We start from the raw sequence: 205,398 nt of genomic DNA, 5'->3' as shown, positions 1-205,398 counted from the left end.
CCGCGATCGACACCTACATCGACTGGTTCAACGCCGAACGGGCCCACTCAACGCTCAAGGGCCTGAGCCCGGTGCAATACCGGACCCAGGCCCTCGCCGCTTAACCCTAAGCTCTCAATCGGCCAGTCCAACTACTGGGGACCAGTTCAAATCGGAGGGGGCCCTTTCGCATCTGCTACTCCTTGACGGATCCTGCGGTGAGTCCCGCCACGATCCAGCGGCTGGCGACGGCGAAGAGCACCATCGTCGGCAGGATCGTGAGCACCGCGGCCGCCGACATCGAGCCCCAGTCCACGTTGAACGTCGAGATGAAGCTGTTCAGCGCGGCTGGGATCGTGCGGTTCTCCTCGGACTGCATGAGCACCACCGACAGGAACAACTCGTTCCAGCAGTTCACGAAGTTGAAGATGAACGCGGCGATGATGCCGGGCGTCATGACCGGCACCAGGATCCGGAACAGCGCGCCGAGCCGTGAGCAGCCGTCGATCATCGCGGACTCCTCGAGCGCATCCGGCACGTTCTCGAAGAAGCCGCGCAGCATCACCGTGGAGAACGGGATGCACACGGCGATGTAGACCAGGATTAGCCCGGGCTTGCTGTCCACCAGTCCCAGATCGGTCATCATCGTGTAGAGCGGGCCGAGCGCGATGAACGCGGGGATCATCTGGGTCAGCAGGAACGCGATGAGCACCGCGCCCTTGCCGCGGAACTCGAACCGCGAGATCACGTACGAGCTGAGCAGCGCGATGAGCGTCGATGTCGCTCCCGCGATGAGCGCGACGACCGCCGAGTTCGCGAGGAATACTCCGAAGTTGGCGTCCGAGAACAACTTCGCGTAGTTCTGCACCGAGGGCTCGGAGGGCCAGTACTCGATCGGGAACCGGTTCACGGTCTGCGGCGATTTGAACGACGTCAGCACGATCCAGTAGAGCGGGAACAGCGTGATCAGCAGCCAGAGGGCGAGCCCCACCACCTTGACGACGCCGCCCGCGGTGATCCGGGAGCGGGAGGAGCGCACGGGGCGCGAGGAGCCCGCGCGGCCGGTCGTGAGGGTCATGGTCGCGGTCATCGGCTGGCCTTCCGCATCGCGAAGAGATAGAACGCGCAGAACACGAAGAGCACCGCGACGACGATGAGACCGAGCGCGCTCGCCGTGCCGTAGTTGCCCTGCTGCGTGAAGTTGATCATCCAGGTCGTGATGATGTGGGTCCGGTTCGCCGGTCCTCCGCCCGTCATCGCCCAGATGATGTCGGGGAAGTTGAAGATCCAGATCACGCGCAGCAGCACCGTGAGGAACAGTGTCGTGGAGATGTACGGGATCACGATGGAGAAGAGCTGACGGACCTTGCCCGCGCCGTCCAGGCTCGCCGCCTCGAGCACCTCGTCCGGCACGGACTGGAGGGCGGCGAGGATCATGATCGCGAAGAAGGTCACGCCGTACCAGATGTTGGCGACGATCACCGCGAACATCGCGAGCTTCGGATCCGCGAGCCAGGGCAGGGGCGCCGAGATGACGTGCGCCTTCATGAGCAGGTCGTTGATCACGCCGAACTCGGCGTTGAACATCCAGCGGAACAGCATCCCGATGAGGAATCCGGAGACGGCCCATGGGAAGAAGACGAGCGCCTGGTAGACGCCGCGGAAGCGGAACCGCTGGCGCAGCGCCAGCGCGATGAGGAAGCCGATCACGAACTGCGGGACGAGGGATCCGACCACCCACAGCACAGTGTTGCCCGCGACGGTCGGGAAGACCGGATCCGAGAGCACCTTGACGAAGTTGTCGAAGCCGACGAACGGCGTCGAGGTGAGATCCCAGAGGTTGTAGTCGAGGAACGCCATACGCGCGCCCTGCAGCATCGGCAGGTAGGTGAACCAGCACACGAAGACGGTCGCGGGGGCGAGGAACGCGAGGATCGTGAACGCGTGGCGGGCGCGGAACGTGGTGCGGCGGCGCCCGGCGCCGGAAGAGGCAGGACGCGATCGATCGGACCGGGCCGCCCGGCCGGACGAACCGGCCGGGCGCTCGGTGGCGGAGGTCGAGGTCACGACATCAGCCCTTCTTGTACTTGGACGTCCAGTACTGGTCCCACGAGGCGAGCAGCTCCTTGGTGCTCATGTTGCCGAGCAGCACGCTCTGCACGTCCTGGTCGGACTTCTGGATCCACTCCGTCCACCACGAGACCCCGCGGGGCTGCTGCACGTTGACGTAGGTGTCGGGGTGCTCGGTCATGGTGACGTAGCTCGTCCACGGGCCGGTCGAGTAGAACGGGTCCTTGGCTGCCGCGGCGATGATCGGGACGAGGCTGTTCTTCTGCGCGAATGTGGTGGCAGGCTTCGCCGAGGACAGGTACTCGACGAGCTTGACGGCCGCGTCCTTGTGCGCGCTCGACTGCGCGATGCCCCAGCCGGCGACGGCCAGCGGCTGCGCCGCCTTGCCGCTCGGGCCGGTCAGCAGCGGCGCGGTGTTCCACTGGTCCTGCTTCAGGCTCGACGCCGAGACCGTGGCGATGACCTCCGGATCCTGCAGCAGGAACGCCGTGGTGCCGTTGGTGAAACCGGCCACCATCTCCGGGTAGCCCCAGGACACGGCCGACGGCGGGGAGGCCTTCTTGAACAGTGCGAAGTAGTCGTCGACGGCCTTCTGCGCGTCGGGCGAGGAGAAGATGGTCTTCCCGTCCTTGAGCAGGAACGCGTTCGAGGTGTCGAGGTCGTCGATCGTGTACGCCTCGATGGCGGCGACGACGTTCGAGTTGGCGTTCTTGCCCCCGCGGAATGCGTAGCCGTACTGGTTCTTCTCCGGATCCTGGATCTTCGAGGCCTGCTCGAGCAGATCCTTCCAGGACTTCGGCGGCCCGTCGAAGCCCGCGGACTTCACGAGATCGGTGCGGTAGAACAGCGAGAGGCCGTAGAAGCCATAGGGGACGAACCAGGTCTTGCCGTCGGAGACGCCGGCCTTCTTGGCGTTGTCGGTGAGCGCGCTCCAGCCGTCCCAGCTCTTCAGATCCTTGGTCATGTCGTACAGCCAGTGGTTGTTGGCGAACGGCCCGACCGTGATGTCGCGGGTCTCCAGCACGTCGATGCCCTTGCCGGACTGCAGCATCTGCTGGATGGTCGTGTCGGCCTGCTCGGTCGGCGGTGAGACCAGCTTGACCGTGATGTTCGGATTGGCCTTCTGGAAGTCGTCGAGCAGGCCGCGGATGAGCTTGGTGCGGTCGGGATTGGTCAGGCTCTCCACCATCTGGAGGGTGACCTTGCCGTCGGCGGATCCGCTTCCGCTCGTCGCTCCGCCGGAGCAGGCGCTGAGCGCGAGGAGGGCGACGATGCCCACCCCGGCGATCGAGGCGAGTCGGGTGCGCTTCACCATGGGGCTTCCTTTCGTTGGGTGTTGCAGGGGACGGTGCAGGGGAGGGGACGGTCGGCCAGCGTCCGGGCGGAGCCGGTCAGCGTCGGGCGAGTTCGAGGATCCGCGGCACGCAGCGCTCGGCGAACGCCTCGAAGTCGGCGGGCTCGTTGTAGAGGTGGGCAGAGAGGCGGAAGTAGCCGGCGCCGGCGAAGCTCGTGAAGGCGGTCTCCACACCGACCTCGTCGAACAGGCGCATGCGCAGGTCGTCGGCCTCCTCGCGGGTCCGGCCGATGCCGAGAGGCAGCCGGATCAGACGCATCGAGGGCACGGGCATCGGAAGCTCCACCAGGGCCGGCTCGTCGGCGGCGTGCTCGAACGCGTCCGCGATGATCCGCGCACCCGCATCGGCGATCTCGGAGATGGTGCGGCGCGTGCGCTCCCAGCCGTGCTCGCGCTCGATGAAGGCGACCGCGGCGGGGGTCGCGAGGTAGGTCGTGGCGTCGATCGTGCCCTGCGTGTCGAAGCGCACGGGGTACGCGTCCGTCGCGGCCCAGGAGTCGATGAGCGGCCAGAGCTCGTCCCGGTCGGGCGCCCGGGTGACGAGCAAGGCCGATCCGCGGGGTGCGCAGGGCCACTTGTGCATGTTGCCGAACCACCAGTCGCCGCCGCCCGCGACCGCCGCGTCGGGGATCAGGCCGGGGGCGTGGGCGCCGTCGACGAGGACGCGCACGCCGCGCTCGTGTGCGAGGGCGGTGATCTCGGCCGTGGGGAAGCGACGGGCCGTGGAGGACGTGATCTGGTCGACCACGATGAGGCGCGTGCGCGGTCCGATCTCCTCGGCGAAGCGGGCGACGACGGTCTCCGCATCGTCCAGCAGGCCGAGCGCGACCGTGCGCAGGCGGGCGCCGAACCGGCGGGCCAGCCGTGCCGCGCCCATGGTGACCGCACCGTAGCCGTGGTCCGTGACGAGGATCTCATCGTCCCGATCCAGCTGCAGCGCGTTGTACACGACTGTGGCCGCAGCCGACGCGTTCGGCACGAAGGCGGTGTCGGCGGAGTCGGCGCCCACGAACGGGGCGACCTCGCTGCGCGCGGCCTCGACTTTCTCCGCGATCCGGGGGAACCAGCCGATCGGGCTGAGGTCTGCCTCGCGGCGCAGGGAGTCCTGCAGGTCGACGACCTCGGTCGGCACGGCGCCGAAGGATCCGTGGTTCAGGTGCACGATCGCCGGGTCGAGGGGCCACGCGTCGCGTGCGCGCTCGAAAGAGGCCAGGCGCACGGGGAAGGTGCGGACGGTCGTGTCGGCGTCGGGCATGGTGCGCGTGGATCCTTACGGGTGGGAGTGCAGGCTAACTTGTCGCACAACTTTGACATGAATTTGGAGACAATGCCACTGTTACGATCTCATTTCCTCATAGTCGTAGAACAACTATCCCTCGAACGTACGAAACGGCACACTCAAGGGAACGGATCGAAGGAGAAGCATGAGCGCTCGTGAGACCGCCTTGCACGGATTGCGGGCGCTCATCGCCGACGGGGAACTGAAGCCGGGGGACAAGCTGCCGAGCGAGGGTGAGCTCGGCGAGCAGCTCGGCGTCTCGCGTGGATCGGTGCGCGAGGCGATCCGCACGCTGTCGGCGCTCGGTGTGCTGGAGACCAGGCACGGGTCGGGCAGTTATGTGAGCAGCCTGCGCCCCGCCGACCTCATCCGCGGACTGTCCCTGACGGTGGACGTTCTGCCTCTGGACGCGATCCTGGAACTCGTCGAGATACGCCGTCCGCTGGAGGCGCACGCGGCGTCGATCGCGGCGGCTCGCGGCGACGACGGCATGCTGGCCGGGCTGACGGAACTCGTCGAGCGGATCGCCGACTGCCCTGATCACGACGAGGCCTCGCGGCTCGATCACGAGTTCCACATGCGCATCGCCGAGCTTGCGGGGAACGCCGCGCTCACGAGTCTGTTGGAGGTGCTGCGTTCGCGCACGCGCCAGTATCGGATCTTCGACGACGAGGACGCGGCGCAGTTGAAGATCCTCTCGGACGCCGGGCACCGTGCGATCGTCCGCGGGCTGATCGCGCGCGATCCGGCGGCGGCGTCGGCGGCGGCAGCAGGGCACGTCGCGCAGACCGAGTACTGGCTGCGCAAGCAGATGTCCGAGTGACGCGTCGCGGGGCCGCCCGCGTGTGACATCCCGAGGCGGATCCGGCCCGAGCTGTGTCCGGTCACGCCTACGCTGGAGCCATGGTCAACTACCGATACCTGGGCAACAGCGGTCTGAAGGTCTCCGAGATCACCTACGGCAACTGGGTCACCCATGCCTCGCAGGTCGAGGACGACGCCGCGGTCAAAACGGTGCACGCCGCGCTCGATGCCGGCATCACGACGTTCGACACTGCCGACACCTACGCGAACACGGCGGCGGAGCTCGTGCTGGGCAAGGCCCTCGAGGGCCAGCGCCGCGAGAGCCTGGAGATCTTCACCAAGGTCTACTTCCCGACCGGCCCCAAGGGCCCGAACGACACCGGCCTCAGTCGCAAGCACATCCTCGAGTCGATCAACGGATCGCTGAAGCGGCTCGGCACCGACTACGTCGACCTGTACCAGGCGCACCGCTTCGACTACGAGACGCCGCTGGAGGAGACGTTCCAGGCGTTCGCCGATGTCGTCCGCCAGGGCAAGGCGCTCTACATCGGCGTCTCGGAGTGGACCGCGGAGCAGCTCCGCGCGGGCCACGCGCTGGCGAAGCAGCTGGGCGTGCAGCTCATCTCGAACCAGCCGCAGTACTCGATGCTGCACCGGGCGATCGAGGGCAAGGTCGTGCCGGCGTCGGAGGAGCTCGGGATCTCGCAGATCGTCTGGTCGCCGATGGCGCAGGGCGTACTGAGCGGCAAGTACCTGCCCGGGCAGCCGGTGCCGGAGGGGTCGCGCGCGACGGATCCGCACTCGGGCGCGCACTTCATCCAGCGCCTCCTGCAGGACGACATCCTCACCGCTGTGCAGCGGCTCAAGCCGATCGCGGCGCAGGCGGGCCTCACGATGCCGCAGCTCGCGATCGCCTGGGTGCTGCAGAACAAGAACGTGGCGGCCGCCCTCGTCGGCGCGTCCCGCCCGGAGCAGCTCGCGGACACGGTCAAGGCGTCCGGCGTGGTGCTCGACGCCGACACCCTCGCCGCGATCGACGAGGCGCTCGCGGGCGTCGTGAACGACGATCCGGAGGACACCTACGAGGTGTCGCCGAAGGAGCGCCTGGTCTGACGGCCGGCCCGCAAGACGGCCCGAGCCCGTGCGGCCGGGCCGTCTTGCGCGGCTCCGTCGCCCGTCACCGGGGTCTCGCCCGACGCGTGCGTACGTAAATCAGGCTGGATTTGCAATCGGCGCCCATGTGCACGTCAACACGGGCCTCGCCCCCGAATCCATCCTGAATACGGTGCAGTCCAGCGCGCCAACTGCGTGCCGACGCTTGCCGAAGGGGCACTCAGCCGACGGTGATGTCGACCTGGAGGTCGTGCGCGATCCGCTCCAGCGCGGCGCGCAGGGCCTCCGGATCCGCATCCGCCGGCACACGTGCGACCACCGACGCCTCGAACAGGCGTCCGCCGGCCATCGCGGCATCACGGGTCTCGGTGGTCATGCTCTCGATGCTCAGGGCGTGCTCGTTCAGCACGCTGGAGATCTCGCGCACGATGCCCGGCCGGTCGTTGCCGAGCACCTGGATCGACAGCTCCTGCGCGGCCTCGGCCGATTCGGATCCGGATCCCGGATGCACCGCGATCGTGAGCAGTCCGTCGAGCCCGTGCAGCGACGCGCGCAGCTCCTCGACCCGCTCGACGGGCACCGATACCTGGACCACACCGGCGAACGTGCCTGCGAGCTCGGCGAGGCTGCTGTTCTCCCAGTTGCCGCCGTGCTCGTCGACGATGTGCGCGACGGTCGCGACGAGACCGGGACGATCGGATCCGACGAGGGTGAGGATGAGCGTGGTCATGCCGCCAGCGTAGGGGAGCCCAGTCCCGGACCGCGAGACCGAACCCCTGTCCCGAGACCGAGGACAAGAACGTCGGTCTCGGGACGCCGTTTCGGTCTCGCGGTCAGCCGCGGGATCCTCGGGGCCGGCTGGGGCCGAGGCCCGGCTCAGCCCTCGGTCCACTCCCCGGTGGCGAGGAACTGCTCCAGGCGCGCGCGGTGCGGGGCGAGATCCCAGCCCTTCGCGGCGACCCAGTCGTCGGAGTAGTAGGTGTCGAGGTAGCGGGCGCCGCCGTCGCAGATGAGGGTGACCACGCTGCCGCGCTCGCCGTCGCGCAGCATCCGGGCGATGAGCTGGAACGCGCCGACGAGGTTCGTGCCGGTGGATCCGCCCGCCCAGTGCAGGGTGCGCTGCTTGAGCAGCCGGATCGCGGCGATCGATGCGGCGTCGGGCACGGGGATCATCTCGTCGATGACGCCGGGTACGAACGAGGGCTCGACGCGCGGTCGTCCGATGCCCTCGATCCGGCTCGGGGTGCCGGTCGTGAACGACGGATCCCCGTTGCGCCAGCCGCCGTAGAAGGCCGAGCCCTCGGGGTCCACGACGGCGATGCGGGTGTCGTGGCGACGGTAGCGCACATAGCGGCCGAAGGTCGCGCTCGTGCCGCCGGTGCCCGCGCCGACCACGATCCAGCTCGGGATCGGGTGCCGCTCGCGGCTCAGCTGGCTGAACACGCTCTCGGCGATGTTGTTGTTGCCGCGCCAGTCGGTCGCGCGCTCGGCATAGGTGAACTGGTCGAGGTAATGCCCGCCGCACTCGGAGGCGAGGCGCTCGGCCTCGGCGTACATCGCCGCCCCGGAGTCCACGAAGTGGCAGCGCCCGCCGTAGAACTCGATGAGGTCGATCTTCTCCTGGCTGGTCGAGCGCGGCACGACCGTGACGAACGGCAGCCCCAGCATCCGCGCGAAGTACGCCTCGGACACGGCCGTGGATCCGCTCGACGCCTCGACCAGTGTCGTGCCCTCGTGGATGCGGCCATTGACCAGTCCGTACAGGATCAGCGACCGGGCGAGCCGATGCTTCAGGGAACCGGTCGGGTGCACCGACTCGTCCTTGAGGTAGAGGTCGATGCCCCATTCCGCGGGCAGCGGGAACACATGCAGGTGGGTGTCGGCGCTGCGGTTCCCGTCCGCCTCGAGCAGGGCGATGGCGGATCCGGTCCAGTCGGAGGTCATGGCTTCGAGGGTAGCCGGAGGACGTTCCGAGGTCAGGTCCAGCCGCCCTCGCCGGTGTCTCCGTTGTACGTGAACGTGCCGTTCTTACCGGTGATCTTCACGTCGGTGCCGAGCGGCTCCTGCGCGAGGAGCTTGCGCTCGGCTTCCTCCGCGTCGGTCTTGAACTTCTGCGCGGTCGGCTCGTCCACGCCCCAGAGGAACGCCGAATGCATGTCGGTGAGGATGTAGAGGAACGCCTGGAGCGCCACCCGATTGTGCTCATCGTCGGGGATCCGCTGCCACAGGGATCCGTCCTGTGAGGACTGCTTGTACTGGGCGAGCATCTCGGCGAGCATCGCCTCGACGTCGGCGGCGACGTGCGGGGATCCGGGGCCACCGGACGGCGCGGCCGAGGCGTGCGTGTCGGGGGTCGTGCCCGGCGGGGCCGAGGGCGCGGACGAGGACAGCGGCTGGCCCGAGGGCGGCGGCGCGGCCACGCTCCCGGCGCCGCGGGTGATCAGCAGGAGCGCGCCGATCGAGACCGCGATCAGGAGCAGGAGGACGACGGCGCCCGAGATCACGAGAGCGAGCGGGAAACGGCCGCGGGGCGCCGGGATCGGAGACTGCGCCGCCGGGTAGGCCGAGGTCTGCCCGGCCGAGTACGACGGAGGGGTCGCGTACGGCGGTTGCACAGGCGGGGTCTGCGGCGCGGGTGCCGCCGGGACGTATGCCGGGGCCGGTGCTGCTGCGGCGTACGGCGGGGCCGCGGCTGCCGGGGTGTTCCGCGGCATGACCGGCAGAGCGCCCGCCGGGGGAGCCGGAGGCCCGAGCGGCGGCGCCAGCTCCAGGATCGGTAACAGCGGCTCGCCGGAGGGCGTCGTCGGATCAGTCATCTCTCCCCCTGAGCGCACCGCCTGCGATCGGCGATGCTTCGGATCCACTTTATGCGTGCCGTGACGGCGGCGTAGGCGCTCGCCCCGAACGGCGCTCCGCCGGGGATCACTCCTCGGGGCCGCCGTTGTATCGCTCCAGGAGGGCGGCGAAGACGGCGACCTCCTCGGCGGTCCAGTCGCGCATCCGTGCGGCGGTGACGGCGCGGATCTCGGACGCGCGCTCGGCGAGCAGACTCTCGCCGGCGGAGGAGAGTCGCAGTGGCTGGCCGCGCCGCGACTCGCCGGCGTCGTCGCTCGTCTCCTCGATCAGTCCCGCCGCGCTGAGCGCGCCGATCTGCCGGGACACCGTGGAGCGGTTGAAGCCGAAGTGGTCGGCGATATCGACGGCCCGCGTGCCCGGATGGTCGGCGAGCAGGCGGAGCAGGGACTGATCCACGGAGGACAGCGGGGTGTCCCTGCGCACCCGCGCCGAGCCGCGGCGCGCGATGGTCGTTAACGCGGTGTGCACGCGCTCGATGGCCGAGATGCGGTCGGCGGACTGCGGGTTCCGGGTCATGGCTCCACTGTAGGAGTGATGGTTGCGCTGTGCAACATTCGAGCGTAAGATGCATAGTGCAACTTAAGCGAAAGAGGTCCGATGCCCGTCGAGCAGCAGCCCGTGCAGCCCATCCTTCGTGCGATGGGGGCGAACCGGCCCCGGCCGGCGTCGCGGATCCCGTCCGCTGCGACCTGGAAGTCGATCGGCGCGCACCTGATGATCCCGCTGTTCCTGGCGGTCGGCATGGCGTTCGCCTACCTGGGCGCATTCCACGCCCCGTCGCCGAGCCACGTCCCGGTCGCGATCGTCGGATCCGGCCCGCAGACCTCCGTGTTCGCGCAGACCATGAACGACAACGCGGACGGCAAGCTGGCGGTGCGCACGGTCGCCGACGTGGCACAGGCCGAACAGTTGATCCTGGATCAGAAGATCATGGCCGCGTACGCGGTGGACGGCACGCACGCCACTCTCTACGTGTCCAAGGCGGCATCCGATGCGGGTGCGTCTGTGGCGCAGGCGGTGTTCCTGCCGGTCGCCTACCAGCAGCACCTCCCGGTGGACATCGTCGACGTACGACCCGGCACGGCTCAGGATCCGGGCGGTCAGACCCTGTTCTTCCTGCTGGTCGCCCTCAGCGTGGGTGCCTACGCCAGCGCGGTCGCGATCGCCGCGGCGACGGCGAAGCTCGCCGCAGGGTGGCGGATCGGCGTCGGCGCGATCGTGTCGATGGCGATCTCCGCGATCGGCGTCGTCATCGCCGGCGGCGTCTACCACGCCCTGAACGGCAACGAATGGAACATCTGGCTGCTCGGCGGGCTCTACGTCTTCGGGATCGTCAGCATCGGCATCGGCCTGCACCCGTTCCTCGGCAAGTGGACCACGCCGACCCTGACGATGCTGTTCGTGATGCTGAACTTCACGAGCTCGGGCGGCGTCTATCCGGGCTCGCTCGCCCCGGCCTTCTTCTCCGCGCTGAACAGCTTCTGGAACGGCGCCGCCTGGCTGGACGCCGCGCGCAGCCTCACCTACTTCCCGGGCCAGAGCATCGGGTTCGACGCGCTCCGGCTCTCCCTGTGGGCCGTCGCGGGGCTGGTCATCATCGCCGCCGGCGTTCTCGCCGAGCGCTCGCGTCGTGCCCTTGCCGATGAGGCGCGGGACGAGCAGAGTGTGGAGTCGGATCTCGTCGTCGCGGGCTGACAGCTCGGGCGTCACCGGTGCGACATGTCGGTCAGGGAGCATCGGATCGACGTGCGGATCATCAAGAATCAGAAAGCAGGGATCATGTCTGCAGTTGCGATCGTCGGAGCGGGAGTCATCGGCCTGTCCTGGGCGCGCCTGTTCGCGGAAGCCGGGTGGGAGGTCCGCATCAGCGACCCGCGTCCCGACCTCGGCGAGATCATCGCGCGCGAGTTCCCGGGTCTCCCGGTGATCGGAACGGACGACCTCCGCGCGGCGGCGGACGGTGTCGACTTCGTGCAGGAGTGCGGTCCGGAGCGCCTCGAGCTGAAGAAGAAGCTGTTCGCCGAGCTCGCCGAGGTCACCGGGGAGGACGCCGTGCTGGCCTCCTCGTCCTCCTCGCTGCTGGCCTCGGCGTTCGCGGAGGGCAATCCGGCCGCGGATCGGATCCTGATCGGCCACCCGTTCAATCCGCCGCAGCTGATCCCGCTCGTCGAGGTCGTGCCGTCCGCGCAGACCCGAGAGCAGATCGTCGAGAGGGCCATCGCGGTCTACACCGAGCTCGGACGTCTTCCGATCCGGCTGCGCAAGGAGATCCCGGGCTTCGTCGGGAACCGCCTGCAGCGGGCCGTCAACAACGAGGCGACCTACCTGGTGCAGCAGGGCGTGCTCGATCCCGCCGAGCTCGACGCCCTCGTGAAGGCGTCCCTCGGAATCCGCTGGGCGACGGTCGGGCCGTTCGAGAGCATGCAGCTCGGCGGCGGCCCTGGCGGCATGCGGCACCTCCTGGAGAACGTCGGCGCGGAGATGACGTTCGAGGCGGGCGTGCCGGACCGGGCAGGGTACGGCCCGGTGATTCAGGGGGTGGATGCGGCGTTCGGATCCGGTGAGGCTGCCTACGAGGCCAACGTGCGCCGCAGGGACCGCCGCACGGTCGCGATCTCCCAGGCTCTCGCGGCCAGCGATGCGGATGCCGCCGCGAAGGGTGGAGACTGAACTCATGTTCCGCACGCTGATCGCGCTGGGCATCACCACGAACACGATCTACGCGGTCGACCTCGCAACCGGCGCCGTCGAGCCGGTGCACCGGGACGCGGGCCCGACTCCGGACGGGGTCGTCGTCTCGGACGGCGTCGTCTACTGGACGACGATGGGCGCCCCGACGCTCCGCGAGGGGATGGTCAGCGAAGCCGCGCTGGACTTCACGGCCCGTACCGGCGGAGTGCATCGCGCCGGCCTGGACGGCACCGGCCGCGGTGACATCACCCGTCCGGGAGACGTCACCACGGGCAAGCAGCTCGCCCTCGCCGACGGCTGGCTGTACTGGGGCGATCGCGAGGGCTGCCGCGTCTCGCGGATCCGGATCGACGGCACCGGCCTCGAGGACCTCGTCGTCAACGCCCCGGGCATCGACAACGAATGCGTCGGCGTCGCGGTGGACGTGGCGCGCGGCGAGCTCTACTGGACGCAGAAAGGCCCGGCGAAGGGCGGAACCGGGAGGATCCTGCGCGCCCCGTTGGCGCTCCGGGCCGGCGAGACCCCGCAGACCCGCACCGACGTCGAGACGCTCTGGGATCACCTGCCCGAGCCGATCGATCTCGAGATCGACGGCGAGACGCTGTACTGGACCGACCGCGGCGCCGCACCGCTCGGCAACACCCTGAACCGCGCGCCGCTGCCGGCGCCGGGGGAGCGCGGCCGGACGCCGCAGGTCCTCGCCGACGGCTTCCAGGAGGCCATCGGGCTGGCCGTCGACGGCGACGCGGGGGTCGTCTACGTCGCCGACCTCTCGGGACGGATCCACCGCGTTCCGCTCACCGGATCGGGCACGGCACGTCCGGCGCGCATCGAACTGGTCGCGGACCTCGGCACGCCGGTCTCCGGCATCGCCGGCATCGGATCACTCTAGGAACCACCACCGTGAAAGAAGAGGACACCATGAGCTTCACCCTCCCGTCCCGCATCGCAGACCGTCCCGTCGTCATCATCGGCGCGGGCACGCTCGGGCGCCGGATCGCCGCCGTGTTCCGCAGCGGCGGCGCCGCGGTGCGGATCGTCGACCTGTCCGAGGCGCAGCGCACCGCCGCGAGCGAATACGTCGAGAGCACGACCGCCGAACTCCGCGCCGGGCTGAACCCGGCGGAGATCGGCGACGTGCGACCGCTGGAGACCTTCGCGAACACGGAGGACGCCGTGCCCGGCGCGTGGCTCGTGATCGAGGCGGTGCCCGAGCGGCTCGACATCAAGGTCCCGCTCTTCGGCACGCTGGACAGGATCGCGGATCCCGACGCCCTCCTCGCGACGAACTCCTCGTCGTTCGAGTCGAGCCAGCTGCTCGGCGAGGTCACGCATCCGGAGCGCGTGCTGAACATGCACTTCGCGATGCCGCCGGCCGGCATGGCCGTGGAGCTCATGGGCGACGGGCAGACGGCGGACGGGATCCTCGAGCTTCTGGACCGGGAACTGCGGGTGTTCGGCCTGGTCCCGTTCATCGCGCACGGTCAGAGCGTCGGGTTCATCTTCAACCGCATCTGGGCCGCCATCAAGCGCGAGTCCCTCGCGGTGGTCGCCGAGGGCGTCAGCACCCCGGCCGACGTCGACGCGATCATGCGCGCCAATATGGGGCTGAAGGCGGGGCCGTTCCAGCTCATGGATCAGGTCGGCCTGGACGTCGTCCTCGACATCGAGAACCACTACATCGACGCCTACCCGTGGCTGCCCACGGAATCGCGCGACTTCGTGAAGTCGTATGTCGATGCGGGCAGGCTCGGACGCAAGAGCGGCGAGGGCTTCTACAGCTACGACCAGGCTCCCGCGCAGAGCTGAGGCGGGCGACGGGCTGTAAGAGACGGGCTGTGCGGGCGCGTCAGGATCCGGCGCGTCGCGCGCGATAGGCGGCGACGGCGTTGCGGTTCGCGCAGGCCGTCGAGCAGTAGCGCTTGGAGCGATTGCGGGAGAGATCCAGGGCGACGGCGTCGCAGGTGTCGTCCGCGCACACCGAGATGCGGGAACCCTCCTCCGCGCGGATCACGTCGATAAGGGCCATCGCGGTCTCGACCAGCACCCGCTCAGCGAGAGGATGGTCGTCGGCCACCGCGTGCAGGTGCCAGTCCAGGTCGCCATGACGGGCGAGTCGTGGTGTCAGGGAGACGCCGGCGAGGGCCTCGTTGACCGCCGCGGCCATGTCGTCGCGCGGGGCCAGCAGCATGGTGCGCAGCTGCGGGCGGAGCTCCCGCAGTCCCGCGAGCTCGGCTTCGTCGCGATCGATCCGTCCGGTGTACCCGAACCCTCCGAGGAAGGTCGCCTCATCGCTGAGGGAGACGAGGGTGTCGGGATCCTCGGCTGAGTTCACGAGCCACACGGCGGCCCGCAGGGTCTCCTCGGTGTCATCGGTGAAGATCATGTTGACATCTTACAGCCCGTCGCGGTAGCGTCACATGTCATGAGCACAATGGCGAATGACACGCGCACCGGCGGCGTGCGCACCGGACTCGTCTTCGCGCTCGGTGCTGCACTCTCGTTCGGGATGAGCGGCGCGTGGGCGCGCGGCCTCATGGATGCGGGCTGGAGCCCCGGCGCCGCCGTCACCGTGCGCATGTGGGTGGCCGCGCTCGTGCTGCTCGTGCCGACGCTGCTCGCGCTGCGGGGTCGCTGGGGCGTGGTGCGCAAGCACGCGGGCATGATCCTCGTCTACGGGGTGCTCGCGGTCACCGCGGCGCAGCTGTGCTTCTTCCAGGCCGTGGCCGTGATGGACGTCGGCCTTGCCCTGCTCGTCGAGTACACCGCGCCGATCGCGGTCGTGCTCTGGCTCTGGCTCCGTCGCGGCGAGCGCCCCGGTGCCCGTGGCATGGTCGGAGCGGTCGTCGCGTTCGTCGGACTCGTGCTCATGCTGGAGGTCTTCACCGGAGCCCGAGTCGATCCGATCGGGATCCTGTGGGCGCTCGGCGCGATGGTCGGAGCGGCCACCTACTTCCTGCTCTCCGGCCGCGGCGACACGGGCCTCCCTCCGATCGCGCTCGCCGGACTCGGGCTGCTGATCGGGGCGATCGGCCTGACCGTCGCCGGGGCGACCGGGATCCTGCCGATGACGTGGAACACCCACGACGTCACCTACCGATTCGGCACGCTGCCCTGGTTCGTCCCGGTGGTCGCCGTCGGGGTGATCGCCACTGCTCTCGCCTATGTGCTCGGCATCGTCTCGACCCGCAGGCTTGGATCCCGTTTCGCTTCGTTCGTGGCACTCTCCGAGGTGATCGCCGCGCTGCTGTTCGGCTGGCTGTTCCTGGGCCAGCTGCCCGACCTGGTGCAGGCGTTCGGTGGCGCGCTCGTGCTCGTCGGGGTGGTGCTCGTGAAGCTCGGGGAGCCCGTCGTCGAAGAGATGGATCCGGAAGCGGTGCCGGAGCCGGTCGGCGGCATCCGCTGACACCGCGTCAGGATCGACGGCGCCGCCTGCATGGCCTCAACTCGCCGAGGTCTTGCGCTCGGCGTCGGCGAGCGTTTGGGAGAGGAGTGCTCGCGCCGACCACAGCATCCGTGCGGAGGCCTCCTCTCGCGTGAGGCCGCCGATGTCGATGAGCCAGACGAGCGACTCGATGCCCACGGCGCTGCGGACGGACAGTGCGAGCCGATGGATCTCGTCATCGGTGAGCTGCGGTCGCAGTGGCGCAAGCGCCTGCTCGAACCAGTTGATGGCCCGTCCCTGCCGCAGTGGCAGTGTCTCACTGGGGATCGCCGGGTCCAGGGAAAGCCGCAGCATCGTCCGCTGCTGTTGCTCGGTGTCCAGGACGATTCTGATGAAGGCGCCGACGGCGGCGAGGAGGCGCGTCTCCGGGTCGTCGCCCGCGTCGTCCGGCACCAGGGTGCTGACGGTGATCTCGGGGTGAGCCGCGACCAGCAGCGCCTTCTGCGTCGGGAAGTAGCGGTACGCGGTCGTGCGTGAGATCGAGGCGGCCTGCGCGGCTGCCGCGACGGCCGGGGCGACATCGCCCTGCGCGATCAGATCACGGGCAGCAGCCACCAGCGCCTCGCGCGTCCGCTGCTTCTGCCCGGTCCGGCCTGTGACTTCATACGGCGTTGACATACTTGTCATGGTACCGTAGTCTCGTTATGGGACTTAAGTCCCATAACGGCAGGAGGCCGAAATGTCGACGCTGGAGACGACCGTACGGGCCCGCGAGTCGGGCGAGCGTCGCTGGTTCTGCGGGGGCGGTGTGCACACCTGGCTGGCCACCGAGAGGGAAACGGGCGGCGCATACCTGCTCTTCGAGGATGCGTTGGACGCGGGCAAGGTCACCCCGCTGCATCAGCATCCGGATGCGGACGAGACCTTCTACATGCTGGAGGGCGAGGTCCGGCTGCATATCGCCGGCGCCGAGCAGGCTCTCGCCGCGGGTGGCATCGCGATCATCCCGCGTGGTGTGCCCCATGCGTTCGCGGTGACGACGCCGACCGCGCGGATGCTCTGCCTCCAGACTCCGGGCGGCGGCGAGGCGTTCTACCGGTCCGCGAGTGAGCCCGCGGGTGCAGGCGCACCGCCGATGCCTGACTTCGGGCGCGTAGCGGCGGCGGCCGCGGCCACCGGATCGATCGAGATCCTCGGCCCGCCGCCCTTCTGAGTTCACGCACCGGTACCTGGGCGGACCCGCCGATCGCACGTGTCGGATCCGCCCCCATTTGTATACCTAGACCGGGCCATTTCATCGAACATGGCCAGCGTGTTGCTGTTGTGTATACACTGAGCCCATGACCATCGTCGCCGAGGGTATGCGCGCGGGCGAGTTCGCGTACCGCGCGCTGCTCGAGGAGATCCAGTCCGGATCCCTCGCCGCCGGCACCGTGCTCGCCGAGGTCGAGCAGGCCGAGCGGCTCGGCGTGAGCCGCACGCCGTTGCGGGAGGCGCTGCGCCGGCTGACTGCGGACGGACTGGTCGAACAGCTCTCGCCGCGCATCACCGTGGTCGCGGCGATCGACGCCGACGACATACGCGATCTGTTCGCGTTGCGGCGTGCTCTCGAGGAGACCACTGCGCGCACGGCGGCCGGTGCCGCCAACCGCACCGAGTTCGCGGAACTCGCACGGCTCTTCGCGCAGGCTGCCACGTCGCTGGGCGACGAGGAGGGCCGCGCCCGCTACTACGCGCTCATCGCCCGCTTCGATGAGGCGCTCGACGCTGCTGTCGGCAACGACTACCTCACCGCGGCCCTGCGCACCGTGCGCACCCACCTGGTGCGCGTGCGCCGGATGGCGCGGGACAAGCCCGCCCGCCTCGCCGCGAGTGCCGGCGAGCACCGCCTGATCGCGGAGGCGATCGGATCCGGAGACGGCGACCTGGCCGCGCACGCCACCCACGTCCACCTGCACAACGCGCTCGCGAGCATCCTCGACTCGCTCGCCGGCGCGGATCCCGACACCACGACCCCGTCCGGAAAGAAGGCCAGAGCATGACCGTCACCCACCACCTCCGCGTGCACCGCAGCGACGAGCAGCTCCCGCGCGAGGGGCAGCTCGCCTGGCGCCTCGCCGAGATCGCCGCCGACCCGGTCGAGGTCGACGCCGACGTCGTCGACATGATCATCAACCGCGTGATCGACAACGCCTCCGTCGCGGCCGCCTCGCTCACCCGCGCCCCCGTCAGTGCCGCCCGCCAGCAGGCGCTGGACCACCCGGTCTCGGTGAACGGATCCGGATCCACTGTGTTCGGCTGCGCGCTCGAGCGCCGCACGAGCCCGGAGTGGGCCGCCTGGGCGAACGGCGTCGCGGTGCGCGAGTTGGACTACCACGACACCTTCCTCGCCGCCGAGTACTCGCACCCTGGCGACAACATCCCGCCGATCCTCGCGGTCGCGCAGCACGTCGGCGCCGACGGTCGCGCGCTGGTGCGCGGCATCGCCACGGGGTACGAGATCCAGGTCGACCTGGTGAAGGCGATCAGCCTGCACGCGCACAAGATCGACCACGTCGCCCACCTCGGACCCTCGGCCGCCGCCGGTATCGGCACCCTGCTCGGCCTCGATGTCGAGACGATCTACCAGGCGGTCGGCCAGGCGCTGCACACCACCACCGCCACGCGGCAGAGCCGCAAGGGCGAGATCTCCACCTGGAAGGCGCACGCCCCGGCCTTCGCCGGCAAGATGGCGGTCGAGGCCGTCGACCGGGCGATGCGCGGCGAGACCTCGCCGAGCCCGATCTACGAGGGTGAGGACGGCGTGATCGCCTGGATGCTGGACGGCCCGGACGCGTCGTACGACGTGCCGCTGCCCGTGACCGGCGAGTCCAAGCGCGCGATCCTCGACACGTACACGAAGGAGCACTCCGCGGAGTACCAGGCGCAGGCCTGGATCGACCTCGCGCGCAAGCTGCACAACGAACGCCCGGAGCTGACGGATCCCGCGAACGTCGACGCGATCGTGATCCTCACCAGCCACCACACGCATTACGTGATCGGATCCGGCGCGAACGACCCGCAGAAGTACGACCCGCACGCGTCCCGCGAGACGCTGGATCACTCGATCCCGTACATCTTCGCGGTCGCCCTGCAGGACGGCAGTTGGCACCACGTCGACTCCTACGCGCCCGAGCGTGCGCAGCGCGAGGACACCGTGGCGCTCTGGCACAAGATCACCACGGCCGAGGACGAGGAGTGGACCCGCCGCTACCACTCGATCGACCCGGCCGAGAAGGCGTTCGGCGGGCGGGTGGATATCCGCCTGACGAACGGCGAGACCGTGACCGATGAGATCGCCGTCGCCGACGCGCACCCGCTCGGTGCCAGGCCGTTCGCCCGTGAGGACTACATCCGCAAGTTCCGGATCCTCGCCGAGCCCGTGCTGGAGCCTGCGGAGATCGACCGCTTCCTGGAGCTCGTGCAGCGTCTGCCCGAGCTCACCGCGGAGGAGGTCGCCCAGCTCTCGATCGTCGCCGCGCCCGGCGTGCTCGCGATGGCACCGGCGCCCAAGGGCCTGTTCTGATGCGGTGCCTGCCGGGGTCGTTGAGCGAGGACGATCGCAGCGAGACCGAGACGAAACGCGGTGCGCTCGCGAGGGAACGCGTTTCGTCTCGCTTCGCTCGCTCAACGACCCCGTGTGCACGAAGGAGCAACTGATGCTGTACTCCACCACCCCGGCCGCCGAGAAACGGCGGATCCTGCGGGAGCGGCTCGCGGCGGGGGAGCTGCTGCGCTTCCCCGGCGCGTTCAACCCGCTCTCCGCCCGGCTCATCGAGCGCAAGAGCTTCGACGGGGTCTACATCTCCGGCGCCGTGCTGTCCGCGGATCTGGGTCTGCCCGACATCGGCCTCACCACGCTCACCGAGGTGGCGGGGCGAGGGCAGCAGATCGCCCGGATGACCGAACTGCCGGCGATCATCGATGCCGACACCGGCTTCGGCGAGCCCATGAACGTGGCCCGCACGATCCAGACCCTCGAGGATGCCGGGCTCGCCGGCACCCACATCGAGGACCAGATCAACCCCAAGCGCTGCGGTCACCTGGACGGCAAGGCGGTGGTCGACGAGTCGACCGCGACCAAGCGCATCAGGGCCGCGGTCGACGCCCGCCGGGATCCGAACTTCCTCATCATGGCGCGCACCGACATCCGCGCCGTGGAGGGCATGGACGCCGCGGTCGACCGGGCCAAGGCGCTCGTCGACGCCGGGGCGGATGCGATCTTCCCCGAGGCGATGCGCACGCTCGCCGAGTTCGAACGGATGGCGTCCGAGCTGGACGTGCCGATCCTGGCGAACATGACCGAGTTCGGCAAGAGCGAGCTGTTCACGACGTCGCAGCTCAAGGATGCCGGCGTGAGCATCGTGATCTGGCCGGTCTCGATGCTCCGGATCGCGATGGGTGCGACCGGACGCGCGCTGGATACGCTGAACGAGGAGGGGCATCTGACCTCGAAGCTCGGCGAGATGCAGCACCGCGCAGATCTGTACGACCTCATCGACTACGAGTCGTACAACCACTTCGACACGAACGTCTTCAACTTCCGCATCGACAAGGAGCTCGGTCTCTGAGCCCCCGCTCGGACACCGTGCACACACGAAGGAGTGACATGAGCGACCCCGACATCAAGAAGGGCCTCGCCGGCGTCGTCGTCGACACGACGGCGATCTCGAAGGTCAACCCCGAGACCAACAGCCTGCTCTACCGCGGCTACCCCGTGCAGGAACTCGCAGCGACTCAGCCGTTCGAGGCCGTCGCCTACCTGCTCTGGAACGGTGAGCTGCCCACCGCGCAGCAGCTGGCCGACCTGCGCGCGACCGAGCGCGAGCACCGCGCGCTCGCCGCCAACGTCAGGGCCGCGATCGACCTCGTGCCGGTCGAGGCGCATCCGATGGACGAGATCCGAACGGCGGTCAGTCTGCTCGGCGCCTCGGACGCAGCCGGATCCGGATCCGTGCTCGATGCGAGCGGCACGCCTGAGCAGAACCTCGAGCGGAGCATCCGGCTCTTCGCCGCGCTGCCGGCGATCGTCGCCTACGGGCAGCGCCGCCGACGCGGCGAGGACATCGTCGCCCCGCGCGACGACCTGGACTACTCCGCGAACTTCCTCTGGATGACGTTCGGCACCGAGCCGGATCCGGTCGTCGTCGACGCGTTCAACCGCTCGATGATCCTGTACGCGGAGCACTCCTTCAACGCCTCCACGTTCACGGCACGTGTCATCACGTCGACCCTGAGCGACCTGTACTCGGCGGTGGTCGGCGCGATCGGCGCGCTGAAGGGACCGCTGCACGGCGGAGCGAACGAGGCGGTGCTGCACATCTTCGACGAGATCGGCGATGCGGCGAACGTCGACGCATGGCTCGACACGGCACTTGCGTCCAAGCGCAAGATCATGGGCTTCGGGCACCGCGTCTACAAGAACGGCGACTCGCGCGTGCCGACCATGAAGGCCGCGCTGGACACGCTCGTGGAGCACTACGACCGCCCCGACGTGGAGGAGCTGTACACGACGCTTGCGGACGAATTCGTCGCCCGCAAGGGGATCCACCCGAACCTCGACTACCCGTCAGGTCCGGCGTACAACCTCATCGGCTTCGACACGCTCACGTTCACGCCGCTGTTCGTGGCGTCGCGGGTCACCGGCTGGACCGCGCACGTCATGGAGCAGGCCGCGTCGAACGCGCTGATCCGTCCGCTGTCCGCCTACGACGGCGTGGCGGAGCGGCACATCGAGGTCTGACCGGACGGCCTGCCCGCCCCGCACGTTCACAGCGCGATCGTCATTCTGCAGGAGGATCCCCTCGGATCCGTCCTGCGGAATGGCGGTCGTCCTCTGTTCTCAGGGGGCGGATCAGGCTTCTGTTCTCAGGGGGCGGATCAGGCTTCTTTGGGACGGGGTCAGCGGGCCAGCCACCGGCGCAGCGAGCGCGTCACGAACGGCAGCACCCAGTAGGTCATGATCGGCGTCAGCACGATCGTGGTCGCGAGCACGCGCAGCCAGATCGGCAGGCCGTTCCACCCGGGCACCGGGCTCATCAGGTAGGTGAAGACCAGGTTCATCGGGAAGAAGCCGAGCCAGATCGACACCGCCTGCTTCCACCGCGGCGGCGCCGGGGCCACGGTCACCGTGGTCGCACCGGTCGAGGTCGGCACCGAGATCGTCCCGGTCGACGGCTCGTCGAACCAGCCCTCGATCCCGGTGCGGCGGCGTACGCGCTCGCTGCGCACGAACCGCTCGCCCATCGACAGCCACCAGGCGCGTTCGCTCGACGCCTCCCACGCGTCGAGGGCCGCCTCGTCGGCGAAGCGGTAGAGCATGTGCCAGTGGTGCGAATCCTCGCCGTCGCGCACCCACCCGGATCCGAGGAAGCCGGGGTGGCCGCTCGCGAGATTCACCCCCGTCTGCACCCAGGCCGTGGCCTCGGCGATGCGGGCGGGGTCGACCTCGCGGCGGATCGAGACGGTGATGGGCGCGGATGACGGCGTACCGGACATGGTGGGTCCTTCGGGGGAGTGCGTGCTTGTGGCGTCCCCGAGTGTACGCAGTGCGTGTTTCCCGGATGTTGCGACCCGTCTCGGCCGGGGCCCGCGCGGTGAGCGTGCCGCTCACGCGGGCACGGTGCGTTCGAGCACCTGCGTGGTGAGCGTGCGGCTCACGCGGGCACCGTGCGCGCGAGCGCCGCATGGGCGCGGCGCATCACGTCGTCCGCTGCGCCGCGCTGCTCGAGCAGCGTCAGCCCCGCGCCGACCACGGGGCGCGAGTCGACCACCGCCGGAACGGCCGAGGGCAACGTCGCCGCGAGGCCCTCCATGACGCCGTCCAGCAGCAGCGGCCGGCGCGCCGCGAGCACCCCGCCGCCGAGCACCACGGGGATGGGATCCTGCTCGAGCCCGAGCCGGTGGGCGGCGCTCGCCGCCATCGCGACGATCTCCTCCGCCTGGCGCTGCACCAGCGCGCGCGACACCGCGTCGCCTCCCTCCGCGGCCGTGAACACGTCCGGCACGAGCTCGGCCAGTCGCCCCTCCGGAATGCGGCCGAAGTGCACGTCCTCGATGAGAGCGGTGAGGTCGGGGCGCCCGAACTTCTCGGGAATCACCGCGGTCAGCACGGTCGCAGGTCCTCGGCCATCCATCGCCCTCGCTGCCAGGCGCAGCGCTTCGGCGCCGATGTCCGAGCCGCCGCCCCAATCGCCCGACACGGCTCCCCATGCGAGGAAGCGAGCGGTCGTCCCGTCGGCGCGCACGCCGATCGCATTGAGCCCGGTGCCGCAGACCACGGCGACCGCATCGGCCCCGAGCGTGCCCGTGCGCAGCAGTGCGAACATGTCGTTCTCCACGTGCGCCTCGACACCGTCATCGCCGACGAACCACGGCAGAGATCGGATCCGGGCGCGGAACGCCGCGAACTCCTCCTCATGATCGAGACCGGAGAGGAACACGCCGACCCTCAGCAGCGGCCCTCCTCCGGCCTCGGCGTGCACCCGTCGCACGGCCTCGTCGACGACCGAGGCCGATTCGCCCTCCCGTCCCGGGTGCACATCGGATGCGCCGAGTCGCACGTGGGCGAGGACCGCGCCGGTGGCGTCGAGCGCGACGGCATCGGTCTTGGTCCCGCCGCCGTCGATGGCGATCACGACGCCCTCGTGCGTGCTCGGGCGCCTCTGCCGGGCCTGCACGGCGGTGCCGCTCAACGCGCCCACGCGAGGTGTTCCCTGTTGTTGTCGATCAGCAGGTCGGCGAGCTTCTGCGCACGGTCCCACTGGCCGACGAGCGGATGCGCGAGCATGGCGCGCTCGACCAGCTGCCGACCGCGCTCGCCGGAGCCGGTGTGCCGTGCGGCGTCGAGGGCGAGACGCTCGTAGCCCGCGACGTGGCCGATCAGCCCCTGCACATCGCTGGGGAGCGGCGCGACGGGCACGGCGGAGGGGCCGTCCGCACCGATGGTGGCGGACACCTCGATGACATGGTCGTCAGGCAGGAACGGCAGGGTGCCGCCGTTTCGCAGGTTCGCGACCTGCACGTCGCCGCGATCGCCCAGCAATGACGCGATGAGATCCACAGCCGCGTCGGAGTAGAACGCGCCACCGCGCTCGGCGAGGAGCGCAGGCTTCTCGTCGACGGCCGGATCCGCGTAGAGCCGGAGCAGTTCGCGTTCGACCGCCATGACCTTCTCCGCGCGCGGACTCTCGTGCCGCTGCTCCTCGAGCACCCGGTCGTGAGCGTAGTAGTAGCGCAGATAGTACGACGGCACCATCGCGAGGTTCTGCAGCAGCGGCGCCGGCAGCTCCACCTCTTCCGCAAGCTCGGACAGCCGGCCCTGCAGCATCGTGGGCAGCAGGTCGGATCCGTCCAGCAGGATCCCCCGCTCCCAGGTCAGGTGGTTCAGGCCGACGTGCTCGAGGCGCACGCGGGCCGGATCGGCGTCGAGCATCCGGGCGAAGCGGCGTTGGAATCCGATCGCCACATTGCACAGGCCGATGGCTCGGTGGCCGGCCTCGAGCAGCGCGCGGGTCACGATCCCGACCGGGTTGGTGAAGTCGACGATCCACACGCCCGGCTTCGCATGCCGTCGCACCGCTTCCGCGACCTCGAGCACCACGGGCACGGTTCGCAGCGCTTTCGCGAGACCGCCGGGCCCGGTGGTCTCCTGCCCGATGCAGCACGCCTCATGCGGCCAGGTCTCATCGCCGAGCCGGGCGGCCTGGCCTCCGATGCGCAACTGGAGCAGCACCACGTCCGCGTCCGCGACACCCGCGACGAGGTCCGCGGTATCCCGGATCCGACCCGGGTGGCCGGCGCGCGCGAACATCCGCTGCGAGACCCCTGCGACCAGCTTCCGGCGGCGATCGTCCGGATCCACGAGCCACAGCTCGTCGATCGGCAGCACGTCGCGCAGTCGTGAGAAGCCGTCCGTGAGCTCGGGAGTGTAGGTGGATCCGCCTCCGATGACGGTGAGTTTCATGTCAGCCCTTCACTCCGGTCAAGTTGATGCCTTCGACGAAGACGCGCTGCGCGAAGAAGAACACGATCACGACCGGGATGGTGACGAGCATCGTGACCGCCATTGTCGTGCCCCAGTCCGTGCCATGGGTGCCGTGGAACGTCGACAGGCCGTAGGCGACCGTCCACGCGGACGGGTTCTCCGACGCGTACAGGAGAGGGCCGAAATAGTCGTTCCACGAATTGAAGAACAGGAAGATGGCGGCCGACGCGATGCCCGGCTTGGTCATCGGCACCATCACCCGCCAGAGCACGCCCCATTCACCGTTGCCGTCGATCCTCGCTGCGTCGGCGTAGGCGGTCGGGATCGTGAGGAAGAACTGGCGCAGCAGGAAGATCGAGAACGCGTCGCCGAGCAGATTGGGCAGGATCAGCGGCCACAGCGTGCCGGTCAGTCCGAGCTTGGAGAACATCACGTACACCGGCACGATCGTCACCTGCGGAGGCAGCAGCATCGCGACGATGATCGCAAGGAAGATGAGGTTCGCCCCGCGGAACCGGATCTTGGCGAGCACATATGCGGCGGGCACCGACGAGACGAGCATGAATCCCGTGGCGAGCACCGCGTAGAACGCGGAGTTCAGGAACCAGAGGCCCAGCGGCACCTGGGTGAATGCGCGGACGTAGTTGGAGAGATCCCACGGCTGCGGCCAGATCGAGGCCGTCAGCGTCTGCCGGCTCGACATGAACGAGGTCAGCAGCACGAACGCGATCGGGGCGAGGAACAGCACCGCCAGAACGGAGAGCATCGTGTGGTCCGCGATCCAGACGAGCGTCCGACGGACGCCCCGCACGGGAAGGGGCGGGCGCGCGGATCCTGTCGTGATGAGCGCCGTGGCGGTCATGAGAAGTCCTCCGGTGAGAAGGCCCGCGCCTTGCGCAGCAGTAGAGCCACGAACACGCTCGCGACCACGAACAGCACGACGGCCATGGCGGCGGCGTAACCGAGCTGGAAGTTCGCGAACCCGCGCACGTACAGCCATTGCGTGTAGGTGAGCAGCGAGTCGTCGGGATAGCCGACATCGGAGGCGATTCCGCCCGATGTGGGCCCGGACCGTCCGCTTGCCACTCCCGAGGCCACGGCCGCTTCGGTGAAGTACTGCAGCGCGGCGATCATGCCCGTCACCAGTGCGAACAGCAGTACCGGGGCGATCGACGGAAGGGTCACATACCGCACCTTCTGCGGACCGTTGGCGCCGTCCAGGGCGGCGGCCTCGTACTGATCGCGTGGCACGTTCAGGAGGGCGGCGAGCAGGATGATCATCACGTCGCCCATGACCCACACCCCCAGCAGCACGAGCGAGGGCTTCGCGAGCGCCGGGTCGTTGAACCAGAGCGGACCGGGGATGCCGAGGCTCTTCAGCACGAGGTTCACCGGACCGGTCCCGGGATTGAAGAGGAACACGAACGCGACGACGGACGCCACGGGCGGGACCAGCGCGGGCAGGTAGAAGATCGTGCGCCAGACTCCGCCCGCGCTCCGGGCGCGCAGCAGGAGCCCCGCCACGGCGAGCGAGCAGGCGATCCTGATCGGCACGAGGATCACGACGAACCACAGGGTGTTCAGGGCGGCCGTGACGATCCGCGGATCCTTCGTGAACAGGTAGATGTAGTTGCTGAAGCCGTTCCACTGCGGCGCCGAGACGAGGTCGTACCGCGTGAACGAGAAGTACAGGTTCGCCACGAGCGGGTAGACGAAGAAGACCGCGAGGCCGAGGAGCGTCGGGGCCAGCATCAGGGCGATGCTCCAGCGGCGACGGCGGACGGCGGATCCGTGCCGGCGGCGGGCGGCGACGCCCGGGGCATGCGGCGGGCTATCCGCACGCCCCGGGGCGACGGTCGCGGTCATCACGGGCCTTCGCTCAGCGCGAGCTGGTCGTCGATGTCCTTGTCGACCTTCTTCAGGCCCGCGTCGATGTCGCCCCCGCCGCCGGACTGGAACTTCGTCCAGTAGCCGGAGAGCGCCACCTGGTTCGCGCTGCCGATCACGGTCGCCGGGATCGAGGTCAGGTGCGGGTTCTTCGCGATGTCGAGGAACGTTCCGAACTGCTCGGGGAGATCGAGCTTCGGGGACGCGAGCGCGTCCTTCGTGGTCGGGACGTTCTTCAGGCCGTTCGCGAGCTTCACGACCGCATCGGTGTCGAAGGTCAGATATCGCAGCAGCGCCCAGGCGGCCTCCGGGTTCTTGGAGCCCTTGGAGACGCCCGCGATCGTGCCGGAGGAGTAGCCGCCCCCGTAGAGGTCCTCATGGCCGTCCAGCACAGGGAACGGCGCGACACCGTACTTCACGCCGGGTGCCTGATCGGCGAGGAACGCGATGCGCCACTCCCCGTCGAGATTCATCGCGAGCTGGCCGGTCTGAAAGGCCTGGCTGGCGGAGAACTCGTCGCCGAGCCCTGCGGTGAAGGCCTTGAGCTTGTCGTAGCCGATCTGGTCGATGAAGGCCTTCTGCCAGGTCATCAGCTCCTTCCAGCCGGGGGAGGAGGCGATGGCACTCTTGCCGTCCTTCATCCAGTCCGCTCCCGCCGCGGCCCCGTAGACCGTGGGTGCGTTCTCATAGGCGCCCATGATCGGGTTGAAGCCCAGCGTCTTGATGGACCCGTCGGGGTTGTAGGTGGTGAGCTTCACCGCCATCGTCTCGAGCTCGCTGAGCGTCTTCGGCGGCGCGGTGTAGCCGGCCTCCTGGAGCAGGTCGGTGTTGTAGTAGAGCCCCTGCACATCGGCGAGCATGGGCAGCGCGCACTGCTTGCCGCCGAACGACGTGTAGCTGCGGGCCACGTCGGACAGCTGAGACAGGTCGACGCCGTCGCGCTGGATGTACGGGGTGAGGTCGCGCAGGGCGCCCGACGAGCAGAACGCGCCGACGTTGTCGACGGCCCCGGAGATCGCGACGTCGAGGTCGTTGCCCGCGGCGATCGCCTTGATGATCTTGTCGTCCTCCTGACCGGTGCGCACGTCGACCTTCACATCCGGGTACTTCTTGTGGAAGTCGTCGATGACGGACTGCACCACGCCCGCCTCGCGGTCGCTGAAGAACTCCCAGAGCGTGACCGTGCCGGACAGATGGTCGGGCGCCTTGGCGGCGACCGCGGTGTCAGACCCGGTGGAGCATCCGGCGAGGACGACGACGGCGACCGAGAGCGCGGCGATGGCACCGATCCGGAGCCGAGTGTGGCGTTTCATGTGAACCTCTCTGTTCAGTGGGCCTGGCGGCTGGGCCGGAGTTCGGCCCGCCGCGGATCAGTCGGGAAGCAAGCGCGCGCGCAGCCGCGACACGAGCACGTGCCGGGCGCCGAGCAGAACCGCATCGGAGGGAGCACCCGTGGTGCGCACGTCGGGGTCCCAGCTGGAGGAGGCGCGCAGCGCCGCGGAGACCGCTTCGGCCAGTGCGGCTCCGCCTGCGATGCCGGTGGGCCCGCCGAGGATCACCAGTGATGGATCCAGCACGGCGATGACCGGGGTGAGGGCGAAGGCGATGCGCACCGCGAGGTCGGGCAGGATCCGCTCCGGCTCGGCGACGAGAGCAGCGAGCGCCTCTGCGTAATCGAGGCGACGGCCGAGAGCGGAGGCTGCCGAGCGCGCGACGGCGGCACCTCCGGCGAGTTCCTGCAGATCATCCGCGTCCGGGTCGATCGCCATCGCGGTGCGGGGTGCCGGCAGGTAGCCGATCTCGCCTGCGCCGCCCGTGGCGCCGTGCAGGATCGCGCCGTCCAGATCGATCGAGAGACCGAGGCCTTCGCCGAGCCAGAGCAGCGCGAAGCCCGGAGCATCGGCGCCGGCGCCGTCGGCGCGCTCGGCGATCGCGGCGAGATTGACGTCGTTCTCCAGGGTGACGGCGATGCCGAGGCCTGCCTCCAGCTCGCCGCGTGCGTTCTGCATGGGCCAGCCGTCGAGGGTGTCGGTGAAGTTCAGGCGATCGGCGGCGGGGTCGTTGGCTGCCTGCACGCCGATCACGATCTCCACGATCGCGCCGGGGTCGACGTCCGCCGCGCTGCAGGCTGCCTCGATCGCCTGGCGCACGTCGCCCTCGGCCGAACGCGGGTGCGCCGCGTCGATCGGTACGATCACGACCGGCCGCTCCGAGCCGCGAGCGTCGACCACGGTGGCGCGCAGCACGCTCTCGTCCACGTCGATCGCGACGCCGAGACTGCGATCGAGCCGCACATCGTAGGTGACCGCGTTCGGCCCGCGGCCGGCGGAGAGCTCCCCGGCCGCGTGGATGAACCCGCCCTCCTCCAGGCGCGACACGATCTGCGCTGCCGTCGGCTTGGAGAGCCCGGTCAGCTCGCCGATGCGGTTACGGGTCAGCGGGCCCTCGTCGAGCAGCAGTGACAGCGCGGCCTGATCGTTGCGGAGGGCGAGCCAGCCGGGGGTGCCGGGGGCGGGGGAGGACGTCATCGAAACTCCTGAAATCTATTAGCTAAGTTTCTTTATAGAATCAGGAGGCAGTCGCGTCAACCCCTCAGGATCGATCCGCATCGGATCCCGACCCGATCCGCATCCGATCCGGATCTCGAGCGCTATGGCTGTTCAGGTCGCACTTTCTGCTCCGAAGTCGGGGGTCTTGGAGCAGAAACTGCGACCTGAGCAGACGAGGGGCGAGCGATAGGGGCGGCATGCCCGTCGGGGACGGCTGGGCAGGGTCGTCGGCGGGATCGCGGAGTCAGCAGGATCCGCAGGCTCCGGGAGCGCGGCATGCGGGATCCGGAGCCGTGGAGCGCCCCCGCAGTAGGCGTCCGCGCGTCAGAGGCGCTCGGCGAGCCAGGCGGTCTGCCGCAGCCACTGGGCGAAGCCGCCGCCCTCGTGGCCGTTGAATTCGTAGACCTCGATCGTCGCGTCGTCGGTCGCCAGGTGGTTGTACGCGGCGAAGACGCTGGACGGCAGCACGATGTCGTCCATGAGCCCCACCGAGAACAGCGCGGGCTTCGTGATGCGGCGTGCGAAGTTGACGCCGTCGAAATACGACAGGGTCTGGAAGACCTGCTCGACGCGGTCGCGGTGCACCGCGAGATAGCGTTCGATCTCGCGGAACGGATGCTCGGGGGTCAGCAGTACCGAACGCCGGAAGTGGCTCAGGAACGGCACGTCGGGCATGACCGCTGCGACACCGGGGTGCAGGGCCGCCACGGCGACGCTGATGCCGCCGCCCTGGCTGCCGCCGGTCACCGCGATCCGCTCGGGGTCGGCGAACGCGAAGCCCTGCACGGCATCCACGAGCAGGGCGCCGTCGGTGAACACCCGGCGGTAGTAGTAGTCCTCGGGGCGGGCGATGCCGCGCGTCATGAAGCCGGGCGTCGCCCCGTCCGATCCGTGCGGATCCGGGGTGGCGCCGCCGGATCCCCAGCCGGCGCCCTGGCCGCGGGTGTCCATGAGCACGTGCACGTATCCCGAGGCGGCCCACTGCAGGCGCTCCCCGGGGATGCCCCGGCCACCGCCATAGCCGAGGTATTCGATGACGACGGGCAGGCGTCCCTCACGGCGAGGGCGGGTGACCCAGCCGCGGATCCGCTCTCCGCCGAAGCCGGAGAACGCGAGATCCTCGACGATGAGCTCGTTTATCGGGGTTGTCGCGGGTGACAGCTCGGCAGGGGTGGCGAGCTCTCGGGATCCGGCGAGCGTGTCCTGCCAGAACGCGTCGAAGTCGGCGGGTTCGGCGACCTCGGGACGGTAGGTGCGCAGGTCGGCGAGGGGGAGATCGGTCAGCGGCATGCCCGTCAGCCTAGGGGCGATCCGCGCCGTGGAGCCGGAGCGCCGGTGTCGCCGCGACGGCGGCAGCCTGTCGCGCGGCTCCCAGCGCCACGTACTCGCCCGGTTCGGGCACCACGACCGGCACACCGAGGATCTCCGGCGCGATCCGGCGCACCGCCTCGGACTGCGCGCCGCCGCCGATGAGCAGCGCCCGCTCGAGGGGGATGCCGAGCCCGCGGAGGGCGTCGAGCCCCGCGCCCAGGCCGCGCAGCATCCCCTCCACGGCGGCGCGGGCGAGGTTCGCGCGCGTGGTGGAGGCGAGCGTCATGCCGGTCAGCGACGCGGTGGCGTCGGGGAGGTTCGGGGTGCGCTCGCCCTCGAAGTAGGGCAGTAGGGTCAGCCCGTCGGCCCCGGCGGAGGCGTGCAGTGCGAGGTCGCTGAGCTCGTCATGCCCGACGCCGAGCAGCGCCGCGGTGACGTCGAGCACGCGCGCCGCGTTCAGCGTCGCCACGAGCGGGAGGAAGTTCCCACTCGCGTCGGCGAACCCCGCGACGGTGCCGGAGGGATCCGCGATCGGTGCGCGGCTGATGGCGCACACCGTGCCCGAGGTGCCGACCGACACCACGACGTCGCCGGGCTCCGCTCCGAGTCCGAGCGCGGCGGCGGCGTTGTCGCCGGCACCCGGGGCGACACGGCGACCGGCCGGATCCGCGACCGACTCGTCCGGGCCCAGCACCCGCGGCAGGGCCGCATCGTGGCCGAGCGCGGCGACCAGCAGTTCGCGGTCGTAGCCGCCGTCCACGGGATTCCAGTAGCCGGTGCCGCTCGCGTCGGAGCGGTCGGTGACGAGCTCGTCCAGCACCGGTCCGAGCGGCGACGCCCCGGCCGGCCCGTAACCGCGCAACCGCCAGGTCAGCCAGTCGTGTGGCAGGGCGACGGCTGCCACGCGCGCCGCGTTCTCGGGCTCCGCGTCGCGCAGCCAGCGCAGCTTGGTGATCGTGAACGATGCGACCGGGACGAGACCCGTGCGGGCGGCGAGCTCGGACGCGCCGAACTCCGCGATGAGGTCTTGCGCGGCGCCGGCCGAGCGGGTGTCGTTCCACAGCAGCGCGTCGCGGATCACGGATCCGGACGCATCGAGCGCGACCATGCCGTGCTGCTGGCCGCCGATGGACCAGGCCTCGACGTCGTCGATGCCTCCGGCGTCGGCGATCGCGGCGTTCAGCGCGCGCCACCACGCCTCGGGGTCGACGGCCGTACCGTCCGGATGCGCCGCACGGCCGGTGCGCACGACGGATCCGGACGCGGCGTCGAGGATGACGACCTTGCACGACTGCGTGGACGAGTCCACGCCCATCACCAGCGTCATGGGTCTTTCCTTTCGCGGGGTTCGATGTGTCGAGGCCCCTCCGTGGCGCCGAGGCCCCCTCTCAGCAGCGTGTCTGGGAGGGGGCCTCGGCACCCAGAGGGGGCGTCGACGGAAGTGGAGTCAGCGGGCGCCGAGGAGGTGCTCGGTCGCGAGCTGCTGCAGGCGCACGAAGCCGAAGCCCTTGCCGCCGAAGTACGCGTTCGTGTCGAAGTCCTCGTAGGCGGAGCGGTCGGACAGGAGCTCGTCGTAGCTCTCGCCGGCGTTCAGGGTCGGCGCGGAGAGCTCGTCGACGCGCGAAGCGGCCAGCGCCTCCTGCACCTCCGGGTCGGCGCGGAAGGCCGCCGCGCGCTCCTTGAGCAGGAGGTAGGTGCGCATGTTCGCGCTCGCCGAGTCCCAGACGCCGGTCTCGTCCTCGGTGCGCGACGGCTTGTAGTCGAAGTGGCGCGGGCCTTCGTAGGCGGGCACGCCGCTGGGGCCGCCGTTCTCGAGCAGGTCGACGAGGGCGAACGCGTTGTGCAGATCGCCGTGGCCGAAGACCAGATCCTGGTCGTACTTGATGCCGCGCTGGCCGTTGAGGTCGATGTGGAAGAGCTTGCCGTGGTAGAGCGCCTGGGCGATGCCGGCGGCGAAGTTGAGCCCGGCCATCTGCTCGTGGCCGACCTCGGGGTTCAGGCCGACGAGCTCGGGACGCTCGAGGGAGTCGATGAAGGCGAGCGCGTGGCCGAGGGTCGGAAGCAGGATGTCGCCGCGCGGCTCGTTCGGCTTCGGCTCGATCGCGAAGCGGATGTCGTAGCCCTTGTCTGTGACGTAGTCGCCGAGCAGGTTCACGGCCTCGCGGTAGCGCTCCAGCGCCGCACGGATGTCCTTCGCGGAGTCGTACTCGGCGCCCTCGCGCCCGCCCCACATGACGAAGGTCTTCGCCCCCAGCTCGGCGCCGAGATCGAGCTGACGCAGCACCTTGCGCAGCGCGAAGCGGCGCACGCCGCGGTCGTTCGAGGTGAAGCCGCCGTCCTTGAAGACCGGGGCGCTGAACAGGTTCGTGGTCACCATCGGCACCACGAGCCCGGTGTCGGCGAGCGCGCCCTTGAGGCGGTCGATCTGCATCTGGCGCTCGGCCTCCGTGGATCCGAACGCGAACAGGTCGTCGTCGTGGAAGGTCAGGCCGTAGGCGCCGAGCTCGGCGAGCTTCTCCACGGCGTGGACCACATCCAGGGCCGGCCGGGTCGGACCGCCGAACGGGTCGGCGCCGTTGTAGCCGACGGTCCAGAGGCCGAACGAGAACTTGTCCTCGCGGGTGGGAGTGAGTGCCATGATGATCCGCCTTCAGCGACGTCGATGAAATGTTGTAGCAGTAAACATATCAGTGGATCCGACTGATCGCAACGCGTCTGCGGGGTCCTTCCGTGAGCTGCACCGGTACCGCGAGACTGCATCTGCGTCGCGAGACTGCAGTCAAGAACTGCAGTCTCGTGATGCCAGTGCAGTCTGACGGTGCAGGCGGTGAGAGCGGCGAGGGCGGTGGGAGCAGCGAGTCGGCGAGGCGATGAGGCCGTCGCGCTGTGCACCGTCGTGCCGGGCGGCGGTTCAATGCGGCGGGCGGTCAGCGCGGAGCAGCGGTCGAGGCGCGCACGATCAGTTCCGCCGGCATCCGCACGTGCTCGTGCGGGGCGCCGTCGAGCATCGCCAGCAGCAGGCGCACGGCCTCGGCCCCCATCTCGGTGAGCGGCTGGCGCACGGTGGTCAGCTGGGGGACGTGCGCGGCGGCTTCCGGCACGTCGTCGAATCCCACGACCGACAGGTCCTCGGGAACCCGCAGGCCCCGTTCGACCGCGACCCGGATCATCTCGATCCCGGACAGGTCATTGGCTGCGAACACCGCGGTCGGCGGCGCGGCCAGATCGAGCAGGGCGTGCGCGCCGGCGGTCGAGCTCGCGGCGCGGTACCCGCCGTCGACCACGAGCGCGGCGTCGAAGGGGATACCGGCGCTCTCCAGGGCTCGGCGGTATCCGTCCTCGCGCTGGTGCGCCGACTCCAGATCGGTCCGGCCGCGCAGGTGCGCGATGCGACGATGCCCCAGTGAGATCAGGTGCGCGGTCGCGGCGAAGCCGCCCTCGGCGTTGTGCACGCTCACCGAGGCGGGCCCGTCGGGCCCCTCGTGCGGGTCGATCGCGACGAGCGGCACGGTGGCGTCGGTCGGCATCGTCGTGGGGGTGACCAGGATGGCGCCGTCGATGAGCGTTCCGCCCAGCCGGGACAGCGAGCGACGCTCCCACCCGAGGTGCTCGCCGGCGGACACGCTGCCGGCGTAGGCGAGCACGTCGAAGCGGGTGCCCTGCAGGGCCGCCGAGACGCCCTGCAGCAGTTGCACGGCGAACGGCTCGAACTCCGCGACGAGCACGCCGATGACATCCGTCCTGCGCCGGCGCATCGAGGTCGCGACCAGCGAGCTCTCGTATCCGAGCCGCGCCACGACCTCCTGCACGTGCTCGAGCGTCGTGGCGGAGACGCCGTCTCGCCCGTTGATCGCCTTCGAGACGGTCGCGACGGAGACGCCCGCGGCGTGAGCGACGTCGTGGATCGTAATGCGGCGGTTCATTCGTCCAATCTACCGAGCGAAAACGTTATCGATATCGTTTGACATGCGGGCGATCCGAGTGTCAGAGTAGGCCGACAGCACATTGGGTGTTGCTGGCAACAAATGCCGGCGCGGGTGCTGAAGACTCAACGATGAGGAGACACACAGCATGAAGATCCGCAAAGTGCTGACGGCAGCCGTGGCGCTCGCAGCCGTGGGAGCGATCGCCCTCACCGGCTGCTCGGGAGGGTCCGGCAGCGGCGACAGCGGCGGCAAGCAGACGCTGACCGTGTGGCAGAACTCGACCACCGGCGACGGCAAGCAGTTCTGGACCGACGCCGCCGCGGCGTTCCACAAGGCCAATCCCGATGTCACGGTGAAGGTCACCTCGATCCAGAACGAGGACATGGACGGCAAGCTGCAGACCGCCGTCAATTCGGGCGACATGCCGGACGTCTTCATGGCGCGCGGCGGCAGCAAGCTGGCCGACGTCGTGGCGGCGGGCAAGGTCAAGGATCTGACGGACAAGCTCGACCCCGACGTGAAGAAGGCGATCGGCGATGCAGCCCTCAGCGCCTTCACGGTCGACGGCAAGCTCTACGGCGTGCCGACGGCGGTGCTGCCCGGCGGGCTCTTCTACAGCAAGGACCTGTTCGCGCAGGCCGGCATCACCGAGACGCCGAAAACCATGGACGACCTCGAGGCCGCCATCGGCAAGCTCAAGGCCGCCGGCATCCCGCCCATCGCCCTGGGTGCGAAGGACGCCTGGCCGGCCGCGCACTGGTACTACTTCTTCGCGGTGCGCGCCTGCGGCAAGGACCTCATCACGAACCTCGCCACCAAGAAGGACTTCAAGGACGGGTGCTGGCTGACCGCGGCGAACAACCTGCAGAAGTTCGCGCAGGTCGAGCCGTTCAACGAGGGCTTCCTCACCACGTCGGCCCAGCAGGGTGCGAACTCCTCGGCGGGCCTGGTCGCCAACCACAAGGCGGCGATGGAGCTCATGGGCGCCTGGGAGCCGGGCGTGGTCGCGAGCCTCACGCCGGATCAGAAGCCGCTGGCCGACCTCGACTGGTTCCCGTTCCCCGAGGTCTCCGGAGGCAAGGGCGAGCCCGGCGCGATGATGGGCGGCCTGGACGGCTACTCCTGCTCCGAGAAGTCCCCGTCCTCGTGCGAGAAGTTCCTCAACTTCGTCGCGTCGAAGGCGCAGCAGGAGAAGTACGCCGTGGCGTTCCAGACCATCCCGGCCAACCAGGACGCGAAGGGCGCGGTCGACAACGCGTCGCTGAAGCCCCTCATGGAGGCCTACAGCAAGGCGCCGTACGTGGCGCTCTGGCTCGACACCGCCCTCGGGCAGAACGTCGGCAACGCGCTGAACACCGGCGTGGTCGAGATGCTCGCGGGGCAGGGCGACCCGAAGACGCTCCTCCAGAAGATCACCGACGCCGCGGCGAGGGGCTGAGCGAGAGCGATGACTGGCACCCAGGTGATGGCCGAGGCCGTGCCTGAGAGCGACCGCCGCACCGGGACCGGGACCTCCCCGGCCCCGGTGCGGCGAGCACGCGCCGACTGGCGCAAGCGCGGCGAGATCGCGCTGCTCTCCGGGCCCGCCCTGTTGATGTTCGTCGGATTCGTCATCCTCCCCGTGGGGATGGCATCCGTCTACGGGTTCTTCAAGTGGAACGGGTTCGGGTGGCCGACGCAGTTCGTCGGCCTCGACAACTACATCCACATGTGGCAGGACCACACGTTCCGCGATGCGGTCGTGCACAACTTCGCGATCGTCGTGCTCTCCCTCGTGCTGCAGGGGCCGATCGCGATCCTGTTCGCACTGCTGCTGAACCAGAAGTTCCGTGGACGTTCGCTGATCCGCGTGCTGATCTTCGTGCCGTACGTGATCTCCGAGGTCATCGTCGGCACCGGATGGAACCTGATGATGCAGGACGCCGGCGCGCTGAACTCGCTGCTCGGCAAGGTCGGGCTCGGGTTCCTCCAGCACTCCTGGCTCGCGGATCCGAAGCTCGCGCTGTGGACGCTGATGGTCATCATCACCTGGAAGTACATCGGCTTCGCGGTCATCCTCATGCTCGCCGGGATGCAGTCCATCCCGGAGGAGCTCTTCGAGGCCGCGGCGATCGACGGCGCAGGGTTCTGGAAGATCCAGTGGAACATCACGGTGCCGCTGCTGGGGCCGACGATCCGCATCTGGGCGTTCCTTTCGATCATCGGCGCCCTGCAGCTCTTCGACCTCGTCAACATCATCTGGGGGCAGTACATCTCCGCCACGGCGGGCACCTCGACGATGGCGACGTACATGTACCAGAACGGGCATCTCGCCGGCAGCTACGGCTTCGGCAACGCGGTCGCCGTGATGCTCTTCCTGATCACCCTCGTCGTCGCCCTGATCTACCAGCGGTTCGTGCTGCGGCGCGACACCGACGGCGCGCTGACGGGCGACAGTGGAAAGGCCCGCAGATGACCACCGAAAGCCTCCGCACCACCGCCATCGTGCAGCCACGCGATCGCAAGGGCGTCCGCCGCTCGCCGAAGGCCCCCTGGGGGAGCCCCGGCCTGTATCTGATCGCGATCGTGCTCGTCACGATCTGCATCACGCCCGTGCTCTACATCATCATCGGCGGGTTCCGCACGAACTCGCAGATCACGAAGGACCCGTCCGGTTTCCCGGCTCCCTGGCAGTTCGCCAACTACTCCGACGTGCTCGCCGGATCCGAGTTCTGGACCGCCCTGGTCAACTCGACCGTGGTGGCGATCGGCACGACCGCCGGCGCCGTGCTGCTCGGCGTGATGGCGGCGTACGTGCTCGCCCGCTACGAGTTCGCGGCCAAGCCGGCGATGTACGCGCTCTTCGCCGCAGGGCTGATGTTCCCCGTCACCGTCGCGATCACCCCGCTGTACCTGCTGATCCGCAACCTCGGCCTGGTGAACAGCCTGGCCGGGATCATCGTGCCGCAGATCGCGTTCGCGCTGCCCGGCACGATCATCATCCTGGTGCCGTTCCTGAAGGCGATCCCGAAGGAGCTCGAGGAGGCGGCGGCGATCGACGGCGCATCCCGCCTCGGCTTCTTCTGGCGGATGGTGATCCCGCTGAGCCTGCCGGGTGTGGTCACGGTCGGCATCCTCGCGTTCGTCGGATCCTGGAACGGCTACATGCTGCCGCTGTTCATCCTCAACGACCCGAGCCTGTTCACCCTGCCGCTGGGCGTGCAGAACTTCTCCTCGCAGTACTCGGTCGATACCGCCCGCGTGCTCGCCTACACCTCGCTGTCGATGCTGCCCGCGCTCATCTTCTTCAGCCTCTTCGAACGCCGCATCGTCGGCGGCCTGACCGGCGCGGTGAAGGGCTGAGCATGACTTCGGACACGACCACGGAGGGCCTTGTCGCGACGGAGGAGGTCCCGGCCTTCCCGATCGCCTCCGAGCGGGTCGGGGCGCTGCTCGCGCAGATGACCCTCGAGGAGAAGGCCGCACAGCTCGTCGGGTACTGGCTCGATCAGGGCGGTGAGGTGGTGGCGCCGCTGCAGAACGAGATGGCGGCCGCGGGGCGCCACGACACGCTGGCCGGCATCACCCGCGACGGCATCGGCCATTACACCCGCGTCTACGGCACCCGGCCCGTCGAGCCCACTGAGCGCGCGGCCTGGCTGTGGGCGGAGCAGCGCCGGCTGAAGCGCGAGACGCGCCTCGGCATCCCGGCGCTCGTGCACGAGGAGTGTCTGACCGGGCTTGCCGCGTGGAAGGCAGCGAGCTTCCCGACGCCGCTGGCCTGGGGCGCCTCGTTCGACCCCGAGCTCGTCGCCGAGATGGGCGCGCTCATCGGGGAGTCGATGCGCACCCTCGGCATCCACCAGGGGCTCGCCCCGGTGCTCGACGTGGTGCGCGACCCTCGCTGGGGGCGTGTCGACGAGTGCATCGGCGAGGATCCGTACCTCGTGGGCACCGTGGGAACCGCCTACGTCCAGGGCCTGCAGTCCGCCGGCGTGCACGCCACGCTCAAGCACTTCCTCGGGTACTCCGGCTCACGTGCCGGGCGCAATCACGCCCCGGTGTCCGCCGGGCCGCGTGAGGTCGCGGACGTCTTCCTGCCGCCGTTCGAGATGGCGATCCGGGATGGCCGTGTGCGCAGCGTCATGAACAGCTACGCCGAGATCGACGGCGTTCCTGTCGCATCGGATCCGGCGCTGCTGACGGGGCTCCTCCGGGAGCGGCTCGGGTTCGACGGCGTCGTCGTGGCGGACTATTTCGCGATCGCGTTCCTCGAGGTCATGCATGCCGTCGCGGCCGACCGCGGCGAGGCCGCCGAGCTCGCGCTGCGGGCCGGGATCGACGTCGAGCTGCCCTCCGGCGACGCGTATCTCGAACCCCTCGTCGACCGGGTGCGCAGCGGTGCGCTCGACGAGACGTACCTCGACCGCGCCGTCATCCGGGTGCTCGCCCAGAAGGAGCAGCTCGGGCTGTTCGAGCCCGATGTCTTCGACGACGCGCCCCCCGCAGGCGTCGACCTGGACACGCCGAGGCACCGCGACGTCGCCCGCCGGCTGGCCGCGGAATCGCTCGTGCTGCTGTCGAACGACGGCGTGCTGCCCCTCGCGGTGACGGCACGGCGCATCGCGCTCATCGGGCCGAATGCCGATCGTTCTGAGGCGCTGCAGGGGTGCTACTCCTTCGCGAACCACGTGCTGGCGCACCACCCGGGCTACGAGCTCGGCATCGAGATGCCCACGGTTCGCGAGGCGCTGACCGCCGCCGTCCCGAGGGCTCAGATCGTGCACGCGCGCGGATCCGAGGTCGAAGGCTCCGACCGCATCGGGCTCGCCGAGGCCGAGCGGGCCGCCGCGGACGCCGACGTCGCGATCGTCGTGGTCGGGGACCAGGCCGGCCTCTTCGGCCGCGGCACGGTCGGCGAGGGCAACGACGTGGAGTCGCTGGACCTTCCGGGCGTGCAGCGCGAGCTCGTCGAGCGCGTGGTCGCGACGGGAACGCCCGTCGTCATGGTCGTGCTCTCGGGCCGTCCCTACGCGATCGACTGGGCGCTCGACGACGGGGCCGCGCGTCCGGGGGCGGTGCTGCAGGCCTTCTTCCCCGGCGAGGAAGGCGGCACGGCGATCGCGGATGTGCTCACCGGCGCGTCCTCGCCGTCAGGGCGACTGCCCCTGAGCCTGCCTCGGTCCTCGGGGGCCCAGCCCTACAGCTACCTGCATCCGATCCTGGGCGGCCCCTCCGACGTCACCTCCACGGATCCGACCCCGCTGCGGCCGTTCGGATTCGGGCTGTCGTACACGAGCTTCGCCTACGAGGAGTTCACCGCCTCCGCCGAGGCCCGCACGGACGGCTCCTTCACCGCGACCGTGACGGTCGCGAACACGGGCGCCCGCCGCGGGGCCGAGGTCGTGCAGCTGTACGGGCGGGACATGGTGGCGAGCGTCACCCGTCCGGTCGCGCAGCTGCTGGGCTACGGGCGGGTCGAGCTCGATCCGGGCGAGCGCCGCACGCTGCGCTTCGAGGTTCCCGCGGCGCGCTTCGCGTTCTCCGACCGCACCCTGACCCGCGTCGTGGAACCGGGGGAGGTGCGGGTGTGGGCTGCCGCCCATGCAGAGGCGTCCGCTCCAGCGCCCGACGACGGCGAAGAAGTCGCCGGCGTCACCGGGGGCGCGATCTCGAACGAGCGCGCTCGTGCGCACCGCGTGCTCCCCGGCGCTGCCACGGCGTCGCTGCCGGTGCAGCTCACGGGCGACGTGCACGAGGTCGGCGCCGCAGACGCCCGTCTGGTGACGGTGTCGAGCGCGTGATCGAGGTCGCCAATCCGATCCTGCCCGGATGCCATCCGGACCCGTCGATCTGCCGGGTGGGCGAGTGGTATTACCTCGTGACATCCACGTTCGAGTACCTCCCCGGCCTGCCGGTGCTGCGTTCGCGCGACCTGGCGCGCTGGGAGACGATCGGGCACGTGATCGACCGCCCCGGCATGCTCGACTTCGAGGGCATCGGATCCTCCGGCGGACTGTACGCGCCGACGATCCGGCACGGGCTGGGGCTGTACTGGGTCGTGTGCACGCTCGTCGACCGGGAGGATCCGTCCCGGGGCGGGAACTTCCTCGTCACCGCGAGCGACCCGGCAGGGCCGTGGAGCGATCCCGTGCTGCTCGACGTCGCCGGCATCGACCCGTCGATCGCGTTCGACGACGGAGGGCGCGTGTGGCTGCACGGCACCCGCCTGGCCGCCGATCCGGAGTGGCACGACCAGACCGAGGTCTGGGTGCGGGAGTATGCGCCGGACCGAAGCGCACTCGTGGGCGAGGAGCACGTGATCTGGCGCGGTGCCGTGCACGGCGCGGTCTGGGCGGAGGGCCCGCATCTGTACCGCATCGACGGGAGCTGGTTCCTGCTCGCAGCCGAGGGCGGCACCGAGTTCCACCACGCGGTGAGCGTGGCGCGCGCCGACGCGGTCACCGGGCCGTACGTCGGCAACCGGGCCAACCCGGTCTTCACCCATCGGCATCTGGGGCGGACCAGCACGGTGATCGGCGCTGGGCATGCGGATCTCGTGCAGGCGGCGGACGGATCGTGGTTCGCCGTCATGCTCGCGATGCGCGCGGACGACGGGCACCACTACCCGCTCGGACGGGAGACCTTCCTGTGTCCGGTCGTGTGGGAGGACGGCTGGCCGGTCTTCGCGCCGGGCGAAGGGCGCCTTCCCGCCACAGTGCGGATCCCCTGGGCGCTGGAGGAGCCGACGCCGGGGGAGTGGCAGCCGGACGACCGCATCGCCGGCGTCGTCGTGCCATCGGACCCTCGGTGGACCGCGCTGCGCGCCCTGCCCTCCCAGGTCGCGGTCGCGGAAGGCGACGCCTGGAGGCTGCCGGTGCGCGCTGCGACGCTGCACGAGCCGTCGTCGCCGGCGTTCCTGGGCGTGCGGCAGCAGCACGCGGATGTCGACGTGCGCTGCGTGCTGGAGGTGCGCGGACTCGCCGAGGGAGAGAGCGCCGGCCTGGTGCTGCGGCAGTCGGAGCTCGATCACGTGGCACTCGCGGTGACCCGCACGGCGGAAGGATTACGGCTCTCATCCGAGGAGTGCCGCGCCGGCGACCGGCAGCAGCGCGGTCTCGGGGCGCTGTCCGCGGCGGACGAGGTCGAGCTCGCGCTGAGCGGGCGCGGATACGCGTACTCGCTCCGGCACGGAGAGACCGAGCTCGCCGTGGCGGACGGACGCGAGCTGGATGCGTCCGCCACGGGCGGCTTCCTGGGGCTCTGGGTCGGCATCCACGCGACGAGCGCGGGTGCCGAGCCGCGCGGCGAGGTGCGCATCACTCGATTCGAGTACGCGCCTGCGCTGGTGGACCACGGCGATCGGTAGCCTGGAGTCCCACCGCGTGCAGGAAGCGAGACGCCGCATGAACGAACGCGCCACGACCGTCGAGGGGGTGCGGCGCACCAACCTCGCCGAGGTGCTGCGCCTCGTGCACCATGCGGGTGCGCGCTCGCGGGCCGTCATCACGGCGGAGACGGGGCTGAACCGCTCCACCGTCTCGGATCTGGTCGGACGGCTGGTGGAGGCGGGTCTCGTCGAGGAGCACGAGCCCGATCCCACGCGCCGGGTGGGGCGCCCCTCCCCGGTCGTCGCACCGAGCCCCGGCGTCGTCGCCATCGGCGTCAACCCCGAGATCGACGCCGTCGAGATCGGTGCGGTCGCGCTGGGCGGCGCGGTGCGAGAGCGGGTGCGGATCCCCGCCGACCAGCCCGAGGTCGCGGACGTCGTCCGGATCGTGACCGACGTCGTGCGCGAATGGCGCGACGGAGCGCTGCGCGGGTGCCGCATCGAGGGCATCGGCGTCGCGGTGCCCGGCCTGGTGCGCGCCTCGGACGGGCTGGTGCGGTTCGCCCCGCACCTGGATTGGCGCGATGCCGACATCGCGGGGCCGCTTGCGGCAGCTCTCGGCATCGACGTGGTCGTGGGCAATGACGCCTCGCTCGGCGCGCGGGCCGAGCGGCTCTTCGGCGCGGCACGGGAGCACGAGGACGTCGTGTACCTGAACGGCGGTGCCAGCGGTATCGGCGGCGGGCTGATCCTGCACGGACGGCTCATCGGGGGCGTCGGCGGGTATGCCGGGGAGTGGGGGCAGACCGCTGCGAGCGTGGCGGATGCCGCGGACCGGCGCGCCGAAGGCGGAGTGCTGGAGGACGAGGTGAACCGGGCCCGTCTGGTCCAGGCCGCGGGCCTCGCCGCGCCCGACGACGTCGAGCTCCGTGCGGCGCTCGGCGCTGCCGACGAGGGGCCGGCGATCGCCGAGGCCGCACGGCAGCGCCGCATCCTCACGGCCACCCTGGGCAACGCCGTCAACGTGCTGAACCCGGCGATGATCGTGCTGGGCGGCTTCCTCGCGATCCTGCGGGATCTGGATCCGGACTCCTTCGATGCCGAGGTGCGCCGGCGTGCGCTCGCCGCGTCGGCCGAGGGGCTGGAGATCTCCGCGGCCGCACTCGGCGCGGACCGCCTGCTCATCGGGGCTGCCGACGCCGCCTTCGAACGACTGCTGGCGGACCCCCTGGGCTGAGCCCGCCATTGTGACGCCTTCGGGGGCGTTGAGCGCGGACGCCGAAGGTGGTGGTTCCCTCCCGGGGGTCGTTGAGCGAGGACGGAGCGCAGCGACGACCGAGACGAAACGCGGCGCTCTCGCGAGGGCACCGCGTTTCGTCTCGCTTCGCTCGCTCAACGACCCCGGAGTGTCGGCTCGCTCAACGACCGCCAGGCGTGCCTGCGGTCGCCCCCTCCCGGCGCGCCGGCTCAGCTCCGGGCGACCTCGAACTCCACCGCCGACCACGACAGCGCCGGCAGGGTGAGGTGCACCGCGCCGTCGTCGAGCGTCACGCCCTCGAGCGGGCGCAGGCCGACCGCGTCCGGCGTCTGCTCCAGGTTCGCGGTGAGCCGGTCGCCGTCCTCGGGCACGGTGAGCACCTCGGCCGAGCGGACCGCGGTCGCGCGCAGTCCGTGCAGGGCGAGGTCGACGGTCGCCTCCGAGTCCAGCGAGCGGTTCGCGACGAACAGGGCGAGCCGTCCCGACGCCTCATCCCACGTCGCGACGGCGTCCACTTCGTCCACGTCGCCGTACTGCGCGGTCGCGCCCTGCGACGAAGAGATCGCCAGGCGCATGATCCGCCCCTTCGCCATCCGCGCCATCCGTGCGAACGGCCAGAAGATGGTCTGCCGCCAGGCGGGCCCGCCCTCCTCGGAGCGGATCGGAGCGATGACGTTCACGAGCTGGGCCTGGTTGGCGATCTTCACACGGTCGCCGTGCCGTAGCAGGCTGTGCAGGAACGTGCCGACCACGACCGCGTCGGTGACGTTGTACGTGTCCTCGATGAGGCGGGGGTGCTCGCGCCAGCCGGCCGCGGCCACCTCGCCCTCCTCGACGTCATTGAACCGGTCGAAGTCCCAGACGTTCCACTCGTCGAAGGAGATGTCCACCTGCTTGCTGTGCTTGCCGGCGGCCTTGACCGCGTCGATCGTCGAGATCACGCCGTCGATGAACATGTCCATCTCCACGCCCTCGGCGAGGAACGACGCCGCATCGCCGTTCTTCTCGCGGTAGTACGCGTGCATCGAGATGTAGTCGACCTCGTCATACGCGTGCGTGAGCACGGTGTGCTCCCAGGTGCCGAAGGTGGGCATCCCCCGGTTGGAGGAGCCGACCGCCACGAGCTCGATGGTCGGATCCACGAGCTTCATCGCCTTGGCGGTCTCCTGCGCGAGCCGGCCGTACTCGTGCGCGGTCTTGTGGCCGATCTGCCAGGGGCCGTCCAGCTCGTTGCCGAGGCACCACAGCTTGATGCCGAACGGATCCTCTGCGCCGTTGCGGCGGCGCAGATCCGACCAGTACGTACCACCGGGGTGGTTGGCGTACTCGACCAGCGCGCGCGCCTCCTCGACGCCGCGGGTGCCGAGGTTGATGGCCTCCATGACCTCGACCTCGGCCTCGCGCGACCAGTCCATGAACTCGTGCAGGCCGAACGCGTTCGTCTCGATCGTGTGCCAGGCGCCGTCCATGCGCACCGGACGATCGGCGACCGGGCCCACGCCGTCCTCCCAGCGGTAGCCCGAGACGAAGTTGCCTCCCGGGTAGCGGACCACGGTCGGGCCGAGTTCGCGCACGAGCTCGAGCACGTCGGTGCGGAAGCCGCGCGCGTCCGCGGCCGGGTGGCCCGGCTCGTAGATGCCGGTGTAGACGCAGCGGCCCATGTGCTCGACGAACTGGCCGAACAGGCGGTGCGGGACGTCGGCGATCGTGAAGTCTCGGGAGACGGTGATGCGGGCGTGGGCCATGGGGATCCTTTCGGGTCGGGTCACTGACCGCCGAAGCCGCTGGTCGCGACCCCTTTGACGATCTGCTTCTGGAAGAGGAGGAACACGATGATGAGCGGCAGGGCGGCGAGCACGGCCTGAGCCATGACCTGCGCGTACTGCACGCCGTAAGCGCTGATGACGGTCTGCAGGCCGACCGGCAACGTCATCAGGCTGGTGTCGTTGATCACGAGGAACGGCCACAGGAAGTTGTTCCAGGCGCCGATGAACACGAAGATCGCGACGGAGGCGAGGATCGGCCTCGACAGCGGCAGCACGATCGACCAGAACACCCGGAACCTCGACGCGCCGTCGACGCGCGCCGCATCCTCGAGCTCGATCGGGATCGCGTCGAAGAAGCGCTTCAGGATGAAGACCATCGCCGGTGCCACGACCTGCGGCAGGATCAGGCCCCAGTGCGTGTCGACCAGGTTGAAGGCGAGCATCTCGTAGAACAGCGGGATGATCAGCACCTGCGGCGGCACGACGATCGCCGCGACGATGACGACGAACAGCCACTTGCGGCCGCGGAAGTCGAGCCGGGAGAACGCGTAGGCGGCGAGGGCCGAGATCGTGACGGTGAGCACGGTGACCGCGGTCGCGGTCCACAGGCTGTTCCACGCCCAGAGGTAGACGTTGCCCTGCGAGAGGATCGAGCCGAACGCCTGGGCGCTCGGACCGCTCGCGCCGATCCAGCCGGGGTCGCCGGAGGCGGCATCGGTCTCGGTCTTGAACGCGGTCGCGACCGCCCACAGGAACGGCAGCAGCCACCCGATCGCGAGGATCAGCAGCACCGCGAAGGCGAGCACGGTGAGAACGGTGAACCGGCGGCCGATCGGCCGGCGGGTGCGAGCGCGCGCAGCGCCCGGGGCGACGAGAGTGCGGGTCGCGGTGGTCATCGGGCGTCCTTCCGCCGACGGGTGATCAGCGCCTGCACGACGCCGAGGATGATGATGATCGCGAAGAACACGTACGAGATGGCGGCAGAGTAGCCGAACCGGTATCCGACGAAGCCGGTCTCGTAGATGTACTGCACGATCGATCGGGTGGTGTCGCTGGAGAGGCCGCCGAGCATCTGGTACGCCTGATCGAACAGCTTGAGCGATGCGAGGATCTGCAGCAGGCCGATGAGCGTGGTCGCCGGTCCCAGCTGGGGGAGCGTGATCGAGGTGAACTGCCGCCAGCCGCCGGCGCCGTCCAGCGACGCCGCCTCGTACTGCTGCTGCGGGATGTTCTGCAGGGCGGCCAGGTACAGAAGGAAGTTGAAGCCGACTGTCCACCACACCGTCGCGATCACGATCGCGAGCATGTTGATCTTCGGATCCTGCAGCCAGGCGATCGGCTCGAGACCGAAGGCCTTCAGGACGTTGTTCGCCGCACCGATCTGCGGGTTGAAGATCCAGATCCAGATCTGCGAGATGACCGTGGACGCCAGCAGGTACGGCATGAAGAACGACAGCCGCCACAGCCACTGGCCGGGCAGGCCCCGGTCGACGAGCACCGCCATGAGCAGGGCGATGACGACGAGCGGGATCGTGGACAGCAGGGTGAACCACGCCGTGTTGCCGAACGCTCCCCACATCACCGGGTCGCTGAGCGCCTCGACGTAGTTCGCGAGCCCGACGAAGCCGCCCCCGGATCCGGTGAGGGACTGGTCGGTGAAGCTCAGATAGAGCCCCTGCAGGATCGGCCAGGCGAGGAACAGCGCGAAAGCCACCAGGAACGGCGCGAGGAAGACCCAGCCGATCAGCTGCTCGCCGCGGTGGGATCCGCCCGCGTGGCGCCGGGTGGTTCGGGTCGCCGCGCGGCCGGTGACGATGGTCGTGGTGGTGGGGGCCGTCGTGGTCATCTCCGTGCTCCTTCCGGATCGGCGGGATTGGGTTGGGCGAGGAAGCGCTTCACGGCGGCCTCGAAACGGGTGATGGCATCGGCCGGGCTGCCTCCGCCGAGGAGGGCGGGCTGCGCGGCGGCGCCGAACTGGCCCTGGAAGTTGGATCCGGATCCGGTGAACCACGCGGGCGGGTCGTAGCGCACGTACTTCGCGGCCTCCGCGTAGTGCGCCTGCGGGAGCAGCTTCGCGTACTTCGCGGACTCGGTGACCGGCAGGTACGCGGGGACGTGCCCGGCCTCGGCCCAGCCGAAGGAGCCCTTCAGCATGTCCGCCACGAAGCGGTACACGAGATCGCGGCCCGCCGCATCGGGGTGCGACTGGTGCGGCAGAACGAAGGAGTGCGAGTCGGCGTAGACCGCGCGGGTGCCGAAGAGCGGCGGGATCATCGCGACGTCGAAGGGGATCTTCGCGGCCTGCATCGTGCGCAGCTCCCACACGCCGCTGAGGAACATTCCGCTCTTGCCCGTCGCGAACTCCGCGACCGCTGTGCCGTAGTCGGCCTGCTTCGCGGCCCTCTTGCCGTCGAGCAGCTTCTGCATGAACTCGAGCGACGCGACGGCGGCGTCCCTGTCGATCACGGCGGAGCCGCCCTGCGGCATGTCCATCTCGATGCCGTGCTGGGTGTACAGCGTGTAGAACAGCCGCCACATCTGGGAGCCGTCGCCGAGATAGCCGTAGGAGAGGCCGTGCCCGCCGGTGACGCCGGCGATCGCGTCGACCATCGCGAGGAACTCCTCGGGGCTGGTCGCCTCCTTCAGGCGCCCGTCCGCCTCGAGCACACCCGCCTTGCCGCAGACGTCGGTGTTGTACATGAGCACGAAGGGGTGCGCGTCGAGCGCGATGCTGAGGCGCCTGCCGTCGACGTCGCCCTTCTTCCAGATCGGATCCGAGAAGGTGGAGGCGTCCACGCCGAGGTCCGCGAGACGCCCGGTGTCCCAGGCGTCGAGCAGGCCGCCGGGCGCCCAGCCGAGCACGCGGGTGGCGTGCATGATCGCAACGTCGGGGGCCCGGCCGCCGGCCGCGGCCATGGCGAGCTTCGTGTAGTAAGGGGTGCCCCAGGCCAGCACGGTGGGGCGGATGCGGTAGGCCGACTGCGCCTTGTTCACGCCGTCGAGCAGGCCCGACATCGTGACGCCGTCGCCGCCCGACAGCAGGTGCCAGAACTGCAGTGTGCGCGTGCCCGACGCGGCAGCCGAGGACGGGGAACATCCGGCGAGCAGGGCGGCGCCCGCGGTGAGGCCCGCGGCGCCGAGGAATTGCCGCCGGTTCAGATCGAGAGCTGGTGTCATCGTCACTCCTTCGTGGACGATCGGGGGATGCCGACATCATTACATCGATGAAATGAAGTGCGCAAGAGGCTTCCGAGACCGGTCACGGAGTTGTCGCCCAGTCCCGCCCGGGAGCGCGGTCAGCGCCCTGCGGTCCAGCCGGCCGGAGCGGCGCCGGTGCTCTCGCGCACGATGAGCCGGTGCGGCACAGTGATCGTGCGCGGGGTTCCGGTCGGATCCGCGATCCGCTCGGCGAGCAGGTCGACCGCGGCCGCGGCGAAGGCGGCCCGGTCGATCTGCACCGTGGACAGGGCGGGATCGGTGAAGCGGGCGAGCTCCACGTCGTCGAAACCCGTGACGAGCACGTCCTCCGGGACGCGGATCCCGCGGCTGTGCAAGACATGCAGGGCGCCGGCGGCGAGCGAGTCGGTGAAAGCCAGGACGGCGTCGAACGGCACGCCGCGATCGAGCAGCTCGGTCATCGCGGACGCGCCCCCGCTCATCGTCCAGTCCGAATGGTTCGCCGTCAGGCGCGGGTCCGCGGGGAGCCCGGCCTCCGCGAGCGCCTGGCGCACCCCCTGCAGGCGGAGCCGGCTGGTGGCGGTCGCGATCGCGTGCTGGTCGTCGCCGCCGACGACGACGATCCGGCGCGCGCCACGGGCGATCACGTGCCGCGTCAGCTCGGCAGCCCCGGTGACGCTGTCGATCCCCACGTGGTCGACGAGCTGGTGCTCGACCTCGCCGATGAGCACCACCGGCAGCTGCCGGTCCTCGTCGGTGAGGGCACTGTCCTCGAGCCGGATGGGGTTCAGGATCAGCCCGTCGACGAGGTGCGCACGGGCGCGCGAGAGAAGTTCGCGTTCGCGGCGCGGTTCGGATCCGGTCTGCTCGACTTGCACAGCGAAGCCCTTCAGCCGGGCGGCCTGGACGATGTGGTCGAGCAGTTCGGCGGAGAACGACGTCGCGAGGTAGGGGAGGGCGAGCGCGATGACCCCGGAGCGGCCGTTGCGCAGGCTCCGGGCGCTCAGGTTGGGCACGAAGTCGAGCTTGCGCATCGCGTCTTCGACGCGCTCGCGCGTGTCCTCGCGCACGAAGACCGTGCCGGTGACCACGTTCGATACCGTCTTCGCCGAGACGCCGGCCAGTGATGCGACGTCCCGCATCGTCGCGCGCGTGCCCCCTGCCATGCGCTCAGCCTATGCCCGCGCATGCGGCTTCCGGATCCGCCACGGTTCTATCGATGTAAGCGGGTTCTATGATGTGGCGATGAGCATCGGGACGAACTGGGCCGGCAACCTGCACTACGGCGCGGCGGGGATCGCCCGCCCGCGCAACCGCGACGAACTGCACGATGCGCTCGCGACCGCGGGCTCGCTGCGCCCGCTCGGATCCCGGCACAGTTTCAACGCGATCGCCGACACCGCGGGCACGCTCATCGACCTCTCCGCGATGCCCGCCGAGGTGCAGCAGACGGCGCCCGATGCCGTGCGTGTGCCGGGCGGTATCCGCTATGGCGAACTCGGCGCCGAACTGCAACGCCGCGGGCTGGCGCTAGCGAACCTCGCTTCGTTGCCGCACATCTCCGTCGCCGGCGCCGTCTCCACCGGGACGCACGGGTCGGGCGATGCGACCGGATCCCTCGCCACGGCTGTGCGCTCGCTCACGTTCGCAGGCCCGGACGGTGAGCGCACTCTGCGCCGGGGGGACGCGGACTTCGATGGAGCGGTCGTGTCGCTCGGCGCGCTCGGCCTGATCGTCGAGCTCGAACTGGAGGTGGAGCCGGCGTACGACGTGGCGCAGACCGTGCACGAGGGGCCGGCGTGGGACGCCGTGCTGGCCGACTTCGACCGGGTCACCGCGCTGGGCACGAGCGTCAGCCTGTTCAGCCGCTGGACCGACCGCGACCGTGCCGACCAGCTCTGGGTGAAGAACCGGGTCGGCGGCGTCGCTCTCGACGAAGAACTGCTCGCTCAGCTCGGAACCACTCCGGCGGTTGTGGAGCGGCACCCGATCCTCGGCGCCCCGAGCGAGGCGTGCACTCCGCAGCTCGGTAGACCCGGACCCTGGCATGAACGACTGCCTCATTTCCGGCTGGCGTTCACACCCTCGGCGGGCGAGGAGCTGCAGAGCGAGTACCTGGTGCCGCGGCGCGATGCGGTGCGTGCGATCGAGGCGATCCGCGCCATGGCCGACCGGATCGCACCGCTGCTGCTCGTGAACGAGATCCGCACGGTCGCCGCCGACGACCTGTGGCTGAGCTCGTCGTACGGCGAGGCCGCGGTGGGGCTGCACTTCACCTGGCGCCGGGACCAGCCCGCGGTCGAGGCGCTGCTGCCGGTGATCGAGGCGGCGCTGCCCGACACCGCCCGTCCGCACTGGGGCAAGCTCGCCACGCTCGAACCGGCCGAGATCCGCCGCCGCTACGCCCGCTGGGCGGACTTCGCGGCGCTCGCGGCGCGGATGGATCCGGCAGGCCGGTTCCGCAACGCGTACCTGGAGCGGCTCGGGCTGTAGTGCCGGGACGAGTCTGGCTGTGGCGGGCGCCAGGCGTTCGGGCGCCGGCGCTCCGGCGTCGGCTCGGGCGTTCGCGTGCTCGGACCGTGCCCGCGGACCGGGTGCGTGCGCCGGGCGTTCGGGCGCCAGGGGAGGGGCCCAGGGTTCAGGTCGCACTTTCTGCTGCGTGGAGCCCCTCGATGGAGCAGAAACTGCGACCTGAACGCGAGGATCGCGACCTGAAGCGTTCGCTGGGAAGGGTTCCTCCTCACGTTGGATCCGTGACGCCGCGTGCCGGCCTCGTCGTCGGCGGTCGGCGCCGGGCCCGTACACTCGCAGGCGTGAGTGAGTCGAAGCCGCAGCGCGCCGCCGGAGTGCGAGAGGTCGCTGCGCTCGCGGGCGTCTCGCGACAGACCGTGTCGCGCGTGCTCAACGATCATCCGGACGTCGCACCCGACACGCACGCCCGCGTCGTAGCGGCGATGGAGGAGCTCGGCTACCGCATGAACAACGCCGCGCGGGCGCTCGGCACGCACCGCACGCGTACGATCGGCGTCCTCGCCTCGGATGCCCTGCAATACGGCCCCTCGCGGAGCATGGCGGCGATCGAGGCGTCAGCGCGCGAGGCCGGGTACTGGATCACCGCGGCGTTCGCCGATTCCGGCGACGAGGCCTCCGTCCGCGACGCGATCGAGCACCTGCGCGCGCAGTCGGTGGACGGGATGATCGTGTTCGCGCCGCATGCGCGCACGCTCGACGTGCTCGACGCGCTGCGCATCGGGACCCCCGTCGTGATCCTGCACGCCGCCGAGCGGGCCGACTTCTCGGTCGATCAGCGGGCGGGCGCGCGCCTCGCCGTGGCGACCCTCGCCGACGCCGGACACGAGCGGATCGCACACCTCGCCGGCCCGGCGGACTGGCTCGAGGCCGAGGCGCGGGCCGCCGGCTTCGCCGAGGAGCTCGCGGCGCGCGGTCTGCCCGCCGGCGCGGTCTTCGCGGGTGACTGGAGCCCGCGCTCGGGCCATGAGGCCGCGGCGGCCGTGATCGCCTCCCGCGCGACCGCGGTCTTCGCCGCGAACGACCAGATGGCGCTCGGCCTGATCGGCGGCCTGCGCGCGGCGGGAGTGGACGTTCCGGCGCAGCTCAGCATCGTCGGGTTCGACGACGTGCCCGAAGCGGCGTACGCCTGGCCGCCGCTCACGACCGTGCGACAGGACTTCGAGGAGCTCGCGCGGCGTGCGGTCGCGCAGGTGATCGCGCAAAGCGGATCCGGTGCTCCCGGTGCCGGCAGCGCGGGGGCGTCGGGTGCGTCGGCGGCCGTGGTATCCGGCTCGACGGATCCGATCGCCCCCGTCCTGGTCGCCCGCGATTCGGTGGTTCCGCCCTCGGCCTGAGCGCCCTTGAGCCGGTGGTTCCGCCGTCGGCCTGAGTGCCCTCGATCTGCGGACGGCCCCGTTCGCTCAGGTCGCGATTTTTGTCCGCCGGATATCCAGGTCGCAATTTCTGCGGCCTCGGGGATCCGGATAGAGCCGAAAGTGCGACCTGACCAGCAGGAGTGCGACCTGAAGCATCCGATAGTCAGCACGGCGGTCGCCGCGCCCAACAGAGCCTGTGGATAACCTTCGACGCCGGGCGACGATCCTGACACGGTGGGGGAGTGTCTCGCTCCCAACCGCTCCCTGATGCACTCGGCTCCTCGTTCGCTGTCGGCGAGGCCCGGGCCCTCGGAGTGCGGGCCGGACGGCTGCGCGGCTCCGACCTGCTCCGGCCTTACTCCGGCCTGCGCACTCGCCGCTCCGCCGACGTGCCGGACCATGACGAGGATCCTTTCGCCGCACAACGACGGATCCGCGTCGAGCAGGCGCTGGCGTACGCACCGCGGCTGCGGCCTGGTCAGTACTTCAGCCACGAGACGGCTGCGGCGCTGTGGGGCGGCCCGCTGCCGATCGTCCGTGAGGATCGCGTCGTCGGCGTGCACGTGAGCACCCTCGGCGAGGGGCCGCTCGTGCGGGCGGTGGGCGTCGAGCGCCATCGCGGGGATCCGAGATTCGTCCGGGTGCGCACCGATCTCGGCGTTCCTGTCGCCTCGCCTGCTTCGACCTGGACGCAGATGGGGCACCTGCCGTTGTTCGCGCTGGTGGCTCTCGGCGACTGCTTCTGCCGGATGTGGCGGCCCGGTGTGGGGCGTCCGCATGCGGGGAAGCCGCCTCTGGCGACCGTCGCTCAGCTCCGCGCCGACATCGGTGCGGGACGACGCCTCGGGGCTCCGATGCTGCGCGAGGCGATCGAGTGGATCCGAGAGGACTCCTGGTCGCCGCGGGAGTCCGAGCTTCGCTGCCTGATCGTCGCCGCAGGGCTGCCCGAGCCGCTGCTGAACGTCGATCTGTTCGACGGCTCGACGTTCTTGGGCTGCGTCGACATGGTCTACCCGGAGCGGAAGGTGGCGATCGAATACCTGGGGAGGGTGCACGCGAACAGCTGGGGCGCGGACGTGGAGCGGCTGGCACGACTTCGCGCGGCCGGGTGGACGGTGATCGAGGTCACGGCGGAGCTCATTGCGGATCCGCCTGAGCTGCTCGGCCGCATACGGCGCGCGCTCGGCTTCTGAACCCCCGCCCGACGACGGTTTCGCGTGTGCGCCCCCGGCCGCGGTGTCGGCGTGTGCGCCCGGGTTCGAACGGACGCCGGCTCCCGGCGTCCGCTTCGGCGTCTGCGCCGGCTCACGTTCCCCACTCAGGTCGCACTTCCATCGTTCAGGTCGCAGTTTCTGCGGCTTGGAGGGCCTCGATAGAGCCGAAAGTGCGACCTGAACTGCAGGAGTGCGACCTGGGGAGCAGGAGTGCGAACTGAGCAGCAGGAGTGCGAACTGAGCAGCAGGAGTGCGACCTGAGCAGCAGGAGTGCGACCTGAACGGCAGGAGTGCGACCGCCAGGGGATCGCGTCGTTCCGAGAGCGTGCAACGAGCCCGGTCCCCGCGGCCCTTGACGGACCGAGCGCAGGGATGTCAGACTTGCCGTGACCGGTCACAGTAGCCCAGGAACTCCGGGCGCCACCCGAGAGGATCCGAATGGCCATCTTCGCCCCCGACGTCGAGCAGGCGATCGACGTCGTCCGCGCCGATGTGGCCCGGCTGCACGCCGAGCTCGTGCGCTACGGCCTCGTGGTCTGGACCGGCGGCAACATCTCCGGCCGGGTCCGGCTCTCGGAAGACGGCAGCGGCGACCTGTTCGTGATCAAGCCCTCCGGCGTCGGCTACGACGACCTCGCTCCGGAGAACATGATCGTCTGCGACCTCGACGGCACGGCGATTCCGGGCAGCCCGGGCAGCGACCGCAGCCCGTCGAGCGACACCGCCGCGCACGCGTACGTCTACCGGAACATGCCCGAGATCGGCGGCGTCGTGCACACCCACTCCGACTACGCCGTGGCCTGGGCGGCGCGCGGTGAGGAGATCCCCTGCGTGATCACGGCGATGGCCGACGAGTTCGGCGGGCCGATCCCGGTGGGCCCGTTCGCGATCATCGGCGACGACTCGATCGGCCGCGGGATCGTTCAGACTCTGCGTGGGCACCGCAGCCGTGCGGTGCTCATGCAGAACCACGGACCGTTCACGATCGGCGTGGACGCGAAGGACGCGGTCAAGGCCGCCGTCATGGTCGAGGACGTGGCGCGCACGGTGCACCTCGCCCGCGAGGCGGGGCCGCTCATCCCGATCCCGCAGGAGGCGATCGACAGCCTCTACAACCGGTACCAGAACGTCTACGGGCAGAACACGGACGCCCGCCGATGAGCGCGCGCGACGACATCCTCGCCGGCCGCACGAGCCTCGGTATCGAACTGGGATCCACGCGCATCAAGGCGTGCCTGATCGGATCCGATCCGGCGGTCGTGCTCGCGAGCGGATCCTCATCCTGGGAGAACCGCCTCGAGGACGGGCTGTGGACCTACGGCCTCGACGAGGTCTGGGCGGGCCTCCAGGAGGCCTACGCGACGCTCGTCGCCGACGTGCACGACCGCTACGGCGTGCGGCCGACGACGGTCGGAGCCATCGGCATCTCCGCCATGATGCACGGCTACCTGGCCTTCGACGCCGAGGGCGAGCTGCTCGTGCCGTTCCGCACCTGGCGCAACACCAGCACCGCGGTCGCGGCGGCGGAGCTCACGGAGCTGCTGGGCGTGAACATCCCGCTGCGCTGGTCGATCGCGCACCTGCACCAGGCCATGCTCGACGGCGAGGAGCACGGGCCGCGGATCGCGAGCGTGAACACCCTCGCCGGGTACGTGCACGAGCGCCTGACCGGCCGCCGGGTGCTGGGCGTCGGCGACGCCTCGGGCATGTTCCCGATCGACTCCGAGACCGGCGAGTACGACGCCGCCATGGTCGCCGCGTACGACACCCTCGCCGCCGGCCGGCTCCCCGCACCCCTGACCGCACTGCTCCCCGCGGTGCTGCCCGCCGGCGCCGACGCCGGCGCGCTCACCGCCGAGGGCGCGCTGCTGTTGGATCCGTCCGGATCCCTCGCGGCCGGCGTCCCGCTCTGCCCGCCTGAGGGCGACGCCGGCACCGGCATGGTCGCCACGAACGCGGTCACCCCGCGCTCCGGCAACGTCAGCGCGGGAACGAGCATCTTCGCGATGGTCGTCCTCGAACGACCGCTCGAAGGTCTGCACCACGAGATCGACCTCGTCACGACCCCGGCCGGCGACGCCGTCGCCATGGTGCACTGCAACAACGGCGCGAGCGAGCTCGCCGCCTGGGCGGGGCTGTTCACTCGCTTCGCCATCGCGGCCGGCGCGCCCGTGAGCGACGACACCGCCTTCGAGGCGCTGTTCCGCGAGGCACTCGCGGGTGAGGCCGACGCGGGCGGACTGCTCGCCTACAACCACCTCGCGGGGGAGCCGATCGCCGGACTCACTGAGGGACGACCGCTTCTCGTGCGCACCCCCGACAGCGCCTTCACCCTGGCGAATTTCATGCGCGCCCAGCTCTACGGCGTGTTCGGCACGCTCGCGTTGGGCATGCAGACCCTCGCCGCGGAGGGCGTGCAGCTCGATCGGATGTATGCCCATGGCGGAATGTTCCGCACCGCGGGCGTGGCGCAGCGCTTCCTCGCCGGTGCCCTGGGCGCGCCCGTCGCGGTGGGCGAGGCGGCGTCCGAAGGCGGAGCGTGGGGGATCGCGGTCCTCGCGTCGTACCTCGCGCACGCGGGCGAACGGAGCCTGGGCGACTACCTCGACCGGCAGGTGTTCGCCTCGGCGGACATCGCCGTGGCGGATCCGGATCCTGACGACGTCGCCGGATTCGCCGCCTACCTCGACCGCTACCGCGCCGGCCTCGCCATCGAGACCGCCGCCGTGAACTCCCTTCCATCCGGTCGTTGAGCGAGCGGAGCGAGACGAAACGCAGCCTCCCGCGGAAACCGCGTTTCGTCTCGTCGCTTCGCTCCTCGCTCAACGACCGGCACACAGAAAGGCCAATGATGCCGAAACTCACCACCTCACTCGACGGCTACGAGGTCTGGTTCCTCACCGGCAGCCAGCATCTGTACGGCCCCGAGACTCTCGCGCAGGTCGCCGATCAGTCGCAGCAGATCGCGCGGATCCTCGACGAGGCCGGCGACGTGCCGGTGCGGATCGTGTGGAAGCCGGTGCTCACCGACGCGGCCGCCATCAAGCGCACCGCGCTCGAGGCCAATGCCGATGAGAAGGTCATCGGCCTGATCGCCTGGATGCACACCTTCAGCCCCGCGAAGATGTGGATCGCGGGTCTCGACGCGCTGCAGAAGCCGCTCGCGCACCTGCACACGCAGGCCAATGTCGAGCTGCCCTGGGCCGACATCGACTTCGACTTCATGAACCTGAATCAGGCCGCGCACGGCGACCGCGAGTTCGGATACATCCAGACCCGGCTCGGTGTGCCGCGCAAGACGATCGTCGGGCACGCGTCCGATCCGCGCGTGCAGCGCGAGCTGGGCACCTGGCAGCGCGCCGCGGCCGGTCTCGCCGCGAGCCGCGACCTCAAGCTCGCCCGCTTCGGCGACAACATGCGCTTCGTCGCGGTGACGGAGGGGGACAAGACCGAGGCCGAGCTGCGCTTCGGCGTGCAGGTGAACACCTGGGGCGTGAACGAGCTCGCCGAAGCCGTCGCCGCGGCGGCCGAGACCGACATCGACGCGCTCGTCGCCGAGTACGAGGAGCTGTACGAGGTCGTCCCCGAGCTGAGGCGGGGAGGGGAGCGGCACCAGTCGCTCCGCGACGGCGCGGCGATCGAGCTTGGTCTGCGCGCGTTCCTGGAGGAGGGCGGATTCAGCGCCTTCACCACCTCGTTCGAGGACCTCGGCGCATTGAAGCAGCTCCCGGGGCTCGCCGTGCAGCGGCTCATGGCCGAGGGGTACGGCTTCGGCGCGGAGGGCGACTGGAAGACCGCCGTGCTCGTCCGCATCGCGAACGTCATGGGCGCCGGCCTGCCCGGCGGGGCAAGCCTCATGGAGGACTACACCTACGATCTGACCCCCGGCGACGAGCTCATCCTCGGTGCGCACATGCTGGAGGTCTCGCCCTCGCTCACCACGCGGAAGCCCACGCTCGAGATCCATCCGCTCGGCATCGGCGGCAAGGACGACCCGGTGCGTCTGGTCTTCACCGCGGATCCCGGATCCGCGGTCGTCGTCGCGCTCAGCGACATGCGCGACCGGTTCCGCCTCACCGCCAACGTCGTCGAGAACGTCGCGCCGCGCGCCGCGCTGCCGAAGCTGCCCGTCGGCCGCGCCGTGTGGAAGCCGCAGCCCGACTTCACGACCTCGGCGGCTGCGTGGCTGACCGCTGGTGCCGCGCACCACACCGTGATGTCCACGGCCGTGGGCATCGAGGCGTTCCGCGACTTCGCCGAGATGGCGGAGGTCGAGCTTCTCGTGATCGACGAGAGCACCACTCTGGGCGAGTTCCAGAAACAGGTGCGCTGGAACCAGGCGTACTACCGCCTCGCCCAGGGGCTGTGACCGTGGCGGAGCCTCGCTCCGGCCGGCAGCTGCGCATCGCGGCGCACGGCTACGAGGCCGACATCGCGTCCGTCGGGGCGACCCTGCGCGCGCTGCGGTTCGAGGGGCGTGATCTCGTCGTGCCGTTCGACGCCGACGAGGTGCGGCCAGGGTACCGCGGCGCGACGCTGGCGCCATGGCCGAACCGCATCGTCGACGGACGGTACTCCTTCGGAGGGGTCGAGCACCGGCTGCCGCTCACCGAGCCGGAGCGCGGCCAGGCGCTGCACGGGCTGGTTGCGTGGAGCGAGTTCGCCGATCGGACCGTGGATCAGGATCGCGTCGTGCTGGCCACGACCATCGAACCCCAGACGGGCTATCCGTTCCGCGTCGAGGTCGAGGTGGAGTACCGCCTCGGCGCCGACGGGCTCACGCAGACCGTGACCGGGCGCAACCTCGGCGTCGACGCGGCGCCGTGGGGGACCGGTCCGCACCCGTATCTGGTGGCGGAGCCGGCCCCGATCGCGGATGCCGCGGGAGGAACGGGATCCGCTGTGCCGCCCGTCGACGGCTGGACCCTGCTGCTGCCCGCCGCGGCGGTGCTCACCGTCACACCGGATCGGCTCAGTCCGGTCGCCCTGGAATCGGTCGAGGCGTACCCGGACTGGGACTTCCGCACACCGCGCCGGATCGGGGCCACGTTCATCGATCACGCGTTCACGGCGCTGTCGCAGACGGGCGGATCCACGACGGTCGAGCTGCGCGCCGGTGAGCGCGGCGTCGCCCTCACCTGGGATGCGGCCTGCCCGTGGGTGCAGATCCACACCGCGGACACCCCGGACGATCACGCCACGCACCGGCGCGGACTCGCGGTCGAGCCGATGACCTGCGCGCCCGATGCGTTCAACTCCGGTGCCGGCCTCGTGGTGCTGGAACCCGGTGCGGCGCATGCCGCGAGCTGGCGGATCCACGCGCTGTAGCCGACGCGTCATCGCGACGTGCGCGGTGCCGGAGTTCACCGAGAGCGGGGCAGTTCTGCCCATCGATCTGGGTCGGGCCGCTCGCTAGTCTGAACCCATGGCCACAGAGGGGGAACCGCCGCAGGGCGGACATGAGCTCGATTTCGGAACCGGGTCGCAGGATCCGACTCCGCCACCGCCGGCGGCGGCAGACGGCGAGACGGTGGACACCGCATCCGTGCCTCCGGTCGCTCCGGAGCAGTCGCATCCCGCACCGGAGCAGGCCTTCCCGCCGCCTGGTCAGCCCGTGCCGGCACAGCCGGGAGCGGAGCAGGGCCCGCCGTACGGCGCGCAGCCGGATCAGCCGTACGTGGGGCAGCCGGATCAGTCGTACGGCGCACAGCCAGGCCAGCCGTACGGCGCGCAGACCGATCAGCCGTACGCGGGGCAGCCAGGTCAGCCCTATGGTGCACAACCCGGACAGCCGTATCCCGGGCAGCCCGCGCAGCCGTACGGGGCGCAGCCCGGGCAGGCATACCCCGGCCAGCCGTACGGTGCGCAGCCGGGCCAGCAGTATCCCAGCCAGCCGGGCCAGCAGTACCCGGGCCAGCCCTATCCAGGCCAGCCGGGCCAGCCGGGCCAGCCCTATGGTGGACAGCCCTATGGCGCGCAGCCCGGTCAGCCCTACCCGGGCCAGGCCGGCGGTGCGCAGCCGCCGAAGAAGTCGTCGAAGGGCTTGCTCTGGGGCCTGATCGGTGGCGGTGTCGCCGTGCTCATCATCGCGATCCTGGTCGTCGCCCTGCTCGTGGTGCCGGCTCTCACCCGCTCCTCGGTGACGGCGGCAGACACGGTGAAGGCGTACCTGACGGCCGTCTCCAAGAGTGACGCGAAGGCCGCGCTCGGCTATCTCGAGAGCGTCCCCGACAAGAAGCTGCTCACCGACTCGGTGCTGAAGGCCTCCGACAAGCTCGGTGGCCTCAGCCACATCTCGGTGCAGAAGGGCGGCGAGAGCAAGTACGCCGCCACCGTCCCGGCGACGTTCGAGGTGGGCGGGCGCACCGTGTCGACGACGTACGAGGTGTACAAGGACAAGGACACCTGGAAGATCGCGAACGGCGTGACGCCGATCTCGCTGGACAGCCTGCGCGGCCTGGATGCGACATTCAACGACGTTCCCACGGCCGAGATCAGCAACGCATATGTCTTCCCCGGCACCTACGAGATCGCGATGGACTCGAAGTACTTCTCGATCGATGGCGACTCGACCTTCGCCATCGCGTCGTCCGATGACGCCTCGGCGTTGTACGACGTGCACACGAAGCTCAATGATGCCGGCGTCACCGAGTTCCGTTCGCTCGTGCGCACGGCCGTCGAGGCGTGCGTGGCGATGAAGACCCTGGCGACGCCGTGCGGCATGGACATCACCGCGATCGACCTCTCCGGCGCGAGCCCGGTGGAGGGCACGGTCACCCGCACGCTCACCGTGGACGGCAGTGCGAAACTCGATGCCCTGCAACCGGAGAGCAGCGGATCCGCGCCGACGGTCGTCTCTGCATACGACTACATCGGCGTCGACATGAGCCTGCAGGGCAGCGACGGCCAGACGTACACCGTCACGTTCGGCGGGTCCCTGGACACCCCGACGGTGGACTTCGGGAAGGGCGATCCCCAGGTCGCCTGGGAGCAGTGAGCGACTGACGCCGCCCGCACACGAGGGAACCCCCGCCGACCCGATTCGGCGGGGGTTCTGCGGTTCGTGACCGCGTGGGCGCCCGAGCAGGAATTGCCGGGCGCATCCCGTGGCGCGGGGAGACGAGCACCCGATCCGGTCAGCGTCTGCGGCCCGCGCACGATCCGTTGTACGGGCCGAAGGTGACCGGCAGGTGAACTCGGCGCCAGGTGTCGATGAATTACATGGGAGACCTCCTAATTACATGGGTGACCATGTAATCTGGATCCAGCGTCGACGACGACGCAGAACCAGGAGCACACGATGGTCCGCGACATCACTCACTTCATCGGAGGATCCGAAGTCTCCGGCAACTCGGGACGCTGGGGGGAGGTCTTCGATCCCTCGACCGGTGCCGTGCAGGCGCGGGTTCCGCTCGCGAGCGCGGACGAGGTGCGTGCGGCGATCGCGAACGCCGAGGCCGCTCAGCCCGCGTGGGCGGAGACCAACCCGCAGAAGAGAGCGCGTGTGCTCATGCGCTTCCTCGAGCTGATCCGCGATGAGATGGACGACCTGGCCGCCCTGCTCTCCAGCGAGCACGGCAAGACGCTGGACGATGCCAAGGGCGACATCCAGCGCGGCGTCGAGGTGATCGAGTTCTGCGTCGGCGCTCCGCACCTGCTCAAGGGGGAGTACTCCACCGGCGTCGGCACCGGTATCGACGTGTACTCGCTGCGCCAGCCGCTCGGCGTGGTCGCCGGTATCACCCCGTTCAACTTCCCCGCGATGATCCCGCTCTGGCAGATGGGCCCGGCGATCGCCGCCGGCAACGCGTTCATCCTCAAGCCCAGCGAACGCGACCCCTCGGTGCCCGTCCGGATCGCCGAACTGTTCCTGAAGGCGGGCCTGCCGGCGGGGATCCTCAATGTCGTGCACGGCGACAAGGAGGCCGTCGACGTGCTGCTCACCGACGAGCGGGTGCGCGCGATCGGCTTCGTCGGATCCACTCCGATCGCGGAGTACATCTACACGACCGCGAACGCGCACGGCAAGCGCGCACAGTGTTTCGGCGGGGCGAAGAACCACCTCGTGGTCATGCCCGACGCCGACCTGGACCAGGCCGCCGACGCCCTCATCGGCGCCGGCTACGGCTCGGCGGGGGAGCGATGCATGGCGATCTCGGTCGCGGTGCCGGTCGGGGAGGAGACTGCGGACGCGCTCGCCGCAAAGCTCGCCGAGCGCGTGGCCGCGCTCAAGGTTGGCCCCTCGCTCGAGCCCGGCATGGACTACGGCCCGCTCGTGAACCGCGCGGCCGTCGAGCGCGTGACCGACTACATCCAGCAGGGCATCGATGCCGGTGCCGAGCTGCTCGCCGACGGTCGGGGCTTCGCCGTGGACGGTCACGAGGAGGGGTTCTACCTCGGCCCGACGCTGTTCGACCGCGTCACGACGGACATGTCGATCTACCGGGAGGAGATCTTCGGACCGGTGCTCGTGATCGCCCGCGCGGCGGACTACGAGGAAGCCCTGCGGATGGCGTCCGAGCACGAGTTCGGCAACGGCGTGGGCATCTTCACCCGCGACGGCGACGCGGCTCGCGACTTCGTGGCCCGGGTGAACGTCGGCATGGTCGGAGTGAACGTGCCGATCCCCGTGCCGATCGCCTACTTCACCTTCGGCGGCTGGAAGCGCAGCGGCTTCGGCGACCTCAACCAGCACGGTGCCGACGCCTTCCGCTTCTACACGAAGACCAAGACCGTGACGAGCCGCTGGCCCGCCGCCGGCGTCCGCGAAGGCGCCAGCTTCGTCATCCCCACGATGCACTGATCCTTTCTGGTCGTTGAGCGAGGACGCGAAGCGACCGAGACGAAACGCCGCCCACAAGGAGCAACCACATGACCACCGTCGCCACCCCGATCACGATGACCAGCGAAGAGCGCGCCGCCATCCTCGGCGCCGTGCGCGAGTTCGCCGAGACCGAGCTCGCCCCGTTCGCCGCCGAGCGCGACGAGAAGCACCTTTTCCCCCGCGAGACGCTGCGCGCGGCGGGCGAGCTGGGCCTCGGCGGCATCTACGTGCGCGAGGAGTCCGGGGGCACCGGGCTCGAGCGCGTCGACACCGTCGCGATCTTCGAGGAGCTCGCCAAGGGCGACCCGACGATCGCCGCCTACATCTCCATCCACAACATGGTCGTCTGGATGATCGACAGCTATGCGACCGACGCACAGCTCGCGCGTTGGATGCCCGAGCTCACCACGATGCAGGGACTGGGCAGCTACTGCCTCACCGAGCCGGGAGCAGGATCCGACGCCGCGGCGCTCGCGACGAGTGCGACCCGCGACGGCGATGAGTACGTGCTCACCGGTGTGAAGCAGTTCATCTCGGGCGCAGGAGAGGCCGCCGTCTACATCGTGATGGCCCGCACCGGAGCCCCGGGAGCGCGCGGCATCTCCGCCTTCCTGGTTCCGGGCGACGCGGAGGGTCTCAGCTTCGGGGCGCCGGAGAAGAAGATGGGCTGGCATGCGCAGCCCACCCGCCAGGTGATCCTGGACGGCGTGCGGGTCCCGGCGACGAACATGCTCGGATCCGAGGGGCAGGGCTTCGCGATCGCGATGAGCGCGCTGAACGGCGGCCGCCTCAACATTGCGGCCTGCTCGATCGGCGGTGCGCAGTGGGCGCTGGATCGCGCCGTGCAGTACGTGCACGAGCGTGAGGCATTCGGCGAGCCCCTCGCGGAGAAGCAGTCCATCCTGTTCGCCGTCGCCGACATGCGCACGGATCTGCAGGCCGCTCGGCTCATGGTGCGCGACGGTGCGCAGGCTGTGGACGAGAAGGCACCGGACGCCACGATGCGCTGTGCGATGGCCAAGCGTTTCGCGACGGACGCCGGCTTCGATGTGGCCAACAGGGCTCTTCAGCTGCACGGCGGGTACGGGTACCTTCAGGACTACGGGATCGAGAGGGTCGTCCGTGATCTGCGGGTGCATCAGATCCTGGAAGGGACGAACGAGATCATGAGACTCATCGTCGGACGCGAGATGCTGCGCCCCTCCGGATCCGCCTCTATGCGTCAGGGCCTCCAGCGCAGCGGCGAGAACACGCAGATGCAGGTGGCGTCATGACGCGGATCGCGTTCCTCGGCCTCGGCCATATGGGTCTGCCCATGGCGAAGAACCTGCTCGCCGCCGGGCACGAGGTGATCGGCTTCGACGTGGTGTCCGCCGCGGTCGACGCCGCCGCAGCCGCGGGCCTGCCGGTCGCGCAGTTCGGCGTGGACGCGGTCGCCGGCGCCGAGGTCGTCATCACGATGTTCCCGGCGGGCAAACACGTGATCGCCGCGTACGAGAACGAACTGCTGGGTGCCGCCGACCCCGGCACGCTGTTCATCGAGAGCTCGACGATCGCCGTCGACGAGGCGCGCGTCGCGCACGCCCTCGCGATCGAGGCCGGGCACCGCAACATCGACGCCCCCGTGTCGGGCGGCGTCGTGGGGGCCGAGAACGGCACGCTCGCCTTCATGGTGGGCGGATCCGACGAGGACTTCGCTGCCGCGCTCCCGCTGCTCGAGGCCATGGGCAAGCGCATCGTGCACTGCGGCGGGCCCGGACTCGGGCAGGCCGCGAAGGTGTGCAACAACATGATCCTCGGCATCTCGCAGATCGCCGTGGCCGAGGCGTTCGTGCTCGGCGAGCGGCTGGGCCTCGAGCACCAGGCGCTGTTCGACGTGGTGTCGCAGGCATCGGGTCAGTGCTGGTCGATCACGACGAACTGCCCGGTCCCCGGCCCGGTGCCGACAAGCCCGGCCAACCGCGACTATCAGCCCGGGTTCGCCGGCGCGCTCATGGCGAAGGATCTTGGGCTCGCGCTGCAGGCGATCGAGGGCACGGGCACGGACGCGCAGATGGGCCGGCTCGCGCAGCAGATCTACGCGACGTTCGCGGCCGGCCCGGGTGCCGCCCGCGACTTCTCCGGCATCATCACCGACATCCGCGACGCGTCCTGACCCGCCCCGTTCCCTGACCGCGAGACTCCATCTGGGCGACGAGACTGCACGATTCGGGCGCAGTCTCGTCGCTCAAATGGAGTCTCGCGGATCCTCTCCCCCCGCTCGGACGAGAGGGACACCCTCCGTTCACCGACATCGGAGATACTGGAAGCGCCACGAAGGTGCGGCGAAAGGATGACCATGGCCACGAGCGAGTATGAGACGATCCTCACGGAGCAGCGCGGACGGGTCGGCTGGATCACCCTGAACCGGCCGCAGGCGCTGAACGCGCTGAACTCGCAGGTCGCCGAGGAGGTCACCGCCGCCGCCACCGCCTTCGACGCGGACGAGGGCATCGGTGCGATCGTCGTGACCGGATCCGAGAAGGCCTTCGCCGCCGGCGCCGACATCAAGGAGATGGAGGGGATGTCCGCGGCGGAGATCACCGCGACCGACCACTTCGGCGTGTGGCGCGACTTCGCCGCCGTGCGCACCCCCGTCATCGCCGCCGTGTCCGGCTTCGCCCTGGGCGGAGGATGCGAACTCGCGATGATGTGCGACATCATCCTCGCCGCGGACAACGCCAAGTTCGGCCAGCCCGAGGTGAACCTCGGGGTGATCCCCGGCATGGGCGGCACGCAGCGGCTCATCCGCGCGGTCGGCTACTACAAGGCCGCCGAGCTCGTGCTGTCCGGGCGGATCATGGGTGCCGAGGAGGCCGAGCGCGCGGGCCTGGTGTCGCGCGTGGTTCCGACGGCTGAGCTGCTCGCCGAGGCGTCGACGCTCGCCGAGACGATCGCGTCGAAGTCGCTGCCGTCGATCCTCGCCGCGAAGGCGACGCTCGACGCCGCCATGGAGACCACGCTCGCGGTCGGACTCGACATCGAGCGCGAGGCCTTCGCCTCCCTGTTCGACACGGTCGACCAGAAGGAGGGCATGGCCGCCTTCCGTGAGAAGCGACCGCCCCAGTTCGTGAATCGGTGATCGACATGGCCGACATCCGCTCCCTCGGATCCTTCCCGGATCCGTCCGGCGCTGACGCATCCGGGCGTGAGCGGGACGACTCCAACGTGGTGCCCCTCTTCGCGGACGGCGCACTGCCCGACTCCGACGATCTGCGTCTTTCGGAGGGCGACCGACGAGAGCTGGTCGGCTGGACGATCGCCTGCGCCGAGCGGCTGCTGCCGCTGTTCCAGGCCGAGCGTCCCGACGACGCCCGCCCCCGGGAGGCGCTCGCCGCCGCGGAGGCGTTCCTGCGCGGCGAGCTCGACATCGACGCCGTGCGGGAGAAGGCGTTCGCCTGCCACGAGGCGGCGCGGCAGGCGCAGGATCCGAGTGCCGTCGCCGCCGCGCGGGTCTGCGGGCAGGCCGTGGCCGTCGCGCACCTCGCCGGGCACAGCCGTCAGGTGCCGCGGCACACGGCCCGGGCATTCCCCGGAGACCGCTCCCGCCGTGACGAGGAGCTCGCCTGGCAGCGCATGAACATCCCGCCCCGCTTCGACGCCTACGTGTACGACGGCGACTGAGCCCGCCGCTCGGCAGCGCCGGCGGCCGTCAGGATCCGCGACCGCGGGGTCAGTCCTCCGAGACGACGACCGTCACCTCGATGTTCCCGCGGGTCGCGTTCGAGTACGGGCAGACCTGGTGTGCGGCGTCGGCGAGAGCCTGCGCCTGGGACTGCTCGAGACCGGGGAGGACGACCTCGAGGCGCACCGCGAGCTGATAGCCGCCCTGGCCGTTCGGGCCGATCTGCACGCGACCGGCGACGGAGGAATCGGCGATCGACACCTTCTGCGCACGGGCCACGGAATGGAGCGCGGAGTGGAAGCATGCGCTGTATCCGGCGGCGAAGAGCTGCTCGGGGTTGGCGCCGTCGCCCGAGCCGCCCATCTCGCGGGGGATCGCGAGGTCCAGCTCGACGCGGCGGTCGGTCGTGACGACGCGGCCGTTGCGGCCGGCTCCTGTTGCGATGGCTTCGGCGGTGTAGAGGACGTCCATGGGTGATCTCCTTCGGATCGATGTGGGGGGTGGTCGAATGGGTCACGGCTGCGGCGCGCGGCCGGCGGCAACGGCGTGCATTGATGACGAGATCGTGTGCAGTCTGCGGATGAGGTCTTCGGCACTCGTGCGATCGGGAAGGGCGAAGCCCTCGGCGATCTGCCGCGGGATCTCGCGGAGCTCCTCGCGCAGTCGAAGGCCGTGAGCGGTCAAGCCGATCGAGACGACCCGCTCATCGGGGGAGCGTCGTTCGCGCTCGATCAGATCGTTGCTCTCCATGCGGCGCAGAAGAGGCGACAGCGTGCCGGAGTCGAGCTGCAGGCGATCGCCGAGCGACGAGACCGTCTGCTCGCCGTCCAGCCACAGGGTCACGAGCACCAGGTACTGCGGATAGGTGAGGCCCCACGGTTCGAGCAGGACGCGATAGGCCTGGGTCGTCGCGCGGGTCGCCGCGTAGAGCGCGAAGCACACCATCTCGTCGGTTGCAGCCATGCCGCAAGCATTGCACACAAGTTAGTTGTGCACAACTTAACTGGCCGCGCGTGCGGGATGGTCGCGCCGGCATCCGTGGACGACTCGTACGGTTCGCACCGTCGGCGAACGGGTTCGATCCCGCTTCGCCGGTTCGTTCGCTGGTCGCGAATTGCGGCTTTCAGCGCGGGAAGCCGCAATTCGCGACCACTGAACGGGCTGCGGGTGAGGGGTGCGGCTTCGGGGTTTGAGGAGCGGTCTTGGGGCGGGCGGACCCGCTGTCAGCTGCGCAGCTCGTCCAGGGCCTTGGCGATGCGGCGGTCGCGGGTCTCCTCCTGCTTGGCATCGACGACGGAGAGTGCGATCTCCTTGCGACGGGTGAAGCTGAGTGCGTCGTAGGCGGCGGTCAGCCCGGCGTCGGTGAGGGCGGACGCCAGGGCCTCGGGCACGTCGACTGTGCGCTCGGCGACATCCGGCGTGATCACCGCGTCGAACTCTTCGTCGAGTTCGATGCCTATCGCGGCACGGTTCGCCTTGCTGAAGCCGATGAGGTTCTGTCCGCCCATCCGCGAGAGCCGCAGCCGCGCAGAGTTCCCGCCGATGGTCACCACGACGGGGAACGCCTTCGCCGAGCTGAGTTCGGCGACCTGTGCGTCGGTGAGCACGATCGCTCCCGCCGATCCCTTGGACATGAGGGTGGTACGGATCCGCAGTTCGGTCATGCGCGTCAGCCTACGGCGCGAGCGCCAGGGCGGCGAGGGTGTCGCCCCGCTGCTGGATGAGCCGGACCAGGTACCGCCTCATGACGAGCGCGTCGACGATCCGCCCGATCGGGCCGAACGGCGAGCGGAACACGATCTCGTCGCGCATGAGGGTCGCGTGCTCGCCGGGGCGTTCGGGAGTCCCCGGAATCGGAGCGGGAGCCGGCTCGAAGGTGTGCCGGTGCCGGAACTCGGCGAACGGGCCGCGGATCTGCCGGTCCGAGAACGCGTGCGGCGCGTCCACGTCGAACACCAGCGAAGTCATCCGAAAGCGGATCCCGAAGTGCCGGGCGTCCCAGGTGACCGTGTCGCCCTCGGTCATCCGGCCGAAGCGCACGCCGTCGGCGATGCGCTCGTCGTGCGTCACCATCGAGTCGACATGCACACCGACGTCGAGGGAGAGGGCGAACACCCGCTCGATGGGTGCGGCGATCGTCCGCTCCAGGACGAACGATCCCATCAGAGCGGATCCGGCTGTGGACGCGGGTCCGCGAAGTCCCCGGCGGCCTTGCGCATCCGCGCCACGATCGCGACGAGATCCGCGCCGTCCTCGGGGGTGATCCCCGGATCTGCGAACACCTCGTCGTTGAGCGCCGTCGTGGCCCGTTCGACGAGCTCGCGTCCGGTCTCGGTGAGCTCCAGCAGGGCGGCGCGGCCGTCGTGCGGGTCGCGGTGCCGGGCGATGAGGCCGTCGCGGACCAGGCGGTCCGCCGTGCTGGAGACGCTCGTCGCGTGCACCTGCAGACGCGCGACCACGCTCGACAGCGGCAGGGTGCCCGTGCGGCTGAAGGCGAGCAGTCGCAGCACCTCGTAGCGCGCGAAGGACAGGGCGAACGGTCGCAGAGTGGCATCCACCCGGGCGAGCAGCAGCTGCTGGGCCCGCATGACCGATGTGACCAGCGACATGCCATCGGCGGCGTGGTCCCAGCCGTGCGCGAGCCACTGCCTCTTCGCCTCGGCGAGAGGGTCGACGGGCAGCGGATGCGGACGGGCCATTCCCCTACGTTACCGGGGCGGGAAACGGATCCTCGTCGGCTCGCTGGCACCCGAAAGGCGCCGTCGAGGGCGCAGAGGGCGGTGGCCGCGGGTTCGGTGCGCCGTGTGGCGCGAGCGTGGCCGGGCCGCCTTGCCTGGTGAGACTGAATGTCACCGAGTGTGAGATCGAATTCCACAACTCTCGCCCGCTAGACTCGTCGCAAGCGCAAACGGAGGTTCGATGAAGATCTACGTCCTGGTGAAAGAGGTTCCCGATACGTACGGGGATCGCAAGCTCGACCTGGAGACGGGTCTGGCGGACCGCGGCGCGGGGGAGGTCGTGCTCGATGAGATCACCGAGCGCGCTCTCGAGGTCGCACTGAGCTACGCCGACGCGAACCCCGGGACCGTGGTCGTGGCGCTGTCGATGGCTCCCGAGTCGGCGACCGCATCGATCCGGCGAGCACTCGCGATCGGCGCCGGATCCGCTGTGCACGTCGTCGACGCAGAGCTGCACGGCGCCGACCTGGGCTTGACCGCGGCGGTGCTCGCGGCGGCGATCCGGCGCGGCGAGCCCGACCTGGTCATCACCGGAAATCTCTCCACGGATGGATCCGGGGGAGTGATCCCGGCGATGCTCGCCGAGCATCTCGGCTTCGCGCAGGCGACCGCGCTCAGTGCTGTGGCGATCGCGACCGACGCCGTCACGGGCACGCGCGCGACGGACTTCGGATCCCAGCAGGTGAACGCGCCGCTGCCCGCCGTGATCTCGATCACCGAGGCCCTGCCGGACGCGCGCTTCCCGAACTTCAAGGGCATCATGGCGGCCAAGAAGAAGCCGCTCGAGGTGCTCTCCCTCGCCGACCTCGGTGTGAGCGCCGACCCGGCGGAGGCGCCGCAGACCATCCTCACAGCCGTGGCCGAGAAGCCGCCGCGCGCGGCAGGCGTGAAGATCACGGATGAGGGCGACGCGGCCGCACAGCTCGTCGAGTTCCTCGCGCAGAACAGGCTGGTGTGACCATGGCGTACCCCTCTGACTCGATTCTTGTGCTCGTGGATGTGACTCCGGCGGGTGCGGCAGCGCCCTCGACCGCGGGCCTGCTCGGCGCTGCGGCGCAACTGGGTTCCCCGGTCGCGCTCGTGGCCGCTCCCGCCGGCACCGCGCAGGCGGCGGTGGACGCCGCCACCGCCGCCGGCGCGCAGGTGGTGCTGACTGCGGACGTCGATGCCGGATCCGTCACCGTCCCCGTGGTCGATGCGCTGCAGGCCGCGTACCGCGAGGTCGGCCCCGACGCGGTGCTCGTGTCGAACTCGATCGCCGGCCGCGACGCTGCGGCGCGGCTCGCCGTGCGCGAGCGCCTGGCGCTGTCCGTCGACGCGATCGGGGTCTCCCGCGACGACGAGGGCGTGGTGGCGCACCACTCGGTCTACGGCGGGGCGTTCCTCACCGACTCCGCTCCCACGTTCGGCGCCCCCGTGATCACGGTGCGTCAGGGCGCGATCGACGCGCGTGCGGAGGCCGTGGCCGATGCTCGTGTCGAGGCGCTCGCGGTGGAGCCGTCGGGAGCCCCGGCGGCCACGGGTGAGCCGATCGAGGCCGTCGAGGCGGTGTCGTCCCGGCCTGAGCTGCGCGGCGCCAAGGTCGTCGTCTCGGGTGGACGCGGGCTCGGATCCAAGGAGAACTTCTCCCTCGTCGAGGATCTGGCCGATGAGCTCGGCGGCGCGATCGGCGCCTCCCGCGCCGCGGTCGACGCCGGGTACATCCCTTATGCGCACCAGGTGGGCCAGACCGGCGTCTCGGTCTCGCCACAGCTGTACATCGCGCTCGGCATCTCCGGGGCGATCCAGCACCGTGCCGGCATGCAGACCGCCAAGACGATCGTCGCGATCAACAAGGATCCGGAATCGCCGATCTTCGACGTGGCGGACTTCGGCATCGTGGGCGATCTGTTCACGGTCGTGCCGCAGGTGATCGAACAGCTGCGCGCACGGAAGAAGTAGCGATGGCGACGTTGCGCAGGGGACTGCCCCGCACCCGTGGCGGCGAGGCCTGGCCTCCCGCCGGGGTTGCCGTCGCGGGCGGGGAGCCCGAGTCCGGGGTCGTTGAGCGACCACGGGCGGAGTCGGAACCCACTTCTGGGGTCGTTGAGCGAGCACCGGCGCAGTCAGGACCCACTTCTGGGGTCGTTGAGCGAGCACCGGCGCAGCCGGAGCGAGACGAAACGCGGTCCCCGGCGGACGTCGTTTCGTCTCGGTCGCCTGCGGCGTCCTCGCTCAACGCCCCCGAGCCGCTTGCCGGATCCGCCCTGCGCCGTGGCCTGCCGCGGGTCGCGGGCGGCGAGTCTTGGCCTCCTGCAGGCTCGGCCGGAGTGCTGGCCGCCGCAAGCCCGGTCCCTGAGCTCGTCGAAGGGAACCGCCCTGTCGCGTCGGACGCTTCGCGCCCCACGTCCCCCTCGAGCCAACGCTCCGCGTTGTCCGGAGCCTCCGGGACGCGTGGGCCGGGCTCAGCGACCGTGGCTGCGCCTGTGGCCGCGAGCGTCCCCGTGGCCGCCGCGGGAGGGACTGCTGCCGCTGTGGCGGCGCAGAATGGATCCGCCCTGCGCCGCGGTCTGCCGCGCTTGGCCGGAGGGGATCCCTGGCCGCCGGCGGGAACTGTTGTGGTCGAGAGCGCGGCCGAGCCCGCTCCGTCCGAGGCGTCCGAGCCCGCCGCCGTCGCGCCTGCCGTCATGGATGAGGCCGCAGCGCCGGCCGCGCCCTCCACGGCCGTCGCCACGCGCCCGGACGTGTCCGCGCCGCTACCGTTCACCCGGACGGTCTGGAACGGCTCCGCCCCGCGCCGCCTCGCGGCAGAGCCGGCGTCGAGGCCCCGCCCGACCTGGCCGCAGGCGATCGGCGGGCTGTTCGCTGCAGCGGGACTCGCCGTGCTGGCGGGCGCCGCGATCGCGATCGTGCGGGCGTTGTGCAGCCTGCCGTTCTTGCAGGACTTCCTCACGACCTACCCGGGCGAGTACCACCTGCCCGCGGGCGCGCCCGTCGGCATCCCCGGCTGGATCGGCTGGCAGCACTTCTTCAACGTGTTCCTGATGACGCTGATCATCCGCTCCGGTCTGCGCGTGCGCAGCGAGAAGCGGCCGACCGCGTTCTGGACGCCACGCGGCAACCCGAAGGGCAAGATCAGCCTCACGCTGTGGTTCCACCAGGGTCTCGATCTGCTCTGGATCATCAACGGCGTGATCTTCGTGGTGCTGCTGTTCGTCACGGGGCAGTGGATGCGGATCGTGCCGACGAGCTGGGACGTGTTCCCGAACGCGCTCTCCGCCGCGCTCCAGTACGTCTCCTTCGACTGGCCGACCGAGAACGGCTGGGTGAACTACAACAGCCTGCAGCAGCTCGCCTACTTCACGATCGTGTTCCTCGCCGCACCCGTCGCGATCGCCACGGGGTTCCGGATGTCGGGGCTGTGGCCGAAGAAGGCGGAGGGCCTGTCGAAGGCGTATCCGATCGAGATCGCCCGCGCGGTGCACTTCCCGACGATGCTGTTCTTCACGGCGTTCATCGTGGTGCACGTGGCGCTCGTGCTGCTCACCGGCATGCTGCGGAACCTGAACCACATGTTCGCCGCGCAGGACGCGGTGACCTGGACCGGCTTCTGGGTGTTCGTGCTCTCGCTCGTCGTGATCGCCGGCGGGTGGGCCGCAGCCCGGCCGCTCGTGCTCGCCCCCATCGCGAAGGTGTTCGGCCAGGTCTCAGGCCGCTGACCGGCAGCACCCGATGGGGCGTCGGGTCCGTCTTCACCCCCCCCGCAGCATCGAGGCCCCCTCTGAGAAGCGAACCCCCGTGGGGGCGCGGATGCTCGGAGGGGGCCTCGACGCAGAGGCGCTGAGAGGAGTCAGCGCACGAAGCGGACTTCCTTGATGGTCTCGCCGAGGAACGGCTCCTGCTGCGACGCGCCGTCCAGGACGAAGCCGTTGCGCACGTAGAAGCGGTGCGCGCGGGGGTTGTCCTCGGCCACCCAGAGGTAGCTGTGCTCGCCGGCGGCCACGGCCGCCTCGAAGAGGCGCTGGCCGATGCCGGTGCCGTGCCAGGCGTCCAGCAGGTAGATGAAGTAGAGCTCGCGCTCGGCCGGCGGGTTCTCGTCACGGGCCGGGCCGGATCCGACGAAGCCCACGATCTCGCCGTCGACGAGCGCCGCGCTCATGCGGTACTCCTCGCCCTGGGAGGCCCAGTGCGTCCACAGTTCGGCGAGGCGCTTGGGCGAGACGGCCTCGAGCGTCGCGGTGCTGATCAGGTGGTCGTAGGTCTCGTGCCAGCACTTCGCGTGCACACGGCCGAGGGCTTCGGCATCGACATCGCGAACAGGCCGGACGGTGACGGTGGGAAGGGCTTCGGCGCTCATGTTCGTGACTCTACGCGCGCCGTGCGCTGAGGAGAAATCGGGCGTTACGGGCTCGTTTCGCCGCGTGACACGGTGTGCCGTGACTGTGCGGATCCGACAATCGATTCCTGGGATCCGTGCCGGATTCACTACGCTCCCGGTGTGAACGTGATCTGGCGCACCCTGCTCATCATCCTCTCCGCCCGCCGGCGCTCCCGTCGGGGACAGGCCCTGGCGGCGACGGCCGTCGGGCGGATCCGTCTCACCACGCTGCCGACGGATCTGGACATCCTGCGGCACATGAACAACGGCCGGTATCTGTCGCTGTTCGACCTCGGCCGGTGGGACCTGCTGATCCGCACGGGTCTGTTCGACGCCATGAAGGAGCGCGGCTGGTACGCCGTGGTCTCGAGCGAGACGATCACCTTCCGCAAGTCGCTCGAACTGTGGCAGCGCTTCGACGTGGAGTCCCGGTTCATCGGACACGACGACAAGGCCCTGTTCATGGAGCACCGCGCGGTCGTCGACGGCGAGGTCTACGCCAAGGTGATCGTGCGCGCACGCATGCTGCGCCGCACCGGCGGAACGGTCTCGCACGAGGAGTTCTTCGGAGCCCTGGGCCGCCCGGAAGACGTGCCGGGCGTCGAGGACTGGATCCACGACTGGGCCGCAGCGTCCGCATTGCCTCCGACGAAGGCCCCGGCGCCGAGCGTCTGGGCGGACTGAGCGCTGCGACTCGAACCAGCGCACGAGGCCGGATCCTCCTCGCGAGGGCGGCGCGCTCGCACGCTAATCTGAGCGCGTGGGGGCGATACTTCGGACGACCGGCCGGGTGCTGTGGATGCGGTGGCCTGCGCTGCTGGCCTGGTATCTCGCGGGAATCCTCGTGCACTACGCGGTGAACGAGGTCGCCGGCGTCGTGGGCGCGTACACCTCGGTCGGCGGACTGCTGATCCTCCCGATCGCCGTGCTCGCGCGCCTCATCAGCCTGGTCGGGATGCTGCTCGTCATGCGCGACGGCCTGCGCGCGCTGCAGAGCGTCGCGCCGGTGCCCGAGACGGCCGCGGAACGGCGGCGCAGTTTCCTCACGGCTCTGCTGGCGAGCATCCTGCCCTTCTTCGCGGTGTACGCCGCGCAGGGCCTGCTGCGCGAGGACATCCAGGCCTACGGACTGCGCGCACTCGCGAAGAACACCGAGGAGATCGGGGCCACCCTCGGCACCGACCGCACCTTCGACCCGGGCGACAACGTGCTCGAGCTGTCGTTCAACGTCTGGACGGTGCTCGTCATCGTCGTGGCCTTCGCCGCGCGCTGGGCCTGGGGCCGCTGGGCGAACAGGCTCCCTCGGGTGCTGGCCCTGCTCGCCGTGTACTGCGAGGTCGTCTGGGTGTTCTTCTCCGTGCTGCTGCTGAAGGACATCACCGACGCCGTAACCGCCTGGATCGACACGCGTGCGGCCATGGCGTGGCTCGGAGAGGCGCGCGCGACGCTCGCAGGCTGGCTGCCTCCCCTCGTCTGGCTCGGGGACGGCGTCGGCTGGCTGATCGGCCAGGCGGGGCCGGTGCTCCTCGCGCCGCTGGCATGGCTCACGGTCGCCGGAGTCGTCTACGGGCAGGCGATCGTGGCGGAGAAGCTGCAGATCCAGCACAGGCTCATCACGCAGATGCATGAGCGCGTCGCGCGGGTGCCCAACCCGGTGATGCGGCGGCTGCGCGACCTCGGCGCCGAACTCGGTTCGCGCTTCCTCCCGATCTGGCGCGCGATCCTGCTGATGTGGCGCGCCGGGCCCCTCATCATCGCGTCGTATGCGCTGCTCCACACGGTCATCGTGGTGGCGCAATCGTGGCTGCGCTACGGGGTGAGCCGCTGGATCGGGCCGCACGACCTCGATCTCTTCTGGAACGTGTACTGGCCGGTGATCTTTCTCATCCCGCCGCTGATCATGGAGCCGATCCGCCTCGCCGTGGTGGCCGGCGCCTACGACACCACGTTCGGGATGCTGCGGCGCGCGCAGCAGGCGCGCACCGATGCGGCCGCGCCTACGACGGAGGACGAGGTCGACGCCGCGGCGATCACCGCCGCCGCGGGGGTGCTGCCCACGGCCGCTCCGCGCGAACCCGCGTCGTCGCGGACCACGGCGCTGCCGCCCGGCGCGCCGGTGCCACCGGCCGTGCCACCGGCCTGACCGGGGCCGCCACCGGACTCAGGGATCGATGCTGAAGCGCACGTACTTCGACTTCGCGGAGAGCGGCTCCACATCGACCCAGAACGGGCCCTCCACATCGTCCGGGACGACGTAGGGGAGGACCAGCTCGTAGCGCTCGGCCTTCTCGCCCTCGAGCGTCGGCACGCAGTCCTCGGGCTCGTCGTCGTTCCACAGCAGCCCGAGCTCGGTGCGCGCCGTCAGCCAGACCCGCCCCGTGCTCTTCTGGACCAGCGTGGGCGACCAGCATCCCGGACCCTTGTCGCCCGTGGGATCCACCGGAACGCCGACGAGGATGAGCTTCGCGTTCGGGGGCATGTCGAGTCCGGAGGTGTCGGCGACCTCCTTGAAGCGCACCGGACCCCAGGTCGCGCCCTGCAACTCCACGGTGCCAGAATTCCCGGGCTCCACGGCCCAGACCGGCTGGCCCGAGCCGGGGAACGCGTGATCCCATTTCCACCAGCCGATGCCGAGCACCGTCGCCGGCAGCAGCACCACCAGCACGCCGAGGCTGAGGAGGTTGCTGCGCCACCAACCCCGCCGGACGGGGGTCGCGTCGTCCGTCATCGCGCCCACCCCTCCGGGTCGAGGGTGACCTCGTTCTGCATCGCGACCTGATCGAGATCGACCACGACCTCGATCACGCCGTCGGCGTCCGTGTCGTAGTCCACCGCGAACTCCAGGGTCGCGGTGCCCTCCAGGGACCCAGGGGGCACCTCGAAGGCGATGCTCCCGTGCCGCGGGACGCCGGTGATCAGCACCATGTTCCGGGCGCTCTCGCCGCGCTCCGTGGCGGAGTACGTGCGGTCGCCGAGGTGCAGGTTCGAGGTGGCCAGCAGGGTTCCGAACTGGTCCACGACGGCGGCGGCATCGAAATCGACGACGAGCCACGTGCCATCTGCATGCCAGCGATCGCCGTCGGATACCGAGCGCGCTGCGCGGACGCGGGTGACCGTCACCGCCAGATTCCGGGTGGTGGCGCGCTCACCGACCGTCGTGGTGCTGACGAAGCTGTCGTAGGGAGCGTCGTCGGGTTTCTGCACCTGGGTGAGCCCCCATGCCGCGACGACCAGGACGACCGATAGCGCCCAGACCCCTGCGATGTGCCAGCGATTCCGCGCCGGCGGGGTGGGGGGAGACGGTGGGACCACGGGTGAGGCGGGGAGCGGTGGAGCGGTCACGGCGTCGCCTCCTCCTCGGCCGGTACCTGGTCCACCGGGACCGTCGCGTATGCGCCCGTGCGGATGTCGGCCCAGTAGTCGCCGCGCGTGAAGAGCTGGCCGACGTAGTGCGTCGAGTCCGGCAGCACGACGCGGATCTCGTCGCCGCGGGCGACCTCGGCCTCATCCACCACCCAGGCGACCCGCACGCGGGTGCTGACACCTGGCTGGAGGTAGGAGACATTGCTGCCATCGACGACCCGGTTGGCATTGAAGCCCTGAAGGCTGACGTCCTTCACAGCGACCCCCTTGAGCGTGTCCTTCTCGGAGGCGCTGCGGGGCTTGTCGAACGTGTTCGTGACGTCGAGGACGACGACCAGCGTGCGCTGCCCCTCTGCCGGGTAGAGGTTCGTGCCACGCACCTCGCCGCCGATCGCCGCGCTGACGACCGACATGTCGAGGTCGGATCCGACATAGTGCTGACCGACCTGCAGCTCCGGCGGCGGCGCCTTCGGCACCTCCGCGAGCCCGCCGAAGGCCGCCGTGGAGGCGAGCAGGACGGCACCGGCGCCGCTGATCAGCCAGCCCGTCGGCAGGCGGTCCGCCATCTTCCGCGCCCACGCTGTGGCACGGGCCTCCGACGCCGCGCGCGTCGCGGCGTCCGCGACGGCCGGCGGCGCGGCCTCCGCCTCGTCCTCTTCCCCCACGAGCACAGCATATAGAGAGGCGCGGAGGGCGTGCCGCCCTGCCGTGGACGGTGAGGAGCGCCATGCTGGAGGGGAGCACTCCGCGCCCATCCCGACGGCGCGGGGAGGGAAGGACGAACCGATGCCGCAGTGGCTGAACGCCGCGGACACCGAGCGTGCGCGCCGGGCCGTCGCCCTCGCCCAGCGCTGGATCGACGAGGCCGCCGCCTCGCACGCGGATCCGGCTGCCGAGCGGCTGGCCGGGGTGCTGCGGGATCCGAACGGGCTGCCGTTCACACTCGGCTTCGTGGATGACGTGATGCGCCCGGAGAGCCTGGGCGCGGCAGCCGCCGGGCTGAACAGGGTGGCTCCGCTCGTGCCCGGGTTCCTGCCCTGGTACCTGCGTGCGGCCGTCCGCGCGGGCGGCCTGGTGGCGCAGGGGCTTCCCGCGCCCACCGTGCCGATCGCCCGCACCGTGCTGCGCGAGATGGTCGGCCACCTCATCGCCGACGCCCGCCCGGCGAAGCTCACCCCGACCATCGCCAAGCTGCGGGCGACCGGTGCGCGCCTGAACCTGAACCTGCTCGGCGAGGCGGTGCTCGGAGAGGACGAGGCGCAGCGGCGCCTGGACGGGATCCACGAGCTCATCCGCCGTGACGACGTCGACTACGTGTCGGTGAAGGTCTCGGCGGTCGTGAGCCGCATCTCGATGTGGGCGTTCGACGAGGTCGTCGAACAGGTCGCCGAGCGGCTGCTGCCGCTGTACCTGACCGCGGCGGGCCCTTCGACAGGCTCAGGGACCGGCCCTTGGTCGAGCCCGAAGAGCCGTCAGACATTCATCAACCTCGACATGGAGGAGTACCGCGACCTCGACCTCACGATCGCCGTGTTCACCCGGATCCTGGAGGATCCGCGGCTGAAGGATCTGGAGGCGGGCATCGTGCTGCAGGCCTACCTGCCCGATGCGCTGCCGGCGCTGCGCGAGCTGACCGCGTGGGCGAAGGACCGGGTCGACCATGGCGGGGCGCCGATCAAGGTGCGCCTCGTGAAGGGCGCGAACCTCGCGATGGAGCGGGTCGAGGCGGCGCTGCACGGCTGGACGCCCGCGCCCTACGACACCAAGATCGATACTGACGCGAACTACCTGCGCTGCCTGGACGCGGCGCTCACTCCGGAGTCGGTGCGGGCGGTGCGCATCGGCGTCGCAGGGCACAACCTCTTCGACATCGCATACGCCTGGCTGCTCGCCGGCGACCGCGGGGTGCGACCGGACCCGTCCTCTCCCACTGTGGACGTTGAGCGAGGACGCCCGCAGGGCGACCGAGACGAAACGGGGTCACCTGCGGACAACGTTTCGTCTCGCTTCGCTCGCTCAACGACCGATGGCACCGGATCCGGCTCCGCCCCGATCGAGTTCGAGATGCTGCTCGGCATGGCGCAGGGGCAGGTCGAGGCGGTGAGTCGCGAGGTCGGGCATGTGCTGCTGTACGTGCCGGTCGTGAAGCCGCGCGAGTTCGACGTCGCGATCAGCTACCTCGTGCGGCGCCTCGAGGAGACCGCCTCCCCGGAGAACTTCCTGTCCGCGGCGTTCCGCCTGCATGAGGATCCGGATGCCCTGGACCGCGAGGTCAACCGGTTCGCGCTGTCGCTCGAGCGCTCCGCCGACCCTGCGCTGCCCGCGCGCCCGCGCCGCCGCCAGAACCGGCTCGCCCCGGTCCACGAGTCCGCCGCGCTCACCACGGATCCGGATGCGGAATCCGCCGCACTCACCCAGGCGGTGCTCGGCATCGCCGAGGCCGTGGACCCCGGCGACACCTTCGTCGAGACGGCCGTGTTCGCGGCGCGCGAGGACGAGTCCGCCGTCGCGGCAGGCGCTCCCGGCTTCCGCAACGCCGTCGACACCGACCCGGCGTTGCCGGCGAACCGGGAGTGGGTGCGCGAGATCCTCGCCCGCATCCCCGTCTCCACCGCCGGCGACGGACTCGTGCGGAGTGCGCGTGTGACCGAGGAGGCGGAGCTGGAGCGGATCCTGTCCCGGGTGCGCGCCGCGGCCGGCGCCTGGGGCGCGCGACCCGCGGCCGAGCGCGGCGAAGTGCTGCTGCGGGCCGCCGCGGTGCTCGAGTCGCGCCGTGCCGAGCTCATCGAGGTCGCGGCAGCAGAGACGGGCAAGGTGGTCTCCGAGGGTGACATCGAGGTCAGCGAGGCCGTCGACTTCGCGCGCTACTACGCGGCCAAGGCCCGCGAGCTCGACGCGATCCCCGGAGCCGCGTTCGTGCCGTCCCGGGTCACCGTGGTCGCTCCGCCCTGGAACTTCCCGCTCTCGATCCCCGCGGGCGGCGTGCTCGCCGCGCTCGCTGCGGGATCCGGCGTCGTGTTCAAGCCGGCTCCGCAGGCGCGGCGCTCGGCGGCGGTGATCGCCGCGGCGCTCTGGGATGCGGGGATCCCGCGCGACCTGCTCGCCTTCGTCGACATCTCCGAGGGCGAACTCGGCCGGCAACTCATCGCGCACGCCGACGTCGACCGGGTGATCCTCACCGGATCCTTCGAGACCGCCGCGCTGTTCCGCAGCTGGCGGCACGACCTGGCGTTGCACGCGGAGACGAGCGGGAAGAACGCGATCGTGATCGCCCCGTCGGCGGATCTGGATCTCGCCGTCGCCGACCTCGTGAAGAGCGCGTTCGCGCATGCCGGGCAGAAGTGCTCCGCCGCATCGCTGGCGATCCTGGTCGGCCCCGTGGGGCGGTCGAAGCGGTTCGCCCGCCAGCTGGTCGACGCGACCCGGTCCCTGCACGTCGCCTGGCCCGAGGATCCGCGCGCCGAGGTCGGGCCGGTCATCGAGCCGCCCCAGGGCAAGCTGCAGTGGGCGCTCACCGAGCTCGGTCCGGACGAGAAGTGGCTGCTGAAGCCGCGCGAGATCCCCGGATCCGAGGGGCGGCTGTGGACGCCCGGCATCCGCCTCGGCGTGCAGCCGGGGTCGCGCTTCCATCGCGAGGAGTTCTTCGGTCCCGTGCTCGGCGTCATGCACGCCCCGACGCTCGCGCGGGCGGTCGAGCTGCAGAACGCCGTGGACTACGGCCTCACGGCGGGACTGCACACGCAGGATCCGGATGACCTCGCGCTCTGGCTCGACCGCGTGCAGGCCGGCAACCTGTACGTGAACCGCGGCATCACCGGCGCCATCGTGCAGCGCCAGCCCTTCGGCGGCTGGAAGCGCTCCTCGGTCGGCACCGGCGCGAAGGCGGGCGGGCCGAACCACCTGATCGGGCTGGGATCCTGGCGCGACACCGGCGGGGCCGGATCCACGACCCTGCACCTGCGCGGACTGGACTCGCGCATCACCGCGCTCATCGAGGCGGCCCAGCCGTCGCTGGACTACACCGCGTTCGAATGGCTGCGTCGTGCCGCGCTGGCGGACGCGCTGGCGTGGGACCGCGAGTTCGGGCGGGTGCGCGACGTCTCGCGCCTCGGCGTGGAGCGCAATCTGTTCCGTTACCGCTCGGTGCCAGTCGCCGTGCGCGCCACCGGAGAGGCGCCTCTGCGCGCGCTGTTGCGCGTCGCGATCGCGGCGATCCGCGGCGGGGGAGCGTTCACGCTCTCCTCGCCCATCGGCCTGCCCGCCGCGGTGCGCCGCGTGCTGGGCGAAGCCGGCGTCACCGTGTTCGTGGAGAGCGACGCGGAGTGGATCCAGCGGTTCACGGGACCTGCAGCGACGGCGGACGGACCCGTTCCGTTCGGATCCAGTCTGCTCGCGTCGCAGCACCTGCCGGAAGGCCGGGCGGAGAGCGGCGGACATCGCGACGGGAGCGAGAGGGGGGCCGTTGTCGAGGGCGCCCCGCAGCGGCCGAACCGCGTGCGGATCGTGGGAGCGGCGGATGACGTGGCTGCCCTGCACTCTGCGCTCGCCGCGGCGGTGCAGGGGGATCCGGATCTGGCGATCTTCGCCGGCGAGGTGACCACGGCCGGCCGTATCGAGCTGCTGCCCTTCCTGCACGAGCAGGCCATCGCGATCACCGCGCACCGCTACGGCAACCCCGACGACTGGAGCGCGGCGGTGATCTGAGCCGGAGCCGCGGCGTGACGGACACGTCCAGGCTCGGATGAGACAATGGTCGACGGCGTGCCCGTGTCGCACCTTCTCCGCACATCCGCGATGTACCGGATCGAAGGACCGCCGGGCCTCAGGACAGCGTCCGCCGCGACCGAAGATTCGCAAGGAGCCTCATGTCGACGCCTGAGACCGCCACCGTCACGCCGGCCCGTACCGCGCACCACCGCCGGTACCTGATGTGCAAGCCCGAGCACTTCACGGTGAACTACAGCATCAACCCGTGGATGGAGCCGGCGAACCCCACCGACACGGCCAAGGCCGTCGCGCAGTGGCAGAAGCTGTACGACCTGTACCTCGAGCTGGGCCATGAGGTCGAGCTCATCGAGCCGCTCGCCGGCTACCCCGACATGGTCTACACCGCCAACGGCGGCTTCGTCATCGGCGGCCGCGCCTACGTGCCCTCGTTCTACTACGAGCAGCGCCAGGGCGAGTCCCCGGCGTTCGCTGACTGGTTCCGCACCCACGGCTTCGACACCGTCATGCCGAAGGAGATCAACGAGGGTGAGGGCGACTTCCTGCTCGCGGGTGACGTGATCCTCGCCGGCACGGGCTTCCGCTCCGCCGGTGACAGCCACCGCGAGGTGAGCGAGGTCTTCGGTCGCGAGGTCGTGACCCTGACCCTCGTCGACCCGCGCTTCTACCACCTCGACACGGCGCTGACCGTGCTCGACCCCGTGATCGGCGAGGAGAACGGTGGGCCCGAGGCCGCCAACATCGCCTACCTGCCGCACGCCTTCGACGACGCCTCGCAGCGGATCCTCGCCGAGCGCTTCCCCGACGCGATCCTGGTCTCGGACGAGGACGGCGCCGTGTTCGGCCTCAACTCGGCGAGCGACGGCTACAACGTGATCATCTCGCCGCGTGCCACGGGCTTCGAGAAGCAGCTGCGCGAGCGCGGCTACAACCCGCTCACGGTCGACCTCAGCGAGCTGCTGCTCGGCGGCGGCGGCATCAAGTGCTGCACCCTGGAACTGCGGGGCGCGTGATGACGCCCGAGCAGGTCAGGGAGTACGCAGAGCACGGGACGATCGGCGGGCAGGATCCCGATGCCGGCGCCGAGCCGCACGTGGCGCGCAACTACGCGCCGCTCGACGTCACGATCGCCCGCGCCGAGGGCGCCTGGGTGACCGATGTCGAGGGCAAGCGCTACCTCGACCTGCTCGCGGCGTACTCCGCCGTGAACTTCGGGCACCGTCACCCCGCACTCGTCTCCGCCCTCGAGGAGCAGCTGGGCCGCGTCGCACTCACCAGCCGCGCCTTCCGCAACGACCGGCTCGAGCCGTTCGCCGCCGCGCTCGCGCGACTGTGCGGCAAGGACCTGGTGCTGCCGATGAACACCGGCGCCGAGGCCGTCGAGACCGGCATCAAGGTCGCGCGCGCCTGGGGCTACCGCGTCAAGGGCGTGCGCCCGGATGCGGCGCGCATCGTCGTCGCGCACGGCAACTTCCACGGCCGCACGACGACCATCGTCGGCTTCAGCGACGACGAGTCGGCGCGCGACGGGTTCGGTCCGTTCACGCCCGGCTTCGATGCGGTGCCGTACGCCGACGCGGAGGCGATCGCCGCCGCCATCACCGACGACACCGTCGCCGTGCTCATCGAGCCGATCCAGGGCGAGGGCGGCGTGGTCATCCCGCCCGAGGGCTACCTGAGCCGCGTGCGCGAGATCTGCACCGAGCGGAACGTGCTGTTCATCGCCGACGAGATCCAGTCCGGCCTCGGTCGTGTCGGCGAGACCTTCGCGTGCGACCGCGAGGGCGTCGTGCCCGACCTGTACCTGCTCGGCAAGGCCCTCGGCGGCGGGATCCTCCCCGTCTCCGCGGTCGTCGGCAACGAGGACGTGCTGGGCGTCATCCGCCCGGGCGAGCACGGATCCACCTTCGGCGGCAATCCGCTCGCCGCGGCCGTCGGACTGCGCGCGGTCGAGATGCTCGAGTCGGGGGAGTTCCAGGAGCGCGCCCGCGCGCTCGGGCAGCACCTGCGCGAAGGGCTCGAGACGCTCCTCGGCCACGGGGTCACGGAGGTGCGCGTCGCGGGTCTCTGGGCCGGCGTCGACATCGATCCGGCCCGCGGCACAGGCCGCGAGATCGCGGAGAAGCTGCTGGACCGGGGGGTGCTCGTGAAGGACACCCACGGTCAGACCATCCGCATCGCCCCGCCCATCGTGGTGCGCGCGACCGAGCTGGACTGGGCGCTCGAGCAGCTCCGGGTTGTGCTCGGGAGCTGAGGCGATAGTCCTCACCCGGGGTCGTTGAGCGACGACGCCGAAGGCGACGGAGACGAAACGCGGTGCCCTTGCGGGTGACCGCGTTTCGTCTCGCTCGGTCTTCGGCCGTGCTCGCTCAACGACCTCGGAAGGGGCGGCTTCGTCGGGGGCCCTGGGAAGGGTCGGCTTCGTCGAGGGGCGTGGGAAGGGGTGGCTCGGTCGAGGGCCTGCAGCGCGCCGCGCGGGTTCACCCGTCGCGGAGGGCGTTGCGATGCTCCTCCCATTCGGCGACGAGCTGCGACATGCGGCTCGACATGAAGCGGAAGAACTCCGCCATCTCCGCCGCCCGGGCGACGGCCGCAGCATCATCGTGGTTGGCGTCGCCGATGGCGTCGATGTGGGTCGCGAGACGCTCGTAGATCGGTCCGTTGTTGCTGAGCAGGCTGTACCAGGTGTCGGGGACGATCACGTAGTGATCCCGGCGCTGGTCGGGGCGGGAGATCCGGCGGATCACCTGCAGCGTCTGCAGGTAGCGCACCGCGTTCGACACGGCGGCCGCGCTCACGCCCAGGCGCTCGCCGAGCCCGGCCGCCGTGTAGCCCTCGGCCGGCGCCGCGATCAGCGCCATGAGCACGCGCCCGGGCATCCGCGGGAAGCCGACGGAGGCGATCATGGCGGCGGCCGACTCCGCCGCGTCGATCGCGCGGTGATCGTCGGCCGTGCGGCTGCCGCCCGCGCGAGCCGCGTGCGAACCGTCCTGCGCGGACATGGCGCCCGCATCCACGCCGTCCTGTGCCCCCGGTGCCGGATCCTTCTGCTCGGTCATCGCTCTCCCTCCCTCTCCATCATGGCCGTCCGCGGCGCCGACGTTTCCGCGAGAAACCAGATCCTGCGTGAGACATCATCTCTGCCGTGGTGTGTCATGTCGGATGTGGTTTCTCGTGGAAGCCGGCGCGAGACGGATCCGTCTCAGCCCGCCACCTGCAGTTCGCGACGGCGCATGAGCGCCAGCGCCGCCGCCGCGCCCGCAGCGACCACGAGCACCAGCCACCAGGTGCCGCGGAGATCCGTGGTGCCGTTCGAGACGATGGGGGCGACCGAGAACGGCGAGAACCGCGTGGTCCACTCCGGCAGCCCGAACAGCGGACCGAACAGGCCGAACAGCGTCGCCAGGAGCAGGAGCGCCCAGGCGGCGGCGATCGTGCCGCGGGGCACCAGCACGAACACGAGCCCGGTCAGCACGATGAACACGCAGGCGGCGAGGCCCTGACCGAGCCCGACCACGGTGACCACCTGCATCAGCGAGGACGCGTGCTCGTTGCCGGCGAGCCCGGCGTACCCCGCGAGGATCGCCGCCGCGACGATGATCGCGATCGCGAACATCGCCACCAGCAGGTAGTCGCACAGCCAGCGCACGCGCCCGACCGGCTGCGCGAGCACGTTCTCGGCCGTGCCGTGCGCCTCCTCCTGCCTGGCTCGCGCGACGATCTGCACGGCGGCGCATGCGGCGAGGATCCCCATCATGGTGAAGAACACCGAGACGACGGTCTCCTCGAGATCGCCCGCCTTGCCGATCTTGTCGAGGACCTGCTGCACCGCGGGATTCTGGCCCGAGATCTGCCCGGCCAGCCCCGACAGCTTGGTCGCGAGCACCCCGGTGAGCGCGCCGCCGATGGCCCAGCCGACGATGGCGCCGTTGGTCAGTCGCCACACGAGTGCATGCGGCGTCGACAGGGCGGGCCTGGCGTGCACCAGACCGGGCCGGGCCGGCACGAAGCCCTCCCCGATGTCGCGCACCGACTGCAGCGATACGGCGACGATCGCCAGGACCAGTCCGAACGCGAGTCCGAGCAGGACGGGCCAGCCGTCGTTCGTGTCGTACGGGCGCGCCTGCTCGGCCCAGCCGAACGGCGAGGCCCAGACGAGACCGGAACTCGTGATCCGGGTGAGGTCGTCGCTGGGGGTGCCTGCGACGTTGCCGATCCCGTTCACGAGGAACGTGCCGACCAGGATCCACACGGTGAGCGCGTTGGCTCCGCGCGACGTGCGCATGAGCTGGGCGGCCAGAAGTCCGATGCCGAGGAAGGCGATGCCCGTGGCCCCGGAGGTCGCGCCCATGAGCCAGGATCCGGCCGCGTCGAGTCGGGATCCCATCAGCGTCACCGCCACCAGCACGCCGAGCACGATGTTCGCGCTTGCGCCGTGGATGATCGTGGCGATGGTCGGCAGAGCGCGCCCCACGGGGGTGGCGGCGACGAGCTCGGTGCGGCCCGACTCCTCGTCACCGCGGGTGTGGCGGACGGCGAGGAAGGTGCTCATCAGCGCGGCGAGCATCGTCAGCCACGGCAGCACCTCGAACGAGAGGAACTGTCCCTCCGAGGCACCGGACGGCAGGCCGCGGAACATCATGATGACGGGATTCGCCATGACCGCGGCGAGCACTTCGACCCGGTCGGCGTGGGTGGCGTAGGACTGGGTCACTCCCGAATAGCCCGCGGCGGTCATCAGGACCGTGGCGAGGATCCAGAGGAGCACCTGCAGCCAGTCGCGGCGCAGGCGCTGCCGGAGCAGGGCGCCCATCATGACTCCTTCATGGCGGCGCGACGCGCGGCGCGAGTGTCGGTCCCGGAGCCTGTCGAGGGGACCTCTTCGGCGGCGCGCAGTGCGGCGAGGTCGTCGCCGTAGTGGCGCAGGAACAGCTCCTCCAGGGAGGGCGGCTCGATGCGCAGGCCCGCAACGCTGCGCTGGGCGAGCGCGGGCAGCACCGACGGGACCGCGTCGCTGTCGACGGTGAACCGGACCCGGCCGTCGTCGAAGGTGCCGTCGTGCGCGCCGGGGATGCCGGCGAGGGCCGTGTCATCCGCTGCCTCGAACGAGACCTCGGTGCGGGTGAGGTGGCGCAGCTCCGAGAGCGTGCCCGATTCCACGATCCGTCCGGCGCGGATGATGCTGACACGGTCGCAGAGCAGCTCGACCTCCGACAGGATGTGGCTGGACAGCAGCACGGTCGCCCCGCGGCTGCGGATCCGCTGCACCTCGTTGCGGAAGACGACCTCCATCAGCGGATCCAGCCCGCTGGTCGGCTCGTCGAGGATGTACAGGTCGGCGGGGACCGCGAAGGCGGCGATGAGGGCGACCTTCTGCCTGTTGCCCTTCGAGTAGGCGCGGCCCTTCTTGCGCGGGTCGAACTGGAACGCCGTCATCAGGCGCTCCCGCTCCGCGCGGTAGGCGGCGTCCTTGGTCGCAGCTCCCCGCAGGCGCGCGAGGAAGTCGATCGCTTCGCCGCCGGAGAGATTCGGCCACACGCTGACGTCGCCGGGCACGTAGGCGACGCGGCGGTGGATGCTCACCGCCGATGTCCAGGGGTCCTCGCCGAAGACCGTGGCGAATCCGCCGGTCTTTCGGGCGAGGCCCAGCAGGATCCGGATCGTGGTGGACTTGCCGGCCCCGTTCGGGCCGAGGAAGCCGTGCACCTGGCCCTCGTCGACGCTGAGGTCCAGTCCGTCGAGCGCGTGCACGCGGCCGTAGTGCTTGGTGAGGCCGTCGGTGCGGATGATCGTGTTCATGGCGGTGATGCTACGCCGATTTCACAAATTCGTGAAGCAAGTGAAGCGCATCGATTCCGTGAGGATCCCGGGCCGGCTTGCTGGTCGCTAGTCATTGCTCGCTACTCATTGCTCGCTGGTCGCGAATTGCGCCCTTGTCGTCCCGGAAGCCGCATTCTGCGACCAGCGACTGTGGGGAAGGTGTGCTTGTCGACGCGATTTCCGCGGCTCAGGCGTTCACCGTGACGCCGATCGTGTGCCAGCCGGTCGCGCCGTCCGGCGCCGGGGGAGCGGTCTGCGCGGTCTGCACGGTGCCGTCGGCGCCGATCGCCCGGCAGCGGAGAGTGCGCTGTCCGGCCGTCGCCGTCCACGGCAGCCGCCACTGCACCCAGGTGTCGGCGGAGATCGCCGGGGCGAGTTCGGCGCGCTGCCACGGGCCGTCGTCGACCTGCACCTCGACCGCGGAGACGCCGGCGTGCGGCTGCCACGCCACCCCCGCGATCACCGTGTCGCCGGCCGAGACAGGGCCGCGGGGCACGTCGATGCGCGATTCGAGCTTGATCGGGCCGCGCTCCGACCAGCCGCGCGCCGTCCAGTACGCGGTGGCACGGTCGAAGCGGGTGACCTCCAGATCCGTGACCCACTTCGTCGCCGAGACGTATCCGTACAGACCCGGCACCACCATGCGCACCGGGAAGCCGTGCTCGAACGGCAGCGGCTCGCCGTTCATGCCGATCGCGAGCAGCGCGTCGCGGTCGTCGGTGAGCGCCTCCAGCGGCGTACCCGCGGTGAAACCGTCTGCGGAGGTGGACAGCACCATGTCGGCGTCGGCGGACGGCTGCGCCTTCGCCAGCAGCTCGCGGATCGGGTAGCCGAGCCAGACGGCGTTGCCGATGAGGTCGCCGCCGACCTCGTTCGACACGCAGGACAGCGTTGCGGCGTTCTCCATGAGCGGGAGCGCCAGCAGTTCATCCCAGGTCAGCTCGACCTCGTGCGCGACCATGCCGTGGATGCGCAGCCGCCATTTCGCGGGATCCACTTGCGGCACGACGAGCGCGGTATCGATGCGGTAGAAGTCGGCGTTCGGGGTGATCAACGGGCTCAGGCCGTCGACCTTCAGCGCGGCGCCGGCCGGGATCGGAGCGGCGGGAGTGGTCGGCTTCGGCAGGTGCAGTGCGGCGCGCACGGTGCCGACGGCGACGGATCCGGCCCGGCCGGCGGTGGCGGCGACGGCCGCGAGGATCCCGACCGCGGCGGTGCCGACGGTCCACGCCAGAAAGCGGCGGCGCGAGGCACCGGTGGCGGATGCGGGGGCAGCGGCTGCGGCTGCGGCTGGGGCCGCGATCACGGCGGGCAGCCCGTCGGGCTTGGTCGGTTCTGCCTCGCCCCGGAGCAGCGAGACTGCTTCTGCGCTCCGAGACTGCGGTTCTCGTCTGCTGTCTCGCGACGCAGATGCAGTCTCGCGGTCGGGTAGACGCTTCACGAGCATGCGCAGCACGAGGGCGGCGGCGATCCCGGACAGCAGCGCCGGCAGCCATGACAGGGTGGCGGCGTCGGCACGCAGCGGGGCGAGCAGCGAGACTGCGGCCCCGAGAACCACGAATCCGGCGACGCCGATGCCGCGCCAGCGTCGCTCGCAGAGTCCGAGCGCGGCCGCCACGGCGAGCAGCACGATCGCGATCCCGGTGAGCAGCGCCGCCTTGTCGCCGGTGCCGAACAACGCGATCGCCGTGTCCTTCGCCCAGGCCGGGGCGGCGTCGATCAGGGTGCCGCCGACCACGGCGAACGGGCTGGACGAGGGCGCCAGCAGCGTCGCGATGAGCTCGCCGGCGCCGATCCCGAGCAGGGCCGCGGCGGTGCCGGCGGCTGCGGCCCCTGCCCTGTCGCGCGAAGCGGATCCGGTCATGCACTCAGCGTACGAATCCCCGGGATTCGAGGGGCGCCGAGATCACGGATCCGTAAGAACTTCGCAGTTCCACCCTGCTCACTGGACGCGAATTGCGTCTTTGCCGCGGGCGAGGCCGCACTTTGCGACCAGTGAGCGGAGGTGGGCCGGTCGCGATCGGGCGCGGGGCGGATCCGGTCAGCCTCGTGCGCGTGTGATGCGCCCGGTCGCGGCGAGCAGGGCCAGCGCGGCGGCGAACGCGACCAGCATGGTGGCGCCCATCAGAGTCGCGGACACCCCCGCCCGCGACAGCAGTGGCGGCACCAGCGCGCCCAGCAACGCGGCGAGTGTTCCGAGCACGGCGGAGGCGGATCCGGCCCCGCGGGTGATGCGGCCCAGCGCCAGGGCGGTCAGTGTCGGGTTGTTCACGCCGTGCAGGCCGACGAGCAGGAACAGCGGCGCGAGCAGCCACGGCAGCGGGCTGTGCAGCAGCCCGCTCAGCAGCACGGCCGCGGCTGCTGCGGTGCCGAGGGTGAGCGAGATCAGCACGACGCGGCGAGCGTCGAGGCGGCCGCGGCCCTCGGTCCCTGAGGTCCTCGAAGGGCGGCGCGCGAGGCGCCGGCTGATCCAGGCGCCCAGCATGATGCCTCCGGCATTCACGGCGAAGATCAGCGCGAAGCCCTGCGCATCGACGCCGAACTGGTTCTGCATCACGAACGATGACATCTGCAGATAGGTGAAGAACCCGGCAGAGGCCAGGCCCAGGGTGAGCGCGAACACCATGAACGGCCCGTTGCCGAGAGCCGCCCCGATGCCGCGCAGGTCGTTGCCGAGCCCGCCGGTGGTGCGTTCGGCGCGGGGGTGCGTCTCCGGCACGAACAGTGCCGCCGTCAGCAGCAGCAATGCGCCGATCGCGCCCAGCGCGACGAACAGGCCGCGCCAGTCGGTGAAGGTCAGCAGTGCGCCGCCCAGCAGAGGCGCGAGCACCGGGGCCGCGCCCGCGATCGCCGTGAGCGCGGCGAACGCCGCTGTCGCCTCCGCCCCCGCGTACACGTCGTGCACGACGGCACGGGCGATCGCCATCCCCGCTGCGCCGCACAGCCCCTGCAGCAGTCGCACCAGGATCAGCAGCTCGATCGACGGCGAGACCGCGCACACGAGCGAGGCGACCGCGAAGCCCGCCACGGCCCACAGCAGTGGACGGCGGCGCCCGTAGCGGTCGCTGATCGGACCCCACAGCAGCTGGCCCAGGGCGAGCCCGATGAGGCACGCGCTCATGGTCACCTGGGCGAGCGCCTCCGTCGTGTGCAGCTCGTGGCCGAGCGCGGGCAGCGCCGGAATGTACAGATCCATCGAGAGCGGCCCGAACGCCGAGAGCGCGCCGAGCGCGGGCAGCAGCGAACGACGGGCACGTGCGTTCTCGGCCGAGGATGCGTCGCTCACTCGTCGTCGCCCGAGCCGTGGCGGCCGACTCCGTCGGGGCGTTCCCCGGCGTTCGAGCCCGCCGCGCGCGGCTCGACCCGGATCGGCGTGGTCGCGCTCGTGATCGGCGGGGTCACGGCGCGCCGCATCGCCTCGACCACCCGCACCGGACGCGTCTCATCGAGGGTGAGCAGGAAGCGGGACTCCTCCCGGCGATGCAGCCGCCCGGAGTAGAGCATCCAGCCGGCGCCGATCGCGAACGACAGCAGTCCCGCGGCGCCGCCGACCATGATCGCCGCGCGCGGCCCGAACGCGTCGGCCACCCAGCCCGCGATCGGGGCGCCGATCGGGGTCGCGCCCATCACGACGGCCATGTACAGCGCGAGCACGCGGCCGCGCAGAGCCGGATCCGTAGTCGTCTGCACGTATCCGTTCGCCGTCGTGAGCATGGTCACCGTGGAGAATCCGACGAACACGAGCGTGACGGCGTAGGAGACGTAGTTCGGCATCTGCGCCGAGACGATCGATGCGACGCCGAACCCGCCGGCGGCGATCATGAGCACCCGCACCCTGGCACGATCGCGGCGTGCGGCCAGCAGGGCCCCGGTGAGGGATCCGATCGCGAGCACCGAGCTGAGCACGCCGTATCCGTCTGCCTGCTTGTGGAATTCCAGCGCCATGGTCGACGCGAAGATCGGGAAGTTCATGCCGAACGCGCCGATGAGGAAGACCATCGCGAAGACGACCAGGAGATCCGGCCGGCTGCCCACGTACCGCATGCCCACGATGAGCCCGCCGGCGCGGCGGTTCTTCGGGCGGGGCATGAGCTCGCGGGTGCGGATCAGGAGCAGCGCCACGATCATCGCGAGGAACGTGGCCGCGTTCGCGACGAACACCCAGCCGGATCCGAGGGCGACGATCGCGAGGCCGCCGACGGCAGGGCCGATCAGGCGCGCCATGTTGAAGGACGCGGAGTTCAGCGCGACGGCGTTCGAGGCGTTCTCCATCGAGACCATGTCGGACACGAACGCCTGCCTCGCGGGCGCGTCGAATGCGTTCGCGACGCCGAAGCACGCCGCGAACACGAGCATGAGCGGCAGGGTCATCACGTGCGTGAGCAGGAGCACGGCGACCGCGATGGCGAGCGCCATCAGGGTGCTCTGCGTGACGAGCAGGATCCGGCGCCGGTCGAAGCGGTCGGCGACCCGTCCGGTGAGCCCGACCAGCACGAGGGGCGGCCCGAACTGCAGCGCCATGGTCGCGCCCATCGCCGTGGCGTCGTTGTGCGTGAGCTCGGTCAGCACGACCCAGTCCTGCGCGGTCGACTGCATCCAGCCGCCGATGTTCGAGACGATCGCGCCGAAGAACCAAATCCGGTAGTTGAAGACCCCGAAGGAGCGGAACATCTGGCTCACAGCTCGGCCAGCTTCCGCATCAGGATGCTGGCCTCGTGGAGCACGGTGAGCTCGCGGCTCGTCAGGCCGAGTTCGGTGATCTCGGCGACCAGGAGCTCCGTGCGCCGCTCCAGCGTCTCGACCACGACCTTCTCACCGGCGGCGGTGATCTCCACGTGCACACGGCGCCGGTCCTGGTCATCGGGGATCCGGGTGACGTAGCCCTGCTCCTCGAGCCCGGTCACGACCGCGCTCATCGTGGGGGCGGTGACGCGCTCGCGATCGGCGAGCGCGGTGAGGGAGTGGCGGCCGTGCGCGCGGAGCGCGGCGAGCACGCCGAGCTGGGCGTCGCTCATCGCCGTGTTGCGGCTGTCCACGGCGCGCACGGAGCGCAGGCGGCGGGCGAGTCGGAACGTGGCGAGGCGCAGTTCGGTGGCGGTCTCGTGCAGGTTCTCGGTAGTCATTGCTTAGATAGCCTAACTAAGTATTCGGGGAGCGTGGCGATCGTGGTCAGGCAAGCGGCTGAACAAATGCCTGCGCGCCCGTTCCGCTCGCATCGGCGACCGGTGAGAATGGACGAATGCCCCTCGCGCTCGAAGTCGCCGTTCAGGACGCTGCCGGAGTACGCGTCGCCCGCGAGATCGGCGCCCGCCGCGTGGAGCTGACCCAGGCCCTGGCCCTCGGCGGGCTCACGCCGTCGCCGGCGACGCTCGAGCTCGCGGTGGAGGCGGCATCGCATGGCGGTCCCGAGGTGCACGTGCTGGTCCGCCCGCGCGCGGGCGGATTCCACTACGACGCGGAGGAGATCGCGACCGCGGAACGCGACGTGCGCTGGATGCTCGCCCATGGCGCGGCCGGTGTCGTGATCGGTGCGCAGACGGCCGCCGGCGAGCTCGACGCCGACGTCCTGACGCGGCTGCGCGACGCGGCCCGCGAGGCGCGCGCCGATGCCGCCGTCACCCTGCATCGGGCGATCGATGTCACCCCCGATCCGCGGGCCGGGCTCGATGTGGCGCTCGCCCTGGGCCTCACGCGCGTTCTGACCTCGGGTGGAGCGTCGGCCGCGTGCGACGGTGTGGACGTGCTGCGCGCCCTGGTCGCGGCAGCCGCGGGGCGGATCGAGGTGATGGCCGGCAGCGGCGTCACCGCGGCGAACGCGGCCGAGATCGCCGCGACCGGTGTCGACGCCCTGCACTTCTCCGCCAAGCGCGCGGTCGCCGCATCCGGATCCGTGCGGATGGGATCCGCGGCCGACGACGGCGGCGGCCATGAGGTCACGGACTTGGAGGAGGCCCGCGCGGTCTGCGCCGCGCTCGGGCTCTGACACGAGCCGGCGCGTCGACGCGGGTCGGCCCCGCGACGCGGCCTCCGCGGGCGGCGCCGACCGCGTCATCTGTCGACTCGATGCGGTGTACGGGCGTCGGATCCGTAGACTCGGGGCATGGCTGAGCCCCGCACCGCCGAGTTCACCGACGCACACGGCATCGCGATCGTCTACGACGTCCATCCCGCCCCCGGCGTCACCCCGCGTGGAGCGGTGCAGTTGCTGCACGGCGTGGGCGAGCATGCGGGTCGCTACGGCGCGCTGATCGCCGCGCTCACTGCTGCCGGCTTCACGGTCTACGCCGACGACCACCGCGGGCACGGGCGCACGGGCATGAAGCAGCACGGCGATGCGGCGAAGTTGGGTCGGCTCGGCCCTGGCGGCATCCGCGCGGTCGTCGCCGACGAATGGCAGCTGACCGAGCTCATCCGCGACGAGAACCGGGGGCTCCCGCTCGTGCTGCTGGGGCACTCCTGGGGGTCGTTCCTCGCGCAGATGGTGCTCAACGCACATCCCGACGCATACGACGCCGTGATCCTCACCGGATCCGCCCACCGCACCCCGACCGACCTCAACTCGCTGCCGCTGAACGCGCGATGGAAGGGGCCGGACGCGCACGGGCTGGAGTGGCTCACGCGTGACCCTGCGGTGTGGGAGGCGTTCCGCGCCGACCCGCTGACGACCGAGGTGCCGCTGCTGAAGCTGTTCGGGCCGATCGAGGCCGCCCGGCTCTACGGCCGCCCGGGCAAGCACTTCCCCCACGACGTGCCCGTGCTGCTCATGGTCGGCCGCGACGACCCGGTGGGCGGACCGCGCAGCGTGCACCGCCTCGCCGACGACTACCGCAACCGCTCGGGCCTCAGCGACGTGACCACGCTCGTGTACCCCGACGCACGCCACGAGATCTTCAACGAGCTGCAGCAGGCCGAGGTGCGCGCCGACCTGCTCGCCTGGCTCGACAAGCACGTCCCCTCCCGCGACTGAGCCGCGGTTCGCTTCGACCGGATTCGCCCGCGAAATGCAGGACGTCCCTCGCGATCTGCAGGACCGAGACGCGAGAATGCCCATCTCGCCTCTGATTTGGAGGCGGTTCGGCATTTTGGTCCTGCATTTGGTCGGGCGACTCCTGCATTTGGTCGGGCCGTCCCCCTCGGCCTCGCACGGCTCGCCAGAGGCGCTGGTCCTCTTCCGCCTATCGCGACGCTGTGCGATCACCCGCGCCGCGTAGGCTGGACCGGTGCACGGTGAGTACAAGGTTCCTGGCGGCAAGCTGGTCGTCGTCGACTTCGAGGTGACGGACGGCGCGATCGCCGACTTCCGGCTGGCGGGGGACTTCTTCCTCGAGCCGGACGACGCCCTCGACGACATCAACGCCGCGGTCACGGGGCTGCCCGTCGAGACCGACGCATCGGCCATCGCCGCCGCCGTGCGCGCCGCGCTGCCCGCGGGCGCGCAGCTGCTCGGACTCACACCGGAGGCCGTCGGAACCGCGGTGCGCCGCGCCCTCGTCACGGCGCCGGGCTGGCGCGATTTCGACTGGGAGATCCTGCACGACAAGGCCGTCTCGCCGCGGATGAACCTCGCCCTCGACGAGGTGCTCACCACGCGCGTCGGCGAGGGTCGGCGCCGCCCGACGCTGCGGATCTGGGAGTGGGACGAATCCGCGGTCGTGATCGGATCCTTCCAGTCCTATCGCAACGAGGTGGATCCGGCGGGTGCAGCGAAGCACGGCTTCGACGTCGTGCGCCGGATCTCCGGCGGCGGCGCCATGATGATGGCCGCCGGGCAGATCATCACGTACTCGCTGTACGTGCCGGCGACGCTCGTGCAGGGCATGACGTTCGCCGACTCCTATGCGTTCCTCGACGACTGGGTGCTGCAGGCGCTGCGCTCGCTCGGCATCGACGCCGTCTATCAGCCGCTCAACGACATCGCCGGCCCCAGTGGCAAGATCGGCGGGGCCGCACAGAAGCGCCTCGCGAACGGCGGAGTGCTGCACCACGCCACGCTCTCCTACGACATCGACGGTCAGATGATGACCGAGGTGCTGCGGATCGGGCGCGAGAAGCTCAGCGACAAGGGCACCGCCTCGGCCGCCAAGCGGGTGGATCCGCTGCGCAGCCAGACCGGCCTCAGCCGCGCCGAGATCATCGAGCGATTCAAGGACACGTTCCGCGCCGTCACCGGCGCCGAGGACGGCACGATCGCCGCCGACGAATACGAGGCGGCGGAGGACCTGGTGCGCACGAAGTTCGCCACCGAGGCGTGGCTGCATCGGGTTCCGTGAGCGGCGCTCCAGAGCCGGTCGCCGAGGTCGCCGAGGCAGCTCCGGTCGCTGAGCCTGTCGAAGCGTCCGGCCACGGCGTGGTCCCTTCGACAAGCTCAGGGACCGGATCGAACTCGGGCGCGCGAACCGGCGTCGTCGAGATCGTGCACGGGGAGGCGCTCGACGTCGCCCGCGCCCTGCCGGACGGATCCTTCACGCTCGTCTACCTGGATCCGCCGTTCAACACCGGCCGCACGCAGGAGCGGCATGCCGTCTCGAGTCGCCGTGCCGACCGACCGGCGGACGCAACTCAGGATGGATCCGGGGAATCGACCGATTCCGCGCCCGAAATCCGCGGATCCGCGAAATCCATCCTGAGAACGGGACAGCGCACCCCCGAGGAGCGCCCCCGCGAGGTCAACCACGGCTTCCACGGGCACCGCTACGAACGGGTGCGCGAGCTGCTGCATGCCTACGACGACCGCTTCGACGACTACGGCGACTTCCTCATGCCACGGCTCGAGGAGGCCTGGCGGCTGCTCGCCGACGACGGCACGCTCTACCTGCACCTCGATTACCGCGAGGCGCACTACGCGAAGGTCATGCTCGACGCCGTGTTCGGGCGGGACTGCTTCCTGAACGAGATCATCTGGGCCTACGACTACGGGGCCAAGCCGCGTACCCGCTGGCCCACGAAGCACGACACGATCCTCGTCTACGTGAAGACGCCGGGCGGGCACGTGTTCAACGTCGACGACATCGAGCGCGAACCGTACATGGCGCCGAGCCTGGTGAGCGCGGCGAAGCGCGAGCGCGGCAAGCTCCCGACGGACGTGTGGTGGCACACGATCGTGCCGACGTCGGGGCGGGAGAAGACCGGGTATCCGACCCAGAAGCCGGAAGGGATCCTGCGCCGCATGATCCAGGCGTCGAGTCGCCCGGGAGATCGGATCCTGGACCTGTTCGCCGGATCCGGCACCGCGGGCGCCGTCGCGTCCGCGCTCGGCCGCGACGCCCTGCTCGTGGACGTCAGCCCGGAGGCGGTGCGGGTGATGCGGCAGCGGATCCCGCATGCGACGCTTCGCGAGGGCTGACCGGGGCGCCCGGGAACTCGGGTAGCGTGTGGATCCATGCGCTCCCTGCCCGTGGATCCGAACAGCCGACCGGTCGCGATCGGTTCGCGGTTGCGTGCGGCGCGCAAAGCGCAGTACCTCACGATCGACGAAGTCGCTGAGGTCACCGGCCTGACCAAGGGCTTCCTCTCGCGCGTCGAGCGCGATCTGACCTCGCCGAGCGTGGCGTCGCTCATCACGCTGTGCGACGTGCTCTCGATCTCGGTCGGCTCGCTGTTCGAGGCCTCCGAGGTGCGGGTGGTCCCGGCCGGCACCGGCCCGCAGATCAACTTCGGCGGCACGGGGGTCGAGGAGCGGCTGCTCTCGCCCCGTGGGGAGTCGCGCGTGCAGGTCATGCGCTCGACGGTCTCCGCCGGCGGACACGGTGGCGGGCAGCTGTACACGATCGCTGCCGAGGTCGAGGTGCTGCACGTGCTGAGCGGGCGGGTCTCGGTGCGCTTCTCGGATCGGGACTGGCAACTCGGTCCCGGCGACACGGTCACCTTCCGCGGCAGCGAGCCGCACAGCTGGCGCACCGAGGGCGACGAGGGCGCGGAGCTGATCTGGGTCTTCGCGCCCGCGGCCTGGGCCTGACGGCGAGACCCCGCGGGAGCCGTCGGAGGCCGATCGCCGGCCCTGCGCCGGTGCTGAGGACGAGATCCGGTTCGAGGCCTTGACGTGCGTCCTGCGCGGCTGCTAGATTCGCGCACATCGAAAGTTGTCAAATAGGCAACTAAGGATTCATCCAGAACAACTCTTGGATGAGTATGGTGCGTCGAGGAGGTCGCCGTGGTGGTTCCGATTGGTCCTGTCGACAGTTCGCTGATCCCGAGGTACGCCGGGCGCGACGGGTTCGCCAGGCTCCCGCGTCTGGACCAGGTCGGACGCGCCGACATCGTGGTCGCCGGGGTTCCGTTCGACAGCGGGGTCTCCTACCGCTCCGGAGCACGGTTCGGGCCGAATCACATCCGTGAGGCCTCGCGGCTGCTGCGCCCGTACAACCCTGCGCTCGACGTCTCGCCGTTCGAGCTCGCCCAGGTCGCCGACGCCGGCGACATCGCGGCGAACCCGTTCAACATCGGCGAGGCGATCGAGACGATCGAGCAGGCCGCGCTCGACCTCACCGCCGACGACACCCGGCTGGTGATGTTCGGCGGCGATCACACGATCGCGCTGCCGCTGCTGCGCGCCGCCGCCAAACGGCACGGGCCGGTCGCGCTGCTGCACTTCGACGCGCACCTGGACACCTGGGACACCTACTTCGGCGCGGAGTACACGCACGGCACGCCGTTCCGCCGGGCGTTCGAAGAGGGCATCATCGACACCGAGGCGCTCAGCCACGTCGGCACGCGCGGACCGCTCTACGGCAAGAAGGACCTCGAGGACGACCGTCGCTTCGGGTTCGGCATCGTCACGAGCGCCGACGTCTACTACCAGGGCGTCGTCGAGACCGTCGCGAAGCTGCGGGACCGCATCGGCGACCGCCCGCTGTACATCTCGATCGACATCGACGTGCTGGACCCCGCGCACGCCCCCGGCACCGGCACCCCCGAGGCCGGCGGCATCACGAGCCGGGAGATCCTCGAGATCCTGCGCGGCTTCCGCGGGCTGAACATCATCGGCGCCGACGTCGTCGAGGTCGCGCCGGCCTATGACCACGCCGAGCTCACCGGCGTCGCGGCCTCGCACATCGCGTACGACCTGGTGTCGCTGCTCGCGGACAAGCACGCGGCCGATGCCGCGGAAAGGGCCTCCGCATGACGGAGCACATCCGCAACGGCGGTGACGTGGTTGTCGAGACGCTGACCGCGCTCGGCGTCTCGCACATCTTCGGCATCCCGGGGCAGCACGCCCTCGGCCTGTTCGACGCGATCCGCCGCAGCGACCTCGAGTTCGTCAGCTCACGCGTCGAGAACAACTCCGCCTTCGGTGCAGACGGCTATGCCCGCGCGACCGGCGAGGTCGCGGTCATGTTCGTCTCGACCGGGCCGGGAGCCCTCACCGCCCTCGGTGCGCTGCAGGAGCCGTACGCGACCGGCGTACCGGTGCTCGTGATCAGCGCGCAGATCCCCCGCCGAGGTCTCGGCGGGCAGAAGAACGGTCTGCTGCACCAGCTCGACGATCAGCAGCGCAGCGCTCAGAACGTCACCAAGAGCACCGCGCTGGTGCGCGACTCGGCGCACATTCCGAGCGCGATCCTGGAGGCCTGGGAGCTCGCCCAGACCGTGCCGGCGGGCCCGGTCTGGGTGGAAGTGCCGCAGGACGTGCTGCTGGACCCCGCGACGATCCCCGTGGTTCGCGACCTCTCCGCCGCGGTCCCGGACCGCCCGGCCCGAGCCGAGCTCGTCGACGAGGCTGCGCGCCTGCTCGCCGGAGCCGAGCGGCCGGCGATCCTCGCCGGTGGCGGGGTGCGCAGGTCGGCGACCGGATCCGCGGAGCTGCTGCGCGTGGCCGAGGCGCTCGGCGCGCCGGTCGTCTCGACGGCGGGCGGCAAGGGTGCGATCCGCTTCGACCACCCGCTCTCCGCCGCGAGCTGGATCGAGGATCGCTGCACGACCGACCTCCTGGAGGACGCGGACGTGCTGCTGGTGATCGGCAGCACGATCGGCGAGGTCACCAGCAACTACTTCACCTTCGCCCCCCGCGGGCGGCTGATCCAGATCGACGCCGAGCCGCGCGCTCTGGGGTCGAACTATCCGGTGCTGGGAATCCACGCCGACGCCGGTCTCGCGCTCAGCGCGATCGCGGACGCGCTGGAGGGATCCGGATCCGCCGACGGATCCGCGGATCCGGAAACCGTCGAGGCCGCGCGGCAGGATGCGAACCTCCGCGGCGCCCGGATCGCGGCCGAGCTGCGCGCGAGAGTCGAGGAGCGCCTCGCAGGCCAGGACCTCGCGACCGAACGGAACCTCCTGCGCGACCTGCGCGCGGCGGTGCCATCCGACGCGCAGACCTTCTGGGACATGACGATCGCGGCCTACTGGGCGTGGTCGGCGTGGGATTCGCAGGACGGTGGGTTCCACTCCGCGCAGGGCGCGGGCGGGCTCGGGTTCGCGTTCCCCGCGGCCATCGCCGCCGCGATCGGCACCGGCCGGCGCACGCTCGCCGTCTCGGGCGATGGCGGCGGGATGTACTCGATCGCCGAGCTCGCCACTGCCCGACAGCACGACGCCGACGTGACCTGGCTGATCGTCGACGACGGCGGCTACGGGATCCTCCGCGAGTACATGGAGGGCGCCTTCGGGCAGGCCACGGCGACCGAGCTGGCACGGCCCGATTTCGTCGCGCTGTCCGCCGCGTTCGGCGTTCCCGCCTACGAAGCCACCCTCGACACCCTCGGCGAGACCGTCGCCGCCACGTTCCGTCATTCCGGACCCGCTGTGGTCGTGCTGCCTGCGCTGCTGCGCATGTTCGAGCTCACCTGACGCACGCCGGTCCTCGCCCGAGACGCCGGATCATCATTCGTCCCTCCACGCACGACAAAGGAGCCCTCGTGGATATCGCCATCATCATCATCTACCTCGTCGCCATGCTGGCGTTCGGGTTCTGGGGCAAGACCAGGACCAAGAACTCCAAGGACTTCCTCGTCGCCGGGCGCCGCCTGGGCCCGGGGTTCTACACCGGGACCATGGCCGCGGTCGTGCTCGGCGGCGCGTCCACCGTCGGCGGCGTCGGCCTCGGCTACAAGTTCGGCATCTCCGGCATGTGGCTCGTCGTCGCCATCGCCGTCGGCCTGCTGCTGCTGAGCCTGCTGTTCGCCCCGGCCATCCAGCGGCTGAAGGTGTACACGGTCGCTCAGATGCTGCAGCTGCGGTACGGCATCAACGGCACCCAGGCGTCCGGCATCGTGATGGCGCTCTACACGCTGATGCTCGTGGTGACCTCGACCATCGCGTACTCGACGATCTTCCACGTGCTGTTCGGCACGGAGCGCTGGGCGTCGATCACGATCGGCGCGGCCATCGTGATCATCTACTCGTCGATCGGCGGGATGTGGTCGATCACGCTGACCGACATGGTGCAGTTCATCATCAAGACCGTCGGCGTGTTCTTCCTGCTGCTGCCGTTCTCCTGGGCGCAGGCCGGCGGCTACGACGGCATCGTGAAGCGCCTCGGCGAGACGGTCGGCGCCTCGCACTTCGACCTGTTCGCCATCGGCGGCGACACCATCATCACGTACTTCGTGATCTACACCTTCGGCATGCTGATCGGCCAGGACATCTGGCAGCGCGTCTTCACGGCCCGCTCTCCGCAGGTCGCCCGCTGGGGCGGCACAGCGGCCGGCATCTACTGCGTGCTGTACGGCATCGCCGGCGCGCTCATCGGCACCGCGGCCGCGGCGGTGCTGCCGAAGGACGCCGTGAAGGACGACGTCTACGCCGCCATGGCCGAGCACGCCCTGCCGGTCGGCCTGTCCGGCATCGTGCTCGCCGCGGCCGTGGCCGCGATGATGTCGACGGCCTCGGGTGCGCTCATCGCCTCGGCGACCGTGGCCCGCGCCGACGTGATGCCGCTGCTGCGGCGTCTGGTGGGCCGGGGAACCGATCACAGCCACGACATCGGTCAGCGCAATCCCGAGCACGACATCCGCTCGAACCAGATCTACATCGTCGTCCTCGGCGTGGTCGCTACCCTCATCGCGCTCGTCCTCAATGATGTGGTCGCCGCACTCACCGTGGCCTATGACGTGCTGGTGGGCGGCCTGCTGGTCTCCATCCTCGGCGGCCTGATCTGGAAGCGCGCGAACGGCGCCGGCGCGATCGCGTCGATGATCGTCGGCACCGCCGTGACCCTCGGCAGCATGGTGGTCTACGGCATCATCGCCGGTGATGCGCTCTCGGGTGTGCTCGCGAACGAACCCATCTACTGGGGCCTGCTGTCCAGCGTCGTCGTGTACGTCGTGGTGAGCCTTGCGACCAAGCCCACGCCCGCGGATGTGCTGCAGCGCTGGGAGGACCGCAAGGCGGGCAACTTCGACGAGGAGACCGGCGTCGTCGTGGTCGAGCCGCAGCACCACTGAGCCCGACCGCACCCGGCGCGATCGCGGTCCGCGCGTCTGCGCCGGGTGCGACGATCAGCACAGGATGCGACGATCAGCACGCGGATCCGGCGGAAACGCGTGCTGATCGTCGCACTGTGTGCAGATCGTCACCGGTGCGGGGCCCCGCGCGACGCTGCGGGAGACCACAGGCCTCAGTGCACGTCGATGAACACCGGGTTCGCGTAGAACCACGTGTCCGACCACGGGTCGCCCTCGCCGTCGCCGTGCCGCTGCGGGCCCGCGGGATCGACGGCGGCACCGTGGTATCCGGCGCCGGTCCGGTTGCCGTCGCTGCCGCGGAACCGCACGTAGAACGGCCGGTCGACCCGTTCGAACACGTGCGTCAGGGTGAAGGTGCCGCGACTGCCCGTGGTGTCGAACTGGCGCACCACGCGCGTCTCGGGCGCACGCATGGCGTCGGCGTCCGCCGCGGTGCCCGTGACCGGCCCGGCGATCACGTCGACGTGCGCGAGCTGCGGCAGGATGCCGGCCGCGTTCGTGTAGTCCGTGGTGGTCACGGTGATGGTGACGACGACATCCTGTCCGCGCTTCGCGGTCAGCCGGCCGCCCAGCGTGACCGTCGTCCCGGACGCATTGCCCCAGCCGCCGCCGTTGCCGTTGCCGCGACCGTTGCCCTTGCCGGGCATGGTGGCGCCGACCTGGACGTCGAGCCCCGCGATCAGGTGGCCGTGATCGACCCACATCCGGCCTCGGCGCATCGCCTCGAGCACGCCGGCGTAGGAGCGCGTCGTGACGCCCGTGTGCAGGCGCGAGAACTGTCCGGGCCAGAAGTCGCTGCCGCCCTGGGGCATCCCGGTGTCGACCGGATCGGGCCGCATCCCGCGTACGGCCCAGCGGTCGAACTCGCTCGGCAGGCTCGCATACGGTTCACCGGCCGGGTAGTCCCCGATGCGCCAGGTGTCTTTCACGGTGAGGTGGTTGTCGGAGTTCGACGTGATCCAGAAGGGCTTGCCCTCGGCGAGCATCGCGTCCCAGAGTCCGCCGACGGTGGCGGTGGCCCAGTCGAACCCGCCGTACGGACGGTAGGCGTCCGCGGGGTAGGCCGCCCAGCTGTCCGGCCGCGGCGCGTTCACGTACTCGCCGCGCTGATCACCGGGTCCGGCATTCTGGCTGATCGCCGATCCCTGCGCACCGGGCGCGCCCTCCATGCCGATGAAGATGTCCGGATCCGCGTCGCGCCATCCGCGGAGCTCGTGGGGGGAGTCGATGCCGAGGCGCATCGGATGGTTCGCGAGCACGACGGCGTCGCCGAGGGCGCCGGCGGACTTCTGCGCGCCGAGCCAGGCGACCGCTTCGGCCGCACGGCGCTCGAAGTCCGCCATCTGGGCGGCGTCCGCCGGCTTGTCCCAGTGATTGAGCTTGCCGTCCCAGGCCAGCTCGAAGGCGCGCAGCAGGCGGATGTCGTCGGTGCCGGGGGTGATCAGCACGGTGGCGTGCTCGGCGGCCGGGATGTACCACTCCAGGCCCTGGAAGATCAGCATGCCGCGGGCATCCCGCTCCTGCTGGATGAGGTCGCGCGCGGTGGGCAGTCCGCGGTCGGCGTGGGCGAAGTTGCTGTGCTCCGTGAAGGCGAGCCAGTCGACGCCGTAGTGCTGTGCGGCGTCGAGCTGCTGGGCCATCCGGTACTTCGCGTCGTGGCTGAACTGCGTGTGCACGTGGTGGTCGCCCACGAGCCATGCCAGCTGCGGGTCGCCGGCGGGGCGCGTCGCGGATGTGCTCGCCATCGCTGCGCCGGCTCCGCCGAAGGCCGACAGCCCGCCGGCGGCGAGGGCGATACCGGCGGTGCGGAGGATGTCGCGGCGGGAGAAGCCCAGCGCGCGCAGTTCGGCGTCGGCGTCGAGGGCATGGGTGCGCGGGGCGTCGTGGGTGTGCATCAGGCGCTTCCTTCGGAGTCGGGGACCCTGGGACCCTAGGCACTGCGGATGGACGGCGAGGAAACATCCGATGTCCTGCGCGTGGCGAATCGCGCCGGGTGCTCAGTCCCTCAGCCGCGGGCGCCGGTGCTGCGCGAACGCCTCCGCCAACGTTCCTCGCACGGCGCCGATCGCCTCCGAGCCTCGTGCCGACTCGCGCACAGCCGTGAACACCTCGCGCACGGGGGATCCGGGCAGCTCGGCCAGCGTGACGCGCGCCGCCGTGTCGCCCCAGATCAGATCCGGCAGCATGCCGACTGCGTGGCCGGCCTCGATCAGCCGCACGTGCGCGGTCAGGTCGGCCGCCTCGAAGCGCACATCGGGCTCGAAGCCCGCGGCGCGGCACTGCTGCACCGCCCACTGGCGCGCGGCGGATCCGGTGGGCTCCATGACCCAGGCGCGATCGCGCAGCCTGTCGAGCGACGCGGCGTGCTCGCCGGGAGGCAGGACGAGGCGGATCGGATCCTCGCCGATGAGCTCGTGCACGTTGCCGGGGTGCCGCTCGCGCGTGTGGCCCGGATACTGCTCGGCGATCACGAGGTCGAATCGGCGCGCGGTGAGCTCGAACAGGCCCTCCTCGGGCGGGGCCTCGGTCATCTCGACGCGCAGGTGCGGATGCGTGAGCGCGAGCGCCGTGAGCGCGGCGGGCACGATCGTCTCGGCGGCGGTGGGCATGGCGCTGATCCGCACGGCCTCGGCCGGGGCGTGCGCGAGTGCCTGCCGGGCCTGCTCGTCGAGTTCGAGGGCGCGCGCGGCGTGCGCGGCGAGCACCCTGCCCTCCGGGGTCAACCTGATACGGCGCCCATCGGGTTCGAGCAGCGCGGCTCCGGCCTCGCGTTCGAGCAGCGCGAGCTGCTGCGACACCGTGGAAGGGCTGTACGACAGGGAGCGCGCGACCTCGGCGACCGTGCCGCGCAGGGCGAACTCGTGCAGCAGTCGCAGCCGTCGCAGCTCGAACATGGACCCTCCTCGATCATTCGATATATACGAATGATATCCGTCATGAATGATCGCTTTTCCTGCAGGGAGATCGGATCCATGCTGGGAGCGTCCCCGCGCGTGCGCGCGTGATCCCGACCCCCGGCACCGAACCCACGAGGAACCATGACCGCCACCGAAAGCCCCGTCTCCGCCGCAGCCGGCATCGACGATCTCTCCGCTCTCGCCGACGACGCCGTCGCCCTCGTCAAGAAGTGGCTCGTGGAGAGCCGCGAGGTGCCCGTCGATGCCGCCGGTCAGCGTCTCGCCGGCGTGCTGCGCGACCCCAACGGCCTCGACTTCACGGTCGGCTTCGTCGACGGCGTCGTGCGCCCGGAGGACCTCAAGGTCGCCGCGGCCAAGCTCAAGGAGCTCGTGCCGCTGACCCCCGGCTTCCTGCCCGCGCCGATGAAGGCCGCGATCGGCCTCGGCGGCGCGACCGCCGGCATGGTCCCCGGCATCGTCGTGCCCGCGGCCCGCACGGTGCTGCGCCAGATGGTGCGCCACCTCATCGTGGACGCCCGCGACGAGAAACTCGGCAAGGCCATCGCGCACATCCGCGAGACCCAGGGCGTGAAGCTCAACATCAACCTGCTCGGCGAGGCGATCCTCGGCCGCGAGGAGGCCGCGCGCCGTCTCGAGGGCACCCGTCGTCTGCTTCAGCGCGACGATGTCGACTACGTCTCGATCAAGGTCTCGTCCACCGTCGCTCCGCACAGCCCGTGGGCGTTCGACGCGGCCGTGGCCGATGCCGCCGAGGCGCTGCTGCCGCTGTACCGGATCGCTCTGAAGGGCATGCCCGACGGATCCGCCAAGTTCATCAACCTGGACATGGAGGAGTTCAAGGATCTCGACCTCACGATCGCGGTCTTCACGGACATCCTCGACCGTGCGGAGTTCAAGACCCTCGAGGCCGGCATCGTGCTGCAGGCCTACCTGCCCGATGCGCTCGGCGCCATGATCCGCCTGCAGGAGTGGGCGGCGAAGCGCGTGGCCGATGGCGGTGCTCCGATCAAGGTGCGCGTCGTCAAGGGCGCCAACCTGCCGATGGAGACCGTCGACGCCGAGTCGCACGGATGGCCGCTCGCCACCTGGTCGACCAAGCAGCAGTCCGACGCCTCGTACAAGGCCGTGCTCGAATACGCGCTGCGCCCCGAGCACGTCGGCAACCTGCGGATCGGCGTCGCCGGCCACAACCTCTTCGACATCGCCCTGGCCTGGCTGCTCGCCGAGAAGCGCGGGGTGACCGAGGGCATCGAGTTCGAGATGCTGCTCGGCATGGCCTCCGCGCAGGCGCAGGTCGTCAAGCGCACCGTCGGCTCGCTGTTGCTGTACACGCCGGTCGTGCACCCCGACGAGTTCGACGTGGCGATCGCCTACCTGATCCGCCGCCTCGAGGAGGGGGCCTCGCAGGAGAACTTCATGTCGGCCGTCTTCGACCTCGACGCGGACCCGGCGCTCTTCGAGCGCGAGAAGGAGCGCTTCCTCGCCTCCGTGCGCTCGATGCCCACCGAGGTGCCCGGCACCAACCGCGTGCAGGACCGCACCGCGCCTGCCGTGCCGGGTCTCACCGACGGCTTCCTGAACGCCCCCGACACCGACCCGTCGCTCGCGGCCAACCGCGCCTGGGGCGACGCGATCCGCGCCCGCATGAAGGGCTCGCAGCTCGGCACCGCGACGGTCGAAGCGAACACCCTGTCCACCCCGGAGCAGGTTGACACCGCGATCGCGACCGCCGTCGCCGCGGGCGAGGCCTGGCGCGCACTCGGCGCCGAGGGGCGTGCCGCGATCCTGCACAAGGCCGGCGACGTGCTCGAGGCGCGTCGCGCCGACCTGCTCGAGGTCATGGGATCCGAGGCCGGCAAGGTCATCGAGCAGGGCGACCCCGAGGTCTCCGAGGCGATCGACTTCGCGCACTACTACGCGGAGAGCGCCAAGAAGCTCGCCCACGTCGACGGCGCCGAGATGCACGCCGTGGGCTTGACCGTCGTGACCCCGCCGTGGAACTTCCCCGTCGCGATCCCGGCCGGATCCACCCTCTCGGCTCTGGCGACCGGATCCCCGGTCATCATCAAGCCCGCCCGTCAGGCCCGCCGCTCCGGCGCGGTCATGGTCGAGGCGCTGTGGGAGGCCGGCGTGCCGCGCGAGGTGCTGCAGTACGTGCAGCTCGACGGCCGCGACCTGGGCACCAAGCTCGTGAGCGACCCGGCCGTGGGGCGCGTCATCCTCACCGGTGGTTACGAGACGGCCGAGCTGTTCCGCGGCTTCCGTCAGGATCTGCCGCTGCTCGCCGAGACCAGCGGCAAGAACGCCATCATCGTCACCCCGTCGGCCGACCTGGACCTCGCGGCGAAGGATGTCGCCTACGCCGCGTTCGGCCACGCCGGTCAGAAGTGCTCGGCGGCATCGCTCGTCGTGCTCGTCGGATCCGCCGCGCGCTCCGAGCGGTTCCGCCGACAGCTCGTCGATGCCGTGCGCGCTTACGACGTCGGCACGCCCGAGGACGGCTCCAACCGCATCGGCCCGCTCATCGGCCCGGCCGAGGGCAAGCTGCTCGGCGCCCTGACCACGCTGCACGCGGGCGAGAGCTGGCTGCTGAAGCCGGAGAAGCTCGACGAGGCCGGCCAGCTGTGGCGCCCGGGCATCCGCGACGGCGTGAAGCGCGGATCCGAGTTCCACCGTGTGGAGTACTTCGGTCCGGTGCTGGGCATCATGACCGCCGGCTCGCTCGCCGAGGCGATCGACATCGTCAACGACATCGACTACGGGCTCACCTCCGGCCTGCATTCCCTCGACGAGGACGAGATCCAGCAGTGGCTCGCCTCGATCCAGGCGGGCAACGTCTACGTCAACCGCGGCACCACGGGCGCGATCGTGCAGCGCCAGCCGTTCGGCGGCTGGAAGAAGGCCGCGGTCGGCGCCGGCTCCAAGGCCGGCGGACCGAACTACCTCGTCGGTCTGTCCGAGTGGACCGACGCGCCTGTCTCGACGACGCGCGAGCTCGACGCGCTCGCGACGGGCGCCGTGGGCGCGCTCGCCGCCGCGGGCGACGCGGACGCCGACATCGCATGGCTGCGCGGCGCGCTGGCCACCGACATCGACGCCTGGGCCGACGAGTTCGGCGTGGTGCGCGACGCCACCGGCCTCACCACGGAGCAGAACGCGCTGCGCTACCAGGCCGTGCCGGTCACGGTGCGCTTCGAGGGCGACCGGGTGGCCGAGCTGGTGCGCGTGGTCGCCGCCGGACGCCGAGCCCGCGCGCGCGTCACGGTCAGCACGCTCGCTCCTCTGCCGGGAGCGGTGGCTACCTGGCTCGGCACGCAGGACGTGACCGTCGCCACCGAGGACGCCGCCGCATGGGCCGCACACGCTCAGCGCCTCGCCGCGCGCGACGGCCGGGTGCGCCTCATCGGCACCGCCGCAGCGGCAACCGCGGAGGCCGTGAACGGGTCGCCCAGCCTCGCGCTGTACGCGAACCCGGTGGTCGCCGCCGGTCGCGTCGAGATCCTGACCTTCCTGCGCGAGCAGGCGGTCTCGGTCACCGCGCACCGCTTCGGCACCCCGCACCGCTACGACATCCCGCTGCTGGATCCGATCGCCTGATCGGATCCGGATCCCGCTCGTCGTTCACGGCGTCGGGATCCGCCCCGGGGCCCCGCGCCCCGCACAGACCCGAACCCGCCGCCCTGCTCCCTGGGCGGCGGGTTCGTCGTCACCGCCGGGGTCGTCTCGCTGCGCTCGCTCAACGACTCCCGGGAGCGCCCTCACGCCAGCGGCAGGGCCCCGTCGTAGGCGGTCGCGGACAGCGCCGGCTCTGCCGGTCCAACACCGAAGACGCGCGAGAGCCCCGGATCCGTGCGCCACTGCGGCCAGCCCGGATCGCCTTCCTCGACGAATCGGGCCGCCACGCCGTGCATCTCGGTGGCGAGGTGCTGCGGCGGGGTGGGACCGGCCAGGCGCTCCACGAATGGATCCTCGAGCACGTCGAACCAGAAGGGCACGTCGAGGCAGTGGCACGACCACCCCTTCGCCGGGGACACCCAGGCGAAGCGGTAGGCCCAGGTGGGGGCGTCGCCTCGGGCCTGCGCGGCCCGCACCACGAGCGAGCGGAACACCCGGTCCGTCACGAACCGGCCGAGCAGCGCCGGTGTGCCGCGCCGGCGCTGGGCGCGGTTCGCGGCGAGGTACGCCCGGCGCACGCTGCGATCGCGGCTCAGCAGCATCAGCGCGAGCGCTGCGGGGACGAACCGCAGGACGCCGGGAGCCCGGTCCATCGTCATGGTGAATTCGTCGTCGGTGGCCCCCAGTAGCAGCGGCTTGTCGGCGCCGATCCCGTCCCGCAGCGCCTGCACGGCGGGCCGCGGCACGACGTCACCATCGACCACCGGGCCCCAGGGCAGCCCGTCGGCGAGCGGGGCGAGCAGGGCCTTCAGCTTCGTGGCCCCGAGCAGCGCGGCCTTCGGCTGCGCACGCTGCAGGGTGCGCTCCGGCACGGTGCGGAAGCCTTCGGCATCGGGCGCGCAGCCGAGCAGCACGCCCAGCGCCCGCGTGCGCCGCGCCGCCAGGTCGGGGTCGATGTCCGCCAATGCGGGGGAGAAGGCCATCGCCGCATGGAACAGGTGCTGCGCGCGCTCCAGGCCGAGCAGGGTCAGCACTGCGCCCGCGCCGGCGGACTGCCCCGCGATCGTCACGCGCGACGGATCCCCGCCGAACGCCGCGATGTTGCGCTGCACCCACTCCAGCCCCGCGATCCAGTCCAGCACGCCGCGATTCGCCGGAGCGCCCGGCATCAGGCCGAAGCCGTCGAAGCCGAGCCGGTAGGACACGGACACAGTCACCACGTCGTCGCGATTGAACGCGGCGCCGTCGTACCAGGGGCTCGCGGGCGAGCCGTCGACGTAGCCGCCGCCGTGGATCCACACCATGACCGGGCGGGATCCGCCGACCGACGGGGTGAACACGTTCACGTTCAGCGTCGCGGCGCCGGGGATGCTCGGTTCGGGGATGAGCGTCTCGCCCTTGTCGCCGCGTTGCGCGGTCGGGCCGAAGGCGGTCGCGTCGCGCACCTCGGTCCACGGCGCGGGAGGCTGCGGGGCGGCGAACCGGCGCTCGCCGGTGGGTGCCGCGGCGAACGGGATTCCGAGGAATGCGGCCGAGGCGCCGGGGGTACCGGGCTCGCCCCGCCAGAACCCGCGCACGGGACCGGTGTCGGTCTGGGCGAGGGGTGCGTCGGCGGTCATCCGATCAGCGTATCCGGCCGCCCCGATGGGGTCGTTGAGCGAGGACGCGCTTGCGCGACCGAGACGAAACGCGGTGCTCTCACCGGCGGCGTTTCGTCTCGCGGAGACGCGCACTGAGCGAGCGCAGCGAGTCGAAGTGTCGCTCAACGACCCCACGGACCGCTCGCTCAGGGCCTCAGCAGGGCGAAGAACCGCTCGATGTCCGCGGCCATGTCGATCGTCGGATCCAGCAGCCATGCGTTCTGCAGCCCGTCCGCGAGCGCGTGCCCGGCACGGATGATCCATTCGGGATCCAGGTCGCTGCGCATCCGCCCCTCCATCTGCGCGACGGCGATGGCCTCCCGAGCTGCGGCATGCACCCGCGCCGTCCGCTCGAGGAAGAAGTCGTGCGCGGGGTGGGTCGGGTCGGCCGCCTCGGCCTGCAACTGGGTGTACAGCTGCACGAGCCCCGGCACGTCGGCGTTGTGACGCACCACCAGCAGGAAGCCGTCGAAGAACTCGATCTCATCGCTGACGCCGATGTCCTGCGCATCGCGGGCGCGCAGGATCTCGACGAACAGCTGCTCCTTGGTGCCGAAGTAGTGCAGCAGGCCGGCAGGGCTCAGCCCCACGGCGTCGGCGATCTCGCGCACCGAGGCGTTGCGATAGCCGAGCCTGCCGACGATCTCGAGCGCGGCCTCGAGGATCTCCTCGCGCTTGACGACGCCCTTCGCGTACGCGCCTCGTTTGGCCATGGAGCCAGGATATCCGCCGTGACGAAACACGAACGAACGTCGGTTTAGGGGATTGAAACCCTTGCAGCGTTCAGGTTTGAGTGTCACAATCGAGTCGGATCCAGAAACCAAACACGGTTCGGGATTTGGATCCGGACCCGATCCGCTCGACGAGGAGCCGCCCCATGACCATCACCCCTCCCGATCCCGCCGCCGAGATCGCCCCCACGGGGCTCATCCGGGCGACCGCGCCCGCTGCGGGGGAGCCGGCGGCGAGTCCGCCGGCGACCAAGCGGCTGCTGCCCAGCCTCCTCATCGCGTCGATGACGCTGTTCGCCACCTACGGCGGGCTCATCGCGATCCTGCTGCCGACGCAGATCCTGCTGCTCGACGAGAAGAACAAGGTCGCCAATCTCGCGATCGTCACGACGACCTCCTTCATCTTCACGCTGTTCGCGCAGCCGATCGCGGGCGCCCTCAGCGACCGCACCCGCTCGCGCTTCGGCCGGCGCGTGCCGTGGATGGTGCTCGGCGCCCTGGTCGGCGGCGTGCTGCTGCTGGGGATGGGCTCGCTCACCGATCTGATGTGGATCACCGTGTTCTGGGTGGTGATCCAGGTCGCGCTGAACTTCCTGCAGGCGCCGCTGACGACCATCACGGCCGACCGCTTCCCGCGTGCGAAGCGCGGCGGCGCGAGCGCCATGATCGGTCTCGGCACGCAGCTCGGCATGACGGTCGGCGTCATGCTCGCGGTCGGACTCGGCGCACAGCTGGGCCTCGGCTATTCGGTCTTCGGCATCGCCGTGATCGTGGTCACGATCCTGTTCGCGCTGTTCAACAAGGACTGGTCTTCGAAGGATGCGGAGGTCGAGCCGTTCCGCTGGCGCCCGTTCTTCAAGGGCTTCTGGATCAACCCGCGCAAGCACCCCGACTTCTTCTGGGCCTTCACCGGCCGCTTCCTGCTGATCCTGGGCTACTTCGTCGTCTCGGCGTATCAGCTGTACATCCTGACCGACTACATCAAGCTGCCGCTGCAGCAGGCGCAGGGCGCCGTGATGACCCTGACGCTCGTGGCCTTCGTGCCGACGCTGATCGCGATCGCGCTCTCCGGCTGGTGGAGCGACAAGGTGGGCCGTCGCAAGGTGTTCATCTACGTCGCGACCGTCGTCATGGCCGCGGGGCTCGCGTTCCCGCTGATCATGCCGAACATGACCGGCATGATCCTCATGAGCATCGTCAACGGCGTCGGCTTCGGCCTGTACATGTCGGTCGACGCCGCGCTCATGACCGAGGTGCTGCCGAACGAGGGCACCTCGGCCGGCAAGGACCTCGGCATCCTCAATGTCGCCACCAACATCCCGCAGGCGCTGAGTGCGCCGATCGCCGCGGTCATCATCGGATCCCTCGGGGGCTATCCGGTGCTGTTCGTCTTCGCGATCGTGTTCGCGGTCCTCGGGGCGATCGCCATCGCACCGATCAAGTCGGTCAAGTAGCAGTCCGCCGTCCCTGCGGCCGGATCGGATCCCGTGCGGCCGCAGGGAACGGCAGCAATCTCCTCCACGAAAGGAACTCCGATGGAGAACACCCAGACCTCGTCCGTCGCGGCAGGCGCCGCGCTCGCGCAGCCCGAAGTGCGGATCGCAGAAGGCGTCGTCCGCGGGCGCTGGCGCCCCACCACGGGTGGCAAGGGCAATCCGCAGTCGGCGGCGTTCCTCGGTATCCCCTTCGCCGAGGCGCCCGTCGGCGAGCTCCGCTTCGCAGCCCCGGTGCCCAAGGCGCCTTGGGAGGGCGTGTTCGATGCCGCGGAGTTCGGCGCGACCGCGCAGCGCGGCGACCCCGGAGTGACGCTCATCCCCGAGCCCAGCGTCGAGGGCGAGTCCACGCTCAACGTGAACGTGTACACCCCGCTGGTCCCGGCCGACGGTACCGGGGACGCGGCAGGCATGCCCGTGCTCGTCTACATCCACGGTGGCGGCTACTTCGCCGGGTCCCCGGCCAGCCCCTGGTACGACGGGCGCAACTTCAACCGCGACGGCGTCGTGACCGTGACGATCTCGTACCGGCTCGGCTTCGACGGATTCGGCTGGATCGAGGATGCCCCGTCGAACCGCGGCGTGCGCGACTGGTTGCTCGCCCTGGACTGGGTGCAGCGCAACATCGCGGCCTTCGGCGGGGATCCGGGGCGTGTCACCATCGCCGGGCAGTCCGCCGGCGGTGGCGCGGTGATGACCCTGCTCGGCATGGAGAAGGCGCAGCACCTGTTCCACGGCGTGTATGCGATCTCGGGCGCGCTCGCCGATGTGTCGGCCGCGCGCTCGGAGGAGTTCGGGCGCCGTCTGGCCGCCGAGCTCGGCGTCGCCCCGACCCGGGAGGGCCTCGGTGTGCTAAGCGAGGAGCGGATCCTCGAGGCGCAGAAGAAGCTCACCGCCTTCGACGGCGGTGACATGAGCGACATCGTCGAGAAAGGGCTCCCGCTCGGGCCGTCCGTCGACGGCGACCTCATCCTGCGTCCGACGCCCGAGTCGTTCCGCGCCGGTGTCGGATCCGACAAGCCCCTCGTGCTCGGCGCCACCGATGACGAGTTCACGATGGCGACGGCCGATGCCGGCAGGGCTATGGCACTCGTGCCGAAGGGGATCCTGCTCGGCAAGCTCGGGGTGCCGAAAGAAGCGCGCAGGCCCTACCTCGCCGCGAACGCCGATGTGCTCGCGAAGGGCAAGGCGCGCCTGGCCAGGCGTGTGCTGACGGATCGGATGTTCCGTGTCGCGATCCTGCGGGTCGTGGCAGATCGCGGTGCGGCCCCCACCTGGGTGTACCGGTTCTCCTGGCCGTCCGGCACCTTCGGCTTCGCCGAGCACTGCCTCGACGTGCCGTTCTTCTTCGATTGCCTGGACGGTCCCGCGATGGTGCCGCTGGCAGGGCCCAACCCGCCGCAGACGCTCGCGGACGAGGTGCACGAGGCCGCGGTCGCGTTCATCGTGGGCGGGGACCCGGGCTGGTCGCGCTACGACGCCGCGACCGGGATCGCGCGTGTGTACGACACCCCGTCGCGAGACGTGGCGGACGCCTACGCGTCGGTGCGGCCGCTGCTCACCACTGGTCGTTGAGCGAGCACGGTCGAAGGTCGCGCGAGACAAAACGCGGTCGCCTGCGAGGTCGCCGCGTTTCGTCTCTGCGTTTCGACTCGCCTTCGGCTCGCTCAACGAACGCGGCTGCGCCGCCCTCGCTCAACGAACGCGGCTGCGCCGCCCTCGCTCAACGACCCCGGGGTTGCTCGACCGAGTCCGGCGCGGGTGCCTGCATGAGGTCGAACAGCGTCTCGATGAGGGCCGTCATGTCGAGCTCCGGTTCGACGAGCAGCTGCATCTGGGCGCCGTCCGAGACGGCCTGCAGCAGCCGCGCGGCCAGCATCGGATCGATGCCGCTGCGGATCCGGCCCTCGGCCTGAGCGTCGGCGATCGTCCCGGCCCATCGATCGCGCAGGCCGGCGCCGCGTTCGGCGAAGAAGGCGCGGGAGGGGTGCTCGGGGTTCGCGGCGTCGGCCGCGAGGCGGGTGAACAGCTCGACGAGCCCCGGCACGCGGGCGTTGTGGCGGACGATGTCGAGATAGCCGTCGCGCATCTCGTCGAGGTCGGCGGCCCGCGCGGCCCCGAGATGGCCGGCCATGTCGACCTCATCGCGCGTGCGCAGGATCTCGACGAACAGCTCGTCCTTGCTGTCGAAGTAGTGCAGGAGGCCGGCCTGGCTGAGGCCGACCGCCTCGGCGAGCTCCTTCACGGAGGCCCCGTGATAGCCCTCGCGGGCGACCACCGCGAGGGCTGCGTGCAGGATCTCCTCGCGCTTCGCGATGCCCTTCGCGTACGAACCTCGTCGTGCCATGACCCGAGACTATCCCGGCCTCTGCTGCGATGGATTCAAAACCGAGTAATACTTGCTTTTTATCCCACAACCTGATCGACTGACCCTGCCCGTCACCCGAGACTGGCCCTGCCCGTCACCCGAGAGTCGTCCACGAAGGAGTCGACAATGACATCGCCCCGCGATCACCTGCCCCAGCTCAGCACCGAGGAGAAGGCGTCGCTGACCAGCGGCAAGGACTTCTGGACGCTCAAGCCCATCGAACGCATCGGCGTGCCGTCGATCATGGTCACCGACGGCCCGCACGGCCTCCGCAAGCAGGCCGCGGAGAGCGATCACCTCGGCCTCAGCCAGAGCGTCCCGGCGACCTGCTTCCCGCCGGCGTCCGGACTCGGATCCGCCTTCGATCCCGAGCTCGCCGAGCGGGTCGGAGTCGCGCTCGGCGTGGAGTCCGCGATCGAGGACGTCGCGGTCATCCTCGGCCCCGGCATCAACATCAAGCGGTCGCCGCTGTGCGGGCGCAACTTCGAGTACGTCTCCGAGGATCCGATCGTGTCCGGCGTGATCGGTGCGGGACTCGTGAAGGGGATCCAGTCGCAGGGGGTCGGCAGCTCGCTCAAGCACTTCGCGGCGAACAACCAGGAGTTCGAGCGGATGACCGCCTCAAGCGACGTGGATCCCCGACCGCTGCGGGAGATCTACCTGCGCGGCTTCGAGCGCGTCGTCACCGATGCCCAGCCGTGGACCGTGATGTGCTCGTACAACAAGATCAACGGCGTGTATGCGTCGCAGGACCCGTGGCTGCTCACGCAGGTGCTGCGCGACGAGTGGGGCTTCGAGGGTCTCGTCGTCTCCGACTGGGGCGCGGTGAACGACCGCGTCGCCGCACTCGTCGCGGGACTCGACCTGGAGATGCCCGGCAGCGACGGCGCCCCCGATCGTGCCGTGGCCGCCGCCGCAGGATCCGACCCGGCCGTCGCAGCTGCGCTGGACGCCTCGGCCGCTCGTGTGCTCGACCTCGTTGGTCGCGCCCAGGCGCGCCCGGACGTCGCCGGCCCGCTCGATGTCGAAGCCCACCACGCCCTCGCCCGCGAGGTCGCCGGACGGTCGATCGTGCTGCTGCGCAACGAGGCCGTCGACGGGGCTCCGCTGCTGCCGCTCGCCGAGGACGCCTCGATCGCACTCATCGGCGAGTTCGCCCGCACCCCGCGGTTCCAGGGCGGCGGCTCCTCGCACATCAACCCGACCCGCGTCGACTCCGCGCTCGACGCCCTCACCGCCGTGGCCGGCGAGCGGGTCGCGTTCGCGCCGGGCTTCGCCTTCGATGCCGCGGCGGACGGACAGGACGCCCTGCGCGACGAGGCCGTGTCGCTCGCCGCCTCCCGCGATGTCGCCGTGGTCTTCCTCGGTCTCACCGACGCCGAGGAGTCGGAGGGCTTCGACCGCGAGCACATCGACCTCGCCGCGCACCAGCTCGCCCTGCTCGACGCCGTCGTCGCCGCGAACCCGCGCACGGTCGTCGTGCTGTCGAACGGCTCCGTCGTGGCGCTGCCGTTCGCCGACCGCGTGCCGGCGATCGTCGAGGCGTGGCTGCTGGGCCAGGCCGGCGGATCCGCGACTGTCGACGTGCTGCTCGGCGCGGTGAACCCGTCGGGCCGGCTCGCCGAGACGATTCCGCACCGCATCGCGGACACCCCGGCGTTCGGCAACTTCCCCGGCTCGAACGGGCACGTGCGCTACGGCGAGGGCATCTTCGTGGGCTACCGCTGGTACGACGCGCGCGACATCGCGGTGACCTACCCGTTCGGCCACGGCCTGTCGTACACGTCCTTCGCCTACGGCGCCGTCTCCGCCGAGGTCACGGCGTCGGGCGACATCATGGTGACGGTCCCCGTCACGAACACCGGATCCCGCGACGGCCGCGAGGTCGTGCAGGTCTACGTCGCGCCCGTCGCCTCCGCTGTGGAGCGCGCGCCGCGGGAGCTCAAGGCGTTCGCGTCGGTCGAGATCGCCGCCGGGGCGACCACGGACGTGCAGCTGATCGTGCGCCGGGAGGACCTCGCGTACTGGGACGTCCGCGTCGACCGCTTCGTCGTCGAGGGCGGCGCCTACCTCATCGAGGCCGGCGCATCGAGCCGTGACCTGCGCGGATCCGCGACCGTCGACGTCGCCGGGGACGCGGTCGTGATCCCGCTCACGCCCGAATCCACGCTGGCCGCGGTGTTTGCGCACCCGGTCGCGGGTCCGATGGTCGCGGGCGCGTTCGCCGCGATCCAGGAGCAGTTCGGCGGCGAGGGCGACGGCATCATGTCGGGCGAGGCCATGGCGAAGATGATGGGTTCGTTCCCGCTCGGGCGCCTCCCCGCGTTCGGCTGGGGCCTCAACCGCGAGGGCGTCGACCAGCTGATCGCCGCCGCGAACGCCCCGCAGGCGTAGTCCGCCGCTCGGCCCACGGAACGCGGCCTCCCGTCGCGGAGGCCGCGTTCCTCATGTCGGCAGCCGTCGAGGCCGGATCCTTCCCGTTCAGGCGGACCCCATCCCGTTCACTGGTCGCGAAATGCCGTTATGGACCGCGGAGAACGGCAATACGCGACCAGTGAACGGTGATGCCGAGGGCCGGCCGGAGCCGGATCCCGGAGTCGGATCCCTGATGCCTGATCAGCCGGCGTGCCGGCGTGCCTCCCAGCCGGAGCGCACCATCTCGTCGACCGTGTGACGCATCCGCCAGTCCAGGTCGCGCGCGGCGAGCTCTCCCGTCGCGACGATGCGGTCGGGGTCGCCCGGGCGGCGCGGACCGATCTCGGGTGTGAAGGCGATGCCGGTCACGCGGGCCATCGCGTCCATGATCTGGCGCACCGAGAGGCCGTCGCCGGATCCGAGGTTGTAGGCGGCCTCGATCGGCTCACCGGCGATCATGCGCTGCGCGGCGGCGACATGGGCGGCGGCGATGTCGCCGACGTGCACGTAGTCGCGCACGTTCGTGCCGTCCTCGGTGGCGTAGTCGTCGCCGTTGATGCGCGGTGTCTCGCCCGCGAGCAGCTTCTCGAACACGATCGGGAACAGGTTGTGCGGGCTCACGTCGTAGACGGACGGATCCGCGGATCCGACGACGTTGAAGTAGCGCAGCGACGTGTGCACGAGAGGTGTCTCGGATCCGGCGGTCGCGACAGCCTGGTCGCGCAGCAGCCACTCGCCGATGAGCTTCGACTCGCCGTAGGGGCTGGCTGGGCGCTTCTCGGTCTCCTCGACGACGAGCGGGACGTCGGGCGTGCCGAACACCGCGGCGCTCGAGGAGAACACGATGTTCGCGACGCCGGCCGCGGCCATCGCCTCGAGGATCACGCGCGTGCCCTCGACGTTCTGCGCGTAGGTGTGCAGCGGGCGCTGCACCGAGACCCCGGCGTACTTGTACCCGGCCACGTGGATCACGCCCTGCACGGCGTGCTCGCGGAGGGTCCGCTCGATCAGGTCCCGGTCGAGGATGCTGCCCTGCACGAAGGCGACGCCCTCGGGCACGAACGATGCGACGCCGCTGGAGAGATCGTCCAGCACGACCGGCGTGAGCCCGGCCTCCGCGAGCGCGCGCACCACGTGCGATCCGATGTAGCCGGCGCCGCCGGTGACAAGCCAGGACATGGGTCTCCTTCCGTCGCGCGGTTGCGCGGGTCTCATTCTGGCAGGGGGCTTGCTGGAGGTTCGCCAGGGCGGAGCGGATGGCCGGATCCGCGAGTTCGCGACTCTCCGAGGCTCGAACCTGCACCCCGATCACGTACCGGCCCGTGCTGACCGCGAGACTCCATCTGGGTAACGAGACTGCTCATCTGGACTGCAGTCTCGTTGCGCAGATGAAGTCTCGCGGTCAAGAGGCAGGGGATCCGGCGGATCAGACGTCGCGGTGCGGGCCGGCCGAGGGGACGACCGTGAACAGGTGCGGCTCGGCGAAGCCGGCCTCGGCGAACGCCGTGCGCACGGCCTCCGAGACGGCCGGCACGCGGTCGTGGTCGACGAGGGCGATCGCGGCGCCGCCGAACCCGCCGCCGGTCATGCGCGCCCCGATCGCGCCGTGCGCCAAGGCGGTGTCGACGGCCGTGTCGAGCTCGGGGATCGAGATCTCGAAGTCGTCCCGCATCGACGCGTGCGAGGCGACGAGCAGGTCGCCGATCGCGCGCGGTCCGTGTGCGGCGAGGGCCGCGACCGTGTCGAGCACGCGCTGGTCCTCGGTCACGACATGGCGCACTCGGCGGAAGTCGACGTCGTCGAGCAGCTCCGCGGCGCGCGGCAGATCCGCCTCGGTCACGTCTCGCAGCGCTGCCACGCCGAGGGCGGCGGCCCCGCGTTCGCAGGACTCGCGGCGCTCGCGGTAGCCGCCCGTGGAGTGGGCGTGCTTCACGCCCGTGTCGATCACGAGCACCTCGAGCCCGGCCTCCGCGAAACCGAGCGGGATCGAGCGGGTCTCCAGCGTGCGGCAGTCCAGGAACACCGCGGCGTCGGCCTGCCCGAGCGTCGACGCCATCTGATCCATGATCCCGGTCGGGGCACCCACGGCCTCGTTCTCGGCGCGGCGGCCCGCCTGGGCGAGCGACACCGCATCGAGGCCGAGGCCCCAGAGCTCGTTCAGGGCGGCGCCCGTCGCGCCCTCGATCGCGGCGGACGACGACAGGCCGGCACCGACCGGCACCTCGGAGGCGATCGCGATGTCGATGCCGGCGAAGGTTCCCGCAGCCCAGGCGGGAACCAGGGCGCGCAGTGCCCATGCCACGCCGAGGGGGTAGGCCGCCCATTCCGGGACGGTCGGTCCCTGGGCTCGCCCCGCGGCGCCGTCGGACGGGAAGAGCGTCTCGAGATCGTCGAGCGCGACCTCGACCGGCTCCTCGGCGAACGTGGAGGCGACGCGGATCCGCCCGTCGACCCGCAGGCGCACGGCGGCGGCTGTGCGGTGCTGGATCGCGAAGGGCAGCACGAACCCGTCGTTGTAGTCGGTGTGCTCGCCGATGAGGTTCGCGCGCCCAGGGGCCGACCAGACGCCCATGGGCTCGGATCCGGTCAGGCTGCGGAACAGTTCCGTCGCGGCGCCGACCGCAGGGGGCGTGGAGGCGGAGGCCGCGGGGGTGGCGGCGGTGGGCGCGGCGCCGACCGCGGGCGACGCGGGAGCCGCGGCGGTGACGGCGGTGGGCTCGGTGGCGACCACGGGGTCGGTGGCGCGAGCGGGGGTCATCGGGTCTCCTCGACGGGCAGGGGGACGGATGCGATCGCGTCGCGCAGGCGCGCGGCGGCGTCCTCGGGCAGGATCTCGGCGGTCCATGCCGACATCGCCGACTCGGATCCGGCCAGGAACTTCAGCTTGTCCGCGGCGCGACGGGGACTGGTGAGCTCGAGCCGCATCCGGATCTCGTCGCGTCCGACGTGCACGGGCGCCTGGTGCCAGGCGGCGATGTACGCGGTGGGCGTCTCGTAGAGTGCGTCCACGCCGCGCAGCAGGTGTAGGTAGAGCGGGGCGAGCTCGTCGCGCTCGGCGTCGTCCAGCGCGGTGAAGTCGGGCACGTGCCGGTGCGGCATCAGCTGCACCTCGAGCGGCCAGCGCGCGGCGAACGGCACGAACGCGGTCCAGTGCTCGCCCTGCAGCACGACCCGCTCCGATCGCTGTTCGGCGTCCAGGATCCGGTCGAACAGATCGGAGCCGGTGCGGGCGATGCTCTCGCGCAGCCGCTGCGTGCGCGGGGTCACGTACGGGTAGGCGTAGATCTGCCCGTGCGGATGGGGGAGGGTGACGCCGATCGCCTCGCCGCGGTTCTCGAACGGGAACACCTGCTCGATGCCGGGCAGCGCGCTCAGGGCCGCGGTGCGGTCGGCCCAGGCCTCGATCACGGTGCGCGCACGGGCGACCGACTGCGTGCCGAAGGACCCCGCATGCTCGGGGCTGAAGCAGACGACCTCGCACCGGCCCACGCTGGTGCGGGTGCGCTCGATGCCGATCGCCTCGAGGTCGGCGAGGCCCTGGGGCGGGTCGACCGCGGCCGGGGCGGCGCCGGCGGCATCGGCGAGTGCCGGGCCGAACGACGGGGAGCGGTTCTCGAACACCGCCACGTCGTAGCGCGACGGCACCTCGGAGGGGTTCGTCGGAGACTGGGGTGCGAGCGGATCCGCATCTGCGCTCGGCATCATCACCCGGGTCTGGCGCTTGGTGGCGAACGTGATCCAGTCGCCGGTCAGCACGTCCTGGCGCATCGTCGCCGTCTCGGGGCGGGGATCCAGGGTGCGGGAATCGATCGAGCGATCCGCGGTGAGGGCGGATCCGGCGTCGTCGTAGTAGATGAGGTCGCGGCCGTCGGCGAGGCGCGTGGCGCGCTTGACCACGCCGGCGCCGAGCGCAGTGACCTCGACGGAGGTGCCGGGTCCGGAGGCCGCCGCAGTGCCGGAAGCTTCGGCCGTGCTACCCGAGGCCGCGGCGGCGCCAGTGGCTGTGCCGAACTCAGGCTCGATTTCCATGTTCACGTAAACACGATAGGGCACGCGGCGTGATAGCGTCAACACTCCTGAGATCGGCACGCGCAGGGGCCGGCAGGGGAGAGGCGGGCCGATGCCGAAGCACGACGACGAGCTCGAGGAGCTGCGGCGGATCGCCGGCGGAGAGTCGTCCGCGTCAGCTCGGCGCGGTCCGAAACCGACCGGGCGCGTCTCGATGGCGATGGTCGCCGCACGTGCCGGGGTGTCCGGGCAGACAGTCTCCCGCGTCGTGAACGACAGCCCCCGAGTGGATCCGGCCACGCGGGAACGGGTCGAAGAGGCCATGGCCGAGCTCGGCTACCGTCCGCATCGCGCCGCTCGGGCGTTGCGCACGGGGCGATCCGAGACTCTCGGCGTGGTCGCGCAGACCCTCGCCACGGTCGGCAACTCCGCGCTCCTGCAGGCCGTCGCCGAGGCCGCGGAGGCGCGGGGCTACGCGCTCGCCGTCGTCACCCTCGGGGCCGAGGGGCGCATCGGCGAAGCCTTCGATCGGCTTCACGACCAGGGCGTCGACGGGGCGATCGTGCTGAACGAGGCCTCCGCGCTGGCCCGTGACGCGGATCCGGCCGGGCTCGCCCTCGTCGTCGTGGACTCTCCCGCCGACCCGCGGTTCACCGTCATCGGCACCGACCATGCGGCGGGCGCTCGTGCGGCGACCGCACACCTGCTGGACCGCGGGGCCGTGACCGTGCACCACCTGGCGGGGCCCGAAGGCTCGTTCGCCGCGGCGGAGCGCGAGCGCGGCTGGCGGGAGGAGCTCACCGCGCGGGAGCTTCGGATCCCCGACCCGGTGCGCGGGGATTGGAGTGCGGGTTCGGGCCACGACCGTGGCGGAGTGCTCGCCGCCGATGCATCGGTGACCGCCGTCTTCGCTGCCAATGACCAGATGGCGCTCGGCCTGCTGCGCGCGCTCGCCGACGCCGGCCGGCGCGTGCCCGAGGACGTCGTCGTGCTCGGTTTCGACGACATCGCCGACGCGGCCGAGTTCCGCCCGCCGCTGACCACGATCCGGCAGGACTTCGCCGCGCTCGGCGAGCAGGCTGTGCGCCTCGTCGTCGACCGGGTCGAGGGGCGGGATGCGCCGGATCCGGCTCTGCTGACGCCCGCGTTGATCGTCCGCACCAGCGCTTAGCCCCGCACGAGCGCGTATCCCTGCACCAGCGCGTGGCCCCGCACGCCCTCCGGGTTCGGGATTCGTTGCCACCCTGCGAGCCCTCGGATCCGAGATTCGCTGCCGCCCTTCGGCTCCGCGTCCGCGTTTCGACTTCGTCGTCCGGATCCGTCCCTCGGGCTCCGCTTCTTCCGTTCAGGTCGCACTTTCTGCTCTTCCCGTGGCGTTTTGGAGCAGAAAGTGCGACCTGAGCGTCGACGATGACGCGATGAAGGTGGCGGGACGGCGGAGGTGGCGCTGCTGATGCCGATGCTGGGGCGCTGGGGTGCTGGGGTGCTGGGGTGCTGGGGTGCTGGGGTGCTGGGGTGCTGGGGTGCTGGGGTGCTGGGGTGCTGGGGTGCTGGGGTGCTGGTGCTGGTGCCGATGCTTGGGCGCTGGGGTCCTGGGGTGCCCGTCCCGGTCCCGGCCTGGTGGCGGGATCGCCGCTACGGGCGGGCGGGGCGCCCCCTCGAGCCACGGCGCCCGTCTTGCGGTAAGCGTGTTCCCGTGTCAAGATGATCCAACTGGAAAGCGCTTACCCGAATCGGTATCCACGAATGAACCGCCGGGCGAGCATGAGACGAAGGAAGCACCGTGGCTGAGAGCACCACCCGCGAGATCGGCATCATCATGAACGGCGTCTCCGGGCGCATGGGCTACCGCCAGCACCTGGTGCGCTCGATCCTCGCGATCCGCGAGCAGGGCGGCATCGAGCTGCCCGACGGCACCCGCGTCACCGTGAAGCCGATCCTCGTCGGCCGCAGCGCGCAGAAGCTCGCCGAACTCGCCGCCAAGCACGGCATCGAAGACTGGACGACCGACCTCGACGCCGCGCTCGCGGATCCGCAGTGGGAGATTTACGCCGACTTCCTCATCACCAAGGCGCGGGCGACCGCGATCCGCAAGGCCATCGCCGCGGGCAAGGCGATCTACACCGAGAAGCCCACCGCCGAGTCGGTTGAGGAGGCACTCGAGCTCGCCCGTCTGGCGCAGGCGGCCGGGGTCAAGACCGGCGTCGTGCATGACAAGCTCTACCTGCCCGGTCTGCAGAAGCTCAAGCGCCTCATCGATTCCGGCTTCTTCGGGCGGATCCTGTCCGTGCGCGGAGAGTTCGGCTACTGGGTGTTCGAAGGCGACTGGCAGCCCGCCCAGCGTCCGAGCTGGAACTACCGCACCGAGGACGGCGGCGGAATCATCAGCGACATGTTCCCGCACTGGAACTACGTCATGGAGAACCTGTTCGGCGAGGTCAAGAGCGTCTACGCTCAGGCCGCGGTGCACATCGCCGACCGCTGGGACGAGAACGGCGAGCACTACACCGCCACCGCCGAGGACGCGGCGTACGGGATCTTCGAGCTCGAGGGCGGCGTCATCGCCGAGATCAACTCCAGCTGGACCGTGCGCGTGAACCGGGATGAGCTGGTCGAGTTCCAGGTCGACGGCACGCACGGATCCGCCGTCGTCGGCCTGTTCGGCGCGAAGATCCAGCACCGCAACGCCACCCCGAAGCCGGTGTGGAACCCTGACCTGGCCGACGCGCACGACTACGACGCCGACTGGGCCGACGTGCCGGTGAACGACGTCTTCCTGAACGGCTTCCGTCAGCAGTGGGAGGAGTACCTGGAGTCCTACGTGCTCGGTACCGACTACGCCTTCGACCTGCTGGCCGGCGCCCGCGGCGTGCAGCTCGCCGAGGCGGGCCTGCAGTCCTCCGTCGAGGGGCGCAAGATCGCGCTGCCCGCGCTGAGCCCGGCCGGCTCGAACGAGGGCTGAGGCGCACGATGACGACGATCCGCCTCCTCGCGGCCGACGGTGCGACCTCCGAGGCCGAGCTCAACGACGCCGGCGCCTACGAGCGTCCGACCGCACCGCTGCAGAGTCGCGTGGCCTACGCCGCGGCGCACGTGGTGCCGAAGGTGCACGCCGACAACACCCCCGGCCGGCCGGCCGACATCGACTGGGAAGCGACGCTCGCGTTCCGCCGCAACGTGTACTCGTGGGGTCTGGGCGTCGCCGACGCCATGGACACCGCACAGCGCAACATGGGCCTCGATGCGGCGGCGACCCGTGAGCTCATCGCCCGCAGCGCCGCGGTCGCCTGGGAGGAGGGCGGATCCGTCGTCGTCGGCGTCAACACCGACCACGTCGAGGCGGAGCGCATCTCGCTGCCGCAGGTGATCGACGCCTACGTCGAGCAGCTGCACTTCACCGAGGAGCAGGGCGCCGGCCCCGTGCTGATGGCCTCCCGTCACCTCGCCCGCGTGGCGGAGTCGCGCACCGACTACCTGCGCGTGTACGCCGCGGTGCTGCAGCAGGCGACCACGCCGGTCGTGCTGCACTGGCTCGGCACCGCGTTCGACCCCCAGCTGGAGGGATACTTCGGATCCGGTGACTGGCGCGACGCGTCCGGGACGCTGCTGCGGATCATCGCGGAGAACCCGGGCAAGGTCGCGGGCGTCAAGATGAGCCTGCTGAACGCCGAATCCGAGATCGCGGTGCGCGAGCAGCTTCCCGAGGGCGTGCGCATGTTCACCGGCGACGACTTCAACTACGTCGGACTCATCGGCGGCGAGGATCCGGCCGACGGCGCGGCGGGCGGCGACGGTGTTGCCGGTGCGGGCTTCGGCCCGGCGAGTGTACATGAACTCGCCGAGAGCACACCTTCTTCGCGTGAACAGGGTGTGCACTCGGCGACAACACGTGCTGTCGGCGAGCACGAGGTTCGCTCCAGCGCCCGCCGTGCCCACTCCGACGCGCTGCTCGGGGCCTTCGCCGCGATCACCCCGGTCGCCTCGGCCGCGATCCAGGCGCTCGACGCCGGAGATCCGGCCCGCTACCTCGAGATCCTCGGTCCGACGGAGGAGCTCAGCCGGCAGGTATTCGCCGCGCCCACGTTCTACTACAAGACCGGCGTCGCATTCCTGTCCTGGCTGAACGGCCACCAGCCCGCGTTCCAGATGGTGGGCGGCCTGCACTCCGCGCGCAGCCTGCCGCACCTCAGCCGCATCGTCGAGCTCGCGAACGCCTCGCTCGCGCTCGAGGATCCGGAGCTCGCGCGCGAGCGGTGGCACGGCATGCTCGCCCTGAACGGAGTGACCGCATGACCGCCGTCGACCCTCGCCTGTCGATCAACCAGGCCACGATCAAGTACGCCGACCTCGCCACCGCGCTCCGCGTCACGGCCGAGGCGGGTGTGCAGGGCATCGGCCTGTGGCGCGAGCCTGTGAACGAAGTCGGGCTCGACGTGGCGGCGCGGATGCTCGCCGACTCCGGACTGCGCTTCACCACGCACTGCCGCGGCGGGTTCTTCACACTGCCGGCCGGGCCGGAGCGCGTCGCCGCGCTCGGCGACAACCGCCGCGCGATCGAGGAGACCGCGACACTCGCCGCCGCCGGGGCGGAGGGGTCCACAGCGATCCTGGTGCTGGTCGCCGGCGGGCTGCCCGAGGGATCCCGCGACCTGATCGGCGCCCGCGAACGAGTGCGCGACGCGATCGGCGAGCTCTCGACCGATGCCGCCGCCGCCGGAGTGACCCTCGCGATCGAGCCGCTGCACCCGATGTTCGGATCCGACCGCTGCGTCGTCTCCACGCTCGGGCAGGCGCTCGACATCGCGGCCGACTTCGACCCGACGGTGGTCGGTGCGACGGTCGACACGTTCCACATCTGGTGGGATCCGCAGGTTCTCGACCAGATCGCCCGTGCTGGCCGGGAGGGGCGCATCGCGACTTACCAGGTGTGCGACTGGAAGACGCCGCTGCCCGCCGATGTGCTGCTCAGCCGGCACTACCCGGGCGACGGCGTCATCGACTTCGCCTCGCTCACCCGGGCCGTCGTGGCGACGGGGTACGACCGCGACATCGAGGTGGAGATCTTCAACGCCGACATCTGGGCGGAGGATCCGGCCGAGGTCGTGCGCCGCACTGCCGAGTCGTTCGGCGCGGCGATCTCGCCCCACCTCGGCTGAGGGGCCTGGATGCGCCCATGGCTCGCGCGCCTTCGTCTCGTCGCTGGGTTCCTCGCCCAGGGACTTTCGTGCGTGGTCCCTGAGCGCGCGCAGAGAGACGAAGGGCGCTGAGGGTCGCTCAGAGGACCATGCCCGCGGCGCGGCGTTCGAAACTCAGTCGATTCGGACCCATGTGGGCGAGAACCCGACCATGAACGCCGAATTTGACTGAGTCCGGAACACCCAATCCCGCCGACGCCACATGAAAGGCTGATCCCATGACCATCCGACCCGGGCTGTGCTCCGTGACCTTCCGGCAGCTGGATCCGGCGGCGATCGCCGCGCTCGCAGCGAGCGCCGGGCTCAAGGCGATCGAATGGGGCGGCGATGTGCACGTGCCCCCGGGCGATGCCGTGCGCGCCGCCGAGGTCGCACGGATCACGGCCGATGCCGGGCTGGCCGTGGCCTCGTACGGCTCGTACTTCCGCGCGGAACACGGGGAGGACATCGCCCCGGTCCTGGATTCGGCCGAGGCGCTCGGCGCGGACCGGATCCGGGTATGGGCCGGCCGCATCGGTTCGGCGGACGCCACCGCGGCGGAGCGGGCAGCGACCGTCGACGCCCTTGCCGTCGCTGCCGAGCAAGCGGGGAGTCGGGGGATCTCGCTCGCGCTGGAGTTCCATGGGCGCACGCTCGCCGACGATGCCGAGCAGACGCTCCGCGTGCTGGAGGAGGTCGGCAGCCCGCATCTCGGGACGTACTGGCAGCCCACCGTGTCGGCGTCCGACGCGGTCGCGGTGGCCGAGTACGAGCGGATCGCCGACCACGTCTCGGCCGCGCACGTGTTCTCCTGGTGGCCCGCGACCCAGCGGCTGCCCCTCACCGCCCGCGACGGGCTGTGGCGGGCGTTCTTCGCCGCCGCGGCCGCAGCCCCTGTGCCGCCGCGCGACGCCCTTCTCGAGTTCGTGCCGGACGATGACCCGGCGGCGCTCGCGGCGGAAGTAGCGGCACTGCGCGCCTACCTCACCTGACGGAGAGGGTGCGTCCTCGACGAGGTGACGACGGCTCGCCAAATGTATGGCAAACGCTTGCCATCTGGGCGCGAGATCGACATGATCGGACGGAAGGCAGTTTTCCCACAAGATCCGCCGCGCGCTGCACGAAGACGTCCTGCGTCGCAGGACAGGTGCGTGTCGCGGTCGTCGTCCGGCATCGCAGGCAGAGATCCATCGAAGAAGATCGGAACCCCAGATGAAGACCACTCGAACACTGCTCGCGGTCGTCGCGGCCGCGGGCCTCGCGCTCAGCGGCGCGGGCGTCGCGAGCGCCGCCGAACGCCCCGCCTCCTCTCTCGACCTCGCTCACGCCGCCGCCGCGGCATCCCGAGGCGCCACCGTGACGACGACGTCCACCGTGAGCACGCTGGCGCAGCTGCAGACGGCGATCGCCGCCGCACAGCCCGGCGACACGATCACCCTGAAGAACGGCACCTACGCGGTCGGATCCGCTATCGCCGTCGCTGGCGGCGGGGCGTCGGGGAACCCGGTGACGATCACTGCGGAGTCGGTCGGCGGAGTGACCCTCACCGGCGCCTCGAGCTTCACCTTCTCGGGCGCGCACGACGTCGTGCTGCGGGGCTTCCGGTTCACCCAGTCCACGACGCTCGAGGTCCCCGCCGACAGCCGCGCGATCACGTTCAGTCGTGACGAGTTCGCCTTCGCGCAGAGCGCCGAGCACAACCTGATCGTGCGCGCGGACGACTCCGTCGTCGAGTACAGCTGGTTCCATGGCAAGAGCACGATCGGCGTCTATCTGGGCATCGAGGGGGCCGGGACGACGGAGATGGCGACCGGCGTCAAGGTGCACCACAACTACTTCTCCGACCAGAGCTTCGCCGGTAAGAACGGCGGCGAGTGCATCCGCCTCGGTGTCAGCCCGCGCGCGCTCAGCACGGCCGGCGCCATCGTCGAGAACAACCTCTTCGAGAGGGCCAACGGCGACCCGGAGACGATCTCGGTGAAGTCCAGCGGCAACACGATCCGGTACAACACCGTCCGCGACAGCTTCGGCGGCATCGTGCTGCGGCACGGCAACGGCAACACGGTGGTCGGCAACAGGATCATCGGCGGCGCCAACGGCATCCGCATCTACGGCAACGACCACGTCATCGTGAACAACTACGTGGCCGGGCTCAGCAAGGAAGGCATCGTGATCGGATCCGGTACCGAGCGCGACCATTACGAGGGGGAGCCGGCGGATGACAGGAAGGGCAACGACGCCCCCGACCGGATCCGGATCGCACTGAACACCCTGGTCGACAACGGAGGCGGGATCATCGGCGAGACGAACCGCACGGTTCCGCCGCTCAACGTGACGATCGTGGACAACATCGTGCGCGGGCAGACGGGCTACCTCGGCAACGTCCCGCTCATGCAGGACTTCTACTGGCGGGGCAACATCATCTGGGGCGCCGCGGCCAACGGCAACATCCCGAAGGTCGGCTTCACGCGGGTGGATCCGCAGCTCGCGCAGGATGCCGCCGGAACCTGGAAGATCGCCGCGTCCAGCCCGGCCGTGAACGCGGCGACGCAGGCCAACCACGCCGACTGGGTCACCGACGATCTCGACGGGCGTGCGCGCACCGGCGTGTACGACATCGGCGCCCAGGAGGTGACGAGCAGCCCGGCGACGCGGGCCCCGCTCACCACAGCGAACGTCGGCCCCAGCGCCCCGTAGGCGGGACGAGCGCCCCCGAGTCGAGAGGGCGCCGGACTTCGAGTCCGGCGCCCTCTCCGTGGCTGCGGGAGGGCCAGGCGCGCCGGATCCACCGTGGCAACCGAATGCCAAACCCGCCGCTCAGAAGCCGGCAGGGAGCACGCGAGGAGAGGCCGGATCGGAGCCCACCCCGATCCGGCCTCCTTCGTGCTCAGGCCCTCGGCCCTCAGGCCCTCGGCCGCTCAGGCGCTCAACGGGCCGACATCCCCCGTGTGCAGCGGCGCGCGCCGCGCGTGCGCGGCGGAGTACTCGTGCGCACCGATGTCGGCGGCCCCAGTGCGATGGCGGCCCAGGATGTCGTCGCTCACCCACGCCGTGTGGTCCTGGGTCGCGGCATCGATCGCGGGGCTGCCCGCGCCGATGCGAGGCAGGCCCTCGTCGTCCAGTGCCAGGAGCGGATCCACCCGAGTGAATCCGGTCGCGGGCGCGTCGCCGTCCGCCGCCGCACCCCAGAGGATGTTGCCCGACCACGTGAAGTTCTTCGACTTCGGGACGAGCGCGAGCGAACCGCGGTCCGAGACGACGAGGTTGTCCACGATCACGCAGTCGTCCGGCTCGATCGGCCGCGCGGTCTCGCCGATGATGCCGCCGCCCACGTCGATGAGCGAGTTCAGCGCGATCCGCACCCGGTCGGGTGCATCGTTCTTCGTGCGCGAGGTGGAGGGCTCGCCCTCGTAGTGGTCTCGCAGCGTGCCGCAGCCGATCACGATCGCCGAGCCGTTGATCCCCGTGATGAGATTGTTCACGATCACGTGGTCGTTGCCGTAGATCCGGATGCCGTTCTCGCCGTTCAGGATGTGGTTCGACTCGATCCGGGTGCGGTTGCCGTGCCGCAGCACGATGCCGCCGAGGGAATCCCGGATGGTGTTGTACCGCACCGTGTTGTCGCTCGACTTCACCGAGATCGCCTCGGGGTCGCCGTTGCACCGCTCGAACAGGTTGTACTCGACGATCGCGTGCGCGCTGCTCAGCGCCCGGGGGCTCACGCCCAGGCGGATCGGCTCGCCGCCGTTGTCGCCGGGGAAGGTGTGGTCCGAGAAGTAGTTGTGGTGGATGTGCACGTTCTGGGCCATGTCGGTGGGCTGGCCGCCCTCGATGCCGAGGTAGATGCCCAGCGTCGACTTGCCGTGGAAGTGGTTGTACTCGATCACGGTGTCGTCGGCGCGCACCATCACGTTGTGCAGACCCTCGATGTCGGCCAGGACGAACTCATTGCGGCTGAGCGTGATCGCCTGGCACGAGGCGGGGATCTCGAAGGTGGTGGACTGCGTGAACACGAACCCGCTGAGAGTCACGTGGTGGGCGCCGTCGAACACGAAGCTCTGCGCGCCCGTGAACGTGACGCCGCCGACGCTCTCGGCCATGATCGTGAGGTGCTTGTTCCAGCGACCGCTCACGCCCGCGAGCCGGATCGGGGATCCGTCCGGCACGGCGTACGTGCCGTTCGCGACGACGATCGTCGCGCCCTCCTGGGCCGTGTCGATCGCGGTCTGCAGGGCGGCCAGATCCGACACCGACGTGTACGGGCCGCGGCCGTCCAACCCGGGCACGATGCCCGCACGGGGTCCGACGGCCTGTGCTGCGCCCGGGATGCCCGTCAGCGCCAGAGCGGCACCGGCGGCGGACAGGATGAAAGTGCGTCTCTTCATGGATCCTCCTCGTTGAGAAATGGCCCGACGCCGGGTCTCGGCGCAGGGGCGACGGCGGTCCCCTGGATGGCTCGGGGACCGTGGGTGGGCTGGGCGGCGGTGCGGCGGGCGGATCCTCAGGCGATCGCGTCGTCGGTCAGGAACAGCTCCACGACGGGCACGGCCGTGTCGGGGCGCTGCATCGGGAGCTGAAGGGTGAGGGTGCCGGACGGCAGTCCGCCCATGAGGGTGTTCTGCGCGACCCGATCCGGATCCACGTGCAGCGGCACGAGCTCGGAGGCGTCGGTCATGAGCTGCGCGTAGCGCACCCGCCCCGCGAGGCCCGGCAGATGCAGGTGCTTGAACGGCCAGGCGAACAGGTGGGCGTAGAGCCGGTCACCGCGCAGCGTGTACCTCACATCGGCCGGCGGAGTGAACGGCGCGGGCCCGGCACCGCGGATGGCCCGCGCGTGATCGTCCATCCACGTGCCGATCCCGCCGAAGATCTCCTCGGCATCCCTGCCGAGCCTGCCGCGGCCGTCGGGGCCGATGTTCAGCAGCAGGTTGCCGTTCTTCGACACCCCGTCGACGAGGAGGCGGATGAGGGACTCGGCGGTCTTGAACTCATGGTTGTCGCGGTCGTAGCCCCAGCTGCCGTTGAGCGTCTGGCACGCCTCCCAGGGCACCTCTTCGCCGTCGCGGGTCATCGGCGCGAGCGGCTGGTACTGCTCCGGCGTGACGATGTCGCCGGGGATCCCGAGCCGGTCGTTCACGATGATCCCCGGCTGCAGCTCCCGGACCAGGGCGAGGAGGTTCTCCGCGTCCCAGTCCTCCGCGCCCTTGCCGCCCCAGTAGTCGGGGCGGTGCGTGTAGGAGAAGTCGAAGAACAGGTAGTCGATGCGCCCGTACTGCGTGAGCAGCTCGCGCACCTGGCCGTGCAGGTACGGCTGGTAGTCGCGCACGTCGCGGTCGACGGTGGCGGCTTTGAACTCCTCGTCGTCGCGCTGCGGATGCGTGCCGTCGACGGGGAAGGACTCGTGGTGCCAGTCGATGAGCGAGTAGTACAGACCCACGCGCAGGCCCTCGGCCCGGCACGCTGCGACGAACTCGGCCACCGCATCCCGGCCGAACGGCGTGTTCATCGTGGTGTAGTCGGTCAGGGCCGAGTCCCACAGGCAGAAGCCGTCATGGTGCTTGGCGGTGAGCACGACGTAGCCGGCCCCTGCCTCGCGCGCGATGCGAGCCCACGCGCGCGGGTCGAACCGGTCGGGGTCGAAGTGCGCGCGGTAGGACTCGTAATCGGCGTCGCTCAACCGTTCCCGGCTCTTGACCCACTCGTGCCGCGCGGCGAGGGAGTACAGCCCCCAGTGCACGAACATGCCGAGGCGGGCGTCGACGAACCAGGTCAGGTCTGCAGGGGCGGGCATGCGGTCTCCGGGGGCGGGGTCGACGGCGGGAGAGGTCTGGGCATCGCGGGGGTGGGCGGTGAGCGGCGTCTGCCCCGGTGCCGGCGGGCACGGCTCGGCATCGAGCAGGGCGCGGTCCAGCGCCGAGAGCTCCTCCGCGGTCATCCCGTGTGCGGCGAGCAGTGCTCGGACGGATCCGTGCGTGGCGTCGATCTCGGCGAGCACGTCCCGCATGACCGCGGCAGGCGACTCCGTGGCGAGCGCGGCGGCGTGCGGCGACTGCGGGTAGGCACGGCGCAGCCGCTCCGAGGTGGCGCGGCGGCGGGCCTCGGGGATGAGCGATGAGGTGAGGGCGTAGTCGGCCACGACCTCGTCGCGGTCTGCCCCGACCGCCGCCAGGGCGAGCGCGATCACGAGTCCGGTGCGGTCCTTGCCTGCGGTGCAGTGCACCAGGACGGCCTCGCCCTCGGCGATCGCGCGGATCGCGGCGACGAGCTCGGGCATCGACTCCGCCAGCAGGTGCCGGTAGATCCCGGCGAGGTCGTAACCGTCCAGGAAGAACGAGCGCGGCGACCCGTGGTACAGCGGGAGGCGGACGATCTCCACATCGGCCAGCACCGTCGGGGCTTCGGCGACCTCGTCGTCCGAGCGCAGATCGACGATCCGGCCGACCCGGGCGCGCAGTTGCTCCGCCCCGCGCCGGTCGACATCCGACAGCGCGCCGGAGCGGTACAGCCGCCCGGGGCGGACGCGGGCGGATCCGGCGGGGATCCCGCCCACGTCGCGCAGTCCCACCACGCCGTCGATCTGCAGCACCGTCACGATCAGCCCTTCAGCGCGCCAGAGGTGAGGCCCCGCGCGAAGGACCGCTGGAAGAGCAGGAACACGATCACCGACGGGGCGAGCGCCAGCAGCGAGGCCGCCATGATGACGCCAGGGGTGACCTCGGGATCGATGCGCAGCGTGCGCAGCGCGAGCGGCAGCGTGTACGTGGCGTTGCTGGTGGAGACGAGCAGCGGCAGCAGGTACTGATCCCAGATCATCGTGAACCCGAACACCCCGACCACGCCGAGGGCGGGCTTGCAGAGCGGCACGATGATCTGCGCGAACACGCGGAGCTCCCCGGCGCCGTCGATGCGGGCGGCTTCCTCCAGCTCGATCGGCACGTCCTTCATGAACTCGGTCATCACGAGGATCGAGAACGCCCAGGCGCCCAGCGGCACGATCATGCCGGCCAGCGTTCCCATCAGGTTGATGTGCACGAGCGGCAGATCCGACAGCAGGATCGACAGCGGCAGGGCGAGGATCTCCTCCGGCAGCATCATGGTCGCGAGGATCGCGACCATCACCAGCGCCGAGAAGCGGAACCGCTTGCGGGCCAGGGCATACCCGGCGAGCACCGAGACGATGACCTGCAGCAGCAGGCCGAACCCGACCACGAAGAACGAGTTCGCCAGGTACTTCAGCACGCCGTAGTCGATCGCGATCCCGAAGTTCGAAAGCGTCGGCCGCGTCGGGATGACGCTGAGCTCGGTCGGATCCGAGACCTCGCCGAACGCGCCGACGAGCAGCGCGATCAGCGGGCCTGCGAACAGGATCGCGACGACGGCGTACAGCACGACCTTGACGGCGATCGCGAGGGGAGTGCGGCTCTCGGTCAGTCCGAGGGCGGTGTCGGTGCCGGCGCTCATGCGTCCTTCCTCCTGCGGGTGATGAGCTGCACGAAGACCGTCAGCACCAGCGTCGCGAGGAACAGCAGCACCGCACCGGCGGAGCCGACGCCGAGCTTGCCCTGTTCCAGGCCGAGTTTGTAGAGCAGGGTCATGACGACCTCGGTCGCGCCGTTCGGGCCGCCGTTGGTCATCAGGAACACCTCGGTGAACACCCGGAAGCCGCGTACGGCGGCGAGGATGAACAGGATCGTGAACACGGGGCGCAGGCCTGGCAGGGTCACGTGCAGGATCCGCTGCCAGCGGTTCGCCCCGTCGACGGTCGCCGCCTCGTACAGACCCCGGTCGATGCCGGCGAGCCCGGCCAGGATGATCATCATGTCGTACGGCGCGCCGCGCCAGATCCCCATCACCATGATGGATCCCATCGCGGTGCTCGGATCGTTGATGTACTCGCTGGGGCCGAGCCCGACGAGGCCGATGATCGAGTTCAGGAAGCCGTCCGCCGCCGGGTAGTACATGATCCGCCAGAGCTCGGCGATGACGGCCATGGGCACGACCACGGGCAGGAACGCGGCGGAGCGCAGGAACGAGAGCTTGCGGGTCTGGCCCTCCAGCAGCAGGGCCAGCAGGAAGCCGACGCCGAGGCTTCCTGCGGTCTGCCCGAAGGCGAGGACGAGCGTGTTGATCGTCGCGTCGCGGAAGTCGGCCGACGAGAGGATCGTCTGGTAGTTCGCGAGCCCGACGAACTCGTTGCCGAGGTAGGGGCGGACGTTCTCCACCGACATCGAGACGGCCTGCACCATCGGGATGTAGCGGAACACCAGGAAGAGCAGCAGCGCGGGGGTGAGGAACGCCCACGGGATCCACCACTGCCCCTGCGTGCGCCGCCGGCGGCGCCGAGCCGGCGACGGGACCAGGAGGGCCTCCGTCGCCGTGCTCGGCGCGGATCCCGCGCGTGCGGTGTCCACGATGTCGATCGTCACTTCTTGAGGATCCCCTGCGTCAGCAGTTCGGCGGTGAGCTTGCCGTCGAGGTCGGAGAGCTCCGCCTTCAGGTCGAGCGAGCAGTCGGCGAGCAGCGCGTTCACGGTGTCGGCGGTCATCTGACGCACCGGCGTCCAGCTCGGGATGTTCGGCGCGTAGCGGCCGTCCTCCTGGTAGGCGGTCGCGAAGGTCTCCCAGCGCTTGTCGTCGCGCACGTCGGACACCTTCACGGTCTTGTTCACCGGCAGCTGCACGCTGAACGTCCCGTTCGTGCCCTCCATGCCGGCCTTCTGCGCGTCGGCGCCGATGTACCAGTCGGCGAACGCGTTCTGGCCCTTCTGGTTCTCGGATCCGGCCATGAGGTAGATCGCGCCGCCCTCGGCGAGCACCGCGGCGTCCTTCGGGCCCTCGGGTGCGGGGACGACCTCGTACTTGTCGGCGCCGAGGGACTTGTCGAACCGCGGCAGCATGTACGGCCCGGTCAGGTACATCCCGGCCACTCCGGTCTCGAAGGCCTCGTTGGTGGGCGGGGTGTCCATGCTGACGGCGCCGGGCTGCATGACCTTGGCGTCGCACTGCAGACCCCGGAACCACTCCATCGCCTCGACCGAGGCCGGATCGCTCATCGCGGGGAGGTAGCCGCCGCCCGACTTCTTGATGAAGTCGCCGCCCGCGGCCCACAGGAAGTTGGAGAAGTACCACGAGGCGTAGCCGCGCTTGGTCGACGCGGGCACGGCGAGGCCGTAGGTGTCGTTCTGACCGTTTCCGTCCGGATCCTGGGTGGTGAACGCCTTCGCGACGGCCTTCAGGTCGTCCCAGGTCTTCGGAGCCTGCAGGCCGAGCTTCTGCAGCCAGTCGCTGCGGACCAGCAGGGCGTTCGCCTGCGCGGAGTAGGGGATCGCGTAGGTTTTGCCGTCGGTCGCCTTGCCTGCGGTGGCGGCCTGAGGGGTGAGATCCTTGGCGTGGGGCACGTCCTTGGCGCTCACCTCGCGGACGATGCCCTGCGTGTGCATCGTGCCGAGCTGGCTGATGTCGTTCATGACGATGTCAGGCAGATCCTTCTGCCCCGCGCGCTGGGCGAGCTTGGTCTCGAAGTCGTCGAAGATCGCGGTGAGCTCGGCCTTGTAGCCGGTCTTCTTCTCGAACGCGGCGACCATCGCCTTCTGCGCGGTCTCGCTCGGGCTGCCCGGGGTGGTGCGGATCCAGATCTCGAGGGTCGACTTCTCGTTCTGCTTCACGCCGGCCGGAGCGCCCGAGCCTGTGCTCGAGCAGCCCGCGAGGGCGAGGGTGGCGACGCCGATCAGGGCGGCGGTGCGCAGGATTCTGCTGTGCATGGGGTTCTCCGTCGGTTTGGCAAACGCTTGCCACTTTGCAAGGCGTCGATCGCGAATCTAATGTAGGTCCGCAGACGCTGTCAATCATTGATCGGATGTTTCGCCCGTCGCGGCGAAGAGGGGAGTCGGAATGGGCGAGCGGATGCGCGCGCGGCTGGTCATGGAGGAGCGGCGTCGCCACGACGTCTACCCGGACGAGGTGCTGGCCATGATCGACGCTACCGTGACGCTGGAGCGACCGTTCCTCACCGCGGACGAGCTGGCGGATCAGCCGGATGCGCTTCGGGACACCGAACTGCTGCTGACCGGCTGGGGCGCGCCGGTCGTGGACGGCGCTCTGCTGGAGCGCGCTCCGCACCTGCGCGGCGTGCTGCATGCGGCCGGCTCGGTCAAGCACATGATCGCCCCCGAGGTCTGGGCGCGCGGGGTCGCGGTCGTCTCGGCCGCCGCCGCGAACGCCGACCCCGTGGCCGAGATCGCCGTCGCACAGATCGTGCTCGCCGCACGCGGCGTGCCGGCCGCGCGGCGCCGCTACGCCCGGGAACGGCAGCTCGCCGCGGCGGGTGCGGCGTCCGGCGCGCGCGGGCGCACCGTGGGGCTCGTGGCGCTCGGCGAGATCGGGCGCAGGGTCGCTGAGCGGCTGGAGGGCAGCGGGCTCCGGCTGCTCGCCGCGGATCCGTTCGCCGATGCGGCAGCGGCGGCCGAGGTCGGCGTCGAACTCGTCGGTCTCGAGGAGCTGTTCGCCACCGCCGACGTCGTGAGCCTGCATGCGCCGCTGCTGCCGGCGACGACGGGGATGATCGACGCCGCGCTGCTCCGCCGGCTGCCGGAGGGCGCGACGCTCATCAACACCGCGCGGGGCGGACTCGTGGACGAGGACGGACTCGTGGCGGTCTGGCAGGAGCGCCCCGACCTCACGGCTCTGCTGGACGTCACCGTGGAGGAGCCGCCCGCGGAGTCCTCGCCGCTGTGGACGCTCGAGAACGTCGAGCTGACGCCGCACGTGGCCGGATCCATGGGTGAGGACCGCGCGGCGATGGGGCGGCTCGTCGCTGCCGAGCTGCGGCGCTGGGCTGCCGGCGAGGCACTGCAGCACCGGATCGATCCGACATCGCTCGATCGCATCGCCTGAGGTCCGGAGGCCACGTTCCGGTGGTGGATCGGCAACCGATTGCCCGTCCCGGATGTTGAGGTCGGCGGACGGTCGTTCCGTCGTCCGCGTGCCCGCGGGAGCAGCGCCCTCGGGGCACTATGCTCGGGGCATGAGCCCGGAAAGCCTTTCCCCGACGGGTGCCGATGCGTCGGCGCGGAGCACGTTCGGTGCAGGGTCCGGGGCGCCGCACGCGGCGACGCTGCAGGACGTCGCCCGCGAGGCGGGTGTGTCGCTGGCGACCGCATCACGCGTGCTGAACGGCTCCGCACGCAAGGTCGCGGGGGCCTTCCGCGAACGGGTCGAGCGTGCGGCGGAGGAGCTCGGCTACACCCCGAACGTGTCGGCCCAGGCGACCGCTCGCGGCCGCTCGCCGGTCATCGCCCTGCTCGTCGCCGACATCGCCGACCCCTACTTCGGTCAGATCGCCGCCGGGGTCGCCCGGGGCGCCGACGAGCGCGGTCTCGTCGTGACGATCTCGATCACCGAGCGCGACCAGGAGCGGGAGAACCGGATCCTGAGGGCCTTGCGCGGACAGCGCCCGCAGGGACTGATCCTCGCCGCATCCCGCGCGGAGTCGGGCGACAGCGGATCCGGGAACTCGGAGCTGGAGGCCTTCGAGCGCTTCGGCGGTCGCGTCGTGACGTTCGGCGATGCCTCCGGCGCCGACCGGAACGGCAACGGCGGGCGCTCGATCGTGATCGACAACGCGGGCGGCGCCGAGGAGCTCGGGCGGCGCATGGCCGCGCTCGGCTACCGCACGGCGATCGGCATTGGCGCCGCCGAGGGCGTGCGCACCTCCGATGACCGGCTGAACGGCTTCGCCCGCGGGTTCGCATCGGACGGAGGGCGCGTGGAGCGCATCCACCGCGGCGACTTCCGGCGGGAGTCGGGAGCTGTGGCCATGACCGCGGCGCTGGCGGAGGGCGTCGCATCCGGCACTCTGGTGTTCGGCATGAGCGACGTGGTCGCGCTGGGCGCGATGTCCGCGATCCGGGCCGCCGGGCGCGAGGTCGGCACGGACATCGCCGTGTGCGGCTTCGACGACGTCTCCGCGAGCGGCGACGTCACCCCCGCGCTCACCACCGTGCGGGTGCCGCTGAACGAGGCGGGGTATCAGGCGTTCCGCGCGGTCGTCGACGACGACTGGGCGCAGTCCGACCTGCCCGTCGAGGTGGTCGTGCGCGCGAGCACCCCGGGACCGTCCGGCACGGTCTGAGCCGCCTCATCCACGTGGGGCAGGCGGGCGTTCGCTGCTCGCGTCGGCGCCCGACACCGGTCGCCGGCCGAGCCCCGGGACGACGGGGCGATCGGCTCGGAGAAGGATTTCGCTGCTCCGGGCCTGCGGGAGGATGCGTTTTCCTTCTTCGACGGAGTGCGTGTTGTTCTCACGGCGCCTCCACGGCGCTAGCCGACGCTGACCGCGGCGGGTTCGAGACGGACGGCGGCCACGGCCGCGGTGATCTCCTCGGTCGCGAGGGCGGGATCCAGGACCCGGAGGAGCGCGCGCACCGGATCCGCGGCCTGCCGTGCCTGGTCGATCGCGATCCGTCTCGCGTCGGGGGCGCCGGCGCCCGAGCACACGAGCCGGATCCAGGCCGCGAGGGCGCGGACGGATGCGGCACCTTCTCGTCCGGCCGCACGCTCCGCGCGCAGCACCGGCACGACGCGGATGGCGAGCTTGGTTGCGCTCTCCTCGGAGATCTGCGCGAGATGATGCGCGATCCGGCCGTTGGCGAAACGGTCCGCGAGAGCGCGGCGATACGCGTCGAGGTCGAGCCCGTCCGGTAGTTGCCGCTCCGCCTCGTCCCAGAACGCGTGCACCCAACTCCGGCAGTCGGGATCCGCCATCGCATCGGCGACGGTCGCGTGCCCGCGCACGGTGCCGATGCCGGCGAGGAGGCTGTGCGCGCCATTGAGCAGCAGGAGCTTCCGCCGCTCCCACGGCTCGATGTCGTCGACGAAGCGGGCACCCGCCGTCTCCCAGCGCGGGCGGCCGTTCGGGAAGCGGCCGCTCAGCACCCAGTCGGAGAACGGCTCGGCGACCACGGGCGACGTGTCGTGGAACCCGGTCAGCGCGGCGGCGGCAGTCCGGTCGGCGTCCGTCGTGCGCGGAGTGATCCGGTCCACGGACGTCGACACGAAGGAGACCTGTTCGCGGATCCCGTCCGCGAGCGCCGGGTCCACCGCCTCGGCGAGGCCGAGCAATCCCGTGCGTACGAGGGTCCCGTTGTCCGGGATGTTGTCGCAGGGCACGATCGCGATCGGGCCCGCGTCGGCTGAGAGCCGTGCCCTGAGCCCCGACAGCAGGCGTCCGAGCGTGGTCGCGGGTGGTCGACGGCTGCGCAGCGCGACGAGGTCGGCGGTGACGGCCGGGTCGTCGAGGTCGGGGGATCCGTCGCGTCGCAGCCGATACGCGGGCTCGGTGATCGTGAGCGTGACCAGGGCCGTCCCGGGGGCGGTGAGCAGGCGTTCGAGCCGGATCGTGTCATCGGCGGGGTGCGCCTCGACGACCGCCGGGACGATCTCGGCCCGATCGTGCTCGGGGCCGCGCTCTATCAGGGTGTACAGCCCGCCCTGCCGGGAGAGGTCGTCGGCGACGCGTGGACTGCGGCCGGTGAAGGCCGCGATCGTCCACTCCGCCGCATCCGCCGCGTGCGCGGTGTACCACGCCTGGTGCGCGCGATGGAAGGCGCCGAGGCCCAGGTGCACGATGCGCGGCGGTGCGGCCGGGCCGCCGACCGCGCCCCGGCGCAGCGCGGCACCCGTCACAGCTTGAACACCTTCCGGGGCAGCGTGTCGACCAGGTCGTGCGCGATCCGGTGCGCCGCCGGCTCGTCCAGTCGCCCCTCGGCCACGAGTCGCGCCAGGAAGGCCGCATCCAGGCGGCGGGCCATGTCGTGGCGAGCCGGGATGGAGAGGAAGGCGCGGGTGTCATCGACGAAGCCCGCGCCGCGGTAGAAGCCCGCCGTCTCGGTCACCGCGGCGCGGAAGCGCAGCACCGCATCCGGGGCGTCGAGGAACCACCAGGGCGCGCCGATGTACACGCTCGGATAGAAGCCCGCGAGCGGGGCGATCTCGCGCGAATAGGCGGTCTCATCGACCGCGAACAGCACGAGATGGAAGTCGGGGGCGTTCCCGTAGCGCTGCAGCAGCGGGCGCAGCGCCTCGGCGTAGCCGGTGCGCACGGGGATGTCGTGGCCGGAGTCAGGGCCGAACCTCTCGAGCGTCGCGGTGCTGTGGTTTCGGAGCACCCCGGGGTGCACCGTCATCACCAGCCCGTCCTCGACCGACATCCGCGCCGACTCCAGCAGCATGTGCCCCTGGAACGCCGTGGCCTCTGCCGCATCGAGTTCGCCGCGGACGGCGCGCGCGTACAGGGCGGACGCCTCGCCCGCCGTCAGGTCGACGGCCAGGGGTTGCAGCACCCCGTGGTCGGCCGAGACCGCGCCGTTCGCGATGAAGTGCGCACGCCGCGCCTCGAGTGCGCCGAGGTAGCCCGCATAGTCGTCGACGGCGGATCCGCTCCACGCGGCCAGGCGCTCGACGTTCGCGGCGAAGGCAGGATGGGCAGGGTCGAGGTAGGCGTCAGGGCGGAACGTCGGCGCGACCCGGCCGCGGAAGGCGGGGTCCGCGGCGAGAGCACGGTGCACGCCGAGGTCGTCGAGCGGATCGTCGGTCGTCGCGAGGAACTCGATGCCGAATCGGTCGAAGAGCGCACGAGGGCGGAAAGATGGGAGAGTCAGCACGGCGCCGATGCGGTCGAACAGCGCATCGGCGTTCGCCGCATCCGGCTGCTCGTCCAGACCGAACAGCTCGGCGAACTGATGGGTGAGCCAGTAGCCGGATGCCGTGCCCGCGAACAGATGCCAGTTCTCGCAGAACCGCCGCCAGGCGTCACGGGCGGAGGCTGTCGGTGCGGCCCCGGTCCGGTCGGGGACCGCGAGCTCGTTGAACGGGATGCCGGAGGCGTGCAGCAGACGCGTGACGTAATGGTCGTGGCGCAGCAGCAGTTCGGTGGGATCGGGGAACGCGGCGTCATCGTGCAGCAGGCGGGGATCGACGTGCCCGTGCGGGGAGAGGATGGGCAGCGCCGCGACCCGCTCGTACAGCTCCCGGGCGATGCCGCGCGTGCGCGGATCGACGGGGAGCAGGCGGTCGGGGTCGGCTTCGAGGTGCATGGGCGCTTTCTGGATCGCGGGGGCGGTCGTGGTCGCACGGCCGGCTCGCCCCGCTCGTGCCTGGATCATGGGCGCTCCGGCCCGCGAGGACGGTGCTGCCTGACCGGTATTCTGTCCAGCGTCGCTCCGGCTTGTCAACCGATTGCCAAACTCGATCGAATCGGATGCGCGGCGCGGCGGCCGTGCGCGGGGAACGCGGACGGCGGCGGCCGGGAGGGATCCGTCCCGCGATGAGCGCGTCGTCGTCGGCGCGCGGTACGGTGGTGCGAAGTCGTGAAGGAGTGTGACCGTGGCAGCGGACGCAACGGAGCCGCGGCCGACGCGGGCCAGAGCACGCGCGGCCGCCACGATCTATGACGTGGCGAAGCTGGCGGGTGTGAACCCGTCGACGGTGTCGCGTGCGCTCACGCAGCCGGGGCGCGTCAACGCCGGCACCGAGGCGCGGATCCGCGAGGCGGCCGCGCAGCTCAAGTACCGCACCAATCCGATGGCGCGCGCCCTGCCCACGGGGCGCACGAAGACGCTCGGCCTGCTCATCGCCGACATCACCAACCCGGTGATCTTCGGCATCGTCCGCGGTGCAGAGCAGGCGGCCGGCGAGTTCGGCTACACCCTCGTGTTCGCGGAGTCGCAGGAATCGGGGGAGCGCGAGGCGCGATCGGCCGAACGCATCCTGCCGGCGGTGGATGCGCTCGTGCTGGGCACCACTCGCCTCCCGGACGAGCGGATCCGAGAGCTTGCCGAGGTCAAGCCGGTCGTCGTGCTGAACCGCGAGATCCAGGGGGTCTCGACCGTGACGCCGAACCTCGAGCCGGGGATCGACCAGGCGCTGGCGCACCTGGAGATGCTCGGCCACACGTCTCTCGTCTTCCTCGCAGGGCCGGCCGAGTCGTGGATGAGCCGGCGGCGCTGGGATGCCCTGCGCACCGGCGCCGAGGCGCGTGGGATGACGATCGCGTCGATCGGTCCGGTCGAGCCGACGATCGACGGCGGCCGCGGCGCGCTCGCCCGGGTCATCGCCTCCCGCGCGACCGCGATCATCGCGTACAACGACATCATGGCCATCGGCCTGCTCCGGGCCGCCGGTGAGCACGGCGTCCTCGTCCCCGGCGTCTTCAGCATCCTGGGCTTCGATGACATCTTCGGATCCGACTTCACGTCTCCGGCGCTGACGACCGTGCGCTCACCGCTCGCGGCGGCGGGACGATACGCCGTCCGCAAGGCGCTGGAACTCGCGGGCGCGGTCGAGGCCGACGATGCGGCCGCCGTGGAGGCGGCGACGCTGGAGACCGAGCTCGTGATCCGCGGCTCGACCGGACCCGCCAGGGCGGTCTGAGGGGCGCGCTGCCCTCGCGCCGGGGATCACTCGGATGCGGAACGGCTTCCGCCTATCTCCTCTACAGTCGTCGCAATGCATGGCAAGCGTTTGCCAGATTGCCACTCGACGTGCTTCAATGAGCGCGGATCTCCCCGGAGACGCCCCGGCACCGCAGCCGCGCACACCGAAAGGACACCTCGATGAGGATCGACAAGGCCGAGGTGATCGTCACCAGCCCCGACCGCAACTTCGTCACGCTGAAGCTCACGACGTCCGATGGCGCGACGGGCCTGGGGGATGCGACCCTCAACGGCCGTGAACTGGCGGTGGTCGCCTACCTGCGTGAGCACGTGGTGCCGCTGCTGATCGGGGCGGACGCCTCGCGCATCGAGGACACCTGGCAGTTCCTGTACCGCTCGGCGTACTGGCGCCGCGGGCCCGTCACGATGGCCGCCATCGCCGCGGTGGACATGGCGCTCTGGGACATCAAGGCCAAGGCCGCGGGGATGCCCCTGTACCAGCTGCTCGGCGGAGCCAGCCGGGAGGGCCTGCTGGCCTACGGCCATGCCTCGGGCAAGGAACTGCCCGAGCTGTTCGACTCCGTGCGCGCGCACCTCGAACAGGGCTACCGGGCCATCCGGATCCAGACCGGCGTGCCGGGACTGAAGGCGATCTACGGAATCGCCTCGCAAGCGGCCGACGCCGGCGGCGGCGAGGCGCGCTACGACCACGAGCCCGCCCGGCGCGGGGCGGCGCCCGTGCAGGAGGACTGGGACACCCGGGCCTACCTGCGCCACCTGCCCGGCGTCTTCGATGCCGTGCGCAACGAGTTCGGCCCCGAGATCCCGCTGCTGCACGACGGTCATCACAGGATGACGCCGATCCAGGCCGCCCGGCTCGGAAAGTCGCTGGAGCCCTACGACCTGTTCTGGCTCGAGGACTGCACGCCCGCTGAGAACCAGGAGGCGCTGCGCCTGGTGCGTCAGCACACCACGACGCCGCTCGCGATCGGCGAGGTCTTCAACACCGTGTGGGATTTCAAGGACCTGATCCGCGATCAGCTCATCGACTACGTGCGCGGAGCCGTCACGCACATGGGCGGCATCACCCCGCTGCGCAAGACGATCGACTACGCCGCGATGCACCAGATCAAGTCGGGCTTCCACGGGCCGACGGACATCTCCCCGGTGGGCATGGCCGCGCAGATGCACCTGGGGCTGGCGATTCACAACTTCGGGATCCAGGAGTACATGCAGCACGGCGAACGGACAGACCGGGTGTTCCAGCAGTCCTTCAGATGGAACGGCGGCCTGCTGCACCCCGGCGACGCCCCCGGCCTGGGTGTCGAGCTGGACGTGGACGAGGCCGGCCGGTATCCGTACGAGCAGGCGTACTTGCCCTACAACCGGCTCTCGGACGGCACCGTCCATGACTGGTGAGGCGACGGCCCCGGTCGATGCGGGCACCGGATCCGCGCCGCTCATCGTCGTCATGGGGGTGTCGGCAGCGGGCAAGACCAGCGTCACCCGGGCGCTCGCCGCGCGCCTCGGTGTGGGCGGCTGGGACGCCGATGACCTGCACTCGCCGGCCAACGTGGCGAGGATGGCCGCGGGAACGCCGCTGACCGACGAGGACCGCTGGCCGTGGCTGGACGCCGTCGGCGCCGCCCTCGCCGCGGGGCGTGGCGAGGGCGGGCGAGTCATGGCGTGCTCGGCGCTGCGCCGCGTCTACCGCAACAGGCTGCGTGAGGTCGTGCCGGAGGCCCGGTTCGTGCACCTGCACGGCACGCCCGAGCTGCTGCGGGCACGCGCCGCGGGGAGGGCGGGGCACTACATGCCGCCGTCGCTGCTGCCCTCGCAGCTCGCCCTGCTCGAGCCGCTGGAACCGGACGAGGACGGAACCGCGCTCGATGTCACCGGCACCGTCGACGAGATCGTCACCGCCGCCGTCGCCTGGATCCGCTGAGCGCGCGGCAGCCTCCGCGACGACCACGCGGATCCGGTGAATCAGGGCGCTCGCTGGTCGCAGATTGCGGTATCGCGGCTCAGATGACGGCAATACGCGACCAGCGAACCGGGGAAAGGCCGCAGGCGATCAGCCGCCGAGCGCGGCGCTGACCACCGCCCGAGCCTCCTCCTGCACGCGGGCGAGGTGGTCGGGGCCCAGCAGCGACTCGGCGTAGAGCTTGTAGACGTCCTCCGTGCCGGACGGGCGGGCGGCGAACCAGGCGTGCTCGGTCTGCACCTTGAGCCCGCCGATCGCGGCACCGTTGCCGGGCGCGTGCGAGAGCTTGGCCACGATCGGCTCGCCGGCGAGCTCGGTGGCGGTGACGGAATCCGGCGACAGCTTGCCGAGCGTGGCCTTCTGCTCCGGGGTCGCCGGAGCGTCCACGCGCTGATAGGCGGAGGCGCCGAACGCCTCCTCGAGCTCGCGGTAGCGCTCGGACGGGGTCTTGCCGGTGACGGCGAGGATCTCCGCGGCCAGCAGGCAGAGCAGGATGCCGTCCTTGTCGGTCGACCACACGGATCCGTCCTTGCGCAGGAACGACGCCCCGGCGGACTCCTCGCCGCCGAAGGCGACCGAGCCGTCGAGCAGCCCGGGCACGAACCACTTGAACCCGACGGGCACCTCGAGCAGGCGCCGGCCGAGCGACTCGGCGACGCGGTCGATGATCATCGAGGACACCAGCGTCTTGCCGATCGCGGCGTCGCGGCCCCAGCCCGCGCGGTGCGAGAACAGGTAGTCGATCGCGACAGCGAGATAGTGGTTCGGGTTCATCAGGCCCGCGTCAGGGGTGACGATGCCGTGCCGGTCGGCGTCGGCGTCGTTGCCCGTGAGCACGTCGTAGTCGCCCTTCTTCGCGACCAGCGACGCCATCGCGGACGGGGAGGACGGATCCATTCGGATCTTCTCATCCCAGTCCAGCGTCATGAAGCGCCAGGTCGGGTCGACCTCGGGATTCACGACCGTGAGGTCGAGGCCGTGCATCTCGCCGATGAGGGCCCAGTACTCGACCGAGGCGCCGCCGAGCGGATCCGCGCCGATCCGGATGCCCGCGCGCTTGATCGCGTCGATGTCGATGATCGACGGCAGGTCGCGGACGTACGCCTCGCGGAAGTCGTAGGTGCCGAGGCCGTCGGCGTCGATGTCGGCGAAGCGCGTGCGCTTGACGCCCTCGAGGCCCTGCTCGATGAGTTCGTTCGCGCGGTTCGCGATCCACGCGGTCGCGTCAGTGTCCGCAGGTCCGCCGTGCGGAGGGTTGTACTTGAAGCCGCCGTCGCGCGGCGGGTTGTGCGACGGGGTCACGACGATGCCGTCGGCCCGGCCGGGCTCGTCGTCGGCGCGGTCGCGGTTGTAGGTGAGGATCGCGTGGCTGAGGGCCGGGGTCGGCACCCAGGCGTCGCGGGAGTCGACGAGCACGTCGATGCCGTTCGCGACGAGCACCTCGATCGCGCTGCGTTCGGCCGGGCGGCTGAGGGCGTGCGTGTCGCGGCCGAGGAACAGCGGGCCCGTGATGCCCTGCGCGGTGCGGTAGTCGACGATCGCCTGGGTCGTGGCGAGGATGTGCTGCTCGTTGAAGCTGCCGCTCAGCGACGAGCCGCGATGCCCGCTCGTGCCGAACACGACTCTCTCGGTGGAGATCTTCGGATCCGGGATCCGGTCGTAGTAGGCGGCGATCAGCTCGTCGACGTCGATCAGGTCGCTTTCCTCCGCGGGGAGGCCGGCACGGCTCGTCATGCAGACAGTCTGCCCCGCGGAGCCGCGGAACGCATCATCGTTTCGATATGGAACCTCAGGTCACGAAGGCGGGGGCGTCCGATGCCCCGGACTAGGCTGAACGCCGTGACCGAAGCCGCCCCCGCCCGCCGTACCTACAGCTACCTCGGCCCCGCGGGGACGTTCACCGAAGCCGCGCTGGAGCAGGTGCCCGAAGCGCGCGGACACGACTGGCGACCGGTGCACAACGTGGGCGAGGCGCTCGCCGACGTGCTCGAGGGACGCAGCGATGCCGCCATGATCGCGATCGAGAACTCGGTGGAGGGCGGGGTCACCACGACCCTGGATGCCCTGGCGACGCTGCCCGGCCTGCGGATCGTCGGCGAATACCTGGTGAAGGTCGACTTCGTGCTGGTTGCTGCTCCCGGGACGCGGATCGAGGACGTCACGGTCATCGCCGCGCATCCCGTCGCCTACGCCCAGTGCTACGGCTGGCTCGGCGAGCACATCCCCACGCACCAGCACGTGCCCGCCGCGAGCAACGTCGCCTCGGCACTGGGGATCCTGGACGGCTCTCTTCCGGCCGACGCCGCCATCGCGGCCCCCGGCATCGTGGCGCACCACGAGCTCGAGCTCCTCGCCGACAGCATCGGCGACAACGACAACGCCGTCACGCGCTTCGTGCTGGTCGCGCGCACGGTGGCGCCGGCCCCGCCGACCGGTGCGGACAAGACCTCGCTCATCGTCGAGCTGCCCGTGGACCACGCCGGTGCGCTGCTCGAACTGCTCGAGCAGTTCTCCACCCGCGGCATCAACCTGTCGCTGCTGCAGTCGCGGCCCATCGGCGACGAGCTGGGCAGGTACCGCTTCGTGCTCGACGCGGACGGTCACATCCAGGACGAGCGCATGGCCGATGCCCTGCTCGGCATCCGCCGGTTCAGCCCGCGCGTGGTCTACCTCGGCTCCTACCCCCGCGCCGACCGCCGCATCGTGCAGTACCCCGAGCGCTACGCGGACGACGTGTTCGTCGAGGCCCGGGACTGGATCCGCAGGCTGATCGCGGGGGAGCCCGAGGCGTAGGCCCGAGCCCGAGGCGCAGACCCGAGCCCGAGGCGCAGACCTGAGCCCGAGGCGCAGACCTGAGCCCGAGGCGTAGGGATCCGGCGAGATCCGTCCGTCGCGTGGATGAATCCGCGCGACCCTCTTTCCGCTCACTGGTCGCAGATTGCGGTCTAGAGCGGGATTTGACCGCACTTCGCGACCAGTGAGCGGGGGCAGGCCGTACTTCTTCTGTTCAGGTCGAACTTCTTCCGTTCACGTCGCACTGCCCCGGCTCAGGTCGCACTTTCTGCGGTAACGGACCGGGTTCTGGAGCAGTTTCTGCGACCTGAAGGGGAGTGGACGGCACGACGAAAGGATCCAGATCCGGATCGGGCGGCAGAGCCAGACGAGAGAGAAGACGGAGCGTCGCCTCAGCCCGCGAGCAGCTCCAGAGTCTGCGCCCGGCCGGGCGTGCGGTCGGGGTCCTCGGCGGCGAAGGATCCGGCGACGGGGGAGACCATGATCTCCTCGACGCCGTGCTTCGCGGCGAATGCCTCGAGCTCTGCCCGCACGGTCGCGCCGTCGCCGACGAACCAGTTCGCGAGCGCGGCGGCGTGGATCTGCTCCTCCTGCGGATCGGGATTCGCGGCGAGGGCCGCGCGTGCCTGCTCCACGGTCTCGAGCGCGGTGAGCGGGCGGTTCAGGCGCAGCCGCGCCATCATGCGCAGCTGCGGGATCGCCCGGTCCGATGCCTCCTCGGCGGTGGGCGCCGCCACGACGTTCGCGGTGAGGAAGGTGCGCGGTGCGGGGTGCGCCTCCGAGGGGCGGAAGCCCTCGCGGTAGAGCGAGAGGGCGCGGTCCAGCCCCTGACCGGAGAAGTGGTTGGCGAACACGTACGGCAGGCCGAGCGAGGCGGCCAGCTGGGCGGAGTAATCGCTCGACCCCAGCAACCACACCTCAGGGGCGCCGGTGGCCGCCGGCGTGGAGCGCACCGCGTACTCCCCGCCCGAGGTGAACTGCACGGTGGCGCCGTCGGGCTGCAGCATGAGGGCGATGTCCTGCACGTGCTCGGGGAAGCGCTCGACGTCGCCGGCGGTGCCCGAGGCGCGCAGCAGCTGGGTGATGACGGGGTCGCTGCCGGGGGCACGGCCGATACCGAGGTCGATGCGGCCGGGGGCGATCGCCTCGAGCGCGGCGAACTGCTCCGCGACGATGAGCGGCGCGTGGTTCGGCAGCATGACGCCGCCGGATCCGACCCGGATGCGCTGCGTGCGCGCGGCGGCGGCGGCGATCAGCACGGGCGGAGCGGTGGAGGCGACGGCCGGCATGTTGTGGTGCTCGGCGAACCAGTACCGCCCATAGCCGAGGTCGTCGGCGCGCGCGGCGAGGGCGAGCGACGCCGACACCGCCTGGGCGCTGGTCTGCCCGGTGCGCACCGGGACGAGGTCGAGGACGGAGAGCGCGAGAGAAGACATCGCTTCGGACAACGCGAGCGGATCCCCGTGCATTCCGGATCCGGTGGGGTCGTTGAGCGAGGACGCGCGAAGCGCGACAAAGACGAAACGCCGCACTATCGCGAAGCCGCGATGCAAGAGCACGGCGTTTCGTCCCACTCCGGCTTCGCCGGTGTTCGCTCAACGACCCCCCCGGGGCGTGCCGCCTGGCTTGACCGCGCACCCGCACCGGCGTAGGCCGGAGGCATGCACGGGTTCGCGGATCGCGCCGAGGCCGGCCGGCGGCTCGGCGCGCTGCTGGCGGTCGATGCTGCCCGGGATCCGGTCGTGCTCGGCCTGCCTCGCGGCGGGGTTCCGGTGGCGGCCGAGGTGGCTCGGACGCTCGGGGCTCCGCTCGACGTGCTCGTGGTGCGCAAGGTCGGGGTGCCGTGGCAGCCCGAGCTCGCGATGGGTGCGGTCGGCGAGGAAGGCGCCGCGGTCCGCAATGCCGACGTGGTGCGCGCAGCCGGAGTGGACGAGCAGACCCTGCGCGCAGCGGAGCGCCGGGAACGCGCCGAGGTGGAGCGCCGGGCGGCGCTGTTCCGCAGCGGGCGTGCGCCCGAGCCGCTCGCCGGGCGCACCGCGCTCATCGTCGATGACGGCATTGCCACGGGCGCGACCGTGCGCGCCGCATGCGCGATCGCACGAGCCAGGGGCGCCGCGAGGGTCGTGGTGGCAGTGCCGGTCGCTCCGCCGGAGGTGCTCGCGGACCTGCGGGCCGGGCCGGATCCGGATGCCGACGAGGTGGTCTGCCTCGAGGCGCCCGCCGGCTTCATGGCGGTCGGCATGCACTACGTCGACTTCCGGCAGACGCCCGACGAGGAGGTCATCCGCCTGCTCGCCGCCGCACGGTGAAGACCCGGTTCCGCCCCGACAGCCACGCGACAGAGGCGCGACAGCGGCGCACCGCTACCCTGGCGGCATGGACGCCGAGATCTTCTATGTGCTGGTCGGATCCGTCATCGTCGCGGCGGTCGCGCGCTGGCGCGGCTGGCCTGCTCCGCTGCTCGTCACGGTGGTGGCGCTCGCCGTGTCCTTCATCCCGGCGGTGCCCAACCTCCGCATCGATGGGCACGTGCTGCTCACGCTCGTGCTGCCGCCGCTGCTGTACTCGGCGTCGCTCGACGTGTCGTTCGTGAGCTTCCGCCGCAGCATGCCGCAGATCCGCCGGCTCGGCATCGGCCTGGTCGTCGTCACGACCGCCGCCGTCGGGCTCGTGGCGTGGCTGCTGATGCCGTCGCTGACCCTGCCGGGCGCCCTGCTGCTCGGTGCGATCGTGGCGCCGCCCGACGCGGTCTCGGCCGCGGCGATCGGCCGCAAGCTGGGTCTGCCGCGGCGGGTGATGACGGTGCTGTCAGGGGAGAGCCTCATCAACGACGCCACCTCGCTGACGCTGTACCGGGTGTTCGCCGCGATCGTCGCCGGCGCGACACTCACGGTCTGGGACGGCATCTGGCAGTTCGCCGTCGCGGTCGTCGTCGGCGTCGCGCTCGGCGTCGTCGCCGGTCTCGGCATGCATCAGTTGCGGATGCGCATCTCGGATCCGGTGGTCATCGGCACGTTCGGACTGCTCGCGCCGTTCGGCGTGTACGCGATCACGGAGCACCTGGGCGGATCCGGTGTCCTCGGCGTCGTCGCGATGGGCCTGGTGGTCGGCTTCAACGCGCCCCGCACGAGCTACGCGACGCGCATGCAGGAGGCGCCGATCTGGCTGTCGGCCGACTTCCTGCTGGAATCCTTCGTGTTCGCGTACATCGGGCTGCAGCTGCCGCCCGTGATCGGCGAGCTCGGCGCGACGCATGTCAGAGGCGTGCTCTGGCTCGCGGCGGCGGTGTTCGTGGTGGTGCTGCTGGTGCGGCCGCTGTTCGTGTATCCGGCGTCGGCGTGGGGCGCGTTCTGGTCGCGGCTGCGGCTGCGCCAGTTCGAGAAGAGCCTGGCGTCGGGACAGTTCCAGAAACGGGTCGACGCCGTCGCCGAGAAGCAGCGGCGGCGGGGCTGGACCGGTCGCAACCCGAGCGAGGACGAGCTGCGCGAGCGCTTCCGGGAGTCGCAGCTGAGCTGGCGCGACAACGCCGTGATCTCGTGGGCGGGGATGCGCGGCGTGGTCACCCTGGCGACCGCGCTCGCCGCGGCGGACCTCGCCGGGCTCGACACGGCGGCGGCGCACGCGATCGTGGTCGTCGCGTTCCTGGTGACGGTGGGCACGTTGCTGCTGCAGGGGCTGACCCTGCCGCTGCTGATCGGGGCGCTCGGCGTCGCCGACGTCACCGATGAAGAGGAGGAGGACCGCCGTCAGCTCGCGCAGGTGCGCTCCCGCACGAGGGAGGTGGGCAAGGTCTTCCTCGATGAGAAGCGCGCGGCGTGGGAGCAGAAGCACGGTGCGGCGTCGCTGGGCTGGTTCGACCGCTTCGCGCAGCGGTTCACCCGCGTGGAGCGGGACACCGAGAAGGGCCAGCGCGACGAGGATGCCATGCCGCGTCCGAGCCGCGACGAACTCATCGGTCTGTCGAAGGGCTGGCTGCAGGTGCGTCGCGACGTGCTCATCTCCGAGCGCGATGCCGGCACGCTGAACGAAGAGGTCATGCGCGAGCTCATCACGGCCATGGACGCGGAGGAGCTCGCGCTGGACACCCGGATGGCGACGGCTCCCGTCGAACGCTGACGCCGGATCCTGACGCGAACGAGGGAGGCCACGGGATCGACCGATCCAGGGGCCTCCCTTCTCGCAGCCGGTCAGGCCATGGCGGCGACCCGCTCGAACGGGGTTCCCGAGCGGGTCAGCGACAGGCGGACGTGCCAGCGCGAGCTGTAACTGCGGTCCGGCAGCTGATCCAGCAGGTCGCGGTCCGCGATGCCGAGGCCGTCGTGCACGGCCTCGCGCCGCAGGTCGTCCTTCGACGCCGGGTACTCCATGCCGGCGAGGAACCGGTCGAGTGTCGAGGGCAGCATCATCTTCTCCTCTCGGATCCGGCCTGGCTCAGGCGTCGATCTGCTCGCGGCGCTCGGGCGAGTCCACCGCGATCCGACGCGGCTTGGCGCGCTCGCTCACCGGGATGATGATCGAGAGCACTCCGCTGTCGTAGGACGCGCTGATGCGGTCGATGTCGACGCCGTCGCCGAGGGCGAACTGGCGCAGGAACGATCCGGACTCGCGCTCGCGGGCGAACCAGCGGACGCCGTCCTGCGAGCCCATGCTCCGCTCGGCGCGGATGGAGAGCTGGCCGCCGTCCACGTCGACGTCGATCGAGCCAGGGTCGATGCCGGGCAGGTCGGCGTGCAGCACGTATCGGTCGCCGTCGCGGTAGAGGTCCACGGGCATGCGCCGAGGCGCACGCGGGGAGTCGAACACGCTTGCGGCGAAGCGATCGAGCTGGCTGAGAGGATCGAAACTGAGGGTCATGTCTTACTCCTTTCCAATGGCCCGTTCGGGCGTGGTGTCGATGCAGGATCTGCATCTCGTGGTGTAGATTCTTTATAGATAAAAGTCAGGAAAGTTGCAAGTACGAGGAGTGCACGCATGGCAGGACGCGATTCGGCGACGCCGGTGTACGGCATCGCCGTGGCTGCGCAGCTGGCGGACATGAACGCGGCGAGTCTGCGCCTGCTGGAGCAGAAGGGCCTGCTGACCCCGGCGCGCAGCGAAGGTGGAACCCGCCGGTACAGCGACGACGACGTCGCGCGGCTGCAGCGGGTCGCGCTCCTGCGGGACGAGGGCATGAACATCGCGGGGATCGGGCGTGTGCTCGCGCTGGAGGACGAGAACGAGGGGCTTCGCGACGAGCTCGAGGCGGAGCGCGCGGAGAGCGCGGAGCTGCGTCGCCGCGAGGCTCATCGCCGTGGGAAGCCAGATCCAGCCTGAGGCCAGCCTCTCAGAGGACGGGTCGCGTGCTGAAGGTGGTCTCTCGCGAGCAGTAGCGCCGGCCGTACGCGACGAGGCCCCCGGATCCCGAAGGTTCCGAAGGCCTCGTATGCGATGAGGTCAGCGCGCGGATCCGACCGCGGCCTCGTCGGCGGCGGACTCGACCGACTCGGGCGCCTCGTCATCGACGTCCTCGGCGAACGGCAGGCCGCCCCGCGGAGCGTTGTAGAGGTCGAGGTCGAGGATGCCCTCGCGCTTGGCGACGATCGTCGGGACCAGGGCCTGGCCGGCCACGTTGACCGCAGTGCGGCCCATGTCGAGGATCGGGTCGATCGCGAGCAGCAGGCCGACGCCCTCGAGCGGCAGGCCCAGAGTCGACAGCGTGAGCGTCAGCATGACGATGGCGCCGGTGGTGCCCGCGGTCGCCGCGGATCCGACCACCGAGACGATGACGATCAGCAGGTACTGCGTGATGCTCAGGTCGATGTGGAAGAACTGGGCGACGAAGATCGCGGCGAGGGCCGGGTAGATCGCGGCGCAGCCGTCCATCTTGGTGGTGGCGCCGAGCGGCACGGCGAACGAGGCGTAGCCGCGGGGCACACCCAGGTTGCGCTCGGTCACGCGCTCGGTGAGGGGGAGCGTGCCGATCGAGCTGCGGCTCACGAACGCCAGCTGCACCGCCGGCCACACACCGGAGAAGTACTGCTTGATCGAGAGGCCGTGCGTCTTCACCAGGATCGGGTAGACGACGAACAGCACGAGCGCGAGGCCGATGTAGATGGCGCCGGTGAACCAGGCGAGTGAGGTGAGCTTGTCCCAGCCGTAGTTGATGACGGCGGATCCGATGAGGCCGAAGGTGCCGAGCGGGGCGATGCGGATGATCCACCACAGCACGCGCTGGATGACCTTGAGCAGCGACTCGGTGAAGGCGAGGAACGGCTCGGCCTTGCGGCCGGCCTTGAGCGCGGCGATTCCGACCGCCACCGCGACGACGATGACCTGCAGGATGTTGAAGCTCACGCCGGAGACGAACGTGCCCTCCGCCGGGCCGGTGGTGGTGTTCACCGCGAGGCCGAGGAAGTTCTGCGGGATCAGGCCGAGGAGGAAGTTCCACCAGGTGCCGACCGTGGGCGGGGCGCCCTTGGCCAGGTCGGTGCCGGCGTGCGCGCCGGGCTGGATGGTGATGCCGAGCACGATGCCGATCGAGACGGCGATGAACGCGGTGATCGCGAACCAGAGGATGGTCTGACCGGCCAGGCGCGCGGCGTTCTGCACGCGGCGCAGGTTGGAGATGCTCGCGACGATCGCGGTGAAGATGAGCGGGACCACGGCCGCGCGCAGCAGCGTGACGTACGAGCCGCCGATCTTGTCGAGCGTGTCGGACAGCACCGTGTGGGTGTCGTGCGTCGCGCCGAGCTGGCGGCCGATGAGGCCCGCCACGATGCCGAGCACGAGCGCGGCGATGATCTGGAAGCCGAACGAGGTCAGCAGCTTGCGGACGGGGCCGCGCGTGTCCGGTGCCTTCGGGCGCCGTGCCGCGGGGGTGGTTGTACTCATGGGGACTCCAAGTCGGTGCGCTGGGGTGCGCCGAAGCGATCGGCGCGATTCGCGCCGGGACGGTGGGCGCCGTGGCGCCGGATGTCTTCAACGCTATGAGTCCGCTGGTATTCCAAGCCCGGGTGTGACGAACGATGACGGAGCGGGCCCCGTGGGCCCCCGGGGGTCGCTCGATGGGGTCGTTGAGCGAGCGAAGCGAGACGAAACGCGGCACGCTCCTGACTCAGCTCTCCCACGGGGTCGTCGAGCGAGCGCAGCGAGGCGAAACGCCACCCCCTCCCGGGCTCACCGGGATCCGGTCCCTGAGCGTGTCGAAGGGCCGGATCCCCGGTGGCTCCTCCCGGCGATCACCCCGCGCTGACGATGCTCTCCGCAGCCATCCACGCGTAGCCGTCGGGGTCGGTGAAGGTCCCGTCCGCGACGACCGCGAGCCGGTGGGATCCGCTGCCGCTCGGGTCGATGCCGACCTGCTTCGCGAGGGAGCCGCGCTTGTAGAGGGCGAGCTTGACGGCGCCCGAGTCGAACTCGACGTAGGAGGGGAAGCTCTTCGCGACGGTCAGGCCCTGCTCCTGGTAGAAGCGCTTGCTGGCCTTGACGCTGTCGACGCCGAGCAGCAGCACGAGCCGCTCGACCTCGCCGGTGGCGGGCGCGGTGGCGGTCTTGTTCGCGCTCGCGATCTGCCACGCGGTGCCGTCAGGCGCGAGGAACGAGCCGCCGTAGCCCCACAGGCTCTTGGCGACCGGCTTGATGACTTTCGCCCCGGCGGCCAGCGCCCGCTCGACGGCTGCGTCGACATCGCCCGGCTGGACGAAGATGAGCGACGGAGCGAAGCCGCGGAACCCGGCGCTCGGCTCGGAGGTGGCGCGGACGCCGACGTGGTCCGGCAGTCCCAGGGCGTCGCGGTAGAAGGCCTCGGCCGCTTGCACGGCGTCGGAGCTGGTCTCGATGGTGATGCGCTGAATGTTCATGCTTCGAGTCTCGGATCCGGCGCCGCAGGGGCGCTTCTTGATTCCTGCTCGATGCGCGCGCTTCCACGCACACGCGATCGACTGCGTGATCAAGGGGTGCCGCGTCGGCTACGGGAACAACTGATCCAGCACCGGCCAGTCACCCGCATCCAACGCGTTCGTCGCGGCGGCTTGGGCGGCGGGCGAGACGTGTCCGGAGACGAGCTTGCGCCAGTAGGCCCGGGCGGTATCCAGATCCTGTGTGCGCACAGCGGCACCCATCTCGTACAGCGCGTCGGTGTAATCGCCGACGCTGACTCCCGGCACCTCATCGTAAGGGTGGTACGAATCGTGGCGCCGGCTCAGTTCACGCAGGGCACATTCCCCGACTGCAGCGGGGACGACGAATCCGTGTAGACCGGGTTCGGCGTCGCCGGGGCGGACGAGCCCGACGAACCGGAACCGGATCCGGACGTCGATCCCGCAGACGACGACGGTGTCGGTGACGCGGATGCCCCAGCGGTCGGCGGGTTCAGCAGGTCGTGCACCTGCGCGCGGATCGCGTCCACGTCGACGATGTTCACGCTCTGCCCGTCGACCGTGTCGAAGTGATCGATCGGCAGCGTGACGAAAGAGATGTTGCCGCCGGCCAGGCTCTGCGCCTGCTGCGCGAACGACAGCAGATCCAGCTGATCGTCGAGCGCGACATCCTTCTTCGCCACGTCGATGAGCTTCTGCAGCTTGCCGAAGTCGGTGAACGTCGACGCCTGCTTGAGCTTCACCGCCAACGACACCATGAACGCCTGCTGACGCCGGGTGCGATCCAGATCCGTCATGTCGAAGTCGCTCGAGGTCGTGTCACGGCGCTGTCGCACGAACGCCATCGACTGCGCGGCGTTCAGCTCCTGCACTCCGGCGGGGAAGTCGGCGCCCGAGAATGTGTCCGCGGTCGCGTGGTTCAGGCACACCGTGATCGGCTGCACGGCCTGCGCCACCTCGTAGAACGCGGCCATCGTCACCTCGACGAAGTGGTCGATGCGCACATCACCGAGAAACGCCGACACCGTCTTGATCGTGCTCTGACGCGCTGCCGTGCGCGACTGCTGATACGCGTCGGCCTCCGAGACGCCCTTGCTGGTGAGGGCCGTCATCGAGGCCTCCATGGCATCGCCGTACGCCTCCTTGATCTTGCCCTTGTCCACACCGCCGGGGGAGTCGGGGAAGTCCACGTAGTCGTCGCGGGGGATCGAGATCCCCACCGCCTTCCCGCCGTTTGCGGGGATGTGGATCAGCATCAGCACGTTCGTGTTGTACCCGCCCACCGATGCATCCTCCGCGTGGATCTGGTCGTAGATCGCCTGGGGGAACGGCTTGCCGTTCTCATCCACCCGGCTGTCCAGCCCCATGATCAGGATGTTCGTCTCGCCGGTGTTCTGCGCAGGTCCCGTCACGCCGGCGATCGACGAGCGATGGATCCCGTTGTTCGCGTCGGCGTAGGTGATGACGACAAAGGCAGCCGCGGCGATCAGCGCCAGCACGATCACGGCGATGATGCCCACGATCCACCGGCGTCGTCGATACGTGCGGCGCCGGGCGGCGTGCTGCGGGCTCATCGTCATCGTGCGGATCCGTTCCTGTCGGGGCAGTCGTCGCGCGGGTCTGCGGTCTGGCGGGACTTCGATCCTCCGTCGGCCACCTGTGCAGACTCCGGGAGCGCCTGTGTGGACTCTGGGAGAGGCGGGAGCCGGAACGGAGAAGACGGATGCGCCGGATCCGGTCTCCGTGCGACGATGAGCGCATGTTCATGGTGACGACGAACGACGTTCCCGGCTATCGCGTGACCCAGGTGCTCGGAGAGGTCATGGGCCTCACCGTGCGCTCCACGAACTTCGGCCAGGGCTTCACCGCCGGCTTCCGCGCCCTCGGCGGCGGCGAGATCCCCGAGTTCACGCAGCTCATGTACGAGAGCCGCTACGAGGTGATGAACCGGATGTGGGGCGAAGCCGTGCAGCGCGGCGCCAACGCCGTGATCGCGATGCGCTTCGACTCCGGCTCGCTCGGCAGCTTCAGCGAGATGTGCGCGTACGGCACCGCCGTGGTGATCGAGCCGGTCAACGGCGCCGTGCCCGCGCAGCCGGCCGCCCCGGCTCAGCCCGCCGCACCGCCTGCCCCCGCCGCGCCGCCGGCTCCGCCCGTGGCCTGACGCGATTCAGCGCAAAGGACCTTTGCAACTTTGAAGGATGGATCCGGTGAGATTCTCCTTCAGAGTTGGAAACGTCCTGCATTCCTGACGTGAAACTCCCGCCTCAGCCCCGAGGGGCGAGCACCAACAACTCACCCACCTCGCACTCCAGCGCGTCGCACACCGCGCGCAAGGTCGAGTAGCGGATCGCCCGAGCCCGGTCGTTCTTGAGCACCGACAGGTTCACGATACTCACGCCGACCGCCTCGCTCAGCTGAGTGAGGGTCATGCCGCGCGCGGCGAGCAGCTCGTCGAGGCGGCAGTGGATCCCGGTGTCCTCCTCGTCCTGCGCCGCAGGGGTCATACAAGGCCCTGCGCATCCTTCTGCAGGCGCGCGCCCAACTGGAACGCCGTCGCGATGAGTGCGAGAGCGAAGCCCCAGCCGACGGGGGCGAGATCGAGCTCGAGCAGGAACGGCCACAGCACCTTATCCACGTGCGGGTCGCCCTCGGCCAGGTTGCTGACCGCGATCGACCGGCCGAAGGCCCCTGCTGCCTGGCCGAGCACACCCGCCGCCATCACGAGGATCGCGGCGATCCCGATCGCGATCGACATCGACCGCCGGAACGGGCGCGAGCGGATCAGGGAGACCCCGAGCCACCACGCCACGGCGCAGACGCCCACCGTTGCGAGAGCGGGAAGCGCTCCCTCGAGCACGAGCAGCAAGCGCGCGAAGAAGGGGAGCCCCTCGATCGTGACGTGCACGCTCGCGTAGCTCGACTGCAGCACGGCCGGCGCCTGCCCCAGCGCCTTCACCGCCTCGCCGTCGCGCAGCGGGAACAGGACCGTCGGAGCGAGGCCGAACAGATCGACCGCGCGCAGCACGATCGCGATGACGGCGGCGATCGCGACGCTCACGGCGCCGGTCGCGATGAGTCCGAGCACGAAGCCCTCGGCCAGGCGCGGCCGCTCGTGGGCGGGTGTGGTGTCCTTCGCGTGCATGGCAGCTCCTTATCGAGAAACGTTGTTATCGATGTTCGTTAACATAACGACAGTCGATAAACGTGTCAACGCCGGATCCGTCCTCCTCGCCCGGGAGACGAAAGGTCATCTCGAGAGCCCGAGCCGCCCGTGGCCCGTGGGCCCTACGCTGTCGAGGGACCACGACCGACAGGAGCCCGCATGCCGCTCGATCCGCGACCGCGCCGCCCCCTCGCCGCGACTTCCCGCGACGGCGACCGCGTCACCGTGCTCGAACTGTTCTTCGACCTCGTCTTCGTGTTCGCCCTGCATCAGGGCGTCGGCGTGATCACGCACGGGAAGCACCCGCTGGAGAGCCTCGGCCAGGCGCTCGTGCTGCTCGCGCTGGTGTGGTGGTCGTGGTCCTCGTACGCATGGCTCGGCAATCAGGCCCGCGCCGACGTGGGCATCGTCCGGATCGCGATGATCGCCGCCATGATGCTGGTGTTCGTGGTGGGACTCGCCATCCCGGAGGCCTTCCACGACCTGCCCGGCGGCCTCGACGGGCCGCTGGTGTTCGTGATCGCCTACCTTCTCATCCGCGTGGTGCACGGCGTCGTCTACCTGACGATCGCGGGCCCCGACCGGGCCCTGCGCAAGCAGGTGGCGTTCACCCTGTCGACCGCGTTCGTGCCGGCGGCCGTGCTGCTCGTGATCGGCGCCCTGGCCGGCGACGGGGCGCGTCTTGGCTGGTGGGCGGCGGCCGTCGCCTACGACTTCCTCGTGGTGTACGTCACGGCGCGGGTGGGACGCAGCTGGCGCGTGAAGTCGGCGTCCCACTTCGCCGAACGGCACGGCCTCATCGTGCTCCTCGCGCTCGGCGAGTCGGTCGTCGCGATCGGCGCGGACGCCGCAGAGGAGCCCGTGGGCGTCGGGATCATCGCGGGCGCCGTGCTCGCCCTGGGTCTCGCGACCGCGCTGTGGTGGGCGTACTTCGTCCGCCTCGCCGACCTCGTCGAGGAGTCGGTCACGGAGCGGCCGGAGCAGGACCGCTACGTGATCGCCGTCGACGTCTACACCTACCTGCATCCTGTCCTGGTCGCCGCGATCCTGCTGGTCGCCGTCGGCGTCGAGCTCTCGATGCCCACGATCGAGGAGGGTCGCGCGATCGGGGGCTTCGCCGCCTGGATGCTCGTCCTCGGGCTCGCCGTCTTCCTGCTCACCACGGTGCTGCTGCGCGCCAGAGCTGCGCGGAGCTGGTCTCTGCCGCGGATCGCCGCGACCGTGATGCTGCTCGCACTGGGCCCTCTCGTGTCGGGGCTGTCCGCACTCGCAGCCCTCGGTCTCGTGCTCGCGATCGTCGTGGCGGCGTTGGCCACTGAGCGCCTCGCCGTCCGCGCCTGAGTCCCGCCGGATCCGCCGTTCGAGGTCGAAGGGTCCGGATCGCGGCGCCTCGACGACGGGATGCGGATCCGGATCCGCTCGCGTCACAGTCCGTCGCGGGCGTTAGCCGACGGCGAACAACGGCATACGGCCCTCGCCCGGTGGTTACTCTCGATGTATCCGGCACGAACTGTGCCATCGCCCTCACCGGGCAGCCCCCACTGGGCAACGAACAAGGAGTGACATGTTCGAGAGATTCACCGACCGAGCCCGTCGTGTGGTCGTCCTCGCCCAGGAAGAGGCGAAGATGCTCAACCACAACTACATCGGCACCGAGCACATCCTCCTCGGCCTCATCCACGAGGGCGAGGGAGCCGCCGCCAAAGCGCTGGAGTCGCTCGGCATCTCCCTCGAGTCCGTGCGCGAGCAGGTGCAGGACATCATCGGCCAGGGGCAGCAGCAGCCCACCGGCCACATCCCCTTCACGCCTCGCGCGAAGAAGGTGCTCGAGCTGAGCCTCCGTGAGGCGCTGCAGCTCGGCCACAACTACATCGGCACCGAGCACATCCTCCTCGGCCTCATCCGCGAGGGCGAGGGCGTCGCCGCTCAGGTGCTCGTCAAGCTCGGCGCCGACCTGAACAAGGTGCGCCAGCAGGTCATCCAGATGCTCTCCGGATCCCCGGGGCGCGAGCCCGCCGCTGTCTCCGGCGCCGCGCACGACAGCAGCCAGCAGCAGGCGCAGGGCGGATCGCAGGTGCTCGACCAGTTCGGTCGCAACCTCACCCAGGCCGCGCGCGATGGCAAGCTCGACCCCGTGATCGGGCGTGAGAAGGAGATCGAGCGGGTCATGCAGATCCTCTCCCGCCGCTCCAAGAACAACCCCGTGCTGATCGGCGAGCCCGGCGTCGGCAAGACCGCCGTCGTCGAGGGTCTCGCCCAGGCGATCGTGAAGGGCGATGTCCCCGAGACGCTGAAGGACAAGCAGCTCTACTCGCTCGACCTCGGATCCCTCATCGCCGGATCCCGCTACCGCGGAGACTTCGAGGAGCGCCTGAAGAAGGTCACCAAGGAGATCCGCACCCGCGGCGACATCATCGTCTTCATCGACGAGATCCACACCCTCGTGGGTGCGGGCGCCGCCGAGGGCGCGATCGACGCGGCGAGCATCCTCAAGCCGCTGCTCGCCCGCGGTGAGCTGCAGACGATCGGCGCCACGACGCTCGACGAGTACCGCAAGCACTTCGAGAAGGATGCGGCGCTCGAGCGCCGGTTCCAGCCGATCCAGGTGCAGGAGCCGAACCTGCCCCACACGATCAACATCCTCAAGGGTCTGCGCGACCGCTACGAGGCGCACCACAAGGTGCAGATCACCGACGGCGCACTCGTGGCTGCCGCGAACCTCGCCGACCGCTACGTCGCCGACCGGTTCCTGCCGGACAAGGCCATCGACCTGATCGACGAGGCCGGCGCGCGCCTGCGCCTGTCGATCCTGTCCTCTCCGCCGGAGCTGCGCGAGTTCGACGAGAAGATCGCCAAGGTCCGCGAGGAGAAGGAGCTGGCCTCCGAGGAGCAGGACTTCGAGAAGGCGGCCTCGCTGCGCGACCAGGAGAAGGAGCTGCTCGCCGAGCGGCTGCGCCTGGAGAAGCAGTGGAGGAGCGGCGACGTCGCGACCAACGCGGTCGTCGACGAAGGCCTGATCGCCGAGGTGCTGGCCCAGTCCACGGGCATCCCGGTGTTCAAGCTCACCGAGGAGGAGTCCAGCCGCCTCGTCTTCATGGAGAAGGCGCTGCACCAGCGCGTCATCGGCCAGGAGGAGGCGATCGCCGCCCTGTCCAAGACGATCCGCCGTCAGCGTGCGGGTCTGAAGGACCCGAAGCGCCCCTCGGGCTCGTTCATCTTCGCCGGCCCCACGGGCGTCGGAAAGACCGAGCTCGCCAAGGCGCTCGCCGAGTTCCTGTTCGACGACGAGGGTGCGCTGATCTCGCTCGACATGAGCGAGTTCGGCGAGAAGCACACCGTCTCGCGGCTGTTCGGTGCCCCTCCCGGGTTCGTCGGCTTCGAGGAGGGCGGCCAGCTCACCGAGAAGGTGCGCCGCAAGCCGTTCTCCGTGGTGCTGTTCGACGAGATCGAGAAGGCCCACCCGGACATCTTCAACTCGCTGCTGCAGATCCTCGAGGAGGGTCGCCTCACCGACGGCCAGGGCCGCGTCATCGACTTCAAGAACACCGTGATCATCATGACCACGAACCTCGGTTCGTCGGCGATCGCCGGTGGTCCGGTCGGCTTCCAGATCGAGGGCAACTCGCAGACGACCTACGAGCGGATGAAGGGCAAGGTGGACGAGGAGCTCAAGCGCAACTTCAAGCCCGAGTTCCTGAACCGTCTCGACGACGTCATCGTGTTCCCGCAGCTGAACAAGGACGAGCTGCGTCAGATCGTCGGCCTGTTCACGAAGCGCCTCAGCGACCGCCTGCTCGACCGCGACATGACGGTGGAGCTGACGGATGCGGCCAAGGACCAGCTCATCGAGATCGGGTTCGATCCGACGCTCGGCGCCCGCCCGCTTCGTCGTGCGATGCAGCGCGAGGTCGAGGACCAGCTGTCGGAGAAGATCCTGCACGGCGAGCTCAACCCCGGCGACCACGTGCACGTGGACGCGAAGGACGGGAAGTTCGTCTTCACGACGGGTCCGCGCGGCGAGAAGGTCTCGGTCGGTGTGAACACCGCCGGCACGATCCCTACCACGCCGGACATCGCGGCCGGCGCAGCCTGATCGGATCCGGTTCCCGCACGACGAAGGGGGACGAGCACTTCGGTGCTCGTCCCCCTTTCGCGTGTTCGAGGTGGGTGCTTCGCGCGCTCAGCGGCTCCGTGCGATAGAAGGACGGCGGCGGCTCCGGGCGGAACGGCGCGGGCGGTGCGGCGCGGCGGACGCGGGCGCACCGAAGGACTCCAGGGCGCTGCGCGCGGCGGAGAGGGACGGGTAGCTGCCGAGGCGGCGGCTGTGGCGGTCGTGCAGGACATGCGAGGCGCCGTCGACGGCCACGAATCCGGCGTACTCGCCGTCGGTGGTCGCCACGTACACGTCGTGGTCCGCCTGTTTCCAGGTGATGTTCATGGTGATGCTTCTTCGTGCTGTCCGGTGGCGCGCGGCCACCGGGAAAGTCGGATCCTGTCCGGACGCGCGAGAACGCATCGGTGCGATTCGCGACCCTGAGACTCAGGGACCGTTCGGACGGGTGGTCCCAGATTCATCTCGAGGATTGATCTCAGGACCGGATGGCGCGGCGCCGAAGAGACGTCGGCGGGCCAGGCGCGCAATCCATCAGCATAGCAGGCTCGGCGATGTCGTGCACGTCGAACCGTGCCGATGACCGCCGCAGCCGCGCCGCGCCTTTACCCTGGAGGGATGAGCGACTATCTCGTCCGGCCCGCGCGGGCCGGTGACGTCCAGGGCATCTACGCGCTGCTGGAGCCGCTCGTGGAGCGACGGATCCTGCTCGGCAAGGACATCGCGGTGCTGTACGGCGCGGTGCAGGAGTTCGTGGTCGCCGAGGCGGACGGGCGGCTCATCGGCTGCGGCGCGCTGCACGTGATGTGGGAGGACCTCGGTGAGGTGCGCACCCTGCTCGTCGAAGAGGGATGGAAGCACCACGGCGTGGGGCGGGCGATCGTGGAGCGCCTCGAGGAGCACGCGGTCGGGCTCGGCCTCAGCCGCCTGTTCTGCCTGACCTTCGAGGTGCCGTTCTTCCAGCGCCGGGGGTTCGAGCCGATCGGCGAGCAGGTCGTGGATCCCGACGTCTACACCCAGCTGCTGCGCAGCGGTGACGAGGGTGTGGCCGAGTTCCTCGACCTCGCGCATGTGAAGCCGAACACGCTCGGCAACACGCGCATGCTCAAACACCTTGTCTAACCTGGAGGCATGAGCCCTCGCCAGTCCGCCGCCGTCTATCGTCGCCGGCGGATCGTGGTCCTCGGCATCATCATCGTGCTGCTCGCGCTGCTGATCGGGCTCGTCTGGGCGCTCGTGGCCCGCACGGGTGCGGATCCGGCTCCGGTCCCCACGAGGTCGTCCACACCGTCGCCGACGGCGTCCACCCCGCCCGCGTCACCGGATCCGAGCGCGGACGCGAGCCCCGACCCGTCCGCGACGACGCCCGCCCCGACCAGCACCGCCGATGCCGGCCCGGTGCCGTGCACCGCCGCCGAGGTGCAGGTGACGGCCGTGACCGACCACGACACCTACTCCGCCGACGAGAATCCGAAGCTGTCGATCTCGCTGACCAACAGCAGCACCAAGGACTGCACGATGAACGTCGGCACCACGACGCAGGCGTTCACCATCACGAGCGGTAACGACACGTGGTGGCGTTCCACGGACTGCCAGCAGACTCCGAGTGACGCGATCCAGACCATCAAGGCCGGCGCGACCATCACCAGCTCCACCCCGGTCACGTGGGATCGCACGCGCTCCAGCGTCGACACCTGCGAGGCGACGGACCGGCAGCGCGCTCCGGGCGGCGGAGCCGCGTACCGCCTGACGGTGTCGATCGGCGGGTTCCAGAGCACGAACCCGATGCAGTTCCTGCTCAACTGAACCTGGACGGAAAGTGGGAATATGTCGCCCGCGTCCAACCTTTGGGATACCATAGAGATCAAGTCTTCGAGATCTGACGGTTGCCATCCCCAGTGGCTTCGACAATCTCAAGCGTCCCCAGCGCATCGTCGTCCGTCGTCGAGGACTTTGAGGGCCTCTTCATTCATCTGTCCCCAAGCGATGAGAGAAGAGGTCCTCCTCTTTGTGCCGGAACTTCTAAGCTGGAACGATGGCCGTGAAGAAAGCGAAGAAGAAGGCACCCGCCGCGGCGGACTTCCGCTCCGAGGCTCTCGCGCAGGCGCTCGAGAAGCAGGACATGGCCGCAGTGGCGCTCGCATTGCGCAACGGCAACACGGTCGTGCCTCTCATCCGGCCGGGCGCGAGGGACAACCCCCGGGACAGCGGCGAGGTGTGGACCTACCGGGATCCGTCCACGGGTGACGTCGCGCTGCTGCTGTTCAGCGATGCGAAGCACAAGCCTGCGAATCTCCCACCCGGCGTCGGCATCTACTCGCCGGTGTGGCTGCGCTCGTTCCTCACGACCCACCGCCACGTGATCACCACCGTGTTCCTCGACATCGCAGGCCCCCACCCCATGCAGGCGCCGCCCGAGGAACTGCTGCGCGCGCTGGAGGCGTGATCGCCCTCAGAACAGGGGGCGATCCGTCAGAACGCTCGTGACCGCCCCTCAGAACGGGTGACGGCCCGTCAGAATGCGGGGACCTCGTCGTCGAGGCGGCGCGGCGCCCGGTGCGCCTTGACGTCGCCGAGCGCCCCGCGCAGCGTCGCCGAGCGGTCGTCGATCACATGCGCATAACCGAGCCGGGCCGCCTCCGAGCGACGCTGGGACGCCTGGGTGACCGGGCGCACCTCGCCGGCCAGGCTCAGCTCGCCGACCGCCGCGAGCGTGCGCGGCACGGCGTTCTCCGTGAGGGATCCGGCCACCGCGATCGCGATCGCCAGGTCTGCTGCGGGCTCGATGAAGCGCACTCCGCCGACCGTGGAGACGTACACGTCCTTGTCGCTGGTCTTGATGCCGGCCCGGCGTTCGAGCACCGCGAGCACCATCGCCACGCGTGACGAATCGAGACCGTTCACGACGCGTCGGGGATTCGGGGCCTGCGTGGGGATGGTGAGAGCCTGCACCTCGACCGGCATCGCACGCCGGCCCTCCAGCGCGATCGCGACGCACGTGCCCGGCTCAGGGCGACCGCGGGAGAGGAACAGGCTCGACGGATCCGGCACCTCGGCGATCCCGGATCCGGTCATCTCGAAGCAGCCGACCTCGTCGGTCGGGCCGAACCGGTTCTTCAGCGCCCGGATGAACCGCAGTGAGGTCTGCCGATCGCCCTCGAAGTGGCAGACGACGTCGACGAGATGCTCGAGCACGCGGGGACCGGCGACCGACCCATCCTTGGTGACGTGCCCGACGATGACGATCGGGAGATCCCGCTCCTTCGCCACCCGGATGAGGGCCGACGCGACCTCGCGCACCTGCGCGGGCTGGCCCGCGGCGCCGTCGGAGAGGGCGGAGGCCACGGTCTGCACGGAGTCGACGATCACGAGCTCGGGCGAGACCTCGTCGATGTGGCCGAGGATCGTGCCGAGATCCGTCTCGGCCGCGAGATACAGCTCGTCGTGGAGGGCACCGGTGCGCTCGGCGCGCAGCCGGACCTGGGCCGTGGACTCCTCGCCGCTCGCGTAGAGCACCCGCCGGCCGGCGCGGGCGGCCGCGGCGGCCACCTCGAGCAGCAGCGTGGACTTGCCGACCCCGGGCTCGCCGCTCAGCAGGATCGCCGCCCCGGGCACGATGCCGCCGCCGAGCACGCGGTCGAACTCGGCGACCCCGCTCGAACGCCGAGGCGACTCCTGCGACGTGAGCGAGGTGATGGGGCGCGCTCGCCGAGCGGCCGCGGGGGTCGTGGCCTCGACCCGGCGCACGATGCCGGTCTGCGCGGCCTGCTCGGTCACGGTGCCCCACTGCTGGCACTCGCCGCACCGGCCGACCCACTTCGCGGTCGTCCAGCCGCACTCGGTGCAGACGTACGCGGGTGCGGTGGGTTTCCGGGAGGCCATGCAGCAAGGCTAGCCGGGGGTGCAGACAGTGCCCGCCGTCTCGAGCCGCCGCCCTCCCAGGGGCGGCACCGGTAGCCTCGAACCACACACCGACTCGATCGCCTTGAGGGAGCGCGCATGAGCCACGGCACCACCTTCCGCACGGTCGAGGAGCAGCAGGAACGGGTGCTCGCCGCCGTGCGTCCCCGCCTTGCCGAGACGGTCGCCGTCGACCGGGCGGGCGGGTCCACGCTCGCCGTCGACGCCACGGCGGTGAACCCGGTGCCCGTGTTCGACAACTCCGCGATGGACGGCTTCGCCGTGCGCTTCGCCGATGTCGCGGGCGCCTCGGAGGACATGCCCGTCACGCTGCAGGTCACGGCGGATCTGCCGGCCGGGAGCCCCGAGGATCCGCCTCTCGCCCCGGGCTGCGCCGTGCGCATCATGACCGGATCCGCGCTGCCCACCGAGGCCGACACGATCGTGCCCTTCGAGGACACCGCCGGCGGGCTCGCGGACTCGCTGCAGACCGCCGTCGTGCAGCGCGCTCCGCGCGCGGAAGGCGCGCACGTGCGGCGAGCCGGGAGCGATGCTGCGGCGGGAGCGATGGTGCTGCCCGCCGGTACGCTGCTCGGGCCTCGCCAGCTGTCGGCGCTCGCGTCGGTCGGTATCGCCGAGGTGCAGGTCGCGCCGCGTCCGCGCGTGGCCGTGGTGTCGACCGGATCCGAGCTGGTGCCGCCTGGGACGCCGCTGCAGCGCGGGCAGATCCCCGAGTCGAATGGAGTGCTGCTGGCCGGTCTCGCCGCCCAGGCCGGGGCGGAGATCGTGCTGCGCGAGGTCGTCGGCGACGAGGGCGACGGGCCCGCCGAGGCGGCCGCCCGGGCCGCAGCGCTCGGCGCAGATGTCGTCATCTTCTCCGGCGGGGTGAGCGCTGGGGCGTACGAGGCCGTGCGACTGAGCATGGGCGAGGCGATGGAGTTCGTCGCCGTGGCGATGCAGCCCGGCAAGCCGCAGGCGTTCGGAGTGACCGCCGAGGGCATGCTGCTGTTCGGGCTGCCGGGCAACCCTGTCAGCGCCGCGGTGTCGTTCGAGACCTTCGTGCGCCCGGCGCTGTTGCGGTTGCAGGGTCGGGATGAGGTCCTCCGTCCTGTGCGGCGCATCCCGGCGGGCGCTGCCTGGCGCACTCCGCCGGGGCGGCGCCAGTACCTGCCCGCCGTGATCGTCGACGGCACGGTCGTGCCGGCGGCGCGCGGCGGGTCCGGCTCGCACCTCACCGTCGGTCTTGGCGGCGCGACGGCTTATGCCGTGGTGCCGGCCGAGGTGTCGGAGGTGGAGATCGGCGACCTCGTCGACGTGCTGGAGCTGGGCTGAGCGCCATGTCGGCGCCCGGCTCCGACTCGACGCCCCTCGGTGCGGTCGTGCTCGTGGGCGGTCGCGCCCGGCGCATGGGCGGTGCGGCCAAGCACCTGCTCGAGCTCGGCGGTTCCACGCCGTGGGACCGCACGCTCGTCGCGCTGGCGGCGCACGGGATCTCTCCGATCATCGCGGTGGGGCCCGCGCCCGCCGACGGCCGGCTGGCGGATGCCGCGGCCGTGCCCGTCGTCACGTGGGTGCGAGAGGATCCGCCGTTCGGAGGCCCCGTCGCGGCGCTCGCTGCGGCACTGTCCCGCCCCGAGCTCGACGACGCAGCGGAGTTCCTGCTCCTCGCGGGAGACCTCGCGCACCCCGAGGCCGTCGTCGCCCGCCTGGCGGAGAAGAACCCCGTGGTCACGGACCCCGCCGAAACCGACGCCGACACCGAGGCTTCGCTGGTCGCGGATTGCGGTTCTAAGCCTCGCGAAGCCGCAATCTGCGACCAGCGAGCAGAAGGGCAACGCGCGCACGTCCCGCATCCGACCGACGCTGTCGTGTTCCGGGCCGGTGAGCACCCGCAGTGGCTCGCCGGGAGATACCGCGTGGCCGCCGTGCGTGCCGCGCTCGCCGCGTTCGGCGAGGTGGACGGCGCCTCATGCCGCGCTGTGCTCGGCGGTCTTCCGATCCGGTGGATCGCGGACGAGGATGGGACCACCGCCGACATCGACACCCCCGCCGACCTCGAACGCGCTCGCGCCGACGCCGCCGGATCCGCCGCACGATCAGAGGAGCCCTGATGACCCCGAACGACCGCACCCTCCCGCCGGAGGCGCTCGACGAGTGGGCGGCCGAGCTGCGCGAGCGGTTCAACCTCGCCGAAGAGGACCTGCCGATCGCCCTGATCCTCGACCTCGCCCGTGACGTCGCGAACGGCGTCGCCCGCCCGGCCGCCCCGTTCAGCGCGTTCGTCGCCGGCCTCGTGGCCGGCCGCGCGGGCGGAAGCCCCGGTGACGTGCGCGCGGTGGTGGCTGCGATCTCCGAGCTCGCCCTCGCCCACCGCACTGACTGACCTCGGGCGACCCCGGGCCGGATCCGGTGGGCTGAGCGCCGGAGCCGGATCCGGGATTCGTATGGTCCTGATCCGAACCTCCTATCGCGCGCGGCATTATTCACGGCCGAAGTCCCCATGTCCGGCCGGAGCCGATGCGAGTATGGAGCCATGGCCAGCGCCGGGCCCGTCTGCGGGCCGATCTCCAGCTATTCGCGCGTGCGGATCCTGCACCTGCTCTTTGAAGCAGGCACCTCGCAGGCGCGTCCGCATCGCACGATCGGCGAGCTGTGCGAGGCCACCGCGCTGCACCCCAACACCGTGCGTGAGCACCTGCAGCGCCTGATCGAGGGCGGCTACGTCGTGCCGACCACCGAGCACCGCACGACGCGCGGGCGCCCGCGCGTGCTCTACAGCGCGGTCACGGGCGCGCCCGAGGCCTCCAGCCCGGTCGCCAAGCAGAAGGCCGACGACGCCGCACGCCGCGGTGACCTGCTGCGCCGCGTGCTGCAGACCGGCCCCTCCATGCTCGGCGAGCAGGCGGTGTATCAGCTCGACGCGCTCGTCGAGCACCTCGAGGAGAGCGGCTTCGAACCCGTCATCGACGAGGACAGCCTCACCGTCGAACTCACCCCGTGCCCGCACGCCGCCGCCCGGCCGGAGCACCGCCCGGTGCTCTGCCAGGTGCACCTCGGCCTCATGCAGGGCGTGCTCGCCCAGGCCGGCGGGCCGCTGACGGCGCGCTGCGTGCGCTCGGTGACGCGGCCGGAGGAGTGCACGGTCGAACTGGATCGCACCGGGCTCGGCCACCCTGATGCCGGGAATGCCGGGAACAGGTCGAGAGGCACGGCAGAATTCGACCTCAGAGCAGGATCCGCGAACACAGGAGGCCCCGCGCATGGATTGGCTTGATCCGCTCGTCCTGTCCCGTTGGCAGTTCGGACTGACGACCGTCTACCACTACCTGTTCGTGCCGCTCACGATCGGCATGGCCACCGTCACCGCGATCTTCCAGACCGCGTGGGTGCGCACCGGCAAGATCGAATACCTGCACCTGACCCGGTTCTTCGCGAAGATCTTCCTCATCAACTTCGCCATGGGCGTGGTGACCGGGATCGTCCAGGAGTTCCAGTTCGGCATGAACTGGTCGGACTACTCCCGCTTCGTCGGTGACGTGTTCGGCGCCCCGCTCGCGTTCGAGGGACTGCTCGCGTTCTTCCTCGAGGCGACCTTCATCGGGCTGTGGATCTTCGGCTGGGACAAGCTGCCGAAGAAGGTGCACCTTGCCACCATCTGGGGCACAGCTCTCGGCACGATCCTCTCGGCGTACTTCATCATCGCCGCGAACGCGTTCATGCAGAACCCGGTCGGGTACACCTTCAACGAGGCCGCCAACCGCGCCGAGCTCACCGACTTCTGGGCGCTGCTGACCAACAAGGTCGCGCTCGCCGCGTTCCCGCACACGATCTTCGGCGCGTTCATGCTCGCCACCGGCGTCGTGATCTCGGTCTCCGCCTGGCACCTGTCCCGCGGGCAGCATGTCGACACCATGCGGAAGTCGCTCAAGTTCGGACTCTGGGGGATCCTCGTCGCCACGGCCGGAGTGCTCCTCTCCGGCGATCAGCTGGGACTCGCGATGGTGAGCACCCAGCCGATGAAGATGGCCGCGGCCGAGGCGATGTTCAATTCGAGCTGCGGAGCCGATGCCTCGTTCTCGCTGTTCTCGATCGGTACGCCCGATGGCACGGGCGAGATCTGGTCCCTGCGCGTGCCGTATCTGCTCGCGTTCCTGTCGACGCACGACCTGAACGGCTGCGTCGAGGGGATCAACGACCTGAACGCGCAGTACGCGCACGAGTTCGCCGCGACGGGGCTCACCGAGTTCAACCCGGTGCTGTGGATCACGTACTGGGCGTTCCGCTGGATGATCGGCCTCGGCATGCTGCACGCGTTCGTCGCGCTGGTGGGCCTGTGGATCACCCGCAAGAACGCCAAGCGCGAGCCCGCGCAGTGGATGTGGAAGATCGCGATCTACTCGTTCCCGCTGTCGCTGGGTGCGAACATCGTCGGCTGGGTCTTCACCGAGATGGGCCGGCAGCCCTGGATCGTGTTCAGCCTGATGACGACCAAGAACGGCGTCTCGCCCGGGGTGAGCGGCGTCGAAGTGCTCATCTCGCTCATCTCCTTCACCGCGATCTACGCCGCGCTCGCGGTCGTGGAGGTCGGACTCATCGTCCGCGCCGCCAAGAAGGGGCCCGACACCACCGAGAAGCACGACGAGGACGCTCCCGTCCCGTCGGTCGTGTACTGAAGAAGGAGACGGACATGGATCTCGCCACGCTCTGGTTCTGGATCGTCGCCCTGTTCTTCGTGGGCTACTTCGTGCTCGACGGCTTCGACTTCGGCGTCGGGATGTCACTGCCCTTCCTCGGCAAGGACGACGTCTCGCGCCGCCAGGTCATCAACACGATCGGCCCGGTCTGGGATCTCAACGAGACCTGGGTGATCGTCGCCGGCGCCTGCCTGTTCGCGTCGTTCCCCGAGTGGTACGCGTCCCTGTTCAGCGGCTTCTACCTGCCGCTGCTGCTGATCCTGCTGGCGCTCATCCTGCGCGGGGTGTCGTTCGAGTACCGGCACCAGCGCGACGATGTGCGCTGGAAGCGTCGCTTCGACACCATGATCGTGATCGGATCCGCTGTCCCCGCGCTGCTGTGGGGCGTCGCGTTCGGCAACATCGTGCAGGGCGTGGCGCTGGATGAGAAGCACGTCTTCCGCGGATCGGTGTTCGACCTGCTGAACCCGTACGGGCTGCTCGTGGGCGTCACCACGCTGCTGCTGTTCTTCCTGCACGGACTGTACTTCGTGGCGCTCAAGACCGACGGCGTCGTGCACGAGCGGGCCCGCCGCGTGGCGCGCCTGGCCGCGCTGCCGACAATCCTCGCTGCGGCCGGGACCGTGGTGTGGACGATCGTCATCGCGGCGGGTCGCCCGTCCCTGCTCTGGGCCGTGATCGCGCTCGGCGCCGTGGCCGCGGTGTTCCTCATCGTGTCGGTGGTCTTCTCGCTGCGCGGCCGTGACGGCTGGGCGTTCGCCGCCGGGGTCATCACGATCCTCACCGCCGTGCTCATGCTGTTCTCCGCGCTGTTCCCGAACGTGCTGCCCTCCACGATCGACCCCGCGAACTCGCTCACGATCCAGAACGCGTCCAGCACGCCGTACACGCTGCAGATCATGAGCTGGACCGCGCTCGTGGCAATGCCGCTCGTCCTCGCCTACCAGGCGTGGACCTACTGGGTGTTCCGCAAGCGGGTGCGCCGGTCGACGATCGAGGCCGCCCCCGCGCACGCATGAGCCCCCTGTCGTCCCGGCGCCGACCCGCGACGTCGCCATTTGCAGGACACGGTGACGGGTGCGCGATCAGAAGTGCGGATCCGTCCTGCATCCGCGCTCGGGTGCTGCATCCGTCGCGCGTGTTCGCGGAGCGGATCCGATGAAGCCGATCGATCCGCGGCTGCTGCGGTGGGCGCCCGCCGCGCGGACCTACCTCGCGGTCTCGGCGGGCATCGCGCTCCTGCAGACCGCGGTCACGATCGCGTTCGCGGGGCTGCTCGCCGCGGGGATCACGGACGTGGCCGGCGGGCGCTCGCCTCTCGGCCACGTGCCGTGGCTCGCGCTCGTGGTGCTCGCGCGCGCGGTGCTGCTGTGGGTGTCGGAGGCGTGGGGCGCCCGCGCCGCCGCGCAGGCCGGGCGCGAACTGCGGGCGGCGCTGCTCGATGCGATCTCCCGGCGAGGGCCGGCCTGGCTCGGCACGCGCAACCGCGCCGCGCTCGCGGTGACAGCGGGGCACGGTCTCGACGCGCTGGATCCCTACTTCTCCCGGTACATCCCGCAGCTCGTGCTCACCGCGATCGCGACGCCGATCATCGTCGCCGTGATGTGGTGGCAGGACTGGCCGAGCGGTCTCGCGGCGCTCGTCACGCTGCCGCTCATCCCGCTGTTCCTCATCCTCATCGGCATCGCCACCCGCGGCGTGCAGCGCAGGCAGCTGCAGGTGCTGCACACACTCGCGGCGCGCTTCGCCGACACCGTGCAGGGCCTCGCCACGCTGCGCCTGTTCGGCCGGGAACGCCGCGCGGCGGCCCGGATGCGCGAGACCGCCGACCAGTACCGCCGCGAGACCATGCGCGTGCTGCGGTATTCGTTCCTGTCCGGCTTCGCGCTCGAGCTGCTGTCGTCGCTCGCGGTGGCGATCATCGCGGTCTCGGTGGGGTTGCGGCTGCTGGGCGGCGAACTGAGCGTCGGCGTCGGACTGTTCGTGCTGCTGCTGGCACCCGAGGCGTTCCTGCCAGTGCGCCAGGTCGGGGTGCAGTTCCATGCCGCCGCCGAGGGCGTCGCCGCGACCGAGGACGTCTTCGAGGTGCTGGAGGCGGATCCGGCGGCCCCGTCCGGCGTTCAAAGCGCGCACTTTGCTGCAGACCGGCCCGGAATCCAGCCATCTGCGCGCTGTGAAACGGAAGCGGCGATCCGGCTGGTCGTCGATGGGGTCGCGGTGCGGCACGGAGCGCACGTACTCGCTCCGGTCTCCTTCACCGCGGAACCGGGCACCGTGACGCTCCTCGAAGGACGCAGCGGATCCGGTAAGACGAGCCTGCTCGCGGCGCTGCGCGGCGCTGCGGCGTACGACGGGACCGTCGTGGTCGAGGGCGCGGCAGTGCACGACGGCGCGGGTGTGCTGGTGCGCGACGGGGGGTTCACGCTCGACGGCGCAGCGGATCCGGATCCGATCAAATGGCTCGCCTGGGCCGGCCAGCGCCCCGGGCTCATCCGCGGCACGATCGCCGCGAACGTCGCGCTCGGCGACTCCGTCCCCGACCTCGCGCGCGTGCGGTCGGCGCTCGCCGACGCCGCGGCGTCGGACCTGGATCCGGTGCAGGAGCTCGGCGTGCAGGGCGTCGGGCTCTCCGGTGGCCAGGCGCAACGCGTCGCCGTGGCCCGTGCGCTGTACCGGCTCGGATCCGGTGCGCGCGTGCTCGCCCTCGACGAGCCGTCGAGCGCCCTCGACGCCGTGACCGAGCAGCGGCTGTGGGCTGCGCTGCGTCGTGCCGCCGACGACGGGGCGACGGTGCTGCTGGTCTCGCACCGGGAGTCGGCCCGCGCCATCGCCGACCAGGTGGTGCGGATCGGCGACGACCCCGCGGCCGCACACGCCGGCTCGATCGATTCGGCTGATGCACCCGTCGCCGACTCCACCAATGCTCAGGTCGCACTTTCTGCTCTTCCGCACCCCCGGGAACAGCAGAAAGTGCGACCTGAGCAGGGTGGCGTGGCCACGTCTGTCGACGGCGCGGCCGCATCCGGCATGGGCGCGCCCGAGCCGCCAGCGCCCGAGTCGGCAGCGCTCGAGGCGACCGCGCACGCCGCGGCCGCGTCGACAACGTCCGCGGCGGATCCGGATCCGATCCCGGATCTCCCGGCCTCCGTCGGGGGGATCCTCCGCCTCGCCATGCCCCGGACGCGACGGTTCCTGCCCGCGATCCTCGCCGGGATCGTGTCGGCCGCGGCCGCGGTCGGCCTGCTGCTCGTGAGCGGGTGGCTCATCGTCACCGCGTCGCTCGTCGACAACCTCGTGCCGCTCTCGGTCGCGATCGTCGGGGTGCGGTTCTTCGCCGTGACCCGCGCCGTCACCCGGTATCTGGAGCGCCTTACCGGGCACGACGCCGCGCTCGGCCGCCTCGCGGACCTGCGGGCGGCCGTCGTGCGCCGACTCACCCCGCTGGCCCCCGCGGGACTCGGATCCACCGACCGTGGCTCTGTGCTCGCCGCGCTCGTCGACGACGTGGAGAACCTGCAGAACCTGCCCCTGCGCGTCGTGCAGCCGCTGCTGACCGGAGGCGTCGTCGCCCTCGTCTCGATCGGCGTCCTCGCCGCCATCGCCCCCGCGGCGGCCCTCGCGCTCGCGGTCTGCCTGGTCATCGCCGTCGCGGGAGCGGTCGTGCTCGGCGGCATCGCCGGAGGCCGGGCCGAACGCGCGCTCAGCCGCGACAGGGCGGAGCTCGCCGCAGCCCTGGTCGACGAGCTCACCGCCCTCGACGTGCTCCAGGCCTACGGGGCTGAAGCCATCGCGCGCGATCGGATCCGCGCCGCCGACGACGCGCTGCGGCGCGCGACCACCCGGGCCGCGGTCGCGCAGGCGCTGTCCTCGGCGGTCGTGTCACTGGCGGCGGGCGCCGCCTCGATCTGGGCGCTCGCGGTTGCGGCGCCGGGGCAGCCCGGAGGCGCGGTCGACGCGCCCTGGTTCGCGGTCGCCGTGCTGCTGCCCATGGCGGTGTTCGACGTGTTCTCGGCCGTGCCGCAGGCCGCCTCGGCGTGGCGCGGTGTGCGTGCCGGTGCGGAGCGGATCCATGCGCTGCTGCCCGCGACGCTGCCCGCCGAGGTGCGCGGCGACGAGGGCGAGGGGCGCCTCGACAATGGTGCGCTGCGCCTGCGCGGCGTGACCACGTCGTGGCCGGGTGCCGGGGCGTCGACCCTGCGCGACCTCGATCTCGATGTCGCGCCGGGGGAGCGCATCCTCGTCACCGGATCCAGCGGCGCCGGCAAATCCACGCTCGCCGCCGTGCTGGTCGGCTTCCTGCGCTTCGGCGGCTCGTATCGCATCGGTGGAGCGGACGCGGGCCGGGTAGCGGGCCCGGAGCTGCGCCGCCACGTCGGACTGTGCGAGCAGGATCCGATGCTCTTCGACGAGGACATCCGGCAGAACCTGCTGTTCGCCCGTGAGGCCGCGACCGATGCCGAGCTGATCGCCGTGCTCGACCGGGTCGGCCTCGGCGCCTGGGTGCGGGAACGCGGCGGGCTCGACGCGCGGGTGGGGGAGCGCGGCGCCCTCGTGTCCGGCGGGCAGGCGCAGCGCATCGCGCTGGCGCGGGCGATCCTGCGCGGATTCGGAGTGCTCGTGCTCGACGAGCCCACAGCCGGGGTGGATCCCGACGCATCCGATGCGCTGCTGCGCGACCTGCTGGGCGCCGCCGGATCCCAGACCGTCGTGCTCATCTCGCACGTGGAGCCGCCGGCCGGCACGATCGACCGTGCGGTCCGGCTCGACGCGGGACGGATCCTGCCCGTCGGCTCCTGAGCCTTCGGGGTCCGGCCGCCCCGCGCCGAGCGCGGAGAGCGCGGGAAGTGCGGGATCAGGCGGCGATCCCCGGGACCTCCTCGAGGCGGCGGTACACGGGGATCCCCCGACCCTCCGCGATCGCGACGTCCTGATCTGCTCCACGGGATTCGCCGGGCAGGCGCAGCACCGCATCGCAGTGCTGCAGCAGTCGCTCCGCGGTCGGATACATCACCTCGGCGGCGAGCGGGTCGCCCGGGCCGGTCGCGCCGGCACTGGACAGCACGGGGAGGGCGACCCACTCGCCGATCATCGGGATGTGCCCGGCGCGGAAGATCGGCCAGGCCGCCTCCTCGAGCCGGGCGAGGTTCTGCGCCATAAGGGCGGGGTCGCCGCCGGTGCCCGACGCGTAGGGACCGGCGATGAGAATCATGAGTGGCTTCGTCATATCGGGTACAATACAGCAGAAACGTGCATAAACATGAAGGAGTCGGAATGCTGGCTGCCGCGCGCAAGGAAATGCTGCTCGAGCGACTGCACCGTGACGGCAGGATCGTCGCGAAGGACGTCGCCGCCGAGCTGGGGTTGTCGGAGGACAGCATCCGCCGCGACCTGCGCGAGCTCGACGCGGCGGGCCTCGCCGTGCGGGTCTACGGCGGGGCGCTCCCGGCCTCGCCCGCTGTGGTCGACTACGGGCGGCGCGCCGTCGTGGCCCCCGACAGCAAGGCCCGGGTCGCGGCGACGGCCGCCGCCCTCATCGGCCCGGGAATGACGGTGATCCTCGACGGTGGCACCACGACGCTCGCGATGGTCGCCGAGATCCCGACCGCGCTGCCGTGCACGATCATCACGCACAGTCCCACGATCGCCGCTGCGCTGCTCGACCATGCCGCGGACGTGTTCCTCATCGGCGGGCAGCTGTTCAAGCACTCCGCCGTGGCCTGCGGGGCGGCGGCCGTCGAAGCCGCGCAGCGGATCAGCGCCGATCTCTTCTTCCTCGGCGTCACCGGCGTGCATCCGACGGCGGGCCTCACCACGGGGGATGCGGACGAAGCGGCGATGAAGCGCGCCCTCGCCTCACGGGCCGCGGAGACGTACGTGCTGGCGAGTGAGGACAAGATCGGGACGGCGTCGCGGTACGGGGTGCTGTCGCTCGACGAGATCGCCGGCGTGGTGGCGGACGCGGATCCGGCGGATCCGACCCTCCGAGATCTCGCCGCCGCAGGGGTCCGGCTCATCGCAGCGGGCTGACGCGGTTACGGGTCCCTGAGGCGGGATCCGGGCAGGAGCAACTCGAGCGTCGCGGGAGGCTCCGGGCTGTGCGCAACGAAACCGTGCAGAACCGTCGATGGTGATCGTCCTACGCTTTCAGGCATGACGAACCCCCGCGGAGCGCTGCTGGTCGGCAGCGTGAACTACGACGACGCCGAGACCACGATGCGCACCGCCGCCGGGATCCTCGGGCCGCAGCTTCGGCGCATTCCGGACGGCGAGGTCGGAATCCGGTTCCACTGGATCATGTTCCAGCCCGACGTGCTGGGCCAGGCGGAGGGGATCGAACGCGTGGGCGCCGAGCGGGTCCCGTTCGGCGCGGGGCTCGACGCACGGCCGCTGCGGATCGGCGACGGTGTCGACGCGGCCGCGATGGTGCTGCCTCCGCTCGGCTATGCGGCTGCGGCGCTCGCCTCGTACGAGGTCTTCTGCCGACTGCGCGAGGAGGGCGCGATCGCCCAGGGCGTGCGCTTCCAGGTGTCGCTGCCCACGCCGCTCGCCGTGATCTCGTCCTTCTTCTCCGGCGAGGACCGGGTCGCGATCGAGCCGGTCTACACCACGGCGATCCGTCGCGAGCTCGCCGAGATCCTCGCCGCGATCCCGCATGAGGATCTCGCGATCCAGTGGGACGTGGCCAGCGAGATGGGCATCATCGAGCGTGCCGCCGGTTACGGCAAGGTCATGGAGGCGTGGTGGCCCGGCGACCCGTTCGACGGGCTCGTCCAGCGGCTGGCAGCCCTCGTCGACGCCGTGCCTGCCGACGTCGAGGCCGGCGTGCACCTCTGCTACGGCGACGCCGCCGAGAAGCACTTCTTCGAGCCCGCCGACGCGGCGAACCTGGTCCGCTACGCGAACGCCGTCGCGGCGACAGTCGACCGCCCGCTCACCTGGCTGCATCTGCCTGTGCCGATCGAGCGCGACGACGACGCGTACTTCGCCCCGCTCGACGCGCTGGCCGTGGGGGAGAGTACCGAGCTGTACCTCGGCCTCGTGCATCGCGAGGACGGGCCCGAGGGTGCTCGGCGCCGCATCGCTGCGGCTGCTGCGCACGCCCCCTCGTTCGGCGTTGCGACCGAGTGCGGCATCGGCCGCGCCCCGGCCGGATCCACCGAGGGGATCCTGCGCACCCACGCCGAGGTCGCCGAGGGCTGGTGACCCGATGCGGCGCGCACCAGCGCGATCGTGTCGACGACGCGCCGGGTCGGATCCCCTCGATTCGCGCTCGATCCCGCCGTCGCGTATGCTTTTCCGCGGTGACGTGTCCGAGCGGCCGAAGGTGCAACTCTCGAAAAGTTGTGTAGGGTAACCCCCTACCGTGGGTTCAAATCCCACCGTCACCGCCATTGAAACCCCCGAGAAATCGGGGGTTTCTTCGCTCGTAGGTGCCATGTGAGTGTGCCAGCTGCGGATGCAAGCGAGAGCGAAATGCCCGGAGGTCAGCAGTGTCAGCTCTGCCGTGTTCTCCTTGTTTCGGGGTGCGATAGGGCTACTTTGGCGGAATGCGGCTGCTTCGGATTGCATTCCTTACATCGCTCGGTCTGGTGGCGCTCGGCATTCTCGGCGTCGCGGCCGGAATAGTGACTCTGGGAATCATGTATCCCGCCGGCAACCCGGCGCTGACGACTCCTCCACCCCTCTTGTCGGTCGCGGCCGGTGCCTTCGCCGCCGGTGCTGTGGCCGCCCTCAGCTTGAGTGCCGTGCTTCGCTCTCGACAGTTGGCTGCACACCCACGCCCGAGTTCAACCGGCGACGCCGCAGCTTCGCATGAAGCGCGCCCCGCAGATGTCTCTTCGCTCGTGGCAGAGTTCCGCCCGATGGCGATCGGCGTCTCGCGAGGTGCCCTCCCGACGAGCTCCAGCATCCCCGGTGTGCAGCGGCTCGGGATCTATCCCGACGGCCTGGAGATGCGCACTCTGTTCGGTCGCACCTGGGTCGATCGTCATCGCATCGTGGGAGTGCATCGCCTGCCAGGCGGGTTCCGGGTCATCTGGGACGATGCCGGCACCAGATGCAGCGCAACCCTCAGCACGTGGTTTGGAATGAAGCCGATCATCTCGGCATTGGAAAAGGCAGGCTACCGCGTCGACATCGATTGACTCACCTGGCTGCATCGCATCCTCGCGAAAGGTCGTCAGCGCCGTCCGAGCAGCTGATCGAACGCAAGCGGTGATGTCGTGGCTCTAGCTCACAGGCGGGACGATGTCGGCACAGCACGACAGGAGGCCGTCCCCGTTCTCTAGCTCGGAGGCGACGATGGCGGACGGCGCAACGCCGCCGCCACGAGGCTCGACTTCGGGGTGTTGCACATCGCGTGCATCGTCGTGAGGGTTCAGCGTCTCCGAAGCCGCCGTTGGCGTGGGCGAGCGCGCGGTCTGCCTCGGGCTCGTGAGCCCAGCCCGCGGGATGTCCACGTAAGAGTCGTCGAACGGCCGCCAGGCCACAGGGATCACCGAGCCGTCAGACTCCATGAGGGTGCCGCCTTCCGCTGCTGGTGCTGGCTCCAACTTGCCCGAGTACAACGCGACGATCTCATGACCGAGTTCACCATTGAGATGAAAGATGTTCTCGACCGTGCGTAGATAGGTGAGGTCGAGGATGCGGGCGCCGAGTTCCTCATCCACCTCGCGCACGATCGCCTCGCGGTGCGTTTCTCCCAGTTCGACGCTGCCACCGATCAAGCGGTGATAGCCCAGCGGGTTCTCACGTGATGGAGCATTGACGCTGACGAGATGATGATCGCCGTGAACGCTTGGGGCGATGAGCATGGCCTTCACCCTGATGTAGGAACGATCAACAGGCATGGGTCAATCATCCGGGATTTCGCATCACGTCATCGAAGTCGCATCGCCGCCCTAACGAGCTCGGCGTTGTCGGCTGCCAGAGTCCCGTTCGGAAGCACCGGCGTGTCCTCCAGGCCTGTGCGGACCCAGTGGCCGAGCGGAAGCGTCCGATGGATCACCGCCCACGACGCCACGCCGTCACCGTGATGGACGTGCTGCAGATCGATGCCTGCTGCCACGAGGACGGCTTCGATCGCCGCGGGGTGCGCGACCGCGGCATCGGGATCAGCGTCGAGAGGCTCGACCATCACGCGCGTGAAATCGCGTGCGATCCCGTGCCGCACGAACTCCTGAGGGAGCGGCTTCCCATGGCCGGCATCCGCGACTAGCCTTTGGCGAGGTCCCGCAGGCGGGCAGGAGGTGGCGCTCTGATGACGACGTTCGTGCTGATCCACGGCGCCGGCGACGTCGGGTGGCATTTCCATCTGGTCGCGGCGGAACTCCGCGCCAGAGGCCACGATGTCGTAGCGCCCGACCTGCCTGCCGATGACGAGTCCCTGAGGCTCTCCGACTATGCCGACGCCGTGGTCGAAGCCGTGGGGGACCGCCGCGACCTGGTGGTCGTCGGCCACTCCTTCGGCGCCTTCACGGCACCGCTGGTCGCCGAGCGCGTGCCTGTCGACGTGCTGGTGCTGCTCGCCGGCATGGTGCCGGCACCGGGGGAGCCGCCGGAGCGGTGGTGGGAAGACCTCGGGTACGAATCCGCCGTTGCGGAGCAGGCGGAACGGGACGGCGGGCTGACCGGGAGCGCCGATCCCTTCATGGCCTTCTATCACGACGTTCCCCGGGAGCTGGCGGCCGAGGCCCTCAGTCGCGAACGGGCGCACCCGTCGAGCACGACGTTGGCCGAGCTGTGGCCGATGGCGGCCTGGCCTGAGGTGCCCACCCGGTTCGTGCTGTGCCGGCAGGATCGCGTGCTGCCCGCCGACTTCCTCCGCGGGGTGGTCCGCGAGCGCCTTGGCATCGAGCCGGACGAGATCGACGGCAGCCACTGCGTGGCGTTGAGCCGTCCCGCCGCACTCGCCGACGCGCTGGAGCGGTGCGCGACGAACCCCGCAGCGCCGTCCTGACGCAAGAAGATCCACGACTCCAGCGGTCCCGGTGAACGTGCCATGTCGTCCATGTCTCGGTGCGGTCACGATCGCGCCGGATCCGCCGACCTGGTCCGAACCTATGCATCAGCTCGGAATAGGGTGGAAGGCAATCATGGCTGTCGCGCCCGTTCCGGACCGGCAGCCACATCTATGGAGAGACCGGAGAGCTCAACATGAACAAGGCAACCCTGACCCGCATCGGCGGCCTCGCCGCGGCGATCGCCCTCACCGCCACCATGACCGCCTGCTCGGGCGGCCAGAGCGTGGCCGACGCGTGCAAGATCGCCAACACCGAGATGACCAAGGCCACCTCGAGCGTCTCGAGCGACGTCAGCTCGGCCATGCAGAAGGCCACCACCGGTGAGAAGGTCGACTTCGCCGAGATCTTCGCCCCCGTGCAGAAGGGGCTCGAAGAGGCCGGCAAGAAGGTCACCAACGAGACCGTGAAGGCGCCGCTCACGGCCTTCGCGACCGAGTTCAAGAGCTTTGTCAAGGTCTTCGACGGCTTCGAGATGCCCGACATGAAGAACATCGACGCCACCGACCCGGCCGCGATGGACAAGCTCAAGGAGGCGCAGACCAAGGTCGAGGAGATCTCCACCAAGGCTCAGGACGCCAGCGCCAAGCTCACCGAGCAGGGCAAGAAGCTGCAGGAGATCTGCAACAAGGGCTGAACTGCTCTCGGCGCACGCCGAACGCCTCAACAAGGGCGCCGCTCGGACACTCCGGCGGCGCCCTTTGCCGTCGTTCGAGAATCCCTCCGCCGAGCGGATGATCGTGGCAGCCGAGGAGCCCGTCGTTCCGGAGGGAGTGCGGCGCACCGTTCGCGATTTCGGCGCATGCGCTTCTTTTTCAGGCGATTCTCTTCCCTTGCATAGGATTTTCACGGTATTCCTGAATCTTGTGTGCGCCAGATCGGCGCATGACGGACGCATTGCCCGGGAACCGTCGTGGCGATGCCTGGAGGGAGATTCGATGTCAGAGAAGAGCGCTCGCGTACGACGACGTGCAGTGGCGACGACTTCGGCGTTCGTGCTCGCCGCCGCTGGGGTGGCGACGTTCGGGGCCGTCCCCGCGAGTGCGGCGCCGCCCAGCGCAGCGCCGACGAGCACCCAGGTGGTGGGCGCAAGCTCCGCCTCGGCAGCGAGAGGCACTGTGGGCAAGAGCGGCGCCAGCGATCACTACATCAACTACGTGGCTCCTCGGGCCGAGGCGTTCACCGACGCGTCTGACGACCAGGCGGTCGCCGACCTGGGGGGCGGCGCGAGCGCGCGGAAGGCGATCAGCGACGCCGCGTTCGAACGGGCCAAGGAGAACGACCAGAAGCACGCTCAGGGCAACCCGGTCGCGGCCGAGCAGCTGGCCAAGACCGAGGCCGAGGCGGTGCAGACCGGCGAGAGCCCGAAGAACCTCAAGCATGCCGACAGCACGCAGCAGGCGAAGCTCCTGACGATCCTCGTCGAGTTCGACGGCACGGAGGACTTCTCGGGCCTGCAGGTGCCGACCGGTTTCGGGGCGACGGACTGCAAGGCGGGCGACGTGCAGGGACCGACGCTGCACAACAACATCCCGGATCCCGCGGGCGCGGCCCACAAGGACAACAACACCATGTGGGTCCCTGACTTCTCGAGCGACTTCTACAACAGGATGCTCTTCTCCGATGAGGGCATCACCGAGCGGGTCCGCACCGATCTGACGGGCCCGGACGGCCAGCACGGCTTCGACATCTCCGGTCACACGATGAAGAAGATGTACGAGGAGATGTCGCGCGGCGCCTACTCGCTCTCCGGCGAGGCGACGGCCTGGGTCAAGGTCCCGCACTCCGAGGGGTACTACGGCGCCACAGTCTGCCACCTCAACCCCGCGACGGGCACCTACGAGGCCGGACCCATGCAGGACATGCAGGGCCACCCCGACAACCCGCTCGGCCCCGGCCAGCTGCCGATCGACGCGGTGGCGGCGCTCGCGCAGCAGAACCCGGACTTCCCCTGGGCCGACTACGACATCGAGGATCAGGGCGACCGCGACGGCGACGGCAACGTCCACGAGCCCGACGGCATCATCGACCACGTCGTGCTCGTGCACGCGGGCGAGGACAAGTCCGGTGGCGGCGGCAAGGAAGGTACCTACGCGGTCTGGGCGCACTCGTCCGACGTCGCGGGCGGAGCCACGATCCCCGGCACCGACTTCACCATTCAGAACTACATCGTCCAGCCGGAGAACTCCGGCGTCGGCGTGTTCGCCCACGAGTACGGTCACGACCTGGGTCTTCCGGATCTGTACGACACCTCGAACGCGGGCAACTCCGACATCGACTTCTGGGACCTGATGAGCTCCGGCTCGCACTCCGGTCCGATCTTCCAGTCGATGCCGACCCACATGGGCATCTGGGACAAGTGGGTGCTCGGATGGCTCGACCCGCTGGAGATCAACCCGGGCGACGGCACCAAAACCGTCAAGGTCGGCCAGGCTTCCCGTCCCGCCAAGGGCACGGAGGACGGCGTCAAGATCAACCTGCCCGACAAGCGGATCACGCTCGCCGAGCCGCACAGCGGATCCGAGATGTGGTATTCGAACGCCGATCAGGACTGGGCGGACGCGCAGCTGAAGCGCTCGATCGACAACGTGCCCGCCGGCGCGACCTTCTCGATGTGGAACGACTACGTCATCGAGGAGGACTGGGACTTCGGCTTCGTCGAGGTCTCGACCGACGGCGGATCCACCTGGACCGAGCAGAAGGTCTACGACGAGTCCGGTGCGCTCGTCTCTACGGATGACGGCTACAGCGACCCGAACGGGCGGATGAAGGACTTCGGCAACAAGAAGTACGGACTCACCGGTTCCACGGACGGCTGGCGTCACGATCACATCGACCTGTCGGCGTACGCCGGTCAGAGCATCCAGGTGCGTCTGCGCCAGGCGACCGATGCGGCCTACGAGGATCGCGGCTGGTTCTCCGACGACTTCGCCCTGACGGCCGGCGGCGCCGACGTCTGGACCGATGACGTGGAGTCCGGCGACAACGGCTGGACCGCGACCGCAGGCACGTTCACCGACACCACGGGCGCGGGCTGGGTGCGCGACACCGGTACGCAGGTCAAGGCGCAGTACTACCTGGTCGAGTGGCGCAACTTCGACGGCTTCGACGAGGGCCTGAAGTACGGCTACACGACGGTGTACAGCGACGAAGGATGGAAGGTCGAGAAGGTTCCGTACAACGCGCCCGGCGCGCTGGTCTGGTACCGCGACACCGCCTACGGCGACTCGAACCAGGTCACCTCGAACCTGACCAACCTGCCGAGCTACGGTGCGAAGGGCGGCCTGCTCCTCGTGGACAGCCACTTCGACCCGCTGCGTCGTACGGGGGCTGCGGCCGAGATGGATCCGTCCGTGACGAAGAACATCTCCAGCCGTGCGCAGTCGTCCAACGCCGCGTTCGGTCTCACGCCCACCCTGCCGTTCAAGGACTGCCTGGTGGACGTGGACTTCAACGAGGCCTGCACCGACTTCGCGGCCCAGACGCCGGTGAAGTCCTTCACCGACGACCAGGGTTGGGTGGCCGGACTGGAGGTCCGCGACGGTCAGCTGTTCAACCGTCTGCGCGACGCCTCGGTGGTCGTGCCCTCGGTCGACGGCGCGCCGTACAGCACGCGCGTCGTCAATCCGGACGGCACCCCGGCGACCGATCTGTACGGTCATGACCTCGGGTTCACCACGCTCGGCACCGGCAACCCCGCGGACGCGGGCGTCGGCTACGGCACCGTGGTCACCGTGAAGAAGTCGTTGCAGAACAACACGGCTGCGCTCCTCACGGTCCGCGCCCCTCTCTCCGAGGATCCGGCGAAGCCGGACGCACCGGCGATCACGTCGCCGGCGAACGGTGCGAAGCTCGACGAGGCGCCCGCCGCCGTCAGCGGCACAGGGCTGCCCGGGGCGGATGTGGTCGTCACGCTCGATGGCGTGGAGATCACGGCCAAGGCGCTAGCCCCCGCTGCCGCCAAGGCGGCCGCCGCGGACGAGGGGGCGGAGGCGACGGTCGTGGGCGACGACGGCTCCTGGTCCGTCGCGTTGCCGAGCACGGTCGCCACGGGATCGCACACGATCTCCGCCGTGCAAACATACGGCGGTGTCAGCAGTGATGCCGCGGAGAGCACCTTCGTCGTGGCGGACGTCGTGACGCCGACGCCGACGCCGACTACGCCGGGCGGCGACCCCGGCACCGGTGGCAATGGCAGCGGCAGTGGCAACGGCAACGGCAAGGGAAACCTGGCCACCACCGGTCTCAACGGCGATGCGCTGCTGACGACCGGCATCATCGGCGGAGTGCTGGTGCTTCTCGCCGGCGCCTTCCTGGTGATGTCCCGCCGACGCCGGCATCTTGAGGGCGACACGACGGCCGATCCGATGAGCTGATCGGACCGTCAGGAACGTTCCGGAGGCCGGTCCCGATGTCCACATCGGGACCGGCCTTCCGTCGCTCGCCGTGGCCGGCACTGCGGCGTTCGGCGCGAGTGATCACGTCGGTGCTCTCGGCCTATGACGATCTCGTGAGGCCGCCTCGGCGCGCACCGTGAGGATTCCGTGAGGAGCGCCCGGTGGCGCGGGAATCCGGCCCTAGGCTTCGTCTGTGAACAGCCAGGCCGTGATCGACCAGAAGGCGCCCGTCGCCGGCAGGAGCCCGCTCCGCCTCGCCCTCGTCATCGGCGCCCTCGGCGTCGTCTTCGGCGACATCGGCACCAGCCCGATCTACGCCCTGCAGACGGTGTTCAACCCGGAGGATCCGCACCCGATCCCGCTCACGACGGAGAACCTGTACGGGGTCGTCTCGCTCATCGTATGGTCGGTGATCCTGATCGTCACGATCACCTACGTGCTGCTCGCGATGCGGATGGACAACGACGGCGAGGGCGGCATCATGGCGCTGCTGACTCTGCTGCGGCGCTGGGCGCCGAAGGGGCGCACGCGCACGGTGGCGATCCTGTCGGGTCTTGCCGTGCTGGGCGCCGCGCTGTTCCTCGGCGACAGCATGATCACCCCCGCCATCTCGGTGCTCTCGGCCGTCGAGGGTCTGAAGACCATCAATCCGGGCCTGGAGGAGTGGATCGTCCCGATCACCGCCACCATCCTGCTGGTGCTGTTCCTCATCCAGAAGCTCGGCAGCTCCGTGGTCGGCCGGTTGTTCGGACCGATCATGGCGGTCTGGTTCGTGGTCATCGGGGTGCTGGGGGTCGGCGGAATCATGCGCGATCCGCAGATCCTGCTCGCGCTGCTGCCGACCTATGCGATCCAGTTCATGGTGGGACACTTCGACATCGCGTTCTTCGCACTCGCCGCCGTGGTGCTGTCGGTCACCGGCGCCGAGGCGCTCTACGCCGACATGGGCCATTTCGGCCGCAAGCCGATCTCGTTCGCGTGGCTGTTCCTGGTCTTCCCGGCGCTGGCCCTCACCTACCTCGGCCAGGGCGCACTGCTGCTGGAGGACAAGGCGAACATGTCGGCGCCGTTCTTCCTGCTCGCGCCCGAATGGGGCCGGATCGCGCTCGTGGTGCTGTCCACCGTGGCGACGGTGATCGCCTCGCAGGCGGTGATCTCCGGCGCGTTCTCCGTCGCCGCGCAGGCCTCGGGGCTCGGGTACCTCCCGCGGCTGCGCGTGACGCACACCTCGTCCGAGACCCACGGGCAGATCTATGTGCCGTGGATCAACTGGCTGCTGATGGTGTCGGTGATCACCCTGGTGTTCGTGTTCCGCACGTCGGCCTCGCTCGCGTTCGCCTATGGGATGGCGGTCATCGGCACGATCACGATCACGACGCTGCTGTTCTTCTACCTGGCGCGCCGGCGGTGGAAGACCCCGCCCTGGATCCTCGTGATCGGCGCCGTCGTGCTGCTCTCGGTCGACCTGCTGTTCTTCGCCGCCAACGCCACCAAGTTCACGCACGGCGCCTGGCTGCCGCTCGCGATCGGCCTCGCCGCGTTCACCGTCATGACGACCTGGCAGCGCGGGCGCGCCCTCATCACCGCGCGCCGTACGGAGGCGGAGGGGTCGCTCGCCGACTTCGTGAGCAACCTGCGCACGCACCCGAAGCTCATCGACCGGGTGCCGGGGACCGCGATCTTCCTCAACCCGGGTGGTTCGACGACGCCGCTCGCCCTGCGCGCCAACGTGGAGCACAACCACGTGCGCCACGCGCGCGTGATCATCCTGTCCGTCGACATCCAGAACGTGCCGCGCGTGCCGCAGACCAAACGCTGCACGGTCGACGACCTCGGGGATCCGACCGACGGCATCCTGTACATCTCGGCACGGTTCGGCTATGCCGAGAACCCGGATCTGCCCCGCGCACTGCGCAGCATCCCGCCGCACAAGACGCAGGGCTGGCTGGATCTGGACAACGCCACGTACTTCCTGTCGAAGATCGAGCTGCGCGAGGGACGGCGCGGCGGCATGGCGCGGTGGCGCAAGCGGCTCTTCCTCGCGGCCTCGCACATCACGACCGATGCGAGCGACCACTTCGGCCTGCCGCGCGACCGGGTGATCGTGATGGGGTCGCAGATCGAGCTGTAGGTCTGCAGGTCCTGGCGCCGAGGCTGTTCGGTGGTCGCATATTGCGGCCATCCGCACCGCGAAGCCGCAATACGCGACCAGTGAACCGAATGGCGCGGTGAGACGGCCGACCGCCCGCCGGCGCCCCGTGCCGAAGACGGCAGCACGGGAGGCGCGCATCCGACCGTCATCGCCTCGCGCATAATGAGTCTGACCGATCTGAAGGAGGTGCGCGTGGCTGTGGAGAGCGAGCCGCCTCGCGCCCTGAACATCCGCGACGTCGCCCGCGAGGCCGGCGTCTCGTACCAGACCGTGTCGCGAGTGCTGAACGGCAGTGACCGGATCCGCGAGAAGACGCGCGAGCATGTGCAATCGGTGATCGACCGGCTCGGCTACCGGCCGAATCCGGTCGCGAGGGCGCTGTCGACCAATCGCTCCCGCACGATCGGCGTGCTCACGGCGCACAGTGCGCTGTACGGACCTGCGACGGCGATCACCGCGATCGAGTTCGCCGCGCGCGACGCCGGCTACCGGCTCTCCATCGCGAATCTGCGCTCCAGCGAGCCGGGGGTCGTGCGCGCCAGCATCGACGATCTGCTCAGTCACGCCGTCGAGGCGATCATCGTCATCGCTCCGCAGCAGGAGGTGCTGAGCGAGGTCGGTGGGATGAGCGTGGACGTGCCGATCATGGCCCTTGGCCCGAGCGGCGAGCGCCACTCGATGGCGATGGACCAGATCGCGGGCGCGAGGGCCGCTGTCGCGCATCTCGCGGACCTCGGGCACGAGTACATCGTCCACCTCGCCGGCCCGCAGAACTGGACCGAGGCCGAGGCGCGCATGGCCGGCTATCTGCGCGAGCTCGACGCGCGCGATCTGCGCGTGCGCGCCCCGCTGCTGGGGGACTGGACCGCGCAGTTCGGCTACGAGGCGGGCCTGAGCCTGCTGCGCATGCCCGACTTCACCGCGGTCTTCGCCGGGAACGACTCGATGGCCCTCGGCTTCCTGCACGCCTGCCGTGAACGCGGTGTCAGGGTGCCGGAGGACATCAGCCTCGTCGGATTCGACGACATCCCCGAGGCGGCGCATTTCTTCCCGCCGCTCACCACGGTGCGGCAGGACTTCGTCGAACTCGGTCGCAGGACCATCCGGATGCTGCTGGCTCAGCTGGGTGGCGATGACCTGGTGCAGGAACCCCTGGTCCCGGGCCTGATCGTGCGCGCCTCCACGGCGGCTCCCCGGCCCTTCTGAGGGCGATCGGGTCGTGCCGCATTCCCCTGGGATCGGCGGGCGCATCACGCCGACTTCGGCCAAAGGCTTGACAAATGTGACCGGTTCGCCAGAAGATCACTCGTGCGGGTGTGATCGGTCACAGCCGCGGCGACGATGAGGTCGGATTCCGAACCTCCTCGCCGTCCCGAGCGCATGAGGTCGGCGGCCACCGGCCCTGTGCGAACAGCACCACGAACCGACGTCCGCAGTGATGCGGTCGTCACCCCGACCCACGCCCTCGTTCGCGAGGTGCAGGTCTCGACCGGGCGGTCCGATCGTTCCATCGGCGCGCTCTCTGCTGTCCTGAGCGCGCCATGGCGGCCGCTCGACGAAAGGAATCACATGAAGTTCAAGAGACTGGTCATCGGCGTCGCAGCCGCCGCGACCATCGCCCTCAGCCTGACCGCGTGCGCGGGAACCCGTGGAGGCGGCGGATCCTCCACCGCGGAGCCCGGCGCCAACAAGGGCGCGCTCGTGGGCGTCGCGATGCCGACGAAGACGTCGACCCGATGGATCCACGACGGCGACGCCGTCAAGGAGGGGCTGGAGAAGCTCGGCTACAAGGTCGACCTCGAGTACGCGGACGACGACATCCCCACCCAGGTGCAGCAGATCTCCAACATGCTCACCAAGGGCGCGAAGGTCCTGATCATCGCCTCCGTCGACGGCACGGCGCTGTCCAGCCAGCTCGACCAGGCCGCGTCCAAGGGCGTCAAGGTCATCGCCTACGACCGGCTGATCAACGGCAACAAGAACGTCGACTACTACACGACCTTCGACAACTACAAGGTCGGCGTGCAGCAGGCCACCAGCCTCCTCGAGGGCCTCGGCGTGCTGGACAAGAGCGGCAAGGACACCGGTGCCGCGGGACCGTTCAACATCGAGCTGTTCGCCGGAAGCCCGGACGACAACAACGCCACGTTCTTCTTCAACGGCGCGATGGACACCCTCAAGCCGTACCTCGACAAGGGCGTCGTCAAGGTCGGCAGCGGCCAGACGGGCTTCACTCAGGTCGCGACGCAGGGCTGGCAGGCCGACGTCGCCAAGAAGCGCATGCAGGACCTCATCGCCTCGACCTACTCGAACGGCCAGACCGTGAACGGCGTGCTCTCGCCCTACGACGGCCTCTCCATCGGCATCATCTCCGCCCTCACCGGTGCCGGCTACGCGACCGACAAGCTCCCGATCATCACCGGTCAGGACGCGGAGATCCCGTCCGTGAAGTCGATCATCGCGGGGCAGCAGTACTCGACCATCTACAAGGACACCCGCAAGCTCGCGGGCGAGGCCGTGAAGATGGCCGATGACGTGCTGAACGGCAAGACCCCCGAGGTCAACGACACGAAGTCCTACAACAACAAGACCAAGGTCGTACCGACGTTCCTGTTCGAGCCCATCGTGGTCACGAAGGACAACTACAAGGAAGCCGTCATCGACACGGGTTACTACACCGAGGACCAGCTCAAGTAGGCATCGGCTCCACAGGGGTGGGGGCGGGCCCACCCCCCTCTGACGAAAGGAGAGCGAGATGAGCGACAACATCCTCGAGATGCGCGGGATCACGAAGACGTTCCCGGGCGTGAAGGCTCTGCAGGACGTGTCGATCACCGTGCAGCGCGGCCACGTCCATGCGATCTGCGGTGAGAACGGGGCCGGCAAGTCCACCCTCATGAAGGTGCTCTCAGGCGTCTATCCGCACGGATCCTACGACGGCGAGATCCTCCTGGACGGCGAACCCGTCGCCTTCAAGAGCATCAACGAATCCGAGCACGCGGGCGTCGTGATCATCCATCAGGAGCTGGCGCTGAGCCCGTACCTGTCGATCGCTGAGAACATCTTCCTCGGCAACGAGCGGCAGTCCGGCGGCTGGATCGATTGGAACACCACCAACCAGGAGGCCGCGAAGCTGCTGGCGAGCGTAGGCCTCAAGGAGAACCCGGCGACGAAGATCGCCGACATCGGCGTGGGCAAGCAGCAGCTCGTCGAGATCGCGAAGGCGCTCTCCAAGAGCGTGCGGCTGCTGATCCTGGACGAGCCGACCGCCGCGCTCAACGACGACGACTCGGCGCACATGCTCGAGCTCATCACGCACCTGCGCGACGAGGGCATCACCTCGATCATCATCAGTCACAAGCTCAACGAGATCCGCGCGATCGCCGACGAGGTCACCGTCATCCGCGACGGGCGCAACATCGAGACCCTCGAGATGCGCACCGACGACGTGAGCGAGGACCGGATCATCCGCGGCATGGTCGGCCGGGATCTCGCGAGCCGTTTCCCCGACCGCACCCCCAAGATCGGCGACGAGCTGCTGCGGATCGAGGACTGGACGGTGCACCACCCGCTGGATCACGAGCGCAAGGTCGTCGACGGAGCGAACCTCTTCGTCCGCGAGGGCGAGATCGTCGGCATCGCCGGGATCATGGGGGCCGGACGCACCGAGCTCGCGATGAGCGTGTTCGGCCGCAGTTACGGTGTGAACATCTCCGGCCGCGTCTACAAGCGCGGAACCGAGATCTCCACCAAGACGGTGTCGGACGCGATCGACCACGGACTCGCCTACGCGACCGAGGATCGGAAGCGGTTCGGGCTGAACCTCATCGACGACGTCGAGCGGAACGTCACGATCGCCGCCCTCGACCGGATCGCGAAGGTCGGCTGGGTCAACGAGAGCCGTGAGCGGATCGTCGCGGAGTCGTACCGCAAGAGCATGAACATCAAGACCAGTTCTGTCGAGGCGGTCGTCGGCAAGCTCTCGGGCGGGAACCAGCAGAAAGTCGTGCTCTCGAAATGGATGAACACGTCTCCCGACGTGCTGATCCTCGACGAGCCCACCCGCGGCATCGACGTGGGCGCGAAGTACGAGATCTACGGCATCATCAACAAGCTCGCGAGCGAGGGCAAGGGCGTCATCGTCATCTCCAGCGAGCTGCCCGAACTGATCGGTCTCTGCGACCGCATCTACACCCTCGCCGAGGGGCGCATCACCGCGGACGTGCCGCGGGCCGAGGCCACGGCGGAGAACCTCATGCGATTCATGACCCAGGAGAAGGAGGTGGGCTCCGCATGAGCGGCTCATCCATCACCCCCCAGACCAGTACGTTGCGCAGCGCGCTCGACTTCCTCACCGGCCAGCTGCGGCAGATCGGCCTGTTCATCGCGCTGATCGTGATCGTGCTGTTCTTCCAGATCACAACGGGCGGCATCACACTCGCGCCGATCAACGTGTCGAACCTGATCATCCAGAACAGCTACATCCTGATCCTCGCGATCGGCATGGTGATGGTGATCATCGCCGGGCACATCGACCTGTCGGTGGGATCCGTCGTCGCCTTCATCGGCGCCGCCGCGGGGGTGCTGATCACCAAGATGGGCGTGCCGTGGCCGGTCGCCGTCGTGCTGTGCCTGGTGCTGGGCGCGCTGATCGGCGCCTGGCAGGGCTTCTGGATCGCGTACTTCAAGATCCCGGCGTTCATCGTGACACTGGCCGGCATGCTCACCTTCCGCGGGCTCACCGAGATCACCCTGCAGAACACCGCGATCTCGCCGTTCCCGGACGGCTTCCGCGCGATCGGCGCGGGTTTCCTGCCCGACCTCGGCGGCGGCCAGACGATCGTCGAGCCGCTCACGATCATCCTCGCGGTGCTCGTCGTGCTCGGGATGATCGGCTTCGGGATCCGCGGTCGGATGACCCGGCGCAAGTTCGCGGTCGAGGACGAGCCGCTGTGGTGGTTCATCGCCAAGCTCGCCTTCACCAGCCTGCTCATCGCGCTCGTCGCCTACCTGCTCGCGAGCTACAACGGCACCCCGATCGCGCTGGTGATCCTCGGCGTGCTGACCGTGGTCTACTCCGCGATCATGGCCCGCAGCGTCTGGGGCCGGCACATCTACGCGATCGGCGGCAACCCGCTCGCGGCGAGCCTGTCGGGCGTGAAGACCCCGCGCGTGACGTTCACTCTGTTCATCAACATGGGCGTGCTGTCCGCGCTGGCGGGCCTCGTGTTCACGTCGCAGCTGAACCTCGCGAGCCCCCGCAACGGCGACGGGTTCGAGCTCGATGCCATCGCGGCCGTGTTCATCGGCGGCGCGGCCGTCACCGGCGGCATCGGCAAGATCACCGGTGCGATTATCGGCGGTCTGATCATCGGCATCCTGAACAACGGCATGTCGATCCTCGGCGTCGGCACGGAGTACCAGGCGCTCATCAAGGGCCTTGTGCTGCTCGCCGCCGTCGCGTTCGACGTCTTCAACAAGCGCCGCTCCGGGCGCTGACACGGATCCGTCTCGGGCTCCGGCCGCTTCGTGCGGTCGGAGCCCTTGACGGTCCGCGTACCCGCTACGTTCGTCGTATGACGCTCGGCCAGGCACTGCTCTCGTTCGCGCTCGTCGTAGGGCTGCTCACGATCATCCCCGGTCTGGACACGGCGCTCGTGATCCGGGGCACGGTGACCCGCGGCCGCCCCTATGGGTTCGCCGCCTTGCTCGGGATCCAGGTCGGCACTCTGATCTGGGGTGCCGCTGCGGCCACCGGGGCGGCGGCGCTGCTGGCGACGAGCGAGGTCGGATATCGGGTGCTGTCGTACGCCGGCGCGGCGTACCTCGTCTATCTCGGCGCGACGATGATCGCCAAGACGTTCCGCCGGGGCGCGGATCCGTCGGCGGGGGCCGCGGCCCCTTCGCGCCGGGGCGCGCGGAGCGGCTTCCTGCTCGGGCTCGTCACGAACATCACGAACCCGAAGGTCGGGGTGTTCTACATGGCGACCATCCCGCAGTTCGTTCCGGCGGGGCAGTCCCCGTTCCTGGTGGGTCTGCTGCTCGCACTCGCGCACTGCGTCCTCGGCACCGTCTGGCTGGGCGCGATCATCCTGGGAGCGAACCAGCTCGCGCCGCGCCTGCGCTCCACCCGGGTGATCCGCTGGATGGACCGGATCACCGGCGGAGTCCTGATGCTGTTCGGCGCGCGCCTCGCTCTCGACGTGCGCTGACCGTCGGCCGCGAAGGCCCCGCGGCTCACGCAACCGGAAACGCCGCCGCGAGTCGCGCAGCCACGGCGTCGACGTCCACTCCGACGTCCGCCGACTCCGCGATCCGCTTCACGAGGCCGACGGCCCAGGTGACCAGCACCTCGGAGACCGAGAACGGGCTGCCGAAGAAGCCCCAGTCCGCCTCGAGGAAGCACAGTGCTGCGGCCACCGGGGCGGCGTCGCCGAGCACCGCCGTGACCAGCGCCGCCTGCTTCCGTACGCCGTCGACGAGCGGGGTGCCGTCGCGTCCGCCGATCCGCAGCGTCTGGACGCGCGGCCCGAACACGCCTCCTGTGGCTTCCCGCGAGGGGCGGCGTCCCTTGTACCGCTTGGCGTCGATCACCCAGACGCCACCGGGGGAGACGACGATGTGGTCGATGTTCGCCCTCGTGCGCGGGATCCTGCGATCGTGCAGGGCCCGCGCCGACGCGGGCAGATCCTCGAGCCGCCGGGCGAGCAGCTCCTCGCCCACCGCGCCGCGGACCCACGCCTGCGTGCTCTGCGGGTCGTCGGAGAGCGCAAGAATCAGCCCCCCGAGCTTCGGGTGCGCTGTGCGGATCCGCTCCTCGCGCCGTCTGTGGCGTCCCTCGTATTCGCGGCGTGCGGATGCCCCCGCCGTGCCGGGCTCGGGGGACTCGGGGGCGGACGGCTCATCCAGGGTGCACTCGAGACATCGCACTGTTCGCCGGTCGCGCTCGTACACGGCGTCCGTGCCCGCGGGCAGAGCGCGATTGCACAGCCGGCACGTTCCGGCGTAGCGGAGACGCATGCGCGTGTCCTGCGGTCCCAGCTCCCCAGCCATGGCGCCGACGGTACCAGCGCGCGGGGTGAGCGGGAAGGGCTCGGCCCGGGGCGAACGGGGAGGTGCGCATCTCGAATCGATTCCGGCCGAACCGCAACGGATCCCGGTGCGCTGCGCGCGAATGCATCCGGAATCCCCATTTGTGACCCGATTATTCTCAGCGTGTCCATAGCTTCAGGGAACATCTGCGAAATCAAGCTCTGGTCCTCTAGTTGCAAGGATGCCCGGGGTGCTAACGTCCCTCTGTCATCCCCCATACCCGACGATGAGACAGGGGAACAGAGTGACCCAGAATCCACTCGAGACGGACACGTCTCTGCAACGTGCGATCGACTATGAGGAGCACGCGCTGCAGGCCGGCGGCGTGTCCAAAGCCGGCTCGACGCTGATGGCCGTCGCAGGCAGTGCGCCCGCGTACTCCATCGCGGCCAGCACCGCGCTTCTGATCGGCGCCGCCGGCGTCGGCGCCCCCGCCGCACTGCTGTGGTGCGGCATCCCGATGCTCGGCATCGCGTTCGCGTTCGGCTACCTCGCGCGGGTCGACACGCATGCGGGCGCATCGTTCTCCTGGGTGGCGCGAGGGCTGCACCCGATCCTCGGATTCCTCGCCGGGTGGGCGGTCGTGATCTCGGCGACCATCTTCATGGTGGCGGGAGCCCTGCCCGCCGGCCAGATGACGGTCGCCCTGTTCGCCGGAGACAAGGTCGCCAACGAGAACACACTGCTCGTGACACTGGTCGGAGCGCTCTGGTTCCTGGTGATGGCGGCCGCGGTGATCTTCGGCGTGCACACCACCGAGCGCGCCCAATGGATCATGTCGATCATCGAGGTCGGGATTCTCGTGGTGTTCGCGGCCATCGCGATCCCGCGGGCGATCACCACCTACCACCATGGCGAGACCTTCTCCTGGGACTGGTTCGGCTTCGGCCACCTGACCGGCGCGGGCGTCTTCGTCGCGGCGGCACTGATCGCCGCCTTCTACTACTGGGGCTGGGACGTCACGGCCAACCTCGGTGAGGAGACGAAGAACGCGCACAAGACCACCGGTCTCGCCGGGATCCTCGGCATCGTCATCGTGTTCATCCTGTTCGAGATCTACACGACGACGACCCTGGTGATGCTGCCCGGCAAGACCATCGAGGCGAACAGCGGCAACGTCCTGAGCGTTCTCGGCGAGGCCATCCTGCCCGGCGTCGGCGGCAAGATCCTCATCATCGCGGTGGCCCTGTCCACGATCGCGACGCTGGAGACCACGCTCGTGCAGGTGAGCCGCACGCTGTTCGCGATGGGACGCGACCGCACCATCCCGTTCGCGTTCGGCAGGATCAACCGCAAGTGGAAGACGCCCGTCTTCGCGACGCTGGTCGTCGTGGGCGTCTCGCTGCTGCTTTTCGTCATCGCGAACCTCATCGGAGGCAGCATCGGGGACATTCTCGGCTGGGCGATCTCGTCGATCGGGATCCAGATCGCTTTCTATTACTCGCTCGCCGGGCTTGCCTTGGTGATCGGGTTCCGCAAGGTGATCTTCCGCTCGTTGAAGAACTTCCTCCTGATCGGCCTCTGGCCGTTCGTGGGAGCGGTGTTCATGATGTATATCTTTGTTGCCTCGATCGCCAGCCCTGACACCGAGTGGCAGGTCAAGGTGCTGGGCCTCGGTCTGCTCGTGCTCGGCATCATCCCGCTCGCGATGTTCTACCGCAAAGCGAAGGACGCGTACTTCTCCCGGCGCCCGCTCGACGTGCCGGAGGACTTCGACGCATAGCGGTCCCTCACAGGGCGGGGCAGGCGATTCTCGTCTACCCCGCCCTGCGTCGCGCGGCCCCTCCGCATCCTGCCGCCACAGCCGCGTATCGCCCCCTTCCATCGGATCCAGGCTCGCCGCTGCGGCCTTCCGGAATGTCGGCGGCACGGGGGAGGATGGGGGCATGCCCACGACCTCCTGCCTCGCCGCGTCCGCGTCCGCGTGCGACGCGGCCGGCGGGACGCGCGGCCGTGTGAAGCATTGCGTCCGCCCGGTGCGGAAGGCGGGGCGCTCATGATCCTCGCCGGGCTCACGCTGCTCGCGATCGGCCTCGCCGACGTGCTGCGCCGATTCCTGCACCGCCGCGCACTGTGGATCGGAATCGCCGTCGCCGGCGTGCTCGTGCTGGTGCTGGCGACGCTCGGCGGGGCGTACCTCCACGCCGTGGTCGGGCTCGCGCTCGCCGTACTGTGGGTGTGGCTGCTGCCGTTGGACGGACGGCCTCGCTTCTCTTTCTGGCCGGCGGTGCTGCTGGCCGTCCTCGTGGTCGCCCTGGTCGCCTTCATGCCGGCCCGCGCGGTGACCGGACTCTTCGCCGGGCGCTGGCTGGCGACGCCCTTCGGGCCGATCGGGTTCGACCTGCTCGTGCTGGCGCTCGGGGTCTTCGCGGTGCTGCTCGAGACGGGCAACGTGATCGTCCGCGCGGCGCTGCTCGGAGAGCAGGCGGAGATCCCTGCGGATGTGTCGGCGGATCGCGATGCGCCGCCGGCGGGTGCGGTGGCGGGGCTCGTCCCGGTAGCGCCCTCCGTGCTCGATCCCGGCACCCCGACCGCGTCCGAGCCCACTCCGCCGGCGCCGTCCGCCGATCCGGGCTTCCGCGGCGGACGTCTGATCGGCCCGCTCGAGCGCGCGATCGTGCTGCTGCTCACACTGTTCGCGGCATACCCGCTGCTGGCGGCGATGCTGGCGGCGAAGGGGATCGTGCGCTTCCCGGAGATCTCCCGCGACGGCGTGAACGGCGGGCGGGCGGAATACTTCCTCGTCGGCAGCCTGGTCAGCTGGGTGGTCGCGCTGGGCGGTGCGCTGCTGCTGTGGTGGGCGGCGCGCGCCGGATCCTGAGCCGTTCAGCGGAACGCACGTCCTCGCCGGGTTGCCGAGGGGACTGGAAGCGGAGGATCCTTGTGGTGACGGGGCCGTCACTGGGACTCCGCACCGGCAGTCGCACGAAGTCTCATGCAGGAGGATCCAGGAACGAGAAGCCCCGGTTCACGCTGGACAGCACGCTCGGCGAGGTCCTCGACGACGCGCAGGCGCGCGCCGTGCTGGACGAGGTCGTGCCCGGTGTCTCGACGCACTCGCTGGTGTTCCTCGCCCGCGGGATCACCTTGGCCGACGGCGCCGCACGGCTCGGCTCGGTCGAGCCGGAGCGCCTCGCAGAGCTCGATGCGAGGCTGCGCGCCCTGGGATGAGAACGCCGGGCCGCGGCTGAAACCGCCCGCTCCCTAGACTGACCGGGATGTCCGATCACCACGTCCCACGCTCGACGCACCACACGGTTCATGCCGTGGCGCCGGCGGATCCCGAGCCGGTCGAGCCCGATCCGGGCCCGCTCTGGGCGCGGATCCTCCGCATGCCGTTGCTCTGGGCGCTGGTGTGCGGAGCCCTGGCCGTGCCGGGCTACCTCGCCGGCGATCCCGGCTTCCTGCCGTTCCTGTTCACCCTGATCGGCGGCTGGCTCTGCGGTCTCTCCTTCGTGAACGCGACTCTGCGGGTGCCGGCCGGCCGCGGACTGATCGTGCACATCACCGGCGCGGTGGGCGCGGGGCTGCTGCTGTGGCTCATGATCGAGGCCGTCCCCGCGCTGCTGGCGCCCAAGCCCAACCCCGCGCGTGCCTTCCTCGCCGTGCTGCAGCTGGCCGCAGTGCCGGCCGCCTGCTGGGTGTGGCTTGGCCTGATCAGCCGGATCACGGCGATGATCGGCGCCCGGGATGCGGCGAAGGCGCGCCCCGCTCCGCAGTGGGAGCCCTCCGAACGCGGATCGCTCGTGCGGTTCCGCGCGGTGCCTCTCTCCGCGCGAGCGCTCGTGCTGTGGTGCTCCCTCGCCGGCGCCCTGGCGATCGCCGCGCTCGTCGTCGTGCTGATCGTGACCGGCGGTCGGGTGCTGTACGTCGGGCCGAAGCTGTTCCTCTTGCTGTACATCGCGATCCCGGGCCTGCCCGCCTACCTGGTGACGTCGTGGCTCCTGCGCCGCCGCGCGGTGTCCTGCGCCGTGCGCTTCGATGCGGATCGTCTGCGGATCGAGGTCGACGGCGTCGAGGAGCGGATCCGCTACTGCCACCTCGATCGGCTGGTCTGGCGCGCGGACGGCGACTTCGCCCGGATCGAGGCATGCGGATCCGGCGTCGACCTGACGCTCGTCGCCGGGATCGCCCGTAAGACCGGTGGTACCGCGACCGTCCTGCCGGCGTTGTCGCGCCGCGCGGTCCGGCTCATGGAGGAGGCGGGCCTCACATCGCGGACGCTGCGCGGCGGCCGCGCGCTGGCCTTCGAGCGCACGGCGGGTGCCCCGACCCGGGTGCGCTGAGGCGTCCTGGTCGCCGTCGACATCGCACGCCGTGCACACCGGTCGCCGTCGATGCCGATGACCGTCGACGTTCCCCGACCGGCCGGCCGCGCCCGCCGGTCATTCCGTCCGGGCACGCGCCCGCGCCGACCGCAGACGACGGAACGCGACGCCCCCTGAGGACGCCGCGTTCCGCTTCGACTGTGGAGTCCTCGCTCAGGCCTTGCGACCGCGGGCGAGTGCCCATGCGCCGACGCCGACGCCGACCAGCACGACCGCGCCGATGCCGAGTCCGATCCACAGGCCCGCATCGGTCGCCGCGGCGGCCGCGGGAGCCTCGGTCGTCGCCGATGCGGCGGGACCGCAGACCGGCTTCGCGGACCCCGCCGCCGCGGGAGTCCCGGTCGCAGAGGGCCCGGTCGCAGAGGGCGCCGTGCCGTCGGGGGCGTACGCGAATGTGTAGCTTCCCGAGATCGGGTGGCCGTCGGAGGACACCACGCGCCAGAGCACCTCGTAGGTGCCGGCAGCGCCGAGGGCGACGGGTGACGAGACCACCGGACCGTTGAGATCGGGGCACGCCGTCTCGTAGTACTTCTTGTCGGGCCCGATCACCTGGATGATCGTCGCACCGTCCGTGCCGAGCGGATCCGCGCTGAAGGTCAGCGAGAGGGACGACAGGCTCTTGACGGTCGACCCCTGGGCCGGATCCGTGTTCTCGAGCGTGTCGTGCGCGCTCGCCGCCGTGGCTCCGGCGGTCGCGAGAGCCAGCCCCACGCCGATCGAGGCCGCGAGCACGGTGAGCCGGTGGCGCAGACTCATGCGGCGTCCTTCTTGCGCCGGCCCAGGGCGAAGCCGCCGAGCAGCGCGCCGCCGGCGGCGATCACGAGCGCGGCGATGCTGAGACCCAGCGCGAGACCGCCCTGACTGTCGCCGGGTGTCTCCGCCGATGCCACCGGTGCGTTCGTCGCGGCCGCGGTCCCGCCGTGGTGATCGGCCGGGGGAGCGTCGTTCACCCACACCACGGGGGCGGGCTCGAGGGTGTCGTCCTTCTTCACCTGCTCGGGTGTGGCCGACCACTCGACGACCTTGCCGTCGGAGTAGGTCTGCGTAGCAGGGATCACGATGTGGCCGGTGTCCGGCACGGGGCCGAGCGACAGCGTGAACGTCTGGAATTGCCCGGGCGCGATCCCACCGGCATCGGCCGTGAACGTGACCTCCGTGGTGGCCTCGCTGATGGTGTTGCCCTCGACCTTCACCGGCTTGGACAGCGCGGTCTTTGCCGCGTCGCCGGTCCACCCCGCGGTGGGCTGGTAGCTGACGCTCGTGAACGGGGTGTCGGCGGGCAGGTGGATCTGGATCTTGACGGTGCTGGCTGTCGCGGACTCGTTCGGAACCCGGAACGTGACATACGTCCAGGATCCGGCCTCGGCCTGGTTCGGGGTCGCAGTCACATGGGCTGAGGCCGCCAGCGGGGCGGCGAGGGCGAGCACGGCGCCGGCGGCGAGGCCGACGAGGACGCGGGAAGCAGTGGTGTTTCGCATGGATTCGTTCTTTCTGAGGTCGTGAGTGCACCACGGGCGCGCGGGAGGGCGGCCCGTCGGAGGTGCGGATGAAGGGAGGTCAGGCCGCGAGCGGCGGACCCCTCCTCGACACGACGGTCAGGACGAAGCGAGAGCGCAGCGTCGGGGTGACCCTGCGCGGTGCGGTCGGAATACGATGCGCCGGTACCGGCGCCGCGGTGAGCAACCGCGCGATGAGGTTCCAGCCGGTGAGGTCGAGCAGGGCGCGCAGCGCCTGCTCTCCGCGGCCGAGCGCCAGCACGGTGAGCAGTGCGGCGATCGCGTGAGCGACCCACATCGCGGGCTGCAGATGCAGGGTGTGGCCGGCGTCGACGGCGGTCGAGCCGAGGACGTTCGCGAGCTCCGCGCCGTGCACGTGCGCGCCGATGCCGGCGGCGACCGACCCGGATCCGGATCCGACGCCGATGAGCAGCAGGCCGTGGAACGCGATCTGGCTCAGCCCGACCGCGATCGACAGGCGGATCCAGCTCAGTCGGCGGCCGGCGAGGGCGATGCACACCGGCGCGGCGAACAGCAGCGCCAGCACCATCCCGATCAGGGGAGCGGGCGCGCCGTCGGCGGTGGAGTGGGAGACGGAGGCGACGAACGTCGCGACCAGGGCGGCGATGAGGCCCCGGATCGTGCGACCCGCGCGCGTTCCCAACACCCCTCCAGCGTATCCGGAGCTCCAGGTCAATGAGGAAAGCCCTACAGATCGGAGCGGGAAGCCCTGCGGAACCCCGCGGGAAAGCCCTGCGGATCCGCGCTGATACCCTGATCCGGTGTCGAACCCATCCCTGACGACCGCGGCACCGGCCATCGACCCCACGTTCGAGAACGTGTGGGATGAGCTGGTCTGGCGCGGCCTCGTCCACGTGTCCACGGATCCCGAGGCGCTGCGCGCCCTTCTCGCCGGGCCCGCGATCACGTATTACTGCGGCTTCGACCCGACCGCGCCGAGCCTGCACCTCGGCAACCTCGTGCAGCTGCTCACGTTGCGCCGCATCCAGCTCGCCGGGCACAAGCCGCTCGGACTCGTGGGCGGATCCACGGGCCTCATCGGCGACCCCCGCCCGACGGCGGAGCGCACGCTGAACACGCGCGAGACGGTCGAGGAGTGGGTCGGGCGCCTGCGTGCGCAGGTCGAGCGCTACCTCAGCTTCGACGGCGACAACGCGGCGCGGATCGTGAACAACCTCGACTGGACGGCGCCGATGAGCGCCATCGACTTCCTGCGCGAGATCGGCAAGCACTACCGCGTCGGCACCATGCTGAAGAAGGACGCGGTCGCCGCGCGCCTGAACTCCGACGCCGGCATCAGCTACACCGAGTTCAGCTACCAGATCCTGCAGGGCCTCGACTTCCTCGAGCTCTACCGCCAGTACGGCTGCGTGCTGCAGACCGGCGGGAGCGACCAGTGGGGCAACCTCACCAGCGGCACGGATCTCATCCACCGCGTCGAGGGAGTCTCGGCGCACGCGATCGGCACGCCGCTAATCACGAACAGCGACGGCACCAAGTTCGGCAAGAGCGAGGGCAACGCGATCTGGCTGGACGCCGAGATGTGCAGCCCCTACCGGATGTACCAGTTCTGGCTCAGCACAGCGGATGCCGACGTGATCGACCGTCTCAAGGTCTTCACGTTCCTCACCCGGGCCGAGATCGAGGAGTACGCGGCTCTGGTCGAGGCCGAGCCGTTCCGGCGGGCCGCCCAGAAGCGCCTCGCGCTCGAGGTCGTCGCCACGGTGCACGGCGTCGACGCGACCGCCGCGGTCATCGCCGCATCCGAGGCGCTGTTCGGGCAGGGCGACCTCTCCGCGCTCGACGCCGCGACTCTGCGCACGGCCCTCGAAGAGCTGCCGAACGCGCGGGTGGCCGCCGGCTCTTCGGTCGTGGACGCGCTCGTCGCGACCGGGCTGGTCTCCAGCGCCTCCGAGGCGCGCCGGGCCATCGCGCAGGGCGGCGTCTCCGTCGACGGCGAGCGGGTCGAGTCCGACGAGGCGACCGTGCCGCTCGGACTGCCCGGCGGCGTCTCGGTGCTGCGCCGCGGCAAGAAGACGCTCGCGGGCCTGCTGCCCGCCTGAGCACCGGCACCCGGTTCGCCGCGGCTCTTCGCCCGTGTGGCATGACACACGCGGACATGGAGTTCGCGGCGACCGCACGAACGTGATCCACTCGGATCCGCGGGCGCACCCTTCCCGCACGCACGTCAACTCTGAAACGGAGTCCTCATGTCTCACCGTCGCATCGCCCGGATCGCCGTCGGCCTCGCTGCGTCCGCTCTCGTCCTGACGCTCGCCGCCTGCTCGGGCGGCGCGTCCGGGAAGCCCACGGCGACCGCCGGCGCGGACAGCGCGTCGTACGGACTCGTCAAGCCCGGCACGCTGACGGTCGCGACCGAGGGCACCTACAGCCCGTTCACCTACCACGCGGATGGCGGATCCGGTGACCTCGTCGGCTACGACGTCGAGGTCGCGCAGGCGGTCGGCAAGGAGCTCGGCCTCAAGGTCGAGTTCCAGGAGACGCAGTGGGACGGGATCTTCGCGGGCCTCGAAGCCGGCCGCTTCGACGTCATCGGCAACCAGGTCTCGATCAACCCGGAGCGTCAGGCGAAGTATCTGTTCTCCACGCCCTACACCGTCTCGCCGAGCGTGGTGGTGGTGAAGAAGGGCGACACGTCGGTCAAGACCTTCGCCGATCTCAAGGGCAAGACCACGGCGCAGTCGCTGACGAGCAACTTCTACAAGCTCGCTGAGGACGCGGGCGCGAACGTCGAGTCGGTCGAAGGCTGGGCTCAGGCCGTCGCGCTCCTCGAGCAGGGCCGGGTGCAGGCCACGGTCAACGACAAGCTCACCTACCTCGACTACGTCAAGCAGCACCCTGACGCGAAGCTCGCCGTGGCGGCCGAGACGGATCCGACCCAGAGCGCATTCGCGTTCACCAAGAAGAAGGACGCGCTCGTGAAGGCCGTCGATGGAGCCCTCGCGAAGCTCGCATCCGACGGCACGCTCGCGAAGCTCGGCAAGAAGTACTTCGGCGAAGACGTCTCGAAGTAGCACCGGCCATGCCCGACGGGCTGCACCTCTTCCTGACCTCCTTCTGGCCGATCGTCTGGGGCGGGATCAGCGGAACGATTCCGCTGGCCCTCGCCTCGTTCGCGATCGGCCTGGTGCTCGCGCTGCTCATCGCACTGATGCGCCTGTCCGAGTCGCGGGTCCTCTCGGGGATCGCCCGAGGCTATGTGTCGGTGATCCGGGGCACGCCGCTGCTCGTGCAGCTCTTCGTGATCTTCTACGGTCTGGGAGCGGTCGGGATCGTGATCGATCCGTGGCCGTCGGCGATCGCGGCCTTCTCGCTCAACGTCGGCGGATACGCGGCCGAGATCATCCGTGCGGCGATCCTCTCGGTGCCGGTCGGGCAGTGGGAGGCGGGCTACACGATCGGGATGTCGAGAGGGCGCACCCTGCGCCGGATCATCCTCCCGCAGGCCGCACGGGTCTCCGTGCCTCCGCTCTCCAACACATTCATCTCGCTCGTGAAGGACACCTCGCTGGCCTCGCTGATCCTGGTCACCGAGCTGTTCCGCGTCGCCCAGCGCATCTCGGCAGCCAGCCAGGAGGTCATGCTGCTGTATCTGGAGGCGGCGCTCGTGTACTGGCTGTTCTGCCTCGTGCTGTCCGGCGCGCAGGGCATGGTCGAGAAGAGGCTGGACCGCTATGTCGCACACTGATCCACGCACGCCTCTCCTGCGCGCGACCGGCCTGACCAAGGCGTTCGGCGCCCACGAGGTGCTCACCGGCATCGACCTCGAGGTGCAACGCGGCGAGGTGGTGGCGCTCATCGGGCCCAGCGGCTCGGGCAAGACCACGGTGCTGCGCTCGCTCAACGGCCTGGAGACCCCGGACGCAGGAGTGGTGGCGTTCGACGGCGGTCCGGTCGTCGATTTCGCCGCCCCGGGTGACCGACGTGCTGCGGAGCGGTCGCGGCTCGCGCTGCGTGACCGCTCCGCGATGGTGTTCCAGCACCACAATCTCTTCCCGCACATGACGGTGCTGCAGAACGTCATGGAGGGCCCGGTGCAGGTGCAGGGCGTGCCGAAGCCGCAGGCCACGGAGGATGCGCTCGCCCTGCTCGACCGCGTGGGCCTGGCGGACAAACGCGATGCCTACCCGTTCCAGCTCTCCGGGGGGCAGCAGCAGCGCGTCGGGATCGTGCGTGCACTGGCGCTGAAGCCCGACCTGCTGCTCTTCGACGAGCCGACGAGCGCGCTGGACCCCGAGCTCGTCGGCGAGGTGCTGAGCGTGATCTCGGAGCTCGTCGCCGAAGGCTGGACGATGGTCATCGTGACGCACGAGCTCGGCTTCGCGCGGCAGGTCGCCGATCAGGTGCTGTTCATGGATGGCGGCGTCGTCGTCGAGCGGGGCGCTCCGTCCCAGGTGTTCACCGCACCGGTGCACGAGCGCACGCGCCGCTTCCTGGATCGTATCCTCCGCCCTTACGAGTGACGCCCCGCCCCGCCGGGTACCGTCGGGGCATGCCGTTCACACCCAGCCACGCGATCGTCGCCCTGCCGTTCGTCCGCACGCCGCTGGTACCCGCGGCGATCGCGATCGGCGCGATGGCGCCCGACCTGCCCCTGTTCACCCGTGGCCTGATCGTCGACTACTCGGTGACGCACGACTTGCGCTGGCTGCCGGTCACCGTGCTCCTCGCGCTGGTGCTGCTCCTCGTGTGGCGGCTGGTGCTGCGGCCGGCCTGCCGTCTCCTCGCGCCGCGGTTCCTCGGCGCACGCCTTCCGCAGGAGTGGGACGGGGGAGCGCGCGCTGCTCTCGGGGAGACCTTCGGATCCGTCGCGCGAGTGCTCCTTCTCGTGCTCGCTCTCGCATTGGGCGTGGCTTCGCACATCCTGTGGGACGCGTTCACGCATGAGGGTAGGGCCGGTACTGCACTGCTTCCCGTCCTCGGCGAGCACTGGGGGCCGCTGCTCGGGTACAAGTGGCTGCAGTACGTCTCCGGGGTGGGCGGTGTCATCGTTCTGCTGGTCGCCGGCGCGCTCTGGCTGCGCGGCCGCGTGCCGGCCCCCGTCGATCCGGTGCCGCTCGCAGTCCGGCTGACCTGGTGGCTGTCGCTTCCGGTCATGCTGGTCGCTGCGGTCGCCCTGGGGCTCGCCGTCTACGGCCCGCTCACCGAGGAGTTCACCGTGCAGCACCTGGCGTATCGCACGCTTCCGCTCGCGTGCGGGCTCTGGGGAGTGCTCACCCTCGCCCTGGTTCTGGCGATCAGGCTCGTGCGCGCGAGGGACACGGCGCCTGTCGTCGGCGTGGAATCGCGGTGAACAGGTGCGGAACGATGGACGACACGCCCGAGAAGGCGCCCCGATTTGCCGGAACCCGGGGATCCGCGTAACTTATTACTTGTTCGCCCCAAGCGGTAGAGCGAAGGGCCGGAAGGCCTGACTCCCCAAGCGACGAACACCACCCACCTTCTTCTCCGGAAGTCGGTTCCTCTTCGCAGGTTCTCCCTGCGGCGGGGCTCAAGCGCGTGCGTTTGAGAGGGTGACCGTCCGCCAGGATCGTCGATTTGACAAGCTGGCCGGGAGGGATAAGCTAGAGAAGTTGCCTCGGAAACGAGATAACGGATCCGGTTCTGAACCTCACGGCGTGTCGATTTGACAGCCTGAGTGACACGGATAAGATAGAGAAGTTGCCCTGAAGGGAAGGCCGAGAGGCCGGAACGCAGGAGCATCCGATCCTTGAGAACTCAACAGCGTGCACTTGTCAAATGCCAATTTATTCCTCGTCCAGTCCTTTTTGGGCTGGTTGAGAAATTCCTTTGGATCAAAGACCAACCCTTTGGGGTTGGCATTCGGATGAAGTCAGCAATGAT

Annotated in this window: 178 protein-coding genes, 1 tRNA gene and 1 pseudogene; 104 read left to right on the top strand and 76 right to left on the bottom strand. The window is 70.3% G+C overall.

Annotated elements, in window-relative coordinates; translation table 11 throughout:
* The coding region (locus AB4078_RS09635; protein ID WP_441975954.1) for an IS3 family transposase at positions 1-104 on the top strand (104 nt) is incomplete at its 5' end.
* A 71-nt stretch (positions 105-175) separates the two neighbouring features.
* Here AB4078_RS09635 and AB4078_RS09630 read toward each other — a convergent pair.
* The 4 genes from AB4078_RS09630 to AB4078_RS09615 all read right to left on the bottom strand — a co-directional run bounded on the left by AB4078_RS09630 (position 176) and on the right by AB4078_RS09615 (position 4,658).
* Entirely contained in the window at positions 176-1,069 is an 894-nt protein-coding gene (locus AB4078_RS09630; RefSeq protein WP_440734263.1) for a carbohydrate ABC transporter permease, read from the bottom strand.
* Positions 1,066-2,046 carry a carbohydrate ABC transporter permease gene (locus tag AB4078_RS09625; protein WP_441976934.1) on the bottom strand — a complete coding sequence of 327 codons (981 nt, stop codon included), beginning with the start codon at positions 2,044-2,046 and terminating at the stop codon, positions 1,066-1,068. Before AB4078_RS09625 ends, AB4078_RS09630 begins: the two co-directional genes overlap by 4 nt.
* Positions 2,047-2,050: 4 nt before the next feature.
* Positions 2,051-3,364 (bottom strand): ABC transporter substrate-binding protein, encoded by a 1,314-nt coding sequence (locus tag AB4078_RS09620; protein WP_441976933.1) that lies wholly within the window; start codon positions 3,362-3,364, stop codon positions 2,051-2,053.
* A gap of 76 nt (positions 3,365-3,440) precedes the next feature.
* Entirely contained in the window at positions 3,441-4,658 is a 1,218-nt protein-coding gene (locus AB4078_RS09615) for an aminotransferase class V-fold PLP-dependent enzyme (RefSeq protein ID WP_441976932.1), read from the bottom strand.
* 169 nt (positions 4,659-4,827) lie between these two features.
* On the opposite strand from AB4078_RS09615, the gene AB4078_RS09610 reads away from it, so the two are divergent.
* Together AB4078_RS09610 and AB4078_RS09605 are read left to right on the top strand one after the other, a co-directional pair.
* Complete coding sequence (locus tag AB4078_RS09610) at positions 4,828-5,505, top strand: FadR/GntR family transcriptional regulator (RefSeq protein ID WP_440734259.1); 678 nt, start codon at positions 4,828-4,830, stop codon at positions 5,503-5,505.
* A gap of 80 nt (positions 5,506-5,585) precedes the next feature.
* On the top strand, positions 5,586-6,599 hold the full coding sequence (locus tag AB4078_RS09605; protein WP_441976931.1) for an aldo/keto reductase family protein: 1,014 nt from the start codon (positions 5,586-5,588) through the stop codon (positions 6,597-6,599).
* Positions 6,600-6,819: 220 nt separating this feature from the next.
* Here AB4078_RS09605 and AB4078_RS09600 read toward each other — a convergent pair whose 3' ends face one another.
* From AB4078_RS09600 to AB4078_RS09585, 4 genes are all read right to left on the bottom strand, one after another.
* A complete protein-coding gene (locus AB4078_RS09600) occupies positions 6,820-7,329 on the bottom strand; it encodes a glycine cleavage system protein R (RefSeq protein ID WP_441976930.1) in 510 nt (169 codons plus the stop codon).
* 146 nt (positions 7,330-7,475) lie between these two features.
* Complete coding sequence (locus AB4078_RS09595) at positions 7,476-8,543, bottom strand: PLP-dependent cysteine synthase family protein (RefSeq protein WP_441976929.1); 1,068 nt, start codon at positions 8,541-8,543, stop codon at positions 7,476-7,478.
* A gap of 32 nt (positions 8,544-8,575) precedes the next feature.
* Positions 8,576-9,415: a hypothetical protein gene (locus AB4078_RS09590; protein ID WP_441976928.1), complete on the bottom strand. Its 840-nt coding sequence runs from the start codon at positions 9,413-9,415 to the stop codon at positions 8,576-8,578.
* Positions 9,416-9,521: 106 nt separating this feature from the next.
* Positions 9,522-9,971: a MarR family winged helix-turn-helix transcriptional regulator gene (locus AB4078_RS09585; RefSeq protein ID WP_441976927.1), complete on the bottom strand. Its 450-nt coding sequence runs from the start codon at positions 9,969-9,971 to the stop codon at positions 9,522-9,524.
* An 81-nt stretch (positions 9,972-10,052) separates the two neighbouring features.
* On the opposite strand from AB4078_RS09585, the gene AB4078_RS09580 reads away from it, so the two are divergent.
* The 4 genes from AB4078_RS09580 to AB4078_RS09565 all read left to right on the top strand — a co-directional run bounded on the left by AB4078_RS09580 (position 10,053) and on the right by AB4078_RS09565 (position 13,955).
* Entirely contained in the window at positions 10,053-11,150 is a 1,098-nt protein-coding gene (locus AB4078_RS09580) for a hypothetical protein (protein WP_441976926.1), read from the top strand.
* 84 nt (positions 11,151-11,234) lie between these two features.
* On the top strand, positions 11,235-12,125 hold the full coding sequence (locus AB4078_RS09575) for a 3-hydroxyacyl-CoA dehydrogenase NAD-binding domain-containing protein (RefSeq protein ID WP_441976925.1): 891 nt from the start codon (positions 11,235-11,237) through the stop codon (positions 12,123-12,125).
* 4 nt (positions 12,126-12,129) lie between these two features.
* On the top strand, positions 12,130-13,038 hold the full coding sequence (locus AB4078_RS09570; RefSeq protein ID WP_441976924.1) for a hypothetical protein: 909 nt from the start codon (positions 12,130-12,132) through the stop codon (positions 13,036-13,038).
* Between the two features lie 29 nt (positions 13,039-13,067).
* Complete coding sequence (locus tag AB4078_RS09565) at positions 13,068-13,955, top strand: 3-hydroxyacyl-CoA dehydrogenase family protein (RefSeq protein WP_441976923.1); 888 nt, start codon at positions 13,068-13,070, stop codon at positions 13,953-13,955.
* Between the two features lie 40 nt (positions 13,956-13,995).
* Here AB4078_RS09565 and AB4078_RS09560 read toward each other — a convergent pair whose 3' ends face one another.
* On the bottom strand, positions 13,996-14,532 hold the full coding sequence (locus tag AB4078_RS09560) for a CGNR zinc finger domain-containing protein (protein ID WP_441976922.1): 537 nt from the start codon (positions 14,530-14,532) through the stop codon (positions 13,996-13,998).
* A 39-nt stretch (positions 14,533-14,571) separates the two neighbouring features.
* On the opposite strand from AB4078_RS09560, the gene AB4078_RS09555 reads away from it, so the two are divergent.
* On the top strand, positions 14,572-15,552 hold the full coding sequence (locus AB4078_RS09555; RefSeq protein WP_441976921.1) for an EamA family transporter: 981 nt from the start codon (positions 14,572-14,574) through the stop codon (positions 15,550-15,552).
* Between the two features lie 36 nt (positions 15,553-15,588).
* Here the strand turns inward: AB4078_RS09555 and AB4078_RS09550 are convergent, their stop codons facing one another.
* Positions 15,589-16,209: a TetR/AcrR family transcriptional regulator gene (locus tag AB4078_RS09550; RefSeq protein WP_441976920.1), complete on the bottom strand. Its 621-nt coding sequence runs from the start codon at positions 16,207-16,209 to the stop codon at positions 15,589-15,591.
* 61 nt (positions 16,210-16,270) lie between these two features.
* Here AB4078_RS09550 and AB4078_RS09545 point away from each other — a divergent pair, with 61 nt between their 5' ends.
* The 5 genes from AB4078_RS09545 to AB4078_RS09525 all read left to right on the top strand — a co-directional run bounded on the left by AB4078_RS09545 (position 16,271) and on the right by AB4078_RS09525 (position 21,313).
* Entirely contained in the window at positions 16,271-16,744 is a 474-nt protein-coding gene (locus AB4078_RS09545) for a cupin domain-containing protein (RefSeq protein WP_441976919.1), read from the top strand.
* 148 nt (positions 16,745-16,892) lie between these two features.
* Positions 16,893-17,573 (top strand): GntR family transcriptional regulator, encoded by a 681-nt coding sequence (locus AB4078_RS09540; RefSeq protein ID WP_441976944.1) that lies wholly within the window; start codon positions 16,893-16,895, stop codon positions 17,571-17,573.
* Positions 17,570-19,096, top strand: coding sequence for an MmgE/PrpD family protein (locus AB4078_RS09535; RefSeq protein ID WP_441976918.1), 1,527 nt, complete (start codon positions 17,570-17,572; stop codon positions 19,094-19,096). The genes AB4078_RS09540 and AB4078_RS09535 overlap by 4 nt, the downstream gene beginning before the upstream one ends.
* Before the next feature lie 133 nt (positions 19,097-19,229).
* Positions 19,230-20,141: a methylisocitrate lyase gene (prpB, locus tag AB4078_RS09530; RefSeq protein ID WP_441976917.1), complete on the top strand. Its 912-nt coding sequence runs from the start codon at positions 19,230-19,232 to the stop codon at positions 20,139-20,141.
* A gap of 38 nt (positions 20,142-20,179) precedes the next feature.
* Positions 20,180-21,313: a bifunctional 2-methylcitrate synthase/citrate synthase gene (locus AB4078_RS09525; protein ID WP_441976916.1), complete on the top strand. Its 1,134-nt coding sequence runs from the start codon at positions 20,180-20,182 to the stop codon at positions 21,311-21,313.
* 158 nt (positions 21,314-21,471) lie between these two features.
* Here AB4078_RS09525 and AB4078_RS09520 read toward each other — a convergent pair whose 3' ends face one another.
* The 11 genes from AB4078_RS09520 to AB4078_RS09470 all read right to left on the bottom strand — a co-directional run bounded on the left by AB4078_RS09520 (position 21,472) and on the right by AB4078_RS09470 (position 34,226).
* A complete protein-coding gene (locus AB4078_RS09520) occupies positions 21,472-22,068 on the bottom strand; it encodes an antibiotic biosynthesis monooxygenase (RefSeq protein WP_441976915.1) in 597 nt (198 codons plus the stop codon).
* Between the two features lie 158 nt (positions 22,069-22,226).
* Positions 22,227-23,273, bottom strand: a complete 1,047-nt coding sequence (locus AB4078_RS09515; RefSeq protein WP_441976914.1) for an N-acetylglucosamine kinase — start codon at positions 23,271-23,273, stop codon at positions 22,227-22,229.
* Positions 23,261-24,535, bottom strand: coding sequence for a 6-phospho-beta-glucosidase (locus tag AB4078_RS09510; protein WP_441976913.1), 1,275 nt, complete (start codon positions 24,533-24,535; stop codon positions 23,261-23,263). Before AB4078_RS09510 ends, AB4078_RS09515 begins: the two co-directional genes overlap by 13 nt.
* A gap of 1 nt (position 24,536) precedes the next feature.
* Positions 24,537-25,418: a carbohydrate ABC transporter permease gene (locus tag AB4078_RS09505; protein ID WP_441976912.1), complete on the bottom strand. Its 882-nt coding sequence runs from the start codon at positions 25,416-25,418 to the stop codon at positions 24,537-24,539.
* On the bottom strand, positions 25,415-26,422 hold the full coding sequence (locus AB4078_RS09500) for a carbohydrate ABC transporter permease (RefSeq protein WP_441976911.1): 1,008 nt from the start codon (positions 26,420-26,422) through the stop codon (positions 25,415-25,417). Before AB4078_RS09500 ends, AB4078_RS09505 begins: the two co-directional genes overlap by 4 nt.
* Positions 26,422-27,756, bottom strand: a complete 1,335-nt coding sequence (locus tag AB4078_RS09495; RefSeq protein WP_441976910.1) for an extracellular solute-binding protein — start codon at positions 27,754-27,756, stop codon at positions 26,422-26,424. Before AB4078_RS09495 ends, AB4078_RS09500 begins: the two co-directional genes overlap by 1 nt.
* Before the next feature lie 57 nt (positions 27,757-27,813).
* Complete coding sequence (locus AB4078_RS09490; protein WP_441976909.1) at positions 27,814-28,971, bottom strand: ROK family transcriptional regulator; 1,158 nt, start codon at positions 28,969-28,971, stop codon at positions 27,814-27,816.
* Positions 28,972-29,316: 345 nt separating this feature from the next.
* Positions 29,317-30,282, bottom strand: coding sequence for an acetylxylan esterase (locus AB4078_RS09485; protein ID WP_441976908.1), 966 nt, complete (start codon positions 30,280-30,282; stop codon positions 29,317-29,319).
* Between the two features lie 10 nt (positions 30,283-30,292).
* On the bottom strand, positions 30,293-31,630 hold the full coding sequence (xylB, locus tag AB4078_RS09480) for a xylulokinase (protein ID WP_441976907.1): 1,338 nt from the start codon (positions 31,628-31,630) through the stop codon (positions 30,293-30,295).
* Between the two features lie 120 nt (positions 31,631-31,750).
* Entirely contained in the window at positions 31,751-32,941 is a 1,191-nt protein-coding gene (gene xylA, locus AB4078_RS09475) for a xylose isomerase (protein ID WP_441976906.1), read from the bottom strand.
* A gap of 289 nt (positions 32,942-33,230) precedes the next feature.
* Positions 33,231-34,226, bottom strand: a complete 996-nt coding sequence (locus tag AB4078_RS09470; protein ID WP_441976905.1) for a LacI family DNA-binding transcriptional regulator — start codon at positions 34,224-34,226, stop codon at positions 33,231-33,233.
* Positions 34,227-34,374: 148 nt separating this feature from the next.
* On the opposite strand from AB4078_RS09470, the gene AB4078_RS09465 reads away from it, so the two are divergent.
* The 6 genes from AB4078_RS09465 to AB4078_RS09440 are packed head-to-tail and all read left to right on the top strand — an operon-like array spanning position 34,375 to position 42,775.
* Entirely contained in the window at positions 34,375-35,667 is a 1,293-nt protein-coding gene (locus tag AB4078_RS09465) for an extracellular solute-binding protein (RefSeq protein WP_441976904.1), read from the top strand.
* Between the two features lie 27 nt (positions 35,668-35,694).
* A complete protein-coding gene (locus AB4078_RS09460) occupies positions 35,695-36,684 on the top strand; it encodes a carbohydrate ABC transporter permease (RefSeq protein WP_440734432.1) in 990 nt (329 codons plus the stop codon).
* Entirely contained in the window at positions 36,681-37,571 is an 891-nt protein-coding gene (locus AB4078_RS09455) for a carbohydrate ABC transporter permease (RefSeq protein WP_440734242.1), read from the top strand. The genes AB4078_RS09460 and AB4078_RS09455 overlap by 4 nt, the downstream gene beginning before the upstream one ends.
* Positions 37,572-37,573: 2 nt before the next feature.
* A complete protein-coding gene (locus AB4078_RS09450) occupies positions 37,574-40,012 on the top strand; it encodes a glycoside hydrolase family 3 N-terminal domain-containing protein (RefSeq protein ID WP_441976903.1) in 2,439 nt (812 codons plus the stop codon).
* The gene (locus AB4078_RS09445) at positions 40,009-41,577 is read left to right on the top strand and encodes a family 43 glycosylhydrolase (RefSeq protein ID WP_441976902.1); all 1,569 of its coding nucleotides are present in this window, start codon (positions 40,009-40,011) and stop codon (positions 41,575-41,577) included. Before AB4078_RS09450 ends, AB4078_RS09445 begins: the two co-directional genes overlap by 4 nt.
* Positions 41,578-41,614: 37 nt before the next feature.
* On the top strand, positions 41,615-42,775 hold the full coding sequence (locus tag AB4078_RS09440; RefSeq protein ID WP_441976901.1) for an ROK family transcriptional regulator: 1,161 nt from the start codon (positions 41,615-41,617) through the stop codon (positions 42,773-42,775).
* A gap of 230 nt (positions 42,776-43,005) precedes the next feature.
* On the opposite strand, the gene arfA is transcribed toward AB4078_RS09440, so the two are convergent.
* From arfA to AB4078_RS09415, 5 genes are all read right to left on the bottom strand, one after another.
* Complete coding sequence (gene arfA / locus AB4078_RS09435; protein ID WP_441976900.1) at positions 43,006-44,541, bottom strand: arabinosylfuranosidase ArfA; 1,536 nt, start codon at positions 44,539-44,541, stop codon at positions 43,006-43,008.
* A 20-nt stretch (positions 44,542-44,561) separates the two neighbouring features.
* Complete coding sequence (locus AB4078_RS09430) at positions 44,562-45,458, bottom strand: carbohydrate ABC transporter permease (RefSeq protein ID WP_441976899.1); 897 nt, start codon at positions 45,456-45,458, stop codon at positions 44,562-44,564.
* Positions 45,455-46,408, bottom strand: coding sequence for a carbohydrate ABC transporter permease (locus AB4078_RS09425; RefSeq protein WP_440734236.1), 954 nt, complete (start codon positions 46,406-46,408; stop codon positions 45,455-45,457). Before AB4078_RS09425 ends, AB4078_RS09430 begins: the two co-directional genes overlap by 4 nt.
* Complete coding sequence (locus AB4078_RS09420) at positions 46,405-47,739, bottom strand: extracellular solute-binding protein (RefSeq protein WP_441976898.1); 1,335 nt, start codon at positions 47,737-47,739, stop codon at positions 46,405-46,407. Before AB4078_RS09420 ends, AB4078_RS09425 begins: the two co-directional genes overlap by 4 nt.
* 119 nt (positions 47,740-47,858) lie before the next feature.
* Positions 47,859-48,905 carry a LacI family DNA-binding transcriptional regulator gene (locus AB4078_RS09415; RefSeq protein WP_441976897.1) on the bottom strand — a complete coding sequence of 349 codons (1,047 nt, stop codon included), beginning with the start codon at positions 48,903-48,905 and terminating at the stop codon, positions 47,859-47,861.
* 79 nt (positions 48,906-48,984) lie between these two features.
* On the opposite strand from AB4078_RS09415, the gene AB4078_RS09410 reads away from it, so the two are divergent.
* The 13 genes from AB4078_RS09410 to AB4078_RS09350 all read left to right on the top strand — a co-directional run bounded on the left by AB4078_RS09410 (position 48,985) and on the right by AB4078_RS09350 (position 65,327).
* A complete protein-coding gene (locus AB4078_RS09410; RefSeq protein WP_441976896.1) occupies positions 48,985-50,232 on the top strand; it encodes a D-arabinono-1,4-lactone oxidase in 1,248 nt (415 codons plus the stop codon).
* 320 nt (positions 50,233-50,552) lie between these two features.
* Entirely contained in the window at positions 50,553-51,605 is a 1,053-nt protein-coding gene (locus tag AB4078_RS09405) for a LacI family DNA-binding transcriptional regulator (RefSeq protein WP_441976895.1), read from the top strand.
* Between the two features lie 263 nt (positions 51,606-51,868).
* A complete protein-coding gene (locus AB4078_RS09400) occupies positions 51,869-52,819 on the top strand; it encodes an endonuclease domain-containing protein (RefSeq protein ID WP_441976894.1) in 951 nt (316 codons plus the stop codon).
* 459 nt (positions 52,820-53,278) lie between these two features.
* Positions 53,279-54,001, top strand: coding sequence for an L-ribulose-5-phosphate 4-epimerase (locus AB4078_RS09395; RefSeq protein ID WP_441976893.1), 723 nt, complete (start codon positions 53,279-53,281; stop codon positions 53,999-54,001).
* Complete coding sequence (locus AB4078_RS09390) at positions 53,998-55,593, top strand: xylulokinase (RefSeq protein WP_441976892.1); 1,596 nt, start codon at positions 53,998-54,000, stop codon at positions 55,591-55,593. The genes AB4078_RS09395 and AB4078_RS09390 overlap by 4 nt, the downstream gene beginning before the upstream one ends.
* A 98-nt stretch (positions 55,594-55,691) precedes the next feature.
* Entirely contained in the window at positions 55,692-57,209 is a 1,518-nt protein-coding gene (gene araA / locus AB4078_RS09385) for an L-arabinose isomerase (RefSeq protein WP_441976891.1), read from the top strand.
* Between the two features lie 2 nt (positions 57,210-57,211).
* Positions 57,212-58,168: an aldose 1-epimerase family protein gene (locus AB4078_RS09380; RefSeq protein ID WP_441976890.1), complete on the top strand. Its 957-nt coding sequence runs from the start codon at positions 57,212-57,214 to the stop codon at positions 58,166-58,168.
* Positions 58,169-58,265: 97 nt separating this feature from the next.
* On the top strand, positions 58,266-59,837 hold the full coding sequence (locus AB4078_RS09375) for a hypothetical protein (protein ID WP_441976889.1): 1,572 nt from the start codon (positions 58,266-58,268) through the stop codon (positions 59,835-59,837).
* Positions 59,838-60,140: 303 nt separating this feature from the next.
* Positions 60,141-61,643, top strand: a complete 1,503-nt coding sequence (locus tag AB4078_RS09370; RefSeq protein WP_441976888.1) for a CoA-acylating methylmalonate-semialdehyde dehydrogenase — start codon at positions 60,141-60,143, stop codon at positions 61,641-61,643.
* Positions 61,644-61,711: 68 nt separating this feature from the next.
* On the top strand, positions 61,712-62,938 hold the full coding sequence (locus AB4078_RS09365; protein ID WP_441976887.1) for an acyl-CoA dehydrogenase family protein: 1,227 nt from the start codon (positions 61,712-61,714) through the stop codon (positions 62,936-62,938).
* A complete protein-coding gene (gene mmsB / locus AB4078_RS09360) occupies positions 62,935-63,819 on the top strand; it encodes a 3-hydroxyisobutyrate dehydrogenase (protein WP_440734224.1) in 885 nt (294 codons plus the stop codon). The genes AB4078_RS09365 and mmsB (AB4078_RS09360) overlap by 4 nt, the downstream gene beginning before the upstream one ends.
* A 183-nt stretch (positions 63,820-64,002) precedes the next feature.
* On the top strand, positions 64,003-64,785 hold the full coding sequence (locus tag AB4078_RS09355; protein ID WP_441976886.1) for an enoyl-CoA hydratase-related protein: 783 nt from the start codon (positions 64,003-64,005) through the stop codon (positions 64,783-64,785).
* Positions 64,786-64,790: 5 nt separating this feature from the next.
* Complete coding sequence (locus AB4078_RS09350) at positions 64,791-65,327, top strand: putative immunity protein (RefSeq protein ID WP_441976885.1); 537 nt, start codon at positions 64,791-64,793, stop codon at positions 65,325-65,327.
* 49 nt (positions 65,328-65,376) lie between these two features.
* Here AB4078_RS09350 and AB4078_RS09345 read toward each other — a convergent pair whose 3' ends face one another.
* The 5 genes from AB4078_RS09345 to AB4078_RS09325 all read right to left on the bottom strand — a co-directional run bounded on the left by AB4078_RS09345 (position 65,377) and on the right by AB4078_RS09325 (position 68,027).
* Positions 65,377-65,799, bottom strand: coding sequence for an organic hydroperoxide resistance protein (locus tag AB4078_RS09345; protein ID WP_441976884.1), 423 nt, complete (start codon positions 65,797-65,799; stop codon positions 65,377-65,379).
* A gap of 42 nt (positions 65,800-65,841) precedes the next feature.
* Positions 65,842-66,291: a MarR family winged helix-turn-helix transcriptional regulator gene (locus AB4078_RS09340; RefSeq protein ID WP_441976883.1), complete on the bottom strand. Its 450-nt coding sequence runs from the start codon at positions 66,289-66,291 to the stop codon at positions 65,842-65,844.
* Between the two features lie 260 nt (positions 66,292-66,551).
* Positions 66,552-66,992: a YdeI/OmpD-associated family protein gene (locus tag AB4078_RS09335; RefSeq protein WP_441976882.1), complete on the bottom strand. Its 441-nt coding sequence runs from the start codon at positions 66,990-66,992 to the stop codon at positions 66,552-66,554.
* A 10-nt stretch (positions 66,993-67,002) separates the two neighbouring features.
* Positions 67,003-67,491, bottom strand: coding sequence for an SRPBCC family protein (locus tag AB4078_RS09330; protein ID WP_441976881.1), 489 nt, complete (start codon positions 67,489-67,491; stop codon positions 67,003-67,005).
* Positions 67,491-68,027: a MarR family winged helix-turn-helix transcriptional regulator gene (locus AB4078_RS09325; RefSeq protein WP_440734217.1), complete on the bottom strand. Its 537-nt coding sequence runs from the start codon at positions 68,025-68,027 to the stop codon at positions 67,491-67,493. Before AB4078_RS09325 ends, AB4078_RS09330 begins: the two co-directional genes overlap by 1 nt.
* 220 nt (positions 68,028-68,247) lie before the next feature.
* On the opposite strand from AB4078_RS09325, the gene AB4078_RS09320 reads away from it, so the two are divergent.
* The 3 genes from AB4078_RS09320 to AB4078_RS09310 all read left to right on the top strand — a co-directional run bounded on the left by AB4078_RS09320 (position 68,248) and on the right by AB4078_RS09310 (position 71,764).
* Positions 68,248-69,024: an electron transfer flavoprotein subunit beta/FixA family protein gene (locus tag AB4078_RS09320; RefSeq protein WP_441976880.1), complete on the top strand. Its 777-nt coding sequence runs from the start codon at positions 68,248-68,250 to the stop codon at positions 69,022-69,024.
* Positions 69,025-69,026: 2 nt separating this feature from the next.
* Entirely contained in the window at positions 69,027-70,007 is a 981-nt protein-coding gene (locus AB4078_RS09315; RefSeq protein WP_441976879.1) for an electron transfer flavoprotein subunit alpha/FixB family protein, read from the top strand.
* Positions 70,008-70,531: 524 nt separating this feature from the next.
* Positions 70,532-71,764, top strand: a complete 1,233-nt coding sequence (locus AB4078_RS09310) for a cytochrome b/b6 domain-containing protein (protein ID WP_441976878.1) — start codon at positions 70,532-70,534, stop codon at positions 71,762-71,764.
* 131 nt (positions 71,765-71,895) lie between these two features.
* On the opposite strand, the gene AB4078_RS09305 is transcribed toward AB4078_RS09310, so the two are convergent.
* Positions 71,896-72,402 (bottom strand): N-acetyltransferase family protein, encoded by a 507-nt coding sequence (locus tag AB4078_RS09305; protein ID WP_440734213.1) that lies wholly within the window; start codon positions 72,400-72,402, stop codon positions 71,896-71,898.
* Positions 72,403-72,543: 141 nt separating this feature from the next.
* Here AB4078_RS09305 and AB4078_RS09300 point away from each other — a divergent pair, with 141 nt between their 5' ends.
* Positions 72,544-73,107, top strand: coding sequence for an acyl-CoA thioesterase (locus tag AB4078_RS09300; protein WP_441976877.1), 564 nt, complete (start codon positions 72,544-72,546; stop codon positions 73,105-73,107).
* Positions 73,108-73,183: 76 nt separating this feature from the next.
* Positions 73,184-74,566: a hypothetical protein gene (locus AB4078_RS09295; protein ID WP_441976876.1), complete on the top strand. Its 1,383-nt coding sequence runs from the start codon at positions 73,184-73,186 to the stop codon at positions 74,564-74,566.
* 18 nt (positions 74,567-74,584) lie between these two features.
* Here AB4078_RS09295 and AB4078_RS09290 read toward each other — a convergent pair whose 3' ends face one another.
* The 3 genes from AB4078_RS09290 to AB4078_RS09280 are packed head-to-tail and all read right to left on the bottom strand — an operon-like array spanning position 74,585 to position 76,451.
* Complete coding sequence (locus AB4078_RS09290) at positions 74,585-75,151, bottom strand: hypothetical protein (RefSeq protein ID WP_441976875.1); 567 nt, start codon at positions 75,149-75,151, stop codon at positions 74,585-74,587.
* Positions 75,148-75,765, bottom strand: a complete 618-nt coding sequence (locus tag AB4078_RS09285; protein ID WP_441976874.1) for a hypothetical protein — start codon at positions 75,763-75,765, stop codon at positions 75,148-75,150. Before AB4078_RS09285 ends, AB4078_RS09290 begins: the two co-directional genes overlap by 4 nt.
* On the bottom strand, positions 75,762-76,451 hold the full coding sequence (locus tag AB4078_RS09280) for a hypothetical protein (protein WP_441976873.1): 690 nt from the start codon (positions 76,449-76,451) through the stop codon (positions 75,762-75,764). The genes AB4078_RS09285 and AB4078_RS09280 overlap by 4 nt, the downstream gene beginning before the upstream one ends.
* Positions 76,452-76,572: 121 nt before the next feature.
* Between AB4078_RS09280 and AB4078_RS09275 the strand changes: the two genes are divergently transcribed.
* The 3 genes from AB4078_RS09275 to rocD all read left to right on the top strand — a co-directional run bounded on the left by AB4078_RS09275 (position 76,573) and on the right by rocD (position 82,765).
* Positions 76,573-80,490 (top strand): proline dehydrogenase family protein, encoded by a 3,918-nt coding sequence (locus AB4078_RS09275; protein WP_441976872.1) that lies wholly within the window; start codon positions 76,573-76,575, stop codon positions 80,488-80,490.
* A 161-nt stretch (positions 80,491-80,651) separates the two neighbouring features.
* Entirely contained in the window at positions 80,652-81,524 is an 873-nt protein-coding gene (gene ddaH / locus AB4078_RS09270; protein ID WP_440734206.1) for a dimethylargininase, read from the top strand.
* Positions 81,524-82,765, top strand: a complete 1,242-nt coding sequence (gene rocD, locus AB4078_RS09265) for an ornithine--oxo-acid transaminase (RefSeq protein WP_441976871.1) — start codon at positions 81,524-81,526, stop codon at positions 82,763-82,765. The genes ddaH and rocD overlap by 1 nt, the downstream gene beginning before the upstream one ends.
* Positions 82,766-82,991: 226 nt before the next feature.
* Here the strand turns inward: rocD and AB4078_RS09260 are convergent, their stop codons facing one another.
* The 7 genes from AB4078_RS09260 to AB4078_RS09230 form a co-directional block, all read right to left on the bottom strand.
* Positions 82,992-83,570, bottom strand: a complete 579-nt coding sequence (locus AB4078_RS09260; RefSeq protein WP_441976870.1) for a GbsR/MarR family transcriptional regulator — start codon at positions 83,568-83,570, stop codon at positions 82,992-82,994.
* A 143-nt stretch (positions 83,571-83,713) separates the two neighbouring features.
* Entirely contained in the window at positions 83,714-85,324 is a 1,611-nt protein-coding gene (locus tag AB4078_RS09255) for an ABC transporter permease (RefSeq protein ID WP_441976869.1), read from the bottom strand.
* The gene (locus tag AB4078_RS09250; RefSeq protein WP_441976868.1) at positions 85,324-86,310 is read right to left on the bottom strand and encodes an ABC transporter ATP-binding protein; all 987 of its coding nucleotides are present in this window, start codon (positions 86,308-86,310) and stop codon (positions 85,324-85,326) included. The genes AB4078_RS09255 and AB4078_RS09250 overlap by 1 nt, the downstream gene beginning before the upstream one ends.
* Positions 86,311-86,518: 208 nt before the next feature.
* The gene (locus AB4078_RS09245; RefSeq protein WP_441976867.1) at positions 86,519-88,195 is read right to left on the bottom strand and encodes a molybdopterin-dependent oxidoreductase; all 1,677 of its coding nucleotides are present in this window, start codon (positions 88,193-88,195) and stop codon (positions 86,519-86,521) included.
* A 177-nt stretch (positions 88,196-88,372) separates the two neighbouring features.
* Positions 88,373-89,617, bottom strand: coding sequence for a multidrug effflux MFS transporter (locus tag AB4078_RS09240; RefSeq protein WP_441976866.1), 1,245 nt, complete (start codon positions 89,615-89,617; stop codon positions 88,373-88,375).
* Positions 89,614-91,002 carry an MFS transporter gene (locus AB4078_RS09235; RefSeq protein WP_441976943.1) on the bottom strand — a complete coding sequence of 463 codons (1,389 nt, stop codon included), beginning with the start codon at positions 91,000-91,002 and terminating at the stop codon, positions 89,614-89,616. The genes AB4078_RS09240 and AB4078_RS09235 overlap by 4 nt, the downstream gene beginning before the upstream one ends.
* 5 nt (positions 91,003-91,007) lie before the next feature.
* The gene (locus tag AB4078_RS09230) at positions 91,008-91,454 is read right to left on the bottom strand and encodes a MarR family winged helix-turn-helix transcriptional regulator (protein WP_440734199.1); all 447 of its coding nucleotides are present in this window, start codon (positions 91,452-91,454) and stop codon (positions 91,008-91,010) included.
* 116 nt (positions 91,455-91,570) lie between these two features.
* On the opposite strand from AB4078_RS09230, the gene AB4078_RS09225 reads away from it, so the two are divergent.
* From AB4078_RS09225 to AB4078_RS09190, 8 genes are all read left to right on the top strand, one after another.
* Entirely contained in the window at positions 91,571-92,314 is a 744-nt protein-coding gene (locus tag AB4078_RS09225; RefSeq protein WP_441976865.1) for a copper homeostasis protein CutC, read from the top strand.
* Between the two features lie 117 nt (positions 92,315-92,431).
* The gene (locus AB4078_RS09220) at positions 92,432-93,298 is read left to right on the top strand and encodes an alpha/beta fold hydrolase (RefSeq protein WP_441976864.1); all 867 of its coding nucleotides are present in this window, start codon (positions 92,432-92,434) and stop codon (positions 93,296-93,298) included.
* A 253-nt stretch (positions 93,299-93,551) separates the two neighbouring features.
* A complete protein-coding gene (locus AB4078_RS09215) occupies positions 93,552-94,601 on the top strand; it encodes a lipoate--protein ligase family protein (RefSeq protein ID WP_441976863.1) in 1,050 nt (349 codons plus the stop codon).
* A gap of 77 nt (positions 94,602-94,678) precedes the next feature.
* Positions 94,679-95,674, top strand: coding sequence for a DNA-methyltransferase (locus AB4078_RS09210; protein WP_441976942.1), 996 nt, complete (start codon positions 94,679-94,681; stop codon positions 95,672-95,674).
* A 36-nt stretch (positions 95,675-95,710) separates the two neighbouring features.
* Entirely contained in the window at positions 95,711-96,286 is a 576-nt protein-coding gene (locus AB4078_RS09205) for a helix-turn-helix domain-containing protein (protein WP_441976862.1), read from the top strand.
* Between the two features lie 195 nt (positions 96,287-96,481).
* Positions 96,482-97,453 (top strand): agmatinase, encoded by a 972-nt coding sequence (speB, locus tag AB4078_RS09200; RefSeq protein WP_441976861.1) that lies wholly within the window; start codon positions 96,482-96,484, stop codon positions 97,451-97,453.
* A complete protein-coding gene (locus AB4078_RS09195) occupies positions 97,450-99,117 on the top strand; it encodes a thiamine pyrophosphate-binding protein (RefSeq protein WP_441976860.1) in 1,668 nt (555 codons plus the stop codon). The genes speB and AB4078_RS09195 overlap by 4 nt, the downstream gene beginning before the upstream one ends.
* Positions 99,118-99,221: 104 nt before the next feature.
* Positions 99,222-100,712, top strand: coding sequence for a sodium:solute symporter (locus AB4078_RS09190; RefSeq protein ID WP_441976941.1), 1,491 nt, complete (start codon positions 99,222-99,224; stop codon positions 100,710-100,712).
* Positions 100,713-100,885: 173 nt separating this feature from the next.
* Here AB4078_RS09190 and AB4078_RS09185 read toward each other — a convergent pair whose 3' ends face one another.
* Together AB4078_RS09185 and AB4078_RS09180 are read right to left on the bottom strand one after the other, a co-directional pair.
* Entirely contained in the window at positions 100,886-102,628 is a 1,743-nt protein-coding gene (locus AB4078_RS09185) for a PHP domain-containing protein (protein WP_441976859.1), read from the bottom strand.
* 102 nt (positions 102,629-102,730) lie between these two features.
* Positions 102,731-103,627, bottom strand: coding sequence for a LysR family transcriptional regulator (locus AB4078_RS09180; RefSeq protein WP_440734191.1), 897 nt, complete (start codon positions 103,625-103,627; stop codon positions 102,731-102,733).
* 144 nt (positions 103,628-103,771) lie between these two features.
* Here AB4078_RS09180 and AB4078_RS09175 point away from each other — a divergent pair, with 144 nt between their 5' ends.
* The gene (locus AB4078_RS09175; RefSeq protein ID WP_441976858.1) at positions 103,772-107,248 is read left to right on the top strand and encodes a bifunctional proline dehydrogenase/L-glutamate gamma-semialdehyde dehydrogenase; all 3,477 of its coding nucleotides are present in this window, start codon (positions 103,772-103,774) and stop codon (positions 107,246-107,248) included.
* A 161-nt stretch (positions 107,249-107,409) separates the two neighbouring features.
* Here AB4078_RS09175 and AB4078_RS09170 read toward each other — a convergent pair whose 3' ends face one another.
* Positions 107,410-108,885, bottom strand: a complete 1,476-nt coding sequence (locus tag AB4078_RS09170) for a carboxylesterase/lipase family protein (protein ID WP_441976857.1) — start codon at positions 108,883-108,885, stop codon at positions 107,410-107,412.
* A 167-nt stretch (positions 108,886-109,052) separates the two neighbouring features.
* On the bottom strand, positions 109,053-109,619 hold the full coding sequence (locus tag AB4078_RS09165; RefSeq protein WP_441976856.1) for a TetR/AcrR family transcriptional regulator: 567 nt from the start codon (positions 109,617-109,619) through the stop codon (positions 109,053-109,055).
* 164 nt (positions 109,620-109,783) lie between these two features.
* Between AB4078_RS09165 and AB4078_RS09160 the strand changes: the two genes are divergently transcribed.
* Both AB4078_RS09160 and AB4078_RS09155 read left to right on the top strand, forming a co-directional pair.
* Positions 109,784-111,091 (top strand): MFS transporter, encoded by a 1,308-nt coding sequence (locus tag AB4078_RS09160; RefSeq protein WP_441976855.1) that lies wholly within the window; start codon positions 109,784-109,786, stop codon positions 111,089-111,091.
* Positions 111,092-111,172: 81 nt separating this feature from the next.
* Positions 111,173-112,705, top strand: a complete 1,533-nt coding sequence (locus AB4078_RS09155; protein ID WP_441976854.1) for a carboxylesterase/lipase family protein — start codon at positions 111,173-111,175, stop codon at positions 112,703-112,705.
* A 148-nt stretch (positions 112,706-112,853) separates the two neighbouring features.
* On the opposite strand, the gene AB4078_RS09150 is transcribed toward AB4078_RS09155, so the two are convergent.
* A complete protein-coding gene (locus AB4078_RS09150; protein WP_441976853.1) occupies positions 112,854-113,477 on the bottom strand; it encodes a TetR/AcrR family transcriptional regulator in 624 nt (207 codons plus the stop codon).
* A 147-nt stretch (positions 113,478-113,624) separates the two neighbouring features.
* Between AB4078_RS09150 and AB4078_RS09145 the strand changes: the two genes are divergently transcribed.
* Positions 113,625-115,892, top strand: coding sequence for a glycoside hydrolase family 3 C-terminal domain-containing protein (locus AB4078_RS09145; protein ID WP_441976852.1), 2,268 nt, complete (start codon positions 113,625-113,627; stop codon positions 115,890-115,892).
* A 222-nt stretch (positions 115,893-116,114) separates the two neighbouring features.
* Here the strand turns inward: AB4078_RS09145 and galE are convergent, their stop codons facing one another.
* From galE to galT, 3 genes are all read right to left on the bottom strand, one after another.
* Positions 116,115-117,092, bottom strand: a complete 978-nt coding sequence (gene galE, locus AB4078_RS09140) for a UDP-glucose 4-epimerase GalE (RefSeq protein WP_441976851.1) — start codon at positions 117,090-117,092, stop codon at positions 116,115-116,117.
* Between the two features lie 247 nt (positions 117,093-117,339).
* Positions 117,340-118,485: a galactokinase gene (galK, locus tag AB4078_RS09135; protein WP_441976940.1), complete on the bottom strand. Its 1,146-nt coding sequence runs from the start codon at positions 118,483-118,485 to the stop codon at positions 117,340-117,342.
* Positions 118,486-118,667: 182 nt separating this feature from the next.
* Positions 118,668-119,948, bottom strand: coding sequence for a galactose-1-phosphate uridylyltransferase (gene galT, locus AB4078_RS09130; protein WP_441976850.1), 1,281 nt, complete (start codon positions 119,946-119,948; stop codon positions 118,668-118,670).
* 187 nt (positions 119,949-120,135) lie between these two features.
* Between galT and AB4078_RS09125 the strand changes: the two genes are divergently transcribed.
* From AB4078_RS09125 to AB4078_RS09100, 6 genes are all read left to right on the top strand, one after another.
* On the top strand, positions 120,136-121,092 hold the full coding sequence (locus AB4078_RS09125; RefSeq protein ID WP_441976939.1) for a LacI family DNA-binding transcriptional regulator: 957 nt from the start codon (positions 120,136-120,138) through the stop codon (positions 121,090-121,092).
* A 648-nt stretch (positions 121,093-121,740) separates the two neighbouring features.
* The gene (locus AB4078_RS09120) at positions 121,741-122,883 is read left to right on the top strand and encodes a Gfo/Idh/MocA family protein (RefSeq protein WP_441976938.1); all 1,143 of its coding nucleotides are present in this window, start codon (positions 121,741-121,743) and stop codon (positions 122,881-122,883) included.
* Positions 122,884-122,891: 8 nt separating this feature from the next.
* Positions 122,892-124,214, top strand: a complete 1,323-nt coding sequence (locus tag AB4078_RS09115; RefSeq protein WP_441976849.1) for a dihydrodipicolinate synthase family protein — start codon at positions 122,892-122,894, stop codon at positions 124,212-124,214.
* Positions 124,211-125,077: a sugar phosphate isomerase/epimerase family protein gene (locus AB4078_RS09110; protein ID WP_441976848.1), complete on the top strand. Its 867-nt coding sequence runs from the start codon at positions 124,211-124,213 to the stop codon at positions 125,075-125,077. The genes AB4078_RS09115 and AB4078_RS09110 overlap by 4 nt, the downstream gene beginning before the upstream one ends.
* 257 nt (positions 125,078-125,334) lie before the next feature.
* Complete coding sequence (locus tag AB4078_RS09105; protein WP_441976847.1) at positions 125,335-126,087, top strand: sugar phosphate isomerase/epimerase family protein; 753 nt, start codon at positions 125,335-125,337, stop codon at positions 126,085-126,087.
* 220 nt (positions 126,088-126,307) lie between these two features.
* The gene (locus tag AB4078_RS09100; RefSeq protein WP_441976846.1) at positions 126,308-127,792 is read left to right on the top strand and encodes a polysaccharide lyase 6 family protein; all 1,485 of its coding nucleotides are present in this window, start codon (positions 126,308-126,310) and stop codon (positions 127,790-127,792) included.
* A 221-nt stretch (positions 127,793-128,013) separates the two neighbouring features.
* On the opposite strand, the gene AB4078_RS09095 is transcribed toward AB4078_RS09100, so the two are convergent.
* From AB4078_RS09095 to AB4078_RS09075, 5 genes are all read right to left on the bottom strand, one after another.
* Positions 128,014-129,480: a chondroitinase-B domain-containing protein gene (locus AB4078_RS09095; protein WP_441976845.1), complete on the bottom strand. Its 1,467-nt coding sequence runs from the start codon at positions 129,478-129,480 to the stop codon at positions 128,014-128,016.
* Positions 129,481-129,596: 116 nt separating this feature from the next.
* Entirely contained in the window at positions 129,597-131,687 is a 2,091-nt protein-coding gene (locus AB4078_RS09090; protein WP_441976844.1) for an alpha-L-fucosidase, read from the bottom strand.
* 2 nt (positions 131,688-131,689) lie between these two features.
* Positions 131,690-132,556: a carbohydrate ABC transporter permease gene (locus AB4078_RS09085; RefSeq protein WP_440734174.1), complete on the bottom strand. Its 867-nt coding sequence runs from the start codon at positions 132,554-132,556 to the stop codon at positions 131,690-131,692.
* The gene (locus tag AB4078_RS09080; RefSeq protein ID WP_440734173.1) at positions 132,553-133,521 is read right to left on the bottom strand and encodes a carbohydrate ABC transporter permease; all 969 of its coding nucleotides are present in this window, start codon (positions 133,519-133,521) and stop codon (positions 132,553-132,555) included. The genes AB4078_RS09085 and AB4078_RS09080 overlap by 4 nt, the downstream gene beginning before the upstream one ends.
* Positions 133,518-134,855: a sugar ABC transporter substrate-binding protein gene (locus AB4078_RS09075; RefSeq protein WP_441976843.1), complete on the bottom strand. Its 1,338-nt coding sequence runs from the start codon at positions 134,853-134,855 to the stop codon at positions 133,518-133,520. Before AB4078_RS09075 ends, AB4078_RS09080 begins: the two co-directional genes overlap by 4 nt.
* A gap of 130 nt (positions 134,856-134,985) precedes the next feature.
* Here AB4078_RS09075 and AB4078_RS09070 point away from each other — a divergent pair, with 130 nt between their 5' ends.
* Positions 134,986-135,987 (top strand): hydroxyacid dehydrogenase, encoded by a 1,002-nt coding sequence (locus AB4078_RS09070; RefSeq protein ID WP_441976842.1) that lies wholly within the window; start codon positions 134,986-134,988, stop codon positions 135,985-135,987.
* Positions 135,988-136,117: 130 nt separating this feature from the next.
* Positions 136,118-137,224, top strand: a complete 1,107-nt coding sequence (locus AB4078_RS09065; protein ID WP_441976841.1) for a LacI family DNA-binding transcriptional regulator — start codon at positions 136,118-136,120, stop codon at positions 137,222-137,224.
* Positions 137,225-137,412: 188 nt separating this feature from the next.
* Here AB4078_RS09065 and AB4078_RS09060 read toward each other — a convergent pair whose 3' ends face one another.
* Entirely contained in the window at positions 137,413-138,777 is a 1,365-nt protein-coding gene (locus AB4078_RS09060) for a mannitol dehydrogenase family protein (protein WP_441976840.1), read from the bottom strand.
* Positions 138,774-140,186: a glucuronate isomerase gene (uxaC, locus tag AB4078_RS09055; RefSeq protein WP_441976937.1), complete on the bottom strand. Its 1,413-nt coding sequence runs from the start codon at positions 140,184-140,186 to the stop codon at positions 138,774-138,776. The genes AB4078_RS09060 and uxaC overlap by 4 nt, the downstream gene beginning before the upstream one ends.
* 289 nt (positions 140,187-140,475) lie before the next feature.
* Between uxaC and AB4078_RS09050 the strand changes: the two genes are divergently transcribed.
* From AB4078_RS09050 to AB4078_RS09040, 3 genes are all read left to right on the top strand, one after another.
* Positions 140,476-141,522 (top strand): LacI family DNA-binding transcriptional regulator, encoded by a 1,047-nt coding sequence (locus AB4078_RS09050; protein WP_441976839.1) that lies wholly within the window; start codon positions 140,476-140,478, stop codon positions 141,520-141,522.
* A 182-nt stretch (positions 141,523-141,704) separates the two neighbouring features.
* Positions 141,705-142,943 (top strand): D-mannonate dehydratase ManD, encoded by a 1,239-nt coding sequence (gene manD / locus AB4078_RS09045; protein WP_441976838.1) that lies wholly within the window; start codon positions 141,705-141,707, stop codon positions 142,941-142,943.
* On the top strand, positions 142,933-143,469 hold the full coding sequence (locus tag AB4078_RS09040) for a gluconokinase (protein WP_441976837.1): 537 nt from the start codon (positions 142,933-142,935) through the stop codon (positions 143,467-143,469). Before manD ends, AB4078_RS09040 begins: the two co-directional genes overlap by 11 nt.
* 129 nt (positions 143,470-143,598) lie before the next feature.
* On the opposite strand, the gene pgm is transcribed toward AB4078_RS09040, so the two are convergent.
* Positions 143,599-145,242: a phosphoglucomutase (alpha-D-glucose-1,6-bisphosphate-dependent) gene (gene pgm / locus AB4078_RS09035; protein ID WP_441976836.1), complete on the bottom strand. Its 1,644-nt coding sequence runs from the start codon at positions 145,240-145,242 to the stop codon at positions 143,599-143,601.
* 81 nt (positions 145,243-145,323) lie between these two features.
* Between pgm and pheA the strand changes: the two genes are divergently transcribed.
* Positions 145,324-146,301: a prephenate dehydratase gene (pheA, locus tag AB4078_RS09030; RefSeq protein ID WP_441976835.1), complete on the top strand. Its 978-nt coding sequence runs from the start codon at positions 145,324-145,326 to the stop codon at positions 146,299-146,301.
* Between the two features lie 392 nt (positions 146,302-146,693).
* On the opposite strand, the gene AB4078_RS09025 is transcribed toward pheA, so the two are convergent.
* Positions 146,694-147,737 (bottom strand): LLM class flavin-dependent oxidoreductase, encoded by a 1,044-nt coding sequence (locus AB4078_RS09025; protein ID WP_441976834.1) that lies wholly within the window; start codon positions 147,735-147,737, stop codon positions 146,694-146,696.
* Between the two features lie 225 nt (positions 147,738-147,962).
* Between AB4078_RS09025 and AB4078_RS09020 the strand changes: the two genes are divergently transcribed.
* Together AB4078_RS09020 and AB4078_RS09015 are read left to right on the top strand one after the other, a co-directional pair.
* Entirely contained in the window at positions 147,963-148,610 is a 648-nt protein-coding gene (locus AB4078_RS09020; protein ID WP_441976833.1) for a phosphoribosyltransferase, read from the top strand.
* 67 nt (positions 148,611-148,677) lie between these two features.
* Positions 148,678-150,417 (top strand): cation:proton antiporter, encoded by a 1,740-nt coding sequence (locus AB4078_RS09015; RefSeq protein ID WP_441976832.1) that lies wholly within the window; start codon positions 148,678-148,680, stop codon positions 150,415-150,417.
* A gap of 71 nt (positions 150,418-150,488) precedes the next feature.
* Here AB4078_RS09015 and AB4078_RS09010 read toward each other — a convergent pair whose 3' ends face one another.
* Complete coding sequence (locus AB4078_RS09010) at positions 150,489-150,704, bottom strand: DUF2795 domain-containing protein (protein WP_440734161.1); 216 nt, start codon at positions 150,702-150,704, stop codon at positions 150,489-150,491.
* Positions 150,705-150,732: 28 nt separating this feature from the next.
* On the bottom strand, positions 150,733-151,155 hold the full coding sequence (locus tag AB4078_RS09005; protein WP_440734160.1) for an Hsp20/alpha crystallin family protein: 423 nt from the start codon (positions 151,153-151,155) through the stop codon (positions 150,733-150,735).
* 117 nt (positions 151,156-151,272) lie between these two features.
* Here AB4078_RS09005 and AB4078_RS09000 point away from each other — a divergent pair, with 117 nt between their 5' ends.
* Entirely contained in the window at positions 151,273-151,614 is a 342-nt protein-coding gene (locus AB4078_RS09000) for a MerR family transcriptional regulator (protein ID WP_441976831.1), read from the top strand.
* 120 nt (positions 151,615-151,734) lie between these two features.
* Here AB4078_RS09000 and AB4078_RS08995 read toward each other — a convergent pair whose 3' ends face one another.
* The 4 genes from AB4078_RS08995 to AB4078_RS08980 all read right to left on the bottom strand — a co-directional run bounded on the left by AB4078_RS08995 (position 151,735) and on the right by AB4078_RS08980 (position 155,737).
* Positions 151,735-153,171, bottom strand: coding sequence for a dicarboxylate/amino acid:cation symporter (locus AB4078_RS08995; protein ID WP_441976830.1), 1,437 nt, complete (start codon positions 153,169-153,171; stop codon positions 151,735-151,737).
* A gap of 347 nt (positions 153,172-153,518) precedes the next feature.
* Entirely contained in the window at positions 153,519-154,139 is a 621-nt protein-coding gene (locus tag AB4078_RS08990; protein ID WP_441976829.1) for a VOC family protein, read from the bottom strand.
* A 108-nt stretch (positions 154,140-154,247) separates the two neighbouring features.
* A complete protein-coding gene (locus AB4078_RS08985; protein WP_441976828.1) occupies positions 154,248-154,445 on the bottom strand; it encodes a hypothetical protein in 198 nt (65 codons plus the stop codon).
* Between the two features lie 35 nt (positions 154,446-154,480).
* Positions 154,481-155,737: an LCP family protein gene (locus tag AB4078_RS08980; RefSeq protein ID WP_441976827.1), complete on the bottom strand. Its 1,257-nt coding sequence runs from the start codon at positions 155,735-155,737 to the stop codon at positions 154,481-154,483.
* A gap of 179 nt (positions 155,738-155,916) precedes the next feature.
* Between AB4078_RS08980 and AB4078_RS08975 the strand changes: the two genes are divergently transcribed.
* Positions 155,917-156,321: a YbjQ family protein gene (locus AB4078_RS08975; protein ID WP_441976826.1), complete on the top strand. Its 405-nt coding sequence runs from the start codon at positions 155,917-155,919 to the stop codon at positions 156,319-156,321.
* 103 nt (positions 156,322-156,424) lie between these two features.
* Here the strand turns inward: AB4078_RS08975 and AB4078_RS08970 are convergent, their stop codons facing one another.
* Together AB4078_RS08970 and AB4078_RS08965 are read right to left on the bottom strand one after the other, a co-directional pair.
* Entirely contained in the window at positions 156,425-156,664 is a 240-nt protein-coding gene (locus AB4078_RS08970) for a helix-turn-helix domain-containing protein (RefSeq protein WP_441976825.1), read from the bottom strand.
* Positions 156,661-157,302, bottom strand: coding sequence for a hypothetical protein (locus AB4078_RS08965; RefSeq protein ID WP_441976824.1), 642 nt, complete (start codon positions 157,300-157,302; stop codon positions 156,661-156,663). Before AB4078_RS08965 ends, AB4078_RS08970 begins: the two co-directional genes overlap by 4 nt.
* A gap of 180 nt (positions 157,303-157,482) precedes the next feature.
* Between AB4078_RS08965 and AB4078_RS08960 the strand changes: the two genes are divergently transcribed.
* On the top strand, positions 157,483-158,664 hold the full coding sequence (locus AB4078_RS08960) for a low temperature requirement protein A (RefSeq protein ID WP_441976823.1): 1,182 nt from the start codon (positions 157,483-157,485) through the stop codon (positions 158,662-158,664).
* A 223-nt stretch (positions 158,665-158,887) separates the two neighbouring features.
* Positions 158,888-161,416, top strand: coding sequence for an ATP-dependent Clp protease ATP-binding subunit (locus AB4078_RS08955; protein WP_441976822.1), 2,529 nt, complete (start codon positions 158,888-158,890; stop codon positions 161,414-161,416).
* Between the two features lie 87 nt (positions 161,417-161,503).
* Here the strand turns inward: AB4078_RS08955 and AB4078_RS08950 are convergent, their stop codons facing one another.
* Complete coding sequence (locus AB4078_RS08950) at positions 161,504-161,761, bottom strand: hypothetical protein (protein WP_440734141.1); 258 nt, start codon at positions 161,759-161,761, stop codon at positions 161,504-161,506.
* 291 nt (positions 161,762-162,052) lie between these two features.
* Here AB4078_RS08950 and AB4078_RS08945 point away from each other — a divergent pair, with 291 nt between their 5' ends.
* From AB4078_RS08945 to AB4078_RS08935, 3 genes are all read left to right on the top strand, one after another.
* Entirely contained in the window at positions 162,053-162,556 is a 504-nt protein-coding gene (locus AB4078_RS08945) for an amino-acid N-acetyltransferase (RefSeq protein ID WP_441976821.1), read from the top strand.
* Positions 162,557-162,565: 9 nt separating this feature from the next.
* Positions 162,566-163,240 carry a hypothetical protein gene (locus tag AB4078_RS08940; protein WP_441976820.1) on the top strand — a complete coding sequence of 225 codons (675 nt, stop codon included), beginning with the start codon at positions 162,566-162,568 and terminating at the stop codon, positions 163,238-163,240.
* Positions 163,241-163,469: 229 nt separating this feature from the next.
* Positions 163,470-163,880, top strand: coding sequence for a dehydrogenase (locus AB4078_RS08935; RefSeq protein ID WP_441976819.1), 411 nt, complete (start codon positions 163,470-163,472; stop codon positions 163,878-163,880).
* Positions 163,881-163,948: 68 nt separating this feature from the next.
* Here the strand turns inward: AB4078_RS08935 and radA are convergent, their stop codons facing one another.
* Positions 163,949-165,316, bottom strand: coding sequence for a DNA repair protein RadA (gene radA, locus AB4078_RS08930; protein ID WP_440734137.1), 1,368 nt, complete (start codon positions 165,314-165,316; stop codon positions 163,949-163,951).
* A 117-nt stretch (positions 165,317-165,433) separates the two neighbouring features.
* Here radA and AB4078_RS08925 point away from each other — a divergent pair, with 117 nt between their 5' ends.
* The 8 genes and pseudogenes from AB4078_RS08925 to cydC all read left to right on the top strand — a co-directional run bounded on the left by AB4078_RS08925 (position 165,434) and on the right by cydC (position 174,825).
* A complete protein-coding gene (locus AB4078_RS08925; protein WP_441976818.1) occupies positions 165,434-166,666 on the top strand; it encodes a molybdopterin molybdotransferase MoeA in 1,233 nt (410 codons plus the stop codon).
* 5 nt (positions 166,667-166,671) lie between these two features.
* A complete protein-coding gene (mobA, locus tag AB4078_RS08920) occupies positions 166,672-167,445 on the top strand; it encodes a molybdenum cofactor guanylyltransferase (protein ID WP_441976817.1) in 774 nt (257 codons plus the stop codon).
* Entirely contained in the window at positions 167,445-167,717 is a 273-nt protein-coding gene (locus AB4078_RS08915; protein WP_440734134.1) for a DUF6457 domain-containing protein, read from the top strand. The genes mobA and AB4078_RS08915 overlap by 1 nt, the downstream gene beginning before the upstream one ends.
* 150 nt (positions 167,718-167,867) lie before the next feature.
* Positions 167,868-168,608, top strand: a complete 741-nt coding sequence (locus tag AB4078_RS08910) for a helix-turn-helix transcriptional regulator (RefSeq protein WP_441976816.1) — start codon at positions 167,868-167,870, stop codon at positions 168,606-168,608.
* On the top strand, positions 168,595-170,007 hold the full coding sequence (locus AB4078_RS08905) for a cytochrome ubiquinol oxidase subunit I (protein ID WP_441976815.1): 1,413 nt from the start codon (positions 168,595-168,597) through the stop codon (positions 170,005-170,007). Before AB4078_RS08910 ends, AB4078_RS08905 begins: the two co-directional genes overlap by 14 nt.
* Positions 170,008-170,021: 14 nt before the next feature.
* The gene (cydB, locus tag AB4078_RS08900; RefSeq protein WP_441976814.1) at positions 170,022-171,047 is read left to right on the top strand and encodes a cytochrome d ubiquinol oxidase subunit II; all 1,026 of its coding nucleotides are present in this window, start codon (positions 170,022-170,024) and stop codon (positions 171,045-171,047) included.
* Between the two features lie 139 nt (positions 171,048-171,186).
* Positions 171,187-172,863, top strand: a pseudogene (gene cydD / locus AB4078_RS08895) (thiol reductant ABC exporter subunit CydD); the annotation flags it as partial.
* A 291-nt stretch (positions 172,864-173,154) separates the two neighbouring features.
* Entirely contained in the window at positions 173,155-174,825 is a 1,671-nt protein-coding gene (gene cydC / locus AB4078_RS08890) for a thiol reductant ABC exporter subunit CydC (RefSeq protein WP_441976936.1), read from the top strand.
* A 55-nt stretch (positions 174,826-174,880) separates the two neighbouring features.
* Here cydC and AB4078_RS08885 read toward each other — a convergent pair whose 3' ends face one another.
* Positions 174,881-175,252 (bottom strand): DUF4406 domain-containing protein, encoded by a 372-nt coding sequence (locus AB4078_RS08885; protein ID WP_441976813.1) that lies wholly within the window; start codon positions 175,250-175,252, stop codon positions 174,881-174,883.
* A gap of 47 nt (positions 175,253-175,299) precedes the next feature.
* On the opposite strand from AB4078_RS08885, the gene AB4078_RS08880 reads away from it, so the two are divergent.
* From AB4078_RS08880 to AB4078_RS08865, 4 genes are all read left to right on the top strand, one after another.
* Positions 175,300-176,055 carry a DeoR/GlpR family DNA-binding transcription regulator gene (locus AB4078_RS08880; RefSeq protein WP_441976812.1) on the top strand — a complete coding sequence of 252 codons (756 nt, stop codon included), beginning with the start codon at positions 175,300-175,302 and terminating at the stop codon, positions 176,053-176,055.
* A gap of 123 nt (positions 176,056-176,178) precedes the next feature.
* Complete coding sequence (locus AB4078_RS08875) at positions 176,179-177,231, top strand: hypothetical protein (RefSeq protein WP_441976811.1); 1,053 nt, start codon at positions 176,179-176,181, stop codon at positions 177,229-177,231.
* A 97-nt stretch (positions 177,232-177,328) separates the two neighbouring features.
* A tRNA-Ser gene (locus AB4078_RS08870) sits at positions 177,329-177,419 on the top strand.
* A 156-nt stretch (positions 177,420-177,575) separates the two neighbouring features.
* Positions 177,576-178,172 (top strand): hypothetical protein, encoded by a 597-nt coding sequence (locus AB4078_RS08865; RefSeq protein WP_441976810.1) that lies wholly within the window; start codon positions 177,576-177,578, stop codon positions 178,170-178,172.
* An 84-nt stretch (positions 178,173-178,256) separates the two neighbouring features.
* On the opposite strand, the gene AB4078_RS08860 is transcribed toward AB4078_RS08865, so the two are convergent.
* Entirely contained in the window at positions 178,257-178,877 is a 621-nt protein-coding gene (locus tag AB4078_RS08860) for an NUDIX domain-containing protein (protein ID WP_441976809.1), read from the bottom strand.
* Positions 178,878-178,906: 29 nt separating this feature from the next.
* Entirely contained in the window at positions 178,907-179,050 is a 144-nt protein-coding gene (locus AB4078_RS08855; RefSeq protein ID WP_441976935.1) for a 3-keto-5-aminohexanoate cleavage protein, read from the bottom strand.
* A 9-nt stretch (positions 179,051-179,059) separates the two neighbouring features.
* On the opposite strand from AB4078_RS08855, the gene AB4078_RS08850 reads away from it, so the two are divergent.
* From AB4078_RS08850 to AB4078_RS08805, 10 genes are all read left to right on the top strand, one after another.
* Positions 179,060-179,245 (top strand): hypothetical protein, encoded by a 186-nt coding sequence (locus tag AB4078_RS08850; protein WP_441976945.1) that lies wholly within the window; start codon positions 179,060-179,062, stop codon positions 179,243-179,245.
* 42 nt (positions 179,246-179,287) lie between these two features.
* Complete coding sequence (locus AB4078_RS08845) at positions 179,288-179,986, top strand: alpha/beta fold hydrolase (protein WP_441976808.1); 699 nt, start codon at positions 179,288-179,290, stop codon at positions 179,984-179,986.
* Positions 179,987-180,183: 197 nt separating this feature from the next.
* Positions 180,184-180,684, top strand: a complete 501-nt coding sequence (locus AB4078_RS08840) for a hypothetical protein (protein WP_441976807.1) — start codon at positions 180,184-180,186, stop codon at positions 180,682-180,684.
* Between the two features lie 301 nt (positions 180,685-180,985).
* Positions 180,986-184,423, top strand: coding sequence for an immune inhibitor A domain-containing protein (locus AB4078_RS08835; protein ID WP_441976806.1), 3,438 nt, complete (start codon positions 180,986-180,988; stop codon positions 184,421-184,423).
* 214 nt (positions 184,424-184,637) lie between these two features.
* Positions 184,638-186,575: a potassium transporter Kup gene (locus AB4078_RS08830; protein WP_441976805.1), complete on the top strand. Its 1,938-nt coding sequence runs from the start codon at positions 184,638-184,640 to the stop codon at positions 186,573-186,575.
* Between the two features lie 213 nt (positions 186,576-186,788).
* The gene (locus tag AB4078_RS08825) at positions 186,789-187,802 is read left to right on the top strand and encodes a LacI family DNA-binding transcriptional regulator (RefSeq protein ID WP_441976804.1); all 1,014 of its coding nucleotides are present in this window, start codon (positions 186,789-186,791) and stop codon (positions 187,800-187,802) included.
* A gap of 363 nt (positions 187,803-188,165) precedes the next feature.
* Positions 188,166-189,293 (top strand): multiple monosaccharide ABC transporter substrate-binding protein, encoded by a 1,128-nt coding sequence (gene chvE, locus AB4078_RS08820; protein WP_440734117.1) that lies wholly within the window; start codon positions 188,166-188,168, stop codon positions 189,291-189,293.
* A 58-nt stretch (positions 189,294-189,351) separates the two neighbouring features.
* Positions 189,352-190,893 carry a multiple monosaccharide ABC transporter ATP-binding protein gene (mmsA, locus tag AB4078_RS08815; RefSeq protein WP_441976803.1) on the top strand — a complete coding sequence of 514 codons (1,542 nt, stop codon included), beginning with the start codon at positions 189,352-189,354 and terminating at the stop codon, positions 190,891-190,893.
* On the top strand, positions 190,890-192,095 hold the full coding sequence (gene mmsB, locus AB4078_RS08810; protein ID WP_441976802.1) for a multiple monosaccharide ABC transporter permease: 1,206 nt from the start codon (positions 190,890-190,892) through the stop codon (positions 192,093-192,095). Before mmsA ends, mmsB (AB4078_RS08810) begins: the two co-directional genes overlap by 4 nt.
* A gap of 77 nt (positions 192,096-192,172) precedes the next feature.
* Complete coding sequence (locus AB4078_RS08805; RefSeq protein WP_441976801.1) at positions 192,173-192,808, top strand: LysE family translocator; 636 nt, start codon at positions 192,173-192,175, stop codon at positions 192,806-192,808.
* Positions 192,809-192,833: 25 nt separating this feature from the next.
* On the opposite strand, the gene AB4078_RS08800 is transcribed toward AB4078_RS08805, so the two are convergent.
* The gene (locus AB4078_RS08800) at positions 192,834-193,649 is read right to left on the bottom strand and encodes a nuclease-related domain-containing protein (RefSeq protein ID WP_441976800.1); all 816 of its coding nucleotides are present in this window, start codon (positions 193,647-193,649) and stop codon (positions 192,834-192,836) included.
* 283 nt (positions 193,650-193,932) lie between these two features.
* Here AB4078_RS08800 and AB4078_RS08795 point away from each other — a divergent pair, with 283 nt between their 5' ends.
* The 4 genes from AB4078_RS08795 to AB4078_RS08780 all read left to right on the top strand — a co-directional run bounded on the left by AB4078_RS08795 (position 193,933) and on the right by AB4078_RS08780 (position 197,974).
* Complete coding sequence (locus AB4078_RS08795) at positions 193,933-195,411, top strand: APC family permease (RefSeq protein WP_441976799.1); 1,479 nt, start codon at positions 193,933-193,935, stop codon at positions 195,409-195,411.
* 273 nt (positions 195,412-195,684) lie between these two features.
* Positions 195,685-196,509, top strand: a complete 825-nt coding sequence (locus tag AB4078_RS08790) for a hypothetical protein (protein WP_441976798.1) — start codon at positions 195,685-195,687, stop codon at positions 196,507-196,509.
* A gap of 65 nt (positions 196,510-196,574) precedes the next feature.
* Positions 196,575-196,859 (top strand): hypothetical protein, encoded by a 285-nt coding sequence (locus AB4078_RS08785; RefSeq protein ID WP_441976797.1) that lies wholly within the window; start codon positions 196,575-196,577, stop codon positions 196,857-196,859.
* A 47-nt stretch (positions 196,860-196,906) separates the two neighbouring features.
* Positions 196,907-197,974 (top strand): hypothetical protein, encoded by a 1,068-nt coding sequence (locus AB4078_RS08780; RefSeq protein ID WP_441976796.1) that lies wholly within the window; start codon positions 196,907-196,909, stop codon positions 197,972-197,974.
* A 195-nt stretch (positions 197,975-198,169) separates the two neighbouring features.
* Here AB4078_RS08780 and AB4078_RS08775 read toward each other — a convergent pair whose 3' ends face one another.
* From AB4078_RS08775 to AB4078_RS08765, 3 genes are all read right to left on the bottom strand, one after another.
* On the bottom strand, positions 198,170-198,772 hold the full coding sequence (locus AB4078_RS08775; RefSeq protein ID WP_441976795.1) for a copper resistance CopC family protein: 603 nt from the start codon (positions 198,770-198,772) through the stop codon (positions 198,170-198,172).
* The gene (locus AB4078_RS08770; protein ID WP_440734107.1) at positions 198,769-199,494 is read right to left on the bottom strand and encodes a YcnI family copper-binding membrane protein; all 726 of its coding nucleotides are present in this window, start codon (positions 199,492-199,494) and stop codon (positions 198,769-198,771) included. Before AB4078_RS08770 ends, AB4078_RS08775 begins: the two co-directional genes overlap by 4 nt.
* A gap of 79 nt (positions 199,495-199,573) precedes the next feature.
* Positions 199,574-200,179 (bottom strand): hypothetical protein, encoded by a 606-nt coding sequence (locus tag AB4078_RS08765; protein WP_441976794.1) that lies wholly within the window; start codon positions 200,177-200,179, stop codon positions 199,574-199,576.
* 115 nt (positions 200,180-200,294) lie between these two features.
* On the opposite strand from AB4078_RS08765, the gene tyrS reads away from it, so the two are divergent.
* The 5 genes from tyrS to AB4078_RS08740 all read left to right on the top strand — a co-directional run bounded on the left by tyrS (position 200,295) and on the right by AB4078_RS08740 (position 204,847).
* Entirely contained in the window at positions 200,295-201,596 is a 1,302-nt protein-coding gene (gene tyrS / locus AB4078_RS08760) for a tyrosine--tRNA ligase (protein ID WP_441976793.1), read from the top strand.
* Between the two features lie 147 nt (positions 201,597-201,743).
* Positions 201,744-202,568 carry a transporter substrate-binding domain-containing protein gene (locus AB4078_RS08755; protein ID WP_441976792.1) on the top strand — a complete coding sequence of 275 codons (825 nt, stop codon included), beginning with the start codon at positions 201,744-201,746 and terminating at the stop codon, positions 202,566-202,568.
* A gap of 8 nt (positions 202,569-202,576) precedes the next feature.
* The gene (locus AB4078_RS08750) at positions 202,577-203,242 is read left to right on the top strand and encodes an amino acid ABC transporter permease (RefSeq protein ID WP_440734103.1); all 666 of its coding nucleotides are present in this window, start codon (positions 202,577-202,579) and stop codon (positions 203,240-203,242) included.
* Positions 203,229-204,017: an amino acid ABC transporter ATP-binding protein gene (locus AB4078_RS08745; RefSeq protein ID WP_441976791.1), complete on the top strand. Its 789-nt coding sequence runs from the start codon at positions 203,229-203,231 to the stop codon at positions 204,015-204,017. Before AB4078_RS08750 ends, AB4078_RS08745 begins: the two co-directional genes overlap by 14 nt.
* A gap of 29 nt (positions 204,018-204,046) precedes the next feature.
* Positions 204,047-204,847 carry a DUF4184 family protein gene (locus AB4078_RS08740; protein ID WP_441976790.1) on the top strand — a complete coding sequence of 267 codons (801 nt, stop codon included), beginning with the start codon at positions 204,047-204,049 and terminating at the stop codon, positions 204,845-204,847.
* The last annotated feature ends 551 nt before the right edge of the window (positions 204,848-205,398 follow it).

The organism is Microbacterium sp. 2MCAF23, from assembly GCF_052115565.1.
Taxonomy (GTDB): domain Bacteria; phylum Actinomycetota; class Actinomycetes; order Actinomycetales; family Microbacteriaceae; genus Microbacterium.
This window is presented reverse-complemented; position numbering and strand designations above follow the sequence as displayed.

Excerpts from the sequence above, each read along its gene's own strand:
- AB4078_RS09495 (WP_441976910.1), bottom strand. The coding sequence starts at position 27,756 with ATGAAACGCCACACTCGGCTCCGGATCGGTGCCATCGCCGCGCTCTCG.
- AB4078_RS09260 (WP_441976870.1), bottom strand. The coding sequence starts at position 83,570 with ATGACCGAGCAGAAGGATCCGGCACCGGGGGCACAGGACGGCGTGGAT.
- AB4078_RS09610 (WP_440734259.1), top strand. The coding sequence starts at position 4,828 with ATGAGCGCTCGTGAGACCGCCTTGCACGGATTGCGGGCGCTCATCGCC.
- chvE (WP_440734117.1), top strand. The coding sequence starts at position 188,166 with ATGAAGTTCAAGAGACTGGTCATCGGCGTCGCAGCCGCCGCGACCATC.
- AB4078_RS09230 (WP_440734199.1), bottom strand. The coding sequence starts at position 91,454 with ATGACTACCGAGAACCTGCACGAGACCGCCACCGAACTGCGCCTCGCC.
- AB4078_RS09575 (WP_441976925.1), top strand. The coding sequence starts at position 11,235 with ATGTCTGCAGTTGCGATCGTCGGAGCGGGAGTCATCGGCCTGTCCTGG.
- AB4078_RS08750 (WP_440734103.1), top strand. The coding sequence starts at position 202,577 with ATGCCCGACGGGCTGCACCTCTTCCTGACCTCCTTCTGGCCGATCGTC.
- AB4078_RS09155 (WP_441976854.1), top strand. The coding sequence starts at position 111,173 with ATGGAGAACACCCAGACCTCGTCCGTCGCGGCAGGCGCCGCGCTCGCG.
- AB4078_RS09470 (WP_441976905.1), bottom strand. The coding sequence starts at position 34,226 with ATGAACCGCCGCATTACGATCCACGACGTCGCTCACGCCGCGGGCGTC.
- AB4078_RS09605 (WP_441976931.1), top strand. The coding sequence starts at position 5,586 with ATGGTCAACTACCGATACCTGGGCAACAGCGGTCTGAAGGTCTCCGAG.
- AB4078_RS09595 (WP_441976929.1), bottom strand. The coding sequence starts at position 8,543 with ATGACCTCCGACTGGACCGGATCCGCCATCGCCCTGCTCGAGGCGGAC.
- AB4078_RS09545 (WP_441976919.1), top strand. The coding sequence starts at position 16,271 with ATGTCGACGCTGGAGACGACCGTACGGGCCCGCGAGTCGGGCGAGCGT.
- AB4078_RS08945 (WP_441976821.1), top strand. The coding sequence starts at position 162,053 with ATGAGCGACTATCTCGTCCGGCCCGCGCGGGCCGGTGACGTCCAGGGC.
- AB4078_RS09120 (WP_441976938.1), top strand. The coding sequence starts at position 121,741 with ATGAACGGCGTCTCCGGGCGCATGGGCTACCGCCAGCACCTGGTGCGC.
- AB4078_RS08910 (WP_441976816.1), top strand. The coding sequence starts at position 167,868 with ATGGCCAGCGCCGGGCCCGTCTGCGGGCCGATCTCCAGCTATTCGCGC.
- AB4078_RS09315 (WP_441976879.1), top strand. The coding sequence starts at position 69,027 with ATGGCGTACCCCTCTGACTCGATTCTTGTGCTCGTGGATGTGACTCCG.
- AB4078_RS09550 (WP_441976920.1), bottom strand. The coding sequence starts at position 16,209 with ATGTCAACGCCGTATGAAGTCACAGGCCGGACCGGGCAGAAGCAGCGG.
- AB4078_RS09075 (WP_441976843.1), bottom strand. The coding sequence starts at position 134,855 with ATGCACAGCAGAATCCTGCGCACCGCCGCCCTGATCGGCGTCGCCACC.
- AB4078_RS09320 (WP_441976880.1), top strand. The coding sequence starts at position 68,248 with ATGAAGATCTACGTCCTGGTGAAAGAGGTTCCCGATACGTACGGGGAT.
- AB4078_RS09570 (WP_441976924.1), top strand. The coding sequence starts at position 12,130 with ATGTTCCGCACGCTGATCGCGCTGGGCATCACCACGAACACGATCTAC.
- AB4078_RS09235 (WP_441976943.1), bottom strand. The coding sequence starts at position 91,002 with ATGTTCCGCTCCTTCGGGGTCTTCAACTACCGGATTTGGTTCTTCGGC.
- AB4078_RS09175 (WP_441976858.1), top strand. The coding sequence starts at position 103,772 with ATGACCGCCACCGAAAGCCCCGTCTCCGCCGCAGCCGGCATCGACGAT.
- AB4078_RS09590 (WP_441976928.1), bottom strand. The coding sequence starts at position 9,415 with ATGACTGATCCGACGACGCCCTCCGGCGAGCCGCTGTTACCGATCCTG.
- AB4078_RS08865 (WP_441976810.1), top strand. The coding sequence starts at position 177,576 with ATGCGGCTGCTTCGGATTGCATTCCTTACATCGCTCGGTCTGGTGGCG.
- arfA (WP_441976900.1), bottom strand. The coding sequence starts at position 44,541 with ATGGCCCACGCCCGCATCACCGTCTCCCGAGACTTCACGATCGCCGAC.
- AB4078_RS08805 (WP_441976801.1), top strand. The coding sequence starts at position 192,173 with ATGACGCTCGGCCAGGCACTGCTCTCGTTCGCGCTCGTCGTAGGGCTG.
- AB4078_RS09160 (WP_441976855.1), top strand. The coding sequence starts at position 109,784 with ATGACCATCACCCCTCCCGATCCCGCCGCCGAGATCGCCCCCACGGGG.
- AB4078_RS09585 (WP_441976927.1), bottom strand. The coding sequence starts at position 9,971 with ATGACCCGGAACCCGCAGTCCGCCGACCGCATCTCGGCCATCGAGCGC.
- AB4078_RS09420 (WP_441976898.1), bottom strand. The coding sequence starts at position 47,739 with ATGACACCAGCTCTCGATCTGAACCGGCGGCAATTCCTCGGCGCCGCG.
- AB4078_RS09195 (WP_441976860.1), top strand. The coding sequence starts at position 97,450 with ATGACGGAGCACATCCGCAACGGCGGTGACGTGGTTGTCGAGACGCTG.
- AB4078_RS09580 (WP_441976926.1), top strand. The coding sequence starts at position 10,053 with ATGCCCGTCGAGCAGCAGCCCGTGCAGCCCATCCTTCGTGCGATGGGG.
- AB4078_RS08790 (WP_441976798.1), top strand. The coding sequence starts at position 195,685 with ATGATCCTCGCCGGGCTCACGCTGCTCGCGATCGGCCTCGCCGACGTG.
- AB4078_RS08800 (WP_441976800.1), bottom strand. The coding sequence starts at position 193,649 with ATGGCTGGGGAGCTGGGACCGCAGGACACGCGCATGCGTCTCCGCTAC.
- AB4078_RS09165 (WP_441976856.1), bottom strand. The coding sequence starts at position 109,619 with ATGGCCAAACGAGGCGCGTACGCGAAGGGCGTCGTCAAGCGCGAGGAG.
- AB4078_RS09485 (WP_441976908.1), bottom strand. The coding sequence starts at position 30,282 with ATGCCGCTGACCGATCTCCCCCTCGCCGACCTGCGCACCTACCGTCCC.
- AB4078_RS09015 (WP_441976832.1), top strand. The coding sequence starts at position 148,678 with ATGGACGCCGAGATCTTCTATGTGCTGGTCGGATCCGTCATCGTCGCG.
- AB4078_RS08880 (WP_441976812.1), top strand. The coding sequence starts at position 175,300 with ATGCTGGCTGCCGCGCGCAAGGAAATGCTGCTCGAGCGACTGCACCGT.
- mmsB (WP_441976802.1), top strand. The coding sequence starts at position 190,890 with ATGAGCGGCTCATCCATCACCCCCCAGACCAGTACGTTGCGCAGCGCG.
- AB4078_RS08770 (WP_440734107.1), bottom strand. The coding sequence starts at position 199,494 with ATGCGAAACACCACTGCTTCCCGCGTCCTCGTCGGCCTCGCCGCCGGC.
- AB4078_RS08940 (WP_441976820.1), top strand. The coding sequence starts at position 162,566 with ATGAGCCCTCGCCAGTCCGCCGCCGTCTATCGTCGCCGGCGGATCGTG.
- mmsA (WP_441976803.1), top strand. The coding sequence starts at position 189,352 with ATGAGCGACAACATCCTCGAGATGCGCGGGATCACGAAGACGTTCCCG.
- AB4078_RS08860 (WP_441976809.1), bottom strand. The coding sequence starts at position 178,877 with ATGCCTGTTGATCGTTCCTACATCAGGGTGAAGGCCATGCTCATCGCC.
- prpB (WP_441976917.1), top strand. The coding sequence starts at position 19,230 with ATGCTGTACTCCACCACCCCGGCCGCCGAGAAACGGCGGATCCTGCGG.
- AB4078_RS08740 (WP_441976790.1), top strand. The coding sequence starts at position 204,047 with ATGCCGTTCACACCCAGCCACGCGATCGTCGCCCTGCCGTTCGTCCGC.
- AB4078_RS09275 (WP_441976872.1), top strand. The coding sequence starts at position 76,573 with ATGCCGCAGTGGCTGAACGCCGCGGACACCGAGCGTGCGCGCCGGGCC.
- AB4078_RS09390 (WP_441976892.1), top strand. The coding sequence starts at position 53,998 with ATGAGCGCGCGCGACGACATCCTCGCCGGCCGCACGAGCCTCGGTATC.
- AB4078_RS09615 (WP_441976932.1), bottom strand. The coding sequence starts at position 4,658 with ATGCCCGACGCCGACACGACCGTCCGCACCTTCCCCGTGCGCCTGGCC.
- AB4078_RS09415 (WP_441976897.1), bottom strand. The coding sequence starts at position 48,905 with ATGGCAGGGGGCACGCGCGCGACGATGCGGGACGTCGCATCACTGGCC.
- AB4078_RS09170 (WP_441976857.1), bottom strand. The coding sequence starts at position 108,885 with ATGACCGCCGACGCACCCCTCGCCCAGACCGACACCGGTCCCGTGCGC.
- mmsB (WP_440734224.1), top strand. The coding sequence starts at position 62,935 with ATGACGCGGATCGCGTTCCTCGGCCTCGGCCATATGGGTCTGCCCATG.
- AB4078_RS09220 (WP_441976864.1), top strand. The coding sequence starts at position 92,432 with ATGGCTGAGCCCCGCACCGCCGAGTTCACCGACGCACACGGCATCGCG.
- pheA (WP_441976835.1), top strand. The coding sequence starts at position 145,324 with ATGCCCCGGACTAGGCTGAACGCCGTGACCGAAGCCGCCCCCGCCCGC.
- AB4078_RS08925 (WP_441976818.1), top strand. The coding sequence starts at position 165,434 with ATGAGCCACGGCACCACCTTCCGCACGGTCGAGGAGCAGCAGGAACGG.
- AB4078_RS09250 (WP_441976868.1), bottom strand. The coding sequence starts at position 86,310 with ATGAACACGATCATCCGCACCGACGGCCTCACCAAGCACTACGGCCGC.
- AB4078_RS09500 (WP_441976911.1), bottom strand. The coding sequence starts at position 26,422 with ATGACCGCGACCGTCGCCCCGGGGCGTGCGGATAGCCCGCCGCATGCC.
- AB4078_RS09335 (WP_441976882.1), bottom strand. The coding sequence starts at position 66,992 with ATGACCGAACTGCGGATCCGTACCACCCTCATGTCCAAGGGATCGGCG.
- AB4078_RS09465 (WP_441976904.1), top strand. The coding sequence starts at position 34,375 with ATGAAGATCCGCAAAGTGCTGACGGCAGCCGTGGCGCTCGCAGCCGTG.
- AB4078_RS09375 (WP_441976889.1), top strand. The coding sequence starts at position 58,266 with ATGGCCACAGAGGGGGAACCGCCGCAGGGCGGACATGAGCTCGATTTC.
- AB4078_RS08980 (WP_441976827.1), bottom strand. The coding sequence starts at position 155,737 with ATGACGATGAGCCCGCAGCACGCCGCCCGGCGCCGCACGTATCGACGA.
- ddaH (WP_440734206.1), top strand. The coding sequence starts at position 80,652 with ATGTCGACGCCTGAGACCGCCACCGTCACGCCGGCCCGTACCGCGCAC.
- AB4078_RS08955 (WP_441976822.1), top strand. The coding sequence starts at position 158,888 with ATGTTCGAGAGATTCACCGACCGAGCCCGTCGTGTGGTCGTCCTCGCC.
- AB4078_RS09100 (WP_441976846.1), top strand. The coding sequence starts at position 126,308 with ATGAAGACCACTCGAACACTGCTCGCGGTCGTCGCGGCCGCGGGCCTC.
- AB4078_RS09225 (WP_441976865.1), top strand. The coding sequence starts at position 91,571 with ATGCCCCTCGCGCTCGAAGTCGCCGTTCAGGACGCTGCCGGAGTACGC.
- AB4078_RS09105 (WP_441976847.1), top strand. The coding sequence starts at position 125,335 with ATGACCATCCGACCCGGGCTGTGCTCCGTGACCTTCCGGCAGCTGGAT.
- AB4078_RS09450 (WP_441976903.1), top strand. The coding sequence starts at position 37,574 with ATGACTTCGGACACGACCACGGAGGGCCTTGTCGCGACGGAGGAGGTC.
- AB4078_RS09145 (WP_441976852.1), top strand. The coding sequence starts at position 113,625 with ATGACATCGCCCCGCGATCACCTGCCCCAGCTCAGCACCGAGGAGAAG.
- AB4078_RS08845 (WP_441976808.1), top strand. The coding sequence starts at position 179,288 with ATGACGACGTTCGTGCTGATCCACGGCGCCGGCGACGTCGGGTGGCAT.
- AB4078_RS09010 (WP_440734161.1), bottom strand. The coding sequence starts at position 150,704 with ATGCTGCCCTCGACACTCGACCGGTTCCTCGCCGGCATGGAGTACCCG.
- pgm (WP_441976836.1), bottom strand. The coding sequence starts at position 145,242 with ATGACGAGCCGTGCCGGCCTCCCCGCGGAGGAAAGCGACCTGATCGAC.
- AB4078_RS09490 (WP_441976909.1), bottom strand. The coding sequence starts at position 28,971 with ATGACGTCCTCCCCCGCCCCCGGCACCCCCGGCTGGCTCGCCCTCCGC.
- galE (WP_441976851.1), bottom strand. The coding sequence starts at position 117,092 with ATGTCCTGGCTTGTCACCGGCGGCGCCGGCTACATCGGATCGCACGTG.
- AB4078_RS09000 (WP_441976831.1), top strand. The coding sequence starts at position 151,273 with ATGGCAGGACGCGATTCGGCGACGCCGGTGTACGGCATCGCCGTGGCT.
- AB4078_RS09425 (WP_440734236.1), bottom strand. The coding sequence starts at position 46,408 with ATGACCACGACGGCCCCCACCACCACGACCATCGTCACCGGCCGCGCG.
- AB4078_RS08755 (WP_441976792.1), top strand. The coding sequence starts at position 201,744 with ATGTCTCACCGTCGCATCGCCCGGATCGCCGTCGGCCTCGCTGCGTCC.
- AB4078_RS09535 (WP_441976918.1), top strand. The coding sequence starts at position 17,570 with ATGACCGTCACCCACCACCTCCGCGTGCACCGCAGCGACGAGCAGCTC.
- AB4078_RS09095 (WP_441976845.1), bottom strand. The coding sequence starts at position 129,480 with ATGAAGAGACGCACTTTCATCCTGTCCGCCGCCGGTGCCGCTCTGGCG.
- AB4078_RS09325 (WP_440734217.1), bottom strand. The coding sequence starts at position 68,027 with ATGGCCCGTCCGCATCCGCTGCCCGTCGACCCTCTCGCCGAGGCGAAG.
- AB4078_RS09350 (WP_441976885.1), top strand. The coding sequence starts at position 64,791 with ATGGCCGACATCCGCTCCCTCGGATCCTTCCCGGATCCGTCCGGCGCT.
- AB4078_RS09555 (WP_441976921.1), top strand. The coding sequence starts at position 14,572 with ATGAGCACAATGGCGAATGACACGCGCACCGGCGGCGTGCGCACCGGA.
- AB4078_RS09290 (WP_441976875.1), bottom strand. The coding sequence starts at position 75,151 with ATGACGGACGACGCGACCCCCGTCCGGCGGGGTTGGTGGCGCAGCAAC.
- AB4078_RS09185 (WP_441976859.1), bottom strand. The coding sequence starts at position 102,628 with ATGCACACCCACGACGCCCCGCGCACCCATGCCCTCGACGCCGACGCC.
- AB4078_RS09505 (WP_441976912.1), bottom strand. The coding sequence starts at position 25,418 with ATGACCGCCACGGCGCTCATCACGACAGGATCCGCGCGCCCGCCCCTT.
- AB4078_RS09115 (WP_441976849.1), top strand. The coding sequence starts at position 122,892 with ATGACGACGATCCGCCTCCTCGCGGCCGACGGTGCGACCTCCGAGGCC.
- AB4078_RS09540 (WP_441976944.1), top strand. The coding sequence starts at position 16,893 with ATGCGCGCGGGCGAGTTCGCGTACCGCGCGCTGCTCGAGGAGATCCAG.
- AB4078_RS08915 (WP_440734134.1), top strand. The coding sequence starts at position 167,445 with ATGACCCCGAACGACCGCACCCTCCCGCCGGAGGCGCTCGACGAGTGG.
- radA (WP_440734137.1), bottom strand. The coding sequence starts at position 165,316 with ATGGCCTCCCGGAAACCCACCGCACCCGCGTACGTCTGCACCGAGTGC.
- AB4078_RS08950 (WP_440734141.1), bottom strand. The coding sequence starts at position 161,761 with ATGAACATCACCTGGAAACAGGCGGACCACGACGTGTACGTGGCGACC.
- AB4078_RS08775 (WP_441976795.1), bottom strand. The coding sequence starts at position 198,772 with ATGAGTCTGCGCCACCGGCTCACCGTGCTCGCGGCCTCGATCGGCGTG.
- AB4078_RS08905 (WP_441976815.1), top strand. The coding sequence starts at position 168,595 with ATGGATTGGCTTGATCCGCTCGTCCTGTCCCGTTGGCAGTTCGGACTG.
- AB4078_RS09070 (WP_441976842.1), top strand. The coding sequence starts at position 134,986 with ATGGGCGAGCGGATGCGCGCGCGGCTGGTCATGGAGGAGCGGCGTCGC.
- AB4078_RS09020 (WP_441976833.1), top strand. The coding sequence starts at position 147,963 with ATGCACGGGTTCGCGGATCGCGCCGAGGCCGGCCGGCGGCTCGGCGCG.
- AB4078_RS09025 (WP_441976834.1), bottom strand. The coding sequence starts at position 147,737 with ATGTCTTCTCTCGCGCTCTCCGTCCTCGACCTCGTCCCGGTGCGCACC.
- AB4078_RS08960 (WP_441976823.1), top strand. The coding sequence starts at position 157,483 with ATGCCGCTCGATCCGCGACCGCGCCGCCCCCTCGCCGCGACTTCCCGC.
- rocD (WP_441976871.1), top strand. The coding sequence starts at position 81,524 with ATGACGCCCGAGCAGGTCAGGGAGTACGCAGAGCACGGGACGATCGGC.
- AB4078_RS09110 (WP_441976848.1), top strand. The coding sequence starts at position 124,211 with ATGACCGCCGTCGACCCTCGCCTGTCGATCAACCAGGCCACGATCAAG.
- AB4078_RS09085 (WP_440734174.1), bottom strand. The coding sequence starts at position 132,556 with ATGAGCGCCGGCACCGACACCGCCCTCGGACTGACCGAGAGCCGCACT.
- AB4078_RS08990 (WP_441976829.1), bottom strand. The coding sequence starts at position 154,139 with ATGAACATTCAGCGCATCACCATCGAGACCAGCTCCGACGCCGTGCAA.
- AB4078_RS09440 (WP_441976901.1), top strand. The coding sequence starts at position 41,615 with ATGAACGAACGCGCCACGACCGTCGAGGGGGTGCGGCGCACCAACCTC.
- AB4078_RS09460 (WP_440734432.1), top strand. The coding sequence starts at position 35,695 with ATGGCCGAGGCCGTGCCTGAGAGCGACCGCCGCACCGGGACCGGGACC.
- galK (WP_441976940.1), bottom strand. The coding sequence starts at position 118,485 with ATGGGCGTCTGGTCGGCCCCTGGGCGCGCGAACCTCATCGGCGAGCAC.
- AB4078_RS09370 (WP_441976888.1), top strand. The coding sequence starts at position 60,141 with ATGGTCCGCGACATCACTCACTTCATCGGAGGATCCGAAGTCTCCGGC.
- AB4078_RS09525 (WP_441976916.1), top strand. The coding sequence starts at position 20,180 with ATGAGCGACCCCGACATCAAGAAGGGCCTCGCCGGCGTCGTCGTCGAC.
- AB4078_RS08840 (WP_441976807.1), top strand. The coding sequence starts at position 180,184 with ATGAACAAGGCAACCCTGACCCGCATCGGCGGCCTCGCCGCGGCGATC.
- AB4078_RS09560 (WP_441976922.1), bottom strand. The coding sequence starts at position 14,532 with ATGATCTTCACCGATGACACCGAGGAGACCCTGCGGGCCGCCGTGTGG.
- AB4078_RS08835 (WP_441976806.1), top strand. The coding sequence starts at position 180,986 with ATGTCAGAGAAGAGCGCTCGCGTACGACGACGTGCAGTGGCGACGACT.
- AB4078_RS08885 (WP_441976813.1), bottom strand. The coding sequence starts at position 175,252 with ATGACGAAGCCACTCATGATTCTCATCGCCGGTCCCTACGCGTCGGGC.
- AB4078_RS09620 (WP_441976933.1), bottom strand. The coding sequence starts at position 3,364 with ATGGTGAAGCGCACCCGACTCGCCTCGATCGCCGGGGTGGGCATCGTC.
- AB4078_RS09305 (WP_440734213.1), bottom strand. The coding sequence starts at position 72,402 with ATGAGCGCCGAAGCCCTTCCCACCGTCACCGTCCGGCCTGTTCGCGAT.
- AB4078_RS09125 (WP_441976939.1), top strand. The coding sequence starts at position 120,136 with ATGGCGATGGTCGCCGCACGTGCCGGGGTGTCCGGGCAGACAGTCTCC.
- uxaC (WP_441976937.1), bottom strand. The coding sequence starts at position 140,186 with ATGCACCTCGAAGCCGACCCCGACCGCCTGCTCCCCGTCGATCCGCGC.
- AB4078_RS08995 (WP_441976830.1), bottom strand. The coding sequence starts at position 153,171 with ATGAGTACAACCACCCCCGCGGCACGGCGCCCGAAGGCACCGGACACG.
- AB4078_RS09255 (WP_441976869.1), bottom strand. The coding sequence starts at position 85,324 with ATGGGCGCCCTGCTCCGGCAGCGCCTGCGCCGCGACTGGCTGCAGGTG.
- AB4078_RS09565 (WP_441976923.1), top strand. The coding sequence starts at position 13,068 with ATGAGCTTCACCCTCCCGTCCCGCATCGCAGACCGTCCCGTCGTCATC.
- AB4078_RS09205 (WP_441976862.1), top strand. The coding sequence starts at position 95,711 with ATGCGCTCCCTGCCCGTGGATCCGAACAGCCGACCGGTCGCGATCGGT.
- AB4078_RS08970 (WP_441976825.1), bottom strand. The coding sequence starts at position 156,664 with ATGACCCCTGCGGCGCAGGACGAGGAGGACACCGGGATCCACTGCCGC.
- AB4078_RS09395 (WP_441976893.1), top strand. The coding sequence starts at position 53,279 with ATGGCCATCTTCGCCCCCGACGTCGAGCAGGCGATCGACGTCGTCCGC.
- AB4078_RS09245 (WP_441976867.1), bottom strand. The coding sequence starts at position 88,195 with ATGACCGGATCCGCTTCGCGCGACAGGGCAGGGGCCGCAGCCGCCGGC.
- AB4078_RS09005 (WP_440734160.1), bottom strand. The coding sequence starts at position 151,155 with ATGACCCTCAGTTTCGATCCTCTCAGCCAGCTCGATCGCTTCGCCGCA.
- mobA (WP_441976817.1), top strand. The coding sequence starts at position 166,672 with ATGTCGGCGCCCGGCTCCGACTCGACGCCCCTCGGTGCGGTCGTGCTC.
- AB4078_RS09430 (WP_441976899.1), bottom strand. The coding sequence starts at position 45,458 with ATGACCACCGCGACCCGCACTCTCGTCGCCCCGGGCGCTGCGCGCGCT.
- AB4078_RS09355 (WP_441976886.1), top strand. The coding sequence starts at position 64,003 with ATGGCCACGAGCGAGTATGAGACGATCCTCACGGAGCAGCGCGGACGG.
- AB4078_RS09190 (WP_441976941.1), top strand. The coding sequence starts at position 99,222 with ATGCTGGCGTTCGGGTTCTGGGGCAAGACCAGGACCAAGAACTCCAAG.
- xylB (WP_441976907.1), bottom strand. The coding sequence starts at position 31,630 with ATGACGCTGGTGATGGGCGTGGACTCGTCCACGCAGTCGTGCAAGGTC.
- AB4078_RS09600 (WP_441976930.1), bottom strand. The coding sequence starts at position 7,329 with ATGACCACGCTCATCCTCACCCTCGTCGGATCCGATCGTCCCGGTCTC.
- AB4078_RS09340 (WP_441976883.1), bottom strand. The coding sequence starts at position 66,291 with ATGGCTGCAACCGACGAGATGGTGTGCTTCGCGCTCTACGCGGCGACC.
- AB4078_RS09330 (WP_441976881.1), bottom strand. The coding sequence starts at position 67,491 with ATGGGATCGTTCGTCCTGGAGCGGACGATCGCCGCACCCATCGAGCGG.
- AB4078_RS09150 (WP_441976853.1), bottom strand. The coding sequence starts at position 113,477 with ATGGCACGACGAGGTTCGTACGCGAAGGGCATCGCGAAGCGCGAGGAG.
- AB4078_RS09040 (WP_441976837.1), top strand. The coding sequence starts at position 142,933 with ATGACTGGTGAGGCGACGGCCCCGGTCGATGCGGGCACCGGATCCGCG.
- AB4078_RS09345 (WP_441976884.1), bottom strand. The coding sequence starts at position 65,799 with ATGGACGTCCTCTACACCGCCGAAGCCATCGCAACAGGAGCCGGCCGC.
- AB4078_RS09510 (WP_441976913.1), bottom strand. The coding sequence starts at position 24,535 with ATGAAACTCACCGTCATCGGAGGCGGATCCACCTACACTCCCGAGCTC.
- cydB (WP_441976814.1), top strand. The coding sequence starts at position 170,022 with ATGGATCTCGCCACGCTCTGGTTCTGGATCGTCGCCCTGTTCTTCGTG.
- xylA (WP_441976906.1), bottom strand. The coding sequence starts at position 32,941 with ATGGCACTCACTCCCACCCGCGAGGACAAGTTCTCGTTCGGCCTCTGG.
- manD (WP_441976838.1), top strand. The coding sequence starts at position 141,705 with ATGAGGATCGACAAGGCCGAGGTGATCGTCACCAGCCCCGACCGCAAC.
- AB4078_RS08965 (WP_441976824.1), bottom strand. The coding sequence starts at position 157,302 with ATGCACGCGAAGGACACCACACCCGCCCACGAGCGGCCGCGCCTGGCC.
- AB4078_RS08975 (WP_441976826.1), top strand. The coding sequence starts at position 155,917 with ATGTTCATGGTGACGACGAACGACGTTCCCGGCTATCGCGTGACCCAG.
- AB4078_RS08745 (WP_441976791.1), top strand. The coding sequence starts at position 203,229 with ATGTCGCACACTGATCCACGCACGCCTCTCCTGCGCGCGACCGGCCTG.
- AB4078_RS09365 (WP_441976887.1), top strand. The coding sequence starts at position 61,712 with ATGACCACCGTCGCCACCCCGATCACGATGACCAGCGAAGAGCGCGCC.
- AB4078_RS09455 (WP_440734242.1), top strand. The coding sequence starts at position 36,681 with ATGACCACCGAAAGCCTCCGCACCACCGCCATCGTGCAGCCACGCGAT.
- AB4078_RS09630 (WP_440734263.1), bottom strand. The coding sequence starts at position 1,069 with ATGACCGCGACCATGACCCTCACGACCGGCCGCGCGGGCTCCTCGCGC.
- AB4078_RS08875 (WP_441976811.1), top strand. The coding sequence starts at position 176,179 with ATGACGAACCCCCGCGGAGCGCTGCTGGTCGGCAGCGTGAACTACGAC.
- araA (WP_441976891.1), top strand. The coding sequence starts at position 55,692 with ATGCCGAAACTCACCACCTCACTCGACGGCTACGAGGTCTGGTTCCTC.
- AB4078_RS08780 (WP_441976796.1), top strand. The coding sequence starts at position 196,907 with ATGTCCGATCACCACGTCCCACGCTCGACGCACCACACGGTTCATGCC.
- AB4078_RS09520 (WP_441976915.1), bottom strand. The coding sequence starts at position 22,068 with ATGTCCGGTACGCCGTCATCCGCGCCCATCACCGTCTCGATCCGCCGC.
- AB4078_RS09180 (WP_440734191.1), bottom strand. The coding sequence starts at position 103,627 with ATGTTCGAGCTGCGACGGCTGCGACTGCTGCACGAGTTCGCCCTGCGC.
- AB4078_RS08935 (WP_441976819.1), top strand. The coding sequence starts at position 163,470 with ATGGCCGTGAAGAAAGCGAAGAAGAAGGCACCCGCCGCGGCGGACTTC.
- AB4078_RS09065 (WP_441976841.1), top strand. The coding sequence starts at position 136,118 with ATGAGCCCGGAAAGCCTTTCCCCGACGGGTGCCGATGCGTCGGCGCGG.
- AB4078_RS09410 (WP_441976896.1), top strand. The coding sequence starts at position 48,985 with ATGAGCATCGGGACGAACTGGGCCGGCAACCTGCACTACGGCGCGGCG.